Origin of the sequence: Robertmurraya korlensis, from assembly GCF_023715225.1 — a bacterium.
Classification (GTDB): domain Bacteria; phylum Bacillota; class Bacilli; order Bacillales; family Cytobacillaceae; genus Robertmurraya_A.
Genome location: NZ_JAMBNS010000002.1, coordinates 115,343 through 346,028 on the forward strand (window position 1 = coordinate 115,343; position 230,686 = coordinate 346,028).

At 38.9% G+C, this 230,686-nt stretch carries 230 protein-coding genes and 1 other annotated feature (2 of these 231 cut by a window edge); of the genes, 9 read left to right on the forward strand and 221 right to left on the reverse strand.

The genetic code is table 11. The features are described 5' to 3' along the window. Nucleotides 1-49, forward strand: the end of a protein-coding gene (locus M3175_RS04990) for a DUF2621 domain-containing protein (protein ID WP_119707641.1). The gene continues 377 nt to the left of window position 1, outside the view; 49 of the gene's 426 nt are visible here — the last part of the coding sequence; its start codon lies beyond the left edge, outside the window; the stop codon is at nucleotides 47-49. 264 nt (nucleotides 50-313) lie between these two features. On the opposite strand, the gene M3175_RS04995 is transcribed toward M3175_RS04990, so the two are convergent. The 3 genes from M3175_RS04995 to M3175_RS05005 form a co-directional block, all read right to left on the reverse strand. Continuing rightward, complete coding sequence (locus M3175_RS04995) at nucleotides 314-787, reverse strand: CcdC family protein (protein WP_251515531.1); 474 nt, start codon at nucleotides 785-787, stop codon at nucleotides 314-316. Nucleotides 788-910: 123 nt separating this feature from the next. Then, a complete protein-coding gene (locus M3175_RS05000) occupies nucleotides 911-1,270 on the reverse strand; it encodes a response regulator (protein WP_251515533.1) in 360 nt (119 codons plus the stop codon). A gap of 173 nt (nucleotides 1,271-1,443) precedes the next feature. Beyond that, nucleotides 1,444-2,151 carry a cytochrome c biogenesis CcdA family protein gene (locus M3175_RS05005; RefSeq protein ID WP_251515534.1) on the reverse strand — a complete coding sequence of 236 codons (708 nt, stop codon included), beginning with the start codon at nucleotides 2,149-2,151 and terminating at the stop codon, nucleotides 1,444-1,446. Between the two features lie 278 nt (nucleotides 2,152-2,429). Between M3175_RS05005 and M3175_RS05010 the strand changes: the two genes are divergently transcribed. Continuing rightward, nucleotides 2,430-2,600: an aspartyl-phosphate phosphatase Spo0E family protein gene (locus tag M3175_RS05010; protein WP_119707638.1), complete on the forward strand. Its 171-nt coding sequence runs from the start codon at nucleotides 2,430-2,432 to the stop codon at nucleotides 2,598-2,600. A gap of 38 nt (nucleotides 2,601-2,638) precedes the next feature. On the opposite strand, the gene M3175_RS05015 is transcribed toward M3175_RS05010, so the two are convergent. From M3175_RS05015 to M3175_RS05025, 3 genes are all read right to left on the reverse strand, one after another. Beyond that, entirely contained in the window at nucleotides 2,639-4,429 is a 1,791-nt protein-coding gene (locus M3175_RS05015; protein ID WP_251515535.1) for an ABC transporter ATP-binding protein, read from the reverse strand. 3 nt (nucleotides 4,430-4,432) lie between these two features. Further along, nucleotides 4,433-6,181: an ABC transporter transmembrane domain-containing protein gene (locus M3175_RS05020; protein ID WP_251515536.1), complete on the reverse strand. Its 1,749-nt coding sequence runs from the start codon at nucleotides 6,179-6,181 to the stop codon at nucleotides 4,433-4,435. Between the two features lie 122 nt (nucleotides 6,182-6,303). Further along, nucleotides 6,304-6,471 carry a hypothetical protein gene (locus M3175_RS05025; RefSeq protein ID WP_251515537.1) on the reverse strand — a complete coding sequence of 56 codons (168 nt, stop codon included), beginning with the start codon at nucleotides 6,469-6,471 and terminating at the stop codon, nucleotides 6,304-6,306. A gap of 128 nt (nucleotides 6,472-6,599) precedes the next feature. Between M3175_RS05025 and M3175_RS05030 the strand changes: the two genes are divergently transcribed. Continuing rightward, nucleotides 6,600-6,932, forward strand: a complete 333-nt coding sequence (locus tag M3175_RS05030; protein ID WP_285852180.1) for a hypothetical protein — start codon at nucleotides 6,600-6,602, stop codon at nucleotides 6,930-6,932. A gap of 100 nt (nucleotides 6,933-7,032) precedes the next feature. Here the strand turns inward: M3175_RS05030 and M3175_RS05035 are convergent, their stop codons facing one another. The 6 genes from M3175_RS05035 to yneA all read right to left on the reverse strand — a co-directional run bounded on the left by M3175_RS05035 (nucleotide 7,033) and on the right by yneA (nucleotide 11,458). After that, nucleotides 7,033-7,248 (reverse strand): YneF family protein, encoded by a 216-nt coding sequence (locus M3175_RS05035; protein WP_119707634.1) that lies wholly within the window; start codon nucleotides 7,246-7,248, stop codon nucleotides 7,033-7,035. 87 nt (nucleotides 7,249-7,335) lie between these two features. Further along, on the reverse strand, nucleotides 7,336-7,773 hold the full coding sequence (sirA, locus tag M3175_RS05040; RefSeq protein ID WP_251515539.1) for a sporulation inhibitor of replication protein SirA: 438 nt from the start codon (nucleotides 7,771-7,773) through the stop codon (nucleotides 7,336-7,338). Nucleotides 7,774-7,943: 170 nt separating this feature from the next. Further along, the gene (gene tkt, locus M3175_RS05045; RefSeq protein WP_251515541.1) at nucleotides 7,944-9,944 is read right to left on the reverse strand and encodes a transketolase; all 2,001 of its coding nucleotides are present in this window, start codon (nucleotides 9,942-9,944) and stop codon (nucleotides 7,944-7,946) included. Nucleotides 9,945-10,107: 163 nt separating this feature from the next. Continuing rightward, the gene (locus M3175_RS05050) at nucleotides 10,108-10,341 is read right to left on the reverse strand and encodes a DUF896 domain-containing protein (protein WP_251515542.1); all 234 of its coding nucleotides are present in this window, start codon (nucleotides 10,339-10,341) and stop codon (nucleotides 10,108-10,110) included. Between the two features lie 113 nt (nucleotides 10,342-10,454). Beyond that, the gene (locus M3175_RS05055) at nucleotides 10,455-11,135 is read right to left on the reverse strand and encodes a YneB family resolvase-like protein (RefSeq protein ID WP_251515544.1); all 681 of its coding nucleotides are present in this window, start codon (nucleotides 11,133-11,135) and stop codon (nucleotides 10,455-10,457) included. An 8-nt stretch (nucleotides 11,136-11,143) separates the two neighbouring features. After that, the gene (yneA, locus tag M3175_RS05060) at nucleotides 11,144-11,458 is read right to left on the reverse strand and encodes a cell division suppressor protein YneA (protein WP_251515545.1); all 315 of its coding nucleotides are present in this window, start codon (nucleotides 11,456-11,458) and stop codon (nucleotides 11,144-11,146) included. 154 nt (nucleotides 11,459-11,612) lie between these two features. Here yneA and lexA point away from each other — a divergent pair, with 154 nt between their 5' ends. Beyond that, nucleotides 11,613-12,239 (forward strand): transcriptional repressor LexA, encoded by a 627-nt coding sequence (gene lexA, locus M3175_RS05065; protein ID WP_119707628.1) that lies wholly within the window; start codon nucleotides 11,613-11,615, stop codon nucleotides 12,237-12,239. 41 nt (nucleotides 12,240-12,280) lie between these two features. Here the strand turns inward: lexA and M3175_RS05070 are convergent, their stop codons facing one another. From M3175_RS05070 to miaA, 8 genes are all read right to left on the reverse strand, one after another. Beyond that, the gene (locus tag M3175_RS05070) at nucleotides 12,281-12,832 is read right to left on the reverse strand and encodes a CBO0543 family protein (RefSeq protein ID WP_251515547.1); all 552 of its coding nucleotides are present in this window, start codon (nucleotides 12,830-12,832) and stop codon (nucleotides 12,281-12,283) included. A 155-nt stretch (nucleotides 12,833-12,987) separates the two neighbouring features. Continuing rightward, nucleotides 12,988-14,322 carry a type I glutamate--ammonia ligase gene (gene glnA / locus M3175_RS05075; RefSeq protein WP_251515548.1) on the reverse strand — a complete coding sequence of 445 codons (1,335 nt, stop codon included), beginning with the start codon at nucleotides 14,320-14,322 and terminating at the stop codon, nucleotides 12,988-12,990. A 35-nt stretch (nucleotides 14,323-14,357) separates the two neighbouring features. Next, nucleotides 14,358-14,765, reverse strand: coding sequence for a MerR family transcriptional regulator (locus M3175_RS05080; RefSeq protein WP_251515549.1), 408 nt, complete (start codon nucleotides 14,763-14,765; stop codon nucleotides 14,358-14,360). Nucleotides 14,766-14,900: 135 nt separating this feature from the next. Continuing rightward, on the reverse strand, nucleotides 14,901-16,172 hold the full coding sequence (locus tag M3175_RS05085) for a methionine gamma-lyase family protein (RefSeq protein ID WP_251515550.1): 1,272 nt from the start codon (nucleotides 16,170-16,172) through the stop codon (nucleotides 14,901-14,903). 13 nt (nucleotides 16,173-16,185) lie between these two features. After that, complete coding sequence (hflX, locus tag M3175_RS05090) at nucleotides 16,186-17,442, reverse strand: GTPase HflX (RefSeq protein WP_251515551.1); 1,257 nt, start codon at nucleotides 17,440-17,442, stop codon at nucleotides 16,186-16,188. A gap of 101 nt (nucleotides 17,443-17,543) precedes the next feature. Continuing rightward, a complete protein-coding gene (spoVK, locus tag M3175_RS05095; RefSeq protein ID WP_251515552.1) occupies nucleotides 17,544-18,485 on the reverse strand; it encodes a stage V sporulation protein K in 942 nt (313 codons plus the stop codon). 205 nt (nucleotides 18,486-18,690) lie between these two features. Then, on the reverse strand, nucleotides 18,691-18,927 hold the full coding sequence (gene hfq / locus M3175_RS05100; RefSeq protein WP_251515553.1) for an RNA chaperone Hfq: 237 nt from the start codon (nucleotides 18,925-18,927) through the stop codon (nucleotides 18,691-18,693). Continuing rightward, entirely contained in the window at nucleotides 18,924-19,919 is a 996-nt protein-coding gene (gene miaA / locus M3175_RS05105; RefSeq protein ID WP_371321664.1) for a tRNA (adenosine(37)-N6)-dimethylallyltransferase MiaA, read from the reverse strand. Before miaA ends, hfq begins: the two co-directional genes overlap by 4 nt. A 262-nt stretch (nucleotides 19,920-20,181) precedes the next feature. Between miaA and mreBH the strand changes: the two genes are divergently transcribed. Further along, a complete protein-coding gene (gene mreBH / locus M3175_RS05110; RefSeq protein WP_251515567.1) occupies nucleotides 20,182-21,189 on the forward strand; it encodes a rod-share determining protein MreBH in 1,008 nt (335 codons plus the stop codon). Between the two features lie 41 nt (nucleotides 21,190-21,230). Here mreBH and M3175_RS24855 read toward each other — a convergent pair whose 3' ends face one another. The 131 genes from M3175_RS24855 to M3175_RS05760 all read right to left on the reverse strand — a co-directional run bounded on the left by M3175_RS24855 (nucleotide 21,231) and on the right by M3175_RS05760 (nucleotide 155,470). Then, entirely contained in the window at nucleotides 21,231-21,626 is a 396-nt protein-coding gene (locus M3175_RS24855) for a hypothetical protein (RefSeq protein ID WP_285852182.1), read from the reverse strand. A 115-nt stretch (nucleotides 21,627-21,741) separates the two neighbouring features. Continuing rightward, nucleotides 21,742-22,188: a hypothetical protein gene (locus tag M3175_RS05120; protein WP_251515584.1), complete on the reverse strand. Its 447-nt coding sequence runs from the start codon at nucleotides 22,186-22,188 to the stop codon at nucleotides 21,742-21,744. Between the two features lie 148 nt (nucleotides 22,189-22,336). Further along, nucleotides 22,337-24,208 carry a DNA mismatch repair endonuclease MutL gene (gene mutL, locus M3175_RS05125; protein WP_251515585.1) on the reverse strand — a complete coding sequence of 624 codons (1,872 nt, stop codon included), beginning with the start codon at nucleotides 24,206-24,208 and terminating at the stop codon, nucleotides 22,337-22,339. Between the two features lie 21 nt (nucleotides 24,209-24,229). Beyond that, nucleotides 24,230-26,824, reverse strand: a complete 2,595-nt coding sequence (mutS, locus tag M3175_RS05130) for a DNA mismatch repair protein MutS (protein WP_251515586.1) — start codon at nucleotides 26,822-26,824, stop codon at nucleotides 24,230-24,232. Between the two features lie 137 nt (nucleotides 26,825-26,961). Continuing rightward, entirely contained in the window at nucleotides 26,962-27,501 is a 540-nt protein-coding gene (locus M3175_RS05135; RefSeq protein WP_251515587.1) for an outer spore coat protein CotE, read from the reverse strand. A gap of 225 nt (nucleotides 27,502-27,726) precedes the next feature. Beyond that, nucleotides 27,727-28,161, reverse strand: coding sequence for a YlbF/YmcA family competence regulator (locus M3175_RS05140; protein WP_251515589.1), 435 nt, complete (start codon nucleotides 28,159-28,161; stop codon nucleotides 27,727-27,729). Then, nucleotides 28,162-29,709 carry a tRNA (N6-isopentenyl adenosine(37)-C2)-methylthiotransferase MiaB gene (gene miaB / locus M3175_RS05145; RefSeq protein WP_251515591.1) on the reverse strand — a complete coding sequence of 516 codons (1,548 nt, stop codon included), beginning with the start codon at nucleotides 29,707-29,709 and terminating at the stop codon, nucleotides 28,162-28,164. 297 nt (nucleotides 29,710-30,006) lie between these two features. Beyond that, the gene (locus M3175_RS05150) at nucleotides 30,007-30,873 is read right to left on the reverse strand and encodes a 2-oxoacid:ferredoxin oxidoreductase subunit beta (RefSeq protein ID WP_251515593.1); all 867 of its coding nucleotides are present in this window, start codon (nucleotides 30,871-30,873) and stop codon (nucleotides 30,007-30,009) included. A gap of 3 nt (nucleotides 30,874-30,876) precedes the next feature. After that, nucleotides 30,877-32,607: a 2-oxoacid:acceptor oxidoreductase subunit alpha gene (locus M3175_RS05155; RefSeq protein WP_251515595.1), complete on the reverse strand. Its 1,731-nt coding sequence runs from the start codon at nucleotides 32,605-32,607 to the stop codon at nucleotides 30,877-30,879. Nucleotides 32,608-32,911: 304 nt separating this feature from the next. After that, entirely contained in the window at nucleotides 32,912-33,838 is a 927-nt protein-coding gene (locus M3175_RS05160; RefSeq protein WP_251515597.1) for a dipeptidase, read from the reverse strand. Nucleotides 33,839-33,940: 102 nt separating this feature from the next. Then, nucleotides 33,941-34,201: a stage V sporulation protein SpoVS gene (gene spoVS / locus M3175_RS05165; RefSeq protein WP_029281188.1), complete on the reverse strand. Its 261-nt coding sequence runs from the start codon at nucleotides 34,199-34,201 to the stop codon at nucleotides 33,941-33,943. A 230-nt stretch (nucleotides 34,202-34,431) separates the two neighbouring features. Continuing rightward, nucleotides 34,432-35,229 (reverse strand): 2',3'-cyclic-nucleotide 2'-phosphodiesterase, encoded by a 798-nt coding sequence (gene ymdB, locus M3175_RS05170; protein ID WP_251515599.1) that lies wholly within the window; start codon nucleotides 35,227-35,229, stop codon nucleotides 34,432-34,434. Between the two features lie 83 nt (nucleotides 35,230-35,312). Further along, nucleotides 35,313-36,875, reverse strand: coding sequence for a ribonuclease Y (rny, locus tag M3175_RS05175; RefSeq protein WP_119707609.1), 1,563 nt, complete (start codon nucleotides 36,873-36,875; stop codon nucleotides 35,313-35,315). A gap of 342 nt (nucleotides 36,876-37,217) precedes the next feature. Next, a complete protein-coding gene (gene recA, locus M3175_RS05180) occupies nucleotides 37,218-38,267 on the reverse strand; it encodes a recombinase RecA (protein WP_371321660.1) in 1,050 nt (349 codons plus the stop codon). Between the two features lie 270 nt (nucleotides 38,268-38,537). After that, on the reverse strand, nucleotides 38,538-39,776 hold the full coding sequence (locus M3175_RS05185) for a competence/damage-inducible protein A (RefSeq protein WP_251515601.1): 1,239 nt from the start codon (nucleotides 39,774-39,776) through the stop codon (nucleotides 38,538-38,540). A gap of 23 nt (nucleotides 39,777-39,799) precedes the next feature. Beyond that, entirely contained in the window at nucleotides 39,800-40,378 is a 579-nt protein-coding gene (pgsA, locus tag M3175_RS05190) for a CDP-diacylglycerol--glycerol-3-phosphate 3-phosphatidyltransferase (RefSeq protein ID WP_251515603.1), read from the reverse strand. 119 nt (nucleotides 40,379-40,497) lie between these two features. Then, nucleotides 40,498-41,418, reverse strand: a complete 921-nt coding sequence (locus M3175_RS05195) for a RodZ domain-containing protein (protein WP_251515605.1) — start codon at nucleotides 41,416-41,418, stop codon at nucleotides 40,498-40,500. 69 nt (nucleotides 41,419-41,487) lie between these two features. Continuing rightward, entirely contained in the window at nucleotides 41,488-42,276 is a 789-nt protein-coding gene (locus M3175_RS05200; RefSeq protein ID WP_119710531.1) for a DUF3388 domain-containing protein, read from the reverse strand. Nucleotides 42,277-42,475: 199 nt separating this feature from the next. Next, nucleotides 42,476-42,733, reverse strand: a complete 258-nt coding sequence (locus tag M3175_RS05205; RefSeq protein WP_251515607.1) for a DUF3243 domain-containing protein — start codon at nucleotides 42,731-42,733, stop codon at nucleotides 42,476-42,478. Nucleotides 42,734-42,820: 87 nt separating this feature from the next. Next, the gene (ymfI, locus tag M3175_RS05210) at nucleotides 42,821-43,543 is read right to left on the reverse strand and encodes an elongation factor P 5-aminopentanone reductase (RefSeq protein WP_251515609.1); all 723 of its coding nucleotides are present in this window, start codon (nucleotides 43,541-43,543) and stop codon (nucleotides 42,821-42,823) included. Between the two features lie 53 nt (nucleotides 43,544-43,596). Continuing rightward, a complete protein-coding gene (gene yfmH / locus M3175_RS05215) occupies nucleotides 43,597-44,886 on the reverse strand; it encodes an EF-P 5-aminopentanol modification-associated protein YfmH (protein ID WP_251515611.1) in 1,290 nt (429 codons plus the stop codon). Continuing rightward, nucleotides 44,886-46,163, reverse strand: coding sequence for an EF-P 5-aminopentanol modification-associated protein YfmF (yfmF, locus tag M3175_RS05220; RefSeq protein WP_251515613.1), 1,278 nt, complete (start codon nucleotides 46,161-46,163; stop codon nucleotides 44,886-44,888). The genes yfmH and yfmF overlap by 1 nt, the downstream gene beginning before the upstream one ends. Nucleotides 46,164-46,319: 156 nt before the next feature. Beyond that, nucleotides 46,320-47,405: a GGDEF domain-containing protein gene (locus tag M3175_RS05225; protein WP_251515615.1), complete on the reverse strand. Its 1,086-nt coding sequence runs from the start codon at nucleotides 47,403-47,405 to the stop codon at nucleotides 46,320-46,322. 144 nt (nucleotides 47,406-47,549) lie between these two features. Continuing rightward, a complete protein-coding gene (locus M3175_RS05230) occupies nucleotides 47,550-48,509 on the reverse strand; it encodes an ABC transporter permease (protein ID WP_251515617.1) in 960 nt (319 codons plus the stop codon). Continuing rightward, on the reverse strand, nucleotides 48,510-49,556 hold the full coding sequence (locus M3175_RS05235; protein ID WP_251515619.1) for an ABC transporter permease: 1,047 nt from the start codon (nucleotides 49,554-49,556) through the stop codon (nucleotides 48,510-48,512). Continuing rightward, nucleotides 49,549-51,084, reverse strand: coding sequence for an ABC transporter ATP-binding protein (locus M3175_RS05240; RefSeq protein ID WP_251515621.1), 1,536 nt, complete (start codon nucleotides 51,082-51,084; stop codon nucleotides 49,549-49,551). The genes M3175_RS05235 and M3175_RS05240 overlap by 8 nt, the downstream gene beginning before the upstream one ends. Nucleotides 51,085-51,334: 250 nt before the next feature. Next, the gene (locus M3175_RS05245; protein ID WP_251515622.1) at nucleotides 51,335-52,447 is read right to left on the reverse strand and encodes a BMP family lipoprotein; all 1,113 of its coding nucleotides are present in this window, start codon (nucleotides 52,445-52,447) and stop codon (nucleotides 51,335-51,337) included. 89 nt (nucleotides 52,448-52,536) lie between these two features. Continuing rightward, nucleotides 52,537-53,262 carry a GntR family transcriptional regulator gene (locus M3175_RS05250; protein ID WP_251515624.1) on the reverse strand — a complete coding sequence of 242 codons (726 nt, stop codon included), beginning with the start codon at nucleotides 53,260-53,262 and terminating at the stop codon, nucleotides 52,537-52,539. A 246-nt stretch (nucleotides 53,263-53,508) separates the two neighbouring features. Further along, on the reverse strand, nucleotides 53,509-55,848 hold the full coding sequence (locus M3175_RS05255) for a DNA translocase FtsK (RefSeq protein WP_251515626.1): 2,340 nt from the start codon (nucleotides 55,846-55,848) through the stop codon (nucleotides 53,509-53,511). Between the two features lie 152 nt (nucleotides 55,849-56,000). Continuing rightward, nucleotides 56,001-56,213, reverse strand: coding sequence for a YlzJ-like family protein (locus M3175_RS05260; RefSeq protein ID WP_251515628.1), 213 nt, complete (start codon nucleotides 56,211-56,213; stop codon nucleotides 56,001-56,003). Further along, nucleotides 56,210-56,965: a ClpP family protease gene (locus M3175_RS05265; protein ID WP_251516263.1), complete on the reverse strand. Its 756-nt coding sequence runs from the start codon at nucleotides 56,963-56,965 to the stop codon at nucleotides 56,210-56,212. The genes M3175_RS05260 and M3175_RS05265 overlap by 4 nt, the downstream gene beginning before the upstream one ends. Before the next feature lie 536 nt (nucleotides 56,966-57,501). Then, complete coding sequence (locus M3175_RS05270; RefSeq protein WP_251515630.1) at nucleotides 57,502-59,169, reverse strand: ribonuclease J; 1,668 nt, start codon at nucleotides 59,167-59,169, stop codon at nucleotides 57,502-57,504. 216 nt (nucleotides 59,170-59,385) lie between these two features. Next, entirely contained in the window at nucleotides 59,386-60,252 is an 867-nt protein-coding gene (dapA, locus tag M3175_RS05275) for a 4-hydroxy-tetrahydrodipicolinate synthase (RefSeq protein ID WP_251515632.1), read from the reverse strand. Nucleotides 60,253-60,292: 40 nt separating this feature from the next. Beyond that, nucleotides 60,293-61,513 carry an aspartate kinase gene (gene dapG / locus M3175_RS05280; protein ID WP_251515634.1) on the reverse strand — a complete coding sequence of 407 codons (1,221 nt, stop codon included), beginning with the start codon at nucleotides 61,511-61,513 and terminating at the stop codon, nucleotides 60,293-60,295. Between the two features lie 32 nt (nucleotides 61,514-61,545). Then, nucleotides 61,546-62,598: an aspartate-semialdehyde dehydrogenase gene (asd, locus tag M3175_RS05285; RefSeq protein WP_251515636.1), complete on the reverse strand. Its 1,053-nt coding sequence runs from the start codon at nucleotides 62,596-62,598 to the stop codon at nucleotides 61,546-61,548. Nucleotides 62,599-62,862: 264 nt separating this feature from the next. Continuing rightward, nucleotides 62,863-63,462 (reverse strand): dipicolinate synthase subunit B, encoded by a 600-nt coding sequence (gene dpaB / locus M3175_RS05290; RefSeq protein ID WP_251515638.1) that lies wholly within the window; start codon nucleotides 63,460-63,462, stop codon nucleotides 62,863-62,865. A gap of 1 nt (nucleotide 63,463) precedes the next feature. Further along, on the reverse strand, nucleotides 63,464-64,360 hold the full coding sequence (gene dpaA / locus M3175_RS05295; RefSeq protein ID WP_251515640.1) for a dipicolinic acid synthetase subunit A: 897 nt from the start codon (nucleotides 64,358-64,360) through the stop codon (nucleotides 63,464-63,466). A gap of 143 nt (nucleotides 64,361-64,503) precedes the next feature. Beyond that, nucleotides 64,504-64,743 (reverse strand): YlmC/YmxH family sporulation protein, encoded by a 240-nt coding sequence (locus M3175_RS05300; protein WP_066053414.1) that lies wholly within the window; start codon nucleotides 64,741-64,743, stop codon nucleotides 64,504-64,506. A 113-nt stretch (nucleotides 64,744-64,856) separates the two neighbouring features. Further along, entirely contained in the window at nucleotides 64,857-66,092 is a 1,236-nt protein-coding gene (locus tag M3175_RS05305) for a M16 family metallopeptidase (protein ID WP_251515642.1), read from the reverse strand. A 65-nt stretch (nucleotides 66,093-66,157) separates the two neighbouring features. After that, the gene (locus M3175_RS05310) at nucleotides 66,158-67,129 is read right to left on the reverse strand and encodes a polysaccharide deacetylase family protein (RefSeq protein WP_251515644.1); all 972 of its coding nucleotides are present in this window, start codon (nucleotides 67,127-67,129) and stop codon (nucleotides 66,158-66,160) included. Between the two features lie 163 nt (nucleotides 67,130-67,292). Continuing rightward, entirely contained in the window at nucleotides 67,293-69,413 is a 2,121-nt protein-coding gene (pnp, locus tag M3175_RS05315) for a polyribonucleotide nucleotidyltransferase (RefSeq protein ID WP_251515646.1), read from the reverse strand. Nucleotides 69,414-69,614: 201 nt separating this feature from the next. After that, nucleotides 69,615-69,884: a 30S ribosomal protein S15 gene (gene rpsO, locus M3175_RS05320; RefSeq protein WP_119707582.1), complete on the reverse strand. Its 270-nt coding sequence runs from the start codon at nucleotides 69,882-69,884 to the stop codon at nucleotides 69,615-69,617. A gap of 104 nt (nucleotides 69,885-69,988) precedes the next feature. Next, a complete protein-coding gene (gene ribF, locus M3175_RS05325) occupies nucleotides 69,989-70,954 on the reverse strand; it encodes a bifunctional riboflavin kinase/FAD synthetase (RefSeq protein WP_251515648.1) in 966 nt (321 codons plus the stop codon). A gap of 25 nt (nucleotides 70,955-70,979) precedes the next feature. Beyond that, entirely contained in the window at nucleotides 70,980-71,897 is a 918-nt protein-coding gene (truB, locus tag M3175_RS05330; protein ID WP_251515650.1) for a tRNA pseudouridine(55) synthase TruB, read from the reverse strand. A gap of 61 nt (nucleotides 71,898-71,958) precedes the next feature. Continuing rightward, nucleotides 71,959-72,330 carry a 30S ribosome-binding factor RbfA gene (gene rbfA / locus M3175_RS05335; protein WP_066053396.1) on the reverse strand — a complete coding sequence of 124 codons (372 nt, stop codon included), beginning with the start codon at nucleotides 72,328-72,330 and terminating at the stop codon, nucleotides 71,959-71,961. A gap of 135 nt (nucleotides 72,331-72,465) precedes the next feature. Beyond that, nucleotides 72,466-72,747, reverse strand: coding sequence for a DUF503 domain-containing protein (locus tag M3175_RS05340; RefSeq protein ID WP_119707579.1), 282 nt, complete (start codon nucleotides 72,745-72,747; stop codon nucleotides 72,466-72,468). After that, nucleotides 72,744-74,957 carry a translation initiation factor IF-2 gene (infB, locus tag M3175_RS05345; protein ID WP_251515652.1) on the reverse strand — a complete coding sequence of 738 codons (2,214 nt, stop codon included), beginning with the start codon at nucleotides 74,955-74,957 and terminating at the stop codon, nucleotides 72,744-72,746. Before infB ends, M3175_RS05340 begins: the two co-directional genes overlap by 4 nt. Before the next feature lie 19 nt (nucleotides 74,958-74,976). Further along, entirely contained in the window at nucleotides 74,977-75,279 is a 303-nt protein-coding gene (locus M3175_RS05350; RefSeq protein ID WP_119707577.1) for a YlxQ family RNA-binding protein, read from the reverse strand. A gap of 8 nt (nucleotides 75,280-75,287) precedes the next feature. Then, nucleotides 75,288-75,560 (reverse strand): RNase P modulator RnpM, encoded by a 273-nt coding sequence (gene rnpM, locus M3175_RS05355; RefSeq protein ID WP_251515654.1) that lies wholly within the window; start codon nucleotides 75,558-75,560, stop codon nucleotides 75,288-75,290. A 17-nt stretch (nucleotides 75,561-75,577) separates the two neighbouring features. After that, nucleotides 75,578-76,720 carry a transcription termination factor NusA gene (gene nusA, locus M3175_RS05360; protein ID WP_251515656.1) on the reverse strand — a complete coding sequence of 381 codons (1,143 nt, stop codon included), beginning with the start codon at nucleotides 76,718-76,720 and terminating at the stop codon, nucleotides 75,578-75,580. 56 nt (nucleotides 76,721-76,776) lie between these two features. Next, entirely contained in the window at nucleotides 76,777-77,247 is a 471-nt protein-coding gene (gene rimP, locus M3175_RS05365; RefSeq protein ID WP_251515658.1) for a ribosome maturation factor RimP, read from the reverse strand. Between the two features lie 195 nt (nucleotides 77,248-77,442). Continuing rightward, the gene (locus M3175_RS05370) at nucleotides 77,443-81,759 is read right to left on the reverse strand and encodes a PolC-type DNA polymerase III (protein WP_251515660.1); all 4,317 of its coding nucleotides are present in this window, start codon (nucleotides 81,757-81,759) and stop codon (nucleotides 77,443-77,445) included. Nucleotides 81,760-81,900: 141 nt separating this feature from the next. Continuing rightward, a complete protein-coding gene (locus tag M3175_RS05375) occupies nucleotides 81,901-83,598 on the reverse strand; it encodes a proline--tRNA ligase (protein WP_251515662.1) in 1,698 nt (565 codons plus the stop codon). A 99-nt stretch (nucleotides 83,599-83,697) separates the two neighbouring features. Next, the gene (gene rseP / locus M3175_RS05380; RefSeq protein WP_251515664.1) at nucleotides 83,698-84,957 is read right to left on the reverse strand and encodes an RIP metalloprotease RseP; all 1,260 of its coding nucleotides are present in this window, start codon (nucleotides 84,955-84,957) and stop codon (nucleotides 83,698-83,700) included. 17 nt (nucleotides 84,958-84,974) lie between these two features. Further along, complete coding sequence (locus tag M3175_RS05385; RefSeq protein ID WP_251515666.1) at nucleotides 84,975-86,117, reverse strand: 1-deoxy-D-xylulose-5-phosphate reductoisomerase; 1,143 nt, start codon at nucleotides 86,115-86,117, stop codon at nucleotides 84,975-84,977. Nucleotides 86,118-86,173: 56 nt separating this feature from the next. Next, nucleotides 86,174-86,965, reverse strand: a complete 792-nt coding sequence (locus M3175_RS05390) for a phosphatidate cytidylyltransferase (protein ID WP_251515668.1) — start codon at nucleotides 86,963-86,965, stop codon at nucleotides 86,174-86,176. A 21-nt stretch (nucleotides 86,966-86,986) separates the two neighbouring features. Continuing rightward, complete coding sequence (gene uppS, locus M3175_RS05395) at nucleotides 86,987-87,760, reverse strand: undecaprenyl pyrophosphate synthase (protein ID WP_251515670.1); 774 nt, start codon at nucleotides 87,758-87,760, stop codon at nucleotides 86,987-86,989. Nucleotides 87,761-88,040: 280 nt separating this feature from the next. Then, nucleotides 88,041-88,598, reverse strand: a complete 558-nt coding sequence (frr, locus tag M3175_RS05400; RefSeq protein ID WP_251515672.1) for a ribosome recycling factor — start codon at nucleotides 88,596-88,598, stop codon at nucleotides 88,041-88,043. Further along, complete coding sequence (gene pyrH / locus M3175_RS05405; protein ID WP_251515674.1) at nucleotides 88,598-89,323, reverse strand: UMP kinase; 726 nt, start codon at nucleotides 89,321-89,323, stop codon at nucleotides 88,598-88,600. The genes frr and pyrH overlap by 1 nt, the downstream gene beginning before the upstream one ends. A 145-nt stretch (nucleotides 89,324-89,468) precedes the next feature. Continuing rightward, nucleotides 89,469-90,353 (reverse strand): translation elongation factor Ts, encoded by an 885-nt coding sequence (gene tsf, locus M3175_RS05410; RefSeq protein WP_251515676.1) that lies wholly within the window; start codon nucleotides 90,351-90,353, stop codon nucleotides 89,469-89,471. A gap of 150 nt (nucleotides 90,354-90,503) precedes the next feature. Next, complete coding sequence (rpsB, locus tag M3175_RS05415) at nucleotides 90,504-91,202, reverse strand: 30S ribosomal protein S2 (protein ID WP_251515678.1); 699 nt, start codon at nucleotides 91,200-91,202, stop codon at nucleotides 90,504-90,506. Nucleotides 91,203-91,348: 146 nt separating this feature from the next. Further along, on the reverse strand, nucleotides 91,349-91,966 hold the full coding sequence (locus M3175_RS05420; RefSeq protein ID WP_251515680.1) for a hypothetical protein: 618 nt from the start codon (nucleotides 91,964-91,966) through the stop codon (nucleotides 91,349-91,351). Between the two features lie 9 nt (nucleotides 91,967-91,975). After that, nucleotides 91,976-92,284 (reverse strand): hypothetical protein, encoded by a 309-nt coding sequence (locus M3175_RS05425; RefSeq protein ID WP_251515682.1) that lies wholly within the window; start codon nucleotides 92,282-92,284, stop codon nucleotides 91,976-91,978. Between the two features lie 52 nt (nucleotides 92,285-92,336). Then, nucleotides 92,337-93,098, reverse strand: coding sequence for a FliA/WhiG family RNA polymerase sigma factor (locus tag M3175_RS05430; RefSeq protein WP_251515684.1), 762 nt, complete (start codon nucleotides 93,096-93,098; stop codon nucleotides 92,337-92,339). Nucleotides 93,099-93,256: 158 nt separating this feature from the next. Next, complete coding sequence (locus M3175_RS05435) at nucleotides 93,257-93,754, reverse strand: chemotaxis protein CheD (protein WP_251515687.1); 498 nt, start codon at nucleotides 93,752-93,754, stop codon at nucleotides 93,257-93,259. Then, complete coding sequence (locus tag M3175_RS05440; RefSeq protein ID WP_251515689.1) at nucleotides 93,747-94,388, reverse strand: chemotaxis protein CheC; 642 nt, start codon at nucleotides 94,386-94,388, stop codon at nucleotides 93,747-93,749. The genes M3175_RS05435 and M3175_RS05440 overlap by 8 nt, the downstream gene beginning before the upstream one ends. Nucleotides 94,389-94,392: 4 nt before the next feature. Beyond that, a complete protein-coding gene (locus tag M3175_RS05445; RefSeq protein WP_251515691.1) occupies nucleotides 94,393-94,863 on the reverse strand; it encodes a chemotaxis protein CheW in 471 nt (156 codons plus the stop codon). A 45-nt stretch (nucleotides 94,864-94,908) separates the two neighbouring features. Continuing rightward, a complete protein-coding gene (locus M3175_RS05450) occupies nucleotides 94,909-96,954 on the reverse strand; it encodes a chemotaxis protein CheA (RefSeq protein ID WP_251515693.1) in 2,046 nt (681 codons plus the stop codon). Nucleotides 96,955-96,973: 19 nt separating this feature from the next. Continuing rightward, on the reverse strand, nucleotides 96,974-98,053 hold the full coding sequence (locus tag M3175_RS05455; RefSeq protein ID WP_251515694.1) for a protein-glutamate methylesterase/protein-glutamine glutaminase: 1,080 nt from the start codon (nucleotides 98,051-98,053) through the stop codon (nucleotides 96,974-96,976). Nucleotides 98,054-98,062: 9 nt separating this feature from the next. After that, nucleotides 98,063-98,926, reverse strand: a complete 864-nt coding sequence (locus M3175_RS05460) for a MinD/ParA family protein (RefSeq protein WP_251515696.1) — start codon at nucleotides 98,924-98,926, stop codon at nucleotides 98,063-98,065. 3 nt (nucleotides 98,927-98,929) lie between these two features. Then, nucleotides 98,930-99,409: a flagellar biosynthesis protein FlhF gene (locus M3175_RS25050; RefSeq protein WP_371321665.1), complete on the reverse strand. Its 480-nt coding sequence runs from the start codon at nucleotides 99,407-99,409 to the stop codon at nucleotides 98,930-98,932. A gap of 5 nt (nucleotides 99,410-99,414) precedes the next feature. After that, nucleotides 99,415-100,131: a flagellar biosynthesis protein FlhF gene (locus M3175_RS25055; RefSeq protein ID WP_306663942.1), complete on the reverse strand. Its 717-nt coding sequence runs from the start codon at nucleotides 100,129-100,131 to the stop codon at nucleotides 99,415-99,417. Then, nucleotides 100,128-102,164 carry a flagellar biosynthesis protein FlhA gene (gene flhA, locus M3175_RS05470; RefSeq protein WP_251515698.1) on the reverse strand — a complete coding sequence of 679 codons (2,037 nt, stop codon included), beginning with the start codon at nucleotides 102,162-102,164 and terminating at the stop codon, nucleotides 100,128-100,130. Before flhA ends, M3175_RS25055 begins: the two co-directional genes overlap by 4 nt. Nucleotides 102,165-102,197: 33 nt before the next feature. Then, entirely contained in the window at nucleotides 102,198-103,280 is a 1,083-nt protein-coding gene (flhB, locus tag M3175_RS05475; protein WP_251515700.1) for a flagellar biosynthesis protein FlhB, read from the reverse strand. A gap of 1 nt (nucleotide 103,281) precedes the next feature. Continuing rightward, nucleotides 103,282-104,058, reverse strand: coding sequence for a flagellar biosynthetic protein FliR (gene fliR / locus M3175_RS05480; protein WP_251515702.1), 777 nt, complete (start codon nucleotides 104,056-104,058; stop codon nucleotides 103,282-103,284). Nucleotides 104,059-104,060: 2 nt separating this feature from the next. Next, nucleotides 104,061-104,330 carry a flagellar biosynthesis protein FliQ gene (gene fliQ / locus M3175_RS05485; RefSeq protein WP_119707551.1) on the reverse strand — a complete coding sequence of 90 codons (270 nt, stop codon included), beginning with the start codon at nucleotides 104,328-104,330 and terminating at the stop codon, nucleotides 104,061-104,063. Nucleotides 104,331-104,343: 13 nt separating this feature from the next. Then, nucleotides 104,344-105,009 carry a flagellar type III secretion system pore protein FliP gene (gene fliP, locus M3175_RS05490; RefSeq protein ID WP_119707550.1) on the reverse strand — a complete coding sequence of 222 codons (666 nt, stop codon included), beginning with the start codon at nucleotides 105,007-105,009 and terminating at the stop codon, nucleotides 104,344-104,346. Then, nucleotides 105,006-105,683 (reverse strand): flagellar biosynthetic protein FliO, encoded by a 678-nt coding sequence (locus tag M3175_RS05495; protein ID WP_251515704.1) that lies wholly within the window; start codon nucleotides 105,681-105,683, stop codon nucleotides 105,006-105,008. The genes fliP and M3175_RS05495 overlap by 4 nt, the downstream gene beginning before the upstream one ends. Nucleotides 105,684-105,708: 25 nt before the next feature. Further along, nucleotides 105,709-106,071 carry a chemotaxis protein CheY gene (cheY, locus tag M3175_RS05500; RefSeq protein ID WP_066053291.1) on the reverse strand — a complete coding sequence of 121 codons (363 nt, stop codon included), beginning with the start codon at nucleotides 106,069-106,071 and terminating at the stop codon, nucleotides 105,709-105,711. Between the two features lie 21 nt (nucleotides 106,072-106,092). After that, entirely contained in the window at nucleotides 106,093-107,382 is a 1,290-nt protein-coding gene (gene fliY / locus M3175_RS05505) for a flagellar motor switch phosphatase FliY (protein ID WP_251516266.1), read from the reverse strand. Further along, complete coding sequence (gene fliM, locus M3175_RS05510; RefSeq protein ID WP_251515707.1) at nucleotides 107,372-108,370, reverse strand: flagellar motor switch protein FliM; 999 nt, start codon at nucleotides 108,368-108,370, stop codon at nucleotides 107,372-107,374. The genes fliY and fliM overlap by 11 nt, the downstream gene beginning before the upstream one ends. 40 nt (nucleotides 108,371-108,410) lie before the next feature. After that, nucleotides 108,411-108,839, reverse strand: coding sequence for a flagellar basal body-associated protein FliL (gene fliL, locus M3175_RS05515; protein WP_251515709.1), 429 nt, complete (start codon nucleotides 108,837-108,839; stop codon nucleotides 108,411-108,413). Beyond that, nucleotides 108,826-109,050, reverse strand: a complete 225-nt coding sequence (locus tag M3175_RS05520; RefSeq protein ID WP_251515710.1) for a flagellar FlbD family protein — start codon at nucleotides 109,048-109,050, stop codon at nucleotides 108,826-108,828. Before M3175_RS05520 ends, fliL begins: the two co-directional genes overlap by 14 nt. 50 nt (nucleotides 109,051-109,100) lie before the next feature. Then, entirely contained in the window at nucleotides 109,101-110,273 is a 1,173-nt protein-coding gene (locus tag M3175_RS05525) for a flagellar hook protein FlgE (protein WP_251515712.1), read from the reverse strand. 79 nt (nucleotides 110,274-110,352) lie between these two features. Then, complete coding sequence (locus M3175_RS05530; RefSeq protein ID WP_251515714.1) at nucleotides 110,353-110,736, reverse strand: TIGR02530 family flagellar biosynthesis protein; 384 nt, start codon at nucleotides 110,734-110,736, stop codon at nucleotides 110,353-110,355. Nucleotides 110,737-110,749: 13 nt separating this feature from the next. Beyond that, the gene (gene flgD, locus M3175_RS05535; protein WP_251515716.1) at nucleotides 110,750-111,382 is read right to left on the reverse strand and encodes a flagellar hook assembly protein FlgD; all 633 of its coding nucleotides are present in this window, start codon (nucleotides 111,380-111,382) and stop codon (nucleotides 110,750-110,752) included. 9 nt (nucleotides 111,383-111,391) lie between these two features. Then, complete coding sequence (locus M3175_RS05540; protein WP_251515718.1) at nucleotides 111,392-112,603, reverse strand: flagellar hook-length control protein FliK; 1,212 nt, start codon at nucleotides 112,601-112,603, stop codon at nucleotides 111,392-111,394. Nucleotides 112,604-112,642: 39 nt separating this feature from the next. Further along, nucleotides 112,643-113,239, reverse strand: a complete 597-nt coding sequence (locus M3175_RS05545) for a MotE family protein (RefSeq protein WP_251515720.1) — start codon at nucleotides 113,237-113,239, stop codon at nucleotides 112,643-112,645. A gap of 8 nt (nucleotides 113,240-113,247) precedes the next feature. Then, nucleotides 113,248-113,691 carry a flagellar export protein FliJ gene (fliJ, locus tag M3175_RS05550; RefSeq protein WP_251515722.1) on the reverse strand — a complete coding sequence of 148 codons (444 nt, stop codon included), beginning with the start codon at nucleotides 113,689-113,691 and terminating at the stop codon, nucleotides 113,248-113,250. A gap of 2 nt (nucleotides 113,692-113,693) precedes the next feature. Then, nucleotides 113,694-115,007 carry a flagellar protein export ATPase FliI gene (gene fliI / locus M3175_RS05555; protein WP_251516269.1) on the reverse strand — a complete coding sequence of 438 codons (1,314 nt, stop codon included), beginning with the start codon at nucleotides 115,005-115,007 and terminating at the stop codon, nucleotides 113,694-113,696. 1 nt (nucleotide 115,008) lies between these two features. Further along, entirely contained in the window at nucleotides 115,009-115,773 is a 765-nt protein-coding gene (fliH, locus tag M3175_RS05560) for a flagellar assembly protein FliH (RefSeq protein WP_251515724.1), read from the reverse strand. Continuing rightward, nucleotides 115,766-116,782: a flagellar motor switch protein FliG gene (gene fliG, locus M3175_RS05565; RefSeq protein ID WP_066053257.1), complete on the reverse strand. Its 1,017-nt coding sequence runs from the start codon at nucleotides 116,780-116,782 to the stop codon at nucleotides 115,766-115,768. The genes fliH and fliG overlap by 8 nt, the downstream gene beginning before the upstream one ends. 15 nt (nucleotides 116,783-116,797) lie before the next feature. After that, nucleotides 116,798-118,393: a flagellar basal-body MS-ring/collar protein FliF gene (fliF, locus tag M3175_RS05570; protein WP_251515726.1), complete on the reverse strand. Its 1,596-nt coding sequence runs from the start codon at nucleotides 118,391-118,393 to the stop codon at nucleotides 116,798-116,800. Nucleotides 118,394-118,459: 66 nt separating this feature from the next. Beyond that, the gene (gene fliE, locus M3175_RS05575) at nucleotides 118,460-118,765 is read right to left on the reverse strand and encodes a flagellar hook-basal body complex protein FliE (protein ID WP_251515728.1); all 306 of its coding nucleotides are present in this window, start codon (nucleotides 118,763-118,765) and stop codon (nucleotides 118,460-118,462) included. Nucleotides 118,766-118,779: 14 nt separating this feature from the next. Further along, entirely contained in the window at nucleotides 118,780-119,208 is a 429-nt protein-coding gene (gene flgC, locus M3175_RS05580) for a flagellar basal body rod protein FlgC (protein WP_119707534.1), read from the reverse strand. Nucleotides 119,209-119,210: 2 nt separating this feature from the next. Further along, a complete protein-coding gene (flgB, locus tag M3175_RS05585) occupies nucleotides 119,211-119,603 on the reverse strand; it encodes a flagellar basal body rod protein FlgB (RefSeq protein WP_251515730.1) in 393 nt (130 codons plus the stop codon). A 406-nt stretch (nucleotides 119,604-120,009) separates the two neighbouring features. After that, the gene (gene codY / locus M3175_RS05590) at nucleotides 120,010-120,789 is read right to left on the reverse strand and encodes a GTP-sensing pleiotropic transcriptional regulator CodY (protein ID WP_251515732.1); all 780 of its coding nucleotides are present in this window, start codon (nucleotides 120,787-120,789) and stop codon (nucleotides 120,010-120,012) included. A gap of 131 nt (nucleotides 120,790-120,920) precedes the next feature. Then, complete coding sequence (hslU, locus tag M3175_RS05595; protein WP_251515734.1) at nucleotides 120,921-122,327, reverse strand: ATP-dependent protease ATPase subunit HslU; 1,407 nt, start codon at nucleotides 122,325-122,327, stop codon at nucleotides 120,921-120,923. A gap of 10 nt (nucleotides 122,328-122,337) precedes the next feature. After that, the gene (hslV, locus tag M3175_RS05600) at nucleotides 122,338-122,880 is read right to left on the reverse strand and encodes an ATP-dependent protease subunit HslV (RefSeq protein ID WP_119707530.1); all 543 of its coding nucleotides are present in this window, start codon (nucleotides 122,878-122,880) and stop codon (nucleotides 122,338-122,340) included. A 17-nt stretch (nucleotides 122,881-122,897) separates the two neighbouring features. Further along, entirely contained in the window at nucleotides 122,898-123,800 is a 903-nt protein-coding gene (gene xerC, locus M3175_RS05605; RefSeq protein WP_251515736.1) for a tyrosine recombinase XerC, read from the reverse strand. A 61-nt stretch (nucleotides 123,801-123,861) separates the two neighbouring features. Beyond that, nucleotides 123,862-125,169: an FADH(2)-oxidizing methylenetetrahydrofolate--tRNA-(uracil(54)-C(5))-methyltransferase TrmFO gene (gene trmFO / locus M3175_RS05610; protein ID WP_251515738.1), complete on the reverse strand. Its 1,308-nt coding sequence runs from the start codon at nucleotides 125,167-125,169 to the stop codon at nucleotides 123,862-123,864. A gap of 132 nt (nucleotides 125,170-125,301) precedes the next feature. Then, on the reverse strand, nucleotides 125,302-127,377 hold the full coding sequence (topA, locus tag M3175_RS05615) for a type I DNA topoisomerase (RefSeq protein ID WP_251515740.1): 2,076 nt from the start codon (nucleotides 127,375-127,377) through the stop codon (nucleotides 125,302-125,304). A gap of 308 nt (nucleotides 127,378-127,685) precedes the next feature. Further along, a complete protein-coding gene (dprA, locus tag M3175_RS05620) occupies nucleotides 127,686-128,558 on the reverse strand; it encodes a DNA-processing protein DprA (protein ID WP_251515741.1) in 873 nt (290 codons plus the stop codon). A gap of 78 nt (nucleotides 128,559-128,636) precedes the next feature. Continuing rightward, entirely contained in the window at nucleotides 128,637-129,539 is a 903-nt protein-coding gene (sucD, locus tag M3175_RS05625) for a succinate--CoA ligase subunit alpha (protein WP_251515742.1), read from the reverse strand. A 15-nt stretch (nucleotides 129,540-129,554) separates the two neighbouring features. Then, a complete protein-coding gene (sucC, locus tag M3175_RS05630; RefSeq protein ID WP_251515743.1) occupies nucleotides 129,555-130,712 on the reverse strand; it encodes an ADP-forming succinate--CoA ligase subunit beta in 1,158 nt (385 codons plus the stop codon). A 219-nt stretch (nucleotides 130,713-130,931) separates the two neighbouring features. After that, complete coding sequence (locus M3175_RS05635) at nucleotides 130,932-131,219, reverse strand: EscU/YscU/HrcU family type III secretion system export apparatus switch protein (RefSeq protein ID WP_251515744.1); 288 nt, start codon at nucleotides 131,217-131,219, stop codon at nucleotides 130,932-130,934. After that, nucleotides 131,216-132,973, reverse strand: coding sequence for a TP0910 N-terminal domain-containing protein (locus tag M3175_RS05640; RefSeq protein ID WP_251515745.1), 1,758 nt, complete (start codon nucleotides 132,971-132,973; stop codon nucleotides 131,216-131,218). Before M3175_RS05640 ends, M3175_RS05635 begins: the two co-directional genes overlap by 4 nt. A 20-nt stretch (nucleotides 132,974-132,993) precedes the next feature. Continuing rightward, the gene (gene rnhB, locus M3175_RS05645) at nucleotides 132,994-133,767 is read right to left on the reverse strand and encodes a ribonuclease HII (protein ID WP_251515747.1); all 774 of its coding nucleotides are present in this window, start codon (nucleotides 133,765-133,767) and stop codon (nucleotides 132,994-132,996) included. Between the two features lie 87 nt (nucleotides 133,768-133,854). After that, nucleotides 133,855-134,730 (reverse strand): ribosome biogenesis GTPase YlqF, encoded by an 876-nt coding sequence (ylqF, locus tag M3175_RS05650; RefSeq protein ID WP_251515749.1) that lies wholly within the window; start codon nucleotides 134,728-134,730, stop codon nucleotides 133,855-133,857. 16 nt (nucleotides 134,731-134,746) lie between these two features. Then, entirely contained in the window at nucleotides 134,747-135,298 is a 552-nt protein-coding gene (gene lepB, locus M3175_RS05655; protein ID WP_251515751.1) for a signal peptidase I, read from the reverse strand. Between the two features lie 187 nt (nucleotides 135,299-135,485). Continuing rightward, nucleotides 135,486-135,830 carry a 50S ribosomal protein L19 gene (gene rplS / locus M3175_RS05660; protein ID WP_251516272.1) on the reverse strand — a complete coding sequence of 115 codons (345 nt, stop codon included), beginning with the start codon at nucleotides 135,828-135,830 and terminating at the stop codon, nucleotides 135,486-135,488. Between the two features lie 139 nt (nucleotides 135,831-135,969). Next, nucleotides 135,970-136,716: a tRNA (guanosine(37)-N1)-methyltransferase TrmD gene (trmD, locus tag M3175_RS05665; RefSeq protein WP_251515753.1), complete on the reverse strand. Its 747-nt coding sequence runs from the start codon at nucleotides 136,714-136,716 to the stop codon at nucleotides 135,970-135,972. Then, nucleotides 136,713-137,231 carry a ribosome maturation factor RimM gene (gene rimM / locus M3175_RS05670; protein WP_251516275.1) on the reverse strand — a complete coding sequence of 173 codons (519 nt, stop codon included), beginning with the start codon at nucleotides 137,229-137,231 and terminating at the stop codon, nucleotides 136,713-136,715. Before rimM ends, trmD begins: the two co-directional genes overlap by 4 nt. Before the next feature lie 15 nt (nucleotides 137,232-137,246). Then, entirely contained in the window at nucleotides 137,247-137,633 is a 387-nt protein-coding gene (locus M3175_RS05675; RefSeq protein ID WP_251515755.1) for a YlqD family protein, read from the reverse strand. A 67-nt stretch (nucleotides 137,634-137,700) separates the two neighbouring features. Then, entirely contained in the window at nucleotides 137,701-137,931 is a 231-nt protein-coding gene (locus M3175_RS05680; RefSeq protein ID WP_251515757.1) for a KH domain-containing protein, read from the reverse strand. Nucleotides 137,932-137,941: 10 nt separating this feature from the next. Further along, complete coding sequence (gene rpsP / locus M3175_RS05685; protein WP_251515759.1) at nucleotides 137,942-138,214, reverse strand: 30S ribosomal protein S16; 273 nt, start codon at nucleotides 138,212-138,214, stop codon at nucleotides 137,942-137,944. Nucleotides 138,215-138,323: 109 nt separating this feature from the next. Next, nucleotides 138,324-139,676, reverse strand: coding sequence for a signal recognition particle protein (ffh, locus tag M3175_RS05690; protein WP_251515767.1), 1,353 nt, complete (start codon nucleotides 139,674-139,676; stop codon nucleotides 138,324-138,326). A 13-nt stretch (nucleotides 139,677-139,689) separates the two neighbouring features. Beyond that, nucleotides 139,690-140,007 carry a putative DNA-binding protein gene (locus tag M3175_RS05695; protein WP_251515790.1) on the reverse strand — a complete coding sequence of 106 codons (318 nt, stop codon included), beginning with the start codon at nucleotides 140,005-140,007 and terminating at the stop codon, nucleotides 139,690-139,692. 129 nt (nucleotides 140,008-140,136) lie between these two features. Further along, the gene (ftsY, locus tag M3175_RS05700) at nucleotides 140,137-141,129 is read right to left on the reverse strand and encodes a signal recognition particle-docking protein FtsY (protein ID WP_251515791.1); all 993 of its coding nucleotides are present in this window, start codon (nucleotides 141,127-141,129) and stop codon (nucleotides 140,137-140,139) included. Between the two features lie 14 nt (nucleotides 141,130-141,143). Then, nucleotides 141,144-144,710 carry a chromosome segregation protein SMC gene (gene smc, locus M3175_RS05705; RefSeq protein ID WP_251515794.1) on the reverse strand — a complete coding sequence of 1,189 codons (3,567 nt, stop codon included), beginning with the start codon at nucleotides 144,708-144,710 and terminating at the stop codon, nucleotides 141,144-141,146. A gap of 19 nt (nucleotides 144,711-144,729) precedes the next feature. Then, the gene (rnc, locus tag M3175_RS05710; RefSeq protein WP_251515796.1) at nucleotides 144,730-145,509 is read right to left on the reverse strand and encodes a ribonuclease III; all 780 of its coding nucleotides are present in this window, start codon (nucleotides 145,507-145,509) and stop codon (nucleotides 144,730-144,732) included. Between the two features lie 334 nt (nucleotides 145,510-145,843). Further along, nucleotides 145,844-146,077, reverse strand: coding sequence for an acyl carrier protein (locus M3175_RS05715; protein ID WP_119707510.1), 234 nt, complete (start codon nucleotides 146,075-146,077; stop codon nucleotides 145,844-145,846). Nucleotides 146,078-146,144: 67 nt separating this feature from the next. Next, nucleotides 146,145-146,888 carry a 3-oxoacyl-[acyl-carrier-protein] reductase gene (gene fabG, locus M3175_RS05720; protein ID WP_251515798.1) on the reverse strand — a complete coding sequence of 248 codons (744 nt, stop codon included), beginning with the start codon at nucleotides 146,886-146,888 and terminating at the stop codon, nucleotides 146,145-146,147. After that, nucleotides 146,885-147,832, reverse strand: coding sequence for an ACP S-malonyltransferase (gene fabD / locus M3175_RS05725; protein ID WP_251515800.1), 948 nt, complete (start codon nucleotides 147,830-147,832; stop codon nucleotides 146,885-146,887). Before fabD ends, fabG begins: the two co-directional genes overlap by 4 nt. A 2-nt stretch (nucleotides 147,833-147,834) precedes the next feature. Next, complete coding sequence (gene plsX, locus M3175_RS05730) at nucleotides 147,835-148,836, reverse strand: phosphate acyltransferase PlsX (protein ID WP_251515802.1); 1,002 nt, start codon at nucleotides 148,834-148,836, stop codon at nucleotides 147,835-147,837. Nucleotides 148,837-148,854: 18 nt separating this feature from the next. Continuing rightward, nucleotides 148,855-149,418: a transcription factor FapR gene (gene fapR / locus M3175_RS05735; RefSeq protein ID WP_251515804.1), complete on the reverse strand. Its 564-nt coding sequence runs from the start codon at nucleotides 149,416-149,418 to the stop codon at nucleotides 148,855-148,857. 100 nt (nucleotides 149,419-149,518) lie between these two features. Beyond that, nucleotides 149,519-151,576 carry an ATP-dependent DNA helicase RecG gene (gene recG, locus M3175_RS05740; protein WP_251515806.1) on the reverse strand — a complete coding sequence of 686 codons (2,058 nt, stop codon included), beginning with the start codon at nucleotides 151,574-151,576 and terminating at the stop codon, nucleotides 149,519-149,521. Further along, the gene (sdaAA, locus tag M3175_RS05745) at nucleotides 151,557-152,453 is read right to left on the reverse strand and encodes an L-serine ammonia-lyase, iron-sulfur-dependent, subunit alpha (RefSeq protein WP_251515808.1); all 897 of its coding nucleotides are present in this window, start codon (nucleotides 152,451-152,453) and stop codon (nucleotides 151,557-151,559) included. Before sdaAA ends, recG begins: the two co-directional genes overlap by 20 nt. 63 nt (nucleotides 152,454-152,516) lie before the next feature. Beyond that, nucleotides 152,517-153,179, reverse strand: coding sequence for an L-serine ammonia-lyase, iron-sulfur-dependent subunit beta (gene sdaAB, locus M3175_RS05750; RefSeq protein WP_251515810.1), 663 nt, complete (start codon nucleotides 153,177-153,179; stop codon nucleotides 152,517-152,519). Between the two features lie 169 nt (nucleotides 153,180-153,348). Continuing rightward, nucleotides 153,349-155,025, reverse strand: coding sequence for a DAK2 domain-containing protein (locus M3175_RS05755; RefSeq protein ID WP_251515812.1), 1,677 nt, complete (start codon nucleotides 155,023-155,025; stop codon nucleotides 153,349-153,351). Nucleotides 155,026-155,107: 82 nt separating this feature from the next. Beyond that, on the reverse strand, nucleotides 155,108-155,470 hold the full coding sequence (locus tag M3175_RS05760; protein WP_119707502.1) for an Asp23/Gls24 family envelope stress response protein: 363 nt from the start codon (nucleotides 155,468-155,470) through the stop codon (nucleotides 155,108-155,110). A 317-nt stretch (nucleotides 155,471-155,787) separates the two neighbouring features. On the opposite strand from M3175_RS05760, the gene rpmB reads away from it, so the two are divergent. Further along, on the forward strand, nucleotides 155,788-155,976 hold the full coding sequence (gene rpmB / locus M3175_RS05765) for a 50S ribosomal protein L28 (protein ID WP_066053137.1): 189 nt from the start codon (nucleotides 155,788-155,790) through the stop codon (nucleotides 155,974-155,976). A 187-nt stretch (nucleotides 155,977-156,163) separates the two neighbouring features. Here the strand turns inward: rpmB and spoVM are convergent, their stop codons facing one another. From spoVM to M3175_RS05850, 17 genes are all read right to left on the reverse strand, one after another. Beyond that, nucleotides 156,164-156,244, reverse strand: a complete 81-nt coding sequence (gene spoVM / locus M3175_RS05770) for a stage V sporulation protein SpoVM (protein ID WP_019381739.1) — start codon at nucleotides 156,242-156,244, stop codon at nucleotides 156,164-156,166. Between the two features lie 93 nt (nucleotides 156,245-156,337). Beyond that, the gene (locus tag M3175_RS05775) at nucleotides 156,338-156,976 is read right to left on the reverse strand and encodes a thiamine diphosphokinase (RefSeq protein ID WP_251515814.1); all 639 of its coding nucleotides are present in this window, start codon (nucleotides 156,974-156,976) and stop codon (nucleotides 156,338-156,340) included. Between the two features lie 57 nt (nucleotides 156,977-157,033). Then, nucleotides 157,034-157,678: a ribulose-phosphate 3-epimerase gene (gene rpe, locus M3175_RS05780; RefSeq protein ID WP_251515816.1), complete on the reverse strand. Its 645-nt coding sequence runs from the start codon at nucleotides 157,676-157,678 to the stop codon at nucleotides 157,034-157,036. 2 nt (nucleotides 157,679-157,680) lie between these two features. Next, a complete protein-coding gene (rsgA, locus tag M3175_RS05785) occupies nucleotides 157,681-158,565 on the reverse strand; it encodes a ribosome small subunit-dependent GTPase A (protein ID WP_251515818.1) in 885 nt (294 codons plus the stop codon). 47 nt (nucleotides 158,566-158,612) lie between these two features. Continuing rightward, complete coding sequence (gene pknB, locus M3175_RS05790; protein ID WP_251515820.1) at nucleotides 158,613-160,580, reverse strand: Stk1 family PASTA domain-containing Ser/Thr kinase; 1,968 nt, start codon at nucleotides 160,578-160,580, stop codon at nucleotides 158,613-158,615. Beyond that, complete coding sequence (locus M3175_RS05795) at nucleotides 160,574-161,335, reverse strand: Stp1/IreP family PP2C-type Ser/Thr phosphatase (protein WP_251515821.1); 762 nt, start codon at nucleotides 161,333-161,335, stop codon at nucleotides 160,574-160,576. The genes pknB and M3175_RS05795 overlap by 7 nt, the downstream gene beginning before the upstream one ends. A 6-nt stretch (nucleotides 161,336-161,341) precedes the next feature. Then, nucleotides 161,342-162,427, reverse strand: a complete 1,086-nt coding sequence (gene rlmN, locus M3175_RS05800; RefSeq protein ID WP_251515822.1) for a dual-specificity RNA methyltransferase RlmN — start codon at nucleotides 162,425-162,427, stop codon at nucleotides 161,342-161,344. A 4-nt stretch (nucleotides 162,428-162,431) separates the two neighbouring features. Further along, nucleotides 162,432-163,778 carry a 16S rRNA (cytosine(967)-C(5))-methyltransferase RsmB gene (gene rsmB / locus M3175_RS05805; protein ID WP_251515823.1) on the reverse strand — a complete coding sequence of 449 codons (1,347 nt, stop codon included), beginning with the start codon at nucleotides 163,776-163,778 and terminating at the stop codon, nucleotides 162,432-162,434. Beyond that, complete coding sequence (fmt, locus tag M3175_RS05810) at nucleotides 163,775-164,725, reverse strand: methionyl-tRNA formyltransferase (protein ID WP_251515824.1); 951 nt, start codon at nucleotides 164,723-164,725, stop codon at nucleotides 163,775-163,777. Before fmt ends, rsmB begins: the two co-directional genes overlap by 4 nt. Then, on the reverse strand, nucleotides 164,722-165,207 hold the full coding sequence (def, locus tag M3175_RS05815) for a peptide deformylase (protein ID WP_251516278.1): 486 nt from the start codon (nucleotides 165,205-165,207) through the stop codon (nucleotides 164,722-164,724). Before def ends, fmt begins: the two co-directional genes overlap by 4 nt. Before the next feature lie 66 nt (nucleotides 165,208-165,273). Continuing rightward, nucleotides 165,274-167,676 (reverse strand): primosomal protein N', encoded by a 2,403-nt coding sequence (gene priA, locus M3175_RS05820; RefSeq protein WP_251515825.1) that lies wholly within the window; start codon nucleotides 167,674-167,676, stop codon nucleotides 165,274-165,276. Next, on the reverse strand, nucleotides 167,673-168,881 hold the full coding sequence (gene coaBC / locus M3175_RS05825; protein ID WP_251515827.1) for a bifunctional phosphopantothenoylcysteine decarboxylase/phosphopantothenate--cysteine ligase CoaBC: 1,209 nt from the start codon (nucleotides 168,879-168,881) through the stop codon (nucleotides 167,673-167,675). The genes priA and coaBC overlap by 4 nt, the downstream gene beginning before the upstream one ends. Nucleotides 168,882-168,988: 107 nt before the next feature. Beyond that, nucleotides 168,989-169,201, reverse strand: a complete 213-nt coding sequence (gene rpoZ, locus M3175_RS05830) for a DNA-directed RNA polymerase subunit omega (RefSeq protein ID WP_119707491.1) — start codon at nucleotides 169,199-169,201, stop codon at nucleotides 168,989-168,991. Nucleotides 169,202-169,204: 3 nt separating this feature from the next. Further along, a complete protein-coding gene (gene gmk, locus M3175_RS05835) occupies nucleotides 169,205-169,819 on the reverse strand; it encodes a guanylate kinase (protein ID WP_251515829.1) in 615 nt (204 codons plus the stop codon). Between the two features lie 10 nt (nucleotides 169,820-169,829). Then, nucleotides 169,830-170,093, reverse strand: a complete 264-nt coding sequence (remA, locus tag M3175_RS05840; RefSeq protein ID WP_066053091.1) for an extracellular matrix/biofilm regulator RemA — start codon at nucleotides 170,091-170,093, stop codon at nucleotides 169,830-169,832. A gap of 59 nt (nucleotides 170,094-170,152) precedes the next feature. After that, a complete protein-coding gene (locus M3175_RS05845; RefSeq protein ID WP_251515830.1) occupies nucleotides 170,153-171,028 on the reverse strand; it encodes a YicC/YloC family endoribonuclease in 876 nt (291 codons plus the stop codon). A gap of 79 nt (nucleotides 171,029-171,107) precedes the next feature. Continuing rightward, nucleotides 171,108-173,786, reverse strand: a complete 2,679-nt coding sequence (locus M3175_RS05850) for a calcium-translocating P-type ATPase, SERCA-type (RefSeq protein WP_251515832.1) — start codon at nucleotides 173,784-173,786, stop codon at nucleotides 171,108-171,110. A gap of 155 nt (nucleotides 173,787-173,941) precedes the next feature. Here M3175_RS05850 and M3175_RS05855 point away from each other — a divergent pair, with 155 nt between their 5' ends. After that, on the forward strand, nucleotides 173,942-175,651 hold the full coding sequence (locus M3175_RS05855) for an Rqc2 family fibronectin-binding protein (protein WP_251515834.1): 1,710 nt from the start codon (nucleotides 173,942-173,944) through the stop codon (nucleotides 175,649-175,651). 81 nt (nucleotides 175,652-175,732) lie between these two features. Here the strand turns inward: M3175_RS05855 and pyrE are convergent, their stop codons facing one another. The 47 genes from pyrE to M3175_RS06090 form a co-directional block, all read right to left on the reverse strand. Continuing rightward, complete coding sequence (gene pyrE, locus M3175_RS05860) at nucleotides 175,733-176,368, reverse strand: orotate phosphoribosyltransferase (RefSeq protein ID WP_251515836.1); 636 nt, start codon at nucleotides 176,366-176,368, stop codon at nucleotides 175,733-175,735. Further along, nucleotides 176,349-177,080 (reverse strand): orotidine-5'-phosphate decarboxylase, encoded by a 732-nt coding sequence (gene pyrF / locus M3175_RS05865; RefSeq protein WP_251515838.1) that lies wholly within the window; start codon nucleotides 177,078-177,080, stop codon nucleotides 176,349-176,351. The genes pyrE and pyrF overlap by 20 nt, the downstream gene beginning before the upstream one ends. Further along, nucleotides 177,052-177,993: a dihydroorotate dehydrogenase gene (locus M3175_RS05870; RefSeq protein WP_251515840.1), complete on the reverse strand. Its 942-nt coding sequence runs from the start codon at nucleotides 177,991-177,993 to the stop codon at nucleotides 177,052-177,054. Before M3175_RS05870 ends, pyrF begins: the two co-directional genes overlap by 29 nt. Continuing rightward, entirely contained in the window at nucleotides 177,990-178,769 is a 780-nt protein-coding gene (locus tag M3175_RS05875; RefSeq protein WP_251515842.1) for a dihydroorotate dehydrogenase electron transfer subunit, read from the reverse strand. Before M3175_RS05875 ends, M3175_RS05870 begins: the two co-directional genes overlap by 4 nt. Next, a complete protein-coding gene (carB, locus tag M3175_RS05880; RefSeq protein WP_251515844.1) occupies nucleotides 178,766-181,981 on the reverse strand; it encodes a carbamoyl-phosphate synthase large subunit in 3,216 nt (1,071 codons plus the stop codon). Before carB ends, M3175_RS05875 begins: the two co-directional genes overlap by 4 nt. Continuing rightward, nucleotides 181,960-183,063: a carbamoyl phosphate synthase small subunit gene (locus tag M3175_RS05885; protein WP_285852185.1), complete on the reverse strand. Its 1,104-nt coding sequence runs from the start codon at nucleotides 183,061-183,063 to the stop codon at nucleotides 181,960-181,962. Before M3175_RS05885 ends, carB begins: the two co-directional genes overlap by 22 nt. Then, nucleotides 183,060-184,346 (reverse strand): dihydroorotase, encoded by a 1,287-nt coding sequence (pyrC, locus tag M3175_RS05890; RefSeq protein ID WP_251515848.1) that lies wholly within the window; start codon nucleotides 184,344-184,346, stop codon nucleotides 183,060-183,062. The genes M3175_RS05885 and pyrC overlap by 4 nt, the downstream gene beginning before the upstream one ends. Beyond that, a complete protein-coding gene (locus M3175_RS05895) occupies nucleotides 184,309-185,241 on the reverse strand; it encodes an aspartate carbamoyltransferase catalytic subunit (RefSeq protein WP_251516281.1) in 933 nt (310 codons plus the stop codon). The genes pyrC and M3175_RS05895 overlap by 38 nt, the downstream gene beginning before the upstream one ends. 160 nt (nucleotides 185,242-185,401) lie before the next feature. Next, nucleotides 185,402-186,703: a solute carrier family 23 protein gene (locus M3175_RS05900; RefSeq protein ID WP_251515850.1), complete on the reverse strand. Its 1,302-nt coding sequence runs from the start codon at nucleotides 186,701-186,703 to the stop codon at nucleotides 185,402-185,404. A gap of 140 nt (nucleotides 186,704-186,843) precedes the next feature. After that, nucleotides 186,844-187,386, reverse strand: a complete 543-nt coding sequence (gene pyrR, locus M3175_RS05905) for a bifunctional pyr operon transcriptional regulator/uracil phosphoribosyltransferase PyrR (RefSeq protein ID WP_251515852.1) — start codon at nucleotides 187,384-187,386, stop codon at nucleotides 186,844-186,846. Between the two features lie 179 nt (nucleotides 187,387-187,565). Beyond that, nucleotides 187,566-188,477 carry an RluA family pseudouridine synthase gene (locus M3175_RS05910; protein ID WP_251515854.1) on the reverse strand — a complete coding sequence of 304 codons (912 nt, stop codon included), beginning with the start codon at nucleotides 188,475-188,477 and terminating at the stop codon, nucleotides 187,566-187,568. After that, on the reverse strand, nucleotides 188,452-188,940 hold the full coding sequence (lspA, locus tag M3175_RS05915) for a signal peptidase II (protein WP_251515856.1): 489 nt from the start codon (nucleotides 188,938-188,940) through the stop codon (nucleotides 188,452-188,454). Before lspA ends, M3175_RS05910 begins: the two co-directional genes overlap by 26 nt. Nucleotides 188,941-189,022: 82 nt before the next feature. Continuing rightward, nucleotides 189,023-189,316, reverse strand: a complete 294-nt coding sequence (locus tag M3175_RS05920) for a hypothetical protein (protein ID WP_251515858.1) — start codon at nucleotides 189,314-189,316, stop codon at nucleotides 189,023-189,025. A gap of 165 nt (nucleotides 189,317-189,481) precedes the next feature. After that, entirely contained in the window at nucleotides 189,482-192,253 is a 2,772-nt protein-coding gene (gene ileS, locus M3175_RS05925) for an isoleucine--tRNA ligase (protein ID WP_251515860.1), read from the reverse strand. An 88-nt stretch (nucleotides 192,254-192,341) separates the two neighbouring features. Beyond that, nucleotides 192,342-192,578: a binding site (T-box leader), on the reverse strand. Between the two features lie 46 nt (nucleotides 192,579-192,624). Next, on the reverse strand, nucleotides 192,625-193,146 hold the full coding sequence (locus M3175_RS05930; protein WP_251515862.1) for a DivIVA domain-containing protein: 522 nt from the start codon (nucleotides 193,144-193,146) through the stop codon (nucleotides 192,625-192,627). A 92-nt stretch (nucleotides 193,147-193,238) separates the two neighbouring features. Next, nucleotides 193,239-194,012, reverse strand: a complete 774-nt coding sequence (locus M3175_RS05935) for a YlmH family RNA-binding protein (protein ID WP_251516285.1) — start codon at nucleotides 194,010-194,012, stop codon at nucleotides 193,239-193,241. 69 nt (nucleotides 194,013-194,081) lie between these two features. Next, entirely contained in the window at nucleotides 194,082-194,345 is a 264-nt protein-coding gene (locus M3175_RS05940) for a YggT family protein (protein ID WP_251515864.1), read from the reverse strand. A gap of 7 nt (nucleotides 194,346-194,352) precedes the next feature. Then, nucleotides 194,353-194,802 carry a cell division protein SepF gene (locus M3175_RS05945; protein ID WP_251515866.1) on the reverse strand — a complete coding sequence of 150 codons (450 nt, stop codon included), beginning with the start codon at nucleotides 194,800-194,802 and terminating at the stop codon, nucleotides 194,353-194,355. A gap of 17 nt (nucleotides 194,803-194,819) precedes the next feature. Then, nucleotides 194,820-195,494, reverse strand: coding sequence for a YggS family pyridoxal phosphate-dependent enzyme (locus tag M3175_RS05950; RefSeq protein ID WP_251515867.1), 675 nt, complete (start codon nucleotides 195,492-195,494; stop codon nucleotides 194,820-194,822). Continuing rightward, nucleotides 195,491-196,321 (reverse strand): peptidoglycan editing factor PgeF, encoded by an 831-nt coding sequence (gene pgeF / locus M3175_RS05955; protein WP_251515869.1) that lies wholly within the window; start codon nucleotides 196,319-196,321, stop codon nucleotides 195,491-195,493. Before pgeF ends, M3175_RS05950 begins: the two co-directional genes overlap by 4 nt. 75 nt (nucleotides 196,322-196,396) lie before the next feature. Continuing rightward, on the reverse strand, nucleotides 196,397-196,669 hold the full coding sequence (locus M3175_RS05960; protein WP_251515871.1) for a YlmC/YmxH family sporulation protein: 273 nt from the start codon (nucleotides 196,667-196,669) through the stop codon (nucleotides 196,397-196,399). 99 nt (nucleotides 196,670-196,768) lie between these two features. Then, nucleotides 196,769-197,548, reverse strand: coding sequence for an RNA polymerase sporulation sigma factor SigG (sigG, locus tag M3175_RS05965; RefSeq protein ID WP_119707465.1), 780 nt, complete (start codon nucleotides 197,546-197,548; stop codon nucleotides 196,769-196,771). Nucleotides 197,549-197,723: 175 nt separating this feature from the next. Beyond that, nucleotides 197,724-198,443, reverse strand: coding sequence for an RNA polymerase sporulation sigma factor SigE (sigE, locus tag M3175_RS05970; protein WP_066053008.1), 720 nt, complete (start codon nucleotides 198,441-198,443; stop codon nucleotides 197,724-197,726). A gap of 44 nt (nucleotides 198,444-198,487) precedes the next feature. Further along, nucleotides 198,488-199,426, reverse strand: coding sequence for a sigma-E processing peptidase SpoIIGA (gene spoIIGA / locus M3175_RS05975; RefSeq protein WP_251515872.1), 939 nt, complete (start codon nucleotides 199,424-199,426; stop codon nucleotides 198,488-198,490). 245 nt (nucleotides 199,427-199,671) lie between these two features. Next, a complete protein-coding gene (gene ftsZ / locus M3175_RS05980) occupies nucleotides 199,672-200,817 on the reverse strand; it encodes a cell division protein FtsZ (protein WP_251515874.1) in 1,146 nt (381 codons plus the stop codon). 51 nt (nucleotides 200,818-200,868) lie between these two features. Beyond that, the gene (gene ftsA, locus M3175_RS05985; protein ID WP_251515876.1) at nucleotides 200,869-202,152 is read right to left on the reverse strand and encodes a cell division protein FtsA; all 1,284 of its coding nucleotides are present in this window, start codon (nucleotides 202,150-202,152) and stop codon (nucleotides 200,869-200,871) included. A 130-nt stretch (nucleotides 202,153-202,282) separates the two neighbouring features. Next, nucleotides 202,283-202,633 (reverse strand): small basic family protein, encoded by a 351-nt coding sequence (locus M3175_RS05990; protein ID WP_119707461.1) that lies wholly within the window; start codon nucleotides 202,631-202,633, stop codon nucleotides 202,283-202,285. A gap of 2 nt (nucleotides 202,634-202,635) precedes the next feature. Continuing rightward, nucleotides 202,636-203,364, reverse strand: coding sequence for a DUF881 domain-containing protein (locus M3175_RS05995; protein WP_251515878.1), 729 nt, complete (start codon nucleotides 203,362-203,364; stop codon nucleotides 202,636-202,638). Nucleotides 203,365-203,416: 52 nt separating this feature from the next. Beyond that, nucleotides 203,417-204,118: a DUF881 domain-containing protein gene (locus tag M3175_RS06000; protein ID WP_251515880.1), complete on the reverse strand. Its 702-nt coding sequence runs from the start codon at nucleotides 204,116-204,118 to the stop codon at nucleotides 203,417-203,419. Then, the gene (locus M3175_RS06005) at nucleotides 204,096-204,890 is read right to left on the reverse strand and encodes a cell division protein FtsQ/DivIB (RefSeq protein WP_371321666.1); all 795 of its coding nucleotides are present in this window, start codon (nucleotides 204,888-204,890) and stop codon (nucleotides 204,096-204,098) included. The genes M3175_RS06000 and M3175_RS06005 overlap by 23 nt, the downstream gene beginning before the upstream one ends. Nucleotides 204,891-205,054: 164 nt before the next feature. Next, nucleotides 205,055-205,963, reverse strand: a complete 909-nt coding sequence (murB, locus tag M3175_RS06010; protein ID WP_251515884.1) for a UDP-N-acetylmuramate dehydrogenase — start codon at nucleotides 205,961-205,963, stop codon at nucleotides 205,055-205,057. A gap of 75 nt (nucleotides 205,964-206,038) precedes the next feature. Next, on the reverse strand, nucleotides 206,039-207,145 hold the full coding sequence (murG, locus tag M3175_RS06015) for an undecaprenyldiphospho-muramoylpentapeptide beta-N-acetylglucosaminyltransferase (RefSeq protein WP_251515886.1): 1,107 nt from the start codon (nucleotides 207,143-207,145) through the stop codon (nucleotides 206,039-206,041). A gap of 204 nt (nucleotides 207,146-207,349) precedes the next feature. Then, complete coding sequence (gene spoVE, locus M3175_RS06020) at nucleotides 207,350-208,450, reverse strand: stage V sporulation protein E (protein WP_251515888.1); 1,101 nt, start codon at nucleotides 208,448-208,450, stop codon at nucleotides 207,350-207,352. Between the two features lie 96 nt (nucleotides 208,451-208,546). Then, the gene (gene murD / locus M3175_RS06025; protein WP_251515890.1) at nucleotides 208,547-209,899 is read right to left on the reverse strand and encodes a UDP-N-acetylmuramoyl-L-alanine--D-glutamate ligase; all 1,353 of its coding nucleotides are present in this window, start codon (nucleotides 209,897-209,899) and stop codon (nucleotides 208,547-208,549) included. Beyond that, on the reverse strand, nucleotides 209,900-210,874 hold the full coding sequence (gene mraY / locus M3175_RS06030; protein ID WP_251515891.1) for a phospho-N-acetylmuramoyl-pentapeptide-transferase: 975 nt from the start codon (nucleotides 210,872-210,874) through the stop codon (nucleotides 209,900-209,902). A gap of 147 nt (nucleotides 210,875-211,021) precedes the next feature. Then, nucleotides 211,022-212,491 (reverse strand): UDP-N-acetylmuramoyl-L-alanyl-D-glutamate--2,6-diaminopimelate ligase, encoded by a 1,470-nt coding sequence (locus tag M3175_RS06035; RefSeq protein ID WP_251515892.1) that lies wholly within the window; start codon nucleotides 212,489-212,491, stop codon nucleotides 211,022-211,024. Between the two features lie 148 nt (nucleotides 212,492-212,639). After that, nucleotides 212,640-214,586 (reverse strand): stage V sporulation protein D, encoded by a 1,947-nt coding sequence (locus M3175_RS06040; RefSeq protein ID WP_251515893.1) that lies wholly within the window; start codon nucleotides 214,584-214,586, stop codon nucleotides 212,640-212,642. 97 nt (nucleotides 214,587-214,683) lie between these two features. Then, on the reverse strand, nucleotides 214,684-216,921 hold the full coding sequence (locus tag M3175_RS06045) for a penicillin-binding protein (protein ID WP_251515894.1): 2,238 nt from the start codon (nucleotides 216,919-216,921) through the stop codon (nucleotides 214,684-214,686). Further along, nucleotides 216,921-217,274 carry a cell division protein FtsL gene (gene ftsL / locus M3175_RS06050; protein WP_251515895.1) on the reverse strand — a complete coding sequence of 118 codons (354 nt, stop codon included), beginning with the start codon at nucleotides 217,272-217,274 and terminating at the stop codon, nucleotides 216,921-216,923. The genes M3175_RS06045 and ftsL overlap by 1 nt, the downstream gene beginning before the upstream one ends. A gap of 21 nt (nucleotides 217,275-217,295) precedes the next feature. After that, nucleotides 217,296-218,228, reverse strand: a complete 933-nt coding sequence (gene rsmH / locus M3175_RS06055; protein WP_251515896.1) for a 16S rRNA (cytosine(1402)-N(4))-methyltransferase RsmH — start codon at nucleotides 218,226-218,228, stop codon at nucleotides 217,296-217,298. Nucleotides 218,229-218,267: 39 nt separating this feature from the next. Beyond that, nucleotides 218,268-218,699 (reverse strand): division/cell wall cluster transcriptional repressor MraZ, encoded by a 432-nt coding sequence (mraZ, locus tag M3175_RS06060; RefSeq protein ID WP_251515898.1) that lies wholly within the window; start codon nucleotides 218,697-218,699, stop codon nucleotides 218,268-218,270. Between the two features lie 208 nt (nucleotides 218,700-218,907). Further along, nucleotides 218,908-220,542, reverse strand: coding sequence for a bacillithiol biosynthesis cysteine-adding enzyme BshC (gene bshC, locus M3175_RS06065; protein ID WP_251515900.1), 1,635 nt, complete (start codon nucleotides 220,540-220,542; stop codon nucleotides 218,908-218,910). A 96-nt stretch (nucleotides 220,543-220,638) separates the two neighbouring features. Continuing rightward, nucleotides 220,639-221,028 carry a DUF3397 domain-containing protein gene (locus M3175_RS06070; protein WP_251515902.1) on the reverse strand — a complete coding sequence of 130 codons (390 nt, stop codon included), beginning with the start codon at nucleotides 221,026-221,028 and terminating at the stop codon, nucleotides 220,639-220,641. Between the two features lies 1 nt (nucleotide 221,029). Then, a complete protein-coding gene (locus tag M3175_RS06075) occupies nucleotides 221,030-221,932 on the reverse strand; it encodes a 2-dehydropantoate 2-reductase (RefSeq protein ID WP_251515904.1) in 903 nt (300 codons plus the stop codon). A 112-nt stretch (nucleotides 221,933-222,044) separates the two neighbouring features. After that, nucleotides 222,045-223,580 (reverse strand): acyl-CoA carboxylase subunit beta, encoded by a 1,536-nt coding sequence (locus M3175_RS06080; protein ID WP_251515906.1) that lies wholly within the window; start codon nucleotides 223,578-223,580, stop codon nucleotides 222,045-222,047. Between the two features lie 37 nt (nucleotides 223,581-223,617). Beyond that, a complete protein-coding gene (locus M3175_RS06085; protein WP_251515908.1) occupies nucleotides 223,618-223,830 on the reverse strand; it encodes an acetyl-CoA carboxylase biotin carboxyl carrier protein subunit in 213 nt (70 codons plus the stop codon). Between the two features lie 15 nt (nucleotides 223,831-223,845). After that, nucleotides 223,846-225,180 (reverse strand): acetyl-CoA carboxylase biotin carboxylase subunit, encoded by a 1,335-nt coding sequence (locus M3175_RS06090; RefSeq protein WP_251515910.1) that lies wholly within the window; start codon nucleotides 225,178-225,180, stop codon nucleotides 223,846-223,848. A 248-nt stretch (nucleotides 225,181-225,428) separates the two neighbouring features. Here M3175_RS06090 and M3175_RS06095 point away from each other — a divergent pair, with 248 nt between their 5' ends. Beyond that, the gene (locus tag M3175_RS06095) at nucleotides 225,429-225,893 is read left to right on the forward strand and encodes an N-acetyltransferase (RefSeq protein WP_251515912.1); all 465 of its coding nucleotides are present in this window, start codon (nucleotides 225,429-225,431) and stop codon (nucleotides 225,891-225,893) included. A 40-nt stretch (nucleotides 225,894-225,933) separates the two neighbouring features. On the opposite strand, the gene M3175_RS06100 is transcribed toward M3175_RS06095, so the two are convergent. From M3175_RS06100 to M3175_RS06115, 4 genes are all read right to left on the reverse strand, one after another. Beyond that, nucleotides 225,934-226,512, reverse strand: coding sequence for an RsfA family transcriptional regulator (locus M3175_RS06100; protein ID WP_251515915.1), 579 nt, complete (start codon nucleotides 226,510-226,512; stop codon nucleotides 225,934-225,936). A 100-nt stretch (nucleotides 226,513-226,612) separates the two neighbouring features. Continuing rightward, on the reverse strand, nucleotides 226,613-227,380 hold the full coding sequence (locus M3175_RS06105; protein WP_251515918.1) for an enoyl-CoA hydratase/isomerase family protein: 768 nt from the start codon (nucleotides 227,378-227,380) through the stop codon (nucleotides 226,613-226,615). An 87-nt stretch (nucleotides 227,381-227,467) separates the two neighbouring features. Beyond that, complete coding sequence (gene rpmF / locus M3175_RS06110; protein ID WP_023615018.1) at nucleotides 227,468-227,641, reverse strand: 50S ribosomal protein L32; 174 nt, start codon at nucleotides 227,639-227,641, stop codon at nucleotides 227,468-227,470. An 84-nt stretch (nucleotides 227,642-227,725) separates the two neighbouring features. After that, a complete protein-coding gene (locus M3175_RS06115; protein WP_160545690.1) occupies nucleotides 227,726-228,250 on the reverse strand; it encodes a YceD family protein in 525 nt (174 codons plus the stop codon). A 164-nt stretch (nucleotides 228,251-228,414) separates the two neighbouring features. On the opposite strand from M3175_RS06115, the gene M3175_RS06120 reads away from it, so the two are divergent. Next, complete coding sequence (locus tag M3175_RS06120; protein ID WP_251515921.1) at nucleotides 228,415-229,641, forward strand: nucleotidyltransferase; 1,227 nt, start codon at nucleotides 228,415-228,417, stop codon at nucleotides 229,639-229,641. 9 nt (nucleotides 229,642-229,650) lie between these two features. Here M3175_RS06120 and M3175_RS06125 read toward each other — a convergent pair whose 3' ends face one another. Beyond that, on the reverse strand, nucleotides 229,651-230,679 hold the full coding sequence (locus M3175_RS06125; protein ID WP_251515924.1) for a SepM family pheromone-processing serine protease: 1,029 nt from the start codon (nucleotides 230,677-230,679) through the stop codon (nucleotides 229,651-229,653). A gap of 6 nt (nucleotides 230,680-230,685) precedes the next feature. Continuing rightward, on the reverse strand, nucleotide 230,686 holds a 1-nt sliver of the coding sequence (locus tag M3175_RS06130; protein ID WP_251515927.1) for a patatin-like phospholipase family protein. 782 nt of this gene lie beyond the right edge of the window; a 1-nt sliver of its 783-nt coding sequence is all that appears in the window; its start codon lies beyond the right edge, outside the window — the gene reads right to left on this strand; only part of the stop codon is in view: it crosses the right edge, with 1 base visible at nucleotide 230,686.

Here is a 230,686-nt window from a genome sequence, read left to right on the forward strand (position 1 = left end):
GCTTGCTGAAAACAAAATAGACATGGCTCCATATCAACACCTATTTTAAAGGACTGCTTTTACATAAAGCGGTCTTCTATTTTATAAAGCTCTTTTCTTAAACTTTGTTGCTTATGGAACCTAATTTTAAAATTGAGCTACAATTCAGCAGAAAATAGGATGAGTTTAATAAGAAAAGAGCCTGCAAACTGAATTCTTATGCGCAAAATAGCTATTTCCTCGTTAAAATCGGCTTTTAGATTTTAACAACAATCTTGCGAAAACAGCCTTTTATAAATAACGCCAAATCCATCACGATTTGGCGTTCGTAATCTCATGATTTTGTCAGTTTTTCCTGGAATCTTCTAAATTGAAGATACATAGCAATTCTCCACGGAAGGATCATGGAAAAAGCTAATATAAAGAACATTCCACTGAGTTCCCCATAATCAATCGTAGAGCTTAATAGTAGCTTTAGAATGATCCGTAACACAAGGAGCCCGAACAAAATAAACACAAATGCACGTGAGCGTTGTAAGTATATTTCCTTATCACGTATTTCAAACTTAGAAGTTTTTATTAACAAAATAGAAAAGACTAATCCAACCGCCATCGCTTCAAACAATTCTAAATATGTCACTCGAAACATCGGAACCACAAACATTAGTGCCCCTGTACTCATAAATAATGGAGGTAGTATGATTTTTTTTGCCGTTGCTGGCTTTTTGGCCGCCTTCATTCGGACGAACATGGCCAGCATTGCCATACCAATCGCGCCTATTGATGAAACAACAACCATGTTGTTCATAATCTTTCATCCCAATCTAAAAATATTTTCCCTATCATTATATCGTATACGCTCGCAATAAAAGAACGTTTTTTTTAAAATAAAGAATGCTGACTATCAACGACTAGTCAGCATCTATTATATTTAGCTTAATACACGATTTACAGCTTCAATTACCCTTCCTTCATCAAAGGGCTTTACAATGAAGTCTTTAGCACCGGCTTCGATTGCTTCTACGACCATACGCTGTTGGCCCATAGCAGAACACATAATGACCTTTGCTTGCGGGTTGTTCAGTCTAATTTCTTTCATGGCATCTAGGCCACTCATCTCAGGCATTGTAATGTCCATCGTAACCAAATCTGGTTGTAGCTCATGATAAAGAGCGATTGCTTCTCTGCCATTTTCGGCCTCTCCCACGATCTCGTGGTTATTTCGAATTAGAATGTCTGAAAGGGTCATTCTCATAAATTTTGCATCATCTACGATTAATATTTTTGCCATCGCTGGTACCCCCTCAACACTGCAACAGAATCTTATCTCTTAATCAAACACATATTTAAATATAACGAAATTTACAATCAATGACAAAAAGAATATTTCGACTATTATCGACAGAATTCTCGCAATTCTTTAAGACTATTTTCCTATTTAATTATAACAGAAAGAATTCTAAATCAAAAGCCTGTAAACCCACCAAACATATTGGTAAAAATGATAATAATCTTTGTCATCCAATCAAAAAATAGGACGATTCCCATTACTATCATAATATAACCACCTATTTTCATTATCAAAACATTGTGGCGCTTAATCCATTGTAATTTTCCAATAAAGAAAGATAGGATAAAAAATGGAATGGCAAATCCAAGTATATAAGCAATCATGTATACCATACCCGAACCAGGATTAGTCGCAGCCAAAGCAATTACTGACATTAAGATGGGACCAGTACAAGGGGTCCAGCCTGCTGCAAAAGCAATTCCTATTAAAACCGAACCAAAATATCCAGAAGGCCGGTGTTTAAATTCATATCTTTTCTCCCTCATCAAGGATTCCGGTTTCAGAATACCAACGATCACGAAACCAAAAAAGACGATCACAATGGCGCCTAATTGACGAATAAGATCCTGGTAGCCAGCAAAAATTTCACCAATAAAGGAGCTTCCAAAGCCGATTGCAATAAAGATAATGGAAAATCCAACTAAGAAAAACAAAGTATGTAATAAGCTGCGTCTTTGTAGCATGGCATTATCCGTCTTTAATTCTCCTACTGACATACCAGTAATATACGACAGGAAGGCAGGATATAAAGGAAGACAGCAAGGAGAAATAAAGCTCAAAAAGCCGGCTCCAAGTGCAATAAATACGTTTACATCGGTCAAATGTAACCACTCCTAAAAAAATCATTCTTGTTTATTCTATCAAAAGATAAATAGAAAAGATAACAATTAGAATTTGAACATTCTGTGACAGCAAACAAAAATTAGGCAAGCTCCTCACTCCGTATATCTGTATGTAAGAACCCTGAAAAAATGTTAATTACCAAACAAAATTGTCTTTTTCTAGTTTTTTTCTTTTGAAATTCTCCTATTTCTTGGGTATACTATGTATATAGTTTCACGAAAGATTTTGGATATTATTTGGAAGGGACTAAACAGAATTGTCAAAACAGGAATTTTTAGCACTCATTGAAAAGAAACGAGCTGAGCTAATCGAGATCGCTATGATCAGTGGACTGAATTCTTCTACTGCCCTTCATTACAGTCAGGAATTGGACAATCTATTAAATGAATATAACCGTATCTTTTTAAAGAAGGTGCCCACCTATTAAAAACAGCTTGAGCTGAAAGCACTCAAGCTGTTTATTTTTTAGCTGACAACATCCTCTATTCTATCGGCTAAATTATTTTGTAGAAGATACATCTTATAGTACAAGCCTCTTAGTGATAGCAGTTCCTGATGACTACCCCTCTCGACGATTTCCCCTTGATGCAATACTAAAATCAGTTCAGCATCTTGAATGGTCGACAATCGGTGAGCAATGGCAATCGTTGTTCGACCTTTTCTCATTCGTGCAAGTGCCTCTTGAATCGCTTCTTCTGTCTCCGTATCAATATTGGCCGTTGCTTCGTCCAAAATTAATATTTTTGGACTAGCTGCTACCGTCCGAGCAAAGGCAATCAGTTGGCGTTGACCACTTGATAGCGTAGACCCTCTTTCCACCATTTGATGCTCGTATCCTCCCTCAAGCTTCTCAATAAATGGATGTGCTTGAACAAACTTCGCAGCTGCTTCTACCTCTTCCATGCTCATCTTCTCATTATGCAAGCGAATATTATCTGCGACGGTTCCAAAAAACAAGAAAGGATCTTGAAGAACCAGCCCTAATTTTTTCCGCAGTTCTTTTTCGGGATATTCTTTAATGGAATGCCCATCCACTAAAATTTCTCCACTTTCGAATTCATAAAATCTCATCATTAAATTAATAATCGAGCTTTTGCCACTTCCGGTGTGACCAACCAGGGCGACGGTTTCACCTGGTTTGGCAGTGAAGGAGATATTTTTTAATACATCTCTTTTCCCATCATATGAAAAACTGACATCACGAAATTCTATTTCGCCTTCTTGAATCTTATTAGCTGTTTCTTTTTGTGAAGGTGATACCTCCTGTTCATCAAGAACGTTGAATACCCTAGAAGCTGCGACAATCGCTTGTTGGTATAAAGATAAACGCATCATCATATTGTTCACCGGCTCAAAGAATCGATCTAGATAGTTAACAAACGCATACAACACTCCGATTTGGATAGGACTTTCAAATGACGAAACACCAAAATAGCTGAGAACGATAATCAAGGCTCCAACATATACAAGGTCAATTGCAGGACGCAAAAGCAAACCATCTACTTTTATATTCCTCATACCGGCAGTATAATGCTTCTCATTGGTCACTCCAAATTCTTCACGCATTCTTTTTTCCTGACGAAAAACTTGAATAATTCCCATACCTTGAATCGATTCACTAAGCTTGGCGTTCAGCTGGCTAAGGCGCTCCCTCATATCATGGTAAAATTTTGAGCTTAGTTTTCTGTACAAGCTCATTATGAAAAAAATCACTGGAAGAATAACTAAACAAAACAATGCTAGTTTAACATCCAAAATAAACATTGCGATAAAAATACCCGTAATGAGGAACCCGCTTTGGATAAACGTTACTAATACCGTCACAAACATATCTTTAATCGCTTCGGTATCATTCGTCACTCTTGATACAATGCTTCCAGCAGGTGTTTTGTCGAAAAATTTCAATCCAAGTGATTGAACCTTTGAGAAGACATCAATACGAATCTCTTGAATAATTTTTAAGGCAATTTCTTGGAATTTTAAGAGCTGAAAATAGGAGATAATAACGTTTAATATTTGAATACCTAAATACGCGGTACCTAGCATGAATAACGGTTCAAACGAAAGATTTCTAGGCTTTAAGTAATCATCTATAAATACTTTGACTAAAATGGGGCCAAGTATATCACCAACGGTTGTAAGAATGAGGAGACAAAAAGCCAACCCTATCGTTTTCGTGTGAGGCTTCGCATAGGCTAGGAGCCGAACTAATACTTTCCACTGTTGTTTCCCTTCTGATAATTGCTGATTTTCCATCATTTATCCTCCATGCTCCACAAGATCTTCCAGCTGTTGCCTTAGGTACATTTCTTTGTACCATCCCTCTTGATCCATTAACGTATCATGTGTACCCGATTGCGCGATCTGTCCATTATCAATGACTATAATAAGGTCGGCATGCTGAATGGCACTTAGTCGGTGAGAGGTAATAATTGTTGTTTTCCCCTCTCGGTTTTCTTTTAGTGATGTTAAAATCGCCTCTTCGGTTTTAGCATCGACCGCGGAAAGAGAGTCATCTAGAATGAGCACTTCCGGATTTAATAAAAGAGCACGAGCAATAGAAATACGCTGTTTTTGCCCACCAGATAACGAAACGCCTCGTTCTCCGACTACCGTATCATACCCATCTGTGAACTGGGTAATATCATTATGAATATTAGCTATCTTCGCTGCCGCTTGTATCTCTTCCTTATCACATAGAGGCTTTGCGAAAGAGATATTTTCACCGATTGTAGCAGAAAATAGGAAATGATCTTGTGGAACATAGCCAACCGCTTCTCTTAATTTGTCAATTTCATATCGTGTAATTTGATTTCCACCAAATGTAATTTGCCCATTGGTGACATCATATTCTCTAATCAATAATTTTAATAACGTCGTTTTCCCAGCCCCAGTCTTCCCTACAATTCCGAGTGTCTGTCCCCTTTTCAATTCAAAATGAATATCTTGAAGGATGGGCTCCGCTTCGTTGGGATAGGTAAATTGCTGGATCTCATATTGAATATCTCCGCTTGGAGTCGCATTTAACGCTGCTTCTTCATTCACAATATCTGCTTTTTCATTTAATAATGCGATAACACGATCATAAGAGGCTCTTCCTCTTTCAACAATATTAAACAACCACCCAAAGGCAAGCATGGGCCAAATTAATAAGCCTAAGTACGTCGTAAATGAAACCAACTGTCCGATCGTTAACTCACCATTAATAACGTATCTTGCACCAAATGTGAGAGAAAGGAAAAATGAAATCCCTACAATAATAGAAATCGTCGGATCAAACAAGGAGTCCACCCGAGCAACGGAAATATTCTTATCCACTACGTCATTGGATTGTTTTCGAAAATCTTCTATATCTTCTTTTTCCTGACCAAAGGTTTTTATCACTTTTATTCCTGTGATACTTTCCTGTGTTTTATCGTTTAACGATGAAAAGGCTTCCTGTGCTAGGTGAAAACGCTTGTGTAGTAACGTTCCGTACCAACTAGTTAAAACGGCCATAAACGGCATTGGAATCAAGCTAATTAATGTAAGCTTCCAGCTGATAGTAAAAGCCATCGCAAGAATGACAAAGCCGCCTGTAGAAAGGGAATCGACGAAGGTAAGCACCCCTACACCAGCCGTCTGCTGTATCGCTTGTATATCATTGGTCGCATGTGCCATTAAATCTCCCGTTCTTCTTCTTTGGTAGAAGGATTGTGACATTGAAGTAAAATGATGAAACAATCGATTTCTCAACTGCATCGAGAGCTTAACCGCTGAACCAAAGATCATAATTCTCCAATAATACCTTAGTATGTACATCATTAGTGCCACCCCTACTAGTAGGAGCAAATATGTACCTAACATCTTCATTGTTAAGGACCCTTGCTCAATATGATCGACTACAAGCCCAATCACTTTTGGAGGAACAAGCTGCAAAAACGCTACAATTAACAACAGAAGAACCCCAGTAATATACGCTTTTTTCTCCTGCTTAAAAAACCACATCAAATCCAAAAAAACTTTCATTTCACACAACCCCCACCCCTAAAAAACAATTCCTCTAACTAGAATAGTTTACCAAATGTTGTGAAAATAAGGAAGATAGTTAGGAAGTCGAATGACACAATAAAAACGCCATGATGGCGTTTTTATTGTGTACTATTATTGTTTTTATCCTCATTGCCTTTACCTGGATGAACTGCCTGGTAAATGGCATTTGAAAATTGGTCGACTTCTTCCATTGTTCCACCATGCTTCTGGTTGTCTGCACCTAACTTACTTTTGTCCCCTTTAACCGGGTTATGAATGCGTACCATTTTCCCACCACCTCCTCCTCTATAGAATGGACATTTCCCATCTTACTTATCAATAATTAGGATAGAGATGAACGAAATAGCATTGTCCTGTATAATAAATAAGATAATATTTTCAGGGTGAGTGTGATTTGGTGGTTAATGCAATTGGATACGTCACGTTTTTAACTTACGATTTAAATCATCGTTTTTCTATTCGAAAGAACCATAATGTCATTAAAATACATAGCTACAGAGAAGTAGCTGATCAAAACAATAGACCCGCTTATGAGGTTACATGTACATATAGTGTCTACCTGCCTGCTCATTATGAATGTAAATCATTAGAGGACTATACAGGTAGAGTCTATCCCTTCTTAGAGCAATTTCTTAGGAACATTATAAGAACTGAAGTTCACAGCTTAACTTATAAAGAACCTCCGATAAGGAAAAGAAGAAAAAAGGAAAAAGATTTAGCAGAATAAAAAAACACCTTTTCTGTTAAGTTTAGCAGAAAAGGTGGTCTTTATTCGGGATGGAGTCAATCAAACCATAAGCCTATGTACAGGGCTTGTCCGTGACAAATTACTTGCCCGTTTGCTTGTTCATTGCTGACATCATTTGATTGATTTTCTTCTGAGATGGTTTCATTCCCATTTGCATCATCATCATTTTTAGCATTTGTTCATTGATTGGTGGGTTTTTCTTTAAGTAGCTCATCATGTAACGGCGAGCAATGAAAAAACCTAGTGCAACACCTGCTGCTAAAGCAAGTACGCCTACTAGAATATGCGTCCACATACTAAACTTCCTCCTTCATGTTGTCTATCATACAGTGTACTAAACCAAATGTTATTATACAATATTTGCTGTGCAATTTCTCCTATTTTAAATCAACTTTCTCTCTTTAATTGGTCTGAGCCACCCGTAACGCTCATGTACAAGGTCAATTGCCAAAAAGGAGCTTTCACTTTTACGTAGAACTTCAAAGAAAAGCGTCTCTGCCTCATAGCTACCGAAAGCATGTAGAGTAATATGCTTTTCAAATATCTCTAGCTTCGCAGAGCTTACGTTTCCATTTTGAATATAGTATATCCCCTGTTTGTGTTCAAAATCCTGATTTTTCCCTAGTTGTTGAAGAATATATTGTTGAAGGCGAAGTGTGGAAAGAGGCTTCGTAATAAACTGAATTTGTTTTTTTAATATATTTTTTAGTTCACCGAAGGATTCGTTATACTCAGCAAACAGATCAAAGAACATCTTTTCTCTACCAAAATAATGAGAGGCAAATTCATCATCGATTAAATACAACTGATATGTTCTCACCAAGCTTCCTCCTCGTCTGACCAAATGTTATTTCTCTCTATTATAAAGAAGTAGAAATAGAACGTTTGTCTTACGTCGTCAAAAACTTCCACTATTTTTGTCGGAAAAAGTCGTAGGTCTTGGAGCAAGATAAAAAGGCTGTTCTACTTAATAGAACAACCTTTTAACACTTATAATAGAGCCTTAACTCTAGCAACTACATTTTCTACTGTAAATCCGTATTCTGCCATGATTTTTTCACCAGGAGCAGAAGCACCGAATGTATCAATTCCTAATACTTCCCCTTCATCACCTGCATAACGATGCCATCCTAGAGATGAACCCATTTCGATAGCTAAGCGCTTCTTAACAGTTGGAGGAATAACACTTTGCTTATATTCACGAGATTGCTTTTCAAAGCGATCCCACGAAGGCATACTTACTACCGAAGCTGAAATTCCTTCTGCATCAAGTGCTTTTTGCGCTTCAACAGCTAAACCTACCTCTGAACCAGCAGCTAGTAATAATACATCTGCTTGTTCCTTAGATGCTGGAGAAATTACGTATGCACCTTTCTTAACGCCTTCGTAAGCATTTTTATCCGTATCTTTAATGGTTGGTAAGTCTTGTCTTGTTAACACTAAAGCTGTTGGAAGATCCGTTGATTCAAGTGCAAGCTTCCACGCTGCAGCTGTTTCATTACCATCCGCCGGACGAATAACACCTAAGTTTGGCATTGCACGTAATGCAGCAAGCTGTTCAACTGGTTCATGCGTTGGTCCATCCTCCCCAACTGCAATTGAGTCATGAGTGAATACATACGTTACAGGAAGACCCATTAATGCAGCTAATCTGATAGCTGGACGTAAGTAGTCAGAGAATACGAAGAATGTTCCTCCAAATACCTTTACTCCACCATGCAGAGCCATACCATTTAACGCAGCACCCATCGCAAATTCACGAACTCCAAACCAAATGTTCTTACCTTCAAACGATTCAGGTGTAAAATCGCCTACACCTTTAATCATTGTTTTGTTAGAACCAGCTAGGTCAGCAGAACCCCCGATAAACGAAGGAGTGTTCTTAGCGATAGCATTTAGTGCTTCACCTGATGATGCACGGCTAGCAAGTGCTTTTCCTTCAGGATATACAGGAAGATCCTTGTCCCAACCTTCTGGAAGCTCTCCGTTAATAGCAGATGTTAACTGTTGAGCAAGCTCAGGATATTCGTTTTTATAAGAAGCGAACAGGTCGTTCCACTCATTTTCTTTCTTTGCACCCGTTTCCACAATGTATTTATTGAATGTGTCATAAACTTCTGCAGGAACATGGAAATCTTCTTCAAATGTCCATTGGTAAGCTTCTTTCGTTAGCTTTAATTCATCAGCTCCAAGTGGGGCACCATGAACATCTGATTTACCTGATTTGTTTGGTGAACCGTATCCGATTACTGTTTTTACTTCAATTAGTGTAGGACGATTTTGATCACCTTGAGCTTCTTCAATTGCTTTTGCAATTTCCTCAAGATTATTTCCATCCTCTACACGAAGGTATTGCCATCCATATGAATCAAAGCGTTTTGCTACACTTTCAGAGAATGAACGGTCTAAGTCACCATCAAGAGAGATATCATTTGAATCGTACAATACAACTAAGCGACCAAGTTTTAAGTGTCCTGCAAGTGAAGCGGCTTCTGCAGAGACACCTTCCATTAAGTCACCGTCACCACAAATACTATATGTATAATGATCCACTACATTGTAGTTGCCTTTGTTATAAGTAGCTGCTAAATGTCTTTCAGCCATTGCCATACCTACTGCCATTGCAATCCCTTGTCCAAGTGGCCCAGTGGTTGCATCTATCCCTGGAGTATGTCCAAATTCAGGGTGACCAGGAGTTTTACTTCCCCATTGACGGAAGCCCTTAAGATCATCCATTGTTACGTCATAGCCTGATAAGTGAAGAAGACTATACAGCAATGCAGAACCATGCCCTGCAGATAAAACAAAACGATCACGGTTAAACCACTCTGGGTTTTTAGGGTTATGATTCATAAAGCGTGACCATAGAGTATAAGCCATTGGGGCAGCACCCATCGGCATACCTGGATGTCCGGAATTTGCTTTTTCAATTGCATCAATTGATAAAGTACGTATTGCGTTAATTGCTAGTACATCATTTTGTTCAAACATTTTTTCAACCCTTCCTATTCTTTATCTCAACAATCCCACTTTTTAATATTATATCTGCTCTATTATTTATACAACAGATTGCCTAAATAAATTTTGAAAAAAAGCATATAATTTTATAAATTTTCAGTGTTTTCTATCATTTCCTGGTGAATAAATTAACAGATTAATGTAGTTTCTTGTTATTCTTTAATTTCTTAAGCTTTTCAGGTGTAACATCATCACCCAGAGGATCAATAATTTTTACACCTTGGAGCGTTCCTAGCATAGATGATCGAAATGTTTGTAAATATTCACTACGAAGCTTTGATTGCTCCTTTGCTTCCGCTTCTGTTAATCCAACAGCTTTTGCTTTTTTTGCTAGTTCATTGATTCTAGCGATTTTTTCCTTCGGTAGCATCTCTTTGCTCCTTCACTTTTAGTTTTACCAAAATCATGTTACTAAAAGAAATTGTCTTTGACAAGAAAGATGCGTAAAGAGGTACGAATAACAAAAAATGCCAACAACTATTTTTATGACTTGTTGGCATTTGGCGAGTTATTTTTTTGTTGTTTTTGCTCTTCTATGTATTCAAGATACCTTCGATTTACTGTAGCTTTTGAGATATCATAACCGAAACCTCTTAGAGTTGCAGCGATTTCCGAAAATGTTAGATCATTGTCTCTTAACCGTACAATCTCTGTTATCGGTACTTCAATACGTTCTCTCCCCGCATGAACACCTTTGTTTTTCAGATTTTTCTCTGGCCTGTAACCGTTTTGCACAGCTCGGTTCATTCCTCTTTTAATTTTACTATTATGAAGCTTTCGCTGATATTCTTCTACCATACTTACAATTTGTAATACCATGGAATCCGACTCGGACAATTGTAACTCACCGTTATGCGAAACACTGAAGAGTTTGATGTTATCCTTTAGTATACAATGGAGTAAAGCAATTTTGGCGTTTCCTCTACCAAGTCTCGTTTCATCCTGTATAAGGACAGCATCTACTTTCTCTTCTTTTAATCGTGACAGCATTAGCAAAATACCTTCTCTGTCAAAGTCATATCCACTCGCCTGTTCCTTTATGACTTCAACAACTTCCATTCCTTGTTGCTGTGACAGCTTCAATAGTTCTTCTTCCTGCCTTTTAAGAGAAGAGTACTGTGATTCTTTTTCAGTACTTACTCTACAATAGATTATCGCCTTCATAATCCCTCCTATTTCGATGCTAGCTCTGTGAGATTGGAATCGTTTAATTCAACAGGAATGTAGATTTTATCACCTACTAATAATACATTTCCATTAATATCATTGATTTCTTCGACCCAGGAAACAAACTCTGTTTCAGATAAAGCATGCTTATCAGCATAATCCTTACAAAGATCCCAGAGTGTTTCACCCTCATTAATTGTTACAGACATATATTTTTCCTCAACTGATTTACCATTAGAAATTACTAAAATCATAGACGCGAGGATAGATAATACAACTAGAATAATAGCAAATGAGTATTTGTACCATAATTTCTTCATGTTAAACACCTCTATTAGAATGTATGTTCGTATTTATGTTTTCATTATAGATCGAACATTTGTTTTGTGTCAACAATTATTCGAACTTATGTTTGTATGCACTGGTAGAACATGCTATAATAAAGTCAAGATTAACCAATGAGGGGCGGTAAGTATGACAAAACTATCAAAACGTCAGGTCGATATACTAGAGTATATAAAAGAAGAAGTTAAGCAAAAGGGCTATCCACCTTCCGTTCGTGAAATTGGGGAAGCAGTAGGTTTAGCGTCAAGTTCAACCGTACACGGCCACTTAGCTAGACTTGAAAGTAAAGGGTATATTCGAAGAGATCCTACAAAGCCACGTGCAATTGAGATTCTGGATCTTGATGAGGTGGTAAGCAATATACCAAAATATAATATTGTTAACGTTCCTGTAGTCGGAAAAGTAACTGCAGGTATACCAATAACTGCAATCGAGAATGTTGAAGAGTATTTTCCTCTCCCTGAACGTCTTGCCCCTGCGGATGAACAAGTATTTATGCTTGAGGTAATGGGTGACAGTATGATTGAGGCTGGTATCCTTGATGGTGATTACGTGATCGTGAAACAGCAGCAAACAGCGAATAACGGAGACATCGTTGTTGCCATGACTGAGGAAGATGAGGCGACGGTTAAGAGATTCTTCAAAGAAAAGGACTATGTTCGTTTGCAGCCGGAGAATTCTTCTCTTGCACCAATTATCCTACGAAATGTATCTATCCTGGGAAAAGTTATCGGAGTATATCGTCATATTCATTAATAAGGGAAAGCAAGCATCAAAGGATGCTTGCTTTTTTATAGTCACAATGGCTCAAAGCTCTTTCTTCGACTAAACCAATGGGCCACAAGATACAAGAACAAGATGATAAAGAAAGAATAGGTATAAGCCCAATCTATTTTCTTATACATATCCATCATCGCCATCACAGGCATCCCAATGTATGCACTCATACCAGCTAGAATGATTGCCTTTATTAATGGATTAACGTTCGGTTTGTATTGTAGAAAAAGCATAATAAGGACCGGCATAAGAGAATAACGAAACGAATAACTAATTGTCGGAATGGGTATGGCTTTTACTGGATAAACCCATTTTCCATGTTCCACTCCTAACGCATCAATCGTTGTAGATAGCATCATTACAATAAATGCAGAAAAAAGTAATCGCGATGTGCTCTCTCTTTTACGTAATATTGCCCAGAGTGTCCATGGAACAATGATCATTAAAACTGCAACCCACCATTGCCAAGTGAAAAAAAAGGCATTCGTAGTCGCATCTATAATTAGATGATTTCCTTCTTTAATTAAATTCGATCCTTTTTCGACTTGCTTTAGACCATCTTGAAATGTCATTATTTTTCCCCCGTTACGTATCTTCATATAACAGTAATCGATTGTATTATTTGGATAAATTGAGATTTTTATTCATAAACGCCTCCCCTCCATGACATTCAAACAGACAAAAAAACCCTCAACACCTGAATGTGTTGAGGGTTTCTTTCAACGAATTAATACATTGACATGTATTGCTCGCGCTCCCATGGATGTACTTGTGTACGGAACATATCCCACTCGATTTCTTTTGCTTCTACGAAGTGTTCGAAGATATGCTCTCCAAGAGCGTGAACCATTGTTTCGTCTGATTTTAAGTTATCTAAAGCAGCAGCAAGTGTAGCTGGTAGATCTTCAATACCTACAGCTTGACGCTCTTCTTTGTTCATAACATAGATGTTGCGGTCAACTGGAGCTGGTGGTGTTAGAGAGTTCTTCACTCCGTCAAGACCTGCAGCAAGTAATACAGCCATTGCTAAGTAAGGGTTAGCAGCTGGGTCAACGCTACGTACTTCTACACGAGTGGAAATTCCACGAGATGCAGGGATACGGATTAGTGGCGAACGGTTTCTAGCAGACCATGCAACATAGCAAGGTGCTTCGTAACCAGGTACTAAACGCTTATAAGAGTTTACAGTTGGGTTCGTTACAGCTGTAAAGTTTGGAGCATGCTTAATGATACCAGCGATGAACTGACGAGCAGTGTCGCTTAGTTCTAAGTTTCCAGTTGGATCGAAGAATGCGTTCTTACCTTCTTTAAATAAAGAAACGTTACAGTGCATTCCAGAACCATTTACTCCGAATAATGGCTTCGGCATGAATGTAGCATGTAGACCGTGCTTACGTGCAATTGTCTTAACAACAAGCTTGAACGTTTGGATTTGGTCACAAGCGCTTAATGCATCAGCATATTTGAAGTCAATTTCGTGTTGTCCTGGAGCTACCTCATGGTGAGATGCTTCAATTTCAAAGCCCATTTCTTCAAGCTCTAACACGATATCACGACGGCAGTTTTCACCAAGGTCCGTTGGAGCAAGGTCGAAGTATCCACCGTTGTCGTTTAATTCAAGTGTTGGCTCTCCAGCTTGGTCAAGCTTGAATAAGAAGAATTCTGGCTCAGGCCCAAGATTGAAATCTGAGAATCCTAAGTCTTGCATTTCTTTAATAATTCTTCTTAAGTTGTTACGTGGGTCACCGGCGAATGGAGTACCATCTGGATTGTAAATGTCACAGATTAAACGTGCTACTTTACCTTTTTCAGCTGTCCAAGGGAAAACTACCCATGTGTCTAAGTCAGGATATAAGTACATGTCTGACTCTTCGATACGAACGAAACCTTCGATAGAAGAACCGTCAAACATCATTTTGTTGTCTAAAGCTTTTTCAAGCTGACTGATAGGAATCTCAACGTTTTTGATTGTTCCTAAGATGTCAGTGAATTGCAGACGAATAAATTTAACATTTTGTTCTTCTGCCATTCTTGTAATATCATCTCTTGTAAACTTAGCCATTTTGTTTCCTCCCTTGAATAGTAAATCTCTTTTTATTAATGGAAAAAGCGTGACATATCTCCTTGACGCAACGACGAACGATTAAAGCGGCCAGCATGCATAAGCTCTGAGCGCAACATTTTACGTAACTCATCATCGGACAGATCACGTCTTGCTTTCTCTGCTTCCTTCACTATTTCTTCCGAAAGCACCTGTTGCTCTTTCACAGAAAAAATTTGCTTAATTCCTGCAAGATTCACACCTTGCTCGATCAAATCTTTTATTTCTAAAAGCTGATCAATGTCATTCAAAGAAAACATTCTTCTGTTTCCCTCAGTTCTTGCCGGAGAGATCAATTGGTGCTCTTCATAATATCGAATTTGTCTTGCAGATAGTTCTGTAAGCTGCATGACAATTCCAATTGGAAATAATGGCATGGAACGACGGATATCACTTCCGCTCATTTGCTGTCCCTCCATTTCTCTCTTTCATATTTTTATTATATGAAATGTCAGTTTTTCTGTCAACATAATGTTAGTTTATATAACATGGAATTTTTGTAGAAAAAGAGAAAAATTATAACTCTCTAAATAATCTACTTAATTAAAATCAATTAGCTGTTTTTCAGCTAATCGGTTCAACGCAATCAATATGGCCATTTTCACATGTGAATAGGTTAGTCCTCCCTGTACATAAGCAACATACGGTGGTCGGATTGGTCCATCGGCGCTTAATTCAATACTTGCCCCTTGTATAAATGTTCCCGCAGCCATGATCACATCATCTTCATATCCAGGCATATAAGCTGGGTATGCCGTTACATGTGAATTAATAGGCGAAGCAAACTGGATGGCTTGGCAAAAGGCAATCATTTTCTCTTTGTTATCAAATTGAACTGATTGAATCAAATCTGTCCGGTTTGCATCCCACGCTGGATTTGTGTTCATACCTAACCTGTCAAGCATAGCTGAGGTAAAAACAGCACCCTTTAATGCTTGTCCAACCACATGCGGTGCCAAAAAGAAGCCTTGGTACATTTCTTGAAGACTATAAAGAGAGGCACCCGCTTCAGCTCCGATACCTGGTGAAGTCATCCTATAGGAACATGCTTCCACATATTTTTCTTTTCCAACGATGTACCCCCCAGTTTTAGCAAGTCCACCACCAGGGTTCTTAATTAAAGAACCTGCCATCAAGTCCGCGCCTACATGGCAAGGCTCTAATAACTCTACAAATTCACCATAACAATTATCAACAAATACGACAACATCTTCTTTAATATTTTTAACAAATTTAATCATTTCTTTAATTTGATCGATGGTAAATGATGGTCGGTTTGCATACCCCTTGGAACGTTGAATTCCAATCACTTTTGTATTCGGCTTGATCATTGTTTTTACTTGTTCGAAATTGACCTGCCCATCCTCTTTTAATTCTACACTTTGATAAGATATTCCAAATTCCTTTAAAGAACCTACCCCATTCCCTCGGATTCCTACAATTTCCTCCAAAGTATCATACGGTTTTCCTGTTATGTAAAGAAGCTCATCTCCAGGTCGTAATACACCAAATAAAGCGATCGAAATTGCGTGTGTACCTGAGATGATTTGCGGACGGACAAGACCTGCTTCTCCACCAAACACATCAGCATAAATTTTCTCTAATGTATCCCTACCAATATCATCATAGCCATATCCTGTAGAAGGAATAAAGTGTGAATCACTCACTTGATGGCGCTGGTAGCTTTCTAGAACGCGAAACTGATTCGCTTCCACCGTTTCGTCAATTTGTTTATGCTTCGTAAGAATTTTCTCTTCAACCTGCCGAACAATCGGCTTTAATGCTTCCCCATATGTGAAATGCTGATACATGTTGTTCTCCTAACTAAATACTGTATTGATTAATTTGCCCTAATATTTGATGATCATTGAGTACATATCCTTTGCACAGATACATTTCCTTGTCTTCTTCGAATGCCAACTCCCTTAAAATCGTGTCATTTTTTAATTGAGCTAACAATTTTCCTTCTGTGGACGGAACCTCAACTTGGTAAAATTTCATTTCTGAAATAATCACCTGTTCTATTTTTTGCTTTAATAAAAAGCGATCTTCCTCGTTAAATGCAGAAATCTGCAACGTTTCGGTTTTTGCGGTTGGAACAAAGTCAGGATTTTTTAAATCTTTCTTATTATAAACGGTCAATTGAGGAATTTGTTGTATATCCAAATCCTCCAACAACTTATGTACCGTCTGTTCATGCTGATATGAATCTGCACTCGACATATCTACAACGTGTAAAAGAAGATCGGCTTCTCGTACTTCTTCTAAGGTTGATCGAAAAGCAGCAATCAATGTTGTTGGAAGATCCTGAATAAATCCAACCGTATCTGTTAATAACGTACTAAATCCGCTTGGAAGAATCATTTTTCTCGTCATCGGGTCAAGTGTGGCAAACAATTGATTTTCCTCAAACGAATCCGCTTCCGTTAAACGATTGAATAATGTCGATTTACCCGCATTCGTATACCCGACCAACGCCACTTGAAAGGCTTTATTCTTTTTCCGACGCTCACGATATCGATCACGATGCTGCACGATCACTTTAAGCTGTGCTTTAATATCGTCTATACGTCTTCGAATATGTCTACGATCGGTCTCGAGCTGGGTTTCCCCAGGACCTCTCGTCCCAATCCCTGCACCAAGACGTGAAAGTTGCGTACCTTGTCCACCCAACCTCGGAAGAAGATATTGAAGCTGGGCCAATTCGACCTGAAGCTTCCCTTCTTTAGAACGTGCACGTTGGGCAAAAATATCCAAAATTAACTGAGTTCGATCAATGATTCTTGCTGAAATGTCTTTTGATAAATTTCGGACCTGACTAGGTGAAAGCTCATCATTAAATATGATGATATTTGCTTCCGTTTCCTCCTCTAATGCTCTCAACTCTTCAACTTTCCCTTTACCTATGTATGTAGATGGATGTACTCTGTCTCTTTTTTGAGATAATGTTGCTTGTACAGTACCTTTTGCTGTTTCTGTTAAAGAAGCAAGCTCCTCCATAGAATAGTGAAATCTTTCGTCATCCTCTTCGGTTTGACAACCCACAAGAATCACCTTTTCATACTCATGCTTTTGCTCCAAGAAATCACCTCATCGTCCTTTTTTATATCATACCAAATATTTGTTTTTAATACTAATTCGCTTCATAAAGAACAAAGCAGGCTACTTGTAGCCTGCCCTTTCTACTCATCTTCTTCAAATATAAGATCATTGCTTCGTATCGTCATTAAATCATGCCGGTCAAAGTTACTTATCATCAACAATCTCATCGCCTGAGCTCGAATCGATTTTTCAAGAACGTTTCTAACGTAACGTCCGTTCGAAAAACCAGCTGGGCTATACGCAGATTTCACCCATACGAGATGCTCACGAAGCTTTCTTTCTGCTTCATGGCTTAGTGTGTACTCCTTTTCCTTCAGCATTCTTTGCCCAATTTCCATCAGTTGCTCAATGCTGTAATCAGGAAAATCAATGACAAGCGGAAACCGAGAATGTAATCCAGGATTGAGCGTAAGAAAATCATCCATTTCTCTCGAATAACCTGCCAGGATTAGGATGAATTCATGTTGCTTATCCTCCATATGTTTGACGAGTGTATCAATAGCTTCTTTACCAAAGTCCTTTTCCCCACCTCTTCCAAGTGAGTAGGCTTCGTCCACAAATAGAATTCCCCCGAGTGCTTTCTTTACGAGATCTCTTGTTTTTTGAGCGGTATGTCCGATGTATTCACCAACTAGATCTGCCCGTTCCGCTTCAATTAGATGACCTTTCGTAAGGACATTCATTCGTAAAAATAACTTCCCAATCAACCTAGCAACAGTCGTTTTCCCTGTTCCAGGATTCCCTTTAAACATCATATGGAGCGCTTGTTTTCCCGCTTTTAATCCAGCTTCTTCCCTTTTCTTGTTCACATATATCCATGCGTAAATTTCCTTTATCATTCGCTTCATTTCTTCCATTCCAACAAGCGCACCAAGTTCTTCCTCTATCTCCTTTAATGCTGCATGCTCTGGGGGAATGGCCTTTGGAGCCACATATGGTTCGGTAACAGTGGGTTTTCGTTTCTGAGAATTTAAGACAATGCTGATTTGTCCATTGTTTTTCATTCGAATTGGTTGGTCCAAAGCTTTCACCTCACATTATAAAACAGTATACGCACCTGGTGCATGAATTGTGACAATAGCCTATTTAAAGATATTTTTACTCCTCTGACAGTAGCTCATGCTTTTCCCATTATTTAAGCGATTACTCTATATGTATTCAAAAAAAATCATTTTAGAAATCAAAGACCCGCTTCCATGAAGAAAGCGGGTCATGAATGAAGTTCCATTATTGCTGTGGACCTTCTAAATCAATTTGTACATTACGAATTGGTGAAAAAGTAGAAATGGCATGCTTATATACAAGCTGTTGCTTTCCTTCACATTCAAATAGAACCGTAAAGTTGTCAAAACCTTTTATTTGTCCTCTTAATTGGAAGCCATTCAACAAAAATACGGTACAATTAGTACTGTCTTTGCGAAGTTGATTTAAAAACTGATCCTGGATATTAATGGCTTGCTTCATAATAAATCCTCCTCTTTTATCTCTATTTCATATGTATTCGATTTTATTTTTAGCTTTCCTTCAATATACGTAGAAATTTCATCAATTTTTTTTTGAATCTGTTCCTCATTTGTCACATCTGTCATATCAAACCAAGTAACATCCATTTTATTTCGGAACCATGTGAGCTGTCGTTTCGCGTATCGTCGAGAGTTCTGCTTTAATTGCTCGACCGTTGTTTCAATCGATTGTTCTTTTGAAAAATAACGAAACCACTCCTTATAACCAATAGCTTGTAAAGCCTGTGTGTGCATAAGCCCACGGTCATATAGATTTTTCACTTCTTCTTCTAAGCCTTCTGTTATCATTTCATCTACTCTTGCATTAATACGATCATACAAGCGTTCACGGTCCATTGTTAAGCCAATAATAGAAACATCATACAATGGTTCAATCACTTGTTCTGATTGTATTTCTGTTAACGTGTGACCAGTTGTCAAATAAACCTCTAATGCACGAATAACACGACGAACATTATTCGGATGTATTCGATCCGCACTTACCGGATCTACTTGAGACAACTCTTTATGGAGAACTTCCACCCCATCTGTCTTCACTCTGTCTTCGAGCTGTTGTCTCAGTTCATCATTATTCGGAGCATCAGAAAATTGGTAATCATAGATGGCGGACTGAATGTACAGCCCTGTGCCGCCTACTATCATTGGTAGCTTTCCTCTATTGGTGATTTCCGTAATTTTCATGCGTACAAGTTCCTGAAACTCGGCTACTGAAAACGTCTCATCTGGGTGCTTAATATCAATAAGATGGTGAGTAATTCCTTCCATTTCTTCTTGCTTAATCTTGGCTGTTCCGATATCCATTTCTTTATATATTTGCATTGAGTCGCCACTAATGATTTCACCATTAAATCGCTTCGCCAACTCAATGCTCGTCTTCGTTTTCCCAACGGCTGTTGGTCCAATTAAGACAACGACTCTTTCCTTCTCCTGTATCATGCTGACACTGCCTTTACAAATTACTTTAGATGCATTGTAGTATAACATGGAACACCATTAACATAAAACTAGAAGCAGGTAAGCCTCTATGCATTATAACCAGATTTTTACCCGTTATACCTTTGTCAGACACTTCCATTTCTTTCTTTTTACATTACAATTATATAACGATTCGATAACAATCGACAGAGAACCCCCAAATTCGTGCTACTTTATATGAAGAGTGTAAAGAGACTTAAAATGAATTGGTGGGATAGATATGTTTGGAACGTTAGAGATTGGAATTGATTTAGGTACAGCAAACGTACTTGTATATAGTAAAAATAAAGGAATCGTCTATAATGAGCCATCTGTTGTTGCTCTAGATACGACTACCAATAAAGTCGTTGCGGTTGGTCTTGAAGCTAAAGCAATGATTGGAAAAACTCCTGGTAAAATTACAGCGATTCGTCCTCTAAAAAACGGAGTGATTGCCGATTATGATATCACTTCGGAGTTATTAAAGTATATTATTACAAAAGCTTCAACCAGAATGGGGTTAACCATTCGAAAACCTAATGTAGTCATTTGTACACCAGCTGGTTCTACGAGTGTAGACAAAAGAGCCATTCAGGATGCTGCAAAAAACGCAGGTGCCAAAAAAGTCTTTCTTATTGAAGAACCAGTGGCCGCTGCCATTGGAGCTGGACTTCCTGTGGACGAACCTGTAGCCAATGTGGTAGTAGATATTGGCGGTGGTTCTACTGAAGTAGCGATTATTTCATTCGGAGGCGTCGTGGCCTGCCACTCGATTCGCATTGGTGGCGATCATTTGGATGACGATATTATTCAGTATGTAAGAAAAGAATACAATGTTCTGATTGGAGAGCGCACAGCCGAGCAAATTAAGATGGAAATCGGTTATGCCCTAGTAGACCATGAAAAAGAAGTACTAGAAGTTCGCGGAAGAGACCTGCTAACCGGATTACCAAAAACGATCGAACTACATTCCTATGAAGTTCGTGATGCTATTAAAGAATCACTCCTTCATATACTAGAAGCAGTTCGTGCTACGTTAGAAGACAGTCCAGCCGAGTTAAGCGGTGATATTGTAGACCGTGGAGTCATTTTAACAGGTGGAGGCTCTCTATTAAAAGGCATGGAGCAGTGGCTAAGCGAGCAAATCTTCGTCCCCGTTCATTTAGCTAGTGAACCTTTAGAATCAGTAGCCATCGGTACGGGTAGAGCACTTGATTATCTTCATAAGATACCGTCAGTAGCGAGGTAACAAACCTTCGAAAAAGTCCCATGAATGGGACTTTTTCATTTTTAATAGTACCATCTGCCTTTACTATCAAACAGAGCTCCACCAAGCAATCCCGCACCAAATCCTAATAACCCTGCACCGAGCGGACTAATCCCTCCACCATATCCCACTCCAGGACCTATGCCGTATCCGGCTCCAAACCCAGGGGTAAATCCAGGTCCTCCGTAGGGTGAAGGGTATCCATAGCCTGAAGGACCAAAGCTTGGTGCTCCATAGCCATAAAATGAACTATATTTTGAACCTCCAACACCAACCATGCTTGGTACCTGGTCTTCAAATCCATAGTATTTTGCATCAGGATAACCAAAACTATCAAATTGGGAAAACGGATTATAGTTTGGATAACCACCAACATTCCCCATACCGAAAGGGAAAGGTCTTCTCATTCCTCGTTTCAATTGGCATTCCCCTTTTTCTTCTAATTTGTATACATGATACTATATGTACTTATCCCAAAAACGGGTATATATCATGGATAAATAGGCATAAAAAAAGCCCCTAGGAAAAGGAGCTCTACTCAATCTGCTTTTTTCTCATTCTGTTAAAGTAAATAAATATCGGAAGAGGAATGACGATAAACCCTAAGCTTTTAATCATTTGATTTTTGGCATTTTCTCTAATTCTCGCTTTTTCATCTTCCACCAATTGTTCATAATCAGCGCGTAGTTCTTCCTCACTAATTTGAGTGTTTCCTCCTACTTTTTCACTCTCACGCATCATTTCGTAATCAGAGAAGCTCTGGTAATAGCCAGCAGGGTTCACAAGGTCAGCGGTAGCCATAAATATAGAAATTCCACCACCGATGACCATCATTAAGGTCGCAAATAATACTAAATATGTGTATAAGTGCCGTATCATGGTTTCTTCATCCTCCTTGTTTTTGTTTTTCGCAATATAAGCAATGGCAAAAATAACGATGACAGCTGGAAGAATTGTCGTTAGCAATCCAAAAACAAACATTCATCCTCCCCCCTTTCTACCTTCAATATATAGGATATTTGATGCGGAAGCTATACAATTTGTTCGACACTTTTCTTATTTTTGCCCTTTTTGTGTAAAATTACCCCAATATCCCAAAAAGAAGAACTGGGTTTATTGAACCCAGTTCTTACATTACACGTTTAAACATTTTTTCCATTTCATAGGTAGAATAATGAATAATAATTGGTCTTCCATGCGGGCAGGTAAACGGATCTGAAGTAGATCGAAGCTCGTCTAACAGCGCCTGGATTTCATCCTGACGCAAATGATGGTTTGCTTTTATGGAGGCCTTACAGCTCATCATTATCGCCGCTTCTTCACGTAATTTATGAATATCTACCTTTTTCATGTGTAGTAGCTGCTCAATCATTTCCTCCATTAGTTCCTTCTCTTCCCCTTTTGGGAGCCACTGTGGATGTGAGCGTAGTATAAAACTGTTATGACCAAATGGCTCTAAGAACACGCCTACCCTCTCTAACTCATGTTGATGTTCCATGATCTTTAGTGCTTCATCAGTAGAATACTCCAGTGTAATCGGCACGAGTAACTCTTGAAGTTCACTTTGAACATCTCCCACCTTTTCACGGAAGTACTCATATTTGATTCTTTCTTGTGCCGCATGCTGATCAATTATATATAGCCCTTTTTCATTTTGAGCAAGGATATATGTTCCATGCATTTGGCCGATTGGATAAAATGGAGGAATTCTCATTGTGGGTTTTTGTAGATGATCAAGATCCCTTTCAACTACGATTTCCTCTTCTTCTATCTCAACCTCAACCTTCGCAACAGGTTCCATCAGAACAGGTGGAAGGAATTCTTCTTTTACCATGGAAACAGGTCTTTGAGTACCTTCTACTCTTTCCGTTGTAACTGGTTTTCTTAAAATGGACTCTGTATGAACAGTTCTCTCAACAAGCGGTTCTTTTTCCACCACATGATCCAGCTCAAGAAAGGTTTGCTCGGATTGTAGCTTTTCTTTTTTCTCCGATTGAATAATACCTGATGGAATCAGCTCTTGGCTTTTAAATACCTTTTTAATGGCATCTGTAACGAGTTGGTTTAACTCTTGTTCCTTGCTTAAACGGACCTCCATTTTAGACGGATGCACATTTACATCGACTAAAATAGGATCCATTTCGACTGACAATAAGACAATCGGATAACGGCCTATTGGTAATAATGTATGATAACCTTCCTGCACCGCTTTTACAAGAGGATAGTTTTTTATAAATCGCCCATTAATCATGGTAGAAATATAGTTCCTCGATGCTCTTGTAATCTCAGGAAGAGCAATCCAACCATTTACCTGATAATCGAGTGAAGTAGCAGAAATTGGAACCATTTTCTTCACAATGTTAATTCCATAAATGGCTGCTAACACTTGACGGACATCACCGTTTCCAGTTGTGTGGAGGAGCTTCCGATCATTATGAATCAGACGAAATGAAATTTCAGGATGGCTTAGTGCAAGACGGTTCATAATATCCGTAATATTCCCAAGCTCTGTGTGAACGGTTTTTAAATATTTTAAACGGGCCGGCGTGTTGAAGAATAGATCCGTTACAACAATGTCGGTTCCTTTTCTGGCAGCCGCTGCTTCATGAACCTGCAACACACCCCCCTCAAACACGACTCTTGAACCAACCTCACCCGTTGATGTTTTCATTTCAAAGTGACTTACTGAAGCGATACTGGGCAACGCTTCACCACGAAAGCCAAGTGTTCTAATTCGAAACAAATCGTCATCGTTTTTTATTTTACTAGTGGCGTGACGCTGAAATGCCATTAGTACATCTTCTTCCAAAATACCGTCACCGTTGTCGAGGATTCGGATTTTACCTAATCCCGCTTCCTCAACCTCTACTTCAATCACAGTACTACCTGCATCAATTGCATTTTCAACCAGTTCCTTTACAACGGATGCCGGTCGTTCAACTACTTCTCCGGCAGCAATTTTATTCGATAGTCGATCATCTAATTGAATGATTTTTCCCATCGTCTCACCTCCCTGAGATGTTTAGCTCTTTGCCTGCTTATGAAGATCAAATAGAACATTAAAAGCCTGCATAGGAGTCATTTCTAATATATTAAGTGATTTTAAAGAATCAAGTGTCTTCTTTTCTTTCGATGATAGGTTTGCTTTCGCCTCAACCTTTGGTTCATCAAAAAATGATAGTTGAGCATCTTCTGACACCTTATTCGATACTACTTTCTTTTCTTCTATGGCAGTTGTGTTGTCACCTGACTCCAATGCTTTTAATATTTCATTCGCACGAGCAATCAATTCCTTTGGTAACTCCGCTAGCTCTGCCACATGAATTCCGTAGCTCTTGTCAGCTGCTCCCTCTTTTATTTTATGAAGGAACACCACTTTTCCATTTTGCTCAATCGCGCTAACATGGACGTTCTTTAACATCGGAAGCTGCTCTTCGAGAACAGTTAGTTCATGGTAATGAGTCGAGAATAATGTTTTCGCCTCTATCCGTTCATGAATATACTCAATGATTGACTGCGCTAACGCCATTCCGTCATAGGTCGAGGTTCCACGCCCAATTTCATCAAATAGAATTAAACTATTTTTGGTAGCATTAACAATGGCATTTTTTGCTTCAAGCATTTCCACCATAAACGTACTTTGTCCAGAAATTAAATCATCTGCTGCTCCAATTCTCGTAAACACTTGATCAAAGATTGGAAGCTTGGCCTCATCCGCTGGAACATAACAGCCAATCTGAGCGAGAATTGAAGTGAGGGCAATTTGTCTCATGTACGTACTTTTTCCAGACATATTCGGACCAGTAATTAATAGTACCTCTCGCTCTCCCCCCATATGGCAGTCATTTGGTACGTATTCCTGAGCATTCATGACCTTTTCAACGACTGGATGACGACCATTTTTAATCATTAATTGTCTATCAGTAGTAAAACTTGGCTTTGCGTAATGACGCGCTTCACTAATTTCTGCAAAGCATTGCAAAACGTCCAGCTCACTTACAACCTTAGCTAATCTTTGAATATGTGGAATGAATTCCTTTACGTACTCACGAATGGTTGTAAACAACTCATACTCAAGCTCTGTACTTTTTTCTTCCGCTTCTAAAATCAATGTCTCTTTTTCTTTTAAATCTGGAGTAATAAAACGTTCAGCATTTGCGAGTGTCTGCTTTCTTTCGTACTGACCTTCTTTTAATAAGGAAAGATTCGCACGAGTCACTTCAATATAATAACCAAACACACGGTTGTATCCTATTTTAAGTGATTTGATTCCTGTTTTTTCACGCTCTTCTTTCTCAAGCTCGGCAATCCACTGCTTTCCATTACGACTCGCATAACGGTATCGATCAAGTTCTTCGTTGTATCCGTCGGAAATGATATTTCCTTCTTTTATTGAAAGCGGTGGATTATCAACAATTGCTCTTTCTAATAAATCTGTTATTTCTTCGCATGGTTCAAGACTCTCTGCTAAATGTTTTGTTGCATCATTTGGTAAATTCTCCACCATGCTTTTTAATAACGGAATTTGTAGGAGCGATTTTTTCAACTGTATGAGATCCCTTGCATTCACATTTCCAAATGCAATTCGTCCTGCCAGGCGCTCTAGGTCATACACTTCCGTTAGTTTTTCACGGATTTCTTGGCGTTCAAAAAAGCAGCTAACGAGTGTATCTACAACGGAATGACGAAGTTCGATTTGTTTCTGGTTGATAAGAGGACGATCTACCCATGACTTGAGCATTCGACTTCCCATCGCCGTTTTTGTTTCATCCAGTAGCCATAGAAGAGATCCTTTTTTACCTTTCGAGCGAATCGTTTCCGTTAACTCGAGATTACGTTTCGAGTAATAATCTATTTTCATATATTGATCTATTGTATAAAAACGAACAGCCTGTAGATGATCAAGCGATCTTTTTTGTGTTCGATATAAGTAATTAAATAATCTTGCAGCCGTCTGCTTAAGCTCATCATTGGTTAAGTGTGAAAAAAGAGCTTCAAACGAAGAATAAATTTGAACATCTTCTTCCATCGAAAGAGTGACTTGACCTCGCTCACGAATTTTTCTCTGTAACTCGTCCGTATGCGAAGCAGAGATTACCACCTCACGAGCACCCGAAGTTGCGAGCTCATTAAGGACTTCATCCATGCTCTTTGTGATGGTTACTTGAGATTCCCCTGTAGTCAGATCACTCACACTAAACCCATACTGATCATTGGAGAACTTAGAGATGGATGCTAAATAATTGTTTTCTCTTTCATTCAGTCCTCTTCCTTCCATCATCGTTCCAGGTGTGATTAACTGAACTACCTCTCTACGAACCACACCTTTTGCCTGCTTCGGATCTTCCGTTTGTTCACAAATGGCGACTTTAAAGCCTTTTTCAACTAACTGTTCAATATATTGAGGAGCAGCATGGTAAGGAACCCCACACATAGGGATGCGGTCTTCTGAACCACCGTCTCTACTTGTTAATGTAATTTCTAATACTTGCGAAGCCTTCACGGCATCATCAAAAAACATCTCGTAAAAATCCCCGAGACGAAAAAATAAAAAGGCATCCTGATACTCTGCCTTTACCTTTAAATATTGCTGTATCATCGGCGTATATGTAGCCATACAATCCTCCAAAACCCTAATTCTTTCTTTCACTCAGATCATTATTATAACATAAAGAATGAAAGGAAAGGTTTTTTGGAAGCTGTAAATATCAGCCACAAAGAAAAACTAGGAAGTGAAACCTTCCTAGTTCGCCATTATTCTTCTTCGTCACAGATTAGGAAATCTGGATTCAAATCTTCAAACTCTTCGTCTTCAACATCTAATCCCCAGTCGTCTTCGCAGTCACAATTATCGTAAACTGCTACACAAACCACTGTTTCCCCAATTACTTCTACAAGAAACTCTCTTTCCGCGTTAACGATAATTGCATTACCGTTTGGTGAGATAACAGCTTCTATGCAGTTCGGCTGCTGAACGACACGAGCAATAACATCGTTGTCATCCTGGCAATCTGGATCACGGTACTTTAACTTAATGACGTCACAATAGTCAACTCGTGCAGTTACTACTTCAGTTCTTGTATTATCATTATAAGAGTACCAAACGTTAGTGTCATAGTAGCCATGAATCTCGACTTTTTTTCCAACCTTTTTAGCTTCATACGTATGATTGATAATCCAGCAACCAAGTATGCTAGTCGGTTGGTGATCCGGGCGAATCGTATCGTTAGACTGTGTAAATTTACGTCCTTTCGCTACGACCGCTTTTGTAATAATCTCTCTGTAATCTGCCATTGCGAGCGAACCCTCCTCATTCATTTTCACTTCATCCTATGCGGGACATTAGACTAGTGTGATAATATTTTTCATGTTTGTATTTTCTTCGGCATTCGGTGGCGGATATAGTGCATTCTATGCGAATACCTAGAAAAGGTGAGGAATTATATGGAGAGTGGAGATGATTTTAATGGATACAAAAAGACCCTCGTTTTCCAACGAGGGTCTTCCCATTCCCACATCTTAGTGATGTGAACAGCTATGATTCTTTTTGTTAACCTCTGCACCTGTTTCTCCACTTAGGACATTTCCACCTGTTGATAAGATGACTTCATCTGTTACTTTGTTGGAGATGGTGTTCGCAACTAATTGCAATAGTTCATTTACGTCTACTTGTGATTGCTTGAACTCCTGTACAACAGGGATAGAATCCAATTCTTCTTCTATAGATGCAATTTTATCTTCTGTTTTCTTTAGAGCTTCTGCTTTTCCATAGTGCTGTAAATTAACGGCTTGCTTTTGCAAACCTTTAATTTGTGAAATAAGAGAGCTTACTTTTTCATTACTATGAATTTGCGCTTCCGCTTTCTTGAAAAAATCTACTTCTTCTGTGCTTGCGATCATAGAAGCTAGTTCTTTTGCACGTGCTATAATATCATCTTTTGTGTACTTTGACATTTATTTCACCTCTACCGCTTGAGTTTCTTCCACCATTTCACCGTTTAATGACCATGTTTTTGCTTCTGTAATTCTTACTTTCACAAGCTTACCAATTGCTGTTTTTGGCCCCACAAAGTTTACTAGCTTGCTTTTGCGAGTGTAACCAGCAAGTACATCCGGGTTGTTTTTACTTTCCCCTTCAACTAATACTTCCACTACTTCCCCTTGATACTTCTTCATTGCCTCTGCAGACAATTCATTTACCAATGCGTTTAATCGTTGTAAACGTTCCTTCTTTACTTCCATTGGAACGTTATCCTGCATTTTTGCCGCTGGCGTTCCTTCACGTGGAGAGTAGATGAATGTATAAGCAGATTCGTATCCAACTTCACGGTATAAAGAAAGAGTTTCTTCGAATTGTTCGTCTGTTTCATTCGGATATCCTACGATGATATCCGTAGTGAAAGAAGCATTTGGAATTGCTGCTTTAATTTTGCGAACAAGCTCTAGGTATTGTTCTCTTGTGTACTTTCGAGCCATGATTTTTAGTACTTCTGAAGAACCAGACTGAACTGGAAGGTGTATATGCTCAACTAAATTTCCACCCTTAGCAAGTACCTCAATTAAGTGATCGTCAAAATCACGCGGATGACTCGTTGTAAAACGGATACGTGGAATATCAATTTTTCGGATCTCATCCATCAAGTCACCTAAACCATACTTCATGTCTTCAAAGTCTTTTCCGTAAGCATTAACGTTTTGACCCAGAAGGGTAATTTCCTGGTACCCTTGCGCTGCTAGCTGGCGAACTTCTTGAATGATATCGTCAGGACGACGGCTGCGCTCTTTTCCACGAGTAAATGGAACGATACAGTACGTACAGAACTTATCGCAGCCATACATAATGTTTACCCATGCTTTAATATTTCCACGGCGGATCTTCGGAAGGTTCTCAATCACATCTCCTTCTTTAGACCATACTTCCACAACCATTTCCTTAGACATATAAGCTTCGTGTAGAATATTTGGTAATCGGTGAATATTATGCGTTCCAAAGATCATATCCACTTGGTGGTATGTTTTTAGGATTTTATTAACAACCGATTCCTCTTGAGACATACATCCACAAACTCCAATTAATACATCTGGGTTTTGCTGCTTTAAATGTTTAAGATGACCGAGTTCACCAAATACTTTGTTTTCAGCATTCTCACGGATCGCACATGTATTTAATAAAATAACATTAGCATCATCAACAGAGTCTGTTGGCTCATAGCCTAGACCCATGAAAATACCTGCCATTACTTCTGTATCATGCTCATTCATTTGACAGCCGTACGTACGAATATAAAACTTACGACCTTGTCCCATACCTTTAAATTCTTCAGGAAGCGAGAAATCCTTGTGGTACTTTACTTCTTCTTTCCCACGCTTTTTCGCATCTTTTAGTGAGGGTGGAGTATATACTGACTCAAAATATTTACTGTAATCCTTACCGGATTTTTTGTCCGAAGAATTACCTTCCTGCACTGCTTGTTGGCTTTCTAATCGTTGCTTTTCGTTCATAAATGTTTCTCCTTTCACTGCAATAATCAAACATTTTAAAAATACAACCAAACGAAAATATTATTTTCGTATAGTTAGTTCGTTGATAGTAGAATGAATCACATTAGTTAAGTATAAATGGTTGAAGAACTGAACACAATATAAAAAACTTAACCAATCGTTAGCGGTTTCATTCATTACAGCAAATAATTTTACCCCTTATCCCGTTCATTGAATGTGAGAGTTATCACAAATCACCTGAAATATTCCACATAGAGAAACCCCGAGATGTTCTCGGGGTTTCTTGTTCATTCCAACTTACATAAACTCGGAAACTAATTTATTAAAATGTGCCTCATCTAATTGAAGATCATGCTGAGATAACGGTGTTTCAGAGTATCCGTTAATTAGTTCTTGGTAAGATTTACGCTCTGTATCTTGATAAATCAAACCTGTTACTAATCCGTTATGCTTCATCAGAGTTTGCATCGCCATTTCACGGTTAGATGAATCATAACCTTCTACATCAGCTAGCTTAGTTAGGTTTTCTTTAAACCAGTCGTATGTGTTGATTTTATTGTATGTCACACATGGACTGAACACGTTGATTAAAGAGAATCCTTTATGCTTAATACCAGCTTCAATAATCGCTGTTAAATCTTTTAAGTCTGTAGAGAAGCTTTGTGCCACAAATGTAGCACCAGCAGTTAACGCCATTTCCATTGGAGAAATCGGCTGTTCAATCGATCCCTGTGGTGTAGACTTTGTTTTAAAGCCCGCTGCCGATCTTGGCGATGTTTGCCCCTTTGTTAAGCCGTAAATTTGGTTATCCATTACAATGTATGTGATATCAATGTTTCGGCGGATAGAGTGAATCGTATGACCCATTCCGATTGCGAAACCATCTCCATCTCCCCCAGATGCAATAACGGTCAAATCACGATTCGCCATTTTTACCCCTTGTGCAATCGGTAAAGAACGTCCGTGAATGGAATGGAATCCGTAAGAGTTAATATATCCTGAAATACGTCCTGAGCAACCGATACCAGAAATAACCGCTAAGTTGTCTGGCTCTAACCCTACATTCGCAGCAGCACGCTGAATTGCCGCTTGAACAGAGAAATCACCGCAGCCTGGACACCAGTTAGGCTTCACGTTGTTTCGAAAATCTTTAAACGTCGCCATAATTTAGAACAACTCCTTGATCTTTGAATGGATTTCATGTGGTAGGAATGGATTTCCGTCATACTTTAAATGCTTTACTACTTTCTCAGCATGTCCTACATTCATCTTCAGAATGTTTGCTAACTGTCCAGTTGCGTTGTTTTCAACAACAACAACCTTTTTAGCTGCTTTGACTAGTGGAAGCATTTCGTCAGTAGGGAACGGATGAATCAAACGTACATGCGCATGATTCACTTTCACTCCATCCTTCTCAAGGCGTGTCATAGCTTCTTCAATCGCTCCTCTAGTTGAGTTAAAACCAACAACTAGTACATCCGCATCTTCATGTGGAGCTTGAACGTGAATTGGCGTATTAAATCTGATGTTCTCAACTTTACGGAAACGCTTATCCATTTGTGCATTACGGTTTAATGCTGATTCTGACGGTTTACCTGTTTCATCATGTTCTACACCTGTCACGTGGTGAATTCCACCCTTTACCCCAGGAATAACACGAGGAGAGATACCATCTTCAGTCACTTCATAACGCTTAAAATAATCTTTTGAATCTGATTCTGGTAGTTCAGTTACAAGTTTTCCGCGTCGAATTTCTACCTTACTAAAGTCTAAAGGCTCAACCGTTTGCTTTCCTAAAGAAAGTTGAAGGTCGGATAAAACGATAACAGGTACTTGATACTCTTCTGCCAGGTTAAATGCCTCAGCTGTATCGTAGAACGCTTCTTGTACCGTACTTGGAGCCATTACGATCTTTGGAATTTCACCGTGAGTACCATAGATCATGGACATTAAATCGGATTGTTCTTGCTTTGTTGGTAGACCAGTAGATGGACCACCACGCTGTGTATCAACAATAACAATTGGTGTTTCGGTAATTCCAGAAAGACCAATTGCTTCCATCTTCAACGATAATCCAGGACCAGCTGATGCCGTGATCGCACGAACACCTGCATAGTTTGCACCGATTGCCATCGTACATGCAGCAATTTCATCTTCAGTTTGAATAACTGTTCCACCAAGAGCCGGTAGTTTTTTAATTAAATACTCCATGATTTCAGAAGCAGGAGTAATTGGATATGCTGCCATAAATCGGCATCCGCCTGCTAATGCACCTAATGCAATCGCATCGTTACCAATCATGAACAAACGTTGTTTTCCATCTGCTTTCTCTAATTGCATGATAGCGGAGTCTTGAATTTGTTCCTTCATTGCTGTGTAACCAGCTTTAATTGCTTCCATGTTCTTATCAACCACAGACTGTCCTTTACGTCCAAAAATCTCTTGAACTACAGTCTCAAAAACGTTAATATCTAAATCTAGTACTGCACAAGTAGCTCCAACTGCCACCATGTTTTTCATTAATGATGTCCCTAATTCAGTTGCAATATCTGTAAATGGAACCGCATACAAAGTTGCATTTGTATCCGTTGGTTTTACAGGATTAAACTTCGCATCTGCAATCATCACACCATTGTCATGAAGTTCTTTGTAATTTAGGTCAAGCGTTTCCTGATCAAATGCCACTAGGATGTCTAAGTCGTCTGAAATAGAGCGAACCTGTGACGTGCTTACACGGATTTTGTTATTAGTGTGTCCACCTTTAATACGAGATGAAAAGTGGCGGTACCCATATAAATAGTAACCTAATCGATTCAAAGCAATAGAGAAAATTTCCCCAGTACTTTCAATCCCTTCCCCTTGCTGCCCGCCAACTTTCCAAGAAAGTTGATTGATCATGTCTTACACCCCTTTGGATACGTTAAGAAATATGTAAAAACGTTTACTTTAAAAATAGTGTAGCACTTTTCCAATTGTAACACGAAGATTTTGACTCTAGTTTTCATAGAGTGAAAATGTGAGAAATGGAAGGGTACTAAACGCTTTCAATTCTAGACCTATGTGAAAAAAAAAGCAACCCTTTACGCCCAAATAATGGCGAAAATATGAATATTTTTTTATTTTTGCGAAAATAATAGTTTTATCTGTCTTTTTTTAACCCACTCGGTCTAAATTGAAATGAAAACGCTTTATTCCTTCCTCTTTATTTCGGAAATCTTTTCGCCATATTACTGTACAAAAACTTCTCGACCTGTATACTGGAATAATATTTTTCTAGTTCATTTACAAGATTGCTATAATTTTTTACATGTTCAAGCCCTGTTACACAATGTTCAGTTCCATCAAAATCAGATCCAAATCCAACAAAATCCTCTCCTCCAAGAGAGCAAATAAAGTCAAGATGACGCAGTACATCAGTAATCGTCGCTGTCGTTTTCCCGGACAGGAACTGAGTTACAAAAGTTAATCCCATGACTGTTTCTCTTTCTATTAATGCTAAAATCTGTTCATCCCGTAAGTTTCTTGGATGCGGACATAGGGAATACGCATTGGAGTGTGAAGCAAAAGGATAATCTGCTATCTCCAGCACATCCCAAAACCCTCTCTCCGATAGATGTGATACATCACACCATACCTTTTCTTTGTTAAGAGTTGATACGACCCTTTTTCCGAATCTAGATAGACCCGCGCCCCTTTCTTCAAGTGCGCCATCAGCGACTGCATTAGCAAAATTCCAAGTTAAACCAACTGAAGTAACTCCGAGACGAAGCAGAGTTTTTAGCTTCAGTAAGTCCGAACCGATACAATCACATCCCTCCAATGTAAGAATCGCTCCGAATTCACCGTCTGTAAGATTATCTAAATCACTTTTACTCATAATGAGCTTCATTTCTTTATATGGTTTGAGAATTTTTTCATAGAAAAGGTCTATCATATGCAAAGCAGCATGGAAGGAAAGATCAGGGTGAATATTCTCTGGTACGTAGACGGCAAAGCATTGTACTTTTACACCACTTGTCTTCATGCCCGCGAGCGTAACCTGAAGCTCCTTTGGATCTAAAAAACTTGTAAGCTTCGGATTCATAAACATTTTGTATAATACATCACAATGTGCATCAAAAATTTTCATGGTTCGTATCCCTTCCTAAGTCCTTTATTTAAGCATAGACTCATACTGACAAAAAAAGAACCTGTTTGCAATAAGAATGCAAACAGGAACAAAGATACTCCCTCATCTTGGCTCAATGATTAATTTGATTGCCGTACGCTCTTCCCCATCAATTAATATGTCTGTGAAAGCTGGGATACAAATCAAATCGACTCCGCTAGGTGCTACAAATCCTCGTGCAATGGCTACTGCCTTTACCGCTTGATTTAATGCACCCGCACCTATGGCCTGAATTTCCGCAGCACCTCTTTCGCGCAGAACTCCTGCGAGCGCACCAGCTACAGAATTGGGATTAGATTTTGCTGAAACTTTTAATATTTCCATTCCTAGCTCCTCCTTGTTTAATCCCCCCTGATGTTCTTGTTATTGAACAACTCAGGTATATATGATTCCATTGCTACTATATTCGCAAAAGCTTTAACATATTCCGGCTTGGACAAAAAAGTAAGATTAAAAGAAAAGTGTATGTGCAATTTCAAGCGGTAATAAGAAAACAAAAAAACACCTGCGTCTATTTTACAGGTGTTTTAGCTATATGTTTCTCTTTCAAACGTCTAAGAGTAAAATGGATGATCGTCATTAATCAAAATGCGATCAATTTTTTTGGCTTTTCCCGTCTTTTTATCCAGTTCAATATGTACGGCACCAAGCTGTGTTTTATCTGTATCTGGAACTTCAAATCGTGCTGGTAAGTTGGATAGGAATCTTCTAATGACGATTTCTCTGTCCATTCCCAATATTCCATCATAAGGACCTGTCATTCCAACATCCGAAATATAGGCTGTTCCTTGCGGCAACACTCGATTATCAGCCGTTTGTACATGTGTATGTGTACCAACCACTGCAGTTACTCTTCCATCTAAATACCACCCCATTGCAAGCTTCTCACTAGTTGCCTCAGCATGGAAATCAACAAAGATAATCGGTGTTCGTTTGCTAGCCTCTTCGATTAGTTCATCCGCTTTTCGGAACGGACAATCATTCGGTTGCATAAAGGTACGACCTTGTAGACTAATGATTGCTATTTCATCTTGATTCATTTTTAAATACACAATTCCTTTACCAGGGTTATCTTCAGGGAAGTTTGCAGGACGAACCATGTATTTCGCCTCATCAATGAAATCAAAAATATCACGGTTATCCCATGTGTGGTTTCCTAACGTAACGGCTTGCGCACCAACCTCTAAAAAGCCTCGATAGATTTTTTCCGTTATCCCTTTTCCACCTGCAGCATTTTCACCATTTATTATGGTAATGTGCGGACGATATTTTTCTTTTAGTCTTGGGACGTACTCCTTCACCATATCCCTTCCTGGTGAACCAACGACGTCTCCAACAAATAATATATTCATTAATTAAACCCTTCTTTTTCGTAATTTCTTTCCATTGTATCATATGTATTGGGACAAAATAAAAGCGGTGCAAAAGCACCGCTCTATTTTGCGTATTCAACTGCTCTCGTTTCCCTAATTACCGTTACCTTAATATGGCCTGGGTAATCAAGTTCCTCTTCGATTTTCTTACGAATATCACGAGCTAAACGATGAGCCTCTAAATCGTCAATTTGCTCTGGCTTCACTAGGATACGAACTTCACGTCCAGCCTGGATAGCAAATGATTTTTCCACTCCATCATACGATTCTGAAATTTCCTCAAGCTTTTCTAAGCGTCGGATATAGTTTTCAAGCGTCTCACGTCTTGCACCAGGTCTTGCTGCGGATAGCGCATCTGCCGCTGCAACAAGAACAGCAATAACGGATGTAGGCTCGGAATCGCCATGGTGAGAAGCAATCGAGTTAATAACAACCGGATGCTCCTTGTATTTAGTAGCAAGTTCGACACCAATTTCCACGTGACTTCCTTCCACTTCATGGTCAATTGCCTTACCAATATCGTGTAGCAAACCTGCACGACGAGCGAGAGTTTCATCTTCTCCCAGTTCTGCAGCTAGCAATCCAGCCAATTGGGAAACTTCAGTAGAGTGCTTCAACACATTTTGACCATAGCTAGTACGGAATTTCAATCGGCCGAGAATCTTAATTAAATCTGGGTGCAGTCCATGTACTCCAACCTCAAAAGTTGTTTGCTCACCAATTTCACGAATATGTTCATCCACTTCACGGCGTGCCTTATCAACCATTTCTTCGATTCGAGCAGGATGGATACGACCATCTTGAACTAATTTTTCAAGCGCTAAGCGGGCTGTTTCTCTTCGAATCGGATCAAACCCAGATAAAATAACTGCTTCTGGAGTATCATCAATAATGAGATCAATTCCAGTAAGAGTCTCAAGTGTACGGATGTTTCGTCCTTCACGACCAATGATTCGACCTTTCATCTCATCATTTGGAAGAGTGACTACCGAAACGGTCGTTTCTGCTACGTGATCAGCCGCACAACGTTGAATAGCTAACGACAAAATTTCTTTTGCTTTTTTGTCTGCTTCCTCTTTTGCTCTATTTTCACTCTCTTTTATCATTAAAGCGATGTCATGGGATAACTCCTGTTCCATACGCTCTAAAATGATGGATTTCGCCTCATCACGAGTTAAGCCCGAGATGCGTTCAAGCTCTGCCTGTTGCATTTTTACGATCTCGTCCACTTTGCTTTCCATCTCTTCAATATGCTGTTGTTTTTTGTTAAGAGAATCGTCCCTCTTCTCTAAAAGTGCTTCACGTTTGTCTAACGATTCGTCTTTTCGATCAAGATTTTCCTCTTTTTGAAGTAAGCGATTTTCCTGCTTTTGCAGTTCGCTTCTTCGATCACGAACTTCACGTTCTGCTTCTGTACGAAGCTTATGAATCTCATCCTTTGCTTCAAGCAGCGACTCCTTTTTTAAAGCTTCTGCTTCACGTTTTGCATCTTCTAGAATTTGCTCTGCAGCACCTCTAGCTCCAGCAATTTTTGCTTCAGAAAAAGATTTACGAACAAAATAGCCAACAACTGCACCGACGGGTAAAGCAAGCAAAATGGAGATGATCATTGTAAAAAGATCCATCATTTCACCTCCTCTTGCTATTAACTTGTGTTACGTTTTCTAAAATGTCGGCATGTACATTGTTTTGTCAATATACAGCACAAAGGCTTTTACACGTCTTCATTCATCATTAAAAAACATAAAATATACATATTAATTGTAAATGTGTGAATTTTTATTGTCAAGGGTTTGTCCGGCATGGTTGTAATATTTCGTTTATATTGGGAGATAATGGTGAACTTTGTCAAACCCACTGTTGTTAAAGCTTTCATATATCGAGTTCACTTTTCAATTTTCGTACCCATCATTGTGAACTAATGCTATATAAAAAAGCAGACCAAATAGTCTGCTGTAAAATCTGTATTAATCTACTAAATCAAATTCTTCTTGATCTTCTTCATGGTCTTCCGGAAGAGTCTTCACTCCGTCTAAACCATAGTGTTCACGGATCTTATTTTGGATTTCAACTAATAAATCTTTATTTTCCTTCAAGAACAACTTCGCATTCTCACGACCTTGACCGAGACGCTCATCATTATAAGAATACCAAGATCCACTCTTTTGTACGATATCAAGTTCTGACCCCATATCAAGAGCTTCTCCTTCTTTCGAAATCCCTTCTCCGTACATAATATCTACTTCAGCCGTACGGAATGGAGGAGCTACTTTATTCTTAACAACTTTAATTTTCGTTTTGTTACCTACCATATCATTGCCTTGCTTTAACGTTTCTGCACGGCGAACTTCTAAACGAACAGATGAGTAGAATTTAAGCGCACGTCCACCAGGAGTTGTCTCAGGGTTACCAAACATAACTCCGACCTTTTCACGAATCTGGTTAATAAAGATAGCAATTGTTTTAGACTTGTTGATCGCTCCAGAAAGCTTTCGAAGAGCTTGTGACATGAGACGAGCTTGTAGACCAACGTGAGAGTCTCCCATTTCCCCTTCGATCTCTGCCTTTGGAACAAGGGCAGCTACTGAGTCGATGACTAAAATATCAACTGCTCCACTTCGCACCAATGCTTCAGCAATTTCAAGAGCTTGTTCACCAGTGTCAGGCTGTGATAATAACAATTCATCGATATTCACACCAAGCTTCTGTGCATAATCAGGGTCAAGTGCATGCTCAGCATCAATAAATGCTGCTTGTCCACCTGCAGCTTGTACCTCAGCAATTGCATGGAGGGCAACCGTTGTTTTACCCGAGCTTTCAGGACCATAGATTTCAATGATACGGCCCTTTGGATAGCCACCTATTCCTAATGCTGTATCAAGTGCTAGTGATCCACTTTTCGAAGTAGAAATTTGACGATCTGTTTGTTCTCCTAACTTCATGATAGAGCCTTTACCAAATTGCTTTTCTATTTGTTTTAATGCCATTTCAAGGGCTGCTTGACGATCATTTGCCACTACTATTTCCTCCTTATTTAAAACGAATATATCTATCTATTATTCGTTGCATGTTCATTTTCACTATCTTTACTATACTCGTTTTATTTCTGTTTGTCGAGCAAAAAATCGAACATTCATTCGATTTTTTTCGCTACCAAATATAGTTGTATAATTCTATTTTCTTCTTAGCAAGATTGTTTTTTTCTTATGTTCATAGCTGAAAAATCTCATTTTAAATCAAATTCTAAATTTGGTAAAGAAAAAAAACAGAGCATATCATTTGCTCTGTCAATCTTTCAAGCTATTGATTAGTGAGAAACAGCCATACTTTACGCTTCTCACTCGATTTCCTTCTCTTGTACCAGCAAAGACAAATTTCTCAACTTTTACTGGAGATCCTTTTTTGTAAATTCCCATATACACCGTTCCTACCGGTTTCCCCTCAACAGCACCAGGTCCTGCCACTCCAGTAAAGCTAATTCCAATATCAGTGTTAAGTAAGGAAGCGACATTTTCTGCTAATTCCCTGGCACACTCTTCACTAACTGCTCCATAGTTCTCGAGCGTTTCCTTTTTAACACCAAGTACCTTTTCCTTTACCTCGTTCGTATAGCAGACGACTCCGCCTTTTAATACTGCACTCGAACCTGGAATAGCTGTCAACTCCTGCTGAAACATCCCTCCGGTTAAACTCTCCGCACAGGCGATTGTTAAATCGTTCTTTTGAAGGAGTGAAAATAACTCATTCATTAACGAGGTTTCATCATATCCGTAAAAGAACTCACCCACACGTGTACGAATCTTCTCTTCCGTTTCATTAATAAGCTCATTTGCAACATCGGTTTGTTGGTGCTTAGCAGTGAGTCGCAATGTGACTTCCCCATCGCTAGCTAGGGGTGCAATCGTAGGATTCGTTTGAGCGTCAATCAAATCCTCAATTTTTGTTTCTAATGCAGCCTCACCTATTCCAAAGAAACGCAACACTCGAGAAACAATTGTCTCAGACATGTCTGGCTCCTTTTGTAATAGTGGTAGTGCATAATTTAGAAACATTGGCTCCATTTCTTTCGGTGGCCCAGGTAAAAGCATATAACGGTGTGTATCAGTAGTTAAAAGCATTCCAGGGGCCATCCCATTATCATTTGGCAAAACAGTCGAATCAGAAAGGACCAATGCTTGCTTCTTATTATTCTCGGTCATTACACGGTTTGTACGTACAAAGTATTGAGAGATAGAGTCAAGAGCAGCTTGATCAAACTCGAGCTCCTTACCAAGGTGTTTGGCAATTGTTTCTTTTGTCAAATCATCCTTTGTCGGTCCCAATCCACCTGTAAAAATAATTAAGTTAGATCGTTCCTCTGCAACAGCAATCGCTTGCTGTAAACGAGTCGGATTATCACCAACCACCGTATGATAAAACACATTTGTTCCAATGCTAGCTAGTTGTTTGGAAATGAAACGAGCGTTTGTATTAACAATTTGGCCAAGCAATAGCTCTGAGCCAACTGCAATGATTTCAGCATTCATGAAAACAATCACCTAGCCTCTGTTTATTTAGAATTAATAAATACTTGCTTATTTTTCGCAAAGTAATCCCAACCAGACCAAATCGTGAAGAACGTAGCAACCCATAAAGCAATGTCAGCAAATGGAATTGAAGCTAGTTCGAAAATGGTGTTATGTAATAACAACGCGGAAATGGCAACGATTTGTGTCCAAGTCTTAATTTTCCCCAGCATATTTGCAGCAACTACCTCTCCACCTCCAGCTAGGATGGCTCTAAGGCCCGTTACAGCAAACTCTCGGCAAATAATGATGATAACTAACCAAGAAGCCGCAAGTCCAAATTCAACTAAAACAATTAATGCTGCTGACACGAGCAACTTGTCTGCTAACGGATCAAGGAACTTTCCAAGATTCGTTACAAGATTATACTTTCTAGCATAATATCCATCAACCCAATCGGTAGCAGAAGCAAAAATAAAGATTAGAGCGGCGACAAAGTGAGCTACCGGAAGCTCCGCTCCAATGAACTGCATATTTCCCCAATAAAAAGGATCATATACAATTACTAAAAATAGTGGAATTAATAAAATTCGTGAGACTGTAATTTTATTAGGCAAATTCATATTAAAGACCCTCCATTTTAACCTATAAAGCAAATTCCTTATGATTACTTTCTTCTTTCAATAAAACAAGCATACAACAAAATAGATAAGAAAGCGAAAAAATAGTCACCATACGATGACTATTCGCTCACTGTTGGTACATAACGAATTGTGATATCCTGTCTAACTTGATCAACCGGTGGTGTAGCATACTCTAGCTTTTGATCATTCACATATATTTCAGTGGCTGTAGAATTCCCGATCACCAGAACAGCATCTTGCTCTTTTGAATAATCAATTACTTTATTATCCTCCGCACCTGTTTTTAAGATGCCTTGCCAAAAGGAATGACCTTTTCCATTTAGCATATTCACCCAGGTTTCACCGGTAGATACAAGCTTTACTTCAAATTTTTCTGCATTCTTCACTTCATATACAGTTTCTTTCCCTTTTGATTCAACAACCGTAACTTCTTGTGTAGGTGTGGTTTCTTCTTCCGTCGTTTCTTCCTCAGTTACTCCATTGGCACCAGATGTTGGATTGTCTTTATCCTCAGAAGCTCCCGATTCTTTTTCCTCATCGGCTTCCTTCTCTGATAAATTGTCTTTATACTGAATTTGTTCGCTATCAGATGTTGCTGGTTCTTCTGCCGATTCACCATTTTCTTTAATATTTACTACTAAAAAGTAGGCTAGAGCCACTGCACCGATAACAAAAACACCAATCAGCAACCTTGGAAGAATCGCAAATATCTTCGAACTGCCAGGTGCAACATCCTTCCTAGTTTGCACCCTTGATAGCTTCTCTGGAAAGTCATCGCCATGCGTAGATGGGATATCAGACTTATACTCAGCAAATAGCTCTTCTGGATCGAGCTGGACTGCTTCTGCATATTGCTTAATAAAAGCTCGAACATAAAACGGACCAGGAATAATACTATAATTACCCTCTTCTAATGCTTGTAAATAACGTTTTTGAATTTTAGTTGTTGTTTGTAAATCATCCAAGCTCAAGCCGAGTGAAAGCCGAGCTTCTCTTAGTTTGTTACTTAGTTCCGTCAACTTCTAACACCTTCCAATGCTATTAAAGGCGTTTTCGCAAGTTTTTTATGTATAAACGAAAACGTCTTTTTAAAAATCAAATCCCCCAAAATCAGAATCTGAAAACATCGTATTTCTTACAATATCATACTTAATTTCCTCTTCTGGATCATTTCTAAGCTCAATAATATAATCAAAATCATCGAGTGTGTACTCTGTATTTTGAACAAATACATCCGGATGCTCTACCACTTTCACAGCTGGTAGTCGCATAATTTCTCGAACTAATTGCCAATGTCGTTCGTTTGCTCTTCTTGTAGAAACGATGCCATCAATAATGAATAGATTGTTCTCGTTATATTCATCCTCAATGAGTTGATTCCGAATGGTTTGCTTTAAGAGCGTAGAGGAAACAAACAGCCATCTTTTGTTCGCACATACACTTGAAGCGACAATTGACTCGGTTTTTCCAACACGCGGCATTCCACGGATTCCAATGAGTTTATGACCTTCTTGCTTAAATAACTCTGCCATAAAATCTACTAATAGCCCCAGTTCGTCGCGAACAAATCGAAAGGTCTTTTTGTCATCAGCATCTCTCTGTATGTATCTACCGTGCCTCACAGCTAACCGGTCCCTTAGCTTTGGTTCTCTAAGCTTGATTATCTTAATCGTATCCATTGTTTTTAAAATAGATTCGAGTCGCTCAATTTGTTCATAATCCTGTGCTAGAATGAGCAATCCGCGTCTTCCTTCATCCACCCCATTAATGGTTACAATATTAATGGAGAGCATCCCTAATAATGAAGAAATATCCCCTAGCAATCCAGGACGATTTTTTTGAATTTCATACTCCAAGTACCATTCTGTTTTATTCATCTTTTCCATAGAATACCTCCGAGGGAAGCGCCATATTTGACCATTTTTGGTGCAAATTAATCATCTTCTATCATATATGATTTTCTATTAAGATGAAAGGAAAAACAAGAACAAGTCGTAATTTGGAGAAATATTTGTTTGATATGAAAAAAAGAGAGGATGTTTGCCTCTCTTTTTGATTTACCTATTTAAGCAGTCTTTAGCGAGAACCGTCATTTTGAACAAGCTTCACCATCATATTAGCAATTGCATGCTGTTCTTCTGTTGTAGCAACAGACCAAAGGTCAGATAAAATGCGCTCTTGTTCATTTTTCGGATCTACTTGCTTTGCTAAATAGTCTCCGATTTGGAAAGCAAGATCTCCAATTACTTGCTTGTTCATTCCTTCATTCTGAGCATGATGCAGGCGATCACCTAAAAAGTCTTTCCACTGCTCCCAATTATCAAGTACAGACATTGTATAACCTCCTTTTTTTTACTACGAACTTATTTTGCTTTGAAAAGGAGGGAATTATTCATATTGATAACATGAACGTTTCGTGAATTATGTATACCATCCACCATTAACCGCAAGTGTATGGCCTGTGATATACCTAGAACCAGAAGAGAGAAGAAAGGAAACAGAGTCAGCCACATCCTCACCTGAACCTAATCTTCCAATTGGAATTTCATCCTTAAGCATCTGCAAGTCGTCAGCAGTGAAATTTTCTAACATCGGTGTTTGAATGGCACCAGGCGCGACCGCGTTAACGGTGATCCCACTTAATGCAACTTCTTTACTTAACGCTTTTACAAACGCGATTTGAGCACCCTTTGCAGCAGAATAGGCTACTTCACAGGCAGCACCGGTCTGCCCCCAGATGGAAGAAATAACGACAATTTGTCCATTACGGTGAGACATTAGCTTCGGAAGCAGACGTTTTGTCAATAAAATCGGTGCCGTAACTTGAAGATTCATGATTTTCTCAAGGTCGTCATCCTTCAAATCAACCAGTAACCCATAATGACTTTGACCACAATTATGTATGACCGCATGTAAAGTAAAGATATTTTCACAAAGCTTTTCAATCCCATTTTTTTTAGTCAAGTCCGCTTGAATTGGAATATATTCATTCTCAAAAATAGAAATTTCTTGGAGTAAACGTTCCATTCCCTCTATATTCTTATGATAATGTAAGTATAAAGAAAACCCATCCTTTGCAAGCCTCTTAGCTATGGCAGTGCCAATCCCCCCGCTTGCTCCAGTAATTAACGCATATTTTTTCACTAGCTTCCCCTCACTTCAACAAAAAGGCGCCGATAAACGACGCCTCACTTTAATTAGCTTTTTGGCACTACTTGGCAAATAGCCATTCGATTTTCGGAAATTAAGTTATCCGCTACGTTGTGTATATCCTCAATTTTAATTGCTTCTAATACAGGTACAACGTCAAATAAATTCATATCGTTAAATGCATATCGAGTAAATTGATTAGCAATATACTCTGGTGAATTAACCGCACGGAGAAACGCACCAATCTTTTTCTTCTTCGTCCGTTCTAAACTCTCTACTGTAATCTTACTTGAGCTTTTTTCTTCTTCTAACATTCTTTTTATTTCAGTGGCTAGTTGATCTGGATTATTCGTGTCCCCGCCAATCATTGCAAACCCAAACCCCTTCTCTTGCGTATAATCAAATGAGAAGGATTCATCAATAAGTCCACTACTGTAAAGCTTATCATAATTTTCACTACTTCTTCCAAACAGTAATTCCAGTAACACATTGGTTGTTAGTTCCTGTTTAAGCATTTCCTCGCCTTGTTTTTCTGTGTCAGTAGCTTTTATACTAACTAAACATTTAGAAGAATGTACATTCATAGGCAGGACTAATTTCTTTTCGGATACATCTTCCTTTTCGCTTTCAAACTTCCGCTCAATTTCTACTTGTGTAGGGAAGGTCTTTTTCGCCTGGTTTTCTTTAATTTGCTTCATGATTTCCTCAACCTGAACAGGACCAACGATAAACAACAGCATATTGCTTGGGTGATAGAAAGTATGATAGCACTCATACAACATATCCTTTGTAATTTCGGCTATTGATTCTTTTGTCCCTGCGATATCAATCTTCACTGGGTGGTTCTCGAATAGGTTTTGAATCGCTCCAAAATATAAGCGCCAGTCTGGATTATCATCATACATATCTATTTCTTGACCAATAATCCCTTTTTCTTTTTCAACCGTTTTTTCAGAGAAATAAGGATACTGTACAAAATCGATTAAAGTTTCTAGGTTTTTCTCCACGTCTGACGTACTAGAAAAAAGATAGGCAGTTCTTGTAAAAGATGTAAAGGCATTCGCTGATGCTCCTTGACGACTAAATTGCTGAAACACATCGCCATCTTCTTTTTCAAAAAGCTTGTGTTCTAAAAAATGGGCAATCCCATCCGGAACCTTTACAAGCTCTTTCTTCCCCGCAGGGACAAAATGGTTATCAATGGATCCATATTTGGTGGTAAAAGTTGCATAGGTTTTGTTAAATCCTTTTTTCGGAAGAATGTATACCTCTAAACCATTTTCTAACTTCTCGTGGTATAGTTCCTCTTGAAGCTGATCAAATGAGATCTTTTCCATTACTTCGTCGCCCCCTTTCCCGTTAAGAAATAAATCGTATCAAGTTGAATTTTATTAGCAACCTTTACGACCTCTTCCTTCGTCACAGTCTCGATTCTCTGTAACCATTCGTCTAGCTGAATTTGTTGTCCTGCCACGACATTATGATAAAGAATTTCAACAATTCCCCGTGCTGTATCGAGTGTTTCAAGTAGTTGATTTCTTATCACTGCCTTCGTTTGAATCAAATCATCATCTGAAAAGTCTCCATTTTTCATGGCTTGCATTTGTTCTTTAATGATTGAAACTGCTTTTTCAAAGTTGCTACTATCAATTCCCGACATGACCATCAGTAACCCTTTATGACTCTCCACCCGACTAGCAGCATAATAAGCAAGACTCGCTTTCTCACGGACATTAATAAATAATTTGGAATGTGAAAACCCACCGTACACACCATTAAATACTTGAAGAGCAAAGTAATCTGGATCTCCATATGCTACATTTGTTCGGTACCCAATATTTAGTTTTCCTTGTTTAACATCTTGTTCTTCCTTGATGACTTTTTCCTCTATCTGCACTGGCTGTTTTTTCTCCACAGCTTGGGAAGCTCTTGATGAAAAGGTGAATTTGTCATTTACCATTTGTTCTACTTCTTGTTCTTCTATATCACCGATAATATATAAACTGAGTTCATCTTCAGCTAATGCTTTTTTGTAATAAGCATAAAGATCTTTACCGCTAATGGAATCCACTTCAGATTCTTTTCCGTGAACATGCAGCGAGTAGGGTTCTTCCTTACACATTTCTTCAATTAACCTATTGTTTGAATACTTCATTTTATCATCATAGATGGATTGAATTCTTTGCTTTAAGCTGCGTTTTTCCTTCTCCAAAGTTTCGTTATGAAATTCACCGTCAGCCACATTTGGATTCGTTAAAACTTCCACTAGAAAATCAATTGCCGTTTTTAAAAGTGGAGTTGGATCAGAAAGGAAGCGCTCATTGGCTACTTCCATTGCAAAACTGATTGTATGATATTCACCTTTTTTTCCCAAATCAATATAAAAAGTCGCTCCATACAATTCATCTAAATACCCTCGAAGCTGTCCTGTAGTAGGAAATTTTTTCGAATTACTCTGAAGTACATTAGGTAGCAATGCACGTTTCGTTACGTTCTCTTTTTGTAAAGGTGCCTTCATTTTAAAAATAATGGTATTTGTCTTAAATTTATCTGTTTTCACCATATGTAGCTTAATACCGCTCATTTCTTTAATCGTTTCGGAAACCACTGCCATATTTCCATCCTCCTTTACATCATGTGCTCGTAAATAGCTTTCCCATCTTGTGATACGCAATGTATTTAGATATACTATACCCTTTTGGACAAACTGTTATCAACTTTTGGTATTGAAGGAAAACATATACAAAAAAAACCTCCAGTACTTGGAGGTTTAAATTAGTGAAGAAATTTGGCGAGGTGGATAGGTGTTTCTGTAGACAAATCCCGTATCAAATATCGCTTGGTTCTTCCCTTTTTTCTTCGCTTCATACAAAAGGCAATCTGCAACTGCTAGTAAATCTTCATCCTCACGGTGATGCTCAGAATATGCGACACCAAAGCTCATAGTTACCTTGCTCATACAGCTATTAAATGTTAATACATTCATCTTTCCATAGATATCTGTAAAAAACCTATTCAACTCATGATCACTAAGATTTGGTAGAATAATAGCAAACTCCTCTCCACCATAACGGAAGGCCTCTCCACCAGCTTGATTCGAACATTTTTTGAAAAGTTTTCCAATTTCTGCTAGGACTTCGTCTCCAGCTATATGACCGTACCGGTCATTGATTCTCTTAAAATGATCAATATCTGACATCAATAATATAAATGGATCCTTCTCTTTTTTCTGGTTTTTCATTTCTTCCTGGAAACTACGATGATTATATAAACCCGTTAAGTAATCAGTAATCATAAGCTCATAATAAATTTCCTTTTGTTTCAAGTGTTTCCTTTCACGTAAAACTAGCATTGAACCAAATAAACCAACAATCCATATAAACGCAACATTAAGTGCAAAAATGGTCAAAAATAGCGGAGTTATATCTTGTTCCGTTAACAATATTATCGTATACCCGATGGTAGAACTAGCAGATGAAACAAATGCTCCTTTTGTGTGCCAATAGATGGTCGCATGCATGATGATTAAATAAAAAATTGGAAATAACGGACTCGTTACACCACCAGACAATGCTAGAAGCCAAATTACAGCTATGTAGTCAAAGATAATACCGGCTTTTGTTAATAGTTGAAAATATGGATTCTGCGGATCAAGTTTCAAAAATGCTATTTGGGTACAAAACATGTATGTAATAGAAATGGTAAGCAATATAGGGAATGTACGATGTTCAAGCTCTAATAGTTCTGAAAAAAAAGGCGAATAAAATAATACTACAGCTACAACTAAAAAAATCCAACGTAAGTAAGAAAAAACCTTTTCCGTCTCATAATCGTCTAAGTATAATGACAACCTCATAATCAAACCTCTTCTATCGAATGGATTACCCCTATTTTACCATATTCTTGTAGACTGAACATTAAAATTATACAAATGTTCGAAAATTTAACAAAAGTTAGTAGACTATCGTAGACAAAAAAAATCTCCGTAAGAAACGGAGATTTATCTATTCCCTTTGATATAAGGTGTTCCGAGTGCTTTTGGTCCTTCTGCTCTTCCGATGAATCCTGTTAATGCTAGGATAGTTAAGATGTAAGGAGCGATAAGCAAGTATACATTCGGGATATTTTCTAATAATGGTAAGCTTGAGCCAATGATACTTAAGCTTTGTGCGAATCCAAAGAATAACGCTGCGCCCATTGCTCCAAGCGGATGCCACTTACCAAATATTAATGCGGCAAGTGCCATGAAACCTTGCCCGGAAATCGTCGCGTGACTGAAATCAGATGAAATGGACTGAGCATATACTCCTCCACCAATTCCTCCGAGTGCTCCGGAGATGATTACTCCAATATATCTCATTCTTGTCACGTTAATCCCCATAGTATCTGCTGCCATTGGATGCTCACCTACAGCGCGAAGACGAAGTCCAAACGGTGTTTTAAACATCACAAACCATGCAATAAACGCTACGATAATCGCCACGAATGAGGTGTAGTACGTATTGGAAAAGAATAGTTTTCCTAAAACAGGGATATCACTTAAGACAGGAATATCTATTTTACTAAAGCCCTTTTGGATAATATCAGTTTGACCTTTTCCGTAAAAAAGCTTTACAAGGAAAAGTGCTGCACCAACTGCTAAAAGGTTAATTGCCACCCCAGAAACGGTCTGGTCCGCTCGGAATGTGATTGAGGCAACGGCATGTAAAACAGATAATAGAGCACCAACAACCATTGCCACTAATAACGAAATCCAAGGAGTTAAGTTACCCAGTGTCTGGTCAAACGCAAGATTAAATACGATAGCTGTAAATGCACCGATTACCATTAAACCTTCTAGTCCAATGTTAACGATCCCTGAACGCTCTGAAAAGTTACCACCTAACGCAGTGAAAATAAGTGGAGCTGCCCAAAGTAAAGTAGAAGGTACAACGATATATAAAATATCCATGAATCCCACTTACTTCACCCCCTTTTTACTAATACGATCAATAAACAGACGAATCATGTAACTTGCTGCAACAAAGAAAACGATTAAAGCAATAATAATATCTACAAGCTCATTTGGAACTCCCGCCTCAAGTGGCATATTTAAAGCTCCAACTTTTAATGCTCCGAAAAGCAATGCTGCTAGAATAACACCGATAGGTCCATTTCCACCAAGAAGAGCAACAGCAATTCCATCGAATCCTACTCCCGTAAAACCGCCTTTAATGGATGCATAACCAAATGTTCCTAGACCTTCCATAGCTCCGGCTAGTCCAGCAAAAGCACCTGAGATAACCATAGAAAGAATAATATTTTTATCCACATTCATACCAGCATAGTGAGAAGCATGCTGGTTGAAACCAACTGAACGTAATTCGTATCCACGAGTTGTCTTTTCAAGTAGGAACCACATAATAAATACACCGATTAATGCAATTACGATTCCCCAATGCAAACGTGAATAGTCGGTTAATCCTTCTAAAAAAGAAGAACGTAAAGTTGCTGTGCCCTTAATCATTTCCGTACGATCACTTTTTTCAGATAGAACCGTACGGATAATATAGTTTGTCACATGAAGTGCCGTATAATTTAACATGATCGTTACGATTACTTCGTGTACACGGAATTTTGCTTTTAAAAGGCCTGGTATAAATGCCCATAGCGCACCTGCAACTCCTGCAGCAATTACTGCAACGAGTGTATGAATAACAGGAGGAAGGTCAAACGCTACTCCAACCCAAACAGCTGCCAACCAACCAACAATTAACTGTCCTTCAACTCCAATATTGAAAAGACCTGTACGGAAGGCAAATGCGACGGATAACCCAGCTAAAATTAGCGGAGTAACCTGGCGGATTACTTCTCCAGTATAATAAATCTCTCCAAATGCACCGTTCCAAAGGGCTGTAAAGGCAGCTACTGCATCGTAGCCTGTCACAACCATAATAATGGTTCCTACTAACATCCCTAATATGACGGCCATGATAGGAACAATAATATTTTTCACACGATTAGACATTTGTTTGTTCACCTACTTCCTTCTGTTTTGAACCAGCCATTAGTAATCCAAGTTCCTGTTCCGTTGTTTCCTTTGGATTTACAATAGCAACGATTTCCCCTTCGTAAATAACCGCAATTCGGTCACTAACATTAAGAATTTCATCAAGTTCAAAGGATAGCAATAATACGGCTTTTCCATTGTCTCGCTGTTCAATTAGTCGCTTATGAATAAACTCAATGGCCCCAACGTCAAGTCCACGTGTTGGCTGAGCTGCGATGAGCAAGTCCGGATTCCGATCCACTTCACGCCCAATGATCGCCTTTTGTTGGTTACCCCCAGATAAAGCTCTCGCAAGAGTAAATTCACTTGGTGTACGAACATCGAACTCTTGAATAAGTGATTTAGCTTTTTGATAGATTTGTTTAAAGTTTAAAACACCAGCTTTTGAAAATGGTGATTTATAGTATGTTTGCAGCACCATGTTTTCCCCAATAGGAAAATCTAAAACAAGTCCGTGCTTGTGACGGTCCTGCGGAATATGTCCTGTTCCAGCCTCCGTTATTTTTCGAGGTGAAAGATTTCGAATCTCTTTCCCATTCAACTGGATTGAACCACTTTCTGATTTACGCAACCCAGAAATCGCTTCAATTAACTCGGTTTGACCATTTCCATCAACACCTGCGATACCAAGGATTTCTCCTGCCTTCACATCAAGATTCAGGTTATTTACTGCTGTTAATCCCCTTGAATCTTTCACTACCAATCCATTTATCTCTAGAACACTTTGAGCAGGCTTTGCATCTGCCTTCTCTGTTTTAAAGGTAACTTCACGTCCAACCATCAAGCTTGCAAGTTCATTTGGATTTGTTTCACTTACATTTACTGTTCCAATCCCAACACCTTTCCGGATTACGGTACAACGGTCACACACTTCCATGATTTCTTTAAGCTTATGAGTAATTAGAATGATTGACTTGCCCTCTTTAATAAGCGTTTTCATAATTTGAATAAGCTCTTTGATTTCCTGTGGAGTCAATACAGCTGTTGGCTCATCAAAAATCAAGATTTCGGCACCTCTATAGAGCGTTTTCAATATTTCTACTCTTTGTTGCATTCCTACTGAAATATCAGCAATTTTTGCTTGAGGATCAACCGCTAGCCCATAGCGCTCGGAGATTTCTCTTACTTCTTGCTCAGCCTTTTTTAAATCGATTTTTAAACCTGTTTTTGTTTCCTTACCAAGTATAATGTTTTCTGTTACCGTAAACTTGTCTACTAACATAAAATGCTGATGGACCATTCCAATTCCTAAATCATTAGCAATATTAGGGTTCGTAATTTTTACCGCTTTGCCTCGAACACGTATCTCCCCTTGTTCTGGCTGATATAGACCAAACAGCACATTCATTAATGTTGATTTTCCTGCACCGTTTTCACCAAGCAATGCATGAATTTCCCCTTGCTTTAGTTGCAAAGTAATATTATCATTTGCGACGATTCCAGGAAATTCTTTACGGATACCTAGCATTTCAATAACATATTCCATTTCTTTTCTCACTCCTTGCTCATAGTTTAAGCAAATTATTCGTAAAAGTAAGAGGTCAGACCTTTAGCAATTTTTAAAAAACTTGGTATCCCAAGCAGTAGTATGACCTATTATTTTTGGGTGAATTCCCCTAGTAATAAAAATGCAAATGAAACGTAGAAGCATTTCTACCCTTCAGTTCCATTTCTACTTTTTTCCTTAAAAAAGGAATAAGAGGTAGGAAAGATCCTCTTATTCCTTTGTCCAAACGTTATTTTACAGAGAAAGATTTTAACTCTTCTAAAGTAGATGGGATCACTAGATCACCGTTCTTAATTTTCTCAGAGAATTCAGCAACTGCTGTTTCAATGTCAGCTTTAGCTGCTACTTCTTCGTTAATTGGAGCTAGACCAACACCATCTTCAGCAAGTCCGTAAGTAATTGTTTCTCCACCAGGGAAGTCTCCACCTTTAGCTTTTAAAGAAAGGTCTTTAACAGCGTTGTCAACACGCTTAAGTGCAGAAGTAATGATTACGTTATGCTCTTTGCCATCGATTTCTACTACACCCTCAGCTGTTTGATCAGAGTCAACACCGATTGCCCAAACTTGTCTTTCAGGTTCTTTCTTCTTTAGGTCACGAGCTTCTTTGAAAAGACCATTACCAGTTCCACCAGCTGCATGGAAGATTACGTCAATACCTTTAGAATACATGCTAGAAGCGATTGTTTGACCAACTTCCGCTTTGTCAAATGCACCAGCATATTGTACGTCAACTGTGATATCCGGGTTTACAGCTGCAACACCAGCTTTAAATCCAGTTTCGAAACGTTCGATAACAGGAATTTCCATTCCGCCAAGGAAGCCGATTTTATTAGAAGTAGTTGCTTTTGCAGCAGCTACACCAGCTAAGAAAGCTGCTTCTTGCTCTTTAAACATAATGCTTACAACATTTGGCTCTTCAACAAGAGCATCAACGATTGCAAAGTTGCTTTCTTTTTGTTGTGCAGCGATTTCTTTAATTGCACCTTCCATAAGGAAACCAATACCAAATACTAGATCAAAATCTTGACGAGCAAGAGTGTTTAAATTTGTAGAATAATCAGCATCCGATTGTGATTGCAGGTAGTCAAAACCATTTTTACCTTTTTCAAGGCCCACTTCTTTACCATATGCTTGAAGACCTTCCCATGCAGATTGGTTGAATGACTTGTCATCCACTCCACCTACGTCAGTAACCATTGCAACTGTGAATGCGTCTTCTGTTGTTTCTGTGTTGCCACCTTCAGCTGCATTGTTTTCTTCTTCTGCTTTTCCACATGCACCTAAAATTGTTCCAGCAGCAAGAACCAATGATAGAGCTAAACCGAATTTACGCTTTTTCATGGTTTGAAACCCCCTATGAATTTTTGTTGGATTTAGCAAGAACGCTAAGCATTCCGATGAAACATTAGTTTCATTCTCTTTAAAGAACATTATATTCTTTTTCTAAGCACATGAAAACTAAATTTATCGGCTCTAAAGTAGTTTACCGAAAAAAGGATTGGTTCATCCATTTCGTCAAAATGCATTTGCTTTAAAACAAGCAAAGCAGTTTCAGGGTCACATTCTAAGATGGGAGAAACTTTTTCATGATAACCGATCGGTTCGATTTGAGCCACTGCGTATGTAATATTTCGTTTTGCTTCCTCTTCTAGTATGTTGAAGATGGATTCCTCTCCATGTGAAAAGGTCTCAGGCAGAATTTTGTTGGGAACTTTGTCGATACAATAAACAACAGGTTCACCATTGGCTGTTCGAACTCTCTCCATTACCACAATTTCGTCATCTACAGAACATGAGAAACGACGGATATCCTCTTCGGTAGCTCCTTGAGTTGATGAGCTCAAGAAAATGGTACCTGGTTTCATACCTGCTTGAACAATCATGTTCGTTACACTATTTAGTTGTTCAATTCCCGACGTAAATAGAGGCTTTGCATGGACAAACGTCCCTACTCCATGACGGCGAATGATGACGTTTTCCTCTTCAAGAATTCTCAGAGCCTCTCGAAGCGTCGCCCTGCTCACACCGAGCTGCTTAGCAAGGTCAAATTCAGACGGGAGCTTTTCTTTCTCTTTGTATATCCCCGACTCAATATCCTTTTTTAGCCGATCGATGACCTGTAAATACAAATGTCGGTTATCTGACTTAATAGACATGCAAGCATCCTCCAACCATTTCTAAAAGACATCAGACCTCTGATGTTCAATCATTCCTACTAATCGAAAATACTATAACACTTTTTTAGGTATAAATAAATAGTGTTTATAAATTTTGTCGAAAAAACGTGTTAACTTATTTTACACGTTCACCTTACTGTACTTTACGTTAAATTATGCTACACTAAACATATTGAAAACGTTTCCAATATGTTCTAATTAGAAAGGCGATATGAATCGCCCTTCCTAGTCTATTTTTCCCACTGAGGAATCCTCAGCTGGCTTCGTCATTAATACTGTACGCGGTTTACTTCCTTCGTACGGTCCAACAACTCCTCTTAGCTCCATTTCATCAATAAGACGTGCTGCACGAGAATAACCAATACGAAATCTTCGTTGTAGCATAGAGACGGAGGCTGTTTGCATCTCTAAAATGAGATCAACAGCGTCATCATATAAATCATCATCCACTTCAGATGTAGGCTCAGGTATATCATCTGGAATCATTTCCTGTTGATATTGTGCCTTTTGTTGACCAATAACAAAATCGACTATCTCTTCTACTTCTTCGTCCGATAAAAAAGCACCTTGTACACGAATAGGCTTTGACGCACCTACCGGCATAAAGAGCATATCCCCACGGCCCAGCAGTTTTTCGGCCCCTCCGGAATCCAAAATTGTCCGAGAGTCGATTTGAGAGGAAACGGCAAAAGCAATTCTTGACGGAATATTAGCTTTTATCACACCAGTAATAACATCTACAGATGGACGCTGAGTTGCAATAATTAAGTGAATACCCGCCGCACGAGCCATTTGAGCTAATCTTGTAATAGCATCTTCCACATCTGATGAAGCCACCATCATTAAATCAGCAAGCTCGTCCACAATAACAACAATATACGGAAGAAGTGGTTGTTTCGATGCTTCCTCCAAATTGATTCGTCGAATATAATCATTATATCCTTCAATATTACGTGTTCCTGTATGAGAAAAGAGCTCATATCTTCTTTCCATCTCACTAACTACTTTTTTTAATGCTTGGGATGCCTTTTTTGGGTCTGTAACAACAGGTGCTAAAAGATGCGGGACTCCATTATAAACATTCAGTTCAACCATCTTTGGGTCAATCATCATTAATTTCACTTCATGTGGTTTGGCTCTCATTAAAATACTAGTAATAATCCCATTAATACATACACTCTTACCACTTCCGGTTGCACCAGCAACAAGTAAGTGAGGCATTTTGTTTAATTCAGCTAAAACTGCTTCGCCCGTAATATCACGACCAAGTCCAATCATAAGCTTTGATTCTGGTCGATCGTTCTTCTTTGACTCTAAAACTTCACGCAACGATACCATTGCCACCTCTGAATTAGGCACTTCAATTCCAATCGCCGATTTGCCAGGGATCGGTGCTTCCATACGGATATCCTTTGCTGCTAATGCAAGTGCTAAATCATCACTTAAATTAACAATTTTACTTACTTTCACACCTACATCTGGATGAACTTCATACTTTGTAACCGCTGGACCTAGATGAACTTGTGTTACTTTTGCTTTTACTCCAAAGCTTAAGAACGTGCGTTCAAGCTTAGCTGCATTCGCATGTATTAGTTCATATTCACCACTTTGATCGGTATGACGAGGTGCTTTTAGCAAATGAATTGGCGGCAGTTCATAATCTTTATTTTCAACTTCCGTAAAGGTAATTGGCGGTACACTATCGTCTTCCATTTGTGACTGTACCTTCCCCTTTTTTACCGATTGTTCTACTGGTGTTTCAGTATAAGCTCTCTCTGTGAAGCTAGAAATAATAGGTTCAATGACTCTTTCTTCTTCTGGAGGTGTCATTGCACTAGAAATAGGAATGACTCTCTCTTCTTGTTCCTTTTTTTCAATTTCTTTTCGTTTTTCTTCCCTCTTTTTCTTGGACTTTTCTGTACGTTCTTTTCTCCAAGTTTTCATATCCTCTCCAAAAGCATGAAGCTGCTTCCTTAAAAACTGACCAAATGCAATGATGGCTTTACCTAGCGGCTCACCTAATGTTCTACCTGTCAACAAAATGAATCCAATTATAAAAAATAGAGCAGCAATAATTTTGGTTCCTGCCTCCGCGAACAAATAATAGGACATGGCAAATAAAAGAGCACCAATCATTCCCCCGCCTAAATCGGTTGTACTTGTTTCACCTCTTACTTCCATCCAATAAAGCTCGAAAGTATTTTTTATTACACTTGGGCTTTCTGTTCTTCCATCGTTTGCAAGAAGTTCAAACAATGTCACATGGCTTAGAAGTAATAGAGCCGAAACAATAAAATACATCCCTATCAATTTACTTTGGAAAAAGGACGGAATTTCACGTTTCCACATAAAATACGCACCAATAACAGCTAAACTAATTAAATTTACCATAAACCATTCGCCTGAAAAGAAGCGAAAGAACATAACAACTGTATGTCCAACCGCACCAAGTCTGGCAATGGAAATAGTCGCCAATGCAATTAGTATAAGTCCAATGAGTTCGAATTTAACCGTTCGCTTAAAACCATCCTTGCTTCTTGTTTGTCTTCTTTTTTTCTTTGCCATTTTATCACCTTACTGTTGAATTATTACTACTATCTTAGTCGTTTGTTTTATGTACTAAACCCTTTAATAAAGACAAGAAAAGCAGCCTCAGTTGGCTGCCTACCTGATACCACTTTATTATAGCATATCTTATCCATCCGGAAAGACACGCTTTACAAGAAAGATATTTTTGCTCCAGGTGTACATCTTTCATCTAAATAATGAGCCGGGTCACTACTCATCACACGAACTACTCGATAAGCACCTTCTGCGTCAGATTCAACTAATAAGGGAATTCCATCAAGATGATACATTTTCTGCTGAGAAACTTCCTGATTGTCATTCGTAAAAATCATTTCTGGTGGTGTGAGTGTATAAAGGATCATTGAACCATCCCCTCTGTTCCTTCACTAGAAATCGCAATCAGTTCATTTAACTTTTTCATTGCTTGACCAATCCCGCCAACTTCATCAATTAACCCGTATTTTACAGCATCCGTACCCACTACATTTGTACCGATATCTCTTGTAAGGTTACCTTTTTCAAACATTAATTCTTTAAACTTCTCTTCAGTAATCTTAGAGTGCTTTGTCACAAAAGTCACGACTCGATCCTGCATCTTATCTAAATACTCAAATGTTTGAGGCACCCCGATAAATAAACCGGTCAAACGGATTGGATGTATCGTCATTGTTGCTGTCTCTGCAATATATGAGTAATCACAAGAAACCGCGATCGGTACCCCAATAGAGTGGCCACCACCCAACACAATGGACACAGTTGGCTTAGACAGAGAGGCCAGCATCTCAGAGATTGCTAACCCTGCTTCCACATCCCCACCTACCGTATTAAGTACCACAAGCAGACCCTCGATCTTAGGGTTTTGCTCAATGGCTACAAGTTGTGGAATGAGATGCTCGTATTTCGTCGTTTTGTTTTGCGGTGGAAGGGTCATATGTCCTTCAATCTGTCCGACAATCGTTAAGCAGTGTATTTTTGAATCCTGTGCTAACTGCGGGACATTCGTTTGTCCTAGCTGTTGAATTTTTTCGATTAAACTTGATGGTTTTTCTTCTTTTGGGGTTTCTTGTTCGTTCCCCCCTCCATCATCCGGTTTATTATATTTAATTGGTTCCATACCAAATCTCCCTTCAGACATGATATCGTTAGTATGAAACCCACGATGATTTTTCATGCGAAAAATGGAAATTTGAGAAAAGCTCACGAATTTTTCTAAAGAGTTCCGTTTTGAAGAGCTTTAAGCATCAAAATGAGGGTTTCTTGGATTTTTGAGAAGAAACTCACTCCTTTTTAAGTAAGATGTTTTGTCCTTATCGGTTAAAAGTATGATAAGCGGAGAATTTCCGGTTAGCTGCAAAATGAAGCCTCGTTTGACTGAAATAAGGGGAGTTTTTCCGCTTATGCAAAGTAAAATCGCCTATTTTCGAATTTTTCGAGCCAATAGGCGGAATCCCTCCGCCTATTTAAGCGTTTTTTAATAAAAATTACTAATTAAGCGGAATTTCTCCGTCTATTTATCAGCTCGGGTACTTAACCTGTTCCCCAACCGGAATCTCTTGAAAATCGAAAAGACGTATGTCCAAATCATACGTCTTTTCTTGTTTTTTTTAATTATATAGTACTCGAAAACAGTACCCTTTAGGATTTTTCATCTTATATTTCCATAATAATTGGTAGAATCATCGGACGACGTTTGGTTTTATCATATAAAAATTGATTTAGTTCATCTCTCATACTTTGCTTCATCGTTCCCCAATCAAATGATTCTCTTGTTGTATTTCTTTCAACAATACTTCTAACCAGCTGTGTGGATTCTTCCATCAGCTTTTCTGACTCTCTCACATAAACAAAACCACGTGATATTATTTCTGGACCAGCAGTGATTTTCTTTTCCGCTCTGCTTAGTGTAACAACAACGATTAAAATTCCATCCTGAGATAATAAACGTCTATCCCTCAGGACGATGTTACCAACATCTCCTACACCACTGCCATCGATAAGGACATTGCCAGCAGGTACTTTTCCAGCAGGTTTAAATCGCTCATTTTTTATTTCTAATACTTCTCCTCTTTCAGGAATGAAAATACGATCCGTTGTAATCCCACATTGAGCAGCCACTTTGCTATGAGCCTTTAGCATTCGATATTCCCCATGTACAGGAATAAACAGTTTAGGGCTCATTAAGTTGATCATAAACTTCAGCTCTTCCTGGCTACCATGGCTAGAGGTATTCACAATTCTCTTTCCGGAGATCACATGTGCGCCTGCGCGGTACAACATATCAATGGTTTTATAAATAAACACTTCACTCCCTCTAAGAGGAGAGGCAGCAATAAGAACCGTGTCGCCTTTTTTGATATTTACTTGTCGGTGTATCTGTTTTGCCATTTTTTGAAGGGCTTCAATCGGTTCACCCTGTGTTCCAGTTGTTAACACAACAATTTCATCATCGGGATAGTTATCAATTTCTTCAATCGGAATAATTAGCTCGTCATGAACTTGCAAATAATTTAAATCCAAGGCAATATGAAAGATCTTCTCCAGGCTTTTTCCTACTACAGCAATCTTTCTTCTGCTTTCATATGCTGCATCAAACACATGTTGAATACGATTAATGTCAGATGCAAATGATGCTGCAATGATTCTTCCTTTTGCATTATAAAAAGCATCAGACATTTCCCTTACAACAATTGATTCAGAAGGAGTATAGCCAGGTTTTTCCGCTTCCGTACTATCAGATAGTAGGCAAAGAACCCCTTCTTCCCCAATTTGGGCCATTTTTCCAATTTCAGGTTTATAAAGTTCAGTCGCTGCCTGGTCAAATTTAAAGTCTCCAGTATATACAATGGCTCCTTCAGATGTATGAACACAAATACCAACAGAATCAGGGATACTATGATTGGTTTTAAAGAAAGATACTTCACACGTTTCAAAATTCACAACGGAATTTGAAGTAACGATTCGGAAATCCGTTTTTCCTCTGAATTCTTGCTCGTCCAACTTTGCTTTTGCAAGTGCAAGCGTCAGCTTCGTTCCATATACAGGAACATGTAACTCTCTTAATGTATAAGATAATGCCCCAATATGATCCTCATGTCCATGCGTTAGAAAAATAGCTTTCACTCGATCTTTGTTTTGAATTAAATATGTAATATCTGGAATAACAATATCAATTCCTAGCATTTCATTTTCAGGAAACATTAATCCTGCGTCTAAAACAAATAAGTCACCGTCCACGTCCACCACATACATGTTTTTCCCGAATTCCCCGACTCCCCCCAGAGCCACAAGCTTAATACTTTCATTCTTTCTCTTATTCAAAGTAGAATCCTCCTATGCTGTCATTTCATCCGACCCAAGATCAGTTATGATTATTATACTTGAATGATGAAATCCTTTACAACCAAAATTGAACTTGTTTGGTTACGAAGTGGATAAATCTGTATTTACATCATCTACTTCGCCAAATACGGTCAGATTCCCACATAATAAAAGGCCAACCCACACAACAAGGGTTGACCTGATTGATTTCATATATTAGCGAAATAACGTGATAATCTGTGCTCGCTCTTGTTCATTCAATGGTACTAGAGGAAGTCTCACAGACCCCACATCAAGACCTTTAATTTGGAGAGCTGTTTTAACCGGAGCGGGACTCGGTGCTTTAAACAATCCTTCCATTAATGGGAGGAGCTGTTGATGCTTCTTTGCAGCCCCTAGAATATCTCCATTTACGAAGGCTGACACCATTTCTTGCATCTCATTCCCAATCACATGCGAAGCTACTGAAACAATCCCTACTCCGCCGATAGAAAGAACTGGAATCGTTAATCCATCATCCCCACTGTATAACAAGAAGTCATCATCTGTACCTGCAATAATTGCCGTCATGGCATTTAGATTACCACTTGCCTCTTTAACCGCTACAATATTATCGATTTTAGATAAACGAATGATTGTCTCTGGTAAGATATTGACAACAGATCTACCTGGGATATTATACACCATAACAGGAAGAGTTGTTGCCTCAGCAACTGCCTTAAAGTGCTGAAACAATCCTTCTTGATTTGGTTTATTGTAATAAGGAGCAACGATCATCACAGCGTCTACGCCAATTTCTTCTGCTTTTTTTGTTAGCTCAATGGTTGCATATGTGTTATTGCTTCCTGTTCCTGCAATAACAGGAACACGCTTATCTACAACCTTTACCACATGTTGAAATAATGCAATTTTTTCTTCCTTCGATAACGTTGGAGATTCACCAGTTGTTCCTGCAATCACTAGTGAATCCGAACCGTTTTCAATCAAGTGATTAATTAATAATGTTGTTTTTGCAAAATCAATATGCCCTTTGCTATCAAAAGGCGTAACCATCGCCGTAGAGACTCGACCAAATAAAACCATATTGCCACTCCTTTAAATCTAATCCACTTAGAAAAAATCTTTAGTTCTCTTCATCAAGGTTAAAGGCATCATGCAACGAATTAACGGCTGTTACTAGATCATCTTCCTTAACAAGAACCCATATCGTTGTATGACTATCAGCCGATTGAAGGATGCGAATTCCATTTTCAGAAAGGGCTGATACAATTTTTGAGGTAACTCCCGGAACTCCTGCGATACCTGCACCCACAACAGATACCTTTGCACAATCTTTCTCAAACTCAGGCTCATGACCTAAATCACGTAAAACGGTAAGTGCCTTATCGGTCATTTCACTGGATACGGTGTAAACCACGCCATTAGGTGAGATGTTAATAAAATCAACACTAATCTTCTCATTGGCCATTGATTTAAACACTTCAGCTTGAAGATTATATTGACCTTTTTTAGCAATCACTTTTATTTGCGTGACAGGTGACAGATGGGCAATTCCAGTTACTGTCCGTTCCTTTATATCACTTCCGCGATGATCATTCGAAGTAGAAGTAACAAGCGTTCCTTCTCCATCCGAATAGGTAGAACGAATTCGAATAGGCACCTTCGCTTGCATGGCAATTTCAACCGCTCTTGGGTGAATGACTTTCGCACCTTGATACGCCATATTACATACTTCTGTATACGTTACAACCGAAAGTGGTCTAGCATTTTCAGCAATTCTAGGGTCTGCTGTCATAATTCCTTCAACATCTGTAAATATGTCGATAACCTCTGCTTTTAAAGCTGCTCCGAGTGCAGCAGCTGACGTGTCACTTCCTCCACGTCCTATCGTAGTAGTGTCACCATTTTGAGCGGCTCCTTGAAAGCCTGCAACAACCACTACATCGTATTGCCCCAGTTCTTCAATAACACGCTCACAATTCATCTTAATAATCTTCGCATTTGTATGGTCATCAGTAGTTAGAAAACCTGCTTGCGCACCCGTTAACGAAGTTGCGTTAACACCTGCCTCAAGCAGTAAGTTAGAGAATACCACACTCGAAATGGCTTCCCCACAAGACAGTAATAAGTCTTGTTCACGTTTAGAAATTAGACTTTGTGCACCGCCGATAAGGGAAAGCAGAGTGTCAGTTGCATATGGATCGCCTTTTCTACCCATAGCGGATACAACGACCACCACTTTAAACCCTTCAGCTAATGCATTTTTAATATGTCCAATTGCAAGATTTCGACTTTTTTCATCTTTTACTGAAGTGCCACCGAATTTTTGAACAATCATTCTCATTGTTACACCTCTAGTTATACAGCTTTAAATTTCTATTTTACAATACCTAACTTCACTAAACTTTCTGCGATTTGGACAGAGTTCCACGCAGCTCCTTTAAGGAGATTATCTGAAACCACCCACATATGGAAGCCTTTTTCATTGTCCAAATCCTTACGAATACGGCCAACAAAAACATCATTTTTACCAACACAATTTGCAGGCATTGGATATAGTTGGTTTTCCGGGTCATCTTGAAGCACGACTCCTGGTGCATCCTCAAGTAAGTTCTTCACTTCCTGTGCCGTTACACCCGCTTGCTCTACTTCAACAAACAGTGACTCAGAGTGACCTGTTGCAACTGGGAGACGAACGCACGTAGCTGCCACTTGAATTTCTGGTAAGTGCATAATTTTCTTTGTTTCATTGATCATTTTCATCTCTTCATACGTAAATCCGTTTTCTTGAAACTTATCAATTTGCGGAATGGCATTAAAAGCAATTTGATAATGCTTTTTATCAGATTTTACGGGCAGGATTTTTGGTTCGTAACTTTCATTAGCTACGATTGCTTTTGTTTGCTCGTACAACTCTTCCACCGCAGCCGCACCAGATCCAGAAACTGCTTGATACGTAGAAACGATAATTTTATTTAATCCATAGTGCTTACGAATCGGTTCTAATGCTACGACCATTTGGATCGTAGAACAATTCGGATTAGCAATAATTCCTTTATGTTCATGTAAGTCCATTTCATTAACTTCAGGTACTACAAGTGGAACATTTTCATCCATACGGAATGCGCTTGTGTTATCCACAACAATAGCACCATGCTTAACCGCTTCTGGTGCTAGTTCAAGTGATACGCTTCCACCTGCACTAAATAACGCAATATCGACCCCTTCAAAGCTCTCTGGCTTTGCTACTTGAACTGTATATTCAACACCTTTAAAAAGGACTTTACTCCCTGCTGAACGTGGTGATGATAATAACGTTAATTTTGAGATTGGGAAGTCTCTATTTTCAAGAGTTTGAATCATTTGTTGACCTACTGCTCCTGTTGCTCCCACAACAGCTACATGAAATCCTTTTTCTGATAATGCCATTTCGTTATTCCCCTTCCAGTATCTCTAATGATCGATATGAATTCTAGTAAAACATTTATCGCATTATTAAAAACATCAACATGTAATAAATGTCCTTTGTACCGCCATTCTGTTCCATGGCTATATAATAACATCTATTTTAACATATTCATGCATTAATGAAGTACATTTTTTATTTAAGCCGTGTAAAGGAATCTATTTTTCCTTATAACACGGCTTTTAGTCTATTGCTAGAGTTGGATGAGGGCATATTACCTCTACTGTCTATTGTGCATCTTTATACCTTTCAACGAGTACTGGTTGAATTTGTCGGCCCGAAAGAGCAGCCTCCACTGTATCAGATAGCATGGTCATACGCGCGACTAATGAATTTGGTTTTTTAACTGGGTCATCTTGACCATACGGAATAAAATATATATTTTTTGTCGCCATTAATCTCATCAAATTAACTCCATTTAATCCAAGAGCATCATTTGTCGAAATCCCTAATACTACTGGTTTCCCATTTCGCAACGTCGCTTTAGCAGCCATTAACACCGGAGAATCAGTCATCGCATTAGCAAATTTACTCATAGAATTTCCAGTTAATGGAGCGATGATCATGCAGTCTAATGGAATCTTTGGTCCTAGTGGCTCTGCACCAACAATCGAATCAATCACTTTATTTCCAGTTAATTTTTCAATTCTTTCAATCCAATCCTCACCTTTTCCAAAGCGAGTAGTTGTATTTTTCACAGTGTTTGTTACTACTGGTAATACCTCTGCACCAGCATTGATAAGATTCTCGATTTCTGGATATACAGCATCATACGTACAGTGAGAACCCGTTAAACCGAAGCCGATTTTTTTTCCTTTTAAGCTCATGTTACTTCCCCTTTCTTGATTGCATATCATCTAACAGCAGTTGAGAAAGAACGTTTGCTAAAATTTGTCCTGCTGTTTTTGGAGCAACGATGCCTGGAAGTCCTGGGGCCAAAAGAGCTTTTATTCCCCTTTTTTCAGCATATCGAAAGTCGGTTCCACCAGGCTTTGATGCTAAATCAATGATCAGTGTATGAGTAGGCATTCTTGAGATAACGGAAGCCGTAACGACTAAATCAGGAATCGTATTGATACAGATATCAACATCCTTTACCTGTTGCGATAATTCGTCAAGGTGAAATGGTGTTAAAGCCATTTCAGTGATTCGAGCAATATGCTCTCCCTTTCTCGCTCCCACTTTCACTTTTGCTCCTAAAGCAGAGAATGTGCGTGCCACACTCATCCCTACTCTTCCTAAGCCAAGCACCATAATCGTTGATCCATGTATAGTAAAGTCGGTGTGCTGAATTGCCATCATAATCGTACCTTCTACTGTCGGTATGGAATTATATATAGCAACATCGTCCCGTTCGAACAATTTCACGAGTCTTCGTTTGGAGTCACCCGTAATTTTATTCAAGTATGCATTGGAAATTCCGGAATAAATCGTACAATGTTCTGGTGTTTGCTCTAAGTGTTCTACAGTTAAAACTACCTTTTCATTCGAGAAGATCGTTTCTACTTGACCTTCCGTATTTGTTCCAGCTACCGGCAAAATGATCGCATCTATATCTGAAAATACTACTTCATCCAATTTCTCCTTTACTGCACCAGTAAAGGCATGGTCGAGTTGCTCAAAGCCAATCAAAGAGAGCTTCGCATCGAGCTCTGTTAGCTTCCGGACGATTTCGAGCTGTCTTGCGTCTCCGCCTATGACTGCTATTTGCATCCCTGTTAGCATGAAACACTCACCTTCTTTTTAAATAATCCAAATCCAAATCTTACTGCATTACTCCAACATACTATGTATTTACCCCTTAATCGGTGAGTTTTCCTAGGAAAAAAGCCTAAATAAAAAAAGAACTGATGCCTACGCACAGTTCTTTACTCCTCTTGAATATCAATGATTATCATATCCGTCCCAATTGTCTTTATATGCTTCCATGGAACTCTAACCTCTCCACCTTGCCTTTTAAAACCAAACCATTTGACCGAGGGGATTAAAAGAGCCTGTATTTGCCCGTTGCTTTCGTTTATCTCTAAATCAGTCTGACCAAGTATGCCAAGTCTTTCTGCTTTTTTGACATCTACAATTTCCTTCCCGCTCAATTCACTTAGTCTCAATTTCATCTCCCCCTTTTGTCCTCTCTATATCCTAGTATAGGGAAGCTAAATATATACGTAGGAATAAAAGAAAATAGCAAAAAAGCCCGAGCAAATATCTCAGGCTTTAAAAACTATATATTTTTTGGAAGAACTCCGTCTGGACTAATCAAGGACACCGAATACTTGTCATTGAAAATCTTATTAGCCATAGCATCTACACCATCTTTTGAAACGGCATCAATCTGCTCAACAATTTCATCAAGCGTGCGATGTCTTCCTAATAGAAGCTCATTCTTCCCGTTTCGGCTCATTCGACTATTGGTGCTTTCGAGACTAAGCATTAAGCTACCCTTTAGCTGTTCCTTACTATTTCGAAGTTCCTTATCTGTAATACCTTCAGCCTTTAGTTTTGCCAAGGTTTCTTGGATCGTATCAAATAATACATCCAATTGTTTTGCACCAGTACCACCATAAATCGTAATTACTCCCGAATCTTGGAACGAAGAATGATAAGAGTACACTGAATATGCAAGACCACGCTGTTCACGAACCTCTTGGAACAATCTACTACTCATGCTACCACCTAGAATATTATTTAGAGTAATTAGGTTATAAATTTCCTCATCTCCAACCTGTAACCCTTCAAATCCAATACATAGATGGGCCTGCTCTGTTTCTTTCTTTCTTGAAAGTGTGTTTGTATGAAACTGAGGCTTTTCAAATTGATTATTCGATTTTCCTGCCTCATATGACCCAAACAACTTCTCCACTTCTTGAATAAATGCTTCAGAAATATTTCCTGCAACGGATATGACCACATTTTCCGGAGTGTATGTATCATGCATATATTGCTTTAGCGTATCTCCTGTAAAGGTTGCTAATGTATCCTCTGTTCCTAGTATCGGAAACCCAAGAGAATGGCTTTCATAAATCGCTTTACTCAAAAGATCGTGAACGATATCATCTGGTGTGTCATCATACATTTTAATTTCTTCATAGACCACATTTTTTTCTTTATCTAATTCCTCAGCAACAAATGTTGAGTGGAAAAACATATCTGATAATACATCAAGTGCAAAGCTAGCATGGGTATCGAGAACCTTCGCATAATAGCAAGTATATTCCTTGGATGTAAAGGCGTTCACTTGTCCACCAATGCTATCGAAACTTTCTGCAATTTCCCTAGCAGTCCTTGTTTTTGTACCTTTAAAAAACATATGCTCAAGAAAATGCGAAATTCCGTTATTTTCTGGTGTTTCATTTCGAGAGCCAGTTCCAATCCAAACTCCGATTGCGACGGAACGAACCGTAGGGATATTTTCTAGAACAATTCTAACCCCATTTTGGCATGTATATCTCTTTATCACATGAACTCCTCCTGTTCTACAACGTACTGCTACGATTATTATTCGTTTTCTGGTGTGACTATTAATTATTCTTGCTCATTTAATACCGATTTCTTCATAATTCTTTCTTCACTCAATAACTCAGACACCGTATTAATTTCATATTTTTCAACCTTAATTCGTTTAATAAGCTCATCAAGAGCTTTTGCCGTTGAATCGGTTGGATGCATGAGAATCATAGCTCCTTTATGCACTTTACCCATGACACGATTGATTAGTTGCTGTGGTGTTGGCTTTTGCCAGTCAATTGTATCCACGCTCCACATGACTGTTCCAAGCTTATACTCTGATGCGATTTTCACTACTTCTTCACGATAACTTCCGCTTGGAGGAGCAAGCCATACAACTTCCTCTCCTGTTGTCGCTTTGATCACTTCGTTTGTTTTTACAATTTCTTCTCGAATTTTAGCTGAAGAAATTTGCTTCATATCTGGATGAGTATAAGAATGGTTACCAACTTCATGACCGGCCTCAACAATCATTTTTGCAAGCTCTGGATTTTCTTTTACCCATCTTCCTTCAAGAAAAAAGCTTGCATGAACATTATTCTTTTTTAACGTTTCCAAAATTGGTCCAAGGTACTCATTTCCCCATGCAACATTTATAATAAATGAAACCATTGGCTTATCAGGGTGGCCTTTATAAATGGCTGTCGGGGGTAAATCCTTTAAATGAACTGCTGGTGTTGTCTGTATGTATACGAGTTTGGCTGCATCGAATTTCCCGTCCTTTTTCATCTTAGCATAACTAGCAGAAATGTCGACTTTTAAGCCATTATATCCAGGGATGGCCTTCCAAACAGGGTCAATCTTTGCATCTTGAGCTGGTTTTTCGTATTCCTTTGCTACTTCTTCAATCTCCATAAACAGGGCATTTTTTTGACCTGAAACAGGAATATTTATCACCTTTAATCCACTTACGTATCCATCCGTAAGTGGATTGTTAACTAATGTAATAGAAAGCATACCAATAATAAGAAAAGTAATTAGTCTTTTCATTCTCTCTCTCCTCCTTCACTTGTACAATATGTGAAGAAAGGACAAGGTAGAACAAGCGAACGACAATTCTTTCTATGTACTAGAAACCAACCGAATGTAAGCGATACCAATAAAATGTATAAAAAAAACCAGGGAGAAAGACCTGGCTTTTCATTGTCATTCTTTAATTTTGGGCCTGTTCTTTTTGTTCACGTTGTTCTTTAAGAACGACTTTTCGTGACAAGTTTACACGACCTTGCTTATCAATTTCCATAACTTTTACTAGGATTTCATCACCAATTGCTACCACATCTTCTACTTTGCCTACTCTTTCTTCAGCAAGTTCAGAAATGTGAACTAACCCATCTTTTCCGCTAAATAGCTCAACAAATGCTCCGAATTTCTCAATTCGTTTTACTTTCCCTAAATACATTTGTCCAACTTCAACTTCACGAACGATGTCTTCAATGATTTTCTTAGCTTTTTGGTTCATTTCTTCATTAGTAGATGAGATGAAGACTGTACCATCTTGCTCAATATCAATTTTTACGCCAGTTTCTTCAATAATCTTATTGATTTGCTTTCCACTTGGTCCAATAACATCACGAATCTTATCAGGATTGATATAGATTGTAATAATCTTTGGTGCGTATTTAGATAGCTGCTCTTTCGGAGTTGAAATCGTCGCAAGCATGGAATCAAGAATTTGCATACGACCTACCTTAGCTTGCTGCAATGCTTCTTCAAGAATTTGTCTTGATAAACCTTCGATTTTTATATCCATTTGTAATGCTGTTACACCTTTTGACGTACCAGCCACTTTAAAGTCCATATCGCCCAGATGGTCTTCCATACCTTGAATATCAGTAAGAATTGTGTAATGCTCACCAGATTTCACAAGACCCATCGCAATACCAGCTACTGGTGCTTTAATTGGAACTCCAGCGTCCATCATTGCCAAGGTACTTGCACAAATACTTGCTTGGGAAGTAGAACCGTTTGATTCTAAAACTTCTGATACGAGTCGAATTGTGTATGGGAAATCCTTTTCAGAAGGAATAATCGGTTCTAATGCACGCTCACCTAACGCACCATGTCCAATTTCACGACGTCCAGGTCCACGCATAGGCCCCGTTTCTCCAACAGAGAAATTAGGGAAGTTATAGTGGTGCATGAAACGCTTCTCTTCTTCGATTCCTAGTCCATCTAGGATTTGTACATCTCCTAAAGCCCCAAGTGTACAAATACTCAATGCTTGAGTTTGTCCACGTGTGAACAGACCAGAACCATGTGTACGAGGGAGTAGATCAATCTCTGATGATAGTGGACGAATCTCCTCTGGATTACGGCCATCAGGTCTAACCTTTTCTTCAGTAATTAAACGACGAACCTCGCCTTTAACCATCTTATCTAAAATTTGTTTTACTTGTTTTAAATCTTCGTCTTCTGCTTCTTCTTCCTCGTATTTTGCAATAACCGTATCCTTAACGGCACGGATAGCATCTTCACGAGCGTGCTTTTCTTGAACTTGAATGGCTTTAATCATATCCGCTTCACACATTCCACGAATTTCCGCTTCAAGATCGGCATCAAGTTGATATAAAACAACCTCTGTCTTTTCTTTCCCGATTTCAGCTGCAATTTCTTCTTGGAATGCGATTAATCTTTTGATTTCTTCATGTCCAAACATAATCGCTTCAAGCATTGTTTCTTCTGGTACTTCTTCTGCACCAGCTTCAACCATGTTAATGGCATCTTTTGTTCCAGCAACAACTAAGTGCATATCGCTCTTTTCTGTTTCTGCAACAGAAGGATTGATAACAAATTGACCATCAATGCGGCCAACGGTTACACCTGCAATTGGTCCTTCAAAAGGAATATCTGAAACAGAAAGTGCCAGAGATGAACCAAACATAGCTGCCATTTCAGATGAACAGTCTTGATCCACACTCATTACCATACTAACTACTTGCACTTCATTACGGAATCCATCCGCAAACAATGGACGAATCGGTCTGTCAATTAAGCGGCTAGCTAGTATTGCTTTTTCACTCGGACGTCCTTCACGTTTAATAAATCCACCAGGAATTTTCCCTACCGCGTATAGACGCTCCTCATAGTTTACTGTTAATGGAAAGAAATCGAGTTTCTTTGGTTCCTTCGATGCTGTAGCCGTACTAAGTACTGCTGTATCGCCATAGCGAACGAGCACTGCGCCGTTTGCTTGTTTTGCAAGCTGTCCAATTTCCACAGAAAGCTTACGACCAGCCCAATCTATTGAATAGATTTTCTTGTCTTGTCCCATTTTTTACCCCTCTCTACCAATTATCTTTGGTATGTTAACGTGTAATTGCATGTATATAAATTGTTCTATCCCGTATTGGAGAACAAATATAAGAATATAGGCGAATATTCTATAGTATGTACATAATTATGAATCCTTAAAAAGCTTATTAATAGAAATTTATTGCTAACAAAAAAGCGGGAAAGAATCCCGCTTTAAAGATTAGCGACGTAAGCCAAGCTTCGTGATTAATTCACGGTAACGAGTAACATCCTTGTTACGAAGGTATGTTAATAAGTTACGACGTCTACCTACCATTTTTAAAAGACCGCGACGTGAGTGGTGGTCCTTCTTATGAGTACGTAAGTGTTCATTTAAGTTGTTGATTTCCTCAGTAAGGACAGCGATTTGAACTTCTGGAGATCCAGTGTCGCTTTCATGAGTTTTGTACTCATTAATAAGTTCATTTTTACGTTCTTTAGTGATTGCCATCCGTTTCACCTCCTATTATTTCAATCCCCTGTTACTGAGCCAGCGTCGGTGACTCGACTAGCCAAGCAAAGGTTCATTTCGTACGTTTCTTAGAATACACTTTTTTATGACAAATTGCAAGGCTTTGTCTTGCAATTTTCAAAGTAAAGCATTGAATTTTGTTTATCTCGCTCGATTTGCGCCACAAGTTCATCAATTCCAGTAAATTTCTGTTCGGAACGAAGGTATTTATGCCACTCTATCGTTACATACTCTCCATATATTTGATCATCAAAGTCAAAAATATGAACTTCGACACTTGGCCTATTCGATTTTTCCTTATTAAAAGTCGGTTTAAACCCGATGTTGCACACACCTTCGTACCATTTTCCATTTACATGCATTCGTACAGCGTGAACACCTAGTGGCGGCAAAATATACTCCTCATTTAAGTCAATATTTGCTGTCGGGAAACCAATCGTTCTTCCTCTTTTGTCACCGTGAACAACTATTCCCATCGTTGTATAATAACGGCCGAGTAACTCTGGAAGAGTATCTAGTTGACCATTTTTAATATGATTTCTGATTAAAGTTGAACTTATTTTTTCATCATGGCTTTCGAGCTTCGGAACAACCGTAAAGGTAAATGCTTGTCTTGAGTGAAACTGTAGAGTTTCCATCGTACCTTTACCAAGCTTTCCGTAAGAATAATCAAAGCCAGCGACAACGTGAACAGCACCTAGTTCGATTAAATATTGGTCAACAAACTCCTGTGGCAGTAGGTTAGCAAATTCGTTTGTAAAATTGACAACAAATAAGTAATCAACCTGTTGTTCAGAAATAATTTTGATCTTTTCTTCTAACGGTGTAATATACTCCACCTTTTCTACCTTTTTAAGTACAACTGATGGATGCGGAGTAAATGTCATTACAGCACTTTTTATTCCCTTTTCCTTGGCTATTTCCGAAGCCGTATCGATTACTCTCTTATGTCCTAGATGTACCCCATCAAAATAACCAAGAGCAACGACCATTGGTTGAAACATATCCTTTGAGAATTGATGAGGATGTGTAATATTTAAAACTTCCACAAGCTTTCTCCCTTTCTTTACCAACCTAATTCTCTATATGTAGTACCTTTGTTGGCTTCATTAGATTAGGCTTATGAGGATGGTGCATGTATATAGCTAGCGCTTTATGATCCATCGTTTCAAGAACTATGGGTTGTTTAATATCTTTTAATATTTCAGGTATTTCGAGAACAGCTCCATTTTTCACTTTCTCAACTAATTTATCATTTATTTGATATTTCGGCAAATGAATAAGTGCTCTTTCAATGGGATATAAAGCGTTTAATATCGTTCCGTTATATACCATTTCCTCTACTTCTGATAGTGTCTTACAGTCATCAAGAGAAAATGACGCTGACTCGGTGCGTCTTAAGTCAGACATATGAGCAGGGTAACCTAATCGTTCTCCAATCATAACAGCTAATGTCCTAATATATGTTCCCTTGCTACAAGCAACACGAAATTTAAAGGTAATGGTTTCTCCTTCAAACACTTCACGGTCATCTAAAAGCTCTATCGAATAGATTGTCACCTGTCTTGTAGGACGTTCCACTTCAATTCCTTTTCTTGCATACTCATACAAACGTTTTCCATTTACCTTGACCGCTGAGTACATAGGTGGGGTTTGAGAAATCTCACCTGTTAGTTCCAATAACACAGCTTTCACCTGCTCGCGAGTAATCGAAGTTTCAATGACTTTTTTTTCAACCACTTCACCCGTCGCATCTTCGGTTGTTGTAGAAAAGCCAAGCGTTACTTCCCCTTCGTATACTTTTCCTGCATCTGTTATGTATTCAGCCACCTTTGTAGCTCTCCCAAGGCAAATCGGTAAAACTCCATCAACCTCTGGGTCAAGTGTACCCGTATGTCCTATCCGCTTCATTCGCAGTATTTTTCTAAGCTTAAAGACACAATCGTGAGATGTCATACCTTTAGGCTTAAATAATGGCAAAATCCCTTCCATTTTTGATCCTCCTGGTCTTCAATTAGAAAAAAAGGATAGACATGATGTCTATCCTCTTTGATCAATCTTCTCGTTCGGTCTGTTCTTCTTTCGTCTCTTCCTTAATCTGATACAGAAGATTTTCAATACGATTTCCATAGTCAATCGATTCATCGAATTCAAATGTAATTTCAGGAGTCTTTCTTAGACGAATTCTCTGCCCGATTTCCGAACGGATAAATCCTTTTGCTTTAGCTAACCCCTTCAGTGTATTCTCTCTTTGAAGGTCATCACCTAACACAGAAATAAACACCTTTGCTTGTTGAAGATCACCTGTTACTTGTACGTCTGTAACAGTCACAAAGCCAATACGTGGGTCCTTTATTTTTCGTCCAATAATTTCCCCAAGTTCTTTCTTCATCTGTTCTCCAACTCGATTAGATCTAAGGCTCATGGTAGTCACCTCTTTGTCATCCTTAGAAAACAATGCTGATAAATAAGCACTGTCAATAGGGAACGATTTATCTATTTGTTTTATGCATGTTACTCATGCATATGAGGAGGAGTGAATTCCCCCTCGTTTATGTTATTATATCCATTCCAAGTCCGTTATTGTGCGTTCGATTTCTGGAAATGAATCAATTAACTTTAATGCATGCTGCAGTTCTCTTTCAACGGCAACTTTGGAGGATGCTACCGAAACAATAGCAATTTTGGTACGCTGCCATGTATCTTGATAATCAACCTCTGCTACAGACAGATTGTATCGTTGTCGGAGTCTCGTGATAATTCGTTGAAGAACTGCTCTTTTGTCTTTTAAAGAATGGGCATCATAAATGAGGCATTCACAGGCGGCTAAGCCAATGATCATTTACGTTCCACTTCTTGCATAACGAAGGCTTCGATTACGTCCCCTTCTTTTACATCATTATAGTTTTTGATGGTAATTCCACACTCATACCCTTGAGATACTTCCTTAGCATCATCCTTGAAACGCTTAAGGGCGTCGATTTCACCTTCAAAAACAACAATTCCATCACGAATGACACGAATTCCACTGCCACGTGCGATTTTTCCATCCGTTACATAAGATCCAGCAATCGTACCAACTTTAGATACTTTGAATGTTTGACGAACTTCAGCTTGCCCAGTGATCTTTTCTTCGAATTCAGGATCAAGCATCCCTTTCATCGCTGCTTCAATTTCTTCAATTACTTTGTAAATGATACGGTGCAAGCGAACATCTACTTCTTCCGCTTCTGCAGCGCGCTTCGCATTATTATCTGGGCGTACGTTAAATCCAATAACAATCGCATTTGATGCAGCTGCTAAAGTAATATCTGATTCATTGATAGCACCAACACCAGTGTGGATGATTTTTACATTTATACCCTCAACTTCAATCTTTTGAAGTGCAGCAGCAAGTGCTTCAACCGAACCTTGAACGTCAGCTTTCACAATAAGGTTAATATCCTTCATTTCACCTTGCTTCATATGTTCAAATAAGTTATCAAGACTTACACGTGTCTTTTCTGAACGAGATGCTTGGATAGCAAGCTGTGAACGTGCTTCACCGACTTGACGAGCAGTCTTTTCATCCTCAAACACTACAAAGCGATCACCTGCAAGCGGTACATCATTTAAACCTGTAATCTCCACAGGAGTAGAAGGACCAGCTTCTTTCACACGACGACCAAGGTCATTAACCATTGCACGAACACGTCCAAAGGTTGTACCTACTACGATTGGATCTCCAATTCGTAATGTACCGTTTTGAACTAGAAGTGTAGCAACAGATCCTCTACCTTTATCGAGTTGTGCTTCGATTACTGTTCCAATTGCCTTACGATTTGGATTTGCTTTATATTCTTCTACTTCTCCAACAAGAAGAATCATTTCTAATAAATTGTCGATTCCTTCACCCTTTAAGGCTGACAGCGGAACGAAAATAGTGTCTCCACCCCATGCTTCAGGAACTAAACCATATTCTGTTAACTCCTGCATAACACGATCAGGGTTTGCACTTTCTTTATCCATTTTGTTTACAGCAACAATAATCGGAACCTCAGCAGCTTTTGCGTGGTTAATCGCTTCGATTGTCTGTGGCATAACCCCGTCATCTGCTGCAACTACTAAAATCGTAATATCCGTAATTTTTGCTCCACGCGCACGCATTGTTGTGAAAGCAGCGTGACCTGGTGTATCAAGGAACGTAATTTTCTTACCATTTTCTTCTACTTGGTAAGCACCGATATGCTGAGTAATACCGCCTGCTTCCCCAGCTGTAACCTTAGTGTTACGGATGGAATCAAGCAAAGTTGTTTTTCCGTGGTCAACGTGACCCATAATGGTCACAACAGAAGGTCTTTCAACTAACTCCGCTTCATTATCTTCTGTGAAGTATACTTCAAGATCAGTAACATCGATCTTAATTTCTTCTTCAACTTCCACACCATACTCAGATGCAATTAGTTCGATTGCATCCTTATCAAGTGATTGGTTAATGGTAGCCATAACACCTAATAAGAATAATTTCTTTATGATTTCAGATGGTTCACGGTGAAGCTTTTTAGCTAATTCAGCCACTGTAAGTGATTCTGTAAAGGTGATTTTTGCAGGTAATTCTTTCTTTTTAGGAGGCTGTGGTGGCTGTGACTGGTGCTGTACACGACCCTTTTGTTGGTTTTTCCCTTTTTTACCATTAAAAGCTTTTGTTTCTTTTGATTGGTTATCTTGGGTACCTTTTTTTCCTTGAACTACCTTTGGACCTGTTTTAACTTTTACTTTTGAAGGAGCTACATTACGGTCGTCGTCCTCATCAAAAGCACTAGCCTTTGTTTTTTGCTGTACTTGAGTTGCAACAGGCTTTTGTTGTTGTTGTGCTTGTGTCTGCTTTGGAGCTTCTTTCTTTTCTCCTTTACCACCATTAGCATATTGTTCATCTAGCTTTTTAACAGTATCATCTTCAATCATTGTCATATGGTTAGAAACCTCGATATTCATATCTTTTAATTTTGTAATGAGTTCTTTACTCGAAACATTATGTTTTTTTGCATATTCATACACTCGCATTTTACTCATGTTTACACCCCCGCTAGAATTAATCGAGCAACGTTTTTAGCTTCTTGGCAAATCCTTCATCTAGAACGGCCACGACTACACGGGCTTCTTTTCCGATCGCTTGACCGAGTAAAAAGCGGTTCTCAACTATTTTACAAGGAATGTTATAGGATTTGCATTTATCTGTCACTTTTTTCTGTGTGTTTTGGGATGCATCTGCTGAAAGCAAAACTAGTTTCGCTTTATTGCTACGAACTTCCTTAATAGAGAGTTCTTCCCCAGAAATCACTTTACGCGCTCGATTGGCTAAGCCAAGCAATGACATCCATTGGTTTTGCTTCATTCGGATTGTCAATTCTCCTTCTCAACAAGCTCCAATAATTCTTCATACACAGAATCGGTTACTTGAACTTGCAATTGATTCGATAATATATTCTTTTTCTTCGCTAAAAGAATAGCTTCTTTTTCTTTCGTAAGGTAGGCACCTCGACCCGACTTTTTACCGGTTAAGTCGATGGAGACCTCGCCTTCCTTCGAGCGAACGATGCGAACAAGTTCTTTCTTCGGTCGCATTTCTCCGGTAGCAACACATTTTCTTAATGGAACTTTCCTATTCGTGTTCACCATCATCCACCCCTTTCTTACTCCTGCTCTTCTACGTACTCTAAATGTAAATCTGTATCTGCGTGAGCATCTTCCTCTTCATCATCGAACGATAGAATTCCTTCTTCACGAGGGAAAATACCAGCTTCTCGAGCATCTGTTTCTGATTTAATATCAATTTTCCAACCTGTCAACTTAGCCGCTAAACGAGCATTTTGGCCTCTTTTTCCAATCGCGAGTGACAGTTGATAATCTGGAACAACTACTGTTGTTGCCTTCTCTTCTTCATTGACAATTACATCAAGTACTTTAGATGGACTAAGTGCATTTGCTACAAATACAAAAGGATCATCCGACCATTTAACAATATCGATCTTTTCTCCCTTTAACTCATTGACAATTGCTTGAACACGAGCACCTTTTGGACCTACACATGCTCCTACTGGATCCACTTCTGGATTATCAGAGTGAACAGAGATTTTTGAGCGGTCACCCGCTTCACGAGAAACAGATTTAATTTCAACTGTTCCATCATATATTTCTGGAACTTCAATCTCAAATAGTCTCTTTAAAAGACCAGGATGTGTTCTTGAAACAAAGATTTGTGGACCTTTGGTAGTTTTTTCTACCTTCGTAATAAACACCTTAATTCGATCATGCGGCTTATAACGCTCGTTCGGCATTTGTTCGTTTGCTGGAAGAATCGCTTCAATTTTCCCTAAGCTCACATAAATGAACTTTGAGTCTAAACGCTGGACGATACCAGTCATAATATCTTCTTCACGATCGATAAATTCAGAGTAAATAATTCCTCTTTCTGCTTCACGAACTCGTTGCGTTACCACTTGCTTAGCTGTTTGTGCCGCAATGCGTCCAAAATCCTTTGGAGTTACCTCAAGCTCTACCACATCTTCAATCATGTAATTTGGATTGATTCTTCTTGCTTCCTCTAAAGAAATTTCTAGTCTTGGATCGAAAACTTCATCAACGACTTCTTTACGAGCAAAAACACGCATCGTACCAACACCTAAATTTAGATCGATACGAACGTTTTGTGCTTGATTGAAATTTCTACGATAGGCAGAGATTAGCGCTGCTTCAATTGCATCAATAATCACATCTCGTGAAATTCCTTTTTCCTTTTCAAGCAAAATAAGAGCATCTAATAGTTCACTGCTCATGAAAATGGTCCCCCTTTAACACTCTAAATGTCTCTCATGTAAATTTGTTATATGAATTATGAGAAAGTCACCGCTAGGCGAGCACTCGCAACCTTTTCAATAGGTATTTCAATCGTTCTCTTTCTCGTCTTAATCTTCACTTCAACTGTTAGGTTGTCTCCCGTATAGTTCGTTAACACACCTTCAAATATTTTTTCACCATCGATAGGCTCGTACGTCTTAATATGTACATTTTTCCCGACCGCTTTTTCATAATCCTTTTGCTTCTTCAATGGACGCTCTGCACCAGGAGAAGAAACTTCAAGGAAATAGTTATAAGGAATAGGATCTAGCTCATCAAGCTTTTCGCTTAATTTTTCACTTACCATTCCACACTCTTCAATGTCAATGCCTTGCTCTTTATCTATAAATACGCGAAGAAACCAGCTTTTTCCTTCCTTCACATATTCAATATCAACTAGTTCAAGGTTGAGGTCATTAACAATTGGTTCTACGATTTGTTCAACTACTTCAATTACCTTGCTCATTTTATTCCTCCTAACCAACCTAAAGTAGCTAATCTCCTAAAATAGAGTCCCATACAACACGAAAGAGCGGGGAAGTCCCCACTCTTGTAAACGAGAGTTATTCTTAGTATTTCCAATAAAACTATACCATAACCATACCGTTTATGCAAATGCAATACCGGTTTTCACTAGGATTACAACCTCTTTAATTCCATTTTAAAACAAAGAAAGTTGGTTTTGATCAGGTAATGATTCCAGACATCCGTGGTTATCGAGATACTCAATAATGGTCTTTGAAACCTTTCCTCTTTGCTGCAGATCTTCTTTAGATAAGAATTCTCCATCTTCACGAGCTTTTACGATGTTAAGAGCCGCATTCGTACCTAGACCCGGAATGGAATTAAATGGCGGAATGAGCTTGTTTCCTTCAATAATGAATTCTGAAGCACTTGAACGGTATAAATCTACTTTCGCAAAAGAGAATCCTCGCTCGTTCATCTCCAATGCCAATTCAAGGACCGTTAAGGTATTTTTTTCCTTGGTTGAAGCATCTAATCCTTTTGAATTGATTTCTTCAATTACTGCTCGGATTGCTGAAGAACCTTTCACCATTGCATCAATATCAAAATCCTCTGCTCTAACGGTAAAATAGGCTGCATAATAAAGGATTGGATGATGCACTTTGAAGTAAGCAATCCTTACGGCCATTAGAACGTAAGCAGCGGCGTGGGCCTTCGGAAACATGTATTTGATCTTTTTACAAGAATCAATATACCATTCTGGCACTTCATTCTTTCGCATCTCTTCTTCCATATCATCACTCAAACCTTTACCTTTACGAACTGACTCCATAATCTTAAAGGCAAAGGATGGCTCTAACCCTTGATAGATGAGATAAACCATGATGTCGTCACGACAGCCGATAACTTCACTCAGGTTACAAATGTTGTTGTGGATTAGCTCTTGCGCATTTCCTAACCATACGTCCGTTCCGTGAGAAAGTCCCGAAATTTGGACCAACTCCGAGAAAGTGGTCGGCTTTGTATCTTCAAGCATTTGTCTTACGAAACGCGTTCCAAACTCAGGGATACCAAGCGTGCCAGTTTTACACATGATTTGTTCTTCCGTTACTCCTAGAGCTTCCGTTCCACTGAATATCTTCATTACTTCAGGATCATCGGTCGGAATAGTCTTCGGATCAATTCCACTTAAGTCCTGTAACATACGAATCACGGTCGGATCATCGTGCCCTAGAATATCAAGCTTTAATAAGTTATCGTGAATGGAGTGAAAGTCGAAGTGGGTGGTTTTCCATTCAGACGTTTTATCATCCGCTGGAAATTGGATTGGGCTAAAATCATAAATGTCCATATAATCTGGAACAACGATTATACCCCCTGGATGCTGACCAGTTGTTCTTTTTACACCCGTACAGCCCATCGCTAATCTTTCCACCTCAGCCCCGCGTATTTGCAAATTATTATCTTGCTGATACGCCTTCACGTACCCAAACGCTGTTTTATCCGCTACCGTACCGATTGTACCTGCACGATATACATAATCTTCACCAAACAGCACCTTCGTGTAGTTATGTGCACGTGGTTGGTATTCTCCGGAGAAGTTCAAATCGATATCGGGAACTTTATCTCCTTTGAAACCTAGGAAAGTTTCGAATGGGATATCATGTCCATCTTTTTTGTACTTGCTTCCACAATTTGGACAGTCCTTATCCGGCAAGTCAAAGCCTGAACCAACGGAACCGTCATTGAAGAATTCCGAATGCTTACATGTTGGACAGACATAATGTGGTGGTAATGGATTCACTTCTGTTATCTCTGTCATCGTAGCAACAAGGGACGAACCAACCGATCCACGCGAACCTACTAGGTATCCATCATCAAGCGATTTTTTAACGAGCTTATGCGAAATCAAATAGATAACAGCAAACCCGTGACCGATAATACTCTTCAGTTCTTTTTCAAGTCTTGCCTCCACAATTTCCGGAAGTTCATCACCATAAATTCTTCTTGCCATATCATAACTCATTTGACGCATTTCTTCGTCTGCACCCTCAATTTTCGGAGTGTACAAGTCATCTTTAATCGGCTTAATTGTATCTATCATATCGGCAATTTTATTTGTATTTGTAATGACAATCTCACGCGCTTTTTCTTTTCCTAAAAACGAAAATGCATCTAACATTTCATTTGTCGTACGGAAATGAACATCAGGTAGATTATGACGATTAAGCGGATTGGCCCCACCTTGAGAGTTTACTAATATTTTACGATAAATTTTATCATTCGGGTTTAGGTAATGTACATTTCCAGTAGCAACAACAGGGATCTCTAGCTTTTCACCAAGCTTCACAATATTAGCAATAATATCTTCTAATGATTTTTCATCATTAACTAGCTCTAACTCTAAAAGATGAGCATATACCGCTTTTGGATGTACCTCAATATAATCATAGAAACGCGCTGGCTCTTCTACTTCTTCAGGAGCCTTTTGCATCATACCCTCGAATACTTCGCCTTTGTCACAACCTGAACCAATCAAAATTCCTTCGCGATGCTTCTGTAATACAGAGCGCGGAATCCGCGGGACTCGATAAAAATAATTCAGATGGGAAATAGAAATGAGTTTAAATAAGTTCTTTAACCCCACATCATTTTGTGCTATAAGTGTACAGTGATACGGCCGTGCCCGTTGATAGGCATTTCCTTGACCCATATTATCATTCAGTTGGTTATGATACTGTATTCCTTTTTCCATTACATCCTTCAGCATCGTTAAGAGCAGATAACCAGTTGCTTCTGTATCGTATATCGCACGGTGATGCTGTGTTAACTCGATATTAAATTTCTTTGCTAGTGTATTTAAACGATGATTCTTCATCTCAGGATATAAGAAACGAGCAAGCTCTAACGTATCTATGACCGGGTTTTCCGCTCGTCCAAGTCCGTACTTCTTGTAACCAACATTCAAAAATCCCATATCGAAAGATGCATTGTGGGCAACTAGTATGTCATCGCCCGTCCACTCTTTAAATTTACCGAGAACCTCTTCTACCTCTGGAGCATCCTTTAGCATATCATCGGTAATTCCCGTTAAATTCATAATTGTTGCAGACAATGGGTGATGTGGGTTAGCAAATGCTTCAAATCGGTCGATGATTTCTCCATTTTTGATCTTCACCGCAGCAAGTTCAATAATTGTATTGTAAACGGCAGATAATCCAGTTGTCTCCACGTCAAATACTACATACGTCTCTTCTGCAAGTAGCCTCTCCGCTTCATTATAAGCAATCGGAACACCATCATTTACGAGATTCACTTCCACCCCGTAAAGGATTTTAATATCGTTCTTTTTTCCGGCTCCAAACGCTTCCGGAAATGATTGTGCTACCGCATGGTCTGTAATGGCAATTGCTTTATGTCCCCATTTCTTTGCTTGAGACACTAATGCACTAACTGGTGACACAGCATCCATCTGACTCATTGGTGTGTGAAGATGAAGTTCTACACGCTTTTCAGAAGAAGTGTCCTGACGCTCGACTGGTTTAATTTCATTGATATCATTTCCAATCATAACCAGATCTCGAACGAATGTATCGTTTTGAATACTTCCTCTTACTTTCACCCACATACCCTTTTTCACGTTTTGAAATAGAGCTGCGTCCTCTTTATCACGAGAGAACATTTTTACCATGATCGAGCTTGTATAATCAGTAACTTTAAAGGTTAATAGAGTTCTTCCACTACGAAGCTCTCTTGTTTCTGCAGCAAAAATATACCCTTCCACAACAACTCTACGTTCTTCATCAACAATATCTTGGATTTTTCTAAAATCAGAATCATCTTTAATCGTTAATCCAATAGTCAATGGACCGGTGTATTCACCCGTACCACCGGTAGCTTCTTTCTCTGCTTCCTGCTTATCCATCTCAATCGCAGCCTGCATACCTCTTTCTTTATCTTCCCTCATTTTTGCCTCGATAAATTGCTCATATTGTTCAGTAGAGGCTTCGCTGTTGACCTCGGTATCAATCACCACTTGGGGAAATCCAAAAAAGCTGTAGGCATCAGAAATAAAGCTTGCATATTTTCTCTTTATGGCTAATCCCTCGAGATCATTGCCAACAAAGATGGTGATTTTTGAACCTTGGACTTTTGGCTTTTGTTCATTTAAAAGCTTAATTAATGGTGGTGATATGCCATCGATTTGTTGTATGCAACTGTTCCAATATTCTAGTATTAATTCCTCAGTTACTTGCTGATCTCTTACCTGTATGTTGTACGAGATTGAGGCAATATGTGAGAAGGTTGTTTGTAATTTATTAGTGAACGATTGATAGACATTAATAGGTAAAATCTTTTCAAACGAAAAATAAAAATTCCATTGTCTTTTAGATTTTTCAATTAATACTTTGTCAATCATAGCATCTTGAAAATACGGCATGATTCTGTCATCCGTTAGTTGTAGCTGCTGGAGCAATAGTTGGAATCGTTCCTTACCAGATGATCCGTTCATCAACTCTCTCCTCTCCATTTCATTTCTAGTCAAACTAGTAGTTATTATATCATAAAGAAATTATTGAAAGCCTTTTAAACAGATAGCCAATCAATGGGAAAAAAATCGGATCCGTGTTGAGCGGATCCGAATAATTAAACATTATTTTAATAAGCCAGCAATGGTTTGTAGAAGGTCGTCTTTGTGAACTTCTAGCATTTCACCGGTTTTGCGTACCTTTAGTTCTACAATTCCTTCAGCTGCCTTTTTACCAACCGTAACACGGACAGGTAGGCCGATTAAATCTGAATCTGCGAACTTAACTCCTGGTCTTTCAGCACGATCGTCCATAAGGACTTCGAACGCTTGAGCTTTTAATTGTTCATATAACTCTGATGATAGTTTTGCTTGAGCTTCATCTTTCAAGTTGATTGGAATCAAATGAACTTCGAAAGGTGCAACTTGAGCTGGCCATACGAGACCATTTTCATCATTAAATTGCTCGGCCACAGCTGCTAACGTTCTTGATACACCAATCCCATAGCAACCCATAATCATTGGCTGCGATTTTCCGTTCTCGTCTAAATAAGTAGCATTCATCGCTTCACTGTAGCGAGTTCCTAGCTTGAACACATGTCCTACTTCAATTCCCTTTGCGAAAACAATTCTACCTTGACCGTCTGGAGATAGATCTCCTTCTTGAATAAAGCGGATATCAGCATATTTTGATACTGAGAAATCTTTATCAGCATTTACGTTGATGAAGTGATGGTGTTCTTCGTTTGCTCCACATACTCCGTTAACAATGGCTTGAATGGCTGGGTCAGCAACGATTTCCACCTTACTTACTCCAACAGGTCCTAATGAACCAATAGAACAACCTAGAATTTCCTTCGTCTCATCTGGAGTGGCTAGTTCAACCACGCTCGCTGAGTATAAGTTCTTTAACTTAATATCGTTTACTTCATGGTCGCCACGTACAAGTACAAGTACATATTGATCATCCACTTTAAACAATAGTGATTTAATGCACTTTGATGCATCAACATTTAAAAATCCAACCACTTCTTCAATTGTCTTTTTATTTTCAGTCAGAACCTTTTCCATCTCTTTTTGTGGTTCATTGGATTTTTCGTACGTGTTCACTACCGGCGCCATCTCAATATTAGCCGCATAGTTAGAAGTATCAGAGTATGCAATCGTATCTTCCCCAACATCAGATAACACCATAAACTCGTGCGTATCTTTTCCACCCATAGCTCCAGAATCCGCAATAACTGCACGGAAGTCCAACCCACAACGGCTAAAAATATTAGAGTAGGCAGTAAATAAACGATCATATACTTCGTCAAGACTTTCTTGAGATGAGTGAAAAGAGTAGGCATCTTTCATGATAAACTCTCTTCCACGAAGCAAACCAAAACGTGGTCTTTTCTCATCTCTAAACTTCGTTTGAATTTGGTAAAGTGCTAAGGGCAGTCGCTTATAAGATTTTACTTCGTCTCTTACTAAGCTAGTGATGACTTCCTCATGAGTTGCCCCAAGAGCAAACTCTCGGTCATGACGGTCATTCAATCTCATCAATTCAGGTCCATAGGTGTACCAACGACCTGATTCCTGCCAAAGTTCTGCTTGTTGCATCGCAGGCATAAGCAGTTCTACTGCACCTGCATTGTCCATCTCTTCACGAACAATTGTCTCAATTTTTTTTAGTACTCGCTGAGCCATTGGTAAATAACTATAAATTCCACTAGCATTTTGTCTAACAAAACCAGCTCTTAATAGTAGCTGATGACTTTTAATCTCTGCATCTGCTGGAACTTCCCTTAAAGTTGGGATTAGCGTCATACTCTGTTTCATCTACTAGCACCTCTTCGACCAATTCATTTTAATAAATTTATATTTTAAGGCTGCCCCTTGAAGTGTCTGACACCTCTTTTGGGACAGCCTCACGTCAGATTAAAGGAATATCCTTTGTATATCATTCCAAGTAACTACTAGCATTAGGAGCATCAGAAGTGCAAATCCAATGAAATGAACCATGCCTTCTTTTTGACGATCGATCGGTTTTCCTCTCAATGCTTCTACTGCAAAGAACATCAATCTTCCACCATCTAAAGCAGGAATTGGAAGCAAGTTCATAATACCAAGATTAATACTTAATATTCCCGCCCACTTCATCAGGTACATAACTCCAGATTTAGCAACCGTGGCAGTTGACTCATAAATACCAACTGGACCAGACAGTGCATCAATTGAAAATTGTCCCACGATTAGTTTCCCAAGCATAGAGAAAATTTCAACCGTCCAATAGTATACTTCTTTAAACCCATACGTTACAGACTTTACAGGAGATTTTTCCATTGGGTTATATACACCAATAATTCCAATTTCTGTCCCATCCACTTCTTGTGCTTTTGGTGTAACTGGAATTTCAATCTCCTCACCGTTTCTAGAAACCAAAAACTCTAATTCATTTTCAGGGTTTTGGCGAATAATTTCTACAACATCTTCCCAAGTAGATATTTCACCGCCATCGATACTCTGAACGATATCCCCTTCTTGTAATCCGGACTGCATGGCCATTCCATCTGCCGTTAACTTTCCTAAGATAGGCTCATTTGTCGGTACTCCTTGCCATAAAGCAATAACAACAAAAATAAGAAAAGCTAATACAAAATTCATCATTGGCCCAGCGAAAATGGCCATGGTTCTCTGACCTAATGTTTTAGAAACAAATTGGCGATCATATGGTGCAATCAATGTTTCTGCGCCATTTTCAACTAAATATGCATTTCGACTAATAGAAAAGGTTTTTAATATATCTTCTTCTCCCTCTTCATAGCCTTTTATTTGTAATTTTTGTTCAATATCTGCATATTCCACTTCAATGATCCTAGCATCCGGATACTTTTCTTTGTTGTTAAGTATGATTTTCTCGATCACTTCATTCTTGTCCAGTATTAGTCCTACACGATAGCCTGGTTTAATTTCAGCCATCTCGGGATCTTCTCCAGCCATGCGAACATATCCGCCAATCGGCAATAAACGAATCGTATAGAGCGTCTCTCCTTTTTTATACGAAAAGACTTTCGGACCCATTCCAATTGCAAATTCACGACAAAGAATACCTGCTCGTTTTGCAAAGATAAAATGTCCTAATTCATGGAAAAATACGAGTGCCCCAAAAATAATGATAAAGGCTATGACTGTGTTCAAATTATAACCACCCTTTTTTATAGAAGTGAATTCACATACTTGCGTGTCTCGTCGTCAACCGCTTTAATTTCTGCTAAGCTTGGCTCCATTATTGATTGATGGTTCGTTAACGCATTTTCAATTATATCTTCAATTTGCAAAAAGGTGATCTTTCCTTTTAGAAACGCCTCAACCGCTATTTCATTTGCCGCATTAAGAACGGTCGGAAGTGTCCCTCCAGCAATTCCTGCATCATAGGCAAATTTTAGGCAGCGAAATCGATCTAAGTCCATTTCTGCAAAATGGAGTTGGCCGACTTTCGCTAAGTTTAATGTTTGAGCTGTCTTTAATGGTAACCGATCTGGATACGTTAAAGCATATTGAATTGGTACTCTCATATCTGGAGTCCCTAGCTGGGCCATGACACTGCTATCATGAAACTCAATCATAGAGTGTATGATACTCTCCTTATGTAACACAACATCAATCTTTTCATAGGGAATATCAAACAGCCAATGCGCTTCAATAACTTCTAACCCTTTGTTCATCATAGTAGCCGAGTCAATCGTAATTTTGGCACCCATGGACCAGTTTGGATGATTAAGCGCATCTTGTACCGTTACATTTTCTAACTCTGTTCGAGTACGGTCACGGAAGCTGCCACCCGATGCGGTTAAAATCAACTTCTCAATATTCTTTTCAAATTCTCCTTGGAGCGCTTGAAAAATAGCCGAATGCTCACTATCTACCGGCAATAGCGGAACTTGATTTCGACGAACAGCATTCATGATGATATGACCAGCTGTGACTAGTGTCTCTTTATTGGCTAAAGCAATCGCTTTTCCAGATTCAATCGCATGCAATGTAGGTTCAAGCCCCACACTACCCATTACTGCATTAACCAAAATGGTAGATTTCTTATATACCGCTACTTCACTTAACCCTTCGAGCCCGTAGGTAAAGCTTATATTTGAAAATTCCAGCTTCAAACTCTCAGCGTCATCTTTATTTAACACACAGACTAATTCAGGATGAAATTCGGCTATCAGCTTTCTAGCTAAATCAATATTTCTACCGACTGACATGGCTGCTAATTTAAACTCTGTAGGGTGCTCTTTTATTATATCAAGAGTTTGTGTTCCGATAGAACCAGTTGCACCTAATAAACTTATGTACTTCATTTTTCCAACTCCGATTCAAAAGCGAGAACCTTTCTAAAAGATTCCCGGATATGATGTTACGGTAGCAAAATAAAATATAAGACCGGCCAAACGAACAGCAAGCTATCAAATCGATCTAGGATGCCCCCGTGTCCAGGCATGATATTACCTGAATCTTTTACGTTATAATGTCGTTTTAGTGCGGATTCGACAAGATCGCCAACCTGTCCAAAAACAGATAAGAAAACCGTCACAATAAGAAGTCTTATTGTGGATACTGTCTCAAGAGAGAACAAGGCAAAAAAGACAGCTACAATAACTGCACATACGATACCACCGATAAATCCTTCAACCGTTTTATTTGGGCTTATATCAGGCCATAGCTTATTTTTTCCCATCGCTCGCCCGATAAAATATGCACCAGAATCTGTGGCCCAAACGATAAATAAGGAATAAAAAATAAACATCAACCCTGCCGTTTCTCTAATTTCAATAAAATAGAAAAATCCCATTCCTATATACAAGGTTGCCATTATCGAAAAGGAAACATCATCGAAAGTAAAGCGATTTTTTGTGACAACCGTGTAAGTTAACAACAGCAAAACCGCTAAAAGGGCAAATTCAACCTTCGTATAGTGCATTGGTCCAAAGATATTTTGCAACTGCTTCGGTATTAAAAAAATCCAAAGCACAAGCATTGAAATGAGCCCCGGTATAGAGGCTAGTTGGATATTTCGCATTTTTAACAGTTCGTACAGTGCTACTGTTGCTAAAACATACACTAATAGAACAAAGGGTAATTTACCCAAAATTACTAAAGGGATAAATATCGCCCCAAATATAATTGCCGAAATAATTCTTTGTTTCATCTTATTGTGTCAACACCTTTATTATACTCCCCCAAACCGCCTCTGACGGTTTTGGAATACTTCGATTGCTTCGACTAAGTGTTCTTCTGAAAAATCTGGCCACAGTACGTCTGTAAACCAAAATTCGGTATAAGCTAGTTGCCAGAGCATAAAGTTACTTAACCGTATTTCACCACTCGTACGAATGAGTAGATCCGGATCACTTAATTCACTCGTCATTAAGTAGTTTGAAAATACTTCTTCATTTATATTATTCTCTGTCAGTATACCACTTTTATGGTCTTTTAAGACGTTCTTTACAGCTTCTAAAATTTCTGCTCTGCTTCCATAGTTAAGAGCAAAATTTAGAACTAACCCATCATTGTCCTTCGTGTCTTCTATCGCTCGATTAATTGCATTAAGCGTATGAGCGGGTAGACTTTCCTTATATCCAATCATTCGGACTTGAACATTTTCTTCTATCAATTCTGGGAGAAAGGTTCCTAAAAACTCCTCAGGTAATTTCATCAAGTAGTCAACTTCCATTTTCGGTCGCTTCCAGTTTTCTGTTGAAAATGCATATAAAGTTAACGTGGATACTCCCAATTCATTTGCAAGTTTCGTAATCTTACGGACAACCTTCATCCCTTCATGATGACCTGCGATTCTAGGCAATGCCCGTTTTTTCGCCCAACGTCCATTCCCATCCATAATAATAGCAATATGAGCGGGTACAGATTGATTTTTTATTGTTGTTATCCGATCGATGAGTTCAGAAGAGGGTTTACTCTTCCAAAGCTTTATTTTCTCTAACATAAGACGGCTCCTCCAAAATGTAATCATGTGGCTAAAAGACTACATTTAGTTGTAATAATGCTTCTTCTCTAGTCACAATGTATTTATTTGTCTTTATCATTGTACACTGTACCGCTAGAAAAGAGCGTAATGAAAAAAGCAGGTACCTAATTTTGCCTGCTTTTATCATACCAAAAAAGAGAAGAGATATCTCTAAAAAACTAAAGCACCGCTTGGAAAAGAATTCAAATTCATTAGAACAGAAAAACCCCCTATAAATAGAGGGTATTCTCTCGGTTCATTAAACCTCTAAAATTTCCTTCTCTTTGTCTTTTGTTAGCTGGTCAACCTTTGTAATATACTCATCCGTTAATTTTTGAATATCATCCGAATAGCCACGTTGATCATCTTCAGTGATTTCACCATTCTTTTCAAGCTTTTTCAAGTCATCATTTCCATCACGACGGATGTTTCTAATAGCAACTTTAGCATCTTCAGATTCTTTCTTTACTACCTTTACCAATTCCTTACGACGCTCTTCTGTTAACTGAGGAATCGCAAGACGAATGATGCTTCCATCATTTGAAGGAGTAATACCGATATCTGATTTTAAGATTGCCTTCTCAATATCGCTTAAAATTGATTTATCATAAGGTTGAATCACAAGCATACGCGCTTCTGGTACAGAAACACCGGCAAGTTGGTTAATTGGAGTTGGTGCTCCATAATAGTCAACTGTAATTCGATCAAGCATTGATGCATTCGCACGTCCTGCACGAATTCCAGCAAGTTCACGAGAGTAAGCACTGATAGCTTTATTCATACGTTCTTTCGCATTTGCAACGATTTGTTTCGGCATTATTTTTTCCCCCTCACAATAGTCCCAATGGATTCGCCCATTACGGCACGCTTGATATTTCCTTGCTCCATAATAGAGAAAACAAGAAGTGGTATATCATTATCCATACATAAAGAAGAAGCAGTTGAATCCATGACAGCTAACCCTTCCTTAAGTACATCTAAATAAGAAAGCTCATCATACTTCTTTGCTGTTTTATCAATACGAGGATCAGCAGAATATACTCCGTCTACATTATTCTTCGCCATTAAGATGACTTCTGCTTCAATTTCCGCAGCACGTAATGCAGCTGTTGTGTCGGTTGAGAAATAAGGATTTCCAGTACCTGCTGCAAAAATAACAACTCGCTTCTTTTCAAGATGACGAATCGCTCGTCTGCGAATATAAGGTTCCGCTACTTGTCGCATCTCAATAGAAGTTTGTACACGCGTTTCCACACCTGATTGTTCTAGGCTATCTTGAAGCGCCAATGAGTTCATGACCGTTGCTAGCATCCCCATATAGTCTGCATTCGCACGATCCATTCCCATCTCTTCACCAATTTTACCTCGCCAGATATTTCCGCCACCAACAACAACGGCTACTTCAACATCTAAATCTGCAATTTCCTTTACTTGATCGGCAACTGATTTAATCACTTTTGGATTAATACCGAAGCCTTGCTCACCAGCTAGTGCTTCACCACTTAGTTTTAGTACGACGCGTTTATATTTCGGACTGGTCATAGAAACCTCCATATGTATATTACTACTTTAAGCTTTCTTGAAAAATAGGGAACACAGGTGTGTTCCCTAGGAATAGAGTTTACTCTCTCGATATCCAGCTGTGACAGCATGACCCTAGGGTCAGAACAAGCTATCTCCGCTTCTATTAGTTACCTTTTACTTGGTTCATTACTTCTTCAGCGAAGTTATCAGCACGCTTTTCGATACCTTCTCCTACTTCGTAACGGATGAATTCGCGAATCTTTCCACCTTTTGATTCAACGAATGCTTTTACTTTTTGATCTGGATCCTTAACGAATGCTTGGTCGTTCACACAAACGTCTTGGAAGTATTTGCTTAGGCGGCCTTCAACCATTTTTGCTACGATGTTTTCTGGCTTACCTTCGTTAAGTGCCTGTTGAGTTAGAACTTGACGCTCACGCTCAATTTCTTCAGCAGAAACTTCGTCACGAGACACATACTTAGGGTTTAAGGCAGCGATATGCATTGAAACATCCTTAGCAGCAGAGTCGTCAGCTGTTCCTTCTAATACTGTTAACACACCAATGCGTCCACCCATGTGTAGGTAAGCACCGAATGCGTCGTTGTCGCCTTTAGACTTGATTTCAAAACGACGAAGAGAGATTTTCTCACCAATTTTAGCGATAGCTGCGTTAACGTAAGACTCAACAGTTGAACCGTTAGCCATTGTTTGTGCATTTACTTCTTCAACTGAAGCTGGCTTGTTAGCTAGAACGTGCTCAGCTAGTTCCTTTACTAGTACTTGGAAACCTTCGTTCTTAGCAACGAAATCTGTTTCTGAGTTAACTTCAAGAATAACTGCTTCGTTTCCTTGAGTAAGGATATAAGTAGTTCCTTCAGCTGCTACACGGTCTGCCTTCTTCGCCGCGCTAGCCATACCTTTTTCACGTAAGAAGTCGATTGCTTTTTCCATATCACCTTCAGTTGCTTGAAGTGCTTTTTTGCAATCTAACATACCTGCGCCTGTTCTTTCACGTAATTCTTTTACCATTTGAGCCGTTACTGCCATGTGAGTTTCCTCCTTAAAAGCTATGTATTTTAGTGTTAACTAGCTATGAAAAAGCTAGTCAAGATTCGTGTTCATTCTTTAAAAAAAGGTGATAAAGGGGGTCCCTCTTATCACCTTTTAGTAACTAGTGTTTCCTCAGGTCAAAACGTATTACGCTGTAACTTCTTCGCCTTGCTTCGCTTCTAAAATAGCATCTGCCATTTTAGCAGTTAATAGCTTAACAGCACGAATAGCGTCGTCGTTTGCAGGGATAACAACATCGATTTCGTCCGGATCACAGTTTGTATCAACGATACCAACGATAGGGATGTTTAATTTATGTGCTTCAGCAACTGCAATACGCTCTTTACGAGGGTCGATAATGAATAAAGCATCAGGAAGTTGCTTCATATCTTTAATTCCGCCTAAGAACTTTTCTAAGCGCTCTTGCTCTTTCTTCAGTTGAACAACTTCTTTCTTAGGAAGTACTTCAAATGTACCATCTTCAGACATTCTTTCGATATCTTTAAGGCGTGCAATACGCTTTTGGATTGTTTCGAAGTTTGTTAAAGTACCACCTAACCAACGTTGGTTAACATAGTACTGGCCTGAACGGATTGCTTCTTCTTTTACAGAGTCTTGAGCTTGCTTCTTTGTACCAACGAAAAGAACTGTTCCACCGTTACCAGCTAGTTCTTTTACCCAGTTATAAGCTTCTTCAACCTTCTTAACTGTTTTTTGAAGATCGATGATGTAGATGCCGTTACGCTCAGTGAAGATATATTTCTTCATCTTAGGGTTCCAGCGGCGAGTTTGGTGTCCGAAATGTACACCAGCTTCAAGTAATTGCTTCATTGAAATTACTGACATGTTTGTTTCCTCCTAATGGTTTTTATTTTCCTCCGCTCATTTCAACTTTAGACAAAACTGTCGAAACAGCACCCTTTGTCCAAATCCATAAGCGTGTGTATTAACACCAAGAGTTAATATAGCATAATCAACTCTTACAATCAAGTTTATTCTTGATTATTTTGACGAAATTTAAGTAAAAGTTCTATCTCTGTCCGACCTTTATGAAGCTTTTTAGCAATTTCTTCATATGTAAGGCCTTGCTCTTGTAAATATACTACTTCCTCTAGCAGGCTCTTTTCTTTTGGTTCCGTCACTTCTTGCAGATTTCCCTCTTCTTCCTTTTCCACATTGGGGTCCAAAGTAGGGTCTTCAGCCTCAGTAAAGTCTGGAAGTAGTACCTCTACGTCTTCATCAGTCAATGGCTGTATCGCACCTATCTTGTAAGCCTTAACAGCCTGGCTCTTTGAACTTTTAATTGAATATGGTCTCTTCTCTTCTTCTGCACTCGGAGGGATTGGTTCTCCGCTGACTTCTTTCTTCTTTTTATTTTTTTGCTCTGGGGATTGCTTGGTAGCTGCCTTTGTCATTCTCTTAATAAAGCTTTCATTTTCTTCTCTCATTTCAGCCAAATAAGTTGAAATAACATCTTCCATTTCCTCGATCATTTTTTGTTGCTTCTTCTCCACTTCAAAAAGCTTTGACTGACGAAGGTATAAGATCACAATGGAAAACAAAGCAATTATATTTAATACGATACTGATAAACAAAAATACACTTGTCATATCATCCCTCTATCCGGAAAAGTCAAAAAAGTTTCCTTTATATGGATGAACTTCTTTCACTGGCTGTCTCTCTTTATTTTTTTTATTTTTCTTCCCCTCTTGGTTCCCATTCTTATTTCGTTGTTGATCCTTTAGGCGTACTTGTTCCTTTTGCTCATGCTTATTAACTGAGTTTCTATTTTTTTCTACTTCTTTTGCAACGCTGTTTGCTGCAACATCATTTTGCTGCTGTCCACGCTGCTGTATCTGTTCTTGAAGCTTACTAGCATCTTGCATCCTAGGAAGAGCAATTTGCATTTCTATTGCTTTTAAACTCATACCCGGTTGCCATCTCCCTACCTAAATTATGTACAAATGAAAATAACGTCTATTAAACGATTTTTTGCAAGGTTTGTCTTAGCTTAAATATAGCTTTGGAATGTATTTGCGATATTCTTGACGTCGATAAATCCATCACTTGGCCAATTTCAGTTAATGTTAACTCTTCCTGATAGAACAAGCTTAATACAAGCTGTTCTTTATCATTTAAGTGAGAAATCATAGATGATAGCTCTGAAATTAGCTCATTTTTAATAATTGTTTCCTCTGGTATCTCTGCACGCTCATCCTTTAAAGAGAATCCAGCTCCGTCTTTTTCCTCTCCATCCGGTTGCTCATCAATGGATAAAACATTAGCAAAAAAATGCTCATTCATTGTATTGTGAACATCGTCTTCGCTCATATTTAGCTCTTCTGCAATTTCTTTAGAAGTCACATTTCTCATTAGTTTTTGTTCTAACTTTTCAATCGTTTGCTCAATTCGTTTGGCTTTATCTCTTGTATTCCTAGAGAGCCAATCTTCTTTTCTTAATCCATCAATGATGGCTCCTCGAATACGAAAGGACGCATATGTATCAAATTTCAAGTCCCTTGTTGGATCGAATTTTTCAAGCGCATCGTATAAACCAATCATTCCTAAGCTCTTTAAATCATCTCGTGAAACATTCTTCGGTAAACCAACAGAAATCCTTTGGACATGATAACTAACAAGCGGCATATATTTTCTTACTAAATAATCACCAGCATCACTGTCTCTTTTGGAAGTCCATTTTTCCCATATGTTTTGTTCCTCGATCGAAGGTGCCTGTCCCATGGTTTCCTCCTCCAAACGACATTGTTCAAATCAATCGTTAAATTAAATACTTTCTTAATATAAACAGTCCTTATTTCTTTCAAACAATAATCGATTTTTTAGTTGCAAAAAAAATCAGCCATTCAAATAAAAGGCTGATCGTTCATTGCTTTCCCATTCTACCATTCCTGAGTGCCTTTGTTAACAGTTCGAATGTGTAAGATTTTTGACTTTGGACAAAACTCAATGGTTCGCCCACTATTTCCTCCAACATCCTCTGCCATTATAGCAATTTTTAACTCAGCCAGTTCTCTTTTAACCGCTTCTACATTTCTCGGACCAATTCTCATCATGTCACTTGTATTGCTAAATTGAAACATTTGCGCTCCACCTGCAATTTTTGCTTTAAGGAAAGAAGGTCTTGCGCCTATTTGAACGAGTTTTTTTACAAGCTCCTTCACCCCGGTATCAGCAAACTTGGCAACATTCATCGTACCCGCTTTAGAAAGGGATGAATCGGGGAGCATAATATGAACAAGGCCAGCAATGTCTTTTACTTGATCATATATGACAACTCCCACGCATGACCCAAGGCCAGATGTTCTAATTCGGTTAGGAGCAGATACTATGTTCATATCGGCTATGCCCACCTTAATGATTTCTACTTTTTCATCCATTATCCCTAACTCCTAAAGATTCAAAGATAATATGAAAGGAATCCGGGTCAGGCAACAGCAAGAAGTGGCCTCGTACACTTTCACTTATTTCAACATCATCTTCATTTAACGCTGTATCAATAACTATGGCATAATCACTTACCTGTGATAGTTCAATCAATCCATAACTTATGATTGCACCAACCATGTCAACGCTTAATGCAGGAACGGATGGATATAAAGCCAGGCCAGTAAAATCAGATAATGAAGACAAATAGGAACCAGATAAGATATTTCCAAGCTCTTGCAAAGCAGAAGTAGCAATTTCATTCTCTGCTAATTGATCAAAAGTAAATTCTTCGTCACCAATCATTTGCTTAATGAAGACCGTTGCCTGCTCAGGAGGTAACACAAAAAACATACTGCCAGGTGCTTCCCCTTCAATACGGAGAAACACCGCAGCAACCACATGATCTGCTCCCCCCGAGAGCTCCATCATCTCATCGAAAGTTACAATTTTAACATGGGGAACCTGCATATCAATCTTTTTATTTAAAAGTTTAGAAAGAGCAGTCGCTGCGTGGCCCGCACCAATATTGCCGATTTCTTTTAAAATGTCCAAATGAATAGAAGAAAGATTTCTAATAAACCCCATTTGGCTATCCTTCTATTCCTTGAGTTGCTTTAACTTCTTCTGGATTTAAGACCATTTCAAGGTCAAGTAAGATCATTAAGCGCTTGCCGACCTTTACCACACCACTAATATAGTTCGCCTCTTCTGTTCCGACCACTTCTGGCTGAGGTTCAATGGCTTCAGTTTGAACATCTAGAACGTCGTTGGCTGCATCTACGATTAAACCAACCTCCATATCTTCTAAAGTAACAATAATAACTCTTGTACTATCAGAATAGGCTTCCTCTTCAATTCCAAAGCGACTTCTTAGATCTATAATAGGAGTAACAACTCCTCTTAAATTGATAACACCCTTTACAAAGTGCGAGCTACTAGGGACTCTAGTAATATGCTGTACCTTTTCGATGGAACGAACCTTGCTTACTGGAATCGCATATTCTTTTCCTTTTAATTGGAAGATAATAAGCTTTAAATCTGCTACTGATGTCTCACTCATGAGACTTCCCCCTCTTTCCTAACATGCTAGACTCACTAGTAGTAGTTATTTAATTAGTGCATTACAATCTACAATGAGTGCCACTTGTCCGTCTCCAAGAATCGTTGCTCCTGAAATAGCAAATACATTTGTTAAATAGTTTCCTAGCGACTTTAACACAACTTCTTGCTGTCCAATAAAGGAATCAACCACAAGGCCTGCCATCTTGTCGCCTTTTCTTACGATAATCACGGAGAAAAACTCATCCTCTTCTTCAAAAACAGGAACTTCAAAAATATCCTTTAAGAATAGGAGTGGGACGACTTTCCCTCTGAAATCAATCACCTTTTGATTGTGTGCGTTCAGAATATCTTCCTTTTTAACAATTGCCGTCTCAATAATTGAAGAAAGCGGAATTGCGTATTTTTCCTTCTGAATTTCTACTAACATAACAGAAATAATAGAAAGAGTAAGAGGAAGTTGAACGGAGAATACAGAACCTTCTCCTTCTTTTGAATCAATTGACACAGTACCACCAAGTGATTCAATCGTGTTTTTCACCACATCAAGACCCACGCCTCGGCCAGATACATCGGATATTTTTTCCGCTGTCGAGAAACCTGATGCAAAGATCAGTTCATATACTTGCTTGTCTGTTAACGTTGCCGCCGTCTGTTCAGTAATAATACCGTTCTTTAAGGCTTTATTTAATACTCTGTCTCTGTTAATTCCAGCGCCATCATCTGATAATTCAATAAACACATGGTTTCCGCTATGGAAAGCCTTTAAAATAACGGTTCCTTCTTCACTCTTGCCCTTCGCTCTTCTTATCTCAGGTGTTTCCACACCATGATCTAATGCGTTTCGAATTAGGTGAACAAGCGGGTCACCGATTTCATCTATTACGGTACGATCTAGTTCTGTTTCTGCTCCGACAATTTCTAAATTAATCTTTTTTCCTAGATCCCGCGCTAATTGTCGTACCATTCTTGGAAAACGGTTAAATACCGTCTCAACTGGTACCATTCGCATATTTAAGATAATATTTTGAAGATCTCCAGAAATTCGGCTCATACGCTCCACTGTTTCATGAAGCTCTGAATTATTTAGATCCCTAGAGATTTGCTCTAATCTACCTCTGTCAATGACAAGCTCTTCAAACAAATTCATCAAAATATCTAGTCTCTCAATATTTACACGAATGGTTTTATTACTAGCCTGTTTCACCGATGTTTGCTTTTTCTGTTCCTCTTGTTTAACAGGTTCTTCTATTTTTACTTCTTCTGTAAGGACTACTTCCTGTATGATTGGTTCAGAAATTGTTTCTGTGGTTGGACGGAGTTGTTCAATGGATATAGGGTGAATGTCTACTCTATCAACCTCAGATACTTTCATCACCTTGCTTTGAATATCTGACATAGGTTCTTTTGATACAATCGTTACTGTAAACTCTTGATCAAACTGTTCCTCTTCTAGTTGGTCAACCGAAGGAGTCGATTTAATTACTTCTCCTAGTTTCTCAATCACTTCGAATACCATGAAAACTCTTGCAGCTTTCAACAAGCAGTCTTCTCTCAGTTCAATCGTAATTTCATACGTTTGAAACCCTTGTTCAATTGATTGTTGTAGTACCGTATACTCAAACTCATCGTATTCACCTTTTAGTTCTCGAGGAGCATCTGGAGCTAATGTTGCCGCTACCTCCTTTGCCCCTTGAGAAATAGCTGGACTTTCTCCCTTTTCAATTAACTTAAGCTTTTCCACTACTGTAGCAACATCACGTTTTCCATCGCCTCCATCAGCAATCGAAAACACCATAGCCTCTAAATCATCTGTAGCTTCAAACACAACATCAAGAGTTTCAGGTGTAACAGATATTTTTTGGTTTCGGATGGCGTCCAAAACATTTTCCATTTGATGAGTTAGACTAGCTAAGTCTTCATAACCCATTGTTGCTGACATTCCTTTTAACGTGTGTGCTGAGCGAAAAATATCATTAACAATGCTAAGATCACTTGGATTTTTCTCAAGATCAAGTAATCGTTCATTACAGTTCTGAAGATGCTCTTTACTTTCCTCAATAAAAACCTCTAAATATTGGCTCATTTCCATGCCCAACAGCTCCTTGGAGTTATACGTATTTCATAATTGTTTCTGCAATATTATCAACGTTTTTGACTTCATCTACTAGCTTGGTTGAAATAGCTGCTTTCGGCATTCCAAAAACGATAGATGTTTCCTCGGATTCCGCGATAGCAACTACATTCCCCGCTTCTTTCAGTTTAATTAGTCCTTTTGTACCATCTGATCCCATCCCAGTCATGATAACGGAAATCTTTGCATAGGTAGAAAGCTCACTACAAGACTCAAACATCACATCTACAGCGGGACGATGGCCATTTCTTGGTGGGGACTGATCTAGTTGAATCGATAAATTTGCTCCTACCCATTTGAGTTTCAAATGATATCCACCAGGTGCAATATAGACTGTACCTTTTTGTATAATGTCTCCTTCTTCAGCTTCTTTGACATGAACCTCTGAGAGAGAATCTAATCTTACAGCCAGACTCTTCGTAAATCCGGCTGGCATATGCTGTACTACTAAAATAGGAGCATCAATTGTACTTGGTAGCTTCGTTATTACTTGTTGTAGCGCTCGTGGCCCACCCGTAGATGTACCTATACAGACGAGTTTTTTTCCTGACAAAGCATTGAATTGATGCTTTTTACTCGGTTCTATTTTACTATATTCAATATGCTTTTTTACAGTGTTTTTTTCCTGACTATCCGCCTTCACAAGCTGCTTTATATTGGCTTTACTTGCAGACACTACCTTTTCTACCAATTCTTCCTTCACTTTATGCAAGTCTAGTGAAATCGCACCTGATGGCTTTGTAATAAAATCAGTTGCACCATATTGAATAGCTAGTATCGTGTTTTCGGCTCCCTGTTTTGTTGTACTTGAGAGCATGACGACTGGAGTTGGTTTCTCAGTCATGATTCGTTTTAATGCTTCAATCCCATTTAATATCGGCATTTCAACGTCCAATGTTACTACATCTGGCTCAAGTTCTTTTACTTTTTTTATTGCTTCTTCACCATTTCTTGCTGAGCCAACAACAGTCATTCTTGGATCCTCGGTTAAAAAATCTTGAATGAGCTTTCTCATAAATGCCGAATCATCCACAATAAGCACTTTAATTTTGCTCATAAACAAGCACTACCTTTCAAACAAAAATCGCTTTAGTTTTGAAACAAAATGCGTCTTAGGCTTATCAGAAATTGTTTCAAATTGTCTTGCCTCAAAACGACTCGTCATTTGTTGTACCGCTTTAGCAGCTGGTGCTCTCTCGTTAAAAATAAATGGCGTTTGTTTCGTTACCGCATGATGAACCTGACGATCATCCGGTATCATACCGAACTCGATAATTTCACGGTTTAAAAATCGATTGACTACAGTTCGTAATCGTTTAAATGTTTCCATTCCTTCATTATCGGAATGTACTCTATTGACGATAAGCAAAAATGGCAGACTCGAATCATGTAAATGAATATGTTTCATCATTGCATATGCATCCGTAATTGACGTTGGTTCGGGTGTTGTAACCACAAGCACTTCATCCACTGCGAGGATAAAAGGCACCGTTTCTTTTGTGGCACCTGCCCCCATATCAAAAAGGATGTATTCATAATCTGAAAGAAGATTTGACAAATCTTCTGTAAACTTCATGTGAACCGGCTTGTCCATATTAACAAAATGAGTTAAACCTGTTCCACCAGCAACATAATGTAACCCATGTGGGCCAGTAGAAACAATTTCAGACAGTGTTCTTCGTCCTTCAAAATAGTCTACGATTGAGGAAGATGCAGACTGACCAATTAAAATATCTATATTTCCCATTCCAACATCCATATCAAAAAGGAGGACCTTGTATCCTCGACTGGCTAAAGAAATGGAAAAGTTTAATGAAAAATTGGATTTCCCAACTCCACCCTTTCCACTCACGACTGCGAGGGTTTTTGGAGATGGCTTTCCACTCATTTGTTGAATTCTTTGTCTTAACATTTCTGCTTGATCTTTCATGGTTTATTCGACCCCAAGTATCAAATTCGTTACTTGCTCACGATTTGCTGAAATCATATCGTCTGGTACATTTTGTCCGTTTGTAATGTAGGCCACACCGATATGACTAGTTTTCATCATATGGAGCATGGCACCATATGTAGATGTTTCATCAGCTTTTGTAAATATAAATTTATTAATTTTTATCAACGAAAATTGTTTGTAAATATCAATCATGTCTTTTTGTTTTGCTGTTAAAGCCAACACAAGATATGTTTCCATGTCATGTTCAAAATCAACAACTTTTTTTAAGTCCTCAACATATTGTTGATTCCGGAAGTTTCTTCCTGCGGTATCAATCAATACAAGATCGTAATCCTTAAACGCTTCACACGCTTGCTTGTAATCTTCTAGGTTGTAGCAAACCTCTAATGGAACATTTAAAATCTTCGCATACGTTTTTAACTGATCAATAGCTGCGATTCGATACGTATCGGTAGTGATTAACGCTACCTTTTTTTATACTTCAGAGCACACTCAGCCGCCATTTTGGCTAATGTTGTCGTCTTTCCAACACCCGTTGGTCCGACAAGGTTTATATATTTTTTCGTAAAGGTTATTCCACCAAATGAAAGAGTACTTAACCGATCGAATAATTCTTGGCGTAACCACTTATTAACTTCTCGATCGTTTGCCTCCGAACCATTTGCATACCATTTTTGGAGAAGGGAAGTAACAAGTTCATCTCTTATGTCTTTTGGAACTTCCTGATCAAGCAACCGCTGCCCACACTTCTGTACAGGCTCAGGAAGAGGAAGATCGGGTTGTTGCTCTGTGATTGTTTGTAGCATCTTTTTTAATCCTGCTATTTCTGCAAGCATATCCCCGTCAAGCTGTTTATTCCCTTCACTTATCGATTGCTTATGGATAGAAGGTTCTACATTCCTAATTGGTAATGGAACCTCTTCTCTATCTACTATTGTCGGCATGGGCTTCACAATAGGTTTTACCTTTACCTTTGGTTGTTCAAGTTGCATTTTTCTTTCGGCTTGAACCACTTCATCAATGGCCGCAATGACTTCAATATTTTCTTTTTTAAAAAACCCTAAGAATCCTCCGGTTGTGACAATCTTAGAATTTAAAATAACTGCATCGTTTCCAAGCTCCGCTCGAATTTGCTTCATTGCTTCAGGCATGGTTGGAGCTGTATATTTTTTTACCTTCAATCTATATTCACCACCCCAACGCTTTGTACTTCTACATTCGCTTCAAGCTCATTGTATGAGAGAATCGGTATCTGTGGAAAATATCGTTCTGTTAATTGTCTAACGTACATTCTTACAGCCGGTGAGCATAGCACAATTGGCGATTGTTCCATAATAGAAAGCTGTTCTACCTGAGTAGCTAGTGATTCTAAAATAGATTGTGATACAGAAGGGTCCAGTGCTAAGTAGTTCCCATGCTCTGTTTGTTGAATGTTATCAACAATTAGCTTCTCAATTTTCCCCGAAACAGTCACTACACGAATTGTTTGACCACCGGCACGGTATTGATTGGTAATTTGTCGCGCTAGTGCTTGTCGAACGTATTCAGTTAGCAAATCGGTATCGGTAGTTACCTTTCCAAAGTCGGCAAGTGTTTCAAATATAATTGGTAAGTTTCTGACCGATACATTTTCACGAAGAAGCTTTCCAAGTACTTTTTGAATTTCACCTACTGTTAAAGGATTAGGTGTAACCTCTTCTACTAATATCGGATAGCTTTCTTTTAAATGATCGATTAACTGCTTTGTTTCCTGTCTCCCCAGTAACTCATGTGCGTTGTTTTTTATGACTTCAGTAATATGAGTTGAAACTACTGAAGGAGGATCGACAACTGTATATCCGAAAATTTCCGCTTGCTCTTTTACTTCCTCAGTAATCCATTTAGCTGGTAAGCCAAACGAAGGCTCTACCGTATCAATTCCCTCGATACTATCGTCATCAATTCCCGGGCTCATTGCTAAGTAATGATCCAATAACAGCTCACCTCTTGCCATTTCACTACCCTTGATTTTCAAACGATATTCATTTGGTTGAAGCTGAATATTGTCTCGGATTCGTACAACAGGTATTACAAGACCAAGTTCGATTGCCAACTGTCTACGGATCATAACAATTCGATCGAGTAAATCTCCACCCTGATTCGAATCAGCTAAAGGGATTAACCCATAACCAAATTCAAATTCAATGGGGTCTACATTAAGCAGGCTGACCACACTTTCTGGCTTCTTCATTTCATCTGTTTGAATTTCTTCTTCCATCTCTTGAATCTCTGTGATGTCCTGCTTAGGAACTCTCGAGAACATATATCCACCAAATACTAAAAGTCCTGCGATTGGAATGGTTAATATATCTTCTATCGGTGTAAATAGGCCAAGTATAAAGATTGTTCCACCGGTAATATATAACATTTTTGGATAAGCCATTAACTGACCAGTAATATCTGTTCCTAAATTCCCATCTGAAGCAGCTCTTGTTACAACTATACCCGTCGCAGTGGATATTAATAATGCAGGCAGCTGACTTACAATTCCATCTCCTACGGTTAATAAAGAAAATTGTTTTGCTGCATCAGCTATAGGTAGACCTAGTTGGGTCACACCGACTACAATTCCGAAAATCAAGTTGATCATTACGATAATGATCCCGGCAATGGCATCTCCCTTAACAAACTTACTTGCTCCATCCATCGCTCCATAAAAATCTGCTTCCCTACTAACTTTTTCACGACGATCTTTAGCCTCATGTTCAGATATCATTCCTGCGTTTAAGTCTGCATCTATACTCATTTGCTTACCAGGCATAGCATCAAGTGTAAATCTCGCTGCAACCTCAGATACACGTTCAGATCCTTTTGTAATAACAATGAATTGAATAATAACAAGAATAATAAAAACAACAATCCCAACAATTACATTTCCACCAACTACGAAAGATCCAAAGGTTTCAACCACTCCACCTGCTTCCCCATGTGTAAGGATTGCCCTTGTTGTTGATACGTTAAGCCCCAATCTATAAAGCGTTAACAGTAATAACAAGGATGGGAAAACAGAAAATTGTAGAGGTTCCTTCATATTCATACTATTTAACAGCACAAGAAGAGCCAATGAAATATTCAGCATAATTAGTATGCTTAATAACCATGTTGGGAAAGGGATAATGAGCATCGCGACAATTAATATTACGCCTACTACTACCGATAAATCTCGTCCTGACATCACTATCTCTCCTCAAGTAATACAATAATATCTTTATATCTTTTGCTTTGTTTTATAAACAAATGCTAGAATTTCTGCAACTGCCTTAAAAAACTCCTCTGGAATTGCTTCTCCAATTTCTGCTTGACTGTACAATGCTCTTGCTAGCGGACGGTTTTCCATCATAATGACATCATGCTCTTTAGCAATCATCTTAATTTTTTGAGCCATAAAATCTACTCCCTTGGCAACTACAAATGGAGCATCCTGCTTATTTTCATCATATTTTAAGCAAATAGCGTAATGAGTTGGATTTGTAATAACAACGTCCGCAGTTGGAACATCCTGCATCATTCTTCTCATTGCCATTTCACGTTGTTTTTGCTTAATTTTCCCTTTTATTTCAGGGTTTCCTTCGATGTTCTTATACTCATCTTTTATATCTTGTTTAGACATTCGAATCTTTTTTTCGAAATCGTATTTTTGATACATATAATCAAGAATGGAAAGAAATAAAAGCGCGGCAGAAGCAATCAATCCCATTTGTACCGTTAAACCAGCTAACGTAACCATAGAAGCACCTATGGACTTTTGTGACAGTATTAAAATGTCTTCCTTCCGATTCCAAAGTACTGCAAAAGTAACTCCGCCAACAAAACTAATTTTCAACATAGACTTTAGAAGCTCTACAATCGCCCGCATTGAAAAAATATTCTTTGCTCCCTTGATCGGATCAAGCTTTTCAAGCTTAGGTTGAATCGCTTCTGTCGAGAAGAGAAATCCAAATTGAGCAAAATTAGATGCAACGCCAGCTACCATAGCTACCGCCATAATTGGTGCTAAAATAAGAACCATTTCACTAAGAATTTCAAGAAACATCATTTGAATATTGCTTTCGGTTATCTCTAGCTTCATATATTCTTGGAAGGAATGTTGAAATAAACGAAAAATGATATCCTTAAAATATCCACCTGCAAAGAAAAGGAACAAGAATACAGCAAGTAAGACAACGGCTGTATTCACATCCTGACTTTTAGCCACCTGACCTTTCTTACGAGATTCCTGCCGTTTCTTTGGGGTAGCCTTTTCTGTTTTTTCCCCTGAAAAGAATTGTAAATCTAAACGTAGGGTTTTCAAGCTACAGACCCCCTATCAATTCCATTAACCCTCTCATTGTTGTTAACATAGTTTCAAATAGTGTTGCAACAGCACCCATTAATATACTCATCACAGCAATAAGAACAATAAAACCAACACCTAATTTTAAGGGAAGACCCACTACAAAAATATTTAGCTGTGGTACTGTCCTTGCTACAATTCCGAGGGCAACATCGACCAAAAATAGACTTCCAACAATCGGTATGGATAATTGGAGGGCTACGCCAAACATTTTTGAAATGGATGTAAGAATGTAATTAGGGATACTTGCATCTCCTAATGGAATCCAAGCTTGATCCAATGGTATGAATTGATAACTAAAATAAATTCCATCAAGTAAAAGATGATGCCCGTTTAATGCCAATAAAAAGAACAATGATATCGTATATAAATATTGTCCCATTAATGGACTCTGAGTTCCCGTCTGAGGGTCAATCACATTTGCAATTGCTAACCCCATTTGAAAGTCAATAAAGCCACCAGCTATTTGAATGGCCGCCATAATGACATAAGAGATAAAACCTAACATAATACCAATCATTGCCTCTTTAATAATTAATAAAAAGTAAGCACCGTTTATTTCTAAAACCGGTGCATCAAATGTAAAAATCATAATCCATGACAAGAAAAAGCCCAGTCCAACCTTATGAGTAGTCGGAATTGAACGATAAGAAAATAAGGGCATTAATAAGAAAAAAGATGTAACACGTACAAACACTAATAAAAATGCCGGGAACGTTGGAAGAAAGTCTACCATGGTTATCCCACATACCTTGTTAAATTAGTAAAGATTTCGTTTGCATAAGATAGCATATGACTTAGCATCCAGGGGCCAAAAAATACTAATCCTAGCAAAACTGCAACTATTTTTGGTACGAAAGCAAGCGTTTGTTCCTGGATTTGTGTAGTTGCTTGGAATATGCTTACGATTAAGCCTACTATTAATGCCAATGCAAGCAGGGGTCCACAAATCATTATGACCATCCAAATCCCCTGTTCTGCAATGGTAATTACACTATCTGGAGTCAATCCAATCACCTTCTTAGAAGCTATCTAGTAGTGATTTAACCACTAAGTACCAACCGTCTACTAAAACAAATAGCAATATTTTAAATGGCAAAGAAATCATAACTGGTGGAAGCATCATCATCCCCATGGACATTAACACACTTGCAACAACCATATCGATTACTAGAAAAGGAATGAAAATCATAAAACCTATTTGAAATGCTGTCTTTATCTCACTGATTGCAAACGCAGGCACAAGCGTGGTTAAAGGAATATCCGCAACCGTTTCTGGACGCTCAGCCTTTGAATATTCAAGAAAAAGAGCCAAATCTTTTTGCCTTGTATGCGCACTCATGAATTCCTTTAGTGGCAAGGAAGCTCTTGAATAAGCTTCTTCAAGATTGATTTCTTCATTAAATAATGGCGTTAACGCTTGATCATTGACTTCTTGGAAGGTTGGCGCCATGATAAAAAAGCTTAAAAATAAAGCTAATCCAATTAACACTTGATTCGGTGGCATTTGTTGCGTAGCAAGCGCCGTTCTGACAAAGGAAAGAACGATTACAATTCGGACAAAGGAAGTCATCAGAACCAAAATACTAGGAGCCAAGGAAAGAACGGTTAGCATTAACAGTAGCCTTACTGAGGTAGACACATTTTCAGGATCGCTTCCGTTAAAAAACTCCATAAATTCATTCATCGCTTGTCTGACCCTTTCTTTTCCATTTCATCAAAAAGCTTTTTCCTCCCTTTAGAGAGTTCCTCAAGCTGAGCTTTTAATGTAGAGGAAAATGACGTTTCTTCTCTACTCGTGCCTTGTTTTATATTTCGCGTTCTTTCAATTAGCTTTGTCACAATATCGCTTGGTTGAACAAGCTGGTCCATACGATGGTTATAATCTTCAATGATTTGACGCGCTTCTTCGTCATCATCGATCTCTTTTAGAAGCTTTACGTCCTCGCCTACTCCTACCACTAACACACGATTGCCTATTTTCACAATTTGAATGGAACGATTGGTTCCTAACGCTGTTCCACCTAAATTCTCAACAAGTTGATTACTCGAGAAGGAACGACTTCTTTTATTGATAAATTTTAATACTGCATACAATAATGCAATGACAAATATGGTTGCAAAAATCATTTTTAAGAAGTCCCAGAAGGTCAAACCAACAGTTGGTGTAGCTTCATTATTATCTGTTGTAGTTTCCTCATTATTTTCTACTTCTTTCAATTGATCTTCACTACATTTGCTTTCGTCCTCTAAGCAGTCCTTAATACTGTTAAATTGCTCTGCGAAGGCTCCTTGATTGGAGCCCAGCAAAGCAATAAGTACTAGAAGCAACACTTTGAAGAATAACATTCCTTTTTGCAATGCGCTGCACCTCTAATTTTAATTATTAACCAAGTGTTTTTGAGATTGCTTCAATTACACGATCCGCTTGGAATGGTTTTACGATAAAGTCCTTTGCTCCAGCTTGGATTGCATCAATAACCATGGCCTGCTGACCCATAGCTGAACACATAATGACCTTTGCATTCGGATTAATCTTTTTAATTTCCTTTAATGCAGTAATTCCATCCATTTCTGGCATCGTGATATCCATAGTCACTAGGTCTGGGCTTGTCTCTTTATATTTCTCAACTGCTTGAGCTCCGTCAGCCGCTTCTCCAACAACTTCATATCCATTCTTCGATAGTATGTCCTTTATCATCATTCGCATAAATGCAGCATCGTCAACAATAAGAATTTTATGTGCCATGAAAATTTTACCCCCAAAAGATTATCTTAGTTTTTTTATTCGATCACTCTGACTAATGATGTCTGTTACGCGAACACCAAAGTTCTCATCAATAACAACAACCTCACCTTTTGCAATAAGGCGATTATTTACAAGAATATCCACTGGTTCTCCTGCTAGTTTGTCCAATTCAATAATTGAACCTGAAGATAACTCAAGAATTTCTTTAACTGAGCGTCTCGTACGACCAAGCTCAACTGTTACCTGAAGAGGAATATCTAACAGCATATCAAGATTTTTAGACTCTGATTGCTGAAGTGGCGGATATTGCTCAAAGCTTGAAAAACTTGCTGGTTGAACATTTGGTTGAGCCCCCATTGATGCATATGGTGAACCAAAATGCTGTGGTCCTTGTGGGTATGCCTGACTTGGTGGTGCTTGGTAACCCCCAGGTGATGGTACTTGAGCCCATTGTTCCTGATTCGGATAAGTTTGTGTAGGTGGTTGCATTTGCCCACCATACCCTCCTTGCATTGGAGGTTGTTGATGTGATGCATTAGGAATTGGTGAAGGCTCCACTAGGTCATTGGCCCTATGAGCATTCGTATCCTCTATTTTACCTGATTCTATTTCATTTGTGGGACTCGGATTTAACAATTCTTCCACTAGACCTTTTGCAAACTCTAATGGCACCAATTGCATGATACTTGAGTCAATTAATTCGCCCACTTTAAGTCTGAAAGATATCTTTACTAACATATCATCGACTGGAAGTCTGTCTGTCCCTTCCCCTTCAAGTACATTTAATATGTCAATTGAAGGCGGTGAGATATCTACCTTTTTACTAAAAATGGTCGACATCGATGTAGCTGAAGAACCCATCATTTGATTCATCGCTTCTTGCACTGCACTTAATTGAATTTCTCCCATGAGGTCGGCTGGTTGTATCCCATCTCCACCTAACATTAAATCAGCTATAATCGCTGCATCAGACTGTTGAATTACCAAAAGATTCGTTCCTGAAAACCCTTCTGTATAACTCACTTGTATCGCAACATATGGTTGTGGAAATTCCTCTTCCAGTCTACTCTTAGGTATGACAACTACAGTAGGTGTTGTAATATCTACTTTTTGATTTAGAAGAGTTGATAGTGCTGTTGCTGAACTACCAAACGAAATATTACCAATTTCCCCAAGAGCATCTTGTTCCATTGAAGAAAGATAATCTTCCACATTAATGGCTTCTTCCTTAGCCATATCATTATCAGATTCATCTGTTCCTCTTAGAAGAGCATCTATTTCATCTTGTGAAAGCATGCCATCACTCACCATCATCGTCTCCTCCCTTCAATGTCTCTAATACTTGCACTGCAAGCTTTTTATTTACTTTTCCTGGTTGAGCTAAGAATTTAGGTATATCTCCAACTTTTATCGTTAATGCACCATCAATTGCCTGATTCAACTCAATTACATCACCTATATCTAGCATAAGGAAATCTTGGATGGAAATTTCCGAATGTCCAAGCTCTGCTGAAATAGGGACAGTAGCTGTCTGAATTCTTTTTTCTAATTGAGCAATTTCTTGTGGTTCTCTTTCTTTCTTTTCTGTTTGCATCCAGTAGTGAACAGAAAGCTTTGGAATGATTGGTTCTAACACGACATGTGGAATACAAATATTAATCATTCCAGTTGTTTCCCCAATCACGGTATTAAGAGAAATCACAACCACCGTCTCATTTGGAGATACCATTTGCAAAAATTGAGGATTCACCTCAAACGCAGCTAAATATGGATCGATTTCTGAAATTGTAGACCAAGCTTCCTGTAAGTTTTCAAAGGATTTTTCAAATGTATTAGACATGATCTTTGTTTCGATTTCTGTTAAATTCTCTACTTTATTGATACTAGACCCTCTTCCACCCATAAGGCGGTCTAGCATGGCATAAGCAATATTTGGATTCACTTCCATTAAGATTCTTCCTTCGAGTGGCGGAACCTCGAAAACGTTTAAGATTGTCATTTTCGGAATGGAGCGAATAAATTCCTCATAAGGAATTTGGTCTGCTGATGCAACAGATATTTGCACATACGTACGTAATTGAGCAGAGAAGTATGTGGTTAAAAGACGGGCAAAATTTTCGTGTATTCGCGTTAAACTACGGATTTGATCTTTTGAAAATCTTAATGCTCTTTTAAAGTCATACACGCGAACTTTCTTCTCGGATTGCTCCTTTTTTAACTCATCCGCATCCATTTCCCCTGTTGAAAGGGCCGATAGGAGAGCATCTATTTCACTTTGTGAGAGTACTTCACCTGACAAATTTCCTCACCTCCGTTCTTCCTCTCTAAGGTTGCCATTCTTACTGGAGGAGAGATTCAGTAATATATACATGCTCTACTTTTCCTTCTTGCATGATCTCAGAAATCTTTGTTTTCAAGTCACTCTCCAGCTTTTGCTGGCCTTCTTTACCTTTTAAATCCGCAGCATTTTTTTCAGATAGCTCTAAGATAATGATATTTTTCACCTGGAAATCTCTTTTTTCTAATTCTTCTTTTGCTTCTACACTATCTGTTTGAATTTTGAATGAGATACGAATAAAGTCATTACTAGCAAGATTTGCTGTCATTTGAGGTATGTCTACGGATGCTTCTAACACTTCATCAATGGTCAATTCCGTTTCTTTATCTTCCCCAGTTACCTTAAGAATCACTACAACTGCTATGGCACCAACCAGTGTGATTGCGACTAGCAAGATTGCCATAATCATGACTAGCTTATTTTTCTTCATTTTCTTTATCCTCCACCTGAAGCCGTCCTAAAAGGTTGACAGATTGATAAAACTTCTGTATTGCTTCATAAACTTGATCCTCTGCCTCTTTTACGACATATTTCCGCCCGTTTGAAAGTGTGATGGTCGTATCGGGAAAAGATTCGATTGTTTCGATATAAACAGCGTTTAACATGAATGGTTTGCCATTTAGGCGGGTTACTTTAATCACGGCTATTATTAGGGTTGAGAGTTTGGTCTCAACCCTATCCCTCCCTTAGCTTATCGTTTTAAGTTTACAAGTTCTTGTAAGATTTCGTCTGAAGTTGTAATAATACGTGTATTTGCTTGGAATCCTCTTTGTGCAGAGATCATCTCAGTAAATTCTTCGGATAAGTCAACGTTTGACATTTCTAATGTACCAGCTGCGATTGAACCTCTACCTTCACCTGCTACATTAATGTTTGCCACACCAGAGTTAATGGACTCTTGGAAAAGGTTTCCGCCAGCCTTTGTTAAACCTGATGAGTTGCTGAATTTAGCAAGAGCAAGAATACCAAGAGTTCTAACTAAGCCGTTTGAATATACTCCATTCACTTCTCCTAGAGAACCAATGTTAAAGCTTTCAAGTGATCCTTCCGTATTACCGTCTGGGTTCACAAGTGCGTTTGTGCTTCCTGTATTCTGTGTTAATTTCGAAAAGTCTATATCAATACCATTTACATTAATTTGATTAGTTGTAGAATCCCCTGTTGTTGGGTCAAATGTAACTACTAATGGTGAAGGGTCAGTAGTTGGCTTATCTACAAAAACATTCCATTCTGTTGCACTTGCTTTTACAAAATGAACATCAGCACGTCTAGTATTACCATTGGCGTCTACAATTTGAATTTGTTGAGTAAATGGAGTGCCTCCAATCACAGAATCCAATGAAAGGTTTCCTGAAAACTCAATCTTAGAAGTTTTAACTGCTGGTAAAACAGCATTTACGTTAACTGCCACATCACCAAGCTGATTCGTAGCGTTTCCGTTTGCATTCACTGTGAATGCTTGTACTTTGTAGCCATCACCATTTACTAATGTACCATTATCATCTAAGTAGAAGTTACCTGCTCTTGTATAGAACTTTGCATCACCTTGGTTTACGATGAAATAACCATCACCTGATATCGCTAAGTCAAGTGAGCGACCTGTTGTTTGTAAACTTGATTGAGTATGGATTGTATCAATTGTTGCTAATGTAGAACCAAGCCCCACTTGAATTGGGTTTTTACCTCCACGATTGTCTTGTGCAGCACTTGCACCAGATACCATTTGATTCATTGTATCTTTAAATGTTACACGACCTTTTTTGAAGCCATACGTATTTACGTTTGCAATATTGTTACCAATTACATCTAACTTAGTTTGGAAGTTTTTCATTCCACTAATTCCTGAATACATCGAACGTAGCATGATTTCGTTTCCCCTTTCATAGTAAGCCACTTCTATCGGTCCGTAGCTTGTTGGCCTCCAATTGGTCCAGCCAAAATATTTATTCTAAGATAATTGTTCCATTGATATTTGTAAAAATTTGCGCAGTTGCTTCCTGCCGATCCATAGCCGTTATCACTGTATTATTCTTTGCACTGATAATAAGGGCTGCATCCTGTAACAATACGAGCGAATCTTTGACACCCATTTTCTTCGCTTCATTAACTTTCTCTTGAATTTGACTCCACTTGGCCTCATCAATTTGAATTCCCCTTTGGGACATTCGTTCTTTTGCATGTTTACTTAACGTTAGTTTTTCTGGTTGTAATGCTTCTTGTAAATGCTGTGAGAAATAGTCCGTGCTCGTAGGTTTAGATGTAACCGATCTTAGTTGATGGTTACTAATCGGCTGCGAATGAATCGGTCTAAACATAGACTTGTCCATTCAAACCATTCCTTTACGCTTCTATTTTTGTAATGCTAGTGCTTGACACGCTCTCTCCATTTTCTAACTGAAATAATGATTTCCCATCTTTAAAAGAAACGGAAGTTACCTTAGCTTGCTTTACTTCATTGTTTTCAGAAGAATAAGTAACCATTTTGCCTATCATCATACTGGCTTGCAAAAGCATGGTGTCGCCTTTTGTATCGTTGATTTGCGAAATGTTTCCAGATGTTAAGCTTGTTCCGTCCTCTAACAAGAAGGTAGCTACTCCATCAGTAAATTTCAGAGATGCAATCTTTCCTGTACCTTGTTCAATAACAGAACTTCCATCTTTTGATTCAGTAAGCTTATGCCAGCTAACCTCTTTCCCGATGAATTGACTGTAAGAAATCAATTGGGATTGTTCCTGAGCGCTAACTAATGATGTAATGGACTTATTCATATTCGTCATTTGTTCAAGACTTGTAAAAGTAGCCATCTGTGCAATAAAGTCTTTATCCTGCATAGGATTTAAAGGATCTTGATTTTGCAATTGAGTCATTAAGATTTTTAAGAAATCATCTTTTCCTAATGTATCTGAACCGGTTTTACGCTGAGTAGCTTGATAGTTTGATAGTAAAAGAGATGAATTAATCGTGTTTGCCATTTTAATCACCTACACTTCCGTATTTAAGAGTGCTTCTTCAAAGGATGAGATAAAATCTTGATCCGATGTTTGCTCTTCCTTTCGTTCCGCTTGTTCCCGCCTTGCTTGTTCTTGTTCACCATCTCTGTTTAAGAATCGCTCTTGACCTGCTGTTTGCTGAGATATCTCGACACGTTCAACCTGAATGTTTTGAGAATTGAAGGCTTGTTTCAATTGATTTAGTTGCCCTTCAATCGCTTCCTTTGCTGCCTGCGTTGATGTGACAATTTTCGCAACCATCACAGAATCCTGTTGAATAATTTCAATGCGTAAGGAACCTAAATGACCTGGATTTAGCTGTAAAAACAATCTTTGAACACCATTTACATTTGAAAATTGACTTCTAGCTAAAATACTTTCAAACTGCTTTATTAACTGTTCGGTTTGAACTTGCTTTGTTCCATTTTGAAGAGTTACCGTCAATTGTTCTGGTCTTGACATCTGCATAAATTGAACAGAACCATTGATAATATCTGCTTTTGGAGTAGAACTTGTACTCGTTGGTTCTTCTTTCAAAGAGTTGCTTGTACTAATACTTGAAAAAGTTTGCTTTAAAAAAGCTAATCTGGAAGCAGCTTGGTCACTTTTTAACGAATTTCCCTCAAGGATGCTAGTTAACTTTGCACTTAACGTCTTAAAATCTAGTTTGCTAGAATCTTCATTTAAAGAGTCTTGATTTTGCGTCATAAGCTCATAAAGCTTTGCCGATTTTACCAGCTTTAACGAGTCCTTATCTAGAACATTATGAAGCTGACTCACTGTTAAATTACTCATTTTTTCAATGACTTGTAGTAGTTTGGCTAAATCACTTTGACCTTCTCCACCTTCAATTTGAAGCTTCTCCATTACGTTAGACAACAGATTTTGAAATAGAATATGACTCATTCCTAAATAATTTTCTATCATCGTAAGTAAATCTTCGTTACTATTTGAAATCACTTGATCTAGTAGTTGTAAACCTTCTTCCACATCTAAGAGATCATCCTTAGATAAAAAGGCTAAAAGGTCTGTTACGTCGGTAGCAGTTAAGCCCACTGCCTTGTTATCATTTGATGTCTCTTCTTCAGGAGCAGTAACTGATTGGAGAAGTTTTGAGAAGGATGATTTCTCTTGGCTCGTAGAAACCTTGTTCAACTGTGAAGCAAGCTTTTGCGTGAAGCCCAGGCTCTCAATTTGCAACATGTTTTCATTTTCACCTCCTTCTTATGAGTTAAATGGTTACTATTCGTTGCTCTCAGCTGTTAGAAGCTCTGTATATTTGGCAGCATCCACTGCCGTCATATTTTCCATAATCGCAGCGAGTTGATCTGATTTAATGGTTGTTAGTATTTTTAGTGCTTCTTGCTCACTCATAGCTGTAATAATTGGTGCCGCCTTTTTAGCAGACATCGTTTCATACGTTTTAATAATATCTTTAAACGCTCGCTTGTTTTCCTCTTGAATTGCTAAAAGCTCATCGATTTGTTGCTGTAGCTGTTCTTTTTCAAGATTTGAGCGCTCTACCTGCGCATCTTTCCCTTCAATTTCAGATTCCAGTTTTTCAATCTTTGCCTCTCGATCCTTGATCTCAGCTTCTAATGCGATCACGCTCTTTTCCCACTCTTCCTCTGATTGTGCTCCCTCTTCTGTAATTAGCGAGGAAACAAAAGGAATCTGTGCACCAAGCTCTTTGGACTTTTCAAATACATTTACTCCAGCAAAGCTTAAAACGACTAACGCAACTGTGACTAAAAATAAGAAGGGAATAAGAAAGACAAATATAAACATTTGGAATTTATTCGATTTCTTTTCTTCTATTTCTTCCATTTCCTTTGCCATCCTATCACCTAACCTTCTCGATTCATGTACATTTGTATCGAGATATCGTCCATTTGTTTACCTTCAATCACTTTGATATCCTCGGTAAATTGTAAATAATCCTTTTCACGGATTTTTTCATATTTTTTTACTTCTATGTTTTTTTCTAACAATTTTTCCTGAAAAAGCAGCATTCTGTTTCTTGCGTTGATAACCATCTTTTGATAGTGATCAATCATTTTTTCTATATTACTGATAAACTGTTGATGATGACGAATCTCTTGAATGGATAGTCCCCCATGTAGCCGCTCAGACTGATAAAACTCAAGATCCTCTTTCCTTTTTAACAGTTCATATAGCTTTTCAGCCACTTCCTCAAACTTTCGAACTGAGTCTTGGTAGATAGAAACGGCCTCATCTTTTTCACGTTCTTTTACAGCGAGGATTTTATGAAACTTGAACTCATATCTCATTATTAGTCACTTCTTCCAAGTAATTCATATAACGATTGGACACCTTCTTCAAAGGAAACCTTTTCATCTGTTGCTTGTTTAATAAACGAAATAATTTTAGGATACGAAGCAATGGCATCATCTATCTCTTTTGAAGAGCCTCGTTTGTAGGCACCGATATTTATCAAATCCTCAGAATTGATATAGGTGCTTAACAGCTCTCTCAGTTTTTCAGCAGATTTTTTATGGGCTTCAGGTACTATATTATTCATGATTCTACTAACACTTTTCAGTACATTAACGGCTGGATACTGACCCTTATTAGCTAAAGAGCGATCTAGAACAAAGTGTCCGTCCAATATCCCACGAACGGTATCCGCAATCGGTTCATTCATGTCATCCCCATCAACTAGTACTGTATAAAACGCTGTAATTGATCCATGGCTATTCGTTCCTGTTCTCTCTAATAATCTTGGTAAGATCGCAAAGACAGAAGGTGTATACCCTTTCGTTGTCGGCGGCTCCCCAATGGCCAAGCCTACTTCACGCTGTGCCATCGCAACCCTTGTCACTGAGTCCATCATCATCATGACGTTTAAACCTCTGTCACGAAAATATTCAGCAATTGCGGTCGCCGTAAAAGCACCTTTGATTCTCATTAGTGCTGGCTGGTCAGAAGTTGCAACAATAACGATTGACCTCGCTAAGCCCTCTGGCCCTAAATCTTTTTCAATAAACTCCCGAACCTCACGGCCACGTTCACCAATTAATGCAATCACATTCAAATCAGCATTTGTATTACGCGCAATCATTCCAAGTAATGTACTCTTACCTACACCACTCCCAGCAAATATTCCTACACGCTGACCCATACCAACTGTTAGAAGACTATCGATTAATCGAACTCCTACTTCTACAGGTTCAGATATAGGTGGTCTTGTCATTGGGTTAGGTGGATCCTGATCTGTCCCAACCGACCCGAGCCCTTTTGGAAGTTGACTCCCATCAAGAGGCTGACCTAAAGAATCTAGTACGGAACCGATTAAAGCTGGACCTATCTTCACTTCTAATGGCTTTAATGTTGCCTCTACCAAACAGCCCGGGGAGATTTCATTTAAGCTCGTATACGGCATAAGAAGTATATTTTCATCTTTAAAACCAACAACCTCAGCTTGGATTTTCCGGTTGTTTTTGCCGATATGAATGTAACAAACATCACCGATTGAGCTTTCTGGTCCTTGCGATTCAATCATTAGACCTACGACACGCTTTACTCTACCGTAGCGCTTAAACGTTTTCATCTGATCAATTTGTCCCAACAAATCGGCAGCTAGCACTCTATTCACTCTCCAATAGTTCGTAAAGTTTTCTTTTGATTTCATCAAGTTGCTGATCCACACTTGCATCAATACGACCATTTGCAGATTCTATAATACAGCTTTGTTCTGTTAGCTCACTATCTGGAAATATATATAGTTCCGTTTCCTTTGGAAAGATTCGAATTAAATCTTCCTTTTGGACAAGTAAAAATTCGTAGTGTGATGGATGAACATGAAGCTGAATTTCGCGATATTCTCTTGCTTCCTTTAATGCTTTTTTGACAATCGGTAAAAACTGCTCCGAATCACCTGTTAGTGTATCAGCTATAATTTTCTCAGCGACCTTAAGAGCAAGAGACAAAATCGTTCGTTCACTTGAATCAATCTTCTTCTCGTAGTCATACTTAGACAAGGTAACCGTTTCCTTCGCTTGTTCTATAATGGTATGAGCTTCATTGTATCCAAGTTGTTTTCCTTCTTCATGACCTTGCATAAAGCCTGAAGTTTGGGCTTGTTCCGCCATCGCTTGTAACTCTATTTGAAACGATTGTTGCTCTTGCTCCATTTGTTCTCGAATCTGAGTTGCATATTCCCTTGCTTCCTGAACAATTCTGTCCGCTTCACTTTGGGCTGCCTGAAGAATTCTCTCTCTCTCTTGATAACTTACAAAAGATGACTCTTCTTCTTTTTCATCGGTGTAATTCTTGATTGCTTTAATCGAAATTACTTTGTTTTCGTTGGAAAATTCTTGTGGTACCCACGTTGATTTAATGAGCCTAGACAATGATATCGTCACCTCCGCCACGAGCAACCACAATTTCTCCTGCTTCCTCAAGACGACGAATGATGGCAACAATTCTTGACTGTGCTTCTTCTACATCACGTAAACGAACTGGTCCCATAAACTCCATTTCATCCTTAAAGCTTTCAACCATACGTTTCGACATATTTCCAAACACGATATCCTTGACTTCGTCGCTTGATACTTTTAGAGATAACTTTAGATCTTCATTATCACAGTCACGAATGACCCTTTGAATCGCACGGCTATCAAGTGTCACAATATCTTCAAATACAAACATTCTTTTCTTAATTTCTTCCGCTAACTCAGGATCCTGAATCTCTAGTGCATCTAGAATGGTTCTTTCGGTTGCACGATCGACACCATTTAACACTTCCACAACAGCTTCAATACCGCCCGTTTGTGTATAGTCCTGTGTCACAGATGAAGACAGCTTTCTCTCTAAAATTTGCTCAACTTCATTGATAATTTCAGGAGATGTACTATCCATTACTGCGATTCTTCTCGCAATATCAGCTTGAACTTCCTGAGGAAGCTCAGATAAGATTTGTCCTGCTTGGGCCGAATCCAAATAAGATAAAATAAGTGCAATTGTCTGTGGATGTTCATTTTGGATAAAATTAAAAATTTGTCCTGGATCAGCTTTTCTAGCAAAGTCAAAAGGTCGAACTTGAAGGGATGAGGTTAAACGGTTAATGATAACAGCTGCCTGTTCAGTCCCAAGCGCTTTTTCAAGAACCGTTTTTGCATATCCGATACCGCCTTGTGATATATAGTCTTGAGCTAGAGCAATATTATGAAATTCCTCTAGAATCTCTTCTTTCGCGGTAGATTCCACTTTTTTTACTCCAGAAATCTCTAATGTTAATTTTTCTATCTCTTCTTCACTTAAGTGTTTATATACTGATGCAGACACATCCGGCCCAAGTGAAATGAGAAGAATGGCTGCTTTTTGTTTACCTGTTAATTCCTTTTGATCTCTTTTTGCCACCTTCACTCACTCCTCCTAGTCTTCAGCAATCCATGAACGCAATAGTTTTGCGAAATCCTCTGGCTTCTCTTTCGCCATCTTTTCTAACTGTTTCTTTCTCAACGATCCTTCTGTTTCTTCCTTGTCTTCATCAAGGTCACGAATTGAAATAGGCGTGTAATTATCAAATGCCAGATCTTCTTCCTCTTGTGCCTTCTTCTTTCTTGCACGCATAAACATGAAAATCAACACGATAATAGTCGCTAGAAGGACACCGCCGATTGCATATACCCACCATGGAATAGATGCCGTTTGAGTATCTTCAAGCTCTACTTTTCCATTAAATGGCTGAACTGATACTAGAATTTTGTCCTGAATTGCTTCATCTGTTAGTTCGCCATCAACTGTTGTTTTATCTATAGATGTACGAACGATAGATGCAAGCATTTGCGTAATATCATCCACACGTTCTTGAGGTAATGTAGTAGGATCATCCGCCGTTGGAGGTTCTACCATTACTTGAATACCTAAGTCTCTAATTTTATAAGGACTTTCAACAATTTCTTTTCGGATTTTATTCACTTCATAGTTGATTGTCTCTTCAATTCTTTCATAATCCCCTGTACCAGTCGCTCCCTCTAAGTAACCTGTACCAAGAGAGTCTGCTGCATCTTCAGTAACTGGTTCACCACCAACATCCGCTGCATCACCAGTAAAGGTTTCTGTAATTTTTTGGGCACTTGCCGCAATACCTTCCATGTTTTCCTCATCCACAGGAGTTACAAGATTTTCTTCACGATTTTCCTGTGTAAAGTCAACATCAGCAGTAACGATTACTGCTACTTTGTCTTGTCCCATTAAGGTACCTAGCATGCTCTGCACTTGACGTTGTACATCTCGTTCAATCTGCTTTTTAATTTCATTTTGAGCAGTAAAAGTTGAACCTGAAGAATTTTCTTGATTATTTAGATCAAAGTACTCAAAGTTTTGGTTGGTAATGACGATATTATCTGTAGGGAGATTGGGAACACTCTTTGAAACTAGGTGGTACAAAGCTTTGATCTGGCTTTCCTCAAATTGATAACCAGGTTTTGTGCTAAGTACGATAGAAGCACTGGCCGCTTCTGAAGCATCTGTTACAAAGATCCCTTTCTCTGGAAGATTAATCATAACTTTTGCATCATTAATCCCTTCAATACCCTTCATTAAATTCGCTAACTCCGTTTGCATTGCATCAAGCTTCATTACATTGAACTCATTCTCTGTCATTCCAATTCCAGCATTTTGACTAAAAAATGAATAATCAATGCTTCCTGAATTAGGAATACCTTCTGCTGCAAGCTCAACTTTCAACGTATCAATACTCTCTTTTGGCACCAATATCGTCGTTCCATTATCAGCAATCTCTGATACAATTCCTCTTGCATCCAAGCTTTCTTTAATAGCCCCTGTTTCAGCTGGCGACAGATTACTATATAAAGGTTCTAAAGTCGTTCTAGTTGCAAAAAACGTTACTAATGAAATTAGTGTCACTAAAGACACTAAACCGCCAACAAAGAACATTTTTTGCTTTTTAGAACGACTTGTCCAATATTCTTTTATTGCATCTAATTGTTTCTGCAATTGGTTCATCACGTTCCTCCGGTTCAGTGTGTCATGCCAAAAGGTGCGTTTAGCACCTTTCCAACACAAACGCTATTAAACTTGCATTCTCATTACTTCTTGATATGCTTCAATGACTTTATTTCTCACTTCAATCGTTGCTGACATGGTGATACTTGCTTTTTGACTTGCAATCATCACTTGGTGAAGATCTACATTTTCGCCTCTTGCCAATTTTTCTGTCATTACATCCGATTGATTTTGTGCTGAATTTACTTTTTCAATTGAATCCTTTAATACGGACGCAAAACTCTTTTGTGCTTCGTATGGTGTAGTAGATGGAGCAGAAGCTGCTGCATTTGATTGAAAAACTTTAGATACAGACGGAATAGATATAGTCATGATTTATTCTCCTTTTATTTACCGATCTCTAATGCTTTCATAAGCATTCCTTTAGATGCATTTAATACAGTCACGTTTGCTTCATAGGATCTAGTAGCACTTATCAAATCCACCATTTCACGAAGTGGATCAACATTCGGTAGTTCTACATAGCCATTTTCATCCGCATCAGGATGTTCAGGGTCATACACCAGTTTAAAGGGAGTTTCTGTATCTTCAACAATTTTTGAAACCTTCACTCCGTTTCCAGCACCTGTCGTTTGTTTTGACATTGCTTGGCTCATAAACGAAGAAAAGTTTCCCTCCTTTGGTTGAAGGACAACTGATTTCCTTCTATAACCCGCCGTGTCTACGTTCGCCATATTGGAAGAGATAACATCCATGCGCAATCTTTGTGCTGTTAAAGCAGAGGCAGAGGTATTGATGCTATGGAAAATCGACATAATTATCTCCCTCCTTTTATGACTGTTTCTAGCGAGTTAAACTTTCCGCTAATTCGTTCAATCATGGCATTATAATAAATTTGATTGGTTGCAAGGTCTGACATTTCTTTATCAATATCCACATTGTTTCCCGTGTGGTTGTATGATGTGGTACGATCAGTAGTTATTGTTACTCCCGCTCGTCCTGAGCTTTGAATGGCAATATGCTTGCTGTTTGTTTGTTTCCCTGAAACAGTCGATATTGCATCATTTAGCTCTGACTTAAAGCTTACGTTTTTAGCCTTATAGCCTGGAGTATCGGCGTTAGATATATTTTGTGCGATCACTTTTTGTTTTGTAGAAGAATAATTTAACGCATTTTCAAGCGTATTAATTGTATTTGAAAAGAGCTTCAAGTTCTCCACCTCATATATAGAATATATATATTTTGTTGATTGGTGCAGAAACTTGTAGTTTTACGTCGGATTCTGCAAAACAATCATACTACTAATTTTAATGAATCGCATATAGGATGTCTATCTCAATAAGGGCGAAATACTTAATCTATAAGTCCTATTTTAATCGAATCCTCCTAGTAGCAAAACACTGAAAAGATTGGAATCATGTATATATTTTTGTCATTTTTTCAGTTCATCAGATCCATTTGTCTCCTAAGAAAAATGGACTAGTTAGAATGTCTTATATTAGTAATTGTGTATTTAGCATAAGGGAACAGATTTTTATTGTAAAGAAAAAGTAGAATTTTGTCGAAATGTACCATAAAAAAACTCCTTATTTCTTATCGAAATAAGGAGTTTTCTATTAGTTTGATTTTAATTTACTTAGTTCAACTAAAAACTTATCGTTTAGTACTTTAATATATGTTCCTTTCATACCTAACGAACGTGATTCAATTACACCAGCACTTTCTAGTTTTCTAAGTGCATTTACAATCACTGATCTTGTAATTCCTACACGATCAGCAATCTTTGAAGCAACTAGTAACCCTTCTTTTCCACTAAGCTCTTCAAAAATATGCTCGATTGCTTCTAGCTCACTATAAGATAACGAGCTAATCGCCATTTGTACAACTGCCTTGCTTCTTGCTTCTTCTTCAATTTCTTCTGCTTTTTCTCTTAAAATCTCCATTCCTACTACTGTAGAGCCATACTCTGCCAGAATTAGGTCATCATCATGGAATTGTTCTTGTGTTCTAGCTAGGATTAATGTTCCTAGTCTTTCTCCTCCACCGATGATAGGAACGATCGTCGTTAAACCGTTTTTAAATAGGTCTTTGTTTTCCACTGGGAAAGCTGTGTACTCACTATTTACATCTAGGTTTGGTGAGGTTTCATTGATGTTAAATAGGTTGTTTGTGTACTCTTCAGGGAATTGACGGTCTTCAAGCATTTTCTTAATACGCTCGTTTTCAATTTGTTGGTTTACCGCAAAGCCTAATAATTTTCCGCGGCGACTTACGATAAAAATATTTGCTTCGATGACTTCACTTAGTGTTTCTGACATTTCTTTAAAATTAACCGGTTTTCCTGCTGCCTTTTGAAGTAAGGCATTAATCTTTCTTGTTTTTGACAGTAAATCCATTTGTTCTTCCTCCTAATTAGCTAAAACCATTGCAGTAGCACTTACTATGAATTCTGCATATGTATTGAACTGTTGTGTGTAACATAATATACGTTTGATTCCCCCATCGAGAGGGAATCAAACCCCATGTATTACAAAATAAATTGACTTAAGTCTTTATTACGTGAAATAGGTCCGAGCTTTTCTTCCACGTATTGTGGTGTGATTGTGATTTTTTCCATTGTGATATCCGGTGCTTCGAAGGACAAGTCCTCTAGAAGCTTTTCTAAGATGGTATGCAATCTTCTTGCTCCAATGTTATCCGTATTTTGATTCACATCATATGCAACTTCTGCAATCTTACGAATAGCATCGTCAGAAAATTCAATTTCTATACCTTCAGTCACTAACAATGCTTGATATTGCTTAATTAGGGCATTGTCAGGTTCGATTAGTATTTTATAAAAATCGTCTACCGTTAGCTTTGTTAGTTCCACTCTAATTGGAAAACGCCCTTGAAGCTCGGGTATTAAATCAGACGGTTTGGCGATATGGAAGGCTCCTGCAGCCATAAATAGAATATGGTCTGTCTTCACTGATCCATACTTAGTAACGACAGTCGAACCTTCAACAACCGGAAGAATATCTCTTTGTACTCCCTCTCGAGATACATCCGCAGATGATCCTCCTCCGTTTTTACTAGCAATTTTATCAATTTCATCAATAAAGATGATTCCTGTTTGCTCAGCACGGAACACAGCTTCTGATGTGACTTCATCCATATCAATCAGCTTTGAGGCTTCCTCATTCGTTAACACCTTTCTAGCATCGCGAACCGAAAGCTTCCGTTTTTTCCGTTTTTTCGGCATTAAGCCACTTAAGGCATCCTGCATATTCATTCCCATTTGCTCCATGCCTGAACCTTGAAGCATATCAAACATGGATGGTTGCTGCTCTTCCACTTCAACAGAAACCATTTCATTTTCAAGCTCTCCCTTAGAAAGCTTTTCAGCAACAACCTTCCTTTTTTCAACGATATTCATGTCTTCAGTAGGGGTCGGTTCTTGCTCCTGTGCCCCGCCTCCACCGAATAGCATCTCTAAAGGATTTTTATAGCCCGTTGCTTTTTTGGCAGAAGGTACTAACAAATCAACTAGTCGTTTATTTGCGTTATCCTCTGCTCGCTCTTTCACTTTTTGCATTTTTTCTTCTTTTACAAGCCTAACTGCTGTTTCAACGAGATCTCTTACCATTGATTCAACATCACGACCCACGTAGCCCACTTCCGTAAACTTCGTAGCTTCAACTTTTACAAACGGAGCTGATACAAGCTTTGCCATACGTCGAGCGATTTCTGTCTTTCCGACACCAGTTGGTCCAATCATTAATATATTCTTAGGATTGATTTCATCCCTTAAACTTTCGTCAAGCAAACTACGTCGATAACGATTTCTCAACGCAACCGCTACGGCTTTCTTTGCATCCTTTTGCCCAATGATATACTGATCCAATCGTTCAACAATCTGACGTGGGGTTAAATTTGTCCCTTTAGTGACCATTCGATCCCTCCTAAAGCTCTTCAACGATAATATTGTGATTTGTATATACGCAAATTTCTGCGGCAATTTCAAGGGAAGCTTTTGCAATTTCCTTTGCCGTTAGATGCTCTCCCGAATACTTCTTTAATGCTCTTCCCGCAGATAGTGCATAATTACCACCTGATCCAATCGCAAGGATTCCATCATCTGGTTCAATGATTTCTCCCGTACCAGATACCAATAGCATATCCGTGTCGTTCATAACAATCAGCATCGCTTCAAGACGTCGAAGGACTTTATCGCTTCGCCACTGTTTCGCAAGTTCAACAGATGCTCGTTGCAGATTGCCATTATACTCTTCTAATTTACCTTCAAACATTTCAAAAAGAGTAAAGGCGTCCGCAACAGACCCTGCAAATCCTGCTAAAACTCTACCGTTAAATAATTTTCTAACCTTACGAGCTGTGTGCTTCATTACAACAGCATTGCCAAAGGTTACTTGACCATCTCCAGACATGGCACATTGACCATTATGACGAACAGCAAAAATAGTTGTTGCATGAAATTGCGTCATATTATTCCTCCTAAAGCTTAAGCCCGGGGGTGGTGGGCCATATATGTTTTTCGCAAGTAATCATTTGTAACATGTGAATAAATTTGTGTAGAAGACAAAAACGAATGCCCTAATAGCTCTTGTACACTCCTCATATCTGCTCCGTTATTAAGGAGATGTGTCGCAAACGAATGCCTTAGCTTATGTGGATGAATGGATCCGTTTAAAGATGATTTTTTTATCAGTCGATCGAGTATATGTCTAACTCCATTAGTTGTAAGTGGTTCTCCACGAAAGTTAACAAATAAGGAATCATGTGAATGCTTTTCTCCAAGAAGTGCTTTTCTGCCATTGTTGATATATGTATCAATTGCTTCTTGAGCAAAGCTACCAAATGGAATATATCGATCCTTTTGACCCTTCCCATGAACAAGTACTGTTCCAATGTATAAATCAATATCTTTTAAACGAAGCTGACAACATTCACTAACCCGCATTCCAGTAGCATATAAAATTTCTAGCAAAGCAAGATCCCTTTGCCCGATAGGAGTATTAGCCTCGCAACTTGAAAATAAAGCTTTAAGCTCTTCTTCATAAAAAAAATCGGGCAATCTCTTTTCTTGCTTCGGCATAATCACTTGTGCAAAAGGATTATTCTGTACAAGATTATCTCTTAATAAAAACCGGTAAAAGCTTCTCATACTAGATATTTTTCTCGCAACAGTTTTTCTAGATAAATTCTTTTCAAAAAGCTTCGTTAAATACAGCCTGACATCAGAGTACTCGACATCAGCATAATCTGCTAACGATTGCTCCTTCATAAAAAGAGTAAAATCCCTAACATCAACTTGATAATGCTCAATTGTATATTGTGAATAATTTCTTTCTATTTGTAAATATTCAAAAAATAACTTTGCTGAAACGTTCACATCTTCTGACAATATTCGTCACCTCACAAAGGCTCCTAAATCGTATCACACTTCACATACCCTTGCAAGCAATTTACAAATTTTTCACAAAGTTCTGAATTGTTTCTAAAGCCCGATTTGCATGGTACTCTGCTCTTTCCTTTTTCCCTCTGATTTTAGTCGGCAACTCAGGGAACAAGCCAAAGTTCGCATTCATCGGCTGAAAATTCTTTGCGCTTGCACTTGTAATGTATCTTGCCATACTTCCGACAGCAGTTTCTCCTGGGAACACCACAAGTTCTTCACCTTGCACCAGTCTGGCTGCATTAAGTCCAGCAACTAATCCACTTGCTGCAGACTCTACATAGCCCTCTACTCCTGTCATTTGACCAGCAAAGAATAAATCCTTACGATCTTTGAATTGATACGTAGGCTCAAGCACTTTAGGCGAATTTATAAATGTATTTCTGTGCATGACACCATACCTTACGATTTCGGCATTTTCTAGTCCAGGGATTAATTGAAGAACTTCCTTTTGTGGTCCCCACTTTAAATGTGTCTGAAATCCAACAATATTGTAAAGTGTTCCTGCCGCATCATCCTGTCTAAGCTGAACAACAGCAAACGGACGCTTACCTGTTTTTGGATCCTCAAGGCCAACCGGCTTCATCGGACCAAATAGCATCGTTTTCTTTCCTCGACTTGCCATGACCTCAATTGGCATACAACCTTCAAAGAAAATTTCCTTTTCAAATTCTTTCAAAGGAACTGTTTCTGCCGATACAAGTGCATCGTAAAAACGATCAAACTCCTCTTCGGTCATCGGACAATTTAGATAAGCTGCCTCCCCTTTATCGTAACGGGATTTTAAATACACCTTATCCATATCAATGCTTTCTTTTTCAATGATTGGTGCTGCAGCGTCATAGAAGTATAAATATTCTTCACCCGTTAATTCTTGCAGTTTAGCTGAAAGCGCAGGACTTGTTAAAGGTCCAGTCGCTATGACAGTAGGTCCTTCTGGGATTTCTGTTATCTCCTCATTGATGACTGTTACATTCGGATGATTTTTTACTTTATCTGTTACATGTGCAGCAAACTCATGACGATCCACGGCAAGCGCTCCTCCTGCTGGAACTGCACAAGCATCCGCAGAAGCGATAATAACAGAATCTAACTTTCTCATTTCTTCCTTCAGGACTCCGACTGCATTTGTTAAATTGTTAGCTCGAAGGGAGTTACTACAAACTAACTCAGCAAACTTATCTGTATGATGTGCTGGAGTTTGCTTCACTGGTCTCATTTCGTACAAGCGAACTTTAATCCCTCTTTTTGCAAGTTGCCAAGCTGCTTCACTTCCAGCTAAGCCTGCTCCTATAACATTCACTGTTGCATCTATCATTTTATGAACCTCCAATAGCTCGTATGTATCTTTTTTTGGTATTAGCTTCTCCATATTCCTTCTGCATTTTACACTACGAATGAAAAAGTATAAAGTTTCAAGCAATAAAAAGAGTGAGCATAGTGCTCACCCTTAGCTTTGTGGCTCTTCCTTGTAGTCACAACTAATGCATTGAACTTGGACACCTTTTTTAAGCTTCTTCTCAATCAATAGTGATTCACATTTTGGACAATTTCTAGGCAGCGGTTTATCCCATGAGATAAAATCACATTCTGGGAATGTATCACAGCCATAGAAGATTCGACGCTTTTTACTTTTTCTTTCTATTATATTTCCTGTCTTACAATTTGGGCATTTTACACCAATATCCTTTACAATTGCTTTTGTGTTACGGCAATCCGGGAAATTGCTGCATGCCATAAACTTTCCATAGCGACCCATTTTATAGACCATCTCATGGCCGCACTGCTCACAATCCTCACCAGCAGGCTCATCTTTAATTTCTACCTGCTCCATTTCTTTTTCGGCCTTTTCTAAATGCTTTTCAAACCCTCGATAAAACTCATCGATAATTCGTACCCATTTTGTTTTTCCTTCTTCAACATTATCTAAGTCTTGTTCCATTTTTGCGGTAAACTCGACATCTAAGATATCTGGGAAGAATTCTACCATGAGTTCATGTACGATCTCTCCAAGTTCGGTTGGAATGAATCGTTTATTATCAAGAGTAACATATCCACGTTTTTGAATGGTATCTAATGTTGGAGCAAATGTCGATGGTCGGCCAATTCCAAGTTCCTCCAACGTCTTAACTAATCTAGCTTCCGTATATCTTGGAGGTGGTTGGGTAAAGTGTTGTTTCGGTTCTATATCCTTTTTGAGGACCGTATCGCCTTCCTTTAAATCAGGAAGCATTTTGTTCTTGTCCTCTGTTTGATCATCTGTCCCTTCGACGTACACCTTCATGAAACCTGGAAACTTAACCTTTGATCCGGTCGCTCTAAAGATTACCTCTCCATTTTTCAAATCCACACTCATCGTGTCCATGACAGCCGGTGCCATTTGGCTAGATACGAAACGCTCCCAAATTAACTTATAAAGCCTCAATTGATCCCGTGACAGGAATTCTTTCATACTTGCAGGATCACGTAGAGTACTCGTAGGTCTGATTGCTTCATGAGCATCTTGGGTGTTTGCCCCTTTTTTATCTTTACGCTTTTCTTCAGGTAAAAAGTTGGCGCCGTATGTGGACTCAATATACTGACTTGCTTCTGATTGTGCTACCTCTGAAATTCTAGTTGAATCTGTTCTCATGTATGTAATTAACCCGACAGTGCCTTCTTTTCCTAAATTGATCCCTTCATACAACTGTTGGGCTAACATCATCGTCTTTTTAGCTCGGAAGTTTAATTTTCTCGCAGCCTCTTGCTGAAGAGAAGACGTTGTGAACGGAACCGCTGGATTTCTTTTGCGTTCTTTTTTGGTCACAGAGGTTACTTCAAACTTATTCCCTTTCATTTTTGCTAAGATCGCCTTTACCTCTTCTTCTGACTTTAGCTCCATTCGCTGATTTTCTACACCATAGAAGTCAGCTTCAAATGCTGTTGTCCCCTTCAAAAATTCGCCTTCAATCGTCCAGTATTCTTCAGGAATGAACTCTTTAATTTCGTTTTCTCGATCAATAATTAAACGTACAGCTACCGATTGAACTCGACCTGCACTAAGCCCTTTTTTCACCTTTTTCCAAAACAAAGGACTAATATTGTAGCCAACCAAACGGTCTAAAATTCTACGTGCTTGCTGAGCGTCTACTAAATCCATGTTAATCGGTCTAGGATGCTTAAAAGACTCTTTAATCGCATCTTTCGTAATTTCATTAAAAACTACACGGCAATCGGAATGGATATCCACATCTAGCGTATGAGCTAAATGCCAAGCGATCGCTTCCCCTTCACGATCCGGGTCAGCCGCTAGATATATTTTCTTTGCTTTTTTTGCTGCTGTTTTTAATTCCTTTAGAACGGGGCCTTTTCCACGTATAGTAATATACTTTGGTTCGAACTCATGTTCAACGTCCACTCCCATCTGACTTTTGGGAAGATCGCGAACATGCCCCATCGACGCCTTAACTTTATATTTTTTTCCTAAGTATCTTTCGATCGTCTTCGCCTTTGCTGGTGACTCAACGATTACTAAAAACTCCGACATCAATTGTCCTCCTCAAGAGGGATTATATTAAACATTTGCTTATTGAATGTTTATTGTAAATATTCATTATTATTAAACTATTTATTGAAACTTGTCAAATATATCGTAAACGGTTTCAGCCTGCTAAATTTAAAATTTGTATCTTTATTTTCGAACTTCTGTTGCAAAATGTATAACAGTTTAAGCGATATTTCAACCTTTTTCATAAAAATATATAAAAAATTGGTGAAAAAGTATGGAAAATCGATGACATTTCTCTTTTCATACCTTTTTGTCATCATATGTGATGTTCCAACCAATTACAAACATTATGCATAAAATAATTCATTTAATATGTCTTCATGGCTTCTTACAAGCTTTGCTCCTTGCTGAATAAGGTCATTTGTTCCTGTCGAATGCTGACTAAAAATATTTCCTGGCAAAGCAAACACCTCTCGACCTTCATGAACCGCAAAATTTGCGGTGATTAACGAGCCGCTTTTTCTTTTTGCTTCTATTATAAATGTGCCTTTTGAAACCCCACTAATAATTCTATTTCTCATTGGAAATTGCCACCGTGAAGGAGTCGTATTTGGGGGATATTCGGAGATCATTAGATGGTTTTTCATAATATTTAGAGCAAGCTTTTGATTCGTTTGGGGGTAAATATGATAGATACCACCAGCAATGACTGCTATCGTTTTCCCTCCTAACCGAATGGCTGCTTCATGAGCAAGCGTATCAACACCTAAGGCTAACCCACTTACGATAATAATTCCTTTTTCAATCAACGGTGGAAACAACCGATCAATCGCTCTTTTTCCATACTCTGTCGCCTGTCTAGAACCGACGACAGCAAGCTTCGTTTGTTTTCCAAGCAGGGAGGTATCTCCCTTGGCGTACAATACCCATGGTGGCTGATACGTTTCCTTTAACAATTCAGGGTAAGCTGAATCAAAGTAAGTAATAATCTCAATATCATTTTGTTGATAATGGCGGATTTGTTCCAGTAAAACGGGTGAATGAAGATCTTCAAGTAAGGGTTGAATGGTAGAAGAAGGAAGTTCATGGACTTGATAGAGGAAAGTTGGAGAATATAGATATTTCAGCTCGGGATCATGCTTTAATATATGGTAAACCATTTTCCATCCTATGCCACGACAATGTAGCAAATGGCACAATCGTATTGAAAAAGATTCCAAAATAGATAACCTCCTTTAGAAATAGTATTTTAATAATATCACAAATAGCCCCTCTAAAAAGAGGGACTATTTGAATTTTTAGTGAGTTTTACATTGATCGTATAGACCTTTTTCTTTTAGTACTTTAATTAATGTTTCGCCCATAACAGAAGGTGTATCAGCGACTTGGATTCCGCATTCATTCATCACACGAATCTTTTCATCAGCTGTCCCTTTTCCACCTGAAATAATCGCACCAGCATGGCCCATACGCTTTCCTGGAGGTGCAGTACGACCACCGATGAAACCGACTACCGGCTTAGTCATGTTTGCTTTTACCCACTCTGCTGCTTCTTCTTCAGCCGTTCCACCAATTTCACCGATCATAATTACGGCATATGTTTCTGGGTCTTCATTAAATGCTTTTAACACATCGATGAAGTTTGTTCCATTAACGGGATCTCCACCAATACCAACAGCTGTAGATTGGCCAACACCCGCTTGTGATAATTGATGAACTGCTTCATACGTAAGTGTCCCAGAACGTGATACAACACCAACATGTCCCTTGGTATGAATGTATCCTGGCATAATACCAATCTTACACTCATCAGGAGTAATAACACCTGGGCAGTTAGGACCGACTAGGCGAGTCTTTTTCCCTTCCATGTAGCGTTTTACCTTGACCATATCTAAAACTGGAATATGCTCGGTAATACAAATGGCTAAATCAAGCTCTGCATCAACTGCTTCTAAAATGGCATCCGCAGCAAATGGAGCAGGCACGTAAATAACGGAAGCATTTGCCCCAGTAGCCTTTACAGCATCTGCCACCGTGTTAAATACAGGTACACCTTCTACCTCAGAACCACCTTTACCAGGTGTTACACCAGCAACAATTTGCGTTCCGTATTCCAGCATTTGTTTTGTATGGAAAAGGGCTGTCGAACCAGTAATCCCTTGAACTATCACTTTAGTATCTTTATTAATAAATACGCTCACATCAATTCCCCTTCCTTATACTAATGAAACGATTTTTTGTGCGCCGTCAGCCATAGATTCAGCAGCAATAATGTTGATATCTGATTCAGCAAGAATCTTCTTACCAAGCTCAACATTTGTTCCTTCCAAACGAACAACTAAAGGTACGTTTAGACCAACCTGCTTAGCAGCTTCTACAACACCAGTAGCAATAACGTCACACTTCATAATTCCGCCAAAGATATTTACAAAAATACCTTTTACATTTTTATCAGAAAGGATGATTTTAAATGCTTCTGTTACCTTTTCAGCTGTTGCTCCGCCCCCAACATCAAGGAAGTTTGCAGGATCTCCGCCGTAATGCTTTACAATATCCATTGTAGCCATAGCAAGACCAGCACCATTAACCATGCAACCAATATTTCCATCTAAAGAAATATAGCTTAGGTCGTATTTCGATGCCTCAATTTCCTTTGCATCTTCCTCGTCAAGGTCACGATACTCTAATACGTCTTTTTGACGATATAATGCATTTGAATCAAAGTTTAACTTTGCGTCTAACGCCATTACATTTCCATCACCTGTTACTACAAGCGGGTTAATTTCAGCGATTGAGCAATCTTTTTCAACAAATGCTTGGTATAAGCCCATCATAAACTTAACTGCTTTATTTACTAATTCTTTTGGAATATTAATATTAAATGCAATACGACGAGCTTGGTAGCCTGTTAAACCAACAACTGGGTCAATCACTTCTTTGAAGATTTTCTCAGGTGTTTTTTCTGCTACCTCCTCGATTTCTGTACCACCTTCTTCTGAAGCCATTAATACAACACGTGAAGTGGCACGGTCTAGTACTAAACCAATATAGTACTCTTTCTTAATGTCACAGCCTTCTTCAATTAAAAGGCGCTTTACTTCTTTCCCTTCAGGACCAGTTTGGTGAGTGATGAGTGTTTTCCCGAGAATTTCGCTCGCATATGTACGGACTTCATCCAAGTTTTTGGCAACCTTAACCCCACCTGCTTTTCCACGTCCACCTGCATGGATTTGGGCTTTTACTACACAAACTTGTGTTCCAAGTTCCTTTGCAGCTTCCACCGCTTCTTCAACTGTAAATGCTACCTTCCCATTTGGAACAGCAACCCCGTATTGTCTGAGGATCTCTTTCCCTTGGTACTCATGGATATTCATTTCCCATCCTCCTTCTAATCTTGCTTTTGGCTATTGCAGCAATAAAGATATTCTACACCTTTTCCTGCAATCCTGCCTGCATTCATTTTTCCCTTTGATCATTTTTTATCTAAAAAAAACAAGACTGCGCTTTCATTTTATAAAACAACGCATACCTTGTCTACTATTTCACACAAAATATTAAATTATTCAGAAATAAAAAAATTAAAGAAGTAGAATTTAAGATTTACTTTTTCCTACTTCTTTATCTGTACGATAAACAAATGCAAACACTTCAGCCACTGCTTGATACAGCTCTTCTGGGATGCTGTCATTGATATTCAATTTACTTAGTAACTCAATTAGTGTTGCGTCTTCTTGAATTGGAATATTATTCTCTTTTGCCTTCTTTAGAATATTATCTGCTACTATTCCTTTTCCTTTTGCAATCACCTTTGGCGAGTCATTTTTTGTTGCTTCATAACTTAGGGCAACCGCTTCTTTTCTTTTATGCTTTTCATTTATCATATTTTTATATCCACTCCACTATAAGATGAAGTCAATGGACTAGAAATGGTTACTTTTTTCGTTTTAACAACCGCTCTTTCAGCCTGCGTTTGAAAGCTAACATTCGAAAGCTGATATTCTAGCTTTTGTAAACTTTCTTTTAAACTAGCTAGATAGGGGGAGGAAAGTTGTTTAATATTTTCATGATCATTGATAATCGTAATTTTCATGATTCGATTCTGAATTTGCATATCAATGATCGTTTCATTCATGTGCTCTAAATCTAAGTAAAAAAGGACACGACAATAGCTTGGGTCAATTTTTCCATCGGTGTCCTTTCTACCATTCCACTGAATGGTAAGGTCCGTTTGCTTATTCATTAAAACAAGTGGAATTTGCATGACGATTTGCTGGACTGGAGTTGTATCCGATGACATGAGTTGTATTCCAGTTAACCTGTTCATTAAAGCTTCTGCTGAATCCTTTACCTTGGTCGGAATATCTTCATTCAGTAACTGAATTAATAACGATTTCACATTCTCCACTTTTGCACCTTCATCTGACACTTTTCCTCTTATCATATCAAATGACTCAGATTCATGAGAAAGTCCTAGCGTTTGAATAGCTGATTTCAACAATGATTTAAACTCTTCCACTGGCTCACTATCAACCTGTGAGAGTAACGTCTGAAGTTGATGTGTCAATTCTTTATTAAGAGCTTTATTAGCATCTATTCCATCCTTATTCAGTAAGGAGGAAATCGCTTCGTCAAATGTGACCGAATCGAATTTTGGTGATAATAAGTTGAAAAATTGCTTGATCGTTTGATTGCTTACATGAGAGTCCTTGAGGATCCCTCCGATCCAGTTTTTCAATAGTGACGATACATCCTCTGTTTTTCCTGCTGCTAGTAGTGCCGATGCTTGTTTTGCCGTTGATTCCATTCCAGGTAGCTGAATCAGTGGTTTTCCTTCAGAATGTCCAGTTAGCCTTTTAGCGGCTTGTTGCAAGATATTATGTTCATCCTCAATAGGTAGGAAACCCGTTTGCTGTAATGCTTTCAATGACTGTTGTGAGGTGAACGGGTCCTTAGCCTGTGTCCAACCTCTAACTATCTCCTGTAATACTTGAGTAGATAGCTTTTCTTGTCTTGTTTGGATATACGGCTCTATCGCCTCTTTTAAACGTGTCCCTGTTTGTGTGAGTGTATCTAAAGTGTCTAGCTCATTCTTGAGGGAAGTGATGACAGCATGAAACGAAGGACTTTTTATCGTTGATCGCACCGCATCAAACGTCATCTTTGTTAAGGGCAGTTCCCGGCTGATTAACTGCTTAATTGCCTCCAGGTCCTCCTTCGTCATTGTTTTCCCTTGAAATAGGCTCGTTGCCATAGAAATGGATTCTTTTGTGATTGGGAGCTGTTCCTTAAGAAAAAAACGTAATATGGCGGTACTCGTTTTGGTTTCAGGGATAGAGAACTGCTTTAACAGTCCTTCTAAGTTGGCATTCCCTGTCCCTTTTCCTTCCGTTAGTACCTTTAGATGAACCTGCCCTTCTCCTTGTTGTACTTGAAACCAATATCGTTCCCCTGCTGAAAGTGGGATTTCTAACTGGGCGATTACCTTCTGAGAACCCACTTGCACTTCTGCAGTTTGATTTGGAAAAAGCTTCAAAACCTTTCCTTGAAATACTTGTCCAGCCCGAAAATTTTGTTTGTTTCCCTCTATAGAGTCTGGGCGATTCATCAATATTTGAACCAGATTGGCTTGTATCAAGTGAGTTCCCTCCTCTCTAGTTATTGATTGTTTAACTCTTTAACAGGTGCGAATGATCTTCTGTGATACGGAGTGGCCCCGTAAAGTTGTAACGCTTCAATATGCTCCTTTGTGCCATACCCCATATTTTGTTCAAATCGGTATTCTGGGTAACTTAGGGCGATCTCTTTCATCATCCGATCTCTTGTAACTTTTGCAATGATGCTTGCTGCTGCAATAGAAATACTTTTACTATCCCCTTTAATAATAGCTTCTGATGGGACTGGCGTTGTAAGCTTCATAGCATCCACTAATAAGAAATCAGGATTGATATGTAATTCATTTAAGGCCGCATACATCGCCTTTTTAGTTGCTTCATAAATATTGATTTCATCAATTTCCTTTGCTTCTATAATTCCCACACCGATGGAGACAGCAGCTGTACGGATTAATTCATAAAGCTCCTCACGCTTGGTTTCGGTCAATTTTTTTGAATCATCAATCCCCAATATCTGAAAGTCGTCTGGTAAAATAACGGCCGCAGCAACGACTGGACCTGCGAGCGGGCCTCTTCCAACCTCATCGATTCCAGCGATATAAGTAAAACCTTGGCTTTTATATAATCTCTCATATTCACTCATCGCGATCAGCTTAAGCCTAGCCTGTTCGAGCAACTCTTTTTTTTGCATCCATTTTTTTACTAATTGTTGGACGCCTTTTCTACTATCTTTTAGAATATCGATTAGAAAAGGGTCTTTGTCATCCTCAACGGTTTTTAACTTTGTTTGAATTTCATCAATCGTTAATCTGTTCAAAACAAGTACGTCCCTTCAATCCTTATATCTCGTATATCGGCATATTACCAAAAAAATAAAGCCTTCTTCGAAAAGAAGGCTTCCCATTTATTCTTCTTTATCACTTGTCACAAGGTCAAAAGGTCTTTCTAGCGTCATAGGACCAAATAATTCGGAGCGAAACTCTCGGATGACTAATTCAGCTACTTTGTCATAGTCTACCTCGCCACCGCCCATTAGACAGCCTCTACGCTTACCGATTTCATCAAAGAACTCTACAATATCCTCTGGGATATATTCAAGCTGAAAGCGTTCCTTTAAGCGTTCAGGATACTCTCGCTCTAAAAAGCGAAGAGCATAAACACAAATATCCTGTAAATTAAGAATGGCATCTTTAATGGCCCCTGTTAATGCAAGCTTTGAGCCTACTTCTTGATCTTCAAATTTTGGCCATAATATTCCCGGTGTATCTAAAAGCTCTAACTCCTTACCAACTTTGATCCACTGTTGAGCTTTCGTTACCCCTGGTGTATTACCCGTTTTTGCGATATTCTTTTTCGCTAGTCGATTAATTAGCGTCGATTTCCCTGCATTCGGGATCCCAACGATCATCGCTCGAATGGCACGGGGCCTTACAACTCCTTTCGCTTTCATCCGATCGAATTTTTCTTTTAAGATTAATTCGGATGCGGAGACAATTTCTTTCATTCCCACACCTGCTTGAGAATTAATCGCAAGTGCCTTAATGCCTTTTTCTCCAAAGTATTGAATCCATTCCTTCGTAATCCTTGGATCTGCCATATCCGCCTTATTTAACAGCACTAATCTTGGCTTGTGCTGAATAATTTCATCTATCATTGGATTTCTAGAAGAATACGGTATTCTTGCATCCACTAATTCGAATATGATGTCAACAAGTTTTAGCTTTTCCGTGACCTGCCTGCGTGCTTTCGCCATATGCCCCGGAAACCACTGAATCGTCATGGGTGCACCCCTCCTTCTATTTTACTATTTTCAAATCTTCAATCGGCCAGTAAATCACACTCGTATTTCCTAGTACCTTCTCCATCGGGACGGTTCCAATATGACGACTGTCCTTACTGAATCGTCTGTTATCTCCCATCACAAATAGGTGTCCATCAGGAACGGTTTCTTGACCGATAATTTCTTCTAAAGTAAATGGCTCAGTTAAAGGACCATCTACTACTTGCTCTTTAAATTCATCAAGGTATGGCTCCTCATAAGCTTTCCCATTTACATAGAGTGTATCATCTTTGTATTCAATTTTATCTCCTGGTAAACCAATCACTCTTTTTATGTAGTCTTTATTTTCAGGGGCATGAAACACGATAATATCAAAGCGTTCTGGTTCCCCAATTTGATAACTAAATTTATTAACGATCATACGGTCTTGATCATGTAATGTCGGCATCATTGATAACCCATCCACTACTATCGGTGCAAATAAGAAATATCGAATAATTGCTGCTAATAACACCGCAATGATTAGTGCCTTTGTCCATTCCCATAATTCATTTTTACTCTTTGCCATAACACATCCCACCAATCACTGTTCTTGTCGTCTAATTATCGCCGTACAGCTTTTATTTTACAGTATCGGTATTTATTATACACGTAATAACACTTAGATAGACTACGAAAAAGGAGCTTGTATGACAAGCTCCTTTCGCATTTGTCCAGCGACTGTCCATTTATCATGAAACGGTCGCTTTTCTTTTTTATCGGATTTCTTTAATACGAGCTTTTTTACCACGTAGGTTACGTAGGTAGTAAAGTTTCGCACGGCGTACTTTACCGCGACGGATTACTTCAAGCTTCGCAATTTTTGGTGTGTGTACTGGGAATGTACGCTCAACGCCTACACCATAAGAAACTTTACGTACTGTGAAAGTTTCACTAATTCCACCACCACGACGCTTAATCACAACACCTTCATACACCTGAACACGCTCACGAGTACCCTCGATAACTTTAACGTGTACACGTACAGTATCACCAGGACGGAAAGCAGGAAGATCAGAGCGAAGTTGTTCTTTTGTGATTTCTTCGATTAATTTTTGCATCGTTTTCAACTCCTTCCAACAGACGCTCATGCATAACTGAAGCAAATACTAATTGCAGCGGAACATCGTTTATAAGACTTAGACCTTTTAGTCACAGTCACAAAAAGTATCATAACATATATATCATTGAACTTCAATACTATTTCTTTTCATTTTCAAACTCTAGCAACCATTTCTTCTGCGTTTCTGTTAGGTCAAAAGCCTCTAATAAATCAGGACGCCTTTCATACGTCCGCTTAAGAGACTCCTTCTCTCTCCATTCATCTATTAAGCGATGATTTCCTGACGTTAATACTTCTGGAACCTTTAACCCGCGAAAATCGGCTGGTCTCGTATAATGAGGATGCTCTAATAAACCTGTGCTAAAAGAATCTTGTAAATGAGACTCTTCTTTCCCAAGTACATTCGGTAGCAGTCGAACCACACTATCAATAATGACCATGGCACCAAGCTCTCCACCCGTTAACACGAAATCACCAATCGAGATCTCATCTGTCACAACGTGCTGCCTAATTCTCTCGTCATATCCCTCGTAATGGCCGCACACAAAGATTAGATGCTCTTCCTTCGCTAGCTCCTCCGCCTTCTTCTGGTTATAACGCTCGCCTTGTGGACAGAGCAACACCACGCGTGGTGGCTTCGTCGTTTTGGCATGTTCTTGACAACTCTTAACTGCATCAAAGATCGGTTGTGGCTTCAAGACCATTCCTGCTCCCCCGCCATATGGGTAATCATCCACTGTCTGGTGCTTATTATCAGCAAACTCTCGAAAGTTAACAATATTGTACCGGACAGCCTGCTGTTCCGCCGCTTTTTTTAAAATCGATTGTCCGAACACCCCATGGAACATCTCAGGAAACAGGGTTAGTACATCTATGTTCATCATGATAGTAGCCCTTCCATCGGCTCAATTAAAACGATTTTTTCCTTCACATCTACCTTTTTCACAATCTGCTCGATATAGGGAATGAGAATATCCTTTCCACCTTTACCTTTTATGACCCATACATCATTTGCTCCAGGTGTTAGGATTTCTCGGATCTTCCCGATTTCTTCTCCTTTTGTAGTGAACACGAGACAGCCAATAATTTGGTGGAAGTAAAATTCATTTTCCTCTAGCTCACCTTGCTGCTCCTCTGTGATCTTCAGAACGCCACCCTTCATCGGTTCCACATCATTCACATTCGGGTAACCATTAAAGGTTAATAAATCAAATGATTTGTGCTTCCGGTGAGATTGAACTGTCAGCTTCAATGGCTCCTTTGAGTTAGGCATAAACAAATACAAGTGATTACCGGGCTTATACCTTTCATCAGCAAAGTCAGTCTGCGATATCACTCGAACTTCCCCTTTGATACCATGCGTATTCACAATCTTTCCGACATTAAACCATTTTTCCATCATCTTCACCTCAAACTAGCGAATTTCATCAACGATTCCGTCCTTGATGATAATCGTTTTTTCAGTCTGAATATCCTCCCATGCGTCACCTACATTCACTTCTACGACCGCTTGGCATTCCTTTTCTTTCAATTCACTTCCTAAAGGTAGCATATGTAATTGTTCTATTTTAAAATCAAGCAGCTTAATCTTTTCTAATCGTGTATGAATCTCATTTTCGAATCGATTCTTAAATGAGTTAACGGTCATTTTCTTTGATTTTTCAAGCTTCCTCATTTCAAAACGAAGCTGTTCTGATTCCTTCTGAAGTTGGCTTTTCTCAAGTTCAAACTTGTTTAGCAATACTTGTTTGCTAGTTTCCGTTAATACTTGCTTTACCACGACGGTTTGAAGAATATTCATGGACCGCATCCCCCTTCAGAAATAACTACGAAAAAAGGAGGGTTGTCCCCTCCTTCCTCAGTAGCATTTATTCAATAATTTCTAGGTAGACTTTCTTCTGCTGTGATGCTCCTGCTGAATAGACAACAGTTCGAATAGCTTTTGCGACACGGCCTTGTTTTCCGATTACTTTCCCCATATCTGTTTTGTGAACAGCTAGTTGATAAGTAATTTTGTCGGCTTCTTCTAACTCTGTTACACGAACTTCGTCTGGAAGATCAACAAGCGCCTTGACAATGGTTTCGATGAGCTCTCTCATTATCTGCAGATTACTTGCTTAATTTTGCGTTATGGAATTTTTCCATAATGCCTTGTTTAGAGAACAAGTTACGAACTGTATCAGATGGCTTCGCACCGTCTTTTAACCATTTTAATGCTAAGTCTTCGTTGATATCAACGATTGCTGGCTCAGCAACTGGGTTGTAAGTTCCAACTGTTTCAATGAAACGTCCATCACGTGGTGAACGAGAATCTGCTACTACAATACGATAAAAAGGAGATTTTTTTGCTCCCATACGCTTTAAACGAATTTTAACTGCCATTTTAAATAAGCACCTCCGAATAGTTTCACACAAGATAGTATAATATCAATTGTTTTTTAGTTTGTAAAGTCTTTTTTCTTGTCACTATTATTTTCCTGTTATTTCAGCATTAAAAAGGGTTAAACGGAAGCTTAAATCCGCCCTTTTTCTTAGCCTTGCCTTGCATACCTGACATCTGCTTCATCATCTTCTTCATGTCTTCAAATTGCTTTAATAGACGGTTTACCTCAGGTACTGAAGTTCCACTACCCTTTGCAATCCGCTTTCTGCGACCAGCATTAATGATTTCTGGATGCGTTTTTTCTTCCTTTGTCATTGACTGGATGATCGCTTCAACATGAGAAATTTGCTTTTCATCGATTTGCAGATTATTCAGGCCTTTAATTTTGTTCGCACCAGGCATCATCTTTAAGAGTTCATCAAGAGGCCCCATATTACGAACTTGTCCAAGCTGATCTAAAAAGTCATCAAATGTAAACGAAGCTGTACGCATTTTTTGTTCAAGCTCTTTTGCCTTCGCTTCATCGACATTTGCCTGAGCTTTTTCAATTAACGTTAAGACGTCTCCCATTCCGAGGATTCTTGAAGCCATTCGTTCAGGATGGAACGGCTCTATTGCATCCATTTTTTCCCCTAAACCGATAAATTTAATCGGTGTATTCGTTACGGAACGGATAGAGAGGGCGGCACCTCCTCGAGTGTCTCCGTCGAGCTTCGTTAAGACGACCCCTGTAAGCCCAAGCTGTTCATTAAAGCTTGAAGCAACGTTAACAGCGTCTTGACCAGTCATCGCATCAACTACAAGAAAGATTTCATCAGGGTTTGCGAGTTCTTTAATCTCTTTTAATTCTCCCATAAGGGCTTCATCGACATGCAAACGACCAGCTGTGTCAATTAGAACGTAGTCATGATGGTCCTCTTTCGCCTTTTGAATCGCTTGTTTCGCTATTTCTACCGGACTTACTTGATCGCCAAGTGAAAATACCGGCATGCTGAGCTGCTTCCCAAGCGTCTCTAACTGCTTAATGGCAGCAGGACGATAAATATCAGCCGCAACTAATAACGGGTTGCGGTTATATTTTTTTCGAATCAGGTTGGCAAGCTTCCCCGTGGTTGTTGTTTTCCCTGCCCCTTGCAATCCCACCATCATAATAACGGTTGGTGGACGGTTAGAGACAGCAATTTTGCTTTGCTCTCCGCCCATCAAGATTGTCAGTTCTTCTTTAACCACTTTAATGACCTGTTGTCCAGGTGTTAAGCTTTGCATGACTTCCTGACCAACAGCACGCTCGCTTACTTTTTTGACGAACTCTTTTACAACCTTAAAGTTAACGTCCGCCTCTAAAAGTGCTAAGCGCACCTCACGCATCATTTCTTTAACATCGGCCTCATTGACTTTCCCTTTGCCGCGAATTTTTTGGATCGTATTTTGCAGTCGGTCGGCTAATCCTTCAAATGCCATCTTAGGCCGCCTCCTAATCTAATTTCTCAAGCTGCGCTACTAGCCCTAGCTGTGTGTCATCTGATAAAGAATTCTTTAGCCTTACTAGCAGCTTATTCCGCTCCTGAAATTTATGGAATAATAATAGCTTTTCCTCGTATTCCTCAAGCATCGCTTCTGTGCGTTTAATATTATCATAGACCGCTTGACGACTGACATTGTACTCTTCAGCAATTTCGCCTAGCGAATAGTCGTCCAAATAATACAGGGACATATAGCTTTGCTGCTTAGGAGTAAGTAATGACTGATAAAAGTCATACAAATAATTCATCCTATTTGTTTTCTCCAGCATCGCTCATCCCCCTTTGTTAAGTGAAAAGCCTTTACATACTGTAGTTTACACAGAGAGACGTTTAATGTCAAGGTAGACCACGTGTTTCAAAGAAAAAGCCCGGGTATTTTTAACCCGGGCCACATTCGTTTACTCTTCTAGTTCTTTATCAACTATATCTGCAAATAATCCGTATACGTATTGTTCAGCGTCAAACTGTTGAAGGTCATCCATTTTTTCACCAAGACCTACAAACTTCACAGGAATTTTTAACTCATTACGAATGGCCAATACAATTCCACCCTTCGCGGTTCCATCAAGCTTTGTTAACACAATTCCGCTAACATCTGTCGCTTCCTTGAATGTTTTTGCTTGGACCATCGCGTTTTGACCAGTCGTAGCATCAAGGACAAGGAGTACTTCATGAGGGGCACCTGGAATTTCACGTTCAATAACACGCTTTACCTTTTCGAGCTCCTTCATTAGGTTCACTTTATTTTGAAGTCTTCCAGCTGTGTCACACAATAGAATATCTGCGTTTCTGGACTTGGCTGCTTGAACGGCATCGTACATAACCGCAGCTGGATCGGAGCCAGCACTTTGCTTAATCACTTCCACTCCGACTCTTTCTCCCCACACCTCAAGCTGTTCAATTGCCCCGGCACGGAAGGTATCTCCGGCTGCTAACAACACTTTCTTGCCTTCACTTTTATATTTATGTGCAAGCTTTCCGATTGTCGTTGTTTTTCCGACACCATTTACTCCAACGAACAAAATAACCGTTAATCCATCTTGGATATTAATCGTATTAACTTCTTCTTCCTCATCACCTTTATAAATGTCAACAAGCTTCTCAGAGATGACGGCCTGAACGGCCGCTGGGTCTTGAATGTTTTTACGCTTAACTTCCATTTTTAGTTCATCAATCAGTTCCATAACGGTATCGAAGCCCACATCGGCCCCGATTAAGATCTCTTCAAGCTCCTCGAAAAAGTCTTCGTCAACTTTCCGATAGCGAGCGACTAGATCATTAACTTTGCCTGAAAAATTGTCTCTCGTTTTTGTTAAGCCATCCTTAAACTTTTCGGTTACTGCATCCGTTTGCTTTGTAATTTTTTCTTTTAGCTTTTTAAAAAAACTCAAAACTCACACGTCCTTTACGTTTCGATCAATTCTTTTGTTTCTTCCAATCTAACAGAAACAAGCTTTGAAACCCCCGACTCCTGCATCGTTACCCCGTAAAGCACATCCGCTTCTTCCATTGTGCCTTTCCGGTGGGTAATAACGATAAACTGAGTTTCGGCACTGTATCGTTTTAAATATTGGCTAAAACGATATACATTGGCCTCGTCTAAGGCAGCTTCAACTTCATCGAGAATACAAAATGGTACAGGTCTAACTTTCAAAATGGAGAATAGTAGAGCAATTGCTGTTAGCGATCGCTCTCCACCGGATAAGAGCCCTAAGTTCTGCAACTTTTTCCCTGGTGGCTGTGCAACGATTTCTACCCCTGTATTTAATAAATCTTCTGGGTTCGTTAACTTCAAGTCGGCTCTTCCACCGCCAAACAGTGCTTGGAAAACAAATTCAAAATGCGAACGAATTCCGTAGAAGGTTTGCTCAAATCTCTTCTTCATTTCTTCGTCCATTTCATCGATGACCTGGAACAATGTATCCTTCGCTTCTTGTAGATCATTTTTCTGCTCGAGCAGAAATTCGTAGCGTTCAGAGACACGCTCATATTCTTCAATAGCACCGATGTTTACGACTCCGAGCTCTTCGATTGCCAGACGAATTAGCTTTACTTTTTTACGAGCTTCCTCAACCGGTAGAACAAGCGGATACTCCTCTTTCGCTGCTTCAAATGACAGCAGATACTCTTCGCGGAGGTGAGACAATCTGTTTTCTAACTCCACATCAAGACGCCCTAGCTTTACTTCTTCATCCTTAAGCGCAAGTGTTAAACCCTTATGCTGCCTTAAAAGCTCTCTTAATTCAAGCTCAGAATCCTCTAAGGTACTGTGAAGCTTCAATCGTTCTTCACGGCGTGAAGAAATCATAGAGATCGTTTCATTTTTATCTTGCAGCTTTTTGGAAGCCTCTTGTTCCAAGAGCTGTTCGCCTGAACTACTAGAATTCATCTCCGTTGATAACAAGGATAAATCCTCTTCGTACGTTTCATGTCGTTTCGTATGCTCCAAAAGAGATGCTCTTGTTGCCTCAAGCTTTTCGGACAACCCGTGATGCTGCTCCATTAGTGCAGCAAGTTTCACCTTCAGTTCCCCAATTTCATTGACCACTGATTCTTTAGAACTATTTTGCAAAGATTTCTTTTCTGATAATGATTGAATTTGCCTATCAAGTTCGGCTAGTTCATTCGCATACGTTGATAGTAATTCTGTTAACTCCACTTTACGTGAAGACAACTGCGTCTGGTCTTGTAAAAATTGAGACATGTCGAGATCATAGATTTTTAGCTTTTCATTGATATTTTTTTCTTCAATCTCAATTTCTCTGAGGTCACCCTTTTTCGATTGCTCAAGAAGACGAAGATCTTCCCCTTGTTTTCGGAGATCTTCAAGCTTTTGCTCCTGAGTTGTGATAGAGAATTTAAGCTCCTTCACCTGCGCCTCTAGCTCATGTGTTTGAGCTTCCATTCCCACTAGTTTACCTTTTAACTCTTCAAGCTCACCTTTACGGCTAAGTAGCGAAGAAGTATTTGCCTTTACTGCACCACCAGTCATCGAACCACCTGGGTTTACGATATCCCCATCTGTCGTAACAAATCGACAACGGTATTGTAAAAGCTTAGCAAGTTCGTTCGCACCCTTTAAGTCCTTCGTAATGACCACCGTACCTAAAAGATTGGAAAAGATTTCTTCATATTTTTGATCAAATCCAATTAAATCCTTCGCTACTCCTACATAAGATGGATGGCCTTTTATTGCCTGAAGTTGACTACTTGAGAGACTCTTCCCTCTTATGACACTAAGAGGTAGAAATGTTGCTCGTCCAAAGGAGTTTTGCTTTAAATAGTGAATTGCTTTTCTCCCATTTTCCTCATTCGCAACGACTACATGCTGCATTGCAGCACCTAAAGCAGTCTCAATCGCCACTTCATACGATTTCGGAACTTGGATAAGCTCGGCGACCGCCCCTTCAATCCCAGAAAGCTTGCCACCTCTTGCCTTTAATACTTCCTTTACTCCTTGGAAAAAACCAGAATAGTCATCTTCCATCTCTTCTAGCATATCTTTTCTAGATTTTGCTTTTTGTAAAAATTGATACGCTTGATAAAGCTGCGTTTCTTGCTTTTGGTATTTATTCTTCAAGTTTTCTAACTTATTCTGCTCTTCTCTAAATACATGTACTTGCTTTTCAAGATTTTTTTGAACACCCGCAATACTAGCTTCAATTTCCTGCTTACGAGTGGAAATAACAAGTCTTTCTTGAAGATATTTTTCGTTATCCGCTTCTAATCTTGTGTTTTTTACACCTTGCTGTCCAAGCTGCTTTTCTGTGTTTTGAAGCTCATTCTTACTAGATGCTTGTCTGTTTAATATTTCTATATAATCACTTTTTAATGATTCGATTCGCTCTTCAATATTCTCACTAAACGACGCGAGAACATCCTGCTTTTCTTTTAACCGTTTTTTAAGAGAGAGTACCTCATCATTCATACGCTGATAGCTTTCCTCTTGCTCAAGTTGAAGCGAGGTTAATTCTTGGATTTTCAGAGAAACTTCTTCAATGCTTTTTCTAAGCTGCTCTTTGTTTTGCGAAGCATTTTTCTTTCTCTCTTTTAAAACCTCTTTCCTGCCTTCAACCTTTTCAAGCTCCTCGCTTACACGCAGTAAAACATCCTGCAAATCGGTAATTGATTCATCAAGGGCCGCCATATGATCTCTCATTTCAACAATCCTAGCTTCCTTTGATTGAAGAACGGTAGATAATTTCAATTCATCCTCTTTATGCTGTTCAAGCTGTCTAGTCAGCTTTTCCCATTTTTCATGAAGATCCTCAATTTCTTGAACCGTCACCGCAACTTCTATCTTTTCTAGCTCTTCTTTTTGCTGTAGGAAATCCTTTGCAATCGACGCTTGAATTTTAAGTGGCTCTACTTGCGTTTCTAATTCATGCAAGATATCACTCACACGATTTAGATTATCCTGAGTTTCTGTTAGCTTTGACTCAGCTTTCTTTTTACGATTTTTATACTTTAAAACACCAGCAGCCTCTTCAAAGATTGTTCTTCTTTCTTCGGCCTTGCTGTTTAATATTTCTTCTACCTTTCCTTGGCTAATGATCGAAAACGCTTCTCTCCCTAAACCAGAGTCCATAAACAAATCAACGATATCTTTTAGCCTGCATGTTTGCTTATTGATTTGAAACTCACTATCTCCAGAGCGATACACACGTCTAGTGACACTTACCTCATTGTATTCAATCGGTAAGGCTTGATCTTCATTATCCAGCGTCAACGTTACTTCGGCAAAATTCAATGCTTTTCGCGAATCACTACCAGCAAAGATAATATCTTCCATCTTTGAGCCACGAAGCGATTTCGCTGACTGCTCTCCTAACACCCAACGAATCGCATCGGTGATATTACTTTTTCCGCTTCCATTTGGACCAACCACTGCTGTGACACCCGGGACAAAATCGACCCCAATTCTCTCAGCAAACGACTTGAATCCGACTACATCCAAACGTTTGAGATACACAGCTTTTCCCCCTTTATCTCTACTCCTGTTGTTTTTCTTCTAGCTGTTCTTTTGCTCCATTAAGGTGAGATTTGATCTTCTCCAAAGCCATTTGTGCAGCATGCTGCTCCGCTTCTTTCTTTGATCTCCCAGTACCTTGTCCAAGCTCCTCGTTGTTTAAACAAACCTTTGAGACAAACTCTCTGTTATGGGCCGGTCCTCGCTCTAGTAAAATTTTGTATTCAATCGTACCAATTCCATCTCTTTGTACAAGCTCTTGTAGTTGACTTTTGAAATCCATCACATGAGAAAAAGCACCTTCGTTAATTTTAGGAAATACAACTCTTTCTAAAAATCCAATTACAGTATCAATTCCTTTGTCCAAAAAGAGTGCACCAATAAATGCCTCAAACACATCCGCTAACAGGGCTGGACGCTCACGACCTCCTGTCATTTCTTCCCCTTTCCCAAGAAGCACTAGCTTCCCAAAAGAAAGTTCATTTGCAAACCTTACTAAAGAGGGCTCACAAACAACGGCTGCACGAAGCTTCGTCAACTCCCCTTCACTCATCATCGGATATTTCTTGTAAAGGAATTGTGAAACGGTTAATTCTAATACAGCGTCTCCTAAAAATTCAAGCCTCTCATTATCTTCATAAGGCTTTCTACGATGCTCATTCACATATGATGAATGGGTAAATGCTTGTTTTAATAGCTTCTCATCTGTAAAATTAATTCCTTGTTCTGCTTGGAATTCTTTAAATAATTTATCATAAGAGCGAAAGCTACGTTTCTCTCTTTCTTTTCCGTACTTGCTCATTTTGCCTCCACCTTGCTAATAGTTTACATACCATATCAAGTTTACGTAAAAGTTCTTAAAAACGCAAAGGAAGATTGAAGGTTTTTCAATTTTTCTTATAAGAAAAGCGGAAGCGCCCGTTTAGCAACGTATGGACTGGAGAGCTTCGACTGAGATAAAGGAAACACGGAGAGCGCAAGCGATTCGATGTTGACTTATCGCAGGGAGAAGATCGAAGTACACTAGTTGCTGGGCGCTGGAGCTGGACAATTTTCGAAGTGCAATATTTTATACTTTCTGACCTTCATGAAGAAAGCCCCGCATAGCTGCGGAGCTTTTTCATAAATTCTAACGATTATTGAGTACTTTTTATGTAATTCACAGCGTCACCCACTGTAGAAATCTTTTCAGCATCATCGTCAGAGATTTCCATATCAAACTCGTCTTCTAATTCCATAACTAGTTCTACTACGTCAAGGGAATCAGCACCAAGATCATCCTTGAAAGAAGCTTCAAGAGTCACTTGATTTTCTTCTACTCCAAGTCTGTCAACGATAATCTTCGTTACGCGCTCTAATACATCTGCCATGCTTTTCACCTCCCCTCAAGGGACATTATAGTGTATTTCCAACAATTAATAAATGTTGAATTTTCGGTTACATGACCATTCCGCCATTTACATGTATCGTTTGTCCTGTAATGTAGCGACTGTCATCAGATGCTAAAAACGTAACTGCATGGGCAATATCTTTTGGTTCACCAAACTTAGCCAGTGGAATCATTTTTAACATTCCCTCTTTAATCTCATCGGTTAGCTTATCGGTCATATCCGTCGTAATAAAACCAGGTGCTACAGCATTAACCGTAATCCCACGAGGAGCAAGTTCCTTTGCCGTCGTCTTCGTTAGTCCGATTACCCCAGCCTTTGCCGCCACATAGTTGGCTTGACCAGCGTTCCCGCTTTCCCCAACAACCGAGGAAATATTAATAATTCTGCCACTCTTCTGCTTCATCATTTGACGAGTTACAGCCTTTGTACAAAGGAATACACCTTTGAGGTTTGTATTAATAACATCGTCCCATTCGTCTTCCTTCATACGCATAATTAGGTTATCTCTAGTGATTCCTGCATTGTTCACTAAAATATCAAGACTTCCCCAACGATCTATCGTTTGCTTCACCATCTCCGCAACTGACTCTCCATTAGCAACATCGCATTGAACGGCAAATGCTTCTCTTCCAAGACTTTGAATTTCTTGAACCACTTCATTTGCACGAGCTTCACTTCCAGCGTAGTTAACTGCAACATTGGCGCCAGCTTTCGCTAGTTCAATAGCAATGTCTCTACCGATTCCACGTGAAGCACCTGTAACAAGTGCCACTTTTCCTAAAAGCTTCATACTGTTCTCTCCTTTAATGCATTAATCGTTGCCAGTAGCGTTTCTTCATCAGAAATTGAATAGGTTTGAACAGAACGGTCCACTTTCTTTACCAACCCAGACAACACTTTTCCAGGTCCGATTTCAACAAATGTATCTACACCCAGTTCAATCATATGTTTCACGCTATCTTCCCATAACACAGGAGAATATAGCTGTTCAAGCAATCGCTCTTTAATTTCCTCAGCAGCTGTTATTTCTTGTGCATTTACATTTGCGATGACAGGAACAGTCGCTTGACTGATTGATATTCCGTCTAACACTTCACGTAAACGACCTGAGGCTGGCTTCATAAGCTGCGAATGAAATGGTCCACTAACCTCAAGGGGAAGAACTCGTTTTGCTCCAGCTTCTTTTGCAAGTTGAGAAGCAAGTTCTACTCCTTTTCTAGAGCCTGAAATAACGATTTGGCCAGGACAATTCATGTTTGCTAGACCTACTATATCTCCTTCAGCCGCCGCTTTTTCTACCGCTTCTGCCAACGTATCACGGTCTAGACCTAATACAGCCGCCATTGTACCTTCCCGGTTGGGTACAGCTTCTTCCATAAACTCACCACGTTTACGAACAGCGTACACTCCATCCTCGAATCCAATCGCTCCAGCAGCTACCAATGCTGTGTATTCACCTAAGCTATGTCCAGCCATATAGTCTGCTTTTATCTCAGCTTTCTTGAATTGCTCAAATAACGCAATGGATGTTGTTAAGAGCGCTGGTTGAGTGTTAGTAGTTTTCGTTAACTCCTCTTGCGGACCTTCAAAAATAAGATGGGATAGTGAAAACCCTAATTTACTATCCGCTTGTTCAAAAACAGATTGAACTTCCTTGTTTGTCTCTGCATAGACTTTTCCCATTCCAACTGTTTGAGAACCTTGTCCAGGAAAGATAATCGCTAATTTACCCATAGTTACTCCTCTCTTGCTTCTGTGTATTTTGATATGGCCTCTTTAATCGTAGGCGCAACCTGTTTTTCCACCATATCCCTAGTTTGTCGAATTGCATTGTAGACAGAATTTGCATCAGACGATCCATGAGCTTTAATGACAGGTGCCTTTAATCCGAACAATCCCGCACCACCATACTCTGAATAGTCCATCTTTGCTTTTAATTGCATAAGGTCTGGCTTTAGAACAGCTGCTGCTATCTTCGTCTTCAAAGAGCTATACAAAGTTGTCTTAAGCATTTTAAATACGGATAAAGCTGTTCCTTCGATTGTCTTTAATACCATATTGCCAGTAAATCCATCGGTGACTACTACATCTGCCACACCATCAAGCAAATCTCTAGCTTCCACGTTTCCAATAAAATTAACAGGTGCTTCCTTTAGAAGATCAAAAGCAAGTTTGGATAACTCATTTCCCTTTTTCTCTTCTGTTCCGATATTCAAAAGCCCAACTCTTGGATTCTTTACCCCTCTAACGTTTTCAGCATAAATGGAACCCATGATAGCATTTTGCAATAAGTGCTCAGGCTTTGCGTCAACATTAGCACCCACATCAAGCAAAAGAAATCCTTCGCCACCAATTGTTGGTAAGGTTGGAGCTAATGCTGGTCTTTCAATTCCTTCAATACGTCCTACTACGAACAAACCAGTCGCCATTAGAGCCCCTGTATTACCAGCAGAAATACAACCATCTGCCTCTTTGTCAGCAACAAGTTTTGCAGCTAGGACCATGGATGAGTTCTTCTTCCGTCTCACCGCTTTTACAGGCTCATCCGTGGCTAAAATAACCTCTTCTGTATGTATAATCGATATTCTGTCGTGTGGTGTGAGATGCTCCTTAATTTTGGCTTCATCACCGACTAAACATATATGTATATCATCAAATGCTTGAACGGCCTTTATCGCTCCTAGAACGATTTCTTTTGGAGCATGGTCGCCTCCCATTGCATCAAGGGCCAATTTCATTGTTATTCATTCCTTATGTCATTTTTTATAGCGATACATTTCAAACTCACCAGTAAATACTAATTCATTATTCACAAAACTATTGACTTCCACAAGAGTTCTACCTTTTTCTTCATCAATTCGTAACACTTTTGCTTTTGCAATGACACGTTCATTTTCCTTAACCGATCTGGTAAATTGGATATTTGCCTTTGCCGTTAAAGCCAGTTCATCATTAATCACTGCAACTGCTAATGAGTTAGCTTGAGCAAAAACGTGGTGACCCCTTGCGATTTGGTTTCTCTTAAACACATGTTCATGCTTGACATCAAAAATAGAGATAGCCGTTTGGTCAAGCTCAATATCAATAATTTCACCAATCACTTCATCGATTGGTAAAGAACGTACTTCATCGTCAAACCGCTTTTCAGCGACATTCTTTATTCTTTCCCGTAGCTCAGGAATCGATAACTCTAACCGATCTAACCGGATGGTTTGTACGCTAACCGTAAATTGGTCAGCAAGCTCCTCATCGGTAATAAACGGGTTTTCTTTTATTGTTTCTATTAAAAGACGTTGACGTTCTTTTTTACTTTTTCTCATATGTAAAACACCGTCCGAAGTATTAAGACTAGGTACTAATAGTAGTATATAAAACAAAAAAGCAGATTGCAACAAACTTTTTTTTGCAATCTGCTTTTTATTAATCTAGCTTTTCATTTTCCAATACACCGGAGTCTGCAAGTTTTGAACGCAGCCCAGCGAATTCATTCTCTTTCCAAAATTCCTCTGATTCTATTAAGACCATGGCGTCATTTCTAGCAGTTTCTAACGCTCGATAATCATGGACCATATCAGCTACCTTAAACTCAGGAAGGCCACTTTGCTTTCGACCAAAAAAATCTCCAGGTCCTCGTAGCTCCAAGTCCTTTTCACTGACAACGAAGCCGTCGTTTGTTTCGGTCATAATTTTCATCCGTTCTTTCCCAACCTCTGTTTTTGGATCAGCCAGAAGGACACAATACGATTGTTCGCTTCCTCTCCCCACTCGTCCCCGTAGCTGGTGAAGCTGTGCCAATCCAAATCTTTCAGCATCATAGATGACCATCATTGTTGCATTAGGAACATTTACTCCCACTTCTACAACCGTAGTTGACACAAGGACTTGATATTGGTTCGAACTAAATGCCTTCATTACTTCATCTTTCTCATCCGAACTTAGTCTTCCATGCATCAAACCAACTTGATATCGATTGTGAAAGTATGTTTGTAAGGCCACATGAACATCAATCGCATTTTGTACATCAAGCTTGTCCGACTCTTCGATGAGTGGACAAATCACATAGGCTTGTCGTCCCTTTTCAAGCTCTCTTTCCATAAAGGAGAGGACGCGATCAAGCATATCTGCCTTTGCCCAATACGTTTCAATCGCTTTACGACCTGCAGGCATTTCATCAATGATAGACACATCCATCTCTCCAAACACCGTAATCGCTAGTGTACGTGGAATGGGAGTAGCGGTCATAAAAAGGACATCCGGGTTCTCTCCTTTTTCACGTAAAACTCGTCTTTGCTCCACGCCGAAACGATGCTGTTCATCAGTAATGACAAGGCCAAGTTTGGCAAATACGACTTCATCCTGAATTAATGCGTGTGTCCCAATTAATATGTGAATTTCACCGTTTTTTAATCGTTCTAACACTTCTCTGCGTCTTTTTCCCTTCACTGAGCTCGTTAACAGTTCAACTGATAATCCAACAGGCTCTAATAACGACTTTAACGATTCCATATGCTGTTCAGCTAATATTTCTGTGGGCACCATTAAAGCGCCTTGATATCCGGCTGTAAAACTTGAAAAAAGAGCAATAGCAGCAACGACTGTCTTCCCAGAACCTACATCTCCTTGTAGCAAACGATTCATACGGTATGGAGATTTCAAGTCCTTTAACACCTCATTTACCACTCGCTTCTGCGCATTGGTAAGCGGGAAAGGTAGATGATCTATGAAGTTCTTTACTTTATTCAAGTCATAGTTTTGCGGAAGTCCCTTAGAGTTCTCCCTTTCAAACTTTCGTAACGCTTGCATCTTTAACTGAAAATGCAAAAATTCTTCATAAACAAATCTTCTACGAGCTTTTTTTACATCTTCTTCATTTAGCGGATTGTGCATGGAAAGCAACGATTCCTTCCGATTTCCAAGCTTATATTTGCTAATCATTTTTTCAGGAAGGGTCTCTTTAATATCCTTTCCATACTGAGAGAATGCTAGATTAATAAATCTTCTAAGACCTTTAACCGTCACATCTCCTTTTACACTATAAACAGGAACAAACTTTTTTTCTGATTCATTTGATCCAATTTTTGCTTGAGAGGCTGTGATCATTTGGCGATGCTGATCCCATTTACCGGTTACGGTAACCATTTCATTTACTTGAAACTTATTTTTCAAATAGGCCTGATTAAAAAATACTACTTGAATCAAATATCTCTCTACTAGCAATCGGATGGTTAGTCTTGACCGCTTCTTCCCATAATACATAAGAGAAGGCTCACTATGAACCTTCCCTTCTACGGTAATCCTCTCGTCATGCTTCACTTCTGTTAAGTCGCGTAGGCGATAATCTTCATAACGATATGGAAAATATTCAAGTAAATCTTCAATAGTCACTATTCTCATTTCAGCTAGACTTTGAGCTGTCTCAGCACCGATTCCTTTTACAGCTGTTACGGATTGCCTTAAATTACTGTTGTTGTTCTCCATGAACATGCGGTATTCCGAAAATTTTCGCTTCCAGTCTGCGACCTGTCGGAGTTGCCGCCAACCCTCCCTGCGCCGTTTCTTTAAGAGCGGTAGGCATCGTTTGACCGATTTTATACATCGCATCAATTACTTCATCACATGGTATTCGACTAGTGATTCCTGCTAATGCCATATCCGCTGCCACCATTGCGTTTGCAGCCCCCATTGCATTCCGTTTTACACAAGGGACTTCTACTAAACCAGCAACGGGGTCACACACTAATCCTAACATATTTTTCAACGTGATCGCCATAGCTTCTGCACATTGTGCAGGAGTTCCACCAGCCATTTCTACAATGGCAGCTGCAGCCATTCCAGCTGCTGATCCAACCTCTGCTTGACAGCCCCCTGCAGCTCCAGAAATTGACGCATTGTTAGCAACAACAAACCCAAATGCTCCGGATGTAAATAAAAAGGCTATCATTTGTTCTCTCGTAGGCTGTAGTTTATCTCTTACAGCAAACAAGGTTCCTGGAACTACACCTGCTGAACCTGCAGTAGGTGTGGCACAAATCGTCCCCATTGCCGCATTCACCTCATTTGTAGCAACTGCCTTAGAAACGGCATCGAGGATCGTGTCTCCACATAATGATTTTCCAGACTGAATATACTTTTGCAGGAGCACGGCATCTCCACCAGTGAGACCCGAATGGGATCTAACCCCATTAAGGCCACGTTCAACAGCTTGCTCCATCACAGTCAAATTCACATTCATTTGCTCTAGTATTTGTTCTTTTGTTCGACCGGTAACTTCCATTTCTTGTTCAATCATGATATCTGATATTTTTTTATTTTGTGTACTAGCGAGCTCTACTAGCTCTGCGACATTGCGAAACATGATGTACACTCTCCCTACGTTCTATTAATCTATTTTTGAAAGCGCTACCATAAAATTCCTCTTCTATTCGACAATTTTGGCAACCTTTACTACATGGTCAAGCGCTTCTAATTCTTTAATCACTGAATCGTCAATATTCTGATCCACTTCAATCGTCATTAATGCAAGCATCCCTTTTTCTTTCCTTGAAACTTCCATATGCCCGATATTTAGCTCGTGTGAAGCTAATATATTTGAAACACTGGCAATCGCACCAAAACGGTCATTATGAACGACTAAAATCGCGGGATGGTGACCTGATAACCTAAGCTCAAAGCCATTTAACTCCGTGATTTCGATTTTGCCACCGCCAATAGAGATTCCTACTAATTCTAACTCACCTTGATCGTCACCAATGAATACTTTAGCTGTATTGGGGTGTTCTGGAATCGCTTCTTCTTCAATGAATGTAATTTGCATACCGTTTGATTGCGCGATAGAAATGGACCCGATAATCCGTTCATCAAAAGTATCAAAGTCTAACAGTCCACCGATTATTGCTACATCTGTTCCATGGCCTTTATATGTTTGCGCAAAAGAACCATAAAGAGAAATTTTTGCCCACTTTGGCTCACGACCAAAAAGGCTTCTTGCTACTCTGCCAATTCGTGCGGCCCCTGCTGTATGTGAGCTAGAAGGACCAATCATTACAGGTCCGATAATATCAAAAACACTTTTGTACTTCATCACTTTTCCCCCTTGTGGAGAATATCCTATTTACACTTAATGGATTCCCACATTGTATTATACATTATTGTATGAAAAAATCATTGTAGTTTCTTCTATTTCCACTATATACAAAGTGGATTTTTTCAAATGAAAGGAAGCACAGCTTTAAGCCATGCTTCCATAATGATTATTCAACCGAGAAAATGAATGCATATAACGGTTGTTTTCCATCGTGGATTTCGATTTCAACTTCTCCGTAATTTGCTTCTACATACTCGACAATCGTATCTACATCCGCGTCTGTAGCATCTTCGCCTTTTAAGATTGTTAAAATCTCAGTGTCTTCATCAAGAAGCTGATCTAGGAGTTTCGTTGCAGAGACCACTTTATCTTTATCCTTTACAACGATTTTCCCCTCGGCAATTCCCATGAAGTCATCTTTTTCAATCTCAAGACCATCTATACTTGTATCACGAACGGCATACGTAATTTGGCCTGTTTTGACATTTTGTAAAGCGTCCGTCATGCCCTCTTTATTACCATCTAGGTCTGCACCTGGGTTAAAGGCAAGAAGAGCAGACATTCCTTGTGGAACCGTTTTAGAAGGGATGACAATCGCATCTTCTTCTGTAACTTCAGCCGCTTGTTCAGCTGCCATGATTATGTTTTTGTTATTCGGCAAAATAATAACTTTCTTTGCATTCACTTCTTTAATGGCCCTAACGATATCCTCTGTACTTGGATTCATCGTTTGTCCACCTTCTATAACAGCATGTGCACCGATACTCTTAAACAATTCTGCAATTCCTGAACCCATAGAAACGGTTACAATACCATACTCTAACTTTTCCTTCGGCTTTGCAGGAGCACTTGGTTTTTCATACGTATCCGATAACAAATTCGTATGCTGCTCACGCATATTTTCAATTTTTAGGTTGACTAAGCTTCCATAGGTTTGTGCATACGTTAGCACATTTCCCGGATACTCTGCATGAATATGTACTTTGACAAGCTGATCATCAGATATAACCAAGAGAGAATCACCGTGCTGACTTAAATCTTGACGGAAGGTTTGCTCGCTAAATGGTTTAGAATGGAGTTTCTCGTCGTCCAACTTGACCATAAATTCTGTACAATAGCCAAACTCGATGTCTTCGGTGTTCATATGGCTTTGTACACTTTTGTGATGTTCTGCATTGACTAGGTCATCCATTGAAGATGCTAGTGTAGGACCTTCTGGTAATTTTTCTCCCTTTAGTACCGCTAGGAAGCCTTCATAGACAAACACAAGCCCTTGACCGCCACTATCAACTACTCCTACTTCCTTTAAAACCGGTAGAAGATCAGGTGTACGCTTTAAGGATGCCTTTGCTTCTGCAACTACTGCCTCCATAACTGTAACAATATCATCTGACTTTTTCGCTGCTTCAACTGCTTGCTTCGCAGAGTCTTTTGCAACCGTTAAGATTGTTCCTTCTACAGGCTTCATAACCGCTTTATAAGCAGTAATCACTCCTGCATCAAGAGAAGCGGCAAATTCAAATGCATTGATGCTAGCTTTTGTTTCGATTGCTTTCGAAAAGCCTCGGAAAAGCTGGGATAAAATAACACCAGAGTTTCCTCTTGCACCCATCAACAATCCTTTGGAAAGCGCAATACCAACCTTTCCAATATGGTCTTGAACATTATTTCTAACTTCCTTTGCTCCAGAAGTCATCGATAAGTTCATATTTGTTCCAGTATCACCATCTGGAACGGGAAACACGTTCAGCGCATCCACATATTTTGCATTAGAGGACAAGTGATTCGCTCCTTGTAACACCATTTCAGCGAAACGTTTTCCATCTAAAGATTTAATTGACACAAGTCTTTCCTCCTCACTAATGTTCGTCACTACGAACGCACTGCTCAAGGAAGTCTAAGTTTCCTCGAGCAACGCATTTTACTTACGGGTTCGTGACGCGAACACCTTGAACGTAAATATTAACAGAGTCAACGGCAAGGCCAACTGTTTTGTCTAAGGTATATTTCACTTTTGATTGTACATTATGTGCAATCTCAGAAATTTTTGTACCATAGCTAACAATTATATACATATCAATATGTACTTCATCATTTTCCTGACGAACAATTACACCTCTAGTAAAATTCTCTCTTCTTAATATTTCCGTAAGGCCATCTTTTAGTTGATGTTTTGAAGCCATTCCTACTATACCGTAGCAATCAACAGCTGCTCCTCCAGCGATTGTTGCAATTACTTCATTTGAGATATCAATTTGTCCGAAATTTGTTTTCAGTTCGATGGACATAAATGCTTCCCCCTTTGGAATTTGCTCCTTAACTACAGTCATTTTACTATATGGACTTCAAATTTAAAAGTCATATTCCCCGCACTTATAATAGAGCCTTAAGATTTTACCTATGTCAAGGAAATTTTCTTGAAACCTTTTGTTAGAACTGTTGCATTCCGAATGGTTGTATGATAAATTATTAAAGTATCTTTTAATGCTTGAAAAACGGACAATCCGCTATTTTCACATTAAATAAAACTTGAAAGCAATTTTACATTGCATTTTAAAGATGAACAAATAATGCTTCACCTTTGATAGTAAGGAGGGAAATGTATATGCCACGTAAATGTGTTGTAACTGGTAAAGGAACTCGTTCAGGTAACGCACGTTCTCATGCTATGAACGCTAACAAGCGTACTTGGGGTGCTAACCTTCAAAAGGTACGTATTCTTGTAGACGGAAAGCCTAAGCGTGTTTGGGTTTCTGCAAGAGCACTTAAATCAGGTAAAGTTGAACGCGTATAATGTATAAAGAGTATCCATCTGGATGCTCTTTTTCATTTCCTTTTAAAACTAGCCTTCCCCTTAAACTTTAGAAATAGACTTTTAATTATTCACAAAAAAAATACACCGATGCGAATCTTTTCCATCGGTGTACATTGGTTTTTTAAGGTTGTCTTTCTTGAAAACGTGTTACAATTACCACTTTGGATTAGCCCTTTTTAAACGTACCCAGCATCGCGCGGACAATGCCGCCTAAAAATTTCGGCAATTTAATCGTGTAAAATCTCATAATGTCCCTCCTCACCATCTCACGCATGAACAAGTTTCAGAACTCTCATTATCATATTCAAAATATAAAGATAAGTACTCAATATAAGGAAGTTTAATCGCGACTCCTTATCACCATTAATATGCCTTCCGAAAAAGATATAGTACCAATATCAGAAATTAGTTCATTGCTAATACATAGAGTGGAATGAATCGGAATATGGCGAAGCGTTAGAGGATACTTAAAACCAACAAGGGTTAACCCCTCCACCTCTTCATGAAAAGGAATAAAAGAAATATAGGTGTACTCATCATTTCTTTCTATTGTATGTGTGCCTGCTTGTATTAATGAAATGATATTTTGACGATCAATGAGTTCAATCGGGACTGATTTTTGTAGAGCCATTGGTTTTAAAAGCAGTTGTATATTCGCAAAGAAATGATCCAGCCTTCCACCGGTAGCACCAAAGATTCGAATTTTTTTCGGAGCTTGTTTCATTGCCCACGAAAGCGCAATTTCCATATCCGTTTCATCTTTTTCTGGTGGAAACGTAAATAACTCATCAACATGTTTCTTAATAAACGCCAGCTCTTCTTCCTTCACAGAATCAAAATCACCAAAGGCTTTATCAACAAAGATCCCCTCATTTATTAGGGTTAGAACTCCACGATCCACGCCTACCCACTCTCCACTATAGGAGTGAAGTGAAGGGATATGGTCTTGTGGACCACCTGCTAAAATATTGATCTCCATTTTGGATCCTCCTTGTAATCAAGGAAAGGCTAGCTTCTAAAAAGCTAGCCGACATTTTTATCCTCTTATTTTTTCTATCGCTTGTTTTCTATCTTTTTCGTTGTATATGGCAGATCCAGCTACGAGGACATTCGCACCAGCTTCTACACACTTCCTTGCCGTTTCTTCGTTCACTCCACCATCTACTTCAATTTCAACGGATAACCCTTTTTTATCAACAAGTTCTTTTACCTGTCTAATTTTCGGCAGTACTTGCTCAATAAATTTCTGACCTCCAAAGCCAGGATTAACCGTCATTAACAGGACCATATCTATATCCTCTATCACATGTTCAATCGTTTGAACAGGGGTTGCAGGATTCAGAACCACTCCTGCTTTTACACCAAATGACTTAATATAGTGGATGGTCCGATGCAGATGTTTACAGGCTTCTACATGAACAGTAAGATAATCGGCTCCCGCATTAGCAAAGGCTTCAATATACTGATCAGGATTATCAATCATTAAATGTACATCAAGCGGAAGTTTCGTAATTGGTCGAATCGCTTCTACAATCAGGGGACCAATTGTAATATTAGGCACAAAATGACCATCCATAACATCCACATGGATATAGTCTGCTCCCCCTCGTTCTACATCTTTAATTTCTTCTCCCAGTTTTGAAAAATCAGCTGATAGTATGGAAGGCGCAATTTTCACCATAATTAATACCTCGGCTTTCTCTCTTTAATTTCTTGAACAAAAAGCTCATAATGCTCATATCGATACTCAGGAAGTTCTTCCTTTGTTACCGCTTCTTTTACCGCACATTTAGGTTCTTTTAGATGAATACATCCTCGAAATTTACAGTTTTCACTTAACTTTTCAATTTCAGGGAAGCAATAGTTTAAGTCCTCCACCTCAATATCTGTAAATTCAAGTGAACTGAAACCTGGAGTATCTGCCACTAACCCTTCCCCAATTTTTATCAATTCAACATGTCTCGTAGTATGTTTTCCTCGACCGAGATGTGAGGATATATCGTTTGTCTTAAGTTCTAAATCTGGTCTAATCGCATTTAGAAGCGATGACTTACCGACCCCTGACTGCCCAGCAAATACGGATATGACACCTTTTAAATGCGGGAGCAGCTGCTCTAATCCATCCTCGGTTTCAGATGAAGTTAAGATCACTTCATAACCCGCATTCGTATATTGATTACGGTATGTTTCCATCATTGCTCTTTCATCGTCATTGGTTAAATCCATCTTTGTAATGCAAATAATTGGCTTAATACGGTTGAATTCAACTAAAACCAAAAAGCGGTCGAGCAACGCGGTACTAAAATCAGGCTCAACAGCCGAAAATACTAATATTGCCTGATCGACATTAGATATTGGTGGTCTTACCAGCTCGTTTTTTCGATCCTTCACCTCTAAAATATAGCCCTCAGATTCATTTTCTGCTTGGAAAACTACTTCATCTCCTACAAGAGGGGTCACTTTATTTAAGCGAAATACCCCTCTTCCTCTGCACTGAATCACTTGATTATCATCTGTGAGAACATAATAGAACCCACTTAATGCTTTAATAATTTTGCCTTCTGGCATACATACACTCCTTTAACAGAATGTGAACGACTAGTTCCTATCTCCAATTAGTTTGAAGGGTATGGAACTGGTTGTTCATCGATAACTTCACCGTCCCTTTGAACTCTGTAACTCGCTTGCTGACCGGGAGCGATAATTAACTGAATGGTTCTAGTCTCTGTCTTTGTAATTTCAAAGGTTTCTACAGGCTCTGAAATATTGTGCTCCATATCCTCTATATAGATTTGGACAACTTGCGGATTTCCTTCAACCAACGGCTGGTAAGGGATGGTAATTTCCCTTGTCACTTCTTTCGGAATTTCCTTTTTTCCTTTAGAGAGAACTACGGTCACTTTAGATCCTTTTTGTAAATCTGTACCTGCAATAGGCTTTTGCGAGACAACTAACCCTTCCGCTAATGTATCGCTATATTCGCCCTCACTTGCAATTTCTACATATAATCCTGAGGATTGTGCATACTCTTGGATTCCTTTTTCATTGTAACCTGAAAGATCCTTGAGCTTTATTAACTGCGGCCCCTTACTAACGGTAAATTTCAGTTCCGTATCTGCCGGAATAATTTCTTCCCCGCTTGACGGATCTTGTGAGATGATTTGTCCCACTGGGGCAGAATCATCGTAAACTTCCGTTTTTGAAATGTCTTTAAAGCCCCTTGCTTTTAATAAATCAATTACATCATCATATTGACGTCCGGTATAATCTAGCAAAGTCCATTTCTCTTTACCAATACTCAAATAAAGGTCCACTTCCTGCCCTTCTTTTACCGTTTTCCCTTCTTTAGGGTTTGTTTTTATGATAAGTCCTTCCTCTACTTCTTCATCTGTAACTTCAATCGTGTCACCAATTTTCAACCCTTGCTCCTGAAGAATATCCATTGCCTCATCTAACTCTTTTCCAGCCACATCAGGAACTAACACGTCTTTTGGTCCTAATAACTTAGGTAATACCGTTACAGTTAAAACAGAAAGGATTACCAATATAAGAAAGATAGATACGAGTACAATTGGCCATTTTCTCTTCTTTTTCTTCTTCTTTTTATCTCCGTCTTTGTCCGTTGTCGGTTGAAGAACAGGATGCTCTTTACTATGTACGAGTGTCTCATCCGAAGTTAGATATTGATCAGCCGTAATGACTGGAATTGCTTTTGTCGCATCATCATCAATGGGAAGAGCAAACTTCGGCTCATCAATTCGATCTGAATCGAGTGCGGTTACTAGATCCATCTCCATATCTTCTACACTATCATATCGATGAAAAGGATCCTTTGCCGTTGCTTTTAAAACAATATTTTCTACACTTTGTGGAATTTTTGGATTCCATCTTCTTAACGAAGGTGTTTCTGATTGTAAGTGTTTCAAAGCAATAGAGACGGCTGACTCACCTGAAAATGGAAGCCTTCCTGTTAACAGTTCAAACATAACAATTCCAAGAGAATAGATATCTGATTTACGGTTTGCCATTCCACCTCTTGCTTGTTCTGGAGATAAATAATGGACGGAGCCAAGCACTGAGTTTGTTTGCGTTATACTTGTCGCACTCATTGCCATAGCAATGCCAAAATCCGTAATTTTCACATTTCCTTCACGATCAATTAAAATATTATGTGGTTTAATATCTCTATGAACAATGTGATTTTGATGAGCATGTGAAATAGCGGAGGTTAACTGCTTCATAATATTAATGGCATCTTCTACGTGTAACGATAGCTGCTGCTGTATGTATTGTTTGAGAGTTTGCCCCTCCACATACTCCATAACAATATAATAGATAGAATCTTCTTCACCCACATCGTATATACTAACAATATTCGGATGAGCCAAGCTCGTTGCGGATTGTGCTTCTCGGTGAAAGCGTCGAATAAATTCCTCGTCATTCGAAAAATCAAGTCTCAGTACCTTAACAGCCACGTCTCGATCTAAGATCATATCATGTGCAAGATAAACATTGGCCATTCCACCGCCGCCAATCATCTCAAGCACTTTATAGCGGCCACTTAAACGCTTACCGATTAGCATGAATCCCCACCCCAATCATCGCCAACGTCAAATTGTAAAATGACCAAGGTAATATTGTCCTCACCACCATGATTATTTGCAAGGTTGATAAGTGTGGTTGCCTTTTCCTCTAAATTTTCAGTATTTTTTAAAATACTAACCATTTCATCGGTCGAAACTTTATTAGATAAACCATCAGAGCATAAAAGGAGGACATCTCCTTCTTCAAACATGATGGTACGAATATCCATTTTTATTTCTTGCTCCGTTCCAAGAGCACGTAAAATAACATTTTTACGCGGATGATGTTCTGCATCCTCTCTTGAAATCTGCCCCGTTCTAACAAGCTCATTCACAAGTGTATGATCTTCTGTTAACTGCTGGAAACCTGTATCATTTAAAATATAGCAGCGACTATCACCAATATTCAGCACCGTTGAAAACAATGGCGTAACAATGGCAGCAACCACTGTTGTTCCCATTCCTTCGCACTCGGCATGTTGCTGTGAATGCTGGAATACTACTTGGTTGATATGAGGAATACTGTTTCTTAGCCAGTCCTCAGCATGAGAGGCCGTTTCTATTCCACTTGAATCTTTCCACATCTCTTCTAAATGCTTGATTGCCATGGAACTGGCGACATCTCCTGCTCGATGTCCACCCATTCCATCTGCAACCACACATAGATGCTGCCCGTCACGATTGATAAAGATTCCCCCACTGTCCTCATTATGCTGGCGGATCCGACCTCGGTCTGTTTTAAATACCGCTTTCACCTATTGTCACCTCGTCTCTTCTTTTCGTTCCTTTGCACGAAGCTGTCCACATGCTGCATCAATATCATGACCGTGCTCTCTTCGAATCGTTACGTTTACTCCATGATTTTTCAACGTTTTTTCAAATGCAAAAATTTGCTCTCTAGGTGTTCGAACGTAATCTCTTTCCGGCACATAGTTTACTGGAATTAAGTTCACATGGCATTTCACACCTTTAATCAGCTTCGCTAGCTCTTCGGCATGTTCAACCTGATCATTTACGCCACCAAATAGCCCGTATTCAAAACTTACTCTTCTTCCTGTCTTCTCAATATAATAACGGACAGCATCCATTAAATCAGGGAGCTTATACGCACGGTTAATAGGCATTAAACGACTGCGAATTTCCGTATTTGGTGCATGAAGTGAAATCGCAAAGTTAATTTGCATATTTTCATCGGCAAATTGATAAATCTTCGGAATAATTCCACTTGTTGATACCGTAATATGTCTTGCTCCAATATTCAATCCCTTATCATGGTTGATAATCTTCAAAAATGAGAGCATATCATTGTAATTATCAAAAGGCTCTCCTATTCCCATAATAACGACAGAGCTTACTCTTTCATCTGTTTCATCTAATGCTTGCTGTACCTTTACTACTTGAGCAACGATTTCCCCTGCTTCTAGATTTCGTTTTAATCCACCTAATGTTGATGCACAGAAAGTACATCCAATTCGGCAGCCAACCTGTGTGGTTACACACACCGAATTCCCATATTCATGCCTCATAAGGACTGTTTCAATGGAGTAACCATCATGTAGTTCAAATAAAAACTTAATTGTCCCATCTGATGATTGTTGTTGAATAAGCGTATTTAGTGTGGTTAGTGAATAATGCATTTCTAACGTTTCACGTAGAGTTTTTGAGAGATTAGACATATCTTCAAAACTTGTCACTCTCTTTTTGTATAACCAATCAAAGATTTGCTCGGCACGAAATGCCTTTTCATTATGTTCTACTAACCACGCTTTTAAATCGTGTAATTCTATAGAGTAAATGGATGGCTTTTGCACGGATGTTTGTTCTTTTTCAATTGTTGTCTGTTCCATTTCTTTACACCTTCTTCCTTAAACTTGCAATATAAAATCCATCTGAACCAAAATCTTGAGGGAAAATCTGAAGTTGAAAGTCTGTCATCAGTGGCTGTATGGCCTTAGGCATCCTCTCAATAACCGAAAGGTCTCCTTCAAAGTCTGTATGCTTTTGTAAAAACGCTGCCACTACTTCTTCATTTTCAGAGCGATCGATTGTACATGTGCTGTACACCAACGTTCCACCTGGCTTTAACAGTGGAGTAACAGAATCTAATAACTGCAACTGAATACTCTGAAGACGATTTAAATCTTCTTCTTTTTTTGTATATTTCATATCTGGCTTTCTTCTCATTACACCCAGACCAGAGCATGGGGCATCAAGCAAAATCCGATCAAACGTCTTACCCTCAAACTCTTCTTGAACTTTTCGACTATCCATAGCTTTAGTTTCTATATTTTTCAATCCAAGTCGGGTAGCATTTTCATTAATCAACTTCACTTTATGCTCATGAAGATCTAATGAGATAACTTGTCCTGTTTCTTCTAGCTTTTCAGCGATATGAGTCGACTTTCCACCAGGAGCGGCGCACGCATCTAAAATCGTTTCATTTTGTTCGATTCCTAATGCATATGCTACAAGCATAGAACTTTCATCCTGTATCGTTATCAATCCTTCTTTAAAGCATTCCGAATGGGCAATATTTCCTTTTAGGCATTTAATGGCTTCAGGAACAACCACACTTTCCTCGACTTGAAAGCCTTCTTCGGAAAGCCTTTTGATACAAGCTTCCCTGGTGATTTTATTTGTATTAATACGTGCCGTTTGCATGGGTGCTGTTAAATTGATCTCACACATCTCTTTTGCTTTATTATACCCAAATTGTTCGGTCCATCTTCTTACAAGCCAAGTAGGATGACTGGTTTCAATGGATAATCGCTCGACTTCATCCTTAATGTCATTCATTTCCCGAATGCCCTCACGTTGTAAAGAGCGGAGAACGCCATTAACCATCCCAGATATCCCTTTATGACCTCTCTTTTTCGCAATTTCGACTGCCTCATGAATGGCTGCACGGTCAGGTATTTTATCTAAATAGAGCATTTGATATAACGTCATTCGCAGTAGCTGCTTCACCCAATTTTCAAGCTTTTTGGGATTTTTAATAAAAGGCTCTAAATAATAATCAAGAGTCATTTTTCTTTGTAATGTTCCGTATGTTAATTCTGTTAACAATCCGATATCCTTCGTTGCGATTTGATTCTTTTTAATCACATTGTTTAATAGAAGATTGCTATATGATTGATTTTTTTCGATTTGCTCTAGAATGGATACAACACTTTCTCGAACATTTGATTTTTCTGTCATTCACTTACTCCTATACGATCTCCAACCTTTAAAAATGAACCTGCCCCACGTAAAAATTGATCAGCTGTCATTTTCTTTTTACCAGAAGGCTGGAGCTCAAGCACTTTAATGGCTGTATCATTACCAGTTGCAACAACAAAACCATCTTCCTCGATTGCAATAATCTCTCCTGGATCTGCCTTTTTCGCAGCCTTTACTTTTGTCGCCCACCATAATTTCATCACTGAATCTGAAAGGCGGGTGTATGCCACTGGCCATGGGTTCATGCCCCTAATATGGTTGTAAATTTCTTCTCCTGTTTTAGACCATTCAATTTTCTCTTCCTCGCGCTTTATATTATACGCAAATGTTGCTTCCTTCTCATTTTGGGGAATTGGTTCTAGCTCCCCTTTAATCAGTCTTGGCAATGTGTCTAACAATAACTTCGAGCCTGCCTCACTAAGCTTATCATGCAAAGAACCAACCGTATCTGTTTCTGTAATTTCAACTTCTACTTGTGTTAAAATATCCCCTGCATCCAGCTTTTCTGCCATATACATGATCGTAATTCCAGTTTTTTCTTTACCTTGAATAATAGAGTAATGAATGGGAGCCCCTCCACGCAACTCTGGTAACAGAGAGGCATGAACATTAATGCATCCGAGCGTTGGCGCTTCTAACAGCTCCTTCGGAAGGATTTGTCCGAACGCAGCCGTTACGACTAAGTCAGGCTTTAAGCTTAATACTTGATCTAAATCCTCTCTGACACGAATCTTTTCAGGTTGAAGAACTGGAATACCATGCTTTTCCGCTTCCACTTTTACAGGTGGTGGAGTAAGTACTCTTTTTCTTCCAACTGGACGGTCTGGTTGAGTAACTACACCGATCACTTCGTATCCTGCTTCTATTACACTTCTTAAAACAGGAACAGAAAAATCAGGAGTACCCATAAATACTATTTTCGTCATTCGCTTTCGACTCCCTCTAACTCTTCTTCAGTTAAATACCTAGTGACTTTGGATGTAAATAGAATGCCATGCAGATGATCGATTTCATGAAGAAGCGCACGTGCTAAAAAATCTTCTGCTTCGATCACAAACGCTTTCCCTTTTCGATTTCGAGCTTTGACCTTTACAAAGTACGGTCTGGTTACCTCTCCGTAAACTCCTGGAAAACTCAGACAACCTTCCGGGCCTGTTTGTTCGCCGGACACTTCTAATATTTCAGGGTTAATTAGTTCAATCGTTCCTGATTCATCGTCTATATCAACGATGGCAATTTGTCTTGCTATGCCAATTTGAGGGGCTGCAAGACCTACCCCATCGAATTCAATCATCGTATCGTACATATCGTTTAGTAGCTTTTCTAGTTTTTTATCAAATACCGTTACTCTCTCACATTCTTGTTCAAGTACCTCTGCAGGATGAGTAACTAGCTTCTTTACCGTCAAAATACTTCCTCCGATTTTTTCATATTTATCACTATTCTCTACGAAAACAACCCGCTTCATAACCAGCTACATAAGAATATAAGGATTCACGTCTGTAGAAATGGTTAACCCGGTTGTTGCAGATTCATGCTGATATTGATCAAGTACTGTTTTAATCGCACGACCTAACTGTGGCTCACGTTTGTATTTTATCAAACATTGGTATCTATATCTATTTTTGATTCGAGGAATTGGTGAGGCAACAGGCCCTAGAACAATCGCTTCCGGAGAAAGACTATTTCGAATGTAGCCGGTAATCTTTTCTGTCACCGACACTACCTTCATCAAATTCTCATGACTTACTGTGATTAGGGATATAAAGTAGAAAGGTGGATAATGATGAAGCTTTCTTATTTGCATCTCCCGCTCATAATACAAATCATAGTCCTGTTGGGCTGCCAACTGAATACTGTAATGCTCAGGCGTATAGGTTTGTACAATAACCTCCCCTGTTAGTTCATGTCTTCCGGCTCTTCCACTTACCTGTGTTAGGAGCTGAAAGGTTTTCTCTGATGAGCGGAAATCAGGAATATGCAGCATCGTATCAGCAGAAAGAACTCCTACGAGTGTAATCTTAGGAAAATCTAATCCTTTCGCAATCATTTGCGTTCCTAACAATATATCTGCTTTTCCTTCACCAAAATCAGTTAGCAGCTTTTCATGTGCCCCTTTTTTGGAAGTCGTATCCACATCCATTCGGATTACTCTGGCCTCTGGCAACACTTTGCCAAGTTCTTCTTCAATCTTCTGGGTACCTGTCCCAAAATAACGGATATACTCTGATTGGCATTCCGGGCATTGTGTTGGAACAAGTGACTCATAACCGCAATAATGACACTTCATTCTCTCACTAAACCGATGATAAGTTAACGAAATATCACAGTCCGGACAGTTCACAACATACCCACAATCTCTACACATGACAAAGGAGGAATGTCCTCGTTTGTTTAAAAACAATACGGTTTGCTCTTGCTTTTCAAGTCTATCTTTCAACTTTTCCATTAACGCCCTTGAAAACATGGAGCGATTTCCCTCACGAAGCTCTTCTCTCATATCCACGACTTCTACATGTGGCATTGGACCACTATTCATCCGGCTCGCCATTGTTAAGAGCTTATACACACCTTTTTTTGCGCGAGCAAATGATTCGAGTGCTGGAGTTGCGCTTCCTAGCACGACCGGACAACCATATTTTTTGGCACGTTGAATGGCTACGTCTCTGGCATGGTATCTAGGATTTTCTTCTTGCTTATAACTTGTTTCATGCTCTTCATCAATGATTATAATTCCAAGGTTTTCAAACGGAGCAAAAATCGCAGACCTTGCCCCTACAACGACTTTTACTTCTTTTCTTTGAATCTTTCGCCACTCATCGTATTTTTCCCCTGTAGAAAGTCCGCTGTGCATAACAGCCACTTCATCTCCAAATCTTCCTTTAAACCGTTTCACCATTTGTGGAGTTAAAGAGATTTCCGGGACGAGTACAATCGCTTCCTTTCCTTTCTCTAACACTCGTTGAATCGATTGTAAATAGACTTCCGTTTTCCCACTACCTGTTACTCCATAAAGTAAGAATACTTGATGAAGATCTTCTTCAATGGTTTGTAAAACGGGGGTAATTGCTATCGTTTGCTCTTGGGTTAACGGTAAAGCCAGTGTCCGTTCAAATACACGATTTTCGTAAGGATCTCGGTAAACTTCCACTTCTTCTTCCCTCAACATTCCTTTATTAACGAGACCCTTTATAGCAGATGACGAGGTGTTTAATATGTTCATCAAATGCTGTAAAGGAACTGGACCTGGATTCGCTAGGAAAAACTCTATAATTTCCCTTTGCTTCGTTGCCTGAATGGATAATAGGTTGAGTGAATCAGTAAGCTCCTCTTCATTCACATGTGGCATAACATACTTGCGCTTTTTCTTATTCACCCGTTCCTTTACTTCATATATAAATTCCACATGCCCACTAGCGATTTCTTTTTGTAATACCTTCCATGCATCCTTTTCAATTGTATCAAATGGTACCATATGATTTTTCTCAAATACCTTTTTTAGGACCGGGGGCAACAGATTCAAATCGGTCGTCACGCGAATCTTTTTTTCGTATTTCGCTTTTAGTGCTGCCGGTAGCATCACTTGATAGCCAGAAATCCGATAACAAAGAGTTTCTTCGGACAACCAATCCCCAAGCTGTAATAGTTCTTCATTTAATACCGGTACAATATCCATAGGAGCAATAATATCTCTAAGCTTTTCAAACTCTGAGCTAGGCTGAATGGAAATGACAAACCCTTGAATTTTCCGAGGCCCAAACGGAACAACCACCCTCATCCCTGGGGTGATAACCCCTTCTAAATGCTTAGGAATGCGATAATCAAACGGTCTGTCGGTTTGCTTAGCTGGGACATCCACAATGACACTCGCAATCATTCAGCTTCCTCTTCTGGTAGGAGCTTTAAAGCCTCTAAAAGAAGGGTTTTTGCCGCTTCTTGCTTTGTCATTAATGGTAACGAGATAGAATGACCATCTCGCTTGTAAATTGTTATTTTATTTGTATCTGTCCCAAATCCAGATCCTTCTTCTGCAACATTGTTTGCCACGATGATATCAGCATTTTTCTTCTCTAGCTTTCTCATCGCGTACTCTTCTACATGATCAGTTTCCGCAGCAAAACCAACCAACACTTGGTTCTTTTTGATTTTTCCAAGCTCAAGTAAAATGTCCTTGGTTCTTTCTAATTCAATGCTTTCATTGCCTTCCTGCTTTTTAATTTTGCGATTAGAAACCGTCTTTGGCTTATAATCAGCAACCGCAGCCGTTTTTACAACCAAATCGCTAGATTCATATTGGGCGATTGTCGCATCAAGCATGTCCTGCGCACTTTCCACATGGATAACCTTAACTCCCAGTGGTGGCTCAATGGAAACAGGTCCTGTTATGAGAGTTACCTCCGCTCCAAGATTCTTAGCTTGCTCGGCAATGGCATACCCCATTTTTCCGGACGAAAAATTCGTAATATAGCGGACAGGATCTATTTTTTCCCGTGTTGGACCAGCTGTTACAAGTACCTTTCTTCTCTTTAAAGGAGCATTCTTAGGTTGGAAAAATTCAGCGATTTTCTCTACAATCGTTTCAGGCTCTTCCATTCTGCCTTTGCCAACATAGCCACATGCTAAATAACCCTCTCCAGGCTCGATAAATCCATATCCGTAGCTTCGCAATGTTTCTAAATTCTTTCTCACTGCAGGATGATCATACATATGAACATTCATTGCAGGGGCAATCCATACAGGTACCGTAGCAGCCAACAAGGTCGTAGTTATCATATTATCAGCAATTCCATTCGCTAGCTTTCCAATAACATTCGCTGTTGCCGGAGCAACAACGATTAAATCTGCCCAATCAGCCAAATCAATATGGGCAATTACCTTTGAATTCTTTTCATCAAACGTATCTATATGCACATCATTTCTCGAAAGCGCCTGAAAGGTTAAAGGTGTCACAAATTTTGAAGCCGATTCACTTAGTATGACCTTTACTTCAAGCCCAGCTTGGGTGAGTTTGCTCGTTAAAGCTGCCGCTTTAAAAACCGCAATACCCCCACTAACACATAGTAAAATCTTCTTTCCTCTCACAGAAATACCTCCGTTCGATAAACATCTTTCTTTCATTATGCAAGAACCTAACTTCATTTGCATCTTTAAAACAAAAAACAACCTAAAATTTAGGTTGTTCCCCGTCTTTATTCAGCTGATTCGTCTTTTACGATACGGTAAGTAAGCTTATCGGCATGAATTTCTTCTAACGCTTTTCCAACCTGCTTATGAGAAACATACTTATCTAAGTGCAGGTTTTCTCCTTGTTGAAGCTTTCGTGCTCTTTTTGCAGCAACCGAAACTAGTGAATACTTTGAGTCAATTTTTGTCATTAATGAATCAATTGATGGATATAACATAGATTAATCTACCTCCAAAATTCTTCTATATCTAGGTTCTACTCGTTCACGACGTAAATGCTCGGCAATGACGATCGCTTTAATTCTTTCAACAGCTCTGTCGACTTGGTCGTTTTCCACCACATAATCATACAAATGCATCATTTCTAATTCTTCTCGTGCAGCATTCATTCGATTGTTGATGACATCCTCAGTCTCTGTACCACGTGTGACAATCCGGTTTTTCAACTCAGATAAACTTGGCGGAACGAGGAATATAAATAGTCCGTCCGGAAACTTCTTCCTGACCTGCCTCGCACCTTGTACTTCAATTTCCAAGAATACGTCTTTTCCACTATCTAATGTTTGTCTTACGTAATCAACGGGTGTCCCGTAATAATTGCCAACAAACTCGGCATATTCAAGTAGCTTTTCCTCTTCTATAAGTTGTTCAAATTCTTCTCTAGACTTAAAGAAGTAATCCACTCCATTAACTTCCCCTTCTCTTGGAGCACGGGTAGTCATCGAAATAGAGTATTCAAAGGCGGTATCAGGCTGTGAAAATACCTCTTTCCTTACCGTACCTTTTCCTACTCCGGAGGGTCCAGATAAAACAATTAATAACCCTTTTTCCTGCATGAATCTTTTCCTACCCTTCATCTATAATATCATCTTTATCATTTAAACGGGCCGCAACCGTTTCTGGCTGTACCGCAGAAAGAATAACATGGTCACTATCCATCACAATTACTGCGCGAGTTCTTCTTCCATATGTAGCATCTATTAACGAACCACGATCCCTTGCATCTTGAATAATTCTCTTTATCGGAGCTGATTCGGGACTAACGATAGAAATAATTCGATTTGCAGAAACGATGTTTCCAAAACCGATATTTATTAGTTTAATTGACATGATTGTCCTCCAATCATAAGAATTATTTTTACCTTCCTAAAGCATTTCTAAACCAAGTGCTATTCAATATTTTGAATCTGCTCCTTAATCTTTTCGATCAAGCTTTTTAACTCCACCACTTCGCTAGCTATTTTCGCATCATTTGCCTTTGATCCGATTGTATTTGTTTCCCTATTCATCTCTTGGACAAGGAAATCAAGCTTTCTACCAACAGGCTCCTGTTCATTTAAGAAGGTTGTAAATTGTACAACATGACTATCGAGTCTTGTGAGCTCTTCATTGATATCTACTTTATCTGCAAAAATGGCAATTTCAGTCACAATTCTCGCTTCATCCAACTGCAGGTCTACATATTCTTGAATTCTCTTCTTTAACCGATTCGCGTATTGTAGAGCAACAGTCGGCGCATATTTTCTAAGTGTATGGACAGTCGATTGTATCTTTTCAATATGTGAGCGAATATCCTGCTGTAATGCCTTCCCTTCCGCTTCACGCATATTTACACAATTTTGAGCAGCATCAAGCAAAGCATCTAACACAAGCTCTTCAATACACTCGGTGTCAGATTCTTGCTCTTCAATACTAAATATCTCGTCTCGATTAAGTATATCCTTGATGGAAACTCCCTCATTAATTTGAAAGCGTTTCTGAATTTCTTTTATGTACTGAAGATAGTCCTCTAAGAGACTCCAATCGACTAAGAGTTTTCGATTTGTTAGTCCTTCACCTTCTATGGTGATGAAGACCTCAATTCTTCCTCTTTTTATGTATTCATTAAGCGTCTTTTTTAGCTTATCCTCGAGGTTAGAAAGACTTCTAGGTATTCGGAAGTGATATTCGGCAAATCGGTGATTCACCGTTTTAACCTCAACAGTTACCTTGATATGTTCATTGCTGCGGATGCTTCTACCAAAGCCTGTCATGCTTTTTATCAAAGCCAACACCCCATAACTTTCCTGAGTATAGAAAAAGGTAATAGAGCTTTCTCTATCACCTTTTGGATTATAACATACTTTATTTATTTTTACTTGCCAAAAATGAACCTGCTAGTAAAAAAGTTGGGATGGACGCAAAACCAATGACTAATAACCAATCACGAAGAGCCAGTGGTACGGTATGGAAGATTGGTTGTAGTGGCGGATAATACATTACTACTAGCATTAAAGCTAATGAAGAAATAACCGCCCATACAAGATACATATTTCCGAATGGATTTCTTGAGAAAACGGATTTTTCACTACGACAATCGAATACATGAATTAGCTGAGCTAAAACAAGAGTAGCGAAAGCAACAGTTTGTGCATGAATTAAATCATTAGGATTTTCATTATACGAAATGATAAACGCAAGTAAAGTGGAAGTACCAATTAAAAAGCCTCGTGAGATAACCTTCCAGCCTAACCCTCTTGCAAAAACTCCTTCTTTAGGACTCCGCGGACCACGCTTCATCACGTTTTCCTCTGGCTGATCAAGACCTAATGCCATTGCTGGCAACCCATCCGTTACAAGATTGACCCAAAGAATTTGAATTGGCACTAGAGGAAGTGGGAGTGCAAGCAGCATAGCGAATAGCATCACTAATATTTCACCAACATTGGAAGCTAGTAAATAACGAATGAATTTACGGATGTTCTCGTAAATATTCCTTCCTTCTTTAATCGCTGCTTTAATTGTTGCAAAATTATCATCGAGAAGAACTAATGCAGATGCTTCTTTCGCTACATCGGTACCGGTAATTCCCATTGCTACACCAATATCTGCTGCTTTAATAGCCGGCGCATCATTGACTCCATCACCAGTCATCGCAACGATATGTCCCCTGCTTTGTAATGCTTTTACAATCTTTAACTTATGCTCTGGAGAAACACGTGCGAATACTGAAACGTCATCCACAACTTCTTCAAGCTCTTCTACTGACATCTCATTCAGTGCATTACCATCTAGCACCTTACTTTTTGGTGTTAGTATACCTAGTTGTTTGGCAATCGCCTTCGCTGTAATGATATGATCTCCTGTGATCATGACGGTCTTAATTCCTGCTTCTTTACATTCTTTAACTGCATGCCTCACTTCTGGTCGTGGCGGATCAATCATCCCTTGTAACCCGATAAAAGTGAGATCTTTTTCTGCTTCTCTTTCATCAAGGATAAGCGTTCCAGGTGACACCTCTCGGTAAGCTATCGCGATCGTACGTAATGCTTGAGATGCTAACCCTTCAATAGCATCCTTTACTTTTCCCTCCATGTCCCGAGACATAAACTGTCGACGATTTTCCCATAGGATTGATTCACTTTTTGAAATTAAGACGTCTGGTGCACCCTTTGTGACAATAAATTGTCTTCCGTTCGTATCCTTCACAACAACACTCATCATTTTCCGGGCTGAATCAAATGGGAATTCTTTTACTAACTCATACTGCTTTTGAAGTTGGTCTCTTGTAAAACCTGCTTTTAGTGCTGATACGAGAAGTGCACCTTCTGTAGGATCCCCGTCAATTACATACTCGCTGCCTTTTTGAGAGATTTCTGAATGGTTACAGAGCATACCAAACATCAGCATTTGCTGAAGTGCTTTTTCTTCTTTTATGGAAACCTTATGATCTCCCCGATAGAATTCACCTCTTGGCTCATAACCAACTCCACCAACTTGAGAAACCTCTCCCCCGCTCCATAAATGAGTAACGGTCATTTTATTCTGTGTCATCGTTCCTGTTTTATCAGAGCAAATAACAGAAGCACATCCTAATGTTTCAACAGCAGGAAGCTTACGAACAATAGCTTTTTGCTTAATCATTCGTTGAACACCAAGTGATAAAGCAACTGTGACAATTGCAGGTAGACCCTCAGGAATTGCGGCAACCGCTAACGATACCCCAGCTAAAAACATGGTATATAAATCGTGCCCGCCAAATACCCCTGCAATGACAACTAATACCGTTAAAAGAAGAGCCGCCGTGATTAAAATTTTTCCTAATTGCTCCAATCTTCTTTGAAGAGGTGTTTCCATCGTTTCCGCATTTTGCAGCAGGTCAGCAATTTGGCCCATCGCTGTTTTCATTCCGGTTCCAACAACAACTCCAACACCGCTTCCCCTCGTGATCATTGTTCCCATAAAGGCCATGTTTTGCATATCGCCAAGACCAAGATTTTCTTCTTGTAGTCTTTCATCTGTCTTTTGTACAGGTAACGATTCCCCCGTTAATGCTGATTCCTCAATTTCCAAACTATTGGTTTCTATTAATCTCACATCTGCCCCAATACGGTCACCACTTGAAAAACGTAAAATATCTCCTGGTACAACCTCTCTTGAAGCAATTTTGATCCAGTTTCCATCTCTTAAGACATATACTTGTGGCGCTGATAGCTCCTTTAGTGCCTGTAGGGAACGTTCGGCTTTACGCTCTTGGAAAAAACCTAAAAATCCATTGATAATGACAATCGCGATGATAGCAATCGCATCTATATACTCACCTAACAGTCCCGAAATCAACGTCGCTGCTAATAAAACAAGAACCATGAAGTCTTTGAATTGACTAAAGAATAAGATTAAAGCGGACTGCTTTTCTCCTTCTTCTAGCTCGTTGAATCCATGTTGTTCTATACGTTTTACTGCATCAGCCTCAGATAAACCGACCATGTAATCAGTATTTAAGGCTTTTTCTACTTCCTTTTTTTCCATCCCATGGAATCTCATCCGGCAATCCCTTCCTCCTATTATTTTCAACAGAGTTGTCCCAACTCACTCTAAACTAAGCTTATTCAGCCTCGTCCTAAAAAATGATATAATTATTACAAAAGTGGAAGCGACCGCTATTTTGAAATGCAATTTATAGAAAAGGATGTTCTCTTATGTCATTTGACGGACTGTTTACGCGTGCTATCGCTAAGGAGCTTTCTGAGACTTTACGCGGTGGGCGTATTAATAAAATTCATCAACCATTTAAAAATGAAATCGTGCTAGTTATTCGTGCAGGTGGAAAGAACCATAAGCTTTTGCTGTCTGTTCATCCGAGTTACGCTCGGGCACAAATAACTAAAGAATCATATGAAAATCCAAATGAGCCTCCAATGTTTTGCATGTTATTAAGAAAGCATTTAGAAGGATATATATTAGAGGATATTCATCAAGTTGGACTTGAAAGAATGATTGTTTTGGATGTGAAGGGAAGAAACGAACTCGGAGATCTGTCGAGCAAACAACTCGTTATTGAAATTATGGGACGCCATAGCAATATTGTCTTAATTGATAAGACACGAAACATGATTTTAGACAGCATCAAGCATGTCTCTTATGCTCTTAACAGCCATCGTGCGATTCTACCTGGTCAGGAGTACAAGCTTCCTCCTGCTCAAAACAAATATAATCCTCTAGAGGCATCAGAGGAGGACGTGTTAAAGAGAGTGGACTTTAATGCAGGTAAAATGGATAAGCAACTGGTTGAGCAATTTGCTGGTTTATCTCCTTTATTAGCAAGACAAATCATCCATGAAGCAGGCATTGTTAACCGAAATACCTTACCCAAAGCTTTTATTAATCGCATGGAAAAAATTGAAACGCATCAATATGAGCCATCGATAATGAATGCCAATGGAAAAGAAATGTTTTATCTATTCCCAATGACTCATACATCAGGTGAAATTCAATCATTTTCGAATATTAGCGAAATGCTCGACCGTTATTATTTTGGGAAAGCCGAAAGAGACCGTGTGAAGCAGCAAGGAAATGACCTGGAACGGTTGATTATTAATGAACGAGATAAAAATAAGAAGAAAATCGATAAGCTTCAAAAAACATTGGTAGATGCACAAAATGCAGAAGAATATCAATTATTTGGGGAGTTATTAACGGCCAATCTCTATTCCGTTGAAAAAGGTATGACATCCATCGAAGTGATTAATTATTATGACGAGAATGCTGGAATGGTTACTATACCACTCGATCCTCAGAAGTCACCGTCAGACAATGCGCAGCGATACTTTACAAAGTATCAAAAAGCAAAAACGGCACGTAGGATTGTTCAAGAACAAATTGAAAAAGCAAACGAAGAAGTGCTGTATTTTGAGACATTGATTCAGCAAATGGAGACTGCCTCTATTAAAGATATTGAGGAAATTCGTCAAGAGTTAATTGAAGAAGGATATATTCGTGACCGACATAAAAATAAATCAAAAAAACAATTAGTAGTAAAGCCAGTACTTGATCAATACGTATCCTCCGACGGAACAGACATCCTCGTAGGGAAAAACAATAAGCAAAATGATTACTTAACGAACAAAGTAGCCAGTCGTGACGATGTATGGCTTCATACTAAGGATATTCCTGGATCACATGTTGTCATTCGAAGCAAAGATCCAAGTGATACGACCATTCTAGAGGCAGCCAATATCGCTTCCTATTTTAGTAAAGCACGAAGCTCGAGCTCCGTTCCCGTTGACTTCACACAAGTAAGACATGTAAAGAAACCAAACGGAGCAAAACCAGGCTTCGTCATATATGACAACCAACAAACGGTATACGTCACACCTGACGAAAACCTTATTATCCAGTTAAAAAAATAAAAAAGGGTGTCAGACACCCCAAATGGACAGATTTGCTGTTTTGTCCGTCTGGGGTGGACACTCTTTTTTTCTTCATTTATATTAGGCTTTTACTACCGGTTTCCAAGCTGTAGGGTCTTGGCTCCAGCTACGAAGACTAGCTACTGCATCCTCTTCGATGCTTCCAGCCGCTAATGCCACATCCACTAATGTTGAGAAATCTGTTAGGGAATATGTTTTAATGCTTGCTTCCTCTAATAGCTTCTTCCCTTTTTCTAGTTCATACGTGAAGATAGAAACGACTCCTAATACTTCACAACCCGCTTCTCTTAATGCATCAACTGCAGTAATGACGCTTCCACCAGTTGAGATTAAGTCTTCCACTACTACTACTTTTTGTCCTGCAACGACACGGCCTTCAATTTGATTTCCTTTGCCATGCCCTTTTGCTGATGAACGAACATAACTCATTGGTAAATTAAGTAGCTCACTTACCCATGCCGCATGAGGAATTCCAGCAGTTGCTGTTCCAGCTACCATTTCTGCCTCAGGGAAGTTCTTAAGTATAAGTTCTTTTAGTCCAGCTGCAATCTCTCTTCTTGCTTCAGGAAAAGATAAAGTCAGTCTGTTATCACAATAAATCGGTGATTTAATTCCTGATGTCCAAGTAAATGGATGGTTCGGTTGTAACGATACTGCTCCGATTTCTAAAAGTGTGTTAGCTATTTTTTGTTTCATATACTTTTCCCTCCCACGCGTTTTGGTAAAGCTGATAAGCTAGTACCGGATCTTCGGCTCTTGTAATAGAACGACCTACAACAATCATGGATACACCTGCGTTTCTAGCAAACTCAGGAGTAGCTACTCTTTTTTGGTCACCAACTGACTCCGAACTCATTCGAATTCCTGGTGTAACAGTTAAGAACTGTTCACCTATTTGTTCACGGATGAGCTTTACTTCATTTGAAGAGCAAACCACCCCATCAAGTCCTGCATCTTTTGTTACCTTTGCATAATGAAGAACAGACTGTTCGAGGCTCACTGAAATTAATTGTTCACCTTTCATTTGTTCCTCTGAAGTACTAGTTAGCTGTGTTACTGCGATGATGTTTGGTCTTTTCGCACCTGAAGCCGTTCCAGCCTCAAGTCCTTCTACAGCTGCCATCATCATTTCTTTTCCACCTGCTGCATGAACATTCACTAAGTCACAACCTAGGCTAGCTAAGTTTCTCATTGCACGACCCACTGTATTTGGAATATCGTGCAATTTTAAATCTAAAAAAATATCATGACCCATTTCCTTTAATTCTTGTACCATTGCAGGGCCTTCTTTATAAAAAAGTTCCATGCCCACCTTAACGAATAGTTGCTCGTTATTAAATTTCTTTAAAAAACCGTACACATCATTTTTATCTGGAAAATCAAGCGCGATGATAAGCGAGTTTTTCATTCTTCTTCCAGCTCCTTCCCGTACATTCTGAAATATGATCAAATCCAAGTTCATTTAATAATACTGGAAGTTGTTCAATGATTTTCGGACATACGAGCGGATCTACAAAATTAGCTGTACCAACTGCCACCGCACTCGCTCCGGCATAAAAAAATTCAATCACATCTTCTGCCGATTGAACGCCACCCATCCCGATAATAGGAATATTTACGTGCTGACTTACTTCATATATCATTCGAATCGCAACCGGTTTAATGGCAGGTCCTGAAAGTCCACCTGTATTATTAGCGAGCACAGGCTTACCTGTTTTCAAATCAAGTCTCATACCTATTAACGTATTAATCATGGTTAACCCGTCAGCACCGCCTGCCTCGACCGCCTTCGCCATCTCAACAATATTCGATACATTCGGTGAAAGCTTGACATAAACAGGTACACTTGATACTTCTTTCACCCTTTTCGTTAATTCCTTTGCCACTTCAGGAATTGTTCCAAAAGCAATACCACCTGTTTTTACATTTGGGCAAGAGATATTCAGTTCAAGAGCATGAACATTACTTACCTTTGAAATTTCACGTGCAACTTCAATATAGTCCTCTTCAAGTGAGCCAGCCACATTTGCGATGATTGGTACATCAAATTGGTCTAACCAAGCAAGCTCCTCATTAATAACCTTTTTAAGGCCAGGATTTTGCAAGCCAATCGCATTTAACATTCCCGCAGTTGTCTCTGCTACCCGTGGAGTTGGATTCCCAAATCGAGGTTCTACTGTGGTTGCTTTAATCATTATGGAACCTAATGTACTTAAATCATAAAACTGACTATACTCTCTACCGAATCCAAAGCATCCTGACGCTGGCATGATTGGGTTTTTTAATTGTAAACCAGGTAGGTTCACCGCTAGTTGACTCATATAAGAACCTCCCCTCCTTTAAACACTGGCCCATCTGTACAAACCTTTTTATACGTATATCCTGTAGGATCTTCCTGTGTTCTACATACGCATGCAAAGCAAGCTCCAATTCCACAGCCCATTCGCTCTTCAAGAGACAGATATACATTTTTCTCAGGATACGCGGCCTCTAATGCTCGTAACATCGGGGTAGGACCACATGTGTACAATGTCTCAAATGAAAGATTTTGCTCGGCGATCACATCCGTTACAAATCCTTTCTCACCATGAGTTCCATCAACCGTTACGATATACGTATCACCTAATTCAGCAAATTTCTCTTCGTAAAATACCGCATCCTTTGTTGCAAAGCCTAACACATGAATGACATTCACGTTTCGCATTTTTAGCCTTAGAGATAATTCATATAGTGGAGGTACACCAATTCCGCCACCTACTAAAAGGGCAGTTGAACCAGCCTTTGCTTCCTCTACCGGAAATCCATTACCTAAAGGTCCTAGAACGTCTACAACATCTCCGACTCTTTTCTGTGCAAGAAGCTTCGTTCCATTACCTTCTGCACGGAAAATCATCGTAAACATGTCAGTTGCTTGGTCGATTTTTGCAATACTAATCGGTCTACGCAACAGTGGATCTACACTATCACTAACTTTTAGATGTACAAATTGACCTGGTTCATTCATCTGTTGGACGAGCTCACCCTTAAGGGTGAGCTCAAAAATATTGTGAGCTATTTCTTGATTGGAAAGTACAATGCATTCCTCATTACGAATCATAGTAGTACTGCCTCCCTGCTGTTTGCGGGACTTTTCTCCATCGCCTCAGCTGAAAAATTCATTGATTCAATTACTCGTAAAATGGCCTCTGCTGTATCTAATGAAGTTAAGCAAGGAACACCGTTTTCAACTGATTCTCTACGAATTCTAAACCCATCACGTTCTGGCTGCTTTCCTTTTGTTAATGTGTTAATGACAAATTGTGCTTGCCCGTTTCGGATTACATCGACGATATCAGGGTGGCCTCCACCAATCTTCTCAACAACTTTCACTGGAATTCCTTGTTCTTGGAAGAACTTCGCTGTCCCTTCCGTTGCCATTACACGGAAACCGATTGAGAAGAAACGCTGCGCGATCCCTAAAGCTTCTTGCTTATCTTTGTCAGCAATCGTCATAAGAACCGATCCAAATCCTTGAATTTTCATTCCTGAAGCAACTAATCCTTTGTAAAGGGCTTTTTCAAGCGTGTGGTCTTTCCCCATAACCTCACCAGTCGACTTCATTTCTGGTCCTAATGTTATATCAACTCGTCTTAGCTTAGCAAAAGAGAATACCGGTACTTTAACAAATACACCTTGCTTCTCTTCTACCAGTCCTGTCTCATAGCCTTGCTCCTTTAGCGATAATCCAAGAATCGCTTTTGTCGCAAGATTAGCCATTGGTACGTTTGTAATTTTGCTTAAGAATGGTACCGTACGGCTTGAACGAGGATTTACTTCCAACACATACACTTCTTCTTTTGAAACGACGTATTGAATGTTGAAAAGTCCTATGATTCCTAAACCTTTAGCCAAACGAATGGTGTAGTCAACAAGCTTGTCTTTTACTGCTTGTGATATGCTTTGTGGCGGGTACACAGCGATTGAGTCACCAGAGTGAACTCCAGCTCTTTCAATATGCTCCATGATTCCAGGAATGATGACTGTTTCGCCATCGCAAATTGCATCTACTTCTATTTCTTTTCCTGTTAGGTAACGGTCAATTAATATCGGATGCTCTGGATTAATCTTTACCGCTTCCTTCATGTATTGCAATAACTCCGCTTCTTGATAAACGATTTGCATCGCTCTACCACCAAGTACATATGATGGACGAACCAATACTGGGTAACCAATTGAATTAGCTATCACGGCTGCTTCAGCTGCTGTTCTTGCCGTTTTTCCTAACGGCTGAGGAATTCCTAACTCTTGCAATGCAGCTTCAAAACGGTCTCGATTTTCTGCACGGTCAAGATCATCCAAGCTCGTTCCTAGAATCTTAACCCCTCTTTCTACAAGCTTAGAAGCTAGGTTAATCGCTGTTTGTCCACCGAATTGGACAACCACACCAGCTGGCTTTTCTAAATCAATCACATGCATGACATCTTCAATTGTTAAAGGCTCAAAGTAAAGCTTATCAGAGATACTGAAGTCAGTTGATACTGTTTCAGGATTATTGTTAATGATGATGGCCTCATAGCCTGCCTCTTGAATCGCCCAAACCGCATGAACCGTTGAGTAGTCAAATTCGATTCCTTGACCAATTCGAATTGGACCAGAACCAAGTACAATTACACTTTCACGTTCACTTACAATGGATTCATTTTCGTCTTCATACGTTCCGTAATAGTAAGGTGTTTCCGACTCGAACTCAGCTGCACATGTATCAACCATTTTGTAAACTGGAACAATGCCCTTTTCTACTCTCCAGTCATATACAGCACGCTCGTTTGTAGACCAAAGCTTGGCAAGAGTACTGTCAGCAAATCCTAGTTCCTTTGCTTCTCTAGTAATTTCCTCGTCAAAAGGAAGAGCTTGCAACTTTGCTTCGAACTCGACAATTTTAGAAAACTTTGCAAGGAAGAATAGATCAATTTTGCTCCATGCATGGATGGTTTCGATCGTAACGCCACGTCTTAACGCTTCACCGATATAGAACAGACGCTCATCTCCAGCTTTACGAATTCGCTTTTCAAGTAACTCATCAGATATTTCATCTGCATCGTTTAGTGAAAAATGGAATACATTCGCTTCTAGTGAACGAATGGCTTTTAATAAAGATTCTTCAAATGTACGGCCAATCGCCATTACTTCACCGGTAGCCTTCATTTGTGTACCAAGTGTACGGTTCGCACTTTCGAACTTATCAAACGGCCATCTTGGAATTTTTGATACGATATAATCAAGAGCAGGTTCGAAACTTGCATAGGTTTTTCCTGTTACAGGGTTCATCATTTCATCAAGCGTTAACCCCACCGCAATTTTTGCAGCAAGCTTAGCAATCGGATATCCTGTCGCTTTTGATGCAAGAGCAGAGGATCTACTCACACGTGGATTTACTTCAATGATGTAATAATCATAACTGTCAGGATCTAAAGCTAGCTGTACGTTACAGCCACCCTCAATTCCAAGGGCGCGAATGATCTTTAATGATGTATTTCTAAGCATTTGATACTCACGATCGCTCAGCGTTTGGCTCGGCGCAACAACGATTGAATCTCCTGTATGAACACCGACTGGATCGATGTTTTCCATATTACATACAACGATCGCATTGTCATTCGCGTCTCTCATTACTTCATATTCAATTTCCTTAAAGCCAGCAATGCTTTTCTCTAATAGACATTGTGTAACCGGGCTATTTTTCAAACCACTTGTTACGGTTTCAACCAATTCCTCTTCGTTATGGCAGATCCCTCCACCCGTGCCGCCGAGTGTAAACGCTGGACGAACGATGACTGGGTAACCGATTTGTGCAACGAAGTCATATGCTTCTTCAAGTGTATGGATAATTTCACTTTCAGGTACTGGCTCGCCTAGGTCATTCATTAATGTACGGAATAAATCGCGATCCTCCGCTTGCTCAATGGCTGAAAGCTTTGTACCTAAAATTTCTACATTACATTCCTCAAGAACTCCAGAGTTAGCTAACTCTACTGCTAGGTTTAATCCTGTTTGTCCTCCAAGTGTTGGGACAAGTGCATCTGGTCGTTCTTTTCGGATGATTGTGCTAACGAACTCCAAAGTTAGTGGCTCAATATACACAGCATCTGCCATCGTAGTATCTGTCATGATTGTTGCTGGGTTAGAGTTTACTAAGATAACACGGTACCCTTCTTCTTTTAATGCGATACATGCTTGAGTACCTGCATAATCAAATTCTGCTGCTTGCCCAATGACGATGGGACCTGATCCGATAACTAGTATGCTTTTTATATCTGTACGCTTTGGCATTCGATTGCACCTTCCTCTTTTTCTGTCTCAATCAACTGTAAAAACTGTTCGAATAAATAGTTTGCATCCTCTGGTCCTGGAGATGCTTCCGGATGATACTGGACCGTAAATGCTTTTGCTTCTTTATGCTTTAATCCTTCAACCGTACCGTCATTTAACGCGATATGTGTAACCTCTAACAAAGTTCCTTGAAGTGATTCTTCTTCAACGGTGTACCCATGGTTTTGTGAAGTAAGAGCCACTTTTCCTGTTGCTAAATCCTTCACCGGGTGGTTCGAGCCTCTGTGACCAAATTTCAACTTAACCGTGTTCGCTCCACATGCTAGCGCAAACAACTGATGACCTAAACAAATTCCAAACAGTGGAACATGTCCTATGATTTGTTGAATCATTTCAATTGCTTCTGGAACATCCTTAGGGTCCCCAGGTCCATTCGATAGCATCACTCCGTCTGGCTTCAAACGTTTAATTTCTTCAGCGGTTGTGTTATAAGGAACAACAATTACGTCACAATCACGCTTATTTAATTCGCGTAAAATTCCATGCTTCATTCCAAAGTCAACAAGAACAATTCTTCTTCCTCTACCAGGACTTGCATAAGCAGATTTAGTGGAAACTTGCTTTACTTGATCGTTTCTAAATGGTGCTTTTAATCCTTCAAGCACTTCCTCAACACTTGCATCAATCGAACAGATCGCACCCTTTAGTGCCCCATATTGTCGAATGATTCTTGTAAGCTTTCTTGTGTCGACACCTGAAATTCCAGGAATATTCTTTTCTTTTAATAATTCATCTAATGTTTTTTCGTTTCTCCAGTTCGATGCAAAGTCTGCCGCTTCCTTCACAACCATTCCATGAACAGAAGGAGAAATTGATTCGAAATCATCACGATTTATCCCGTAATTTCCAACAAGCGGATAAGTAAAAGTAACGATTTGTCCACAGTAAGAAGGGTCAGAGAGAATTTCCTGATAACCAGTCATTCCGGTGTTAAACACGACTTCTCCCATTTTTTCTGTGTCACTTCCAAAAGCTTTTCCGATAAAAACTGTCCCGTTTTCTAGAATTAATTGCCTTTTCATACTGTTACATACCCTCTTTTCCATGCGATTTTCCCAGCTGCGATTGTTACTATTGGCCATCCTTTACATTCCCAACCACCAAATGGAGTGTTTCTTCCTTTTGATAAGAATGTATTTGGATCAATTTTTTCTTGATTATCAAGATCGACTAATACCAGATCAGCGACTGCTCCAACCTCAAGCTTTCCATATGGTAAGTCAAATGCCTGAGCCGGCTTCACTGTTAAGAAATCTACTAACTGCTTTTCTGTTAAAATTCCCTTTTCAACAAGATTTGTATATAAAAGTGGGAATGCCGTTTCTAACCCGACAATTCCAAATGGTGCAAGAGCCATTCCCTCTGCTTTTTCTTCAGCCGTATGAGGAGCATGGTCTGTGGCAATAAAATCAATTGTTCCATCAAGTAAACCTTCAATTAATGCCTCTCGATCCACTTTTCCTCTTAGTGGAGGATTCATTTTATAGTTCGTATCTAATCCTGGGATATCCTCATCACATAATAGTAGATGATGCGGTGTTACTTCTGCAGTTACACGAATCCCTGCACGCTTGGCGTCACGTACCACACGAACCGATTCTTTCGTACTAATATGGCATACATGGTAATGACAGTTTGCTGCTTCAGCTAATAAAACGTCTCTCGCAATATGAACTGATTCACAAACAGAAGGTATTCCGTTCAAGCCATGTTTATTTGAAAATTCCCCTTCGTGTACAGATCCTTTATGAATTAACGTGTTTTCTTCGCAATGTGCCACGATTGGCATATCTACACTTGCTGCAAGTTGCATCGCTTGAAGCATCATATCTGCTGATTGAACCCCTACTCCGTCATCTGTGAAGGCGAATGCTCCTTCTTCTTTTAATTCGGCAAAATCAGTAAGTTCCTTTCCTAACTCTCTGATCGTAATTGAAGCATATGGCAGCACTCGAACAGCACCTGTTTCTGCAATTCGTTTATTTAAATTTTGAAGAGTTTCGACTGAATCTGGAACCGGTCTTGTATTAGGCATAGCTGCAATCGTTGTAAAACCCCCACGAGCTGCTGCTAGTGTACCTGTAGCAATCGTTTCCTTCTTCTCTCCTCCTGGCTCACGTAAATGAACATGCAAGTCAACAAACCCAGGAGATACTAGCAATCCTGCTGCGTCAATGATCTCTGCATCCTCTGCTTGAAGATCCGGACCAATTGCTGCAATCTTTTCGTCTTTTATTAAAATATCGACTGCCTCCTTTTGTCCTTTATCAGTAAGCCATTGACCATTTTTGATGAGAATTGTCATTGAATTTTCCCCCTTCAGATTGTTGTAGTGCTCTTTTTAATACTGCCATACGAATGTAGACGCCATTTTCCATTTGCTTAAAGATTCTCGAACGCTCACATTCTACTAAACTATCAGCGATTTCTACATCTCTATTTACTGGCGCAGGATGCATAATAATGCTTCCTTTCTTCATCCGTTTTTCTCTTTCTATGGTTAAACCAAAAACTTGGTGATAATCAACCGTTTCTCCACCTACTTGATGCCTTTCGTGTTGAATACGGAGGAGCATAAGCACATCAACGGTTTCTGTTAACTTATCAATCTCTTCATACCTTCCGTATTGTAAAAGCTCTTGGTCAATCCATTCTTTTGGTCCTGAGAAGACGATCTCTGCCCCTAATCGGTGAAGGGCAATCGCATTTGACCTTGCTACACGGCTGTGTATTAGGTCTCCCACAATACCTATCTTAAGGCCTTGAAAATGTCCGTATTCTTCGTAAATCGTTAATAAGTCAAGCAACGATTGAGTTGGATGATGACCGCATCCATCTCCAGCGTTAATAATTTTAACGTTTGTTTTTCCGACTAGCTGCTTGAAGTACTCGTCTTCTGTGTGGCGAATGACGACCGCCTGAACACCAATAGATTCTAAAGTTCGAACCGTATCATATAGCGTTTCACCTTTAGTGATACTTGATGAATGTGTTTCGAATGGAATAATGTTTAAACCCAGTCTTCTTTCAGCAATTTCAAAACTGCATTTTGTTCTAGTACTCGGTTCAAAAAACAAGTTTGCAACAAAGGATGATTGATTAGGCTGCCACGCAGCACCCTCAGAAAATTTTTTCGCCTCTGCAAGGATGTCGTAAATCTCGGTAACGGAAAGCTCTGAAGTAGTAAGCAGATTCATGATCAAAACACTCCTTTTGTGGTTTATGTAAAAAAATAGCACCCTTGACTTTTTTGTCAGGGTGCTATGCAGATAGGCAGAAGCAGAACACACCCAACTTGGGTATCTCCACTTCTCCTATGCACCCTTTCAAGCCTCTCTGGACTTTCTTTAAAAGGTGTAGCTATGCTACTTCATTTTCCTTTTCACTCTCAAACATATCTTCGGCAGCTTCTGGTCTACCAGGAAGGATTAAATTAATCAATATCCCCAAGATAGCTGCTAATGCCATCCCATGTATTTCAAATCCTTCAGAAACTTTAATGACTGCTCCACCGATACCAACTACTAAGATTACTGATGATATCACAAGGTTTCGCTTGTCCCCGAAGTCGATTTTGCTATCAACTAGCATACGTAATCCTGATGATGCGATAATTCCGAATAGAAGGATGGATACTCCACCCATTACTGGAGTTGGGATTGAACTTATTAGTGCTGTTACTTTACCGATGAATCCAAATACTGTTGCAACGACTGCTGCTCCAAGAAGTACGTATACGCTGTATACTCTTGTAATGGCTAATACTCCGATGTTTTCTCCATATGTTGTCTTTGGAGGTCCACCGATTAGTGCAGAGATCATTGTTGCAGTTCCATCTCCTAAAATCGAACGATGTAAACCAGGGTTTTTAATATAATCACGACCAACTACTTTTCCTAATACAAGTTGGTGACCAATATGTTCTGATAATGTTACGACGGCTACTGGAGCCATTAATAGTACTAAATCAAGTGTTACTTTTACTTCATAATCAACGAACGGTACAAAGAAGTTTGGCATTTCGAACCATTTGGCAGCTGCAACTGGGGCAAAATCAACGATTCCTACTATTAATGAATACACATATCCAATAATGATACCTGCGAGAATTGGAATCATGCTCAATGTTCCTTTTCCGTAGATGGAGAAAATGATGGTTGCTACTAATGTTACAAGTGCAGCTGAGAAATGCAGTAGGCTATATTCTCCAGCTGGGTTATTCATTGCCATACTAACTGCGGTTCCTGCTAAAGCCAACCCGATTACAATAATGATTGGTCCTACTACGATTGGAGGAAGGAGATTCATAATCCAACGGTAACCTGCTTTTTTAATGATTAGTGCAACAATTCCGTACACTAAACCAGCAATAAAGCTTCCAATCATGGCACCTGCTGGGCCGCCTGCTGCTTTTGCCGCAATGATCGGTGTAATGAAAGCGAATGATGATCCTAAATATGCAGGTACTTGCCATTTCGTTATCATAAGGAACGCGATCGTTCCCAAACCACTGGAGATAAGTGCAATCGCTGGATCAAGTCCAACTAAGAATGGTACTAATATGGTAGCTCCAAACATAGCGAATAAGTGCTGTAGGCTAAGTGTGAGCCAATGGACTGGTTTCGGTGTTTCGTGTACATCTAGGATTGGTTTGTTATTCATGTATGTGTCTCTCCTCTGGTAGTTAAAATAAAAACCCTCTTTTGCACAAGAGGGTCTAGTTGCAGGTCAAGGTACATATTCCCCCCTCAACTCTACATTTCCCCTTGAAAGCCTCTCTGTGCTTTTTTAAAAGGTTATATTTATTTTTCGTGTATACTTACTGTATCATGTTTGTCAACTTCTGCTAGTTGAACTACAATTTTTTCAGAACTAGAGGTTGGGATGTTTTTCCCAACATAATCTGCTCTTATAGGTAACTCTCTATGGCCTCTGTCTACTAGAACTGCCAGCTGTACTGAAGCAGGTCTTCCGATATCGACTAATGCATCTAACGCAGCCCGTACAGTTCTGCCTGTGTATAATACATCATCCACTAAGATGACAATTTTATTAGTAATATCGTGCGGGATGTCTGAACCCTTTACTAAAGGTTCCTGATCATTTGTTTTCTTAGTTAGATCGTCCCGATACAAAGTAATATCTAATTCACCTACCGGTACTTCGGTGCCTTCAATTTCTTTAATTCTTGCAGCAAGACGCTCAGCGAGAAAGATTCCTCTTGTTCGTATTCCAATGAGAACAATTCGATCTACACCTTTGTTTTTTTCAATAATTTCGTGAGCAACCCTTGTCAATGCTCTTCTTATGGCTTGTTCATCAAGTACAATTGCTTTTTGTGACAAGGTTTTCCCCTCCTCATTTATCCATAAAAAGACCCTCTAGGCCAGGGCTTAGAGGGTACACGAATTGCATTTGTAGGCATAATTATGCCATACAAGCTCCGTTTCCTTCTCAGCCTCACAGGACCGTCTTTAAAGGACTTATTCAACTATAGAAATCATAAATCAGATGTAGAACTTTGTCAACGATTATTTCTCAAAGACTCAAGAAGTTCTACAAAGTACTCTGGTAATGGGGCTTCAAATTCTAAGTATTCATTGGTTCGAGGGTGATTAAATCCTAACACACCCGCATGCAGAGCTTGTCCGCCGATATCTAGCGTTTTTCTTGGTCCATATTTTGGATCTCCAGCTAACGGATAACCAATATATTTCATATGGACTCTGATTTGATGGGTACGTCCCGTCTCTAACTGACATTCAACAAGTGTAAAATCTTTAAAGCGCTCCAACACTTGAAAATGCGTAACTGCATGCTTTCCGTTATCCACTACAGTCATACTTTGACGATCCTTAGGGTCTCTTGCTAGCGGGGCATCAATTGTTCCATAATCATGAGGAATAACTCCATGGACAATGGCTCGGTATTTACGTGTTACGGTCTTTGCAACAAGCTGATTCACAAGGCTTTCGTGAGCCAAATCATTTTTAGCAACCATCAATAAACCGGAAGTATCCTTATCGATTCGATGGACGATACCTGGTCGAAGCACTCCGTTGATGCCCGACAGATCTTTACAGTGAGCCATTAATCCATTCACAAGCGTTCCTGTTGAATGACCTGGTGCTGGATGTACCACCATTCCCTTAGGCTTGTTTACAACTAAAACATCACTATCCTCATAAAAGATCTCAAGGTCCATCGGCTCAGGAACCACATCAAGCTCCTCTGGATCTGGAATATTTATTTCAACTACATCTCCAACTGAACATTTATAGCTGCTTTTTACTTTTTGGCCGTTAACAACAACGCTGCCTTCTTGCATCCATAACTGTACTTGTGATCTCGACCATTCATTGTTTACACTCGAAAGAACCTTATCGAGTCTTTCGCCTTTATACTCTTCATTAATTGTTTGTATTACTTTGTCCATTTGCTATCTCCTTAGATTGTCGCTCTTCTTGCCACATTTGTATCATTAATAAACCCACTCCAATAACTAAGGCTGAATCAGCAATATTAAAGATAGGAAAATTATAGTTAAAAATATACGTATGAATAAAATCAACTACTTCTTTATGTACTACTCGGTCGTAGAAATTACCAATCGCTCCTCCTAGCATTAATCCGAGAGCCACTCCAAGAAGCCTTTTACCTTTCGCTGCTTTTTGAATATAATAAACAATCCCGATAATCACAATCACAGTTATTAAGTAAAAAAACCACATCTGTCCTTGCAAAATACCCCAAGCAGCCCCTCTATTCCGATGGGAGGTAATATAAAACCAGTTTTCTATAACGGTTATGCTTTCTCCTAGCTCCATTCTTTTCACAACTAACCATTTGGTCCATTGGTCAAGAATAATGACAATTAATGCGATTATGTAATAAAACACAAAGGAAACCTCCAAACCTTCTCTTAATATTCCCTTTGCATTTTAGCACATTCTCTATAAAAACGACAGTAAACGCTTCAGTTTAAAAAAGTGGTTTACATAAATATTGTTCAAGCTTCCCACAGTCCTCCACCGTTTTTAAGGTTGGAACCATTTGAAGTAGTTCATAAGGTAATAATTCACCTGATATTTCGCATCTGCCAAACGAACCATTCTCCAATTTTTGAATGGCACTATTGATGTCTCTTAATTCTTCCTCAATAAGCGGTTTTACTAAGGGAGATCCTTTTGAATTTGATAACTGCATCATTAATTCAGTACGCGATTTCCGGAGTTCCAAATAGAGCTTTTGTTCAAATGCTTCCATTTTGTTCATACCTCCGTTTTCAGATGTTTTCGTTAGTATATCGCGATGGACACGATTCGACACGAACAACATTTAACAACGAAAACAATCATTGACGAAAGTGGAATAATTACTCATACATATTCCCTAAACACAGGAAAAACCCTCCGGAAATCCAGAGAGTTCTTCCATTTTTTATACAAGATGGCTGTAGTTTTCTTTTACTACATCTGCACAACGTGGACAAAGGGTTGGGTGGTCCTCTACTTTGCCAACTTCAGTTGTTACCGTCCAGCAACGTTCACAAGTTTCACCTTCAGCTTTTGAAACGACAATCGCAGCTGTTTCAAGCTTTACAGCTTCCGCAGGCGCTGAATCCATATCTCCCGCTAATTCAAAACCAGACACAATAAATAATTGTTGAAGGTTTTCTTTAACAGACTGTAATAGTTCCTTTGTTTCCCCTGTTGCATACAAGCTAATTTTTGCAGTTAATGATTTCCCGATTACCTTTGCATTACGTGCTTCTTCTAAAGCTTTGAGAACATCATCACGAACCTTCATGAATTTCGTCCATTTTTCTTCAAGTTGCTTTGCATTAGGCAGGTCAACGTATGAAGGCATATCAGTTAATTGAACGCTCTTTTCCTCGACATTTGGAATGTATGCCCAAACCTCATCAGCCGTGTGAGAAAGAATCGGTGCTGATAATTTTGTTAATGCTAATAGGCTTTCATATAGGACCGTTTGAATTGCACGGCGCTCGTAGTGATTCTTAGCCTCAATATATAGAACGTCCTTTGCAAAGTCAAGGTAGAATGCACTTAGGTCAAGTGTACAGAAGTTATTAATTGCATGGTAAATGCTTGCAAATTCGTATTCTTCATATGACTTTGTCACAGATTTAATTAACTTGTTTAGTTTCACCAACATGAACTGATCTACTTCACGAAGATTATCAAATTCTACTTTGTCGGTAGCAGGGTTAAAGTCTGCTAAATTACCTAGTAAGAATCGGAATGTGTTACGAATCTTACGGTATACTTCAGCTACTTGCTTTAAGATAGCGTCCGACACACGAACATCTGATTGATAATCCACTGATGCTACCCATAGACGTAAAATATCTGCACCTAGCTGATCCATTACCTTTGCAGGAACAACAACATTACCAATTGATTTACTCATCTTTCTCCCTTCACCATCAAGGGCGAAACCATGGCTTAGTACTCCTTTATATGGAGCTTTACCTGTTACAGCTACTCCTGTAGATAATGAAGAGTTGAACCATCCACGGTATTGGTCAGATCCTTCAAGATAAAGATCCGCCGGTCTTTGTAAATCGCTTCTCTCTTCTAGAACAGCTTGATGAGAAGAACCAGAATCAAACCAAACATCCATAATATCAGTTTCTTTTGTGAATTTTCCATTTGGACTTGATGGATGTGTAAAGCCTTCAGGTAAAAGATCTTTTGCATCTCTTTCAAACCAAATATTTGACCCATGTTCACGGAATAATTGTGATACATGTTCGATTGTTTCATCCGTGATAATTGGTTCTCCGTCTTCACCATAAAATACAGGAATAGGAACACCCCATACACGCTGACGAGAAATACACCAGTCTCCACGGTCACGTACCATATTGAATAGACGAGTTTCTCCCCAAGCTGGAACCCACTTCGTTTCCTTAACAGCTTCCAACAAGTCTTCACGGAAGTCTTTAATTGAAGCAAACCACTGAGCTGTTGCGCGGAAAATAACTGGTTTCTTTGTTCTCCAGTCATGCGGATAAGAGTGAGTAATGAATGTTAGCTTTAATAAAGCACCCACTTCTTGAAGCTTTTCTGTAATTGGCTTATTTGCTGTATCATAGAAAAGTCCTTCGAATCCAACCGCTTCCTTCGTCATAACCCCTTTATCATCAACTGGACAAAGAACGTCTAAACCGTATTTTTGACCTACATGGAAGTCATCTTCCCCATGTCCTGGAGCTGTATGAACACAGCCCGTTCCTGCGTCTGTTGTAACATGTTCCCCTAGCATAACTAAAGACGTACGATCATATAAAGGATGCTTCGCTAAAATATGTTCTAGCTCTTGGCCTTTCACCGTCTTTACTACTGTTACTTCTTCCCATCCAATTTCTTTTGTGACTGCTTCCAAAAGCTCTTCAGCCACAACGTACTTTTTATTATTCACTTGAGCCACAACATAATTTAATGTTGGGTGAACGGAAATCCCAAGGTTTGCCGGAATGGTCCATGGTGTTGTTGTCCAGATAACGATTTCCGTATCCGCATCAAGGACACCCTTACCATCTTGAACAGGGAAACTAACAAAAATAGAAGCTGACTTTTTATCTTGGTATTCAATTTCTGCTTCTGCTAAAGCTGATTCACTAGAAGGTGACCAGTATACCGGCTTTAATCCTTTATAGATATAGCCTTTCTTTGCCATTTCACCAAATACTTTGATTTGCTGTGCTTCATATGCTGGATCAAGAGTGATATAAGGATTCTCCCAATCACCACGAACACCTAAACGCTTAAACTGAGTACGCTGAGAATCAATTTGACCTAAAGCATACTCTTCACAAAGCTTACGAAATTCCGCTACTGTAAGTTCCTTGCGTTTTACACCCTTATTTGTTAAAGCTTGCTCGATAGGTAGCCCATGAGTATCCCAACCAGGAACATATGGTGCGTTGTATCCACTCATTGATTTATAACGTACAATAAAGTCCTTTAGGATTTTATTTAATGCGTGCCCCATGTGAATATCTCCGTTTGCATACGGAGGTCCATCATGAAGAACAAACATCGGACGATCCTTCGTACGATCTTGAACTAAAGAATAAATATCTAGTTGGTTCCACTTTTCTTGAATCTCTGGTTCACGCTTTGGCAAATTTCCGCGCATTGGAAATTCCGTTTGCGGCATCAATAATGTATCTTTATAATCCATTTTAAAACTTCCTCCTAAATCTTCCTCATCTAGCTTCATTGTTACCAGTTATTAGTAAAAATAAATACAAAAAAGCCCTCTCATCCCAAAAAGGGACGAGAAGGCTTATATTCCCGCGGTACCACCCTAGTAGATAGGCTAAAAACCCATCCGCTCTAAAATTCGTAACGTGAATTTAGACGCCAAAGCTTACTATTCCTAATGGATGTTCAGCTTGGTACTCAAGGGTGATATTCAAACTTATCGCTTTTGTTAACCTCCCACCACCTGTTAACTCGCTAGAAAAAGCATTGATAAATTCTACTATCCCTGTCATCGCAACATACAATTTTTACTTGTTAAAAAATTATATTCGAAGAAACCGCTTTTCGTCAAGCCAATGAATCTTCTTCTTTTAAATTTGCAGATTTTAATTCTGCTGAATCAAGCTCATATTGTAAGAGATGATCCCAATCATCGTTATTAAGCATATCCAGCTGTGCTTCAATAAGCATTTTAAAGCGAGTTCTAAACACTTTGGATTGCTTCTTCAGATCCTCAATTTCTAAAGCAATTTTACGTGCTTTAGAGAGGGATTCATTTACAATGCGATCCGCGTTTTTCTCCGCTTCTCTGATAATTAGCTTAGCTTCTTTTTGAGCATTACGCTTAAGCTCTTCCGCTGCTTCTTGAGCTACAACAATGGATTTATTTAAGGTTTCTTCAATATTCGAAAAATGAGTTAAACGCTCATTCATATCGTTTAATCGTTCATCAAGTTCTTTCTTTTCTCGAATAATCAGCTCATAGTCCTTGATAACTTGGTCTAGAAACTCATTTACTTCATCTTCATCGTAACCACGGAATCCTTTTGTAAATTCCTTGTTATGTATGTCTAACGGTGTTAATGGCATTATAAGCCACCTCCAATTGCTTAATAGTATGTACTATTCATTGTAACAGATATTCGACAAGTACTTTTAAAATCCTGCAAATTTTTTATAAATTATTGATGTTTTTCTACAACAATTCGCCATTTATCTTTTTTTGTCTTCCCATCGATGGAAGAAAGCTTTGCTCTTCCAAATCCTCTTACTGATAATACATCGTCTTCCTTACATTCAAAGGAGGGATTCTCAATGGTCATCCAATTCACTTTCACTACTCCACCTGCAATTAATGTTTGTGATTTCTGACGTGAAATATTATGAGTAGCCGATATAATAGCGTCTAATCTCAGGGAAGAAACGGTGGTCGTGTACTCATTCCATTGTTCCTTCATTTGAATCGCTTCGTTGAGCCGCCGCTCTTTTAAGCTTACTTTCGAACGTCCTACTGACTCAAGCTGCATGGAAATATAATCGCTAACTTCATTGGCAACAAAGAGCTGAATGGTTTCCTCTTCTATAAGGATGTCTCCGAATTTCCCTCTTTTAAGTCCAAGCGACATCATGCTACCTAATATTTGCCGATGCTCAATAGATACAAACTTATTTGGGTAGATCAACTCATATAGGGATATTTGGAAATCCTCTTTCTCTACAGAATAATAATCTGGATAAATAAAGGCTCTCTTTCTTTCCACCTGCTCTGCACCACCAAAAAATTGAACCTTTACCTCCGAATTCACTCCAATGATCATCTCGACAATTTTCTGCTCTCTCGGATCAAGGAAGTCCGTTAGCTTGGGAGCATAGTTACTCTCTACCTGTTCCTTCCAACTCATTACTTGATCAACAAAACTATGCTCTTCACGTCGGAAGTGCTGATGCAAATCCATATTCATTCAATCTCCTATCCAATATAAAGATATGAAAGTGCAAAAAAGGGGCATTTATGCCCCTTTTAGCTAAAACCAACCAAATAACGTATATAAGCCTGTTGATGCCAATTTTAAAACAAAAATACCAACAATCGGGGAAATATCAATCATTCCACCGATCGGAGGAATAATTCTTCGGAACGGCTCTAAATACGGTTCACAAATTCTTGCTAAAAATTGCCCGATACCGGTTTCCCTTGCATTTGGAAACCATGACATAAGAATATAAATAATTAAAGCCCATGAGTAGATATCAATCACTCGAATTAATATTGATAAAAGTAAATCCATTTACGTATTACCACCTCGTATCTTCGTATTCTGTTTCTTGCATAAGTTGTGAGATATTGCCTGAAACCTCCACATTATCAGGTGTACATAAGAAAATTTCTGCACCAATCTTTTGAATATCTCCACCGATGGCATACACCGTACCACTTAAAAAATCAACAATCCGTTTTGCTTGGTCACGTTCAATTCTGTGTAAATTCACAACAACTGCCCGACGATTTTTCAACTGATCCGCTATTTCTTGCGCTTCTGCATACACTCTCGGTTCAATTAAAACAACCTTTGAAGATTTTTGAACACTCTGCAAACTTACCACATTATGTTTTGGAGACACACTTTGTTGCTGTTGTTGTGGTTGTCTTTGCGGCTTTGCTGCTGGAGCCTCGTATTCCTCTTCTTCATACTCATATTCATCATCTAGAAAAAAGAACGTTTTAAATTTTGATTTAAGACTCATTCATTACACCTCCCACACTATTCGCCCACTAAAGCGGTGCCAATTCGTATCATCGTAGCCCCTTCTTCAATGGCAATTTCAAAATCATTAGACATACCCATTGAAAGCTCCATACAAGGAGCATAAGGTAGATTTAAATGTTGAATATCGAGCTGAAGTTTTTTTAACGTTTGAAAGCATTGTCTGATGATTGCATCGTCCTCCGTAAAGGGAGCCATCGTCATTAGCCCTTCTACTCTTATTTTAGGGAATTTTTCTAATTCCTTTATAAATGGTACCACCATTTCTGGAGTTAATCCATGTTTTGATTCTTCACCTGACGCATTCACCTGTACGAAGCAAGAAATCGTTCTATCTCCGGCTCGAACATGAATCTCCTTTGCCAAGGACTCACGATCTAATGAGTGAATGTAATCGACTTTATCTATGATATTTTTTACCTTTCTTGTTTGAAGAGTTCCGATAAAATGCCAGGTAGGCTTGTCCCCTAAAGTATTCCATTTTTCAAGAAGACCTTCATCTCGGTTTTCACCAAGATGTGTTACCCCACATTCTAATGCCTCTAACGCTCTTTCTGTCGTTACATATTTTGTTACAGCAATGATTTTTACTTCATCTGGCGCTCTTTTGCTCCTTTGACATGCCACATTTACCTTATCCTGGAGCATACGTAGATTGTCACTTACTCTCATTCTCTCGATTGCTCCTCCTTCCAACCAATAAAACTCATCATCCGACCCGTTTTCCCCTTGTCTCTTCGGTGCGAGAAAAAATAATCCGAATCACAGCTCGTACATAAATCAGTTACTTGAATGTTTGCCTCACTCAATCCTGCTTTGAGGAGGATGAGTTTATTTAACTCTTTTAAGTTTAAGTGGTATTGGTTATCTTTGATTCGATTATATGGTTTTTTTTCGACATCTTCCACTAAATTTTCCACATATGAAATGACTTTATCATCTACAATATAACATTTTTCGCAAATGGAGGGGCCAATTACTGCGAAAATTTCCGAAAATGGAATATTTTCGTTCTTAAATACGGATATCACTTCTTTAGCGATCCCTCCTACTGTCCCTTTCCACCCTGCATGGGCAATCGCAATTGCTTCGTATTTGGGAGCAATAAAATAGAGCGGAACACAGTCAGCAAAGCACAAAGTTAAAAGCAGGTTTTTTTCATAAGTAAAGAAAGCATCGGTACCCCTGAAAGCATCAGCATATGAATTTGAACCAAGTCCACGGTCATGTATCGAGACTTTTTTAACACGTACATCATGCGTCTGCTCGGCACCTACCCAATGAGTTAAAGGGATACCAGTGCTTTTTGACAAGATTTCTCGGTTTAAGCAAACATCCTTTTCTTGATCTCCAACATGAAAACCTGTATTTAATGTTGAGAATGGATTTCTGCTTTGCCCACCATTTTTCGTGGTAAAACCCGCAATAAGTCCATCGAAACGATCGGTCCAATCTTTTATGATAAAATGAGACGTCTCTTTTAGAATAAATGGTTCCATTATAAAAACCTCAATTATTTGTTGATTTTTCTATAGTTTACCATAATTCGTAGTATACTCCCAGTCAATTCAGGCTTACTTGGCCTCTGCTTCATCGTATTGCCCTTCACTAAACCCTCTGTAACGAACTAAAATGACATCCTCTCCGATTTTAAGGATATTTCTCCAAGAGATAATAATCTCTTCTTCTTTTCCAAAGAAGCCTAACATCCGTCCGTTACCACTTACAATAATGGCCTCAATTTTACCGTTTGATAAGTTTATTTCTATATCACTAATATTCCCTAATTTTTTGCCATCTGCAACATTGACCACATCTTTAATTTGGAATTCTGATATTTTCACCATCACATTTCACTCCCGACTATTCGATAGTTAAATATATGAAGATGGGAGGAGAATTCATGATTGTTTTATACAAAAAAACTACCGAGAAGATTCGGTAGTTTATGTTTGTATGTTTTTATTCATTTGTTTAATAGCAGCTTTTTCTAATCTGGATACTTGTGCTTGGGAGATTCCAATTTCTTCGGCGACTTCCATTTGTGTTTTTCCTTGGAAGAATCGCTTTCTTAGAATGAGCTTTTCTCTTTCGTTTAGACGTCTCATTCCCTCTTTTAAAGCAATTTCCTCTATCCATTGAACATCCTTGTTACGCTCATCGCTCAGTTGATCCATTACATAGATTGGATCTCCTCCGTCGTTATAGATTGGCTCAAATAACGAAACTGGATCTTGAATGGCATCTAAAGCAAATACGATTTCTTCATGAGAAACATCTAGTACTTTTGCGATTTCTTCAGCAGTTGGCTCCTTTGACGTCTCACTCATTAGTTTTTCTCGAACTTGTAACGCCTTGTACGCAATATCCCTTAAAGAACGAGACACACGAATGGGGTTGTTATCTCTTAAGTATCGTCGGATTTCTCCGATTATCATTGGAACAGCATAAGTAGAGAATTTTACGTTTTGACCAAGGTCAAAATTATCAATTGATTTCATCAACCCGATACACCCAACTTGAAAAAGGTCATCAACAAACTCACCACGATTGTTAAATCGCTGAATGACACTTAACACAAGACGTAAGTTTCCATTCACGAGCTTTTCTCGGGCTGTTATATCCCCGGCTTGCATTTCTTTAAATAGCAAACGCATTTCTTCATTTTTTAAAACAGGTAACTTAGATGTATCAACACCGCAAATTTCAACTTTATTACGAGTCAATTCTTTTCCCTCCTCACAGGAGCTGCTGTACAAAAAACAGTATCTCCCCGAGAAGGAAAAATATGCACATCCAAAATGGACATGCATCCTTAGAATTTCCTATAAATGTCTGTAGGACAAGGTATTACAGAGATAATTTTATCATAAAAATTTTTTCTTTTTACAAAGAATCAATCTAAACCATTTTATTAAACTCTTTCTTCAGTCTTTTAATAATCCTTTTTTCAAGCCTTGAAATATATGATTGTGATATACCAAGCATGTCAGCGACATCTTTTTGGGTTTTTTCTTCCCCTGTACCTAATCCGAATCTGAGTTCCATGATTTGTTTTTCACGGTCATTCAACTGATGCAATGCTTTTAATAAAAGCTTTTTATCGACATTGGCTTCCAAGTCTTTTGTAATAATGTCTTCTTCTGTTCCTAATACATCGGACAATAACAGTTCGTTTCCGTCCCAATCAATGTTCAGGGGCTCATCAAAGGAAACTTCTGAACGAATTTTATTATTTCTCCGTAAGTACATGAGTATTTCATTCTCGATACATCTCGATGCATATGTAGCAAGCTTAATTTTCTTTTCGGGATTAAACGTGTTAACTGCCTTGATTAAACCTATTGTCCCGATACTAATTAAATCCTCAATATTAATACCAGTATTTTCGAATTTTCTAGCTATATATACGACAAGTCGTAAGTTTCTCTCAATAAGGATGGACCTCGCCGCTTTATCCCCGCTCGGAAGCTTTTGAAGCAACACTTCCTCTTCTTCTTTTGATAATGGAGGAGGCAACGCCTCACTTCCACCTATATAGAAGACCTCATCTGTCTTGAGTCCTAGCTTAATTAATAATTTATACCAGTAATAAGAAAGTCGAAGTTTTATACTTTTCATGAGTTGTCCTCCTTCTAATTTGTGTTTTTCTGAGTATAGTATTATTAACTTACCTTTACATCTGATTTCACCTTTGCGACACCTGTTACCATCTTTGGATGAACAATACATTGAAACGTATCGTCAGAGGAAAGCTGCTGGGTTGTAAAGGAAACTAATCCTTTGTCCACATGAATAATATTTTCTTCCGTTTCAATTTGAAGTTGGTCAGGCTTAATAGCAATGATAAGCTGATGATCTTGTCCCACTACTTTATAAGGGATAATTCGGAGCTTATTTTCCCATTCAGTTGGAAGAGAGGCGTTTCCATAAATGATTTCGTCCTTCTCACTTGAAAGTATCTTAATGGATTCAGGAATACTGTCTAATTGGTTATAGACAGAGACAAACATAACAGGCATTTTCGTAAGAGGATCGTAAAGTTGATTCCCACTATCAACAAGACCTTTACATGTGAATTGGCTTTCTCCAATCTGAATGCGAATAGAAACCATTTGATCAAATTGAATTTTTGTCATTTCAAATTGTTCAATATTTGATCTAGAAAAATGCCATGCAATTGGAAAGCCAATGAGAACAAAAAACCAACTAATCGGATCACCAAATCCCTTTACACTTCCTATTAACACAGAAGAGGTCAATTGATTATCAAACTGAACGAAATAATGAACCCCTATAAGTGCACCACCTACCAAAAAGGTAACGAAATAGAAGGTCATCGTCGTTCGTATGAAGGTACGTAATCTTTTGTATCCAAAGGTTACGAGAACCATCACTAAAGAAAATGCTAATTTCACAATAGGATGACCAGAATAATTCTGAAAAGGAGTAAAAGCCAATATAATAATGAAGGATCCGATGAGTCCTCCACAAAACAGTCTCCAAATCTTATACTCTCTTTTTACTATTATGGCAGTTAAATAAAGAAGTAACGTATCGAAAAGGAGATTTAGCAGCCAAATCACATCTAAATATAGGGTCAAAGACTTTCCTCCTTGCTCTTTTTTCTCCTTTTTCAATCTATTATTCTGTTATGAAAAAGTATAACGTACATAGATGTTGGAAGTGTGTCACTTTATGTACATAAAAAAGAAGAGATTTTCACAAATCCCACCGTTTTTTGTCAAAATTTCTCATTTCAGGTTAGGAAAATAGTTTTTTTCCTTTTAAACTAAAATAAAAAGCAGAATTCTAAACGAATTCTGCTTTTTGTATTGATAGGGATTACCTATCGTCTTCTATTACGATTACGTAAGAACGTAGGAATATCTAATGTATCGTCACTGCTGTGTGAAGTAGTTGGTCGTACAGGTTCATTGTACTCCTCTTCACGAATGATTTCTCTTTGTGGCTTTGTTGGTGCAACTGATTGTTTTTGCTGACCAAATGATGGACGATTTGTTGGTTTTGGTTGAGAAATATCTTCGTTGAATCCAGTCGCAATAACTGTTACAACAATCTCATCCTTTAAATTATCATTGATTACTGAACCAAAGATCATATTGACTTCTTGGTCTGAAGCTGAAGCAACAATGTCTGCTGCTTCTTGCACTTCATATAAACTTAAGTTTGACCCACCAGTAATGTTCATCAAGACACCTTGAGCTCCATCAATGGACTTTTCTAGCAGCGGAGAAGAAATGGCTTTTTTCGCTGCTTCTGTTGCACGGTTTTCTCCTGCAGCTACACCAATTCCCATAAGAGCTGAGCCTTTGTTAGACATAATTGTCTTTACGTCTGCAAAGTCTAAGTTGATCAGTCCTGGTGTGGCAATAAGGTCAGAAATACCTTGAACCCCTTGACGAAGTACGTTGTCAGCCTCACGGAAAGCTTCAAGCATTGGCGTACTCTTATCCACAATTTCAAGAAGACGATCGTTTGGAATCACAATAAGTGTATCAACCGCTTCCTTCATTGAGGAAATTCCGCCTTGAGCTTGAGTCGAACGCTTTCTACCTTCAAACGTAAATGGTCTTGTTACAACACCTACTGTTAATGCTCCTAACTCACGTGCGATTTGAGCAATGACTGGCGCAGCTCCTGTTCCAGTTCCGCCACCCATTCCAGCTGTTACGAAAACCATATCCGCTCCAGCTAACACTTCTTCAATTTGTTCTCTACTTTCTTCAGCTGCTTTTTTTCCAACTTCAGGGTTTGCTCCTGCACCAAGTCCGCGAGTAAGCTTTCCCCCAATTTGCATTCTAGTTTCTGCCTTCGATAAATTCAATGCCTGAGCATCTGTATTTACAGCAATAAACTCGACACCCTGGACGCCATGCTCAATCATACGATTAACAGCATTATTTCCGCCTCCACCAACGCCGATTACTTTTATAGTTGCCAATGAATCTAAATTTGTATCAAATTCCAACATGACGTATCCTCCTAATTCGTCGATATTCCTGGTAGCGGTCAATTGAAAACACTATTCAAAAAAGTAACCAAGGAATTTTTTCACTCGTGATGTCATTTTTTCTTCCGGCTGCTTGTCCGGTTTAGCTTTTGGTTGTGGCTGCTTTTGAACTCTTTTTTCCTTTGTTTCAGAGGCAGCCGTACTGTTACCAATAGACCGACCTTGTATTTTAGCATTTTTATAAGCGAATTTTATTAAACCGACAGCAGTCGTGTATTGTGGTTCACGCACTCCAATATAATCCGGAATGGCAATCCGTACTCGGTTTTGGAAAACCACTTGAGCTAATTCAAGAATTCCTTGGGTGTTTGCAACTCCACCTGACAACACATAACCACCAGGTAAATCACGAATCCCCAAACGTCTAATTTCATTTTGAATAAGGTCGAAAATCTCTTCCATTCTAGCTTCAATAATGTCAGAAACTTCAAGCTGATTAAATTGTTGATGCTGATCACTACCGATAATCGGTACGCTAAATACTTCTTCCTCGGAAGCATGGTCATAAAAGGCATGTCCATGTTTCGTTTTTATTTTCTCAGCATCTTCAGTAGATGTGCGAAGACCAATCGAGATATCTTTTGTTATATGATCTCCACCAACTGGAAGTACACTTGTTGCTCGTAAGAAGCCTTGTTCAAAGACACTTATGGTTGTTGACCCTCCACCTATATCAACGAGTGCCACCCCTAAGTTTTTTTCATCCTTTGAGAGTGCAAAGGCACCAGAAGCTAGTGGTTGTAAAGTAATATCAAGGATTTCTAATCCAGAACGTTCTACGCATCGAAGAGTATTATGTAAAATCGTTTTAGAACCTGTAATTATCGTTCCTTCCATTTCTAGCCTTACACCTATCATTCCCCGAGGATCATTAATTTCATCTAGTCCATCAACAATAAATTGCTTGGGAATGACATCAATAATCTCACGCTCAGGAGGAATAGAAATTACTTGTGCTGCATCAATTACTCGAGCTACATCATCGTTGGTAATTTCACGGTTTTCACTAGAAACAGCTACTACACCATGACATGGCTGTAACATCACATGATTACCAGTTACACCAACAATTACCTTATTAATTTCCATGCCTATCATTCTCTCAGCTTGTTCTATTGCCTTTCTAATAGAATGAACGGTTTCATCTATATCAACAATGGATCCTTTTCTGAGCCCTTCGGATTTAACATTGCCAACACCAATAATATTCAAAGAGTCATTGACCATTTCCCCAATGATCACTTTTACACTGGATGTACCGATGTCAAGACTTACATATATTTCATTGCTGTTCATTCTTTGGCACCTCCTTTAACAATTCAAAAAATTGAACAACAATTTCCGTGTTTTCAGCCCGTATAATATTGTATCTATAAAATTATTCGGCAAAATTAATATATTCCCTTTTAAAATATACAAATTTTTTCTATTTTTCTTTACTTGTAGACCATTTTGTTAATAAAATTCTTCGAATAACGGCTATATTTTGAAACAGCCTAACTCCAAAGGCAAAAACTGCTGCTAAATACAAGTCTACACCAAGATGAACACCTAGAAAAGCTAAACTTGCAGCAAGAATAATATTAAAGAAAAAACCGGAAACAAAAACCTTTTCGTCATATATATTTTGCAAATGCGCCCTAATTCCCCCGAATAAAGTATCAAGGGCAGCTAGTACGGCGATGGATAGATAATTAGAATATTCCTCAGGAACAGATATATCGGTTAATAGACCTAAGACGACTCCAATTATTAATCCTAAAAGGGGAAGCCACATGATTAACTATCTCCTTTGTCAGATTTTACTTGCTCCATACCTCTAATTCGAATGGAATCTTCAAAGGCTGGTACAGTAATGGAAAGCTCGGGCTTCTTTATGGTAACTGTTAGATTATCGATAAAGAATTCTTCTGCTGATTTAGAAACCTGCATTTGGTTGTACAGCTTTTCAGCAACGGTAAAATCCTCCGTTAAAACGATGATTTCAATAGGGAATTGTGTTAAGGAACGTCCGTTTATTTTCGTTTCGCCATTGATATCACGGACAACGGTTGTATTAATCACCCTTTGACCTCCGACCGAAACATGTTTTGCGCCATACATATTTAATTCATTAAGTAGTCGTTCTAATAGGTCCGCTGAAAGCGTAGCTCCTGAAGTCCCTATGATCAATTCTTCATTCAATTGTTCTATGTAAATTGTTAAACCTGGTCCAGACAACTCCGTTAGTCCTGCTTCTTGCTTTAATTCCTCTAGAGTATTCCTTAATGTACTTTCCTTGCCCTGCTCCCTTTCCGTTTCGTATTCGTTCAATTTTTCTTCATTTGAACGAATTTCTTTAATCAGTCGGGATTGAAGCTCCTTTTCCTTCACTAAGTCTTCACGAAGCTGCCATGTATCCCTTGTGTCTCTTACCTCTGGCTTAGAGACAGTTTGAAATTGGATAGCAAGCATAAAGCCTACAATCACCCCGATGATTACCAAGCTATTTATTTTCTTTCTGTCCACGCAATAATCACCTAGCTTTCTACAATATTTGTGGACAAAACTTGCAAATGAGTTAAGTTCCTAATAGTGGATCTAATATCACTTCTTCTTTTTTCTGGATCGTTACTTCAATATTGTCACTTACAAGCATATCTTTAATTCCACCTGTTATATTCAAAGCAGAGGTCATCACATCAGGATCACCAATAGCTGTAATTACGAATGGAGCAGGATGCTGATATCCATCCACTTCAATCACAGGTCCATTACAAAGAATATAGGAATTATGCGTAAGCCTTTGCCCATTTATCGCAATTGCCGCAGCACCCGATATATATAACTCATTGATCACTTTAAAAACATGATGTTCATGAACAATATAGTTATTAATGTTTTCTTCATTTGGATTGTAGTCACCATCAGCAAGGGACACTTCTACTCCCTTCCCTTTTACCTTAACTTTCCCTACAAACATACGATATTTCTCTGCGTCTTCCGCAAGATTGAAGAATACTTGTTCTTCCTTTGCTAACTCTTCTTCAATCCTAACAATTTTATCTTGCTTTTCCTTTAACTCATTTTGAAGTTCTCGGTTTCTTTCTTCCTGAGCAATCAACTGATTGCGAAGCTCTAAATCTCGATTCCACTGCTTGTCCGATATCGTGTTTTGTGCCTTTTCCTGTTTAGTTAAGTGGTAAGAAAAAGACACCATATATCCTAATACAAGGAAAACTAACGAGAGGATAACATGTTTACCCTTCACCCTCTTCTTCACTTGTTTCAACTCCTCCTGATTCGTATGGATTAAAATACGAACCAACCTCTAAATCAATGACTCCCTTTTGTGACGGATCTAACTGACTCACGATGGAAGGGTAATGTATCATTTTCTTTGAAAAGCTCCGTAAAGATGCACTGACTTCATTTCCATCATTCATGTATAAAGAAATATGGAAACGATCCGTTTCTTTCGGTGTGTAGTTTACTTCAGAAATGGAATAAAGAATTTCAAAAGGGAGCTCTTTCAAGCTACCAACCATTTCTTCAAGAATCTCACCTTCTGTAAAACCAATTAATATTGGAGCGTTAGAAGGCGTGGTCGTAATTCCTTCATCCTCTAGTATTTCACCATTCTCTAATACAGGGATAAACGAATTTTCTGTTGCAATAACTGCAATCCGATCATATTCCTTTACAGTAATTAATACATTATTAGGGAATGACCATTTTACTGTTGCTGATTTTATTTCCGGAAGCTTTTCTATTTCCTTTTCCACTTCTTTTTTATCGAGCTTCCAAATATTCATCCCAGTGGACAAGCCACTGTTTTCCACTAGATGCTCAGCCTTGTATAAGTCATTACCAGTCACACTTATTTTTTTTATATGGCTCAACGGTGATTGGAAATAAACGACACAAACGATTAACAAGAAGAATAAACTTAATAAAGTGACCAATCTTCTATTAGCCTTTTTTCGTCTTTGTTGTTTCAGCTTGGGAATCCGTTCTTCTATCGAGACTATTTTCCCCTGATCCAATCCAATCACCTCCACCAATTAAATATATTTTGTGTAAAAAACAGATAAACCAATATTTTTTTAAAAGTGAAAACAACGGCACGAGGAATCATGCCGTTATTTTTTAGGTAATAAGTAATTTCCCAAGTATTTATTATATCATATACTGATACTTTGTAAGGGGGACATTCATCCTATTTTATTCCTATTATTTCAACTTCTGTTTCCATTTTTACTTCATACAAGTCATATATTGTATCTTTGACATGCTGAATTAACTGTAAAACATCGTCTGCCTTTGCATTACCCGTATTTACGATGAAATTCCCATGCATTTCTGATATCTTTGCCCCACCGATTTGGTAACCCTTTAGACCCGCGACCTCAATCAACTTACCTGCATAATTTGGCAGTGGATTTCTGAAAATACTACCCGCACATGGAAAATTCCAAGGCTGGGTCTCTTTACGGTAGTCCTTGTTCTTTTGCATTTCACTGAAAATCGAATCCTTGTTTCCTTCTTTCAGAGAAAAAACGGCTTCAACAACAACGCCTGGACGTTTCTTTTGCAGTACAGAAGTTCGATAGGAAAATTCCATTTCTTCGTTAGAAACCCATTCTAATGTACCGTCTTCAAATAGTACGAGAGCTTTATCAAGTATCTTTGAAATATCAGATCCGTGGGCCCCCGCGTTCATGAACACTGCACCACCGACAGACCCTGGGATCCCACTAGCAAACTCTAATCCTGAAAACCCTTTTCTACTGATTGAGGTTGCCAAGCTCACAAGTGAGTGTCCACCACCCACCGTAAGTGTAGTACCATTTATTTCAACCTTATCTAATCCTGAACCAAGCTTAATGACCACACCGGAAATTCCTCGATCAGACACAAGTAAGTTTGACCCTCTTCCAATAGCAATCCACTGTACTTTATACTTTCGGATCAATTTCATGGTCGTTTCTAAGTTCTCTACTGATGTGGGCTCTACAAAAAGTTCTGCAGGTCCACCAATTTTAATCGTTGTATGATTTGCCATTGGCTCATTTTCTTTAACCGTTCCAATCTTAGACTGCTTTAATTCTTCAGCTAATCCAATCATTCCTACCTCCCCTTTCAGTCGGAGTTATTTTATCTTATGCATCGTATTAAACCTAGGCTACAATCGAAGGAATCATTATAGACTGTTTCTCTCTTTTAATAACGTCTTCATTAATTTATACAGTCTCTGGGCCGCATCACGAATCCCTAATTTATATGCTGCTTGCTTCATTGCTTTTAAGCTTTCTTTATGAAGTAGTAGAGAATCCATTTGCTCTATTAATTTAGTAGCCGTTAAGTCTTTTTCAAGCATCAAAATGGCAGCTCCATGATCACTTAAGGCACGAGCATTTTTTTCCTGATGATTGTTTGTTACATAAGGGCTAGGAACTAGTATGCTTGGTACTCCTAAGGATGTCAATTCCGCTAAGGTCGTGGCACCTGCTCGAGCAACAATTAGATCCATTCCCGCAAGCACTTCTGGCATATTATGAATAAAAGGCTTAACAATTACGTTATCAGGATTCCCAACTAGCTCTACTTCTTTAAGTACTTCATCATAGTGAACCTCTCCAGTTACATATAATACCTGATAAGGTTTTTCACTAAGCACTGATAATGATTTCAAAATCGCTTCATTTATTGGTCGTGCCCCACGACTTCCTCCTACTACTAGCACTGATGGGACATTTGTTTTTAAACCAACAGACAGCTTCCCCTTAATTCCATCCTTATTTAATACTTCAGAAGCCCTTGGATTCCCTGTAAGCACAACCTTTTCTTGTGGAAAAAAGCTTTTCGCTTCATCAAAACAAATTGCCACCTTATCAACATATCTGCTTAAAAACTTATTCGTTAATCCTGGCACACTGTTTTGTTCATGTATGATTGTTGGAATCCCCAGCTTAGAAGCAGCATAAACAACAGGACCACATACGTACCCGCCCGTTCCTATGACAACATCTGCTTTAAATTCTTTTAAATATTGCTTACTTTTCTGAACACCCTTTAAGAATCTAATTACGGTTTTCACATTATCTATTGAAAGCTTACGTTTAAATCCAGTAATATGTATGGATTGAAAAGGAATATTTTCTCTTCTAACAATGGTGTTTTCTAATCCCTTTTCGGTACCGATATATAAAAACTCAGCATCTTTATGTTCCTTTTGTATCTCTCTAATTAGGGCTAGAGCCGGATAAATATGACCCCCGGTTCCACCACCACTTACAACTATACGCAATTCTTTCCACTCTCCTTAACGTTGAAAAATCAACTATTCTCGATGATAGTCATGATGCAATCTGAAAAAAATCACCCTCACGTTTTACCCCATTTTACTATATTTCAAACGACAAATCGAAAAACAACGAACGATTGTCATCTAAATTTAATAATAAACAGAAGAGAACCCTGCAAAATAACAGGGTTCTTAAGCTTACCTATCTCATAATTTCGAGTGTTTACTAACATTTAGTAGCACCCCAATGGCCATAAGCATGAGTGTTAAGGAAGAACCTCCATAGCTCAAAAACGGAAGAGTAATGCCAGTAACCGGCATTAGCCCTGTCACTACCCCCACATTAATCATTACTTGAATAGCGACCATTGCAACAATTCCAACTGCTAAAAAACTACCATATAAATCCGGAGCACCTAGTGCAATTCGAATTCCTCTCCATAACAATAATGCGAATAGAAGTAGAACAAAGGAACCTCCAATGAAACCTAATTCCTCAGCCAAGATGGCAAAGATAAAATCGGTCTGTGGTTCAGGTAAATAGAAGAACTTTTGTCTACTTTGTCCTAATCCTAAACCGAATAATCCGCCTGGACCAATCGCATAAAGAGACTGAATGATTTGAAAACCACTTCCGAGTGGATCCTCCCAGGGATCTAAAAAGGAGGTAATCCTTTTAATCCGGTATGGGGCAGATATAACAAGCCCCACAAACCCAATAACTCCTAGCATTCCTAAGCCCACGAAATGCCCAATTCTAGCACCAGCGATAAAAATCATCACAACAGACGTTCCAACCATCACCGTTCCTGTCCCTAAGTCTGGCTGTAGCATAATCATACCAAACGCAAGAAATACTATACCAAGGGATGGCATTAGCCCTTTTCTAAAAGAAGTGATCTTTTTTTGATTTTCTGAAAGAAACTTAGCTAAAAATGCAATCATGGCAAGCTTCATAAACTCTGAAGGCTGAATAGAAAACGCACCAACCCCTATCCAGCTTCGAGAGCCGTTTCTTACATTTCCTATCCCTGGGATGAGTACAAGAACAAGAAGCACAAAGCAAATGATTATAATCATTTTTGCGAAAGTTCGCCACGTCCAATAATCGACATTCATTATGAAGAACATGGCCACAATTCCGACCCCAGCAAACAACATTTGTCGTTTGGCAAAATAAAAAGAATCGTCAAATTTATAGTCAGCCCAAATCGCACTTGCACTATAAACCATAATTAATCCGGTCGCTAATAGGGTAAATGTTACAATCAATAATATTAGATCTGGAGTAGCTTTTTTAGTCGGCAAAAGAACACACCTCGAATGCAAGTTTTAGGGCTTACAGTGAGGATTACACCTTAATTAGAAACCATTAACGTTCAATAGTTTCCATAAGACAAGCCCTTACTTAAGCTTATGCACCGCATTGATAAAAATGTCTCCCCTAACCTCAAAAGTTTTGTATTGATCCCAGCTAGCACATGCAGGTGATAAAAGGATCACATCTCCTGGACTTGAGTGTGTAAAGGCAACAGGTACGGCTTTTTCCACATTATCGACACGGACAATTGTTTTTATTCCTGCCTTCTTTGCTACCTCCTCAATTTTAGGAGCTGTCTGCCCAAACGTGACAACGGTTTTTACATTGTGTAAAAATGGAATTAATTCATCAAACCCGTTTCCACGATCCAACCCTCCGGCAAGTAACACAATAGGAGTTTTAAATGCTGATAAAGCTTTTTCTGTCGCTAACATATTCGTTGCTTTTGAATCATTATAAAACTTTCGTCCCTCGATCTCGCCGATATATTGAAGACGATGCTTAACACCAGTAAAGGTTGTCAATACCTCAACAATTGCTTCGTTTGAAACATCTGTAAGCTTTGCAGCGGTTACGGCTGAAAGGATATTTTCAAGGTTATGCGCACCGGGTAAAACAATATTGGCGATTTCTATAATCTTTTCTTCTTTAAAGTACAGTGTATCATCTAATACATAGGCACCATTTGGTAGAAATTGTTTTGTAGAAAAAGGAACACTAATTGCGTCGCTTCTTTGGCCTATTTCTAATGTGCTCTCTTGATCTCCATTAACGATAAAGTAATCTTCATCTGTTTGATACTTGGTTATATTTGCTTTCGCACTCCAATACTCATCTCTGGTACCATGATAATCTAAGTGAGCATCATACAAATTAGTGAGTACAGCAATCCTTGGCTTAAACGTCGTAATTCCCATTAGCTGAAACGATGATAATTCAATAACAATCGTATTTTCAGATGTAGCTTCCTGAGCGACTTCTGACGCAACGGTTCCAATGTTCCCTGCAATTAATGGCGCCTTATTTCCCGCCTTTAACATTTCAAATATAAGAGTGGTCGTGGTTGTTTTTCCATTCGTACCTGTAATGGCAATAAAAGGTGCTTCAGAAATTTGATACGCCAGTTCAACTTCTGTAATAATTGTAATTCCTTTTTCAATCGCCGCCTGAATCATTTCATTATGATAAGGAATACCTGGGTTCTTTACGATCAGCTCAAAGCCTTCATCTAAAAGCTCGACTGGATGACTTCCACAAATAACCGTGATTCCTTGTTCAAGCAGCCCTTGGGCTTCGGGATTTTCAGACAACGGCTTTTTATCATTAACAGTGACAAACGCACCTAAACGGTGCAACAAATTTGCTGCACCGACCCCACTCTTCGCTAATCCAAGTACAAGTACTTTTTTATGAACATAATCTTTAATATCTCTCAATTACAACCACACCTCGATATAGATTCCTAATACTGCACATAATAACCCAACTGTCCAGAACGTGACAACTACTCTCCATTCTGACCAACCAATTAACTCATAATGGTGATGCAAAGGACTCATACGGAATATCCTTTTACCCGTCGTCTTGAATGAAATCACCTGCAATATCACAGACAATGTTTCAACAACAAATATTCCTCCAATGATTATAAGCAGAATTTCTAGCTTAGTTAAAATAGCAATAGTAGCGATCGCTCCCCCAAGAGCAAGAGAACCCGTATCTCCCATAAACACTTTAGCGGGATGAGCATTAAAGACAAGAAATCCTAGTACAGAACCAACAACTGCTAAAGCGAAGATGGCTACATCATATGCCCCCTGGTTCCAAGACAGTACAGCAAAAGCTCCAAAAGCAATAGCAGCTGTCCCTGAAACTAAACCGTCTAAACCGTCTGTTAAATTGACTGCATTCGAAAATCCTACCAACCAGAAAATGATAAAAAATACATACAGCCAACCAAGGTCAAAACTAATGTCTGTAAGTGGAATGGAGACTGTTGTTGAAAATTCATTTTGTCTTAAAATAAAGTAAAAAATAAACGAAATAACGATTTGTCCAAATAGCTTTTGTTTAGAAGTTAATCCTAGATTCCTCTTCATGACCACTTTAATAAAATCATCTAAAAATCCTAAAAGACCAAACCCAATTGTTACAAAGAGCAGCAAATATGTTTGTACGGAAAGCTCCGAATACTTCGATGTCATCACAATAGTCGTAACAACGATAGATAATAAGATCATCGTTCCACCCATTGTCGGAGTACCTGATTTCTTTTGATGCGATTTAGGTCCTTCTTCTCTAATGCTTTGTCCGAATTTCAACCTTCTTAAAAACGGAATTAAAATTGGGGATAGGATGACCGAAATGAGAAATCCCACTAATATTGTGAATAAAATAACTTGCTCCATCACTTTCCCCCCACTTTTTCCATCACGGAAACACTAGTATGAATAAGCTGTTTATGTAGTACAGCAATATCATATGTTTGTTCCTTTGTATTCAGAAGTTTTTCATGTGAAAATTTGTATAATATCATGTAAATTCTAGCCTTTCTTGCTTTACGCTTTATTTTTTTCTAAAATGGCATCTTTTGCAACGAGTCTGTCATCAAAATGGTGAATATCCTTGCCAATTTGCTGATATGTTTCATGACCTTTTCCAGCTATAAGGATAATATCATTTTTTTCGGCTTGGGTAATTGCCTCGTAAATCGCCTGCTTTCGATTTTCAATGACTTTATATTTTCTTCCTGCAACTCCTGTTTCCATTTCTTTTAAAATCGCAAGTGGATCCTCACTTCTAGGATTATCAGAAGTAAAAATGGCTTCATCTGCATAATCACAAGCAATCCTTGCCATCAATGGTCTCTTGGTACGGTCACGGTCACCCCCGCAGCCTACGACCACATGAGTCTTCCCTACAGCAAACTCTTTAATGGTCTCAAGTGCATTCTGTAAACTATCTGGTGTATGCGAGTAATCCACTATAACAGTAAAGCTTTGTCCTGCATCGACGAGTTCAAATCGTCCTGCTACACCTTCCATCAAGCTTAAAGCGTCTGTTATAACAGATAATGGAATTCCAAGTGCCATAGCAGCACCTATAGCGGCGAGTACATTATATACATTAAATTTCCCAACAAGTTTGATCGTCACGTTTGTTGAGCCGATCGGAGTAACTAATAAGAAAGAGGTACCTTTAGCTGACATGGCAATATTGGTTGCTTGAATATCTGCATCCTGTTGAATGCCATATGTTAGGATATGTGCCGAAGTGGAATGTGCGTACTGTTCACTAGCCTCATCATCAGCATTTAGTATGGCATATTTCGGTTGATTGAGTGTAAATTTATTCCCTAACTGAGCAAATAATAAACCTTTAGCTCTCTTGTACTCCTCCATAGAACCATGAAAATCTAAATGATCCTGTGATAAATTTGTAAACACAGCTACATCAAAGTCTGTACCATGAACTCTACCTTCCACTAGCGCATGAGAGGAAACCTCCATAACAGCACAATCAACTTGCTTTTCAATCATTTGGTGGAAGATATTTTGTAAGGTTAAGCTTTCAGGAGTAGTATTTTTTGTTTCAAGTACCTCTTCTCCAATTTTCGTATACATGGTCCCAATTAGACCGGTGTTTTTCCCTGCCTCTTGCAGAATATGGTCGACAATATGACTGGTTGTTGTTTTCCCGTTTGTTCCGGTAATACCAACAACTTTCATTTTCTGACTTGGTTGCCCATAAAAAGCATCTGCTATAACGGCCATTGCACGTTTTGTATCTTTGACAATGACAACAGGTACGCTCACTTGTAACGGTCTTTCTGCTATAACGGCTACCGCACCAGACTTCACCGCATTCTCAGCAAAATCATGACCATCAACAGTAAATCCTTTTATACAAATAAATAAACTACCTTCTGTTACTTTACGATTGTCATTATGTATGTGTAATATGTCTGGATTTTCACCCTCGAAAGGAACAAGCGGTTGAAGGTGATTGACCAGTGTATGTAATTTCATTTCCTCAAATCCTCTCATCATTTAACCTACTTCCAAAAAAAAGCATGCGCCTATCTATTTTACATGAAGTTACCCATTTTCGCTATTCTATAATGTAGCATTTTGAAAAGACGGCGAAAAAACTTCGCCGCCTGCACACTGAATCAGTCTATTCTTCTTCTTTCTTGTCTTCTTTCTGTTCCACATTATCAAAATACAAGCGAATAGTTGATCCTTCTTTTAACTTTACCCCAGCTTCAGGTGTTTGTTTTACAACTACATTCCCTTCTCCGGAAGTTTCGATTTTTAAATTAACAAATAAATCACCAAGTTCTGTTTTTGTCATGCCAACTACATCGGGAACCTCAATCATTGGTACATCTGGCCACTTGTACTCTTTTTCTAGCTGACCCTTTCTTGGTTCTACTCCTAAAGCTCTCAAACTATCTCCCATAATGCTGCCTACGATTGGTGCGGAAACAACACCCCCAAACTGAGTAGTTCCCTTCGGATTGTCAACAGCTACATACACAACGAGTTGTGGGTCGTCCGCTGGAGCAAATCCAATAAAAGAAACGATATGATTATTTTCCATATATCTTCCGTCCTTTACCTTTTGCGCTGTTCCTGTTTTACCACCCACTCGATAGCCTTCAACAAAGGCTCTTCCACCTGATCCTTGTGCTACAACACTTTCAAGAGCATATCGAATTTTCTCTGAGGTTTCTTCTGAAATTACCTTTCGTTTCGCTACAGGTGACTTTTTCATTACAACTTCACCGGTTCGCGGATCAACTAATTCCTTTGCAATATAAGGGGTGTATAATGTACCACCATTAATTGCTGCCGATATTGCAGCAACCTGTTGTATTGGTGTAACTGATACCCCTTGACCAAATGCCGTCGTAGCTAATTCTACTGGTCCGACTCGATCTAGATTAAATAGGATTCCTTTTCCTTCTCCTTGTAAGTCAATTCCTGTTTTCTGTCCAAATCCAAAATCCTTAATATACTTAAATAATGTATCTTTTCCTAGACTTTCACCTAATTGAACAAAACCTGGGTTACAGGAATTTTGCACAACCTCCAAATAGGTTTGGGACCCATGTCCCCCTCGTTTCCAGCATCTTAATGTCGCTCCACCAACCTTGACCGATCCAGAGTCATGAAAATGATCATTCTCTAAATCTACTTTCCCCTCTTCTAGCGCAGCGGCTAGTGTAATAACCTTAAAGGTAGACCCTGGCTCATACGTACTCCAAACAGGGAGATTTCGGTTATACACTTCAGGATTCACCTCTTGGAACTGAGCTGGATCAAACCCAGGTCGGCTTGACATAGCCAAAATCTCTCCGGTATTCGGGTCCATCGCGATGGCTATCATACCGTCAGGGTTATATTGTGCCTGCGCATTATCCAACTCTCTTTCTACTATCGTTTGTACCTTTGAATCAATGGTCAGTTTTAAATCTAACCCATCCACTGGAGCCTCATAGTCATCTGCCATATCATTCATTCTTTGTCCTTTGGCATTTGCATAAAATTTTACAGAACCTTCTTCCCCCATGAGGTCTTTGTCATAATACGCTTCTAGTCCTGTTAATCCCTGATTATCACTCCCCGTAAAACCGAGAACATGAGATAAATAGTTCCCAAACGGATAGTGGCGCTTTGAATCTTCCCCGATATACACGCCTGCTAAGTTCAGATCACGAACTTCATTCGCCTTTTCATGAGTAATCTTTCGCCCCTCATTAATTCTCACGATCGACGCTGACTTTGTTATATACTGGTACGCCTTTTCCTTTGAAAAGTTTAAAACGGCTGCTAACTGCTCTGCTGTTTTTGCAGGATCCTTCACCTGTCTTGGCACTACATATACGGTAGGTGCACTTTTATTTGTAGCGAGTGCAACACCGTTACGATCGACAATTTCTCCACGTTCTGGTTCAAAAGGAATATTCCGACTCCAAAGATCTTTCGCTCCATCAGTCAAAATATTTCCTAGGGCAAATTGTACATACCCAAGCCTTACATCAATAATAAAAAAAATGAGAAACCCTACTAAAAGTGAGATCGTTAGTCTTTTTCGTACTGTAACATTTGACACTCGCATCTTCGTTAGAACCTCCTAACAACATATATGGCTCGTTCCACTATATGCTTGTACCAAAAAAAATAGAACGTACAAGCATCACTTGTACGTTCTAAGCTTATTCTGCTTCTACTTCTTCAGCTTGTTCTTGTGTGCCTTCCACTGTTTCTGTTCCAGTTTCCTCAGAAGCATCATCACCTAGCTTTGTTTCTTCTTCTGTTGGTGCCTTCAGATGAATCACTAAATGATCACCCTCTGCTACAACACTTCCTACACTAATATTTTGTTTTGTCACATAGCCGCTGCCAGTTGTGCTTAGCTGTAAATTAGCAAGCGAGGCAATCTTAACCACATCTCTTAAGGACCAGCCTGTAACATCCGGCATCGTTAAATCTCCGTCTGTTACAACGAATACTTTTTCTCCAGCGAGTATTTTCTCTCCCGCTTGTGGAGATTGCGCAATTACGTTTGTTCCATTCCCTATAACAATGGTATGAGCTCCAAAACTAGTTACTAGTTCCTCGGTCTCTCCAACATTTTTATTTAGGAAATCCGGAACAGTAATTGGCTCAACCTCTTTTTGCTCTGCTGGTTCAATATTCAAATACTGAAGACTATTTTTCATAACTGGATTAAAAATCATCGAAACAGGTATAGATCCTTCTGAATAATGATCTACTTTCGGCTGCTGTACTGCCACATAAATAATTAATCGCGGATCCTCTGCAGGTGCCATCCCTAAAAACGAAAACACATAGTCATTCTTCCCATTTAAGTACACGCCATTTTGGGTCATACTTGCCGTACCTGTTTTCCCAGCAACTTGATATCCCTCGATATTGTATCGGTTATACCCGGTTCCCTTCGGAGAGCTAACAACTGTCTCTAGATACTCAAGAACCTGGTTAGCAGTTTTCTCTGAGATCGGGGTTCCAACAACCTCTGTTTCTGTTTGCTTAATCGTCTTACCTGACGATGGATCTACAATTTTATCAATAACATGCGGTCTCACCATTTTACCACCGTTTGCAATAGCAGTAGCTGCTTGAATTTGCTGAATAGGTGTTATGGCAGTCCCTTGTCCATACCCTGTAGTAACTTTGTCAATTGGATATTGGTACACTATTTTTCCGCTCGTTTCATTTGGAAGATCAATTCCTGTTGGCTGATCAAATCCAAACTTTGTTAAATACTCTCTGAATGTATCATACCCGATCTTTTCCTTAACAAGCTTAGCAAATGCCACGTTTGAGGATCTTTGTAAACCTTCTAAGTAAGTAATAGAACCCCAACCACGACGATTATGGTCATGTATCGTTTGGGAATTTTCCGTTGGCTTATAAGAACCTGATTGATACCATTCATTTGGATTGAAAACACCTTCCTGAACGGCAGCCGCAAGAGTGAAAATTTTCATTGTTGAACCTGGTTCAAATGAATTTTCGATCACCTCATTGTGCCAGGTGTCGGAGATTCCTTCTCTTGTTGTTGGATGGAACGTTGGTCTTTGCGCCATCGCTAAAATTTCACCAGTCTTTGGATCAGCTACTACCGCGACCATCTTAGCTGGATCATACTGTTCATCCACTTTGTTCATAGCATCTTCAAGAAGAGTTTGAATCTTTTTATCGAGGGTTAAATAAATATCATATCCATCTTTAGCCGCTGTTACATTTTCCTCACCACCAGGTAGGATATACCCCCAAAAGTCACCAGGGTAATTTACTTTTCCATTAATTCCAGTTAATTCCTCGTTCATTGATTTCTCAATTCCAAGCTGACCAACCGTTTGATTCGTTTCTTCATCCACATCAACATAACCAACTACGTGTGAGGAAAAAATGCCGTTTGGATAAAAACGCTTTGATCCACGAATAAAAGTTATTCCTGGAAGTTTCAGATTCTCTATTTCTGTTTTTACTTGAATGGAGATATCTCTACCCTTTGTTCCGAACTCGACCTGCTTTGCACCCTCTTTAGAAAGAATTCTATAAATCTCTGATTCTTCTAAATCAATTACCTTTGACAGCTCTCTCGCCGTCTTTTCTTTGTCAACCACATGTCTTGGGTTTTTAGGATTTGTGGTTAATGTTTCATCCAGAATCGCCACTAGCTTGAAGGAAGCTGTATCTTCTGCAATCACTTCACCATTGTTGTCATAAATCGTTCCTCTTGTAGCCTCAATTGTTGCCTCTTTCTCATATTTTTGCTGAGCTAAAGCAGACAAATTCTGCCCGTGCACTTCTCCTGTTGCCAAAATCGTTACATACCGAAAAATTAAGACAAAAAAGAGCAGGCTAAATATTATAAATAATATCGCTGCTCCCACATTCATATTGGGCTGTTTCTTTGTCATTACTCCTGCACAACCTTAACATTATTGTCATTAAGCTTTAATCCAAGCTTTTCTGCCATACTGCGGATTCGATCTGGAGTGCTTAACTCCCCCACTTGCATTCTTAAATCATTATTAATCTTTTGTTGGTCCTCAAGTTTAACAGAGGTATTTTGTATATCCTTATTCAATTCATAAATCGCCGCTTGATTTGAGATTATATGTACGGCACCAAAGCATATAGCGGCACAAAAAGTGACACCAAGGATTTTCTCTCCAGGAGACAACCATGAGTTGATCTTTCTTACCTTTTGAGGTGCTTGTACGGTTTGTTGCTGCTGTTCCTGCTGAAGCTTCCTTGCTAAGTTACTCATCCTATTCCCTCCTAGATAGGTTTACAACTTTTCGGCAACACGTAGTTTTGCCGAACGTGCTCGATTGTTATGTTCTAATTCTTCTTCTGATGGCACAATTGGTTTTCTCGTAATTAACTTTAATTCTGGTTTGAACTCATCTGGGATAATAGGCAATCCTTTTGGAAGGTCTGGTGTTTCACTACCCTTCTTAAATATCACCTTACAAATCCGGTCCTCTAATGAGTGGAAAGTAATGACACTAATTCTTCCACCAGGGTTCAGTATATCAATCGCTTGATTTAACGAATCTTCAAATACACCTAATTCGTCATTAACGGCTATCCGGATTGCTTGAAAAATTCGTTTTGCTGGATGTCCACCTTTTCTTCGAGCTGGAGCCGGTATCCCCTCTTTAATTAATTCGACTAGCTCACCTGTTGTTGAAATGGGCTTTATTTCTCTTGCTGCCTCAATTTTCCTAGCAATTTGTTTAGAGAATTTCTCTTCACCATATTTAAAAAATATTTTTACTAGCTCTTCAAAACTCCAGGAATTAATAACGTCATATGCGGAGAGGTCTGCCTGTTGATCCATTCTCATGTCTAAAGGGGCATCATGGTGATAACTAAATCCTCGTTCCGGTGTGTCTAATTGTGGGGAGGAAACGCCTAAATCATAAAGAACTCCATCAACCTTTTCAATTCCTCGCTTGTGTAATTCCTCTTGTAGGTATCGAAAATTACTTTTTACAATAGTTAATTGCCCTTCATATGCTGCTAACTTATCCTTTGCATTTTCAATGGCAACATCATCTTGGTCAAAGGCAAATAATCTTCCTTCCTTTGACAACTTGGAAAGGATAAGCGCACTATGCCCCGCTCCACCCATTGTACAGTCCACATATATACCATCTGGTTTAATATTGAGTCCATCAACAGTTTCGTGCAAAAGCACGGTAGTATGTTCAAACATTGTTGTCCACCTTTCGAATTACGCCCATGAATAGAATCCTTAAATATCAAATCCAATCATATTCTCTGCAATTTCAGCAAAAGATTGCTCAGATTCTGTAAAGTATTCTTCCCATAATGTCTTACTCCAAATTTCAATTCGGTTTGAGACTCCGAGAACGACGCATTCTTTTTCAAGCTTTGCGTATTGCATTAGTGGAGTAGCAATGTTTATTCTTCCTTGTTTATCCACTTCACATTCAGTCGCACCTGAGAAGAAAAAACGGGTAAATGCACGAGCGTCTTTTTTAGTTAATGGTAACCCTTTGAGCTTTTCCTCAATCTGATCCCATTCACTAAGAGGATAACCAAATAAACATTGATCTAAGCCGCGTGTTAGCACAAAGGTTTCTCCTAAGTGTTCACGGAACTTTGCAGGCACAATTAGACGTCCCTTCGTATCAACATTATGATGGTATTCACCCATAAACATGCCCGCTACCCCCACTCTCTACCCTAAATGTACCACAATCCCCCACTTTCCTCCACATGTTTTTATAAATTCTCCCCCCACTGTTATTTTCCTGCAAAAATAGAAAGAGAATGATTCCCCTTTTTCTTATAAAAAGCTTTAAAATCATATAAAAATTTATAAAAACCGACAAAAAAGACCTTATCATAACGACAAGGTCTCTCCTAGTTTATAATTTTACCACTTGGTGACTTCCATCGAACAAATAAGGTTGTGTTAATAATTCATCAATAAACGAGAGTCCGTACTGGTTAAGAAAATAAAAGAGATTCCAGATTCTTTCTTGCGGTGAACCAGATGGTTTCAGTTTACGTTCGATTCGATTATATTTCTCTATAACCACTTCATGCTTTTGAAGCAACGCATGTTCAAGTCGACTTTCCATAAAGTCGATTTGCTTTAAAAGTAAGCTTTCATTTTTTTTCAACAACGGAAGCATACCTTTATAATGCTGCTCTGTCTTTCTCTCAATTTCAATGTAGTTTTTAACTACCTGCTCTTTGGTTTGAGCAAACAAGATCTGAAAACTATTGTCACGGTTGGCATCTAGAAATAAATCCTTTTGTTTTCCCGTTCCAGCAGTTAGAACATCTTCTAACTTTAACCCTAGTTCTTCCATGTCTGAACTCACATTTCGTTCAATCAAGCTAATATTTAACCGCGGAACAATCGGTGGCATTTTCATTTCGAAATGTTCAAACACTTCCTTTAATTCAGCCCAGTAAGCAATCTCTCCTGGTCCTGCAATAAACGCTAATGTCGGAAACAAGCACTCTTGCATAAGAGGTCTCGTCACGACATTATTGCTTAAGCGTTCAGGAAACTCACTAGCCATTTCTAGCATCTCATCGTATGAAAAAGAGATAGAACCAGAAGCGCCAACAAATTGTTTTTGTTCTGGAATATAATCTAATAAAATTCTCTCATGAGAAACTTCATCGTAATAAAAGAGATTGGCACAAAGATCATTTATCACAATCGTTTGTGTCATTCCAATGGCTTCGAGCTCTTGCTGCTTATTTTTTACCTTTTCAGTAATCTCTTTTGTATTTTTAATTTGATTTATAAAATATTCTTTTTCTAGTTTTCTTAATCCCTCATCACCGGAATCAACAATAAGCAAACCATAGTCTTTAAACAAGCTCATCGTTATATGTGCAAAAAAATCAACAAACGTTACTGAATTTTCAATAGCAGCTTCAGCAAATTGAAGCAGGGATTTCGTGTGTTCCGTCTCACCATAGGAAGAGATAATGTCATTAACCCAATTTTTTAAAACATCTTTCTTGATTTCAATATTGGTAACCATTCGTTTATCAAGAACCTTCTCAGGGTATATGGACTTTTCAAGTTTATTGTCTTTTTCTATAAAAATATGATTCACTTCATCATAGTCGTGGTCCTCACCTGCTATCCAGAAAACCGGAACAACCGGAACAGACAGTTCTGCTTCCTGCTTTTTAGCAAATAAAATAATAGAGAGGATTTTATGTATACTGTATAGAGGTCCGGTTAAGATGCCTGCTTGTTGTCCCCCAATGACCACCACGCTATCCGGGTTCCTTAATTTAGAAATGGATGCCATAACCTCATCTGAACTTGGGAACTTACTCATATACTCCCCAATATAGTCAGCAAGCTCTTCCCTTTTAAAGCTTATATTTTCTAGATCTTTTACTCTTTTCTTATAGCTCTCAGTTTCTTGAAATTGATAATGAAATAACGGACGAATGAATGAATTCCCAGTACTATAATCGGTAGCAAACTGATTCGTTGATGGGAGAAAGAGATTAACCATCTCCATTTATGTACTTCCTTTCTCTTTACAGTATTTCTAATCTTTAGTATAGCACTGTGTTAATGGAAAATAAAAACCTTTGCATTTTCAACATTCTTTCGTTCACGAAATTGCTTTTGTCACACTTAAAAAGATACCTACGCATATTAATATGATATAGGCAGAAAAAAACAATAAGAAATTAAACCTCCAAAAACCCCGAAACACTTTTTTTAGATCAACTTCCTCATTTAATTTGTACTGAAGGAGCAGAGAAAGAATGGCCATGGCAATCATTAAAATGAGAATAAGCCAAAATAATGAAAAGTCCCAGATCGTAACAATAAGATAATGAACAGAAAGGATAAAAAGTACCGTAGTAATATCCAAAGCAATATGAACTGCTTTTCTATGTTTTTTTGTAATCTGTTTTGCAATAACAAAGACAACAAAATACCCTATAATTGGAACGGTCACTAATGTGGCAAATACTGTAGCAAAAAAGCTTCCCATTTTACATCCCCTCCTCCTTTATTTCTTTGCCTTTAATGCAATGATAAAAGGCTAAAGTGAGCGGCACTTTGATGTCCTTCCTTTGCGCTTCTTCAAGAACGTAGCCGAGAATGGTATCAATTTCTGTTCTTCTATCATTTTTTACGTCCTTAAGCATAGACGACTCGTTTTTTGCTGTATTTTTACACACGCGAACAAGGTTTTCATAATATGTATGGCGATCTATACCTAGTGCAAGACAAACCTCATTAAATAACTGTTCAAATACCATTTGATAGTAGTTATTTGTTAATAGACTTCCATTGGTAACACCTAATATAGCTGTTAAAGGATTTATTACCGCATTTACAACGAGCTTTTTGGTTAGCATCACCATGTAATCCTGTTCAAATTGAACAGGGAAATTCTTTATAGACTGTAAGATAAGCTCATCAAGAATCCACCGATCTCCTTCAACCGTTTGAAATATTGCTAGTTTCGTTACCCCTATACCTGTATGACTCACAGTATGGTTATTGACTTTTAATGCTCCATGCTCAACAGAACCTATAAATAGGGATCTTGTATTTATTTTTTTTAGGAGAGATAAATGTCCCATTCCATTCTGAACAAACAATAATGGTAAGTTGGCAGGAAAATTTAGATCCTTCACTAAATCATTTAACATATATTCCTTCACACAAAGAATTACAAGTTCAATTCCGGTTGTGTCCCATTTACTAATCGGTTGAACATTTATTGGTATACAGACAGATTCTTCACCATTTTTCCTTACCAAACCATTTGTACGTATTCTCTCACTCTGATCCTCTGACCTCGTGTAAAGGATTACATCGTTTTCTTCTTGTAAGAAAGAAGCAAATAAAAGACCTACCGCTCCCCCGCCAATGATCGCAATTTTCATACTATCTCCTTCAATGCGTCAATATTACTATTAGTTTACCAGAAGAAATGGAAAGAAGGTATCAGAAAGGTCATTCGTATCAAAAAAAGACCTCTAGGAGAGAGGCCTTTACTCACACAGGATACACGGGATGCTTTCTTGTACTAAATACAACATCCTTTGTTTCATACATAGAAAATCTCTGAATTAACACCTGCCGTAAATCATTTGCTCCTACAACGTCATCTACAATTAATTCAGAAGCTAATTTATATATATCGATATGCTCTTTATATTCCTCATGCTTCTTTTTCACAAAGGCTAACCGCTCCTTAGGATCAGAGATTTCATTAATTTTATTTGAGTACACGGCGTTTACCGCAGCCTCTGGACCCATGACGGCAATTTGAGCTGTTGGTAACGCCACACAATAATCAGGCTCAAAAGCAGGACCCGCCATCGCGTATAATCCAGCACCATAAGCTTTCCTAACTATGACGGAGATTTTAGGAACGGTAGCTGAACTCATGGCAGCAATTAATTTTGCTCCATGACGAATTATGCCAGCCCTTTCTACTTTTGTCCCAATCATAAAACCCGGAACATCCGCTAAAAATAATAATGGGATATGAAATGCGTCACATAATTGTATGAACTTTGCTCCTTTATCAGCTGAATCAATAAACAACACGCCCCCCTTCACCTTTGGCTGATTGGCTATAATACCTACAACCCTACCGTTCATCCTAGCCAATCCGGTAATAAGTTCGCTTGCAAACAGCTTTTTTATTTCAAAGAAGCTTCCTTCATCCACCAATGTATCAATACAATCATACATATTTAATGGTGCATTTTGATTTGAGGGAATGATCTCCTCGAGATGCTTTTCAAATTTTGCATCCACGGCTTTGATGATGCTTGGTCTTTCCTGAAAGTTTTGCGGGAAATATTGCAAATAGGTAATAGCCTTTTCAATAGCTTCATCTTCAATTTGAGCAAGTACATCCCCACATCCGCTGACTGAACAATGCATCCTTGCTCCACCCATCTCCTCTAATGTAACCTTTTCACCAATAACCTTTTCTGCCATTCGTGGTGACCCAAGATACATCGAGGCATTTCCATCGACCATAATCACAATATCACAAAACGCAGGAATATAAGCTCCACCCGCTGCAGATGGGCCAAACAAAATACAAATTTGAGGGATCATTCCTGATAGTTTCACTTGATTATGAAATATTTTCCCGGCCCCCCTGCGATTTGGAAACATATCAAGTTGATCAGTAATCCGAGCCCCTGCGGAATCAACCAAGTACAGAAGTGGAACCTTTAATCTCTCAGCCACTTCCTGAATTCGTATAATCTTTTCTACCGTTCTAGCTCCCCATGAACCTGCTTTTACAGTGGAGTCATTGGCCATAACACAAACCGTCCGCCCCTTAATCTTCCCTAACGCTGTAATGACGCCATCTGCTGGAAGGTCCTCCTTTTGACAATTGGCAAACTTCCCATCCTCCTCATATATGCCATCATCGAATAGAAGCTCTAATCTCTTTCTGACAAAAAGCTTATTTTGTTCCTCAAGCTTCTCATGATATTTCTTGTGACCACCTTCTTCAATCTTCCTAACTCTTTCCCCTAATTGTTCCGAAAAATGTTTCTCCATCTTTATCCCTCCTCGTCCAGTAAATGGAAGTATCTCTTTATTCCAGTATGATTAAGACGTCCCCTTCATTAACAAAATCACCCTCAGCAACCTTTATTTCCTTCACTTTTCCCGCTTCTTGACTTTCCACAGGAATTTCCATTTTCATTGATTCAAGGATAGCAATTTCTTGATTGTTTTCTACTTGATCACCAACTGATATGTTAATTTGAAGAATTGTCCCCGCCATTGTAGAAGTAATTTGCAACACAAAAATTCCCCCTTGTTAGTTAAATCTTTTTACCGATAAATAATTAGTAAAATACTTTCCGCTTTTAAAGTCAGTGTCGTTTAAAATATTTTTAAATAATGGAGCATTCGTTTTTATTCCTATTAGTTGAAGATGGTCAAAAAAACCTGATGCTTTCTGAATTGCTTCATCTCTATTTTCCCCATGGACAATACATTTCGCGATCATTGGATCATAAAAAGGCGTTACCGCTACACCTGCTTTATATCCAAAGTCCACTCTTGTATCACCTTTCCCCCAGTCTAATACCTCAATATGACCCGGTGAGGGCATAAAGGTCACAGGGTCTTCTGCATATAATCGAAATTCAATGGCATGCCCTTTTGATACCAGCTCCTCCTGCTTATACGGCAATGCTTCTCCCCTTGCCACGAGAATTTGCCATTCTACAAGGTCCATGCCAGTAATAGCTTCTGTAACCGGATGCTCAACTTGTAATCTTGTATTCATCTCAAGGAAATAAAAATTCTCCTCCTCATCGACGATAAATTCTACTGTTCCAGCATTCTCATACCCAACTGCTTTTGCTGCCCGGACAGCCGCCTGAAGGATTTTCTCTTTAGCACCCTCTGATAAAAATGGAGAAGGTGATTCTTCTACAACCTTTTGATGACGACGCTGAATTGAACAATCCCTTTCGAATAAATGAACGATATTCCCTGCTTTGTCACCAAAAATCTGGACTTCAATATGGCGCGCATATTGTATGTACTTTTCAACATATACTTTCTCATTTGCGAAATAAGTTTTAGCTCTTTTTTTGGTAGTTTCCAGGTTTTTCAGTAGAGTTTTTTCATCCTCGCACAGAACCATTCCGATCCCACCACCACCTCCGCTTGCTTTTAAGATCACAGGATAACCTATGGAATTGGCTGCTGCCACTGCCTCTTCTTCTGTCATAAGTTCTTTATTACTGCCAGGTACAACAGGAATTCCTGCTTTCAACATCTTTTCACGTGAAAGGATTTTATCTCCCATCATTTGTATGGTTTTGGGGTTCGGTCCAATAAAAATAATACCCTCTTTACTAATTTCTTCGGCAAAGCTAGCATTTTCAGATAAGAATCCATAGCCAGGATGAACAGCGTCGACCTTCTCGTTTTTAGCTATCTGTAAAATGACTTTTTGGTTCATATATGACTTTCCTACAGGAGCTTCACCGATTCGAAAAGAGGTTGTTGCCTCGGATACAAATGGTAAATCCTTGTCTGCATCCGAATAAATAGCAATGGTTTGTATACCCATTTTGTTGCATGTTTTTATTATTCTTGAAGCGATCTCTCCCCGATTAGCAATTAGAATCTTCTGCATCTTTGTTCCCCTTTCTAATTGACATTTGAAGCATCTAAAATCATTTCTTCATAAGCATGCCAATATCCTTCTAATTTTGAAAGCGTTTTCCTAAATATTAAGCAGAATTTTTTGTTAATTTGTTATATAATTAAAGCAATTCTAGTTCATTTGAAGTAGTGAAGATTCCATTCATGTTTATTCAAGGGGAAATAAACTTATACAAAATAAAAACGAATTTCACTGCAACAAGACAAGGGGGAAGGTATATGGGGTACAAAGTTGAAAAACTTAAAGTAAATTATAAAACGCTAGAAGAGTTTAAAAAGTTTAAGGAATATGGATTACAAGAGCTATCGATGGTAGAGGATTTAGAGGCAAATATTATAGAGAACGATAGTGAATCTCCTTTTTACGGAATATATTTTGGAGATAAGCTTGTAGCACGTATGAGCTTGTATCAAGTGGACGCTAAATACAATCGCTACTTTGAACCACCATGTGATTATTTAGAGCTTTGGAAACTTGAGGTTTTACCAGATTACCAGCACAAAGGGTACGGTTCTTCTTTAGTAGCATTTGCGAAGAATATCGGTCTTCCAATTAAGACAAACCCGAGAGTAAATTCAAGAGATTTTTGGGTTCATATGGGATTCCAACCAGTTGAATATGATCTCGGACGCGACTTTGGAGAAAACCCATTAATCTGGTCAAGCGATTTGGAAAAGGAATAAATAGAAAAGCGGACATTTGTCCGCTTTTTCTGTTTATTTTTTATTTTTTTTGCCTATCCTCTTCGTGTAAAACAACCATCTTTCTAGCTCTCTCCATAATGTCTATAAGCGCTTTATAATCTTGTTCAATAAGCTTTAGTTCCTTTTCAAGCTTCTCATTTTCTGCTGCTAAATAATAAAGCTGTTTTTCCAATTCTTGGATGTGCTTTTTATAGTTATCATGCTCTTCCTTTTGACTCGAATCTGCTTTATCGTACAGTTCCTTTAAGAAAGCAACAAGGTCATTGAATTCTATTTGATAGGAGCGAGTCTGCGGCGATTCCACTAAAGGTTGCTCAATTAAAGAACTTTCTTCAAACTCCTCAAGCTCACTTGGGGCAATAGCATTCTTCTTTAGTTCTTTTCTCTGTTTTTTTGCTATTTCAATTCCAGATTTGTATTGCTTACGTACGTATGAATTCCATCTGAATCCACAAGCAGCAGCGGTTCTTGAAAGTTGTTTTCCTACTTCCTCAAATGCTTGCAGCTGTGTTCCACCTTCTCTAATATTACGTAAAACTACTTCAGCAAGTAGCAAATCTTCATCTTGTGACCATGCATCTTGACGATTTGTTGGCATTGTCAAATCCCTCCTAGTGTTTTTTATTCATACATATGCTTCTACTAGGAAAGATAGACTGATAATGTAAGAGGTTTCGTAACAATTTCGTAAAAAATATTTATATATTACTATTTTTTCTGTTAATGAATAGGTTCACCTTCTCATGGTGGGCTTCTTTTTCCCATAGAATGGAACATTGACGAACTTCTCTTATCACTTGCTCCTTTAATCTAAGAGGATCTCTTTTTCGAAGAACGATTTCTTTATAGGCTTGAAGCACTTCTATCTCAATGGATGGCATCGTCTCTAGCCCTGCCCGTAAGCCTTCTAAATGACTGCCTTCATACATATAATCAATAAAACCCATTTCTTTTAACTCTGGAGCATCGTAAATTTTTGCTTTCATAAGCATTGATAGAGCTTGACTAGAAGGTAGTCTCTCAAGGAGCATCGTTCCCCCACCCCATCCAGTTGTAATGGCTAGATTTCCTTGTACAAATCCAGCTCTAGTATTGAAATGAGCAAAGCGGAAATCACACGCCGTTGCTATTTCACAACCTCCACCAATCGCTATTCCGTTTAATAAAGCAATAGTCGGTTTTGGAAGCATAAATAAGTCAAATAGAATATTTGCCATTCTTGAGAGCATGTCGTATGCTTCTTCCTCTGTCTTTAATTCATGGAAAACAGACAAATCCCCACCAGAACAAAACGCCTGGTCTCCTTCACCAGTTATAACCAGTCCTAAATGGTGGGATTTCTTAACTTTATCAATAGCTTTTTGAAGACCGTCCATCACTTCAAAATTCACTGCATTTCTTCTTTCATGTCGTTTAATAACAAATTGTAAAAAGCCTTCTTTTAGTTCTATAATCTCGTAAGCCAAAAAAATCCCTCCTGCAGATAAAAGAGTGAAAAATACAAAAATGCAAAAAGCGCCTTACTATTAAGTAAGACGCTTACGCCATTCAAATTAGTCGTTTACAACTTCTTTTCCTTTGTATGTTCCACAAGCTTTACATACACGGTGAGCAAGTTTCATTTCACCACAGTTTGGGCATGCTACCATACCAGGTACTTGTAGTTTAAAGTGAGTACGACGCTTTCTTTTCGCAGTTTTAGATGTTCTTCTAAAAGGTACAGCCATTCTTCCCACCTCCTTAAAGAGTATTAAGAAAGTTATGAAGTCCAAGTTTCCTTGAGCCTCAAATGTTTCTTGTCTTCTTCACATTCATTGTGAAGAAGGATCATTTTGATCCAGTAATTTCGCAAGTCCCGCTAGACGAGGATCAATCTTATCCTGCTTCTCCTGTTCGTGAATAACTTCCCAATCTTTACCCGATTGAGGAGCACCATCCGTCCCAGTATAGTCTTCACAAAATACTTGCATTGGTACTTCTAGCAAAAGGATTTCTTGTATGACCGGTAAAAGATCAATCACTTCACCTTTTACTTGATGAACTTCCTCTTCCAGCTCATAATCGAGTCCTTTTAAGAGGAAAGTTTCTGTTGTTTCGACATCAATTGGAAAATTCACGTCAACTAACGTACGAGAACAAGGCAACACGAGATAACCCTTTATTTTCAAATGAAAGGTTACTTTTGACGAATCTATATCAGCTCGTCCCGTCACACGAATTGGTGATACGCGACGTATGGTTGGATCAATCTTTATAATCTCTTCCATATTAACTGTTTCATCGACAGGAAAGTCCTTGCTTCGATATTTTTGTAACTGACTTAATGTCCATTTCATACGAATCACCTCAAGGCAACAAAGGTAATTATAGCTTTCATATAATTATTTGTCAATATTTTTTCTTTACACTATAATGTAGACATTAAACATCGTTCTTAATCGTAAAAAAACATTATTTGCTTATTATCTTTATTTTTCACAATAAAATCAAGGAGTTTTTTATGAAGGCTGTCGGAGTAGTAGTTGAGTACAACCCATTTCATAACGGACATTTCTACCATGTAGAGCAATCAAAAATTTTGTCAGGTGCTCATGTGGTTATTGCTGTCATGAGCGGGCCTTTTTTACAGCGAGGAGAACCTGCTCTTTTATCAAAATGGCATCGAACTAAGATGGCATTATTAGGGGGAGTTGATATTGTCTTCGAACTGCCTTATGCTTTTGCAACACAAAAGGCAGAAATTTTTGCTCGTGGGGCGATTGACATTTTAGCTGCAGCAGGTTGTGACTACATCTGCTTTGGTAGTGAATCAGGTCAAGTAGAAGACTTTTATTCTACCCTACGCTTTATTCAGACACATCAAGAAACATATAACCATTTAATTAAAAAGAATATGGATGAGGGAATGAGCTACCCAAGGGCAACTTCTTCTGCGTTCCAAGAGCTTAGCCCTTCAAATCAGATGATGGATCTATCAAAACCAAATAATATTCTTGGCTTTCAATATATTCGAGCAATTGAAGAGTTAAACCTAAACTTAACACCGCTAACCGTAGCCAGAAAAAATGCAGGTTATCATGATCCAGAATTATCCTCTACCCATATTGCAAGTGCGACAAGCATTCGTAAATCTATCTTTTCGAATGACGGACAATTAAATGAACTTTCTACTTATGTCCCAAACACCACCTACACAGAACTTGTGGACTTTAAGAGACAGTTTGGCCATTTTCTTCAATGGGAAGACTTTTGGCCACTTCTTCAGTATCGTATACTCACTACTGATAAAAGTGAACTCGCTAGAATTTACGAAGTAGAAGAAGGAATCGAAAATAGAATCATACAAATGGTTGAAAAAACAAATTCATTTGCCGAGTTTATGACCTTGCTTAAAACCAAAAGGTACACATGGACACGTTTGCAACGGCTTTGCATACATATTTTAACCAATACAAATAAAGAGCAAATGAGAGCCCTTAGCGACCGATCAAGATATCTTCGCTTGCTCGGTATGACAGATTTGGGAAGGCAGTACTTAAACAAGTGGAAAAAGCACAGTAGTCTGCCAATTGTCTCAAGACTTGCCTCCTACAACGGAAAAGAGATTGAACTTGATATTAAGGCTGCTAAAACCTATTCACTGGGTTTTGAGAAAGCCCATCGTCAGAGCGCTCTATCCTTAGAATATACCCAAGCACCTATGTTCCTTTCAAAAAAAGAAGAATAGCCCGGACGGCTATTCTTCTTTTTTCTCTAATGCTTCTAAATACTTGATTGCATCTTCAAATGTATTAATCGGTACAATTTTCATATTCGTATCAATATCTCTTGCTGTTTGGACGGCTGCTAAATAATTTGAGGCCGCAGCACCATCCTCATTTGGCGCAAAGAAAATTTCTGCATTTGCCTTATCAGCAGCAATAACCTTTTGTTCAATGCCCCCAATACGTCCGACCGTACCGTTTGCATCGATTGTACCAGTGCCTGCAATATTATAACCTTTTGTTAAATCCTCTTTTACCAATTGGTTATATATTTCAAGAGAGAACATAAGTCCAGCTGAAGGTCCTCCAATATCACTTGTCTCAACAGTAACCGCTGGATCTACAATAATTTCTTTATCATCTACTAAACCAATTCCTACTCCTACCTTTGTTTGATCTGCTTCAAATGCTTTTAATGGAAGAGTAACTTTTTCTTCTTTCTCATTACGTTCAAAATATAAAGTAATTGTATCGCCTGCTTGTTTTTTACTAACATAGTTGATAAATTCTTCTGATGATTGAAACGTAAGTTCATCTACTTGAAATATTCGATCACCAGCCTCTAATTGCCCCATGGCAGGCATTCCATCCATAACACTTAGTACATAAACACCTTTAAATTCAAATGAGATCGGTTTTTTCGCTTTTTTATAAGCTACCTCAATTGCAGCAAGCTTAGAGGTAGACATAGAATGCAATTGTCTTACTTTATATTCCTCATCAGTTTCTTCTTCCGCTCGAATGGCTGATAGAGGATAAATTTCTTGGTACTCACTTATTTTTGCTATCATATACGTATAAATATTTGCTTGCCCCATGACAACCGTAGTGAGCATAAAGCTTCCTTCTTCCTCGTACCCACCTTCCACTTCAATAATGGGTTCAAGTTCCTTCGCCATTCCGGGCTTTGTTATATAATATGGTAGTGAAAAAAAGGCGCCGACTAGTAAAGCAATGGCTATTATATATAATAAGATACGCCCGATCCATTTTTTGTTCATTTTATTC

Excerpts from the sequence above, each read along its gene's own strand:
- M3175_RS04995 (WP_251515531.1), bottom strand. The coding sequence starts at position 787 with ATGAACAACATGGTTGTTGTTTCATCAATAGGCGCGATTGGTATGGCA.
- M3175_RS05000 (WP_251515533.1), bottom strand. The coding sequence starts at position 1,270 with ATGGCAAAAATATTAATCGTAGATGATGCAAAATTTATGAGAATGACC.
- M3175_RS05015 (WP_251515535.1), bottom strand. The coding sequence starts at position 4,429 with ATGGAAAATCAGCAATTATCAGAAGGGAAACAACAGTGGAAAGTATTA.
- M3175_RS05020 (WP_251515536.1), bottom strand. The coding sequence starts at position 6,181 with ATGAAAGTTTTTTTGGATTTGATGTGGTTTTTTAAGCAGGAGAAAAAA.
- M3175_RS05025 (WP_251515537.1), bottom strand. The coding sequence starts at position 6,471 with ATGGTACGCATTCATAACCCGGTTAAAGGGGACAAAAGTAAGTTAGGT.
- M3175_RS05035 (WP_119707634.1), bottom strand. The coding sequence starts at position 7,248 with ATGTGGACGCATATTCTAGTAGGCGTACTTGCTTTAGCAGCAGGTGTT.
- tkt (WP_251515541.1), bottom strand. The coding sequence starts at position 9,944 with ATGTTTGAACAAAATGATGTACTAGCAATTAACGCAATACGTACTTTA.
- M3175_RS05050 (WP_251515542.1), bottom strand. The coding sequence starts at position 10,341 with ATGCTACCGAAGGAAAAAATCGCTAGAATCAATGAACTAGCAAAAAAA.
- M3175_RS05055 (WP_251515544.1), bottom strand. The coding sequence starts at position 11,135 with ATGAAGGCGATAATCTATTGTAGAGTAAGTACTGAAAAAGAATCACAG.
- yneA (WP_251515545.1), bottom strand. The coding sequence starts at position 11,458 with ATGAAGAAATTATGGTACAAATACTCATTTGCTATTATTCTAGTTGTA.
- lexA (WP_119707628.1), top strand. The coding sequence starts at position 11,613 with ATGACAAAACTATCAAAACGTCAGGTCGATATACTAGAGTATATAAAA.
- M3175_RS05070 (WP_251515547.1), bottom strand. The coding sequence starts at position 12,832 with ATGACATTTCAAGATGGTCTAAAGCAAGTCGAAAAAGGATCGAATTTA.
- glnA (WP_251515548.1), bottom strand. The coding sequence starts at position 14,322 with ATGGCTAAGTTTACAAGAGATGATATTACAAGAATGGCAGAAGAACAA.
- M3175_RS05080 (WP_251515549.1), bottom strand. The coding sequence starts at position 14,765 with ATGAGCGGAAGTGATATCCGTCGTTCCATGCCATTATTTCCAATTGGA.
- M3175_RS05085 (WP_251515550.1), bottom strand. The coding sequence starts at position 16,172 with ATGTATCAGCATTTCACATATGGGGAAGCATTAAAGCCGATTGTTCGG.
- hfq (WP_251515553.1), bottom strand. The coding sequence starts at position 18,927 with ATGAAGCAAGCCATTAATATCCAGGATCAGTTTTTAAATCAACTTCGC.
- mreBH (WP_251515567.1), top strand. The coding sequence starts at position 20,182 with ATGTTTGGAACGTTAGAGATTGGAATTGATTTAGGTACAGCAAACGTA.
- M3175_RS05120 (WP_251515584.1), bottom strand. The coding sequence starts at position 22,188 with ATGTTTGTTTTTGGATTGCTAACGACAATTCTTCCAGCTGTCATCGTT.
- mutL (WP_251515585.1), bottom strand. The coding sequence starts at position 24,208 with ATGGGAAAAATCATTCAATTAGATGATCGACTATCGAATAAAATTGCT.
- mutS (WP_251515586.1), bottom strand. The coding sequence starts at position 26,824 with ATGGCTACATATACGCCGATGATACAGCAATATTTAAAGGTAAAGGCA.
- M3175_RS05135 (WP_251515587.1), bottom strand. The coding sequence starts at position 27,501 with ATGGCAGATTACAGAGAGATTATTACAAAAGCGGTCGTAGCGAAAGGA.
- M3175_RS05140 (WP_251515589.1), bottom strand. The coding sequence starts at position 28,161 with ATGTCAAAGTACACAAAAGATGATATTATAGCACGTGCAAAAGAACTA.
- miaB (WP_251515591.1), bottom strand. The coding sequence starts at position 29,709 with ATGAACGAAAAGCAACGATTAGAAAGCCAACAAGCAGTGCAGGAAGGT.
- M3175_RS05150 (WP_251515593.1), bottom strand. The coding sequence starts at position 30,873 with ATGGCGACGTTTAAAGATTTTCGAAACAACGTGAAGCCTAACTGGTGT.
- M3175_RS05155 (WP_251515595.1), bottom strand. The coding sequence starts at position 32,607 with ATGATCAATCAACTTTCTTGGAAAGTTGGCGGGCAGCAAGGGGAAGGG.
- M3175_RS05160 (WP_251515597.1), bottom strand. The coding sequence starts at position 33,838 with ATGAAAATTTTTGATGCACATTGTGATGTATTATACAAAATGTTTATG.
- spoVS (WP_029281188.1), bottom strand. The coding sequence starts at position 34,201 with ATGGAAATATTAAAAGTTTCAGCAAAATCTAATCCCAATTCTGTAGCT.
- ymdB (WP_251515599.1), bottom strand. The coding sequence starts at position 35,229 with ATGAATATATTATTTGTTGGAGACGTCGTTGGTTCACCAGGAAGGGAT.
- rny (WP_119707609.1), bottom strand. The coding sequence starts at position 36,875 with ATGGATCTTTTTACAATGATCATCTCCATTTTGCTTGCTTTACCCGTC.
- M3175_RS05185 (WP_251515601.1), bottom strand. The coding sequence starts at position 39,776 with ATGAATGCTGAAATCATTGCAGTTGGCTCAGAGCTATTGCTTGGCCAA.
- pgsA (WP_251515603.1), bottom strand. The coding sequence starts at position 40,378 with ATGAATTTGCCTAATAAAATTACAGTCTCACGAATTTTATTAATTCCA.
- M3175_RS05200 (WP_119710531.1), bottom strand. The coding sequence starts at position 42,276 with ATGAATAAAACAGAATGGTACTTGGAGTATGAAATTCAAAAAAATCGT.
- M3175_RS05205 (WP_251515607.1), bottom strand. The coding sequence starts at position 42,733 with ATGTCTGTACTTGATAATTGGGAGCAGTGGAAAGACTTTTTAGGTGAT.
- yfmH (WP_251515611.1), bottom strand. The coding sequence starts at position 44,886 with ATGGAAAAGATCTCATTTGATCAGCTTCAAGAGGAACTATACCACGAG.
- yfmF (WP_251515613.1), bottom strand. The coding sequence starts at position 46,163 with ATGGCAGTGGTTTCCGAAACGATTAAAGAAATGAGCGGTATTAAGCTA.
- M3175_RS05225 (WP_251515615.1), bottom strand. The coding sequence starts at position 47,405 with ATGAGGTTGTCATTATACTTAGACGATTATGAGACGGAAAAGGTTTTT.
- M3175_RS05235 (WP_251515619.1), bottom strand. The coding sequence starts at position 49,556 with ATGTCTAATCGTGTGAAAAATATTATTGTTCCTATCATGGCCGTCATA.
- M3175_RS05240 (WP_251515621.1), bottom strand. The coding sequence starts at position 51,084 with ATGGAATATGTTATTGAAATGCTAGGTATCCGTAAAGAATTTCCTGGA.
- M3175_RS05245 (WP_251515622.1), bottom strand. The coding sequence starts at position 52,447 with ATGAAAAAGCGTAAATTCGGTTTAGCTCTATCATTGGTTCTTGCTGCT.
- M3175_RS05250 (WP_251515624.1), bottom strand. The coding sequence starts at position 53,262 with ATGTCTATTAAGTCAGATAACCGACATTTGTATTTACAGGTCATCGAT.
- M3175_RS05255 (WP_251515626.1), bottom strand. The coding sequence starts at position 55,848 with ATGGCAAAGAAAAAAAGAAGACAAACAAGAAGCAAGGATGGTTTTAAG.
- M3175_RS05260 (WP_251515628.1), bottom strand. The coding sequence starts at position 56,213 with ATGATCCTTTATACACTCACACCACCAGAAATGATTTTTACGAATGAC.
- M3175_RS05265 (WP_251516263.1), bottom strand. The coding sequence starts at position 56,965 with ATGGAACCAATTAAATATAATAAACCGGATGATGGAGGGGGGAACGAA.
- dapA (WP_251515632.1), bottom strand. The coding sequence starts at position 60,252 with ATGGTTTTATTTGGTCGAGTCTCTACGGCGATGGTTACGCCTTTTGAT.
- dapG (WP_251515634.1), bottom strand. The coding sequence starts at position 61,513 with ATGAGAATGATTGTTCAAAAATTCGGTGGCACTTCAGTAAAAGATGAA.
- asd (WP_251515636.1), bottom strand. The coding sequence starts at position 62,598 with ATGGCATTATCAGAAAAAGGATTTCATGTAGCTGTTGTGGGAGCAACA.
- dpaB (WP_251515638.1), bottom strand. The coding sequence starts at position 63,462 with ATGAGCTTAAAAGGAAAAAAAATCGGCTTCGGTTTAACGGGTTCTCAC.
- dpaA (WP_251515640.1), bottom strand. The coding sequence starts at position 64,360 with ATGCTAACAGGGATGCAAATAGCAGTCATAGGCGGAGACGCAAGACAG.
- M3175_RS05310 (WP_251515644.1), bottom strand. The coding sequence starts at position 67,129 with ATGAAAAGACTAATTACTTTTCTTATTATTGGTATGCTTTCTATTACA.
- pnp (WP_251515646.1), bottom strand. The coding sequence starts at position 69,413 with ATGGGACAAGACAAGAAAATCTATTCAATAGATTGGGCTGGTCGTAAG.
- rpsO (WP_119707582.1), bottom strand. The coding sequence starts at position 69,884 with ATGGCAATCACTAAAGAACGTAAAAATGAACTTATTAATGAGTACAAA.
- truB (WP_251515650.1), bottom strand. The coding sequence starts at position 71,897 with ATGGAAGGGATTTTGCCATTATTTAAGCCTAAAGGTATGACATCTCAC.
- rbfA (WP_066053396.1), bottom strand. The coding sequence starts at position 72,330 with ATGAGCCTTAGATCTAATCGAGTTGGAGAACAGATGAAGAAAGAACTT.
- M3175_RS05340 (WP_119707579.1), bottom strand. The coding sequence starts at position 72,747 with ATGATCATTGGCTTAGCCGCCTGTGAATGCCTCATTTATGATGCCCAT.
- infB (WP_251515652.1), bottom strand. The coding sequence starts at position 74,957 with ATGAGTAAAATGCGAGTGTATGAATATGCAAAAAAACATAATGTTTCG.
- M3175_RS05350 (WP_119707577.1), bottom strand. The coding sequence starts at position 75,279 with ATGAAGCAAAACCAATGGATGTCATTGCTTGGCTTAGCCAATCGAGCG.
- nusA (WP_251515656.1), bottom strand. The coding sequence starts at position 76,720 with ATGAGCAGTGAACTATTAGATGCTCTTATTTTGCTTGAAAAGGAAAAA.
- rimP (WP_251515658.1), bottom strand. The coding sequence starts at position 77,247 with ATGAGCAAGGTAATTGAAGTAGTTGAACAAATCGTAGAACCAATTGTT.
- M3175_RS05370 (WP_251515660.1), bottom strand. The coding sequence starts at position 81,759 with ATGAACGGATCATCTGGTAAGGAACGATTCCAACTATTGCTCCAGCAG.
- M3175_RS05375 (WP_251515662.1), bottom strand. The coding sequence starts at position 83,598 with ATGAAACAGAGTATGACGCTAATCCCAACTTTAAGGGAAGTTCCAGCA.
- M3175_RS05385 (WP_251515666.1), bottom strand. The coding sequence starts at position 86,117 with ATGAAGTACATAAGTTTATTAGGTGCAACTGGTTCTATCGGAACACAA.
- M3175_RS05390 (WP_251515668.1), bottom strand. The coding sequence starts at position 86,965 with ATGAAACAAAGAATTATTTCGGCAATTATATTTGGGGCGATATTTATC.
- uppS (WP_251515670.1), bottom strand. The coding sequence starts at position 87,760 with ATGTTAGAGAAAATAAAGCTTTGGAAGAGTAAACCCTCTTCTGAACTC.
- frr (WP_251515672.1), bottom strand. The coding sequence starts at position 88,598 with ATGCCGAAACAAATCGTTGCAAATGCGAAAGAACGTATGAATAAAGCT.
- pyrH (WP_251515674.1), bottom strand. The coding sequence starts at position 89,323 with ATGACCAGTCCGAAATATAAACGCGTCGTACTAAAACTAAGTGGTGAA.
- tsf (WP_251515676.1), bottom strand. The coding sequence starts at position 90,353 with ATGGCAGTAACGGCTCAAATGGTAAAAGAATTACGTGAAAGAACAGGC.
- rpsB (WP_251515678.1), bottom strand. The coding sequence starts at position 91,202 with ATGTCAGTAATTTCAATGAAGCAATTACTTGAAGCTGGTGTACATTTC.
- M3175_RS05420 (WP_251515680.1), bottom strand. The coding sequence starts at position 91,966 with ATGACAAGTGTATTTTTGTTTATCAGTATCGTATTAAATATAATTGCT.
- M3175_RS05425 (WP_251515682.1), bottom strand. The coding sequence starts at position 92,284 with ATGAGTTTAAAAGCAATAGAAATGCAAATTGCTCTTCCTAGGATGCAA.
- M3175_RS05430 (WP_251515684.1), bottom strand. The coding sequence starts at position 93,098 with ATGGGACAGGCACCTTCGATCGAGGAACAAAACATATGGGAAAAATGG.
- M3175_RS05435 (WP_251515687.1), bottom strand. The coding sequence starts at position 93,754 with ATGGATGAAAAAGTAGAAATCATTAAGGTGGGCATAGCCGATATGAAC.
- M3175_RS05440 (WP_251515689.1), bottom strand. The coding sequence starts at position 94,388 with ATGGGGTTTATTAGAAATCTTTCTTCTATTCATTTGGACATTTTAAAA.
- M3175_RS05445 (WP_251515691.1), bottom strand. The coding sequence starts at position 94,863 with ATGAGTGAGACATCAGTAGCAGATTTAAAGCTTATTATCTTCCAATTA.
- M3175_RS05450 (WP_251515693.1), bottom strand. The coding sequence starts at position 96,954 with ATGGAAATGAGCCAATATTTAGAGGTTTTTATTGAGGAAAGTAAAGAG.
- M3175_RS05455 (WP_251515694.1), bottom strand. The coding sequence starts at position 98,053 with ATGAGCAAAATTAAAGTGCTTATTGTGGATGATTCGGCATTTATGAGA.
- M3175_RS05460 (WP_251515696.1), bottom strand. The coding sequence starts at position 98,926 with ATGAAAGATCAAGCAGAAATGTTAAGACAAAGAATTCAACAAATGAGT.
- flhA (WP_251515698.1), bottom strand. The coding sequence starts at position 102,164 with ATGTCAGGACGAGATTTATCGGTAGTAGTAGGCGTAATATTAATTGTC.
- fliR (WP_251515702.1), bottom strand. The coding sequence starts at position 104,058 with ATGGTAGACTTTCTTCCAACGTTCCCGGCATTTTTATTAGTGTTTGTA.
- fliP (WP_119707550.1), bottom strand. The coding sequence starts at position 105,009 with ATGAATGAATTTATGGAGTTTTTTAACGGAAGCGATCCTGAAAATGTG.
- cheY (WP_066053291.1), bottom strand. The coding sequence starts at position 106,071 with ATGGCACATAAAATTCTTATTGTTGACGATGCTGCATTTATGCGAATG.
- fliY (WP_251516266.1), bottom strand. The coding sequence starts at position 107,382 with ATGGTGAGTGATGGCATGCTTTCACAAGATGAAATAGATGCTCTTCTA.
- fliL (WP_251515709.1), bottom strand. The coding sequence starts at position 108,839 with ATGAAGAAAAATAAGCTAGTCATGATTATGGCAATCTTGCTAGTCGCA.
- M3175_RS05525 (WP_251515712.1), bottom strand. The coding sequence starts at position 110,273 with ATGCTACGTTCGATGTATTCAGGAATTAGTGGAATGAAAAACTTCCAA.
- M3175_RS05530 (WP_251515714.1), bottom strand. The coding sequence starts at position 110,736 with ATGGACAAGTCTATGTTTAGACCGATTCATTCGCAGCCGATTAGTAAC.
- flgD (WP_251515716.1), bottom strand. The coding sequence starts at position 111,382 with ATGGCAAACACGATTAATTCATCTCTTTTACTATCAAACTATCAAGCT.
- M3175_RS05540 (WP_251515718.1), bottom strand. The coding sequence starts at position 112,603 with ATGTTGCAAATTGAGAGCCTGGGCTTCACGCAAAAGCTTGCTTCACAG.
- M3175_RS05545 (WP_251515720.1), bottom strand. The coding sequence starts at position 113,239 with ATGGCAAAGGAAATGGAAGAAATAGAAGAAAAGAAATCGAATAAATTC.
- fliJ (WP_251515722.1), bottom strand. The coding sequence starts at position 113,691 with ATGAGATATGAGTTCAAGTTTCATAAAATCCTCGCTGTAAAAGAACGT.
- fliF (WP_251515726.1), bottom strand. The coding sequence starts at position 118,393 with ATGAACCAATTGCAGAAACAATTAGATGCAATAAAAGAATATTGGACA.
- fliE (WP_251515728.1), bottom strand. The coding sequence starts at position 118,765 with ATGACTATATCTATTCCGTCTGTATCTAAAGTTTTTCAATCAAATGCA.
- flgC (WP_119707534.1), bottom strand. The coding sequence starts at position 119,208 with ATGTCGATTTTCCATAGCATCAATACCTCTGCCTCTGCTTTAACAGCA.
- codY (WP_251515732.1), bottom strand. The coding sequence starts at position 120,789 with ATGGATTTACTGTCAAAAACAAGAAAGATTAATGCCTTACTTCAAAAG.
- hslU (WP_251515734.1), bottom strand. The coding sequence starts at position 122,327 with ATGGTCACTAAAGGGACAAATTTAACCCCACGTCAGATTGTTGAACGA.
- hslV (WP_119707530.1), bottom strand. The coding sequence starts at position 122,880 with ATGACGCAATTTCATGCAACAACTATTTTTGCTGTTCGTCATAATGGT.
- trmFO (WP_251515738.1), bottom strand. The coding sequence starts at position 125,169 with ATGATAGATGCAACAGTGAATGTTATAGGAGCAGGCTTAGCTGGAAGT.
- topA (WP_251515740.1), bottom strand. The coding sequence starts at position 127,377 with ATGTCGGAGTTTTTAGTAATCGTTGAGTCACCAGCAAAGGCGAAGACG.
- sucC (WP_251515743.1), bottom strand. The coding sequence starts at position 130,712 with ATGAATATCCATGAGTACCAAGGGAAAGAGATCCTCAGACAATACGGG.
- M3175_RS05635 (WP_251515744.1), bottom strand. The coding sequence starts at position 131,219 with ATGATAAATGAAAAGCATAAAAGAAAAGAAGCGGTTGCCCTAAGTTAT.
- ylqF (WP_251515749.1), bottom strand. The coding sequence starts at position 134,730 with ATGACGATTCAGTGGTTTCCGGGGCATATGGCGAAAGCACGCAGGCAG.
- lepB (WP_251515751.1), bottom strand. The coding sequence starts at position 135,298 with ATGGCAAAGAGTAAAAATGAATTATGGGAATGGACAAAGGCACTAATC.
- rplS (WP_251516272.1), bottom strand. The coding sequence starts at position 135,830 with ATGCAAAAATTAATCGAAGAAATCACAAAAGAACAACTTCGCTCTGAT.
- trmD (WP_251515753.1), bottom strand. The coding sequence starts at position 136,716 with ATGATGAACATAGATGTACTAACCCTGTTTCCTGAGATGTTCCATGGG.
- rimM (WP_251516275.1), bottom strand. The coding sequence starts at position 137,231 with ATGGAAAAATGGTTTAATGTCGGAAAGATTGTGAATACGCATGGTATC.
- M3175_RS05675 (WP_251515755.1), bottom strand. The coding sequence starts at position 137,633 with ATGAATATTCTTCAAACCGTCGTGGTAAAGCAAGTATTAACGGAAACT.
- M3175_RS05680 (WP_251515757.1), bottom strand. The coding sequence starts at position 137,931 with ATGAGAGAGCTCATCGAAACCATTGTCAAGGCGCTTGTTGATCTTCCA.
- rpsP (WP_251515759.1), bottom strand. The coding sequence starts at position 138,214 with ATGGCAGTTAAAATTCGTTTAAAGCGTATGGGAGCAAAAAAATCTCCT.
- ffh (WP_251515767.1), bottom strand. The coding sequence starts at position 139,676 with ATGGCATTTGAAGGATTAGCCGACCGACTGCAAAATACGATCCAAAAA.
- M3175_RS05695 (WP_251515790.1), bottom strand. The coding sequence starts at position 140,007 with ATGCTGGAGAAAACAAATAGGATGAATTATTTGTATGACTTTTATCAG.
- rnc (WP_251515796.1), bottom strand. The coding sequence starts at position 145,509 with ATGAGCAAGTACGGAAAAGAAAGAGAGAAACGTAGCTTTCGCTCTTAT.
- M3175_RS05715 (WP_119707510.1), bottom strand. The coding sequence starts at position 146,077 with ATGGCAGATGTATTAGAGCGCGTAACGAAGATTATCGTTGACAGACTT.
- fabG (WP_251515798.1), bottom strand. The coding sequence starts at position 146,888 with ATGAAGCTTTTAGGAAAAGTGGCACTTGTTACAGGTGCTTCACGTGGA.
- fabD (WP_251515800.1), bottom strand. The coding sequence starts at position 147,832 with ATGGGTAAATTAGCGATTATCTTTCCTGGACAAGGTTCTCAAACAGTT.
- plsX (WP_251515802.1), bottom strand. The coding sequence starts at position 148,836 with ATGAAATTGGCCCTTGATGCAATGGGAGGCGACCATGCTCCAAAAGAA.
- fapR (WP_251515804.1), bottom strand. The coding sequence starts at position 149,418 with ATGAGAAAAAGTAAAAAAGAACGTCAACGTCTTTTAATAGAAACAATA.
- recG (WP_251515806.1), bottom strand. The coding sequence starts at position 151,576 with ATGGAGAACAACAACAGTAATTTAAGGCAATCCGTAACAGCTGTAAAA.
- sdaAA (WP_251515808.1), bottom strand. The coding sequence starts at position 152,453 with ATGTTTCGCAATGTCGCAGAGCTAGTAGAGCTCGCTAGTACACAAAAT.
- sdaAB (WP_251515810.1), bottom strand. The coding sequence starts at position 153,179 with ATGAAGTACAAAAGTGTTTTTGATATTATCGGACCTGTAATGATTGGT.
- M3175_RS05760 (WP_119707502.1), bottom strand. The coding sequence starts at position 155,470 with ATGTCCATCGAACTGAAAACAAATTTCGGACAAATTGATATCTCAAAT.
- rpmB (WP_066053137.1), top strand. The coding sequence starts at position 155,788 with ATGCCACGTAAATGTGTTGTAACTGGTAAAGGAACTCGTTCAGGTAAC.
- spoVM (WP_019381739.1), bottom strand. The coding sequence starts at position 156,244 with ATGAGATTTTACACGATTAAATTGCCGAAATTTTTAGGCGGCATTGTC.
- M3175_RS05775 (WP_251515814.1), bottom strand. The coding sequence starts at position 156,976 with ATGGAGATCAATATTTTAGCAGGTGGTCCACAAGACCATATCCCTTCA.
- rpe (WP_251515816.1), bottom strand. The coding sequence starts at position 157,678 with ATGGTGAAAATTGCGCCTTCCATACTATCAGCTGATTTTTCAAAACTG.
- rsgA (WP_251515818.1), bottom strand. The coding sequence starts at position 158,565 with ATGCCAGAAGGCAAAATTATTAAAGCATTAAGTGGGTTCTATTATGTT.
- pknB (WP_251515820.1), bottom strand. The coding sequence starts at position 160,580 with ATGCTAATCGGTAAGCGTTTAAGTGGCCGCTATAAAGTGCTTGAGATG.
- rlmN (WP_251515822.1), bottom strand. The coding sequence starts at position 162,427 with ATGGAACAGACAACAATTGAAAAAGAACAAACATCCGTGCAAAAGCCA.
- rsmB (WP_251515823.1), bottom strand. The coding sequence starts at position 163,778 with ATGACAGAAAAATCAAATGTTCGAGAAAGTGTTGTATCCATTCTAGAG.
- fmt (WP_251515824.1), bottom strand. The coding sequence starts at position 164,725 with ATGACGAAAATAGTATTTATGGGTACTCCTGATTTTTCTGTTCCTGTT.
- priA (WP_251515825.1), bottom strand. The coding sequence starts at position 167,676 with ATGATTGCGAGTGTCATTGTGGATGTCCCAGCTAAGCAAACCGACAGA.
- rpoZ (WP_119707491.1), bottom strand. The coding sequence starts at position 169,201 with ATGTTATATCCATCAATTGATTCATTAATGACAAAAATTGACTCAAAG.
- gmk (WP_251515829.1), bottom strand. The coding sequence starts at position 169,819 with ATGCAGGAAAAAGGGTTATTAATTGTTTTATCTGGACCCTCCGGAGTA.
- remA (WP_066053091.1), bottom strand. The coding sequence starts at position 170,093 with ATGTCAATTAAACTAATAAATATCGGTTTTGGAAACATCGTTTCTGCA.
- M3175_RS05850 (WP_251515832.1), bottom strand. The coding sequence starts at position 173,786 with ATGAGATTCCATGGGATGGAAAAAAAGGAAGTAGAAAAAGCCTTAAAT.
- M3175_RS05855 (WP_251515834.1), top strand. The coding sequence starts at position 173,942 with ATGTCATTTGACGGACTGTTTACGCGTGCTATCGCTAAGGAGCTTTCT.
- pyrE (WP_251515836.1), bottom strand. The coding sequence starts at position 176,368 with ATGAAACAAAAAATAGCTAACACACTTTTAGAAATCGGAGCAGTATCG.
- pyrF (WP_251515838.1), bottom strand. The coding sequence starts at position 177,080 with ATGAAAAACTCGCTTATCATCGCGCTTGATTTTCCAGATAAAAATGAT.
- M3175_RS05870 (WP_251515840.1), bottom strand. The coding sequence starts at position 177,993 with ATGAGTCAACTAGCGGTGAACCTACCTGGTTTACAATTAAAAAACCCA.
- M3175_RS05875 (WP_251515842.1), bottom strand. The coding sequence starts at position 178,769 with ATGATTCGTAATGAGGAATGCATTGTACTTTCCAATCAAGAAATAGCT.
- carB (WP_251515844.1), bottom strand. The coding sequence starts at position 181,981 with ATGCCAAAGCGTACAGATATAAAAAGCATACTAGTTATCGGATCAGGT.
- M3175_RS05885 (WP_285852185.1), bottom strand. The coding sequence starts at position 183,063 with ATGAAAAGGCAATTAATTCTAGAAAACGGGACAGTTTTTATCGGAAAA.
- pyrC (WP_251515848.1), bottom strand. The coding sequence starts at position 184,346 with ATGACAATTCTCATCAAAAATGGTCAATGGCTTACTGATAAAGGACAA.
- M3175_RS05900 (WP_251515850.1), bottom strand. The coding sequence starts at position 186,703 with ATGAATAACAAACCAATCCTAGATGTACACGAAACACCGAAACCAGTC.
- M3175_RS05910 (WP_251515854.1), bottom strand. The coding sequence starts at position 188,477 with ATGGACAAAGTAATACAAACAATTAATGAAGAGTATAAAGGCGAAAGA.
- M3175_RS05920 (WP_251515858.1), bottom strand. The coding sequence starts at position 189,316 with ATGAACAAAATGGAAGCATTTGAACAAAAGCTCTATTTGGAACTCCGG.
- ileS (WP_251515860.1), bottom strand. The coding sequence starts at position 192,253 with ATGGATTATAAAGATACATTATTGATGCCGCAAACGGAATTTCCAATG.
- M3175_RS05930 (WP_251515862.1), bottom strand. The coding sequence starts at position 193,146 with ATGCCATTAACACCGTTAGACATACATAACAAGGAATTTACAAAAGGA.
- M3175_RS05935 (WP_251516285.1), bottom strand. The coding sequence starts at position 194,012 with ATGGATTTGCATCAGCACTTCCGACGTGAAGAGCATAGTTTTGTTGAT.
- M3175_RS05940 (WP_251515864.1), bottom strand. The coding sequence starts at position 194,345 with ATGGATTTACTTTTATCAATATTAATTCGAGTGATTGATATCTACTCA.
- M3175_RS05945 (WP_251515866.1), bottom strand. The coding sequence starts at position 194,802 with ATGAGTCTTAAATCAAAATTTAAAACGTTCTTTTTTCTAGATGATGAA.
- M3175_RS05950 (WP_251515867.1), bottom strand. The coding sequence starts at position 195,494 with ATGAGAGTAAGTGACAATCTACGTATGCTCCAGGATAAGGTAAATGTG.
- pgeF (WP_251515869.1), bottom strand. The coding sequence starts at position 196,321 with ATGGAACCATTTATTCTAAAAGAGACGTCTCATTTTATCATAAAAGAT.
- M3175_RS05960 (WP_251515871.1), bottom strand. The coding sequence starts at position 196,669 with ATGGTGAAAATATCAGAATTCCAAATTAAAGATGTGGTCAATGTTGCA.
- sigE (WP_066053008.1), bottom strand. The coding sequence starts at position 198,443 with ATGAAAAGTATAAAACTTCGACTTTCTTATTACTGGTATAAATTATTA.
- ftsZ (WP_251515874.1), bottom strand. The coding sequence starts at position 200,817 with ATGTTGGAATTTGATACAAATTTAGATTCATTGGCAACTATAAAAGTA.
- ftsA (WP_251515876.1), bottom strand. The coding sequence starts at position 202,152 with ATGAACAGCAATGAAATATATGTAAGTCTTGACATCGGTACATCCAGT.
- M3175_RS05990 (WP_119707461.1), bottom strand. The coding sequence starts at position 202,633 with ATGTGGCTTCCCCTTTTAGGATTAATAATTGGAGTCGTCTTAGGTCTA.
- murB (WP_251515884.1), bottom strand. The coding sequence starts at position 205,963 with ATGATTGGATTAGCTGAAGAATTAAAGCAGTCTAAGATTGGAACGGTT.
- M3175_RS06035 (WP_251515892.1), bottom strand. The coding sequence starts at position 212,491 with ATGAAATTACATACACTGGTCAATCACCTTCAACCGCTTGTTCCTTTC.
- M3175_RS06040 (WP_251515893.1), bottom strand. The coding sequence starts at position 214,586 with ATGCGAGTGTCAAATGTTACAGTACGAAAAAGACTAACGATCTCACTT.
- M3175_RS06045 (WP_251515894.1), bottom strand. The coding sequence starts at position 216,921 with ATGACAAAGAAACAGCCCAATATGAATGTGGGAGCAGCGATATTATTT.
- ftsL (WP_251515895.1), bottom strand. The coding sequence starts at position 217,274 with ATGAGTAACTTAGCAAGGAAGCTTCAGCAGGAACAGCAGCAACAAACC.
- rsmH (WP_251515896.1), bottom strand. The coding sequence starts at position 218,228 with ATGTTTGAACATACTACCGTGCTTTTGCACGAAACTGTTGATGGACTC.
- mraZ (WP_251515898.1), bottom strand. The coding sequence starts at position 218,699 with ATGTTTATGGGTGAATACCATCATAATGTTGATACGAAGGGACGTCTA.
- bshC (WP_251515900.1), bottom strand. The coding sequence starts at position 220,542 with ATGGAGATGGTTAATCTCTTTCTCCCATCAACGAATCAGTTTGCTACC.
- M3175_RS06070 (WP_251515902.1), bottom strand. The coding sequence starts at position 221,028 with ATGGGAAGCTTTTTTGCTACAGTATTTGCCACATTAGTGACCGTTCCA.
- M3175_RS06075 (WP_251515904.1), bottom strand. The coding sequence starts at position 221,932 with ATGAAAATTGCGATCATTGGCGGGGGAGCGGTAGGTCTTTTATTTGCT.
- M3175_RS06080 (WP_251515906.1), bottom strand. The coding sequence starts at position 223,580 with ATGGAGAAACATTTTTCGGAACAATTAGGGGAAAGAGTTAGGAAGATT.
- M3175_RS06090 (WP_251515910.1), bottom strand. The coding sequence starts at position 225,180 with ATGCAGAAGATTCTAATTGCTAATCGGGGAGAGATCGCTTCAAGAATA.
- M3175_RS06095 (WP_251515912.1), top strand. The coding sequence starts at position 225,429 with ATGGGGTACAAAGTTGAAAAACTTAAAGTAAATTATAAAACGCTAGAA.
- M3175_RS06100 (WP_251515915.1), bottom strand. The coding sequence starts at position 226,512 with ATGCCAACAAATCGTCAAGATGCATGGTCACAAGATGAAGATTTGCTA.
- rpmF (WP_023615018.1), bottom strand. The coding sequence starts at position 227,641 with ATGGCTGTACCTTTTAGAAGAACATCTAAAACTGCGAAAAGAAAGCGT.
- M3175_RS06115 (WP_160545690.1), bottom strand. The coding sequence starts at position 228,250 with ATGAAATGGACATTAAGTCAGTTACAAAAATATCGAAGCAAGGACTTT.
- M3175_RS06120 (WP_251515921.1), top strand. The coding sequence starts at position 228,415 with ATGAAGGCTGTCGGAGTAGTAGTTGAGTACAACCCATTTCATAACGGA.
- M3175_RS06125 (WP_251515924.1), bottom strand. The coding sequence starts at position 230,679 with ATGAACAAAAAATGGATCGGGCGTATCTTATTATATATAATAGCCATT.